The sequence below is a fragment of the Agromyces ramosus genome, from assembly GCF_004216665.1.
Lineage (GTDB): Bacteria > Actinomycetota > Actinomycetes > Actinomycetales > Microbacteriaceae > Agromyces > Agromyces ramosus.
Genome location: NZ_SGWY01000001.1, coordinates 1,068,447 through 1,299,132 on the forward strand (window position 1 = coordinate 1,068,447; position 230,686 = coordinate 1,299,132).

Annotated in this window: 207 protein-coding genes, 6 tRNA genes and 3 pseudogenes (2 of these 216 only partly in view); 87 read left to right on the plus strand and 129 right to left on the minus strand. The window is 70.4% G+C overall.

What is annotated here, in order from left to right; translation table 11 throughout:
- The 3 genes in view from EV187_RS05015 to gabT are tightly spaced (at most 47 nt apart) and all read right to left on the minus strand, a layout consistent with a single transcriptional unit that may run on beyond the window.
- Positions 1-926, minus strand: the 5' portion of a protein-coding gene (locus EV187_RS05015; protein WP_130351872.1) for an NAD-dependent succinate-semialdehyde dehydrogenase. Its footprint begins 553 nt before the window's first position; the window shows 926 of its 1,479 coding nt (coding positions 1-926); the start codon lies at positions 924-926; its stop codon lies beyond the left edge, outside the window.
- Between the two features lie 47 nt (positions 927-973).
- Positions 974-2,284 carry a Glu/Leu/Phe/Val family dehydrogenase gene (locus EV187_RS05020; protein WP_130351873.1) on the minus strand — a complete coding sequence of 437 codons (1,311 nt, stop codon included), beginning with the start codon at positions 2,282-2,284 and terminating at the stop codon, positions 974-976.
- Entirely contained in the window at positions 2,281-3,639 is a 1,359-nt protein-coding gene (gene gabT / locus EV187_RS05025) for a 4-aminobutyrate--2-oxoglutarate transaminase (RefSeq protein ID WP_130351874.1), read from the minus strand. The genes EV187_RS05020 and gabT overlap by 4 nt, the downstream gene beginning before the upstream one ends.
- Positions 3,640-3,803: 164 nt before the next feature.
- Here gabT and EV187_RS05030 point away from each other — a divergent pair, with 164 nt between their 5' ends.
- Complete coding sequence (locus EV187_RS05030) at positions 3,804-5,363, plus strand: PucR family transcriptional regulator (RefSeq protein WP_130351875.1); 1,560 nt, start codon at positions 3,804-3,806, stop codon at positions 5,361-5,363.
- Positions 5,364-5,372: 9 nt separating this feature from the next.
- Here the strand turns inward: EV187_RS05030 and EV187_RS05035 are convergent, their stop codons facing one another.
- Positions 5,373-6,749, minus strand: a complete 1,377-nt coding sequence (locus EV187_RS05035; protein ID WP_242609437.1) for a GH1 family beta-glucosidase — start codon at positions 6,747-6,749, stop codon at positions 5,373-5,375.
- Between the two features lie 143 nt (positions 6,750-6,892).
- Here EV187_RS05035 and EV187_RS05040 point away from each other — a divergent pair, with 143 nt between their 5' ends.
- The gene (locus tag EV187_RS05040) at positions 6,893-7,087 is read left to right on the plus strand and encodes a DUF1918 domain-containing protein (RefSeq protein ID WP_130351876.1); all 195 of its coding nucleotides are present in this window, start codon (positions 6,893-6,895) and stop codon (positions 7,085-7,087) included.
- 76 nt (positions 7,088-7,163) lie between these two features.
- Positions 7,164-7,934: an SGNH/GDSL hydrolase family protein gene (locus EV187_RS05045; RefSeq protein ID WP_130351877.1), complete on the plus strand. Its 771-nt coding sequence runs from the start codon at positions 7,164-7,166 to the stop codon at positions 7,932-7,934.
- A gap of 69 nt (positions 7,935-8,003) precedes the next feature.
- On the opposite strand, the gene EV187_RS05050 is transcribed toward EV187_RS05045, so the two are convergent.
- The 13 genes from EV187_RS05050 to EV187_RS05110 form a co-directional block, all read right to left on the minus strand.
- Entirely contained in the window at positions 8,004-8,501 is a 498-nt protein-coding gene (locus EV187_RS05050; protein WP_130351878.1) for an FBP domain-containing protein, read from the minus strand.
- Positions 8,502-8,553: 52 nt separating this feature from the next.
- Positions 8,554-9,378, minus strand: coding sequence for a hypothetical protein (locus tag EV187_RS05055; RefSeq protein ID WP_130351879.1), 825 nt, complete (start codon positions 9,376-9,378; stop codon positions 8,554-8,556).
- A 60-nt stretch (positions 9,379-9,438) separates the two neighbouring features.
- The gene (locus EV187_RS05060; protein ID WP_130351880.1) at positions 9,439-10,386 is read right to left on the minus strand and encodes a bile acid:sodium symporter family protein; all 948 of its coding nucleotides are present in this window, start codon (positions 10,384-10,386) and stop codon (positions 9,439-9,441) included.
- Positions 10,387-10,496: 110 nt separating this feature from the next.
- Positions 10,497-11,840, minus strand: coding sequence for an aminotransferase class V-fold PLP-dependent enzyme (locus EV187_RS05065; RefSeq protein WP_207221737.1), 1,344 nt, complete (start codon positions 11,838-11,840; stop codon positions 10,497-10,499).
- A 207-nt stretch (positions 11,841-12,047) separates the two neighbouring features.
- On the minus strand, positions 12,048-12,761 hold the full coding sequence (locus tag EV187_RS05070; protein WP_130351881.1) for an alkylhydroperoxidase domain protein: 714 nt from the start codon (positions 12,759-12,761) through the stop codon (positions 12,048-12,050).
- The gene (locus EV187_RS05075) at positions 12,758-13,357 is read right to left on the minus strand and encodes a CMD domain protein (protein ID WP_130351882.1); all 600 of its coding nucleotides are present in this window, start codon (positions 13,355-13,357) and stop codon (positions 12,758-12,760) included. The genes EV187_RS05070 and EV187_RS05075 overlap by 4 nt, the downstream gene beginning before the upstream one ends.
- A 127-nt stretch (positions 13,358-13,484) precedes the next feature.
- A complete protein-coding gene (locus EV187_RS05080; RefSeq protein ID WP_130351883.1) occupies positions 13,485-14,519 on the minus strand; it encodes a putative FMN-dependent luciferase-like monooxygenase in 1,035 nt (344 codons plus the stop codon).
- Positions 14,516-16,150: a dipeptide ABC transporter ATP-binding protein gene (locus EV187_RS05085; protein ID WP_130351884.1), complete on the minus strand. Its 1,635-nt coding sequence runs from the start codon at positions 16,148-16,150 to the stop codon at positions 14,516-14,518. Before EV187_RS05085 ends, EV187_RS05080 begins: the two co-directional genes overlap by 4 nt.
- On the minus strand, positions 16,147-17,118 hold the full coding sequence (locus EV187_RS05090) for an ABC transporter permease (protein WP_130351885.1): 972 nt from the start codon (positions 17,116-17,118) through the stop codon (positions 16,147-16,149). The genes EV187_RS05085 and EV187_RS05090 overlap by 4 nt, the downstream gene beginning before the upstream one ends.
- Positions 17,115-18,053 carry an ABC transporter permease gene (locus EV187_RS05095; protein ID WP_130351886.1) on the minus strand — a complete coding sequence of 313 codons (939 nt, stop codon included), beginning with the start codon at positions 18,051-18,053 and terminating at the stop codon, positions 17,115-17,117. Before EV187_RS05095 ends, EV187_RS05090 begins: the two co-directional genes overlap by 4 nt.
- Before the next feature lie 103 nt (positions 18,054-18,156).
- A complete protein-coding gene (locus tag EV187_RS05100; RefSeq protein WP_130351887.1) occupies positions 18,157-19,794 on the minus strand; it encodes a TIGR04028 family ABC transporter substrate-binding protein in 1,638 nt (545 codons plus the stop codon).
- Positions 19,795-19,860: 66 nt separating this feature from the next.
- Positions 19,861-21,315 (minus strand): NtaA/DmoA family FMN-dependent monooxygenase, encoded by a 1,455-nt coding sequence (locus EV187_RS05105; RefSeq protein WP_130351888.1) that lies wholly within the window; start codon positions 21,313-21,315, stop codon positions 19,861-19,863.
- Between the two features lie 178 nt (positions 21,316-21,493).
- Positions 21,494-22,600, minus strand: coding sequence for a fatty acid desaturase family protein (locus EV187_RS05110; RefSeq protein ID WP_130351889.1), 1,107 nt, complete (start codon positions 22,598-22,600; stop codon positions 21,494-21,496).
- Positions 22,601-22,945: 345 nt separating this feature from the next.
- Here EV187_RS05110 and EV187_RS05115 point away from each other — a divergent pair, with 345 nt between their 5' ends.
- Positions 22,946-24,580 carry a stealth family protein gene (locus tag EV187_RS05115; protein ID WP_130352258.1) on the plus strand — a complete coding sequence of 545 codons (1,635 nt, stop codon included), beginning with the start codon at positions 22,946-22,948 and terminating at the stop codon, positions 24,578-24,580.
- Positions 24,581-24,628: 48 nt separating this feature from the next.
- Here EV187_RS05115 and EV187_RS05120 read toward each other — a convergent pair whose 3' ends face one another.
- From EV187_RS05120 to EV187_RS05130, 3 genes are all read right to left on the minus strand, one after another.
- Positions 24,629-25,570 carry a phosphodiesterase gene (locus EV187_RS05120; RefSeq protein WP_242609438.1) on the minus strand — a complete coding sequence of 314 codons (942 nt, stop codon included), beginning with the start codon at positions 25,568-25,570 and terminating at the stop codon, positions 24,629-24,631.
- A gap of 160 nt (positions 25,571-25,730) precedes the next feature.
- Complete coding sequence (locus EV187_RS05125) at positions 25,731-26,528, minus strand: alpha/beta fold hydrolase (protein WP_130351891.1); 798 nt, start codon at positions 26,526-26,528, stop codon at positions 25,731-25,733.
- 92 nt (positions 26,529-26,620) lie between these two features.
- Complete coding sequence (locus tag EV187_RS05130; protein WP_130351892.1) at positions 26,621-27,175, minus strand: hypothetical protein; 555 nt, start codon at positions 27,173-27,175, stop codon at positions 26,621-26,623.
- A gap of 242 nt (positions 27,176-27,417) precedes the next feature.
- On the opposite strand from EV187_RS05130, the gene EV187_RS05135 reads away from it, so the two are divergent.
- Complete coding sequence (locus EV187_RS05135) at positions 27,418-27,924, plus strand: hypothetical protein (RefSeq protein ID WP_130351893.1); 507 nt, start codon at positions 27,418-27,420, stop codon at positions 27,922-27,924.
- Positions 27,925-27,930: 6 nt separating this feature from the next.
- On the opposite strand, the gene EV187_RS05140 is transcribed toward EV187_RS05135, so the two are convergent.
- On the minus strand, positions 27,931-29,763 hold the full coding sequence (locus EV187_RS05140) for a DEAD/DEAH box helicase (protein ID WP_130351894.1): 1,833 nt from the start codon (positions 29,761-29,763) through the stop codon (positions 27,931-27,933).
- 259 nt (positions 29,764-30,022) lie between these two features.
- On the opposite strand from EV187_RS05140, the gene EV187_RS05145 reads away from it, so the two are divergent.
- The 3 genes from EV187_RS05145 to EV187_RS05155 all read left to right on the plus strand — a co-directional run bounded on the left by EV187_RS05145 (position 30,023) and on the right by EV187_RS05155 (position 32,034).
- Positions 30,023-30,310, plus strand: coding sequence for an iron-sulfur cluster assembly accessory protein (locus EV187_RS05145; protein ID WP_130351895.1), 288 nt, complete (start codon positions 30,023-30,025; stop codon positions 30,308-30,310).
- Between the two features lie 131 nt (positions 30,311-30,441).
- Positions 30,442-31,209, plus strand: coding sequence for an alpha/beta fold hydrolase (locus EV187_RS05150; protein WP_130351896.1), 768 nt, complete (start codon positions 30,442-30,444; stop codon positions 31,207-31,209).
- A gap of 102 nt (positions 31,210-31,311) precedes the next feature.
- Positions 31,312-32,034, plus strand: coding sequence for an IclR family transcriptional regulator (locus tag EV187_RS05155; RefSeq protein ID WP_130351897.1), 723 nt, complete (start codon positions 31,312-31,314; stop codon positions 32,032-32,034).
- Between the two features lie 54 nt (positions 32,035-32,088).
- On the opposite strand, the gene EV187_RS05160 is transcribed toward EV187_RS05155, so the two are convergent.
- Positions 32,089-33,993: an FAD-binding monooxygenase gene (locus EV187_RS05160; protein WP_130351898.1), complete on the minus strand. Its 1,905-nt coding sequence runs from the start codon at positions 33,991-33,993 to the stop codon at positions 32,089-32,091.
- A 139-nt stretch (positions 33,994-34,132) separates the two neighbouring features.
- Positions 34,133-34,774, minus strand: a complete 642-nt coding sequence (locus EV187_RS05165; protein WP_130351899.1) for a DUF1345 domain-containing protein — start codon at positions 34,772-34,774, stop codon at positions 34,133-34,135.
- A 98-nt stretch (positions 34,775-34,872) separates the two neighbouring features.
- Between EV187_RS05165 and EV187_RS05170 the strand changes: the two genes are divergently transcribed.
- From EV187_RS05170 to EV187_RS05195, 6 genes are all read left to right on the plus strand, one after another.
- Positions 34,873-36,159 carry a hypothetical protein gene (locus tag EV187_RS05170; protein ID WP_130351900.1) on the plus strand — a complete coding sequence of 429 codons (1,287 nt, stop codon included), beginning with the start codon at positions 34,873-34,875 and terminating at the stop codon, positions 36,157-36,159.
- A 180-nt stretch (positions 36,160-36,339) separates the two neighbouring features.
- Positions 36,340-36,804 carry a hypothetical protein gene (locus tag EV187_RS05175; protein ID WP_130351901.1) on the plus strand — a complete coding sequence of 155 codons (465 nt, stop codon included), beginning with the start codon at positions 36,340-36,342 and terminating at the stop codon, positions 36,802-36,804.
- A gap of 97 nt (positions 36,805-36,901) precedes the next feature.
- Positions 36,902-37,384 carry a hypothetical protein gene (locus EV187_RS05180; protein WP_130351902.1) on the plus strand — a complete coding sequence of 161 codons (483 nt, stop codon included), beginning with the start codon at positions 36,902-36,904 and terminating at the stop codon, positions 37,382-37,384.
- Between the two features lie 269 nt (positions 37,385-37,653).
- Positions 37,654-38,364, plus strand: a complete 711-nt coding sequence (locus EV187_RS05185) for a hypothetical protein (protein ID WP_130351903.1) — start codon at positions 37,654-37,656, stop codon at positions 38,362-38,364.
- 171 nt (positions 38,365-38,535) lie between these two features.
- Positions 38,536-39,375, plus strand: coding sequence for a helix-turn-helix domain-containing protein (locus EV187_RS05190; protein WP_207221738.1), 840 nt, complete (start codon positions 38,536-38,538; stop codon positions 39,373-39,375).
- Between the two features lie 63 nt (positions 39,376-39,438).
- Positions 39,439-40,020, plus strand: coding sequence for a dihydrofolate reductase family protein (locus EV187_RS05195; RefSeq protein WP_130351904.1), 582 nt, complete (start codon positions 39,439-39,441; stop codon positions 40,018-40,020).
- 607 nt (positions 40,021-40,627) lie between these two features.
- On the opposite strand, the gene EV187_RS05200 is transcribed toward EV187_RS05195, so the two are convergent.
- Positions 40,628-41,011 carry a RidA family protein gene (locus EV187_RS05200; protein WP_130351905.1) on the minus strand — a complete coding sequence of 128 codons (384 nt, stop codon included), beginning with the start codon at positions 41,009-41,011 and terminating at the stop codon, positions 40,628-40,630.
- Positions 41,012-42,196: 1,185 nt separating this feature from the next.
- Here EV187_RS05200 and EV187_RS05205 point away from each other — a divergent pair.
- Together EV187_RS05205 and EV187_RS18670 are read left to right on the plus strand one after the other, a co-directional pair.
- A complete protein-coding gene (locus tag EV187_RS05205) occupies positions 42,197-44,323 on the plus strand; it encodes a CHAT domain-containing protein (protein WP_130351906.1) in 2,127 nt (708 codons plus the stop codon).
- Between the two features lie 29 nt (positions 44,324-44,352).
- Positions 44,353-44,640, plus strand: a pseudogene (locus EV187_RS18670) (hypothetical protein); the annotation flags it as partial.
- A gap of 46 nt (positions 44,641-44,686) precedes the next feature.
- On the opposite strand, the gene EV187_RS05215 reads toward EV187_RS18670, so the two are convergent.
- The 6 genes from EV187_RS05215 to EV187_RS05240 all read right to left on the minus strand — a co-directional run bounded on the left by EV187_RS05215 (position 44,687) and on the right by EV187_RS05240 (position 49,400).
- Positions 44,687-44,760 (minus strand) — tRNA-Met (locus EV187_RS05215).
- A 35-nt stretch (positions 44,761-44,795) separates the two neighbouring features.
- Positions 44,796-44,867, minus strand: a tRNA-Thr gene (locus tag EV187_RS05220).
- Positions 44,868-44,932: 65 nt separating this feature from the next.
- Positions 44,933-45,319 (minus strand): DUF4190 domain-containing protein, encoded by a 387-nt coding sequence (locus EV187_RS05225; RefSeq protein WP_130351907.1) that lies wholly within the window; start codon positions 45,317-45,319, stop codon positions 44,933-44,935.
- Positions 45,320-45,453: 134 nt separating this feature from the next.
- Positions 45,454-46,470 carry a sugar ABC transporter permease gene (locus EV187_RS05230; RefSeq protein ID WP_130351908.1) on the minus strand — a complete coding sequence of 339 codons (1,017 nt, stop codon included), beginning with the start codon at positions 46,468-46,470 and terminating at the stop codon, positions 45,454-45,456.
- Positions 46,470-48,089, minus strand: coding sequence for an ABC transporter permease subunit (locus EV187_RS05235; protein ID WP_130351909.1), 1,620 nt, complete (start codon positions 48,087-48,089; stop codon positions 46,470-46,472). The genes EV187_RS05230 and EV187_RS05235 overlap by 1 nt, the downstream gene beginning before the upstream one ends.
- A gap of 78 nt (positions 48,090-48,167) precedes the next feature.
- Positions 48,168-49,400 carry a sugar ABC transporter substrate-binding protein gene (locus EV187_RS05240; protein ID WP_130351910.1) on the minus strand — a complete coding sequence of 411 codons (1,233 nt, stop codon included), beginning with the start codon at positions 49,398-49,400 and terminating at the stop codon, positions 48,168-48,170.
- A gap of 271 nt (positions 49,401-49,671) precedes the next feature.
- Between EV187_RS05240 and EV187_RS18675 the strand changes: the two genes are divergently transcribed.
- Positions 49,672-51,591: a glycoside hydrolase family 13 protein gene (locus tag EV187_RS18675; RefSeq protein ID WP_242609439.1), complete on the plus strand. Its 1,920-nt coding sequence runs from the start codon at positions 49,672-49,674 to the stop codon at positions 51,589-51,591.
- Positions 51,592-51,754: 163 nt separating this feature from the next.
- Here EV187_RS18675 and EV187_RS05260 read toward each other — a convergent pair whose 3' ends face one another.
- The 6 genes from EV187_RS05260 to EV187_RS18310 form a co-directional block, all read right to left on the minus strand.
- Positions 51,755-52,699 carry an endonuclease domain-containing protein gene (locus EV187_RS05260; protein WP_165391106.1) on the minus strand — a complete coding sequence of 315 codons (945 nt, stop codon included), beginning with the start codon at positions 52,697-52,699 and terminating at the stop codon, positions 51,755-51,757.
- Between the two features lie 263 nt (positions 52,700-52,962).
- A complete protein-coding gene (locus EV187_RS05265; RefSeq protein WP_130351912.1) occupies positions 52,963-55,143 on the minus strand; it encodes a peptidoglycan DD-metalloendopeptidase family protein in 2,181 nt (726 codons plus the stop codon).
- A gap of 369 nt (positions 55,144-55,512) precedes the next feature.
- Positions 55,513-56,352 (minus strand): inositol monophosphatase family protein, encoded by an 840-nt coding sequence (locus EV187_RS05270; RefSeq protein WP_130351913.1) that lies wholly within the window; start codon positions 56,350-56,352, stop codon positions 55,513-55,515.
- A 126-nt stretch (positions 56,353-56,478) separates the two neighbouring features.
- A tRNA-Tyr gene (locus EV187_RS05275) sits at positions 56,479-56,560 on the minus strand.
- A 160-nt stretch (positions 56,561-56,720) separates the two neighbouring features.
- Positions 56,721-57,344, minus strand: a complete 624-nt coding sequence (locus EV187_RS05280; protein WP_130351914.1) for a PH domain-containing protein — start codon at positions 57,342-57,344, stop codon at positions 56,721-56,723.
- A 4-nt stretch (positions 57,345-57,348) separates the two neighbouring features.
- Entirely contained in the window at positions 57,349-57,513 is a 165-nt protein-coding gene (locus EV187_RS18310; RefSeq protein WP_165391107.1) for a hypothetical protein, read from the minus strand.
- 257 nt (positions 57,514-57,770) lie between these two features.
- On the opposite strand from EV187_RS18310, the gene EV187_RS05285 reads away from it, so the two are divergent.
- The 6 genes from EV187_RS05285 (at position 57,771) to EV187_RS05310 (ending at position 63,167) form a co-directional block, all read left to right on the plus strand.
- Positions 57,771-58,793 carry a LacI family DNA-binding transcriptional regulator gene (locus EV187_RS05285; protein WP_130351915.1) on the plus strand — a complete coding sequence of 341 codons (1,023 nt, stop codon included), beginning with the start codon at positions 57,771-57,773 and terminating at the stop codon, positions 58,791-58,793.
- A 39-nt stretch (positions 58,794-58,832) separates the two neighbouring features.
- Positions 58,833-60,521, plus strand: coding sequence for a glycoside hydrolase family 13 protein (locus EV187_RS05290; RefSeq protein WP_130351916.1), 1,689 nt, complete (start codon positions 58,833-58,835; stop codon positions 60,519-60,521).
- Between the two features lie 96 nt (positions 60,522-60,617).
- Complete coding sequence (locus EV187_RS05295) at positions 60,618-61,106, plus strand: YajQ family cyclic di-GMP-binding protein (RefSeq protein WP_130351917.1); 489 nt, start codon at positions 60,618-60,620, stop codon at positions 61,104-61,106.
- A 4-nt stretch (positions 61,107-61,110) separates the two neighbouring features.
- The gene (locus EV187_RS05300) at positions 61,111-61,839 is read left to right on the plus strand and encodes an NUDIX domain-containing protein (RefSeq protein WP_341272747.1); all 729 of its coding nucleotides are present in this window, start codon (positions 61,111-61,113) and stop codon (positions 61,837-61,839) included.
- Positions 61,840-61,965: 126 nt separating this feature from the next.
- Complete coding sequence (locus EV187_RS05305; protein WP_130351918.1) at positions 61,966-62,361, plus strand: hypothetical protein; 396 nt, start codon at positions 61,966-61,968, stop codon at positions 62,359-62,361.
- Positions 62,352-63,167 (plus strand): HTTM domain-containing protein, encoded by an 816-nt coding sequence (locus EV187_RS05310; RefSeq protein WP_130351919.1) that lies wholly within the window; start codon positions 62,352-62,354, stop codon positions 63,165-63,167. The genes EV187_RS05305 and EV187_RS05310 overlap by 10 nt, the downstream gene beginning before the upstream one ends.
- Here the strand turns inward: EV187_RS05310 and EV187_RS05315 are convergent.
- The 10 genes from EV187_RS05315 to EV187_RS05360 form a co-directional block, all read right to left on the minus strand.
- Positions 63,133-64,155, minus strand: coding sequence for an alpha/beta hydrolase (locus tag EV187_RS05315; RefSeq protein ID WP_130351920.1), 1,023 nt, complete (start codon positions 64,153-64,155; stop codon positions 63,133-63,135). The genes EV187_RS05310 and EV187_RS05315 overlap by 35 nt on opposite strands.
- Positions 64,156-64,217: 62 nt before the next feature.
- Positions 64,218-65,090 carry a type II secretion system F family protein gene (locus EV187_RS05320; protein ID WP_242609440.1) on the minus strand — a complete coding sequence of 291 codons (873 nt, stop codon included), beginning with the start codon at positions 65,088-65,090 and terminating at the stop codon, positions 64,218-64,220.
- Positions 65,091-65,103: 13 nt separating this feature from the next.
- Complete coding sequence (locus EV187_RS05325) at positions 65,104-66,060, minus strand: type II secretion system F family protein (RefSeq protein WP_130351922.1); 957 nt, start codon at positions 66,058-66,060, stop codon at positions 65,104-65,106.
- A complete protein-coding gene (locus EV187_RS05330; RefSeq protein ID WP_130352262.1) occupies positions 66,057-67,589 on the minus strand; it encodes a TadA family conjugal transfer-associated ATPase in 1,533 nt (510 codons plus the stop codon). Before EV187_RS05330 ends, EV187_RS05325 begins: the two co-directional genes overlap by 4 nt.
- Positions 67,576-68,916 (minus strand): CpaE/TadZ family protein, encoded by a 1,341-nt coding sequence (locus tag EV187_RS05335; protein WP_165391108.1) that lies wholly within the window; start codon positions 68,914-68,916, stop codon positions 67,576-67,578. The genes EV187_RS05330 and EV187_RS05335 overlap by 14 nt, the downstream gene beginning before the upstream one ends.
- Positions 68,913-69,671 carry a Flp pilus assembly protein CpaB gene (gene cpaB / locus EV187_RS05340; protein WP_130351924.1) on the minus strand — a complete coding sequence of 253 codons (759 nt, stop codon included), beginning with the start codon at positions 69,669-69,671 and terminating at the stop codon, positions 68,913-68,915. The genes EV187_RS05335 and cpaB overlap by 4 nt, the downstream gene beginning before the upstream one ends.
- Positions 69,672-69,703: 32 nt before the next feature.
- On the minus strand, positions 69,704-70,768 hold the full coding sequence (locus EV187_RS05345) for a TadE/TadG family type IV pilus assembly protein (RefSeq protein ID WP_130351925.1): 1,065 nt from the start codon (positions 70,766-70,768) through the stop codon (positions 69,704-69,706).
- Positions 70,756-71,169, minus strand: a complete 414-nt coding sequence (locus EV187_RS05350; RefSeq protein WP_130351926.1) for a TadE/TadG family type IV pilus assembly protein — start codon at positions 71,167-71,169, stop codon at positions 70,756-70,758. The genes EV187_RS05345 and EV187_RS05350 overlap by 13 nt, the downstream gene beginning before the upstream one ends.
- Positions 71,170-71,203: 34 nt before the next feature.
- Positions 71,204-71,410: a Flp family type IVb pilin gene (locus EV187_RS05355; protein WP_130351927.1), complete on the minus strand. Its 207-nt coding sequence runs from the start codon at positions 71,408-71,410 to the stop codon at positions 71,204-71,206.
- A gap of 214 nt (positions 71,411-71,624) precedes the next feature.
- Complete coding sequence (locus EV187_RS05360) at positions 71,625-72,275, minus strand: prepilin peptidase (protein ID WP_130351928.1); 651 nt, start codon at positions 72,273-72,275, stop codon at positions 71,625-71,627.
- A gap of 108 nt (positions 72,276-72,383) precedes the next feature.
- On the opposite strand from EV187_RS05360, the gene EV187_RS05365 reads away from it, so the two are divergent.
- Positions 72,384-72,707, plus strand: a complete 324-nt coding sequence (locus tag EV187_RS05365) for a hypothetical protein (protein ID WP_130351929.1) — start codon at positions 72,384-72,386, stop codon at positions 72,705-72,707.
- Positions 72,708-72,734: 27 nt separating this feature from the next.
- On the opposite strand, the gene EV187_RS05370 is transcribed toward EV187_RS05365, so the two are convergent.
- The 3 genes from EV187_RS05370 to EV187_RS05380 all read right to left on the minus strand — a co-directional run bounded on the left by EV187_RS05370 (position 72,735) and on the right by EV187_RS05380 (position 76,070).
- Positions 72,735-74,120 carry an FAD-dependent oxidoreductase gene (locus EV187_RS05370; protein WP_130351930.1) on the minus strand — a complete coding sequence of 462 codons (1,386 nt, stop codon included), beginning with the start codon at positions 74,118-74,120 and terminating at the stop codon, positions 72,735-72,737.
- Positions 74,121-74,153: 33 nt separating this feature from the next.
- Entirely contained in the window at positions 74,154-75,278 is a 1,125-nt protein-coding gene (locus tag EV187_RS05375) for a polyprenyl synthetase family protein (protein WP_130351931.1), read from the minus strand.
- Between the two features lie 84 nt (positions 75,279-75,362).
- Positions 75,363-76,070: a class I SAM-dependent methyltransferase gene (locus tag EV187_RS05380; protein ID WP_130351932.1), complete on the minus strand. Its 708-nt coding sequence runs from the start codon at positions 76,068-76,070 to the stop codon at positions 75,363-75,365.
- A 158-nt stretch (positions 76,071-76,228) separates the two neighbouring features.
- Between EV187_RS05380 and EV187_RS05385 the strand changes: the two genes are divergently transcribed.
- Both EV187_RS05385 and EV187_RS05390 read left to right on the plus strand, forming a co-directional pair.
- Complete coding sequence (locus EV187_RS05385) at positions 76,229-76,513, plus strand: DUF427 domain-containing protein (RefSeq protein ID WP_130351933.1); 285 nt, start codon at positions 76,229-76,231, stop codon at positions 76,511-76,513.
- Between the two features lie 31 nt (positions 76,514-76,544).
- Entirely contained in the window at positions 76,545-77,843 is a 1,299-nt protein-coding gene (locus EV187_RS05390) for an isochorismate synthase (RefSeq protein WP_207221739.1), read from the plus strand.
- A gap of 11 nt (positions 77,844-77,854) precedes the next feature.
- Here EV187_RS05390 and EV187_RS05395 read toward each other — a convergent pair whose 3' ends face one another.
- The 3 genes from EV187_RS05395 to EV187_RS05405 form a co-directional block, all read right to left on the minus strand.
- Positions 77,855-78,712: a PPK2 family polyphosphate kinase gene (locus tag EV187_RS05395; RefSeq protein WP_130351934.1), complete on the minus strand. Its 858-nt coding sequence runs from the start codon at positions 78,710-78,712 to the stop codon at positions 77,855-77,857.
- Positions 78,713-78,916: 204 nt separating this feature from the next.
- Positions 78,917-80,740, minus strand: a complete 1,824-nt coding sequence (menD, locus tag EV187_RS05400) for a 2-succinyl-5-enolpyruvyl-6-hydroxy-3-cyclohexene-1-carboxylic-acid synthase (protein ID WP_242609441.1) — start codon at positions 80,738-80,740, stop codon at positions 78,917-78,919.
- 52 nt (positions 80,741-80,792) lie between these two features.
- Positions 80,793-81,338 (minus strand): PLD nuclease N-terminal domain-containing protein, encoded by a 546-nt coding sequence (locus tag EV187_RS05405; protein WP_130351936.1) that lies wholly within the window; start codon positions 81,336-81,338, stop codon positions 80,793-80,795.
- Between the two features lie 73 nt (positions 81,339-81,411).
- On the opposite strand from EV187_RS05405, the gene EV187_RS05410 reads away from it, so the two are divergent.
- Positions 81,412-81,705: a DUF4229 domain-containing protein gene (locus EV187_RS05410; RefSeq protein ID WP_130351937.1), complete on the plus strand. Its 294-nt coding sequence runs from the start codon at positions 81,412-81,414 to the stop codon at positions 81,703-81,705.
- Positions 81,706-81,730: 25 nt separating this feature from the next.
- Here the strand turns inward: EV187_RS05410 and EV187_RS05415 are convergent, their stop codons facing one another.
- From EV187_RS05415 to EV187_RS05435, 5 genes are all read right to left on the minus strand, one after another.
- Positions 81,731-82,699 (minus strand): 1,4-dihydroxy-2-naphthoate polyprenyltransferase, encoded by a 969-nt coding sequence (locus EV187_RS05415; protein WP_130352264.1) that lies wholly within the window; start codon positions 82,697-82,699, stop codon positions 81,731-81,733.
- 148 nt (positions 82,700-82,847) lie between these two features.
- A complete protein-coding gene (locus EV187_RS05420; protein WP_130351938.1) occupies positions 82,848-83,345 on the minus strand; it encodes a DUF4383 domain-containing protein in 498 nt (165 codons plus the stop codon).
- 133 nt (positions 83,346-83,478) lie between these two features.
- Positions 83,479-84,651 (minus strand): AMP-binding protein, encoded by a 1,173-nt coding sequence (locus EV187_RS05425; protein WP_130351939.1) that lies wholly within the window; start codon positions 84,649-84,651, stop codon positions 83,479-83,481.
- A gap of 13 nt (positions 84,652-84,664) precedes the next feature.
- Positions 84,665-85,618 carry a 1,4-dihydroxy-2-naphthoyl-CoA synthase gene (locus tag EV187_RS05430; RefSeq protein WP_130351940.1) on the minus strand — a complete coding sequence of 318 codons (954 nt, stop codon included), beginning with the start codon at positions 85,616-85,618 and terminating at the stop codon, positions 84,665-84,667.
- 40 nt (positions 85,619-85,658) lie between these two features.
- Positions 85,659-85,877 (minus strand): hypothetical protein, encoded by a 219-nt coding sequence (locus EV187_RS05435; protein WP_130351941.1) that lies wholly within the window; start codon positions 85,875-85,877, stop codon positions 85,659-85,661.
- Between the two features lie 314 nt (positions 85,878-86,191).
- Here EV187_RS05435 and EV187_RS05440 point away from each other — a divergent pair, with 314 nt between their 5' ends.
- On the plus strand, positions 86,192-87,253 hold the full coding sequence (locus EV187_RS05440) for an o-succinylbenzoate synthase (RefSeq protein WP_130351942.1): 1,062 nt from the start codon (positions 86,192-86,194) through the stop codon (positions 87,251-87,253).
- Positions 87,254-87,314: 61 nt separating this feature from the next.
- Here EV187_RS05440 and pulA read toward each other — a convergent pair whose 3' ends face one another.
- From pulA to EV187_RS05490, 9 genes are all read right to left on the minus strand, one after another.
- Positions 87,315-93,365 (minus strand): pullulanase-type alpha-1,6-glucosidase, encoded by a 6,051-nt coding sequence (pulA, locus tag EV187_RS05445; RefSeq protein ID WP_130351943.1) that lies wholly within the window; start codon positions 93,363-93,365, stop codon positions 87,315-87,317.
- A 620-nt stretch (positions 93,366-93,985) separates the two neighbouring features.
- Positions 93,986-94,216: a hypothetical protein gene (locus tag EV187_RS05455; protein ID WP_130351944.1), complete on the minus strand. Its 231-nt coding sequence runs from the start codon at positions 94,214-94,216 to the stop codon at positions 93,986-93,988.
- Between the two features lie 129 nt (positions 94,217-94,345).
- Complete coding sequence (locus EV187_RS05460; protein ID WP_130351945.1) at positions 94,346-96,928, minus strand: ATP-binding protein; 2,583 nt, start codon at positions 96,926-96,928, stop codon at positions 94,346-94,348.
- Between the two features lie 60 nt (positions 96,929-96,988).
- Positions 96,989-98,017: a c-type cytochrome biogenesis protein CcsB gene (ccsB, locus tag EV187_RS05465; RefSeq protein ID WP_130352265.1), complete on the minus strand. Its 1,029-nt coding sequence runs from the start codon at positions 98,015-98,017 to the stop codon at positions 96,989-96,991.
- Positions 98,018-98,068: 51 nt separating this feature from the next.
- Positions 98,069-99,913 (minus strand): cytochrome c biogenesis protein ResB, encoded by a 1,845-nt coding sequence (gene resB / locus EV187_RS05470; RefSeq protein WP_130351946.1) that lies wholly within the window; start codon positions 99,911-99,913, stop codon positions 98,069-98,071.
- Positions 99,897-100,652, minus strand: coding sequence for a cytochrome c biogenesis CcdA family protein (locus tag EV187_RS05475; protein ID WP_423190868.1), 756 nt, complete (start codon positions 100,650-100,652; stop codon positions 99,897-99,899). The genes resB and EV187_RS05475 overlap by 17 nt, the downstream gene beginning before the upstream one ends.
- A gap of 18 nt (positions 100,653-100,670) precedes the next feature.
- Complete coding sequence (locus tag EV187_RS05480; protein ID WP_341272748.1) at positions 100,671-101,282, minus strand: TlpA family protein disulfide reductase; 612 nt, start codon at positions 101,280-101,282, stop codon at positions 100,671-100,673.
- A gap of 17 nt (positions 101,283-101,299) precedes the next feature.
- Positions 101,300-101,944, minus strand: coding sequence for a histidine phosphatase family protein (locus tag EV187_RS05485; RefSeq protein ID WP_130351948.1), 645 nt, complete (start codon positions 101,942-101,944; stop codon positions 101,300-101,302).
- 62 nt (positions 101,945-102,006) lie between these two features.
- Positions 102,007-103,026 (minus strand): Dyp-type peroxidase, encoded by a 1,020-nt coding sequence (locus tag EV187_RS05490; protein ID WP_130351949.1) that lies wholly within the window; start codon positions 103,024-103,026, stop codon positions 102,007-102,009.
- Between the two features lie 136 nt (positions 103,027-103,162).
- On the opposite strand from EV187_RS05490, the gene aspS reads away from it, so the two are divergent.
- Complete coding sequence (aspS, locus tag EV187_RS05495) at positions 103,163-104,509, plus strand: aspartate--tRNA(Asn) ligase (RefSeq protein ID WP_242609443.1); 1,347 nt, start codon at positions 103,163-103,165, stop codon at positions 104,507-104,509.
- Between the two features lie 126 nt (positions 104,510-104,635).
- On the opposite strand, the gene EV187_RS05500 is transcribed toward aspS, so the two are convergent.
- Positions 104,636-105,553 carry an endonuclease domain-containing protein gene (locus EV187_RS05500; protein ID WP_242609444.1) on the minus strand — a complete coding sequence of 306 codons (918 nt, stop codon included), beginning with the start codon at positions 105,551-105,553 and terminating at the stop codon, positions 104,636-104,638.
- 489 nt (positions 105,554-106,042) lie between these two features.
- Here EV187_RS05500 and EV187_RS05505 point away from each other — a divergent pair, with 489 nt between their 5' ends.
- The gene (locus EV187_RS05505) at positions 106,043-106,942 is read left to right on the plus strand and encodes a formylglycine-generating enzyme family protein (protein ID WP_130352267.1); all 900 of its coding nucleotides are present in this window, start codon (positions 106,043-106,045) and stop codon (positions 106,940-106,942) included.
- 45 nt (positions 106,943-106,987) lie between these two features.
- Here EV187_RS05505 and EV187_RS05510 read toward each other — a convergent pair whose 3' ends face one another.
- From EV187_RS05510 to EV187_RS05535, 6 genes are all read right to left on the minus strand, one after another.
- Positions 106,988-108,610: a SulP family inorganic anion transporter gene (locus EV187_RS05510; RefSeq protein WP_130351952.1), complete on the minus strand. Its 1,623-nt coding sequence runs from the start codon at positions 108,608-108,610 to the stop codon at positions 106,988-106,990.
- Positions 108,610-109,539 (minus strand): HAD family hydrolase, encoded by a 930-nt coding sequence (locus EV187_RS05515; protein WP_130351953.1) that lies wholly within the window; start codon positions 109,537-109,539, stop codon positions 108,610-108,612. The genes EV187_RS05510 and EV187_RS05515 overlap by 1 nt, the downstream gene beginning before the upstream one ends.
- A complete protein-coding gene (locus EV187_RS05520; protein ID WP_130351954.1) occupies positions 109,532-111,868 on the minus strand; it encodes an arylsulfatase in 2,337 nt (778 codons plus the stop codon). The genes EV187_RS05515 and EV187_RS05520 overlap by 8 nt, the downstream gene beginning before the upstream one ends.
- A gap of 100 nt (positions 111,869-111,968) precedes the next feature.
- A complete protein-coding gene (locus tag EV187_RS05525) occupies positions 111,969-113,516 on the minus strand; it encodes an FAD-dependent oxidoreductase (RefSeq protein WP_242609445.1) in 1,548 nt (515 codons plus the stop codon).
- A 55-nt stretch (positions 113,517-113,571) separates the two neighbouring features.
- Positions 113,572-113,841 carry a glutaredoxin family protein gene (locus EV187_RS05530; RefSeq protein WP_207221741.1) on the minus strand — a complete coding sequence of 90 codons (270 nt, stop codon included), beginning with the start codon at positions 113,839-113,841 and terminating at the stop codon, positions 113,572-113,574.
- An 82-nt stretch (positions 113,842-113,923) separates the two neighbouring features.
- Positions 113,924-114,022, minus strand: coding sequence for a 30S ribosomal protein bS22 (locus EV187_RS05535; protein ID WP_003792170.1), 99 nt, complete (start codon positions 114,020-114,022; stop codon positions 113,924-113,926).
- 118 nt (positions 114,023-114,140) lie between these two features.
- Here EV187_RS05535 and EV187_RS05540 point away from each other — a divergent pair, with 118 nt between their 5' ends.
- Complete coding sequence (locus tag EV187_RS05540) at positions 114,141-114,650, plus strand: GNAT family N-acetyltransferase (protein WP_130351956.1); 510 nt, start codon at positions 114,141-114,143, stop codon at positions 114,648-114,650.
- A gap of 45 nt (positions 114,651-114,695) precedes the next feature.
- Positions 114,696-115,184 carry an anthrone oxygenase family protein gene (locus tag EV187_RS05545; RefSeq protein ID WP_130351957.1) on the plus strand — a complete coding sequence of 163 codons (489 nt, stop codon included), beginning with the start codon at positions 114,696-114,698 and terminating at the stop codon, positions 115,182-115,184.
- Between the two features lie 37 nt (positions 115,185-115,221).
- On the opposite strand, the gene EV187_RS05550 is transcribed toward EV187_RS05545, so the two are convergent.
- Positions 115,222-115,662 carry an ArsR/SmtB family transcription factor gene (locus tag EV187_RS05550; protein WP_130351958.1) on the minus strand — a complete coding sequence of 147 codons (441 nt, stop codon included), beginning with the start codon at positions 115,660-115,662 and terminating at the stop codon, positions 115,222-115,224.
- Positions 115,663-115,750: 88 nt separating this feature from the next.
- Here EV187_RS05550 and EV187_RS05555 point away from each other — a divergent pair, with 88 nt between their 5' ends.
- The 5 genes from EV187_RS05555 to EV187_RS05575 all read left to right on the plus strand — a co-directional run bounded on the left by EV187_RS05555 (position 115,751) and on the right by EV187_RS05575 (position 121,231).
- The gene (locus EV187_RS05555; protein ID WP_130352269.1) at positions 115,751-117,181 is read left to right on the plus strand and encodes a TrkH family potassium uptake protein; all 1,431 of its coding nucleotides are present in this window, start codon (positions 115,751-115,753) and stop codon (positions 117,179-117,181) included.
- Complete coding sequence (locus tag EV187_RS05560) at positions 117,174-117,842, plus strand: potassium channel family protein (RefSeq protein WP_130351959.1); 669 nt, start codon at positions 117,174-117,176, stop codon at positions 117,840-117,842. The genes EV187_RS05555 and EV187_RS05560 overlap by 8 nt, the downstream gene beginning before the upstream one ends.
- 345 nt (positions 117,843-118,187) lie before the next feature.
- A complete protein-coding gene (locus EV187_RS05565; RefSeq protein ID WP_207221742.1) occupies positions 118,188-119,120 on the plus strand; it encodes an ABC transporter ATP-binding protein in 933 nt (310 codons plus the stop codon).
- On the plus strand, positions 119,117-120,739 hold the full coding sequence (locus EV187_RS05570) for an ABC transporter permease (RefSeq protein WP_130351960.1): 1,623 nt from the start codon (positions 119,117-119,119) through the stop codon (positions 120,737-120,739). The genes EV187_RS05565 and EV187_RS05570 overlap by 4 nt, the downstream gene beginning before the upstream one ends.
- 12 nt (positions 120,740-120,751) lie before the next feature.
- Positions 120,752-121,231, plus strand: coding sequence for a GbsR/MarR family transcriptional regulator (locus EV187_RS05575; protein ID WP_130351961.1), 480 nt, complete (start codon positions 120,752-120,754; stop codon positions 121,229-121,231).
- A 6-nt stretch (positions 121,232-121,237) separates the two neighbouring features.
- Here the strand turns inward: EV187_RS05575 and EV187_RS05580 are convergent, their stop codons facing one another.
- Positions 121,238-121,633, minus strand: a complete 396-nt coding sequence (locus EV187_RS05580) for a hypothetical protein (protein ID WP_130351962.1) — start codon at positions 121,631-121,633, stop codon at positions 121,238-121,240.
- An 88-nt stretch (positions 121,634-121,721) separates the two neighbouring features.
- Positions 121,722-122,573: a pyrroline-5-carboxylate reductase gene (gene proC / locus EV187_RS05585; protein WP_130351963.1), complete on the minus strand. Its 852-nt coding sequence runs from the start codon at positions 122,571-122,573 to the stop codon at positions 121,722-121,724.
- A gap of 23 nt (positions 122,574-122,596) precedes the next feature.
- Between proC and EV187_RS05590 the strand changes: the two genes are divergently transcribed.
- Both EV187_RS05590 and EV187_RS05595 read left to right on the plus strand, forming a co-directional pair.
- Positions 122,597-123,559 (plus strand): cation diffusion facilitator family transporter, encoded by a 963-nt coding sequence (locus tag EV187_RS05590; RefSeq protein WP_130351964.1) that lies wholly within the window; start codon positions 122,597-122,599, stop codon positions 123,557-123,559.
- A complete protein-coding gene (locus tag EV187_RS05595) occupies positions 123,556-124,344 on the plus strand; it encodes a glutamine amidotransferase-related protein (RefSeq protein WP_130351965.1) in 789 nt (262 codons plus the stop codon). The genes EV187_RS05590 and EV187_RS05595 overlap by 4 nt, the downstream gene beginning before the upstream one ends.
- On the opposite strand, the gene tadA is transcribed toward EV187_RS05595, so the two are convergent.
- Positions 124,331-124,804, minus strand: a complete 474-nt coding sequence (tadA, locus tag EV187_RS05600) for a tRNA adenosine(34) deaminase TadA (protein WP_278038842.1) — start codon at positions 124,802-124,804, stop codon at positions 124,331-124,333. The genes EV187_RS05595 and tadA overlap by 14 nt on opposite strands.
- 38 nt (positions 124,805-124,842) lie before the next feature.
- Between tadA and upp the strand changes: the two genes are divergently transcribed.
- The 6 genes from upp to EV187_RS05630 all read left to right on the plus strand — a co-directional run bounded on the left by upp (position 124,843) and on the right by EV187_RS05630 (position 130,630).
- Positions 124,843-125,475 carry a uracil phosphoribosyltransferase gene (gene upp, locus EV187_RS05605; protein ID WP_130351966.1) on the plus strand — a complete coding sequence of 211 codons (633 nt, stop codon included), beginning with the start codon at positions 124,843-124,845 and terminating at the stop codon, positions 125,473-125,475.
- 521 nt (positions 125,476-125,996) lie between these two features.
- Positions 125,997-126,782: a winged helix-turn-helix domain-containing protein gene (locus EV187_RS05610; protein ID WP_130351967.1), complete on the plus strand. Its 786-nt coding sequence runs from the start codon at positions 125,997-125,999 to the stop codon at positions 126,780-126,782.
- Between the two features lie 502 nt (positions 126,783-127,284).
- Positions 127,285-128,118 (plus strand): hypothetical protein, encoded by an 834-nt coding sequence (locus EV187_RS05615; protein WP_130351968.1) that lies wholly within the window; start codon positions 127,285-127,287, stop codon positions 128,116-128,118.
- 270 nt (positions 128,119-128,388) lie between these two features.
- The gene (locus EV187_RS05620) at positions 128,389-128,874 is read left to right on the plus strand and encodes a MarR family winged helix-turn-helix transcriptional regulator (RefSeq protein ID WP_423190869.1); all 486 of its coding nucleotides are present in this window, start codon (positions 128,389-128,391) and stop codon (positions 128,872-128,874) included.
- 136 nt (positions 128,875-129,010) lie between these two features.
- Positions 129,011-129,373: a PRC-barrel domain-containing protein gene (locus EV187_RS05625; protein WP_242609446.1), complete on the plus strand. Its 363-nt coding sequence runs from the start codon at positions 129,011-129,013 to the stop codon at positions 129,371-129,373.
- A gap of 651 nt (positions 129,374-130,024) precedes the next feature.
- Positions 130,025-130,630, plus strand: a complete 606-nt coding sequence (locus tag EV187_RS05630; RefSeq protein WP_130351970.1) for a hypothetical protein — start codon at positions 130,025-130,027, stop codon at positions 130,628-130,630.
- A 289-nt stretch (positions 130,631-130,919) separates the two neighbouring features.
- On the opposite strand, the pseudogene EV187_RS05635 reads toward EV187_RS05630, so the two are convergent.
- A pseudogene (locus tag EV187_RS05635) lies at positions 130,920-131,832 on the minus strand (IS5 family transposase).
- Positions 131,833-131,944: 112 nt separating this feature from the next.
- Between EV187_RS05635 and EV187_RS05640 the strand changes: the two are divergent.
- On the plus strand, positions 131,945-132,277 hold the full coding sequence (locus EV187_RS05640) for a hypothetical protein (protein WP_130351971.1): 333 nt from the start codon (positions 131,945-131,947) through the stop codon (positions 132,275-132,277).
- 254 nt (positions 132,278-132,531) lie between these two features.
- A pseudogene (locus EV187_RS18925) lies at positions 132,532-132,747 on the plus strand (hypothetical protein); the annotation flags it as partial.
- On the opposite strand, the gene EV187_RS18315 reads toward EV187_RS18925, so the two are convergent.
- Positions 132,689-133,006 carry a hypothetical protein gene (locus EV187_RS18315; RefSeq protein ID WP_165391111.1) on the minus strand — a complete coding sequence of 106 codons (318 nt, stop codon included), beginning with the start codon at positions 133,004-133,006 and terminating at the stop codon, positions 132,689-132,691. The pseudogene EV187_RS18925 and the gene EV187_RS18315 sit on opposite strands and share 59 nt — an antisense overlap.
- Before the next feature lie 610 nt (positions 133,007-133,616).
- A complete protein-coding gene (locus EV187_RS05655; RefSeq protein ID WP_165391112.1) occupies positions 133,617-134,117 on the minus strand; it encodes a hypothetical protein in 501 nt (166 codons plus the stop codon).
- A 396-nt stretch (positions 134,118-134,513) separates the two neighbouring features.
- Here EV187_RS05655 and EV187_RS05660 point away from each other — a divergent pair, with 396 nt between their 5' ends.
- The 5 genes from EV187_RS05660 (at position 134,514) to EV187_RS05680 (ending at position 141,510) form a co-directional block, all read left to right on the plus strand.
- Complete coding sequence (locus tag EV187_RS05660) at positions 134,514-134,930, plus strand: hypothetical protein (protein ID WP_130351974.1); 417 nt, start codon at positions 134,514-134,516, stop codon at positions 134,928-134,930.
- A gap of 227 nt (positions 134,931-135,157) precedes the next feature.
- The gene (locus EV187_RS05665) at positions 135,158-135,493 is read left to right on the plus strand and encodes a putative antibiotic biosynthesis monooxygenase (protein WP_130351975.1); all 336 of its coding nucleotides are present in this window, start codon (positions 135,158-135,160) and stop codon (positions 135,491-135,493) included.
- Between the two features lie 629 nt (positions 135,494-136,122).
- On the plus strand, positions 136,123-136,521 hold the full coding sequence (locus EV187_RS05670; RefSeq protein WP_130351976.1) for a CU044_2847 family protein: 399 nt from the start codon (positions 136,123-136,125) through the stop codon (positions 136,519-136,521).
- A complete protein-coding gene (locus EV187_RS05675) occupies positions 136,521-139,601 on the plus strand; it encodes a CHAT domain-containing protein (RefSeq protein WP_165391113.1) in 3,081 nt (1,026 codons plus the stop codon). The genes EV187_RS05670 and EV187_RS05675 overlap by 1 nt, the downstream gene beginning before the upstream one ends.
- 199 nt (positions 139,602-139,800) lie before the next feature.
- On the plus strand, positions 139,801-141,510 hold the full coding sequence (locus EV187_RS05680; RefSeq protein WP_130351978.1) for a CHAT domain-containing protein: 1,710 nt from the start codon (positions 139,801-139,803) through the stop codon (positions 141,508-141,510).
- A gap of 174 nt (positions 141,511-141,684) precedes the next feature.
- Here EV187_RS05680 and EV187_RS05685 read toward each other — a convergent pair whose 3' ends face one another.
- Positions 141,685-142,044 carry a hypothetical protein gene (locus tag EV187_RS05685; RefSeq protein ID WP_130351979.1) on the minus strand — a complete coding sequence of 120 codons (360 nt, stop codon included), beginning with the start codon at positions 142,042-142,044 and terminating at the stop codon, positions 141,685-141,687.
- 409 nt (positions 142,045-142,453) lie between these two features.
- On the opposite strand from EV187_RS05685, the gene EV187_RS05690 reads away from it, so the two are divergent.
- Both EV187_RS05690 and EV187_RS05695 read left to right on the plus strand, forming a co-directional pair.
- Positions 142,454-142,795: a hypothetical protein gene (locus EV187_RS05690; protein WP_130351980.1), complete on the plus strand. Its 342-nt coding sequence runs from the start codon at positions 142,454-142,456 to the stop codon at positions 142,793-142,795.
- A gap of 527 nt (positions 142,796-143,322) precedes the next feature.
- On the plus strand, positions 143,323-144,453 hold the full coding sequence (locus EV187_RS05695) for a tyrosine-type recombinase/integrase (RefSeq protein WP_130351981.1): 1,131 nt from the start codon (positions 143,323-143,325) through the stop codon (positions 144,451-144,453).
- A 309-nt stretch (positions 144,454-144,762) separates the two neighbouring features.
- Here the strand turns inward: EV187_RS05695 and EV187_RS05700 are convergent, their stop codons facing one another.
- From EV187_RS05700 to EV187_RS05750, 11 genes are all read right to left on the minus strand, one after another.
- Positions 144,763-145,056 (minus strand): GNAT family N-acetyltransferase, encoded by a 294-nt coding sequence (locus EV187_RS05700; protein ID WP_130351982.1) that lies wholly within the window; start codon positions 145,054-145,056, stop codon positions 144,763-144,765.
- Positions 145,057-145,171: 115 nt separating this feature from the next.
- On the minus strand, positions 145,172-146,428 hold the full coding sequence (locus tag EV187_RS05705) for a DUF998 domain-containing protein (RefSeq protein WP_130351983.1): 1,257 nt from the start codon (positions 146,426-146,428) through the stop codon (positions 145,172-145,174).
- A gap of 369 nt (positions 146,429-146,797) precedes the next feature.
- Positions 146,798-146,989 carry a hypothetical protein gene (locus tag EV187_RS05710; RefSeq protein WP_130351984.1) on the minus strand — a complete coding sequence of 64 codons (192 nt, stop codon included), beginning with the start codon at positions 146,987-146,989 and terminating at the stop codon, positions 146,798-146,800.
- Between the two features lie 300 nt (positions 146,990-147,289).
- Positions 147,290-147,362, minus strand: a tRNA-Arg gene (locus tag EV187_RS05715).
- 175 nt (positions 147,363-147,537) lie between these two features.
- Positions 147,538-147,969, minus strand: a complete 432-nt coding sequence (locus EV187_RS05720) for a hypothetical protein (protein WP_165391114.1) — start codon at positions 147,967-147,969, stop codon at positions 147,538-147,540.
- Positions 147,970-148,111: 142 nt separating this feature from the next.
- Entirely contained in the window at positions 148,112-148,510 is a 399-nt protein-coding gene (locus EV187_RS05725) for an MmcQ/YjbR family DNA-binding protein (RefSeq protein WP_165391115.1), read from the minus strand.
- Between the two features lie 52 nt (positions 148,511-148,562).
- The gene (locus tag EV187_RS05730) at positions 148,563-149,552 is read right to left on the minus strand and encodes a carbohydrate ABC transporter permease (RefSeq protein ID WP_130351987.1); all 990 of its coding nucleotides are present in this window, start codon (positions 149,550-149,552) and stop codon (positions 148,563-148,565) included.
- Complete coding sequence (locus EV187_RS05735; RefSeq protein ID WP_130352273.1) at positions 149,549-150,478, minus strand: carbohydrate ABC transporter permease; 930 nt, start codon at positions 150,476-150,478, stop codon at positions 149,549-149,551. Before EV187_RS05735 ends, EV187_RS05730 begins: the two co-directional genes overlap by 4 nt.
- Positions 150,479-150,663: 185 nt before the next feature.
- Positions 150,664-152,022: an ABC transporter substrate-binding protein gene (locus EV187_RS05740; protein WP_130351988.1), complete on the minus strand. Its 1,359-nt coding sequence runs from the start codon at positions 152,020-152,022 to the stop codon at positions 150,664-150,666.
- 82 nt (positions 152,023-152,104) lie between these two features.
- Complete coding sequence (locus tag EV187_RS05745; protein WP_130352274.1) at positions 152,105-153,784, minus strand: glycoside hydrolase family 13 protein; 1,680 nt, start codon at positions 153,782-153,784, stop codon at positions 152,105-152,107.
- A 316-nt stretch (positions 153,785-154,100) separates the two neighbouring features.
- Complete coding sequence (locus EV187_RS05750; protein ID WP_130351989.1) at positions 154,101-155,108, minus strand: LacI family DNA-binding transcriptional regulator; 1,008 nt, start codon at positions 155,106-155,108, stop codon at positions 154,101-154,103.
- Positions 155,109-155,233: 125 nt separating this feature from the next.
- Between EV187_RS05750 and EV187_RS05755 the strand changes: the two genes are divergently transcribed.
- From EV187_RS05755 to EV187_RS05780, 6 genes are all read left to right on the plus strand, one after another.
- Positions 155,234-155,944 carry a DUF6766 family protein gene (locus EV187_RS05755; RefSeq protein ID WP_130351990.1) on the plus strand — a complete coding sequence of 237 codons (711 nt, stop codon included), beginning with the start codon at positions 155,234-155,236 and terminating at the stop codon, positions 155,942-155,944.
- Positions 155,945-155,960: 16 nt separating this feature from the next.
- Complete coding sequence (locus tag EV187_RS05760) at positions 155,961-156,467, plus strand: hypothetical protein (RefSeq protein ID WP_130351991.1); 507 nt, start codon at positions 155,961-155,963, stop codon at positions 156,465-156,467.
- Positions 156,464-157,693 carry an Nramp family divalent metal transporter gene (locus EV187_RS05765; RefSeq protein ID WP_130351992.1) on the plus strand — a complete coding sequence of 410 codons (1,230 nt, stop codon included), beginning with the start codon at positions 156,464-156,466 and terminating at the stop codon, positions 157,691-157,693. The genes EV187_RS05760 and EV187_RS05765 overlap by 4 nt, the downstream gene beginning before the upstream one ends.
- Positions 157,690-158,109 (plus strand): hypothetical protein, encoded by a 420-nt coding sequence (locus EV187_RS05770; RefSeq protein ID WP_242609447.1) that lies wholly within the window; start codon positions 157,690-157,692, stop codon positions 158,107-158,109. Before EV187_RS05765 ends, EV187_RS05770 begins: the two co-directional genes overlap by 4 nt.
- Entirely contained in the window at positions 158,096-158,443 is a 348-nt protein-coding gene (locus EV187_RS05775) for a PRC-barrel domain containing protein (RefSeq protein WP_130351993.1), read from the plus strand. The genes EV187_RS05770 and EV187_RS05775 overlap by 14 nt, the downstream gene beginning before the upstream one ends.
- Positions 158,444-158,563: 120 nt before the next feature.
- The gene (locus EV187_RS05780; protein ID WP_130351994.1) at positions 158,564-158,839 is read left to right on the plus strand and encodes a hypothetical protein; all 276 of its coding nucleotides are present in this window, start codon (positions 158,564-158,566) and stop codon (positions 158,837-158,839) included.
- Between the two features lie 71 nt (positions 158,840-158,910).
- Here EV187_RS05780 and EV187_RS05785 read toward each other — a convergent pair whose 3' ends face one another.
- From EV187_RS05785 to EV187_RS05800, 4 genes are all read right to left on the minus strand, one after another.
- Complete coding sequence (locus EV187_RS05785; protein WP_165391116.1) at positions 158,911-159,876, minus strand: carbohydrate ABC transporter permease; 966 nt, start codon at positions 159,874-159,876, stop codon at positions 158,911-158,913.
- On the minus strand, positions 159,873-160,850 hold the full coding sequence (locus EV187_RS05790) for a carbohydrate ABC transporter permease (RefSeq protein ID WP_130351995.1): 978 nt from the start codon (positions 160,848-160,850) through the stop codon (positions 159,873-159,875). Before EV187_RS05790 ends, EV187_RS05785 begins: the two co-directional genes overlap by 4 nt.
- Entirely contained in the window at positions 160,847-162,241 is a 1,395-nt protein-coding gene (locus EV187_RS05795; RefSeq protein ID WP_130351996.1) for an extracellular solute-binding protein, read from the minus strand. Before EV187_RS05795 ends, EV187_RS05790 begins: the two co-directional genes overlap by 4 nt.
- Positions 162,242-162,359: 118 nt before the next feature.
- Positions 162,360-163,535: an alcohol dehydrogenase catalytic domain-containing protein gene (locus EV187_RS05800; protein ID WP_130351997.1), complete on the minus strand. Its 1,176-nt coding sequence runs from the start codon at positions 163,533-163,535 to the stop codon at positions 162,360-162,362.
- A 121-nt stretch (positions 163,536-163,656) separates the two neighbouring features.
- Between EV187_RS05800 and EV187_RS05805 the strand changes: the two genes are divergently transcribed.
- The gene (locus EV187_RS05805; RefSeq protein ID WP_130351998.1) at positions 163,657-163,980 is read left to right on the plus strand and encodes a DUF7882 family protein; all 324 of its coding nucleotides are present in this window, start codon (positions 163,657-163,659) and stop codon (positions 163,978-163,980) included.
- Positions 163,981-164,037: 57 nt separating this feature from the next.
- Here the strand turns inward: EV187_RS05805 and EV187_RS05810 are convergent, their stop codons facing one another.
- The 3 genes from EV187_RS05810 to EV187_RS18320 form a co-directional block, all read right to left on the minus strand.
- Positions 164,038-164,259 carry a hypothetical protein gene (locus tag EV187_RS05810; protein WP_130351999.1) on the minus strand — a complete coding sequence of 74 codons (222 nt, stop codon included), beginning with the start codon at positions 164,257-164,259 and terminating at the stop codon, positions 164,038-164,040.
- A 48-nt stretch (positions 164,260-164,307) separates the two neighbouring features.
- Positions 164,308-164,700, minus strand: a complete 393-nt coding sequence (locus tag EV187_RS05815; protein ID WP_242609448.1) for a DUF7882 family protein — start codon at positions 164,698-164,700, stop codon at positions 164,308-164,310.
- A gap of 110 nt (positions 164,701-164,810) precedes the next feature.
- A complete protein-coding gene (locus tag EV187_RS18320; RefSeq protein WP_165391117.1) occupies positions 164,811-164,975 on the minus strand; it encodes a hypothetical protein in 165 nt (54 codons plus the stop codon).
- A gap of 371 nt (positions 164,976-165,346) precedes the next feature.
- Here EV187_RS18320 and EV187_RS05820 point away from each other — a divergent pair, with 371 nt between their 5' ends.
- Genes EV187_RS05820 through EV187_RS05830 form a run of 3 tightly spaced genes read left to right on the plus strand, consistent with a single transcriptional unit; the run spans position 165,347 to position 167,524 of the window.
- On the plus strand, positions 165,347-166,231 hold the full coding sequence (locus tag EV187_RS05820) for an SDR family oxidoreductase (protein WP_242609449.1): 885 nt from the start codon (positions 165,347-165,349) through the stop codon (positions 166,229-166,231).
- A 36-nt stretch (positions 166,232-166,267) separates the two neighbouring features.
- Complete coding sequence (locus tag EV187_RS05825) at positions 166,268-166,534, plus strand: DUF7218 family protein (protein ID WP_130352000.1); 267 nt, start codon at positions 166,268-166,270, stop codon at positions 166,532-166,534.
- Between the two features lie 9 nt (positions 166,535-166,543).
- On the plus strand, positions 166,544-167,524 hold the full coding sequence (locus EV187_RS05830) for a DNA topoisomerase IB (protein WP_130352001.1): 981 nt from the start codon (positions 166,544-166,546) through the stop codon (positions 167,522-167,524).
- 49 nt (positions 167,525-167,573) lie between these two features.
- On the opposite strand, the gene EV187_RS05835 is transcribed toward EV187_RS05830, so the two are convergent.
- Positions 167,574-167,918 (minus strand): DUF7882 family protein, encoded by a 345-nt coding sequence (locus tag EV187_RS05835; RefSeq protein ID WP_130352002.1) that lies wholly within the window; start codon positions 167,916-167,918, stop codon positions 167,574-167,576.
- A 22-nt stretch (positions 167,919-167,940) separates the two neighbouring features.
- The gene (locus EV187_RS05840) at positions 167,941-170,532 is read right to left on the minus strand and encodes an ATP-dependent DNA ligase (protein ID WP_130352003.1); all 2,592 of its coding nucleotides are present in this window, start codon (positions 170,530-170,532) and stop codon (positions 167,941-167,943) included.
- A 148-nt stretch (positions 170,533-170,680) separates the two neighbouring features.
- On the opposite strand from EV187_RS05840, the gene ku reads away from it, so the two are divergent.
- Positions 170,681-171,652: a non-homologous end joining protein Ku gene (gene ku, locus EV187_RS05845; protein ID WP_130352004.1), complete on the plus strand. Its 972-nt coding sequence runs from the start codon at positions 170,681-170,683 to the stop codon at positions 171,650-171,652.
- Between the two features lie 63 nt (positions 171,653-171,715).
- On the opposite strand, the gene EV187_RS05850 is transcribed toward ku, so the two are convergent.
- Positions 171,716-172,135 (minus strand): hypothetical protein, encoded by a 420-nt coding sequence (locus EV187_RS05850; protein WP_130352005.1) that lies wholly within the window; start codon positions 172,133-172,135, stop codon positions 171,716-171,718.
- Between the two features lie 186 nt (positions 172,136-172,321).
- On the opposite strand from EV187_RS05850, the gene EV187_RS05855 reads away from it, so the two are divergent.
- From EV187_RS05855 to EV187_RS05865, 3 genes are all read left to right on the plus strand, one after another.
- A complete protein-coding gene (locus EV187_RS05855; protein ID WP_130352006.1) occupies positions 172,322-172,588 on the plus strand; it encodes a hypothetical protein in 267 nt (88 codons plus the stop codon).
- Positions 172,589-172,625: 37 nt separating this feature from the next.
- On the plus strand, positions 172,626-172,826 hold the full coding sequence (locus tag EV187_RS05860; RefSeq protein WP_130352007.1) for a hypothetical protein: 201 nt from the start codon (positions 172,626-172,628) through the stop codon (positions 172,824-172,826).
- Between the two features lie 136 nt (positions 172,827-172,962).
- A complete protein-coding gene (locus EV187_RS05865; protein ID WP_130352008.1) occupies positions 172,963-174,939 on the plus strand; it encodes a PxKF domain-containing protein in 1,977 nt (658 codons plus the stop codon).
- A gap of 67 nt (positions 174,940-175,006) precedes the next feature.
- On the opposite strand, the gene EV187_RS05870 is transcribed toward EV187_RS05865, so the two are convergent.
- Genes EV187_RS05870 through EV187_RS05895 form a run of 6 tightly spaced genes read right to left on the minus strand, consistent with a single transcriptional unit; the run spans position 175,007 to position 183,352 of the window.
- Positions 175,007-176,431, minus strand: a complete 1,425-nt coding sequence (locus tag EV187_RS05870; RefSeq protein WP_130352278.1) for an NAD(P)/FAD-dependent oxidoreductase — start codon at positions 176,429-176,431, stop codon at positions 175,007-175,009.
- 35 nt (positions 176,432-176,466) lie between these two features.
- Complete coding sequence (locus EV187_RS05875) at positions 176,467-178,161, minus strand: dipeptide ABC transporter ATP-binding protein (protein ID WP_130352009.1); 1,695 nt, start codon at positions 178,159-178,161, stop codon at positions 176,467-176,469.
- Entirely contained in the window at positions 178,158-179,021 is an 864-nt protein-coding gene (locus EV187_RS05880) for an ABC transporter permease (protein ID WP_130352010.1), read from the minus strand. The genes EV187_RS05875 and EV187_RS05880 overlap by 4 nt, the downstream gene beginning before the upstream one ends.
- Positions 179,018-179,974 carry an ABC transporter permease gene (locus EV187_RS05885; protein WP_130352011.1) on the minus strand — a complete coding sequence of 319 codons (957 nt, stop codon included), beginning with the start codon at positions 179,972-179,974 and terminating at the stop codon, positions 179,018-179,020. The genes EV187_RS05880 and EV187_RS05885 overlap by 4 nt, the downstream gene beginning before the upstream one ends.
- 48 nt (positions 179,975-180,022) lie before the next feature.
- Positions 180,023-181,678 carry an ABC transporter substrate-binding protein gene (locus EV187_RS05890; RefSeq protein WP_207221743.1) on the minus strand — a complete coding sequence of 552 codons (1,656 nt, stop codon included), beginning with the start codon at positions 181,676-181,678 and terminating at the stop codon, positions 180,023-180,025.
- Between the two features lie 15 nt (positions 181,679-181,693).
- Entirely contained in the window at positions 181,694-183,352 is a 1,659-nt protein-coding gene (locus EV187_RS05895) for an amidohydrolase (RefSeq protein WP_242609450.1), read from the minus strand.
- A gap of 195 nt (positions 183,353-183,547) precedes the next feature.
- Here EV187_RS05895 and EV187_RS05900 point away from each other — a divergent pair, with 195 nt between their 5' ends.
- The 3 genes from EV187_RS05900 (at position 183,548) to EV187_RS05910 (ending at position 185,678) form a co-directional block, all read left to right on the plus strand.
- Positions 183,548-184,240, plus strand: coding sequence for a TetR/AcrR family transcriptional regulator (locus EV187_RS05900; RefSeq protein ID WP_165391118.1), 693 nt, complete (start codon positions 183,548-183,550; stop codon positions 184,238-184,240).
- Between the two features lie 40 nt (positions 184,241-184,280).
- Positions 184,281-184,742 carry a methyltransferase family protein gene (locus EV187_RS05905; RefSeq protein ID WP_130352014.1) on the plus strand — a complete coding sequence of 154 codons (462 nt, stop codon included), beginning with the start codon at positions 184,281-184,283 and terminating at the stop codon, positions 184,740-184,742.
- A 111-nt stretch (positions 184,743-184,853) separates the two neighbouring features.
- Positions 184,854-185,678 carry a CPBP family intramembrane glutamic endopeptidase gene (locus tag EV187_RS05910; protein WP_130352015.1) on the plus strand — a complete coding sequence of 275 codons (825 nt, stop codon included), beginning with the start codon at positions 184,854-184,856 and terminating at the stop codon, positions 185,676-185,678.
- 115 nt (positions 185,679-185,793) lie between these two features.
- Here EV187_RS05910 and EV187_RS05915 read toward each other — a convergent pair.
- From EV187_RS05915 to serS, 6 genes are all read right to left on the minus strand, one after another.
- A tRNA-Ser gene (locus EV187_RS05915) sits at positions 185,794-185,882 on the minus strand.
- Positions 185,883-185,967: 85 nt separating this feature from the next.
- Entirely contained in the window at positions 185,968-187,161 is a 1,194-nt protein-coding gene (locus tag EV187_RS05920; protein ID WP_242609451.1) for an LCP family protein, read from the minus strand.
- A gap of 132 nt (positions 187,162-187,293) precedes the next feature.
- A tRNA-Ser gene (locus EV187_RS05925) sits at positions 187,294-187,378 on the minus strand.
- A 120-nt stretch (positions 187,379-187,498) separates the two neighbouring features.
- Positions 187,499-188,767, minus strand: coding sequence for an LCP family protein (locus tag EV187_RS05930; protein WP_130352017.1), 1,269 nt, complete (start codon positions 188,765-188,767; stop codon positions 187,499-187,501).
- Positions 188,768-188,826: 59 nt separating this feature from the next.
- A complete protein-coding gene (locus tag EV187_RS05935; protein ID WP_242609452.1) occupies positions 188,827-189,681 on the minus strand; it encodes an HAD family hydrolase in 855 nt (284 codons plus the stop codon).
- Complete coding sequence (gene serS / locus EV187_RS05940) at positions 189,678-190,946, minus strand: serine--tRNA ligase (RefSeq protein WP_130352019.1); 1,269 nt, start codon at positions 190,944-190,946, stop codon at positions 189,678-189,680. Before serS ends, EV187_RS05935 begins: the two co-directional genes overlap by 4 nt.
- 110 nt (positions 190,947-191,056) lie before the next feature.
- Here serS and EV187_RS05945 point away from each other — a divergent pair, with 110 nt between their 5' ends.
- Positions 191,057-192,067 carry a diacylglycerol/lipid kinase family protein gene (locus EV187_RS05945; RefSeq protein ID WP_130352020.1) on the plus strand — a complete coding sequence of 337 codons (1,011 nt, stop codon included), beginning with the start codon at positions 191,057-191,059 and terminating at the stop codon, positions 192,065-192,067.
- Here the strand turns inward: EV187_RS05945 and EV187_RS05950 are convergent.
- The 3 genes from EV187_RS05950 to pheA all read right to left on the minus strand — a co-directional run bounded on the left by EV187_RS05950 (position 192,045) and on the right by pheA (position 194,037).
- Complete coding sequence (locus EV187_RS05950) at positions 192,045-192,350, minus strand: PEP-CTERM sorting domain-containing protein (protein WP_130352021.1); 306 nt, start codon at positions 192,348-192,350, stop codon at positions 192,045-192,047. The genes EV187_RS05945 and EV187_RS05950 overlap by 23 nt on opposite strands.
- Complete coding sequence (locus tag EV187_RS05955) at positions 192,347-193,003, minus strand: hypothetical protein (RefSeq protein WP_130352022.1); 657 nt, start codon at positions 193,001-193,003, stop codon at positions 192,347-192,349. Before EV187_RS05955 ends, EV187_RS05950 begins: the two co-directional genes overlap by 4 nt.
- Positions 193,004-193,083: 80 nt before the next feature.
- Positions 193,084-194,037, minus strand: a complete 954-nt coding sequence (gene pheA / locus EV187_RS05960) for a prephenate dehydratase (RefSeq protein WP_130352023.1) — start codon at positions 194,035-194,037, stop codon at positions 193,084-193,086.
- 80 nt (positions 194,038-194,117) lie between these two features.
- Between pheA and EV187_RS05965 the strand changes: the two genes are divergently transcribed.
- The 6 genes from EV187_RS05965 to EV187_RS05990 all read left to right on the plus strand — a co-directional run bounded on the left by EV187_RS05965 (position 194,118) and on the right by EV187_RS05990 (position 204,358).
- Positions 194,118-195,410 carry a DUF445 domain-containing protein gene (locus EV187_RS05965; protein WP_130352024.1) on the plus strand — a complete coding sequence of 431 codons (1,293 nt, stop codon included), beginning with the start codon at positions 194,118-194,120 and terminating at the stop codon, positions 195,408-195,410.
- A 46-nt stretch (positions 195,411-195,456) separates the two neighbouring features.
- Positions 195,457-197,091, plus strand: a complete 1,635-nt coding sequence (pgm, locus tag EV187_RS05970) for a phosphoglucomutase (alpha-D-glucose-1,6-bisphosphate-dependent) (RefSeq protein ID WP_130352025.1) — start codon at positions 195,457-195,459, stop codon at positions 197,089-197,091.
- A 127-nt stretch (positions 197,092-197,218) separates the two neighbouring features.
- The gene (gene glgX, locus EV187_RS05975) at positions 197,219-199,465 is read left to right on the plus strand and encodes a glycogen debranching protein GlgX (protein ID WP_130352026.1); all 2,247 of its coding nucleotides are present in this window, start codon (positions 197,219-197,221) and stop codon (positions 199,463-199,465) included.
- Between the two features lie 25 nt (positions 199,466-199,490).
- The gene (gene treY / locus EV187_RS05980; RefSeq protein WP_130352027.1) at positions 199,491-201,821 is read left to right on the plus strand and encodes a malto-oligosyltrehalose synthase; all 2,331 of its coding nucleotides are present in this window, start codon (positions 199,491-199,493) and stop codon (positions 201,819-201,821) included.
- On the plus strand, positions 201,818-203,599 hold the full coding sequence (gene treZ, locus EV187_RS05985) for a malto-oligosyltrehalose trehalohydrolase (protein WP_130352028.1): 1,782 nt from the start codon (positions 201,818-201,820) through the stop codon (positions 203,597-203,599). The genes treY and treZ overlap by 4 nt, the downstream gene beginning before the upstream one ends.
- Before the next feature lie 48 nt (positions 203,600-203,647).
- Positions 203,648-204,358: a hypothetical protein gene (locus EV187_RS05990; RefSeq protein ID WP_130352029.1), complete on the plus strand. Its 711-nt coding sequence runs from the start codon at positions 203,648-203,650 to the stop codon at positions 204,356-204,358.
- Here EV187_RS05990 and EV187_RS05995 read toward each other — a convergent pair.
- Positions 204,307-205,602, minus strand: coding sequence for a glycosyltransferase (locus tag EV187_RS05995; RefSeq protein ID WP_130352030.1), 1,296 nt, complete (start codon positions 205,600-205,602; stop codon positions 204,307-204,309). The two genes, EV187_RS05990 and EV187_RS05995, sit on opposite strands and share 52 nt — an antisense overlap.
- Complete coding sequence (locus EV187_RS06000; protein WP_130352031.1) at positions 205,599-207,755, minus strand: glycosyltransferase; 2,157 nt, start codon at positions 207,753-207,755, stop codon at positions 205,599-205,601. Before EV187_RS06000 ends, EV187_RS05995 begins: the two co-directional genes overlap by 4 nt.
- Positions 207,756-207,874: 119 nt before the next feature.
- Here EV187_RS06000 and EV187_RS06005 point away from each other — a divergent pair, with 119 nt between their 5' ends.
- Positions 207,875-209,092, plus strand: coding sequence for a polysaccharide pyruvyl transferase family protein (locus EV187_RS06005; RefSeq protein WP_130352032.1), 1,218 nt, complete (start codon positions 207,875-207,877; stop codon positions 209,090-209,092).
- Between the two features lie 70 nt (positions 209,093-209,162).
- Here the strand turns inward: EV187_RS06005 and EV187_RS06010 are convergent, their stop codons facing one another.
- From EV187_RS06010 to EV187_RS06020, 3 genes are all read right to left on the minus strand, one after another.
- Positions 209,163-210,566: an amidase domain-containing protein gene (locus EV187_RS06010; protein ID WP_130352033.1), complete on the minus strand. Its 1,404-nt coding sequence runs from the start codon at positions 210,564-210,566 to the stop codon at positions 209,163-209,165.
- A 233-nt stretch (positions 210,567-210,799) separates the two neighbouring features.
- Positions 210,800-212,158 (minus strand): MFS transporter, encoded by a 1,359-nt coding sequence (locus EV187_RS06015; RefSeq protein ID WP_130352034.1) that lies wholly within the window; start codon positions 212,156-212,158, stop codon positions 210,800-210,802.
- Positions 212,159-212,162: 4 nt separating this feature from the next.
- Positions 212,163-212,972 (minus strand): M15 family metallopeptidase, encoded by an 810-nt coding sequence (locus EV187_RS06020; protein WP_130352035.1) that lies wholly within the window; start codon positions 212,970-212,972, stop codon positions 212,163-212,165.
- A 240-nt stretch (positions 212,973-213,212) separates the two neighbouring features.
- Here EV187_RS06020 and EV187_RS06025 point away from each other — a divergent pair, with 240 nt between their 5' ends.
- From EV187_RS06025 to EV187_RS06045, 5 genes are all read left to right on the plus strand, one after another.
- A complete protein-coding gene (locus tag EV187_RS06025) occupies positions 213,213-214,484 on the plus strand; it encodes an ABC transporter substrate-binding protein (protein WP_207221744.1) in 1,272 nt (423 codons plus the stop codon).
- Between the two features lie 84 nt (positions 214,485-214,568).
- Complete coding sequence (locus EV187_RS06030) at positions 214,569-215,714, plus strand: carbohydrate ABC transporter permease (protein WP_130352036.1); 1,146 nt, start codon at positions 214,569-214,571, stop codon at positions 215,712-215,714.
- Positions 215,711-216,625 (plus strand): carbohydrate ABC transporter permease, encoded by a 915-nt coding sequence (locus tag EV187_RS06035; protein ID WP_130352037.1) that lies wholly within the window; start codon positions 215,711-215,713, stop codon positions 216,623-216,625. Before EV187_RS06030 ends, EV187_RS06035 begins: the two co-directional genes overlap by 4 nt.
- Positions 216,626-216,654: 29 nt before the next feature.
- Positions 216,655-218,115: a GH1 family beta-glucosidase gene (locus EV187_RS06040; RefSeq protein WP_130352281.1), complete on the plus strand. Its 1,461-nt coding sequence runs from the start codon at positions 216,655-216,657 to the stop codon at positions 218,113-218,115.
- 48 nt (positions 218,116-218,163) lie between these two features.
- Entirely contained in the window at positions 218,164-219,189 is a 1,026-nt protein-coding gene (locus EV187_RS06045; protein ID WP_242609453.1) for a LacI family DNA-binding transcriptional regulator, read from the plus strand.
- 34 nt (positions 219,190-219,223) lie between these two features.
- On the opposite strand, the gene EV187_RS06050 is transcribed toward EV187_RS06045, so the two are convergent.
- Complete coding sequence (locus EV187_RS06050) at positions 219,224-220,114, minus strand: DNA-methyltransferase (RefSeq protein WP_242609454.1); 891 nt, start codon at positions 220,112-220,114, stop codon at positions 219,224-219,226.
- A 127-nt stretch (positions 220,115-220,241) separates the two neighbouring features.
- Between EV187_RS06050 and EV187_RS06055 the strand changes: the two genes are divergently transcribed.
- Complete coding sequence (locus EV187_RS06055; RefSeq protein ID WP_130352039.1) at positions 220,242-220,739, plus strand: flavodoxin family protein; 498 nt, start codon at positions 220,242-220,244, stop codon at positions 220,737-220,739.
- Positions 220,740-220,771: 32 nt separating this feature from the next.
- Here the strand turns inward: EV187_RS06055 and EV187_RS06060 are convergent, their stop codons facing one another.
- Together EV187_RS06060 and lplAB are read right to left on the minus strand one after the other, a co-directional pair.
- Positions 220,772-221,092, minus strand: a complete 321-nt coding sequence (locus tag EV187_RS06060) for a hypothetical protein (protein WP_130352040.1) — start codon at positions 221,090-221,092, stop codon at positions 220,772-220,774.
- A gap of 79 nt (positions 221,093-221,171) precedes the next feature.
- Positions 221,172-222,221: a lipoate-protein ligase LplAB gene (gene lplAB / locus EV187_RS06065; RefSeq protein WP_130352041.1), complete on the minus strand. Its 1,050-nt coding sequence runs from the start codon at positions 222,219-222,221 to the stop codon at positions 221,172-221,174.
- A 138-nt stretch (positions 222,222-222,359) separates the two neighbouring features.
- On the opposite strand from lplAB, the gene EV187_RS06070 reads away from it, so the two are divergent.
- Positions 222,360-223,001 carry a histidine phosphatase family protein gene (locus tag EV187_RS06070; protein WP_130352042.1) on the plus strand — a complete coding sequence of 214 codons (642 nt, stop codon included), beginning with the start codon at positions 222,360-222,362 and terminating at the stop codon, positions 222,999-223,001.
- A gap of 49 nt (positions 223,002-223,050) precedes the next feature.
- Here the strand turns inward: EV187_RS06070 and EV187_RS06075 are convergent, their stop codons facing one another.
- Together EV187_RS06075 and EV187_RS06080 are read right to left on the minus strand one after the other, a co-directional pair.
- Positions 223,051-224,286: a glycoside hydrolase family 6 protein gene (locus EV187_RS06075; protein ID WP_130352043.1), complete on the minus strand. Its 1,236-nt coding sequence runs from the start codon at positions 224,284-224,286 to the stop codon at positions 223,051-223,053.
- 158 nt (positions 224,287-224,444) lie between these two features.
- A complete protein-coding gene (locus EV187_RS06080) occupies positions 224,445-225,293 on the minus strand; it encodes an alpha/beta fold hydrolase (protein ID WP_130352044.1) in 849 nt (282 codons plus the stop codon).
- Positions 225,294-225,553: 260 nt separating this feature from the next.
- Here EV187_RS06080 and EV187_RS06085 point away from each other — a divergent pair, with 260 nt between their 5' ends.
- Complete coding sequence (locus tag EV187_RS06085) at positions 225,554-229,432, plus strand: NPCBM/NEW2 domain-containing protein (RefSeq protein ID WP_242609455.1); 3,879 nt, start codon at positions 225,554-225,556, stop codon at positions 229,430-229,432.
- Positions 229,433-229,498: 66 nt separating this feature from the next.
- Here the strand turns inward: EV187_RS06085 and EV187_RS06090 are convergent, their stop codons facing one another.
- Positions 229,499-230,344: a transglutaminase family protein gene (locus EV187_RS06090; RefSeq protein ID WP_130352045.1), complete on the minus strand. Its 846-nt coding sequence runs from the start codon at positions 230,342-230,344 to the stop codon at positions 229,499-229,501.
- Positions 230,341-230,686, minus strand: partial view of an alpha-E domain-containing protein gene (locus tag EV187_RS06095; protein ID WP_130352046.1) — the 3' end only. The gene runs 584 nt beyond the window's last position; only the last 346 of its 930 coding nucleotides appear in the window; the start codon falls outside the window, past its right edge — the gene reads right to left on this strand; the stop codon is at positions 230,341-230,343. Before EV187_RS06095 ends, EV187_RS06090 begins: the two co-directional genes overlap by 4 nt.

The following is a 230,686-nucleotide window of genomic DNA, read 5'->3' on the forward strand; positions in this document are numbered from 1 at the left end:
GACTCGTGCACGAGGAATCGGTTCGCGGCGGTGCACGCCTGCCCGATGTTGCGGAACTTCGCGATCATCGCGCCGTCGACCGCCTTGTCGAGGTCGGCGTCGTCGAAGATGACGAACGGGGCGTTGCCGCCGAGCTCCATGCTGGTGCGCAGGATGCCCTGTGCCGCCTGCTGCATGAGGGCGCGGCCCACCTCGGTGGAGCCGGTGAAGCTGAGCTTGCGCAGCCGCGGGTCGGCGATGATCGGGCCCGAGACCTTCGACGACGTCGAGGTCGGGATGACGTTCACGACGCCCTTCGGCAGGCCGACCTCCTCGAGCAGCTGGGCGAACGCGATGGTCGTGAGCGGCGTGAGGGCCGGGGGCTTGATGACGACCGTGCACCCGGCGGCGAGCGCGGGCGCGATCTTGCGGGTGGCCATCGCCAGGGGGAAGTTCCACGGCGTGATGAAGAACGACGGGCCCACCGGGCGCTGCGACACGATCATGCGGCCGGTGCCCTCGGGGTTGAGCCCGTAGCGGCCCGTGATGCGCACGGCCTCCTCGCTGAACCAGCGGAGGAACTCGCCGCCGTAGGCGACCTCGCCGCGCGCCTCGGCGAGCGGCTTGCCCATCTCGAGCGTCATCAGGAGGGCGAAGTCCTCCTTGCGCTCCTGGAGCAGGTCGAACGCGCGGCGGAGCAGTTCGCCCCGCTCGCGCGGCGCCGTCGCGGCCCACGCGTCCTGCGCGGCCACGGCCGCGTCGAGCGCGCGGATGCCGTCGGCGACGGAGGCATCCGCGATCTCCTTGATGGTGCGGCCCGTCGACGGGTCGGCGACCGCGAGGGTCTTCCCGCCCTCGGCGGCCACCCATTCGCCACCGATGAAGAGCCCGTCGGCGACGCCGGCGAGGAGCGTGGATTCCGTGGTGTCCTGCAGGGTGTCGGTCATGCTGCGTGTTCCGTTTCGTGTGTGCCGGCGGGTGGGGAGATTCCCGGTCAGGGGTAGAGGCCGCGGAGGCGGTGCGCCTCGGCGACGCGTTCGACGGCGAGTGCCGTGGCGGCGGTGCGGAGCGAGAGGTCGCGGGCCTCGGCGTAGCCGAGCACGTGCTGCCAGGCGCTGAGCATCCGCTCCTCCAGTCTGGACTCCACCTCGTCGGCGCGCCACCAGTACGCCTGGTTGGCCTGCACCCACTCGAAGTAGGAGACGATCACGCCGCCGGCGTTCGCGAGGATGTCGGGCACCACGAGGATGCCGCGCTCGCGCAGGATGCGGTCGGCCGCCGGCGTGGTCGGGCCGTTGGCGCCCTCGACGATCACGCGGGCGAGCACGTCACCGGCGTTGCCGTCGTGCAGCACGCCCTCGACCGCTGCGGGCACGAGGAGGTCGACGTCCTGGGTGAGCAGGTCAGCGCCGTCGAGCTCCTCGCCGCCGGCGAATCCGACGACCGTGCCGGTGTCGCGCACGTGGTCGGTGAGCGCCTCGATGTCGAGGCCTCCGGTGTCGACCACGGCGCCGTACTGGTCGCTCACGGCGGTGACGCGCACGCCCGCGTCGGAGAGGAAGCGCGCGGCATCCGCGCCCACCTTGCCGAAGCCCTGCACCGCGGCGGTGGAGCGGGCCGGGTCGAGGCCTGCGTGCCGGAGCGCGGCGAGCGCGATGTGCGTGACGCCACGGCTGGTCGCGCTCGCCCGCCCCTGCGATCCGCCGAGCGAGATGGGCTTGCCGGTCACGATGCCGGGCACCGTGTAGCCGGAGTTCACGGAGTAGGTGTCCATGATCCAGGCCATCGTCTGCTCGTCGGTGCCGATGTCGGGCGCGGGGATGTCGCGCTCCGGGCCGATGATCGGCAGGATCTCGCTCGTGTAGCGGCGGGTCACGCGCTCGAGCTCGGCCATGGAGTGCTCGCGGGGGTCGATCGCCACGCCGCCCTTCGCACCGCCGTACGGCACGTCGAGCAGGGCGCACTTCCAGGTCATCCACATGGCGAGCGCCCGAACCTCGTCGAGGTTGACGTTCGGCGCGTAGCGCAGGCCGCCCTTCGCGGGGCCGCGCGAGAAGTTGTGCTGCACGCGGTGGCCGACGTAGAGCCGGCTCTCACCCGAGTCGAGCCGCAGGGGCACGGCCACCGTGAGCTCGCGGCGCGGGGTCGCGAGCATCTGGTGCAGGCCCGTCTCATACCCGAGAAGCCCGATCGCCTCGGCGAGCTGGGCGCGCGCGTCGGTCAACGGGGTGGCGATGTGGGAGTCGGATGCCGCGGCATCCGCGTGGGCGGTCGACCTCGTCGTCGCCGCGAGCACGTCGGTCATGCGTTCTTGAGTCCTTCCGCGACGACCGAGAGGCCGTCGATGAGCAGTTCGTCGGAGATGGTGAGCGGGGGGAGGAAGCGGATGACGTTGCCGTAGGTGCCGCACGTGAGCACGATCACGCCGTTCGCGTGGGCGTGCGCCGCGACCTTCGCGGTCAACGCGGAATCGGGAGCGCCGGAGGCGGGGTCGACGAGCTCGATGGCCACCATCGCGCCGCGGCCGCGCACGTCGCCGATGCGGGCGTCGGCGGTGCGGAGCGCGTTCAGGCGGCCGAGCAGCACGGAGCCGATCTGCTTCGCGCGCTCGATGAGGCCGTCCTGGTCGTACGCGTCGATCGCGGCGAGCGCGGCGGCGCAGGCGAGCGGGTTGCCTCCGTACGTGCCGCCGAGGCCGCCGGGCATGGCGGAGTCCATGATCTCGGCACGGCCGGTGACCGCGGAGAGCGGGAGTCCGCCCGCGATGCCCTTCGCGGTGACGACGAGGTCGGGCACGATGCCCTCGTGGTCGCTCGCGAACCAGGCCCCCGTGCGGCCGAATCCGGTCTGCACCTCGTCGGCGATGAACACCACGTCGTTGGCGCGGGCCCACTCGACGAGTGCCGGCAGGAAGCCCTGAGCGGGCACGATGAAGCCGCCCTCGCCCTGGATGGGCTCGATGATGATCGCGGCGAGGTTCTCGGCGCCGACCTGCTTCTCGATCTGCGTGATGGCGCGGGCCGCGGCCTCGACGCCCGAGAGGCCGCCGTCGCGGAAGGGGTAGCTGAGGGGTGCGCGGTACACCTCTGACGCGAACGGGCCGAAGCCGCTCTTGTAGGGGATGTTCTTCGCGGTCAGGCCCATGGTGAGGTTGGTGCGGCCGTGGTACGCGTGGTCGAACGCGACGACGGCCTGCTTCTTCGTGAAGTGGCGGGCGATCTTCACCGCGTTCTCGACGGCCTCGGCGCCCGAGTTGAAGAGGGCGGAGCGCTTGACGTGGTCGCCTGGAGTGAGCTGGTTGAGCTTTTCGGCGACGTCGACGTAGCCGTCGTACGGCGCGACGGTGAAGCAGGTGTGGGTGAAGGCGTTGAGCTGCGCGGCGACCGCCTCGACGATGCGGGGGTTCGCGTTGCCGACGCCCGTGACGGCGATGCCCGAGCCCAGGTCGATGAGCGAGTTGCCGTCGGCGTCCACGACGACGCCGCCGCCGGCGGCGACCACCGAGACGGGGATCGTCGTGCCGACGCCCGCGGCGACGGCCTCGGCCTTGCGCGCCATGAGCTCCTGCGAGCGCTGGCCGGGGATGGCGGTGACGAGGCGGCGCTCCTGGGCGAGGGCCGGTCCTCCGGCGACGGTGGCCGGGGTGTCGACGAGGGTCATGGCTGCTCCGATGCAAGGTGACGACGGTGGCGGATGCCGCCCATGCTAGGTCGGGAACGACGGATGCCGCTGCGCCCGCGTGTACACTCAGGTGCATCCCGTTGGACATCGCGTACAGGCGCCGCGTCGCGGCATCCGTCGCCCGACCACCCCGCGGAGCACCAGTGCAGCCGACCGTGCAGACCCTGCTCGACCGCCAGGAGCTGGCGCTCTCGCTGCTCACGCCCGCGCCCGACCTGCCGACCGGCGCGCTCGCCGCGCCGATCGCCTGGGCGCACAGCTCCGACCTCGCCGACCCGACGCCGTTCCTCGACACCGGGCACGTGCTGCTCACGACGGGGACCCAGTTCGAGTCCGACGCCGAGGCGCGCGAGTCCGAGTCCGCGTTCGCCGAGGCCTACGTGCGGCGTCTCCGCGACGCGGGCATCGCCGCGCTCGGGTTCGGCACCGAGGTGATCCGGGCGGGCACCCCCGACGCGCTCGTCGAGGCGTGCGGGCGGCAGGGGCTCCCGCTCTTCGAGGTGCCCTATCGGGTGCCCTTCATCGCCATCGCCCGGCTCGTCGCCGACCTGCTCGCCGAGGACGCGTACTCCCGCCAGGCATGGGCGCTCGCCGCCCAGCGCGCCATCTCACTCGCGGCGCTGCGCCCCGACGGGCTCTCGGCGACGCTCGGCGAGCTCTCGAACCGCCTCGGCGCGTGGGTCGGCCTGGTCGACGCGGCGGGGTCGCTCGACCGCGAGGCGCCGGACGGCGGTCTCGAGCAGCCCGCGCTCGGCGAGGTGGTGGGCGAGGCGCGGTCGATGCTGCGACGCGGGCAGCGCGCGAGCCGAACGCTCGTCGCGGGCGAGTCGGCCGGCAGCCCGCAGCGCATCACCCTGCAGACCCTCGGCGGCGGCGGGTCGCTGCGCGGGGTGCTCGCCATCGGCGACTCTGCGGAGCTCGACCAGGCCGGCCGCGAGGTGGTCACGTCGGTGATCGCGCTGGCCGGGCTCGCGCTCGAGCAGAACCGCGACCTCGACCGGGCCCGCGGCCACCTGCGCACCGGCCTGCTCCGCGGCATCCTCGCCGGCGACACCGAACTGGCGCAGCGGGTCGCCGGCGAGATGTGGGGTCCGCTGCCCGGGGCGCCGTTCCGCGTCGCGGTGGCGGATGTCCCGGCACAGCACGTCGACCGCCTCACCGAGCTGCTCGAGCTCCGCGTCGAGCAGCGCGGCGGCCGGCTCTTCTTCGGTCGCGACGACGACACGGTGGTGCTCCTGCTCGAGGACTCCGACACCGCCCTCGCCGACGAGGTCGCGGCGGAGTTCGAGGTGCCGGTCGGCATCTCCGACGCGGTCGCCGCCGACGGCGTGGCGCTCGCGCACGAGCAGGCGCTGCGCGCGCTCGAACGTGCCCGTGAATCGACGCCCGGCGTGGTCGCGTTCGACGAGATCAGCCGGCAGGGCGTGCTCGCGTTCCTGGCCCGCACCGACGCCCGGGCGGTCGCGCTGGCGACGCTCGCACCGCTCGCCGAGCACGACGCGGCGAACGGCACGGCGCTGATCGCCACCACGCGCGCCTGGCTCGAGCACGGCGGCCAGTTCGACGCGACGGCGCAGGCGCTGGGCGTGCACCGGCACACCGTCCGCAGCCGCGTGGCGCTCGCCGAGCGGCTGCTGGGCCGGGACCTCTCGGGCTTCCACGCCCGCGCCGACCTCTGGGCGGCACTGCTCGCCGTCGACTGATCGCGGGCGTCAGCCGTGCTGGGCCGCGATCAGCTCGCGGTACCAGTCGAACGAGTCCTTGCGCGTGCGCTCCTCGGTATCGAGGTCGAGGTGCACGAGCCCGAACCGCTGCGTGTACCCGTCGGCCCACTCGAAGTTGTCGATGAGCGACCAGACGAGGTAACCGCGCACGTCGACGCCGCGCTCGATCGCGGCGTGCACCGCCCGGACGTGGCCGTCGAGGTACGCGATCCGCTCGGCGTCGTGCACGCGGCCGTCGACGACGTCGTCCGGATACGACGCCCCGTTCTCGGTGATGACGACGGGCGGCAGCGCGTCGCCGTAGTCGGAGCGCAGCGTCACGAGGAGCTCGGTGAGCGCGTCGGGTACGACCGGCCAGCCGAAGCCCGTGACCGGCACCCCCGGGTACTCGACGGGCTCGAACGGGAGGCCAGCCGCCGCGAACGCCGAGCCGGCGGATGCCGCGGCGACGCGGGTCGGGTTGTAGAAGTTGAGCCCGTAGAAGTCGATCGGGGCGGCGATCACGTCGAGGTCGCCGTCCTCGAGCCCGGGCATCCGCTCGAGGCCCAGGCCGGAGAGGTCGGGATAGCCGGACGCGAGCAGCGGGTCGGCGAAGATCCGGTTGTACACCGCGTCGAAGGCACCGGCGGCGACGAGGTCGCCATCGTCGTCGCTCGCGGGCACGACGAGCGTGTGGTTGTTGACGATGCCGACCTCGGCCTCGCCGGCCGCCCGGATCGCCCCCACGGCCAGCCCGTGCGCGAGGAGCTGGTGGTGCGCGGTCGGCAGCGCCCCCATCATCAGCGCGTGACCGGGCGCGAGCGTGCCGAGGGCGTATCCCTGCAACGTCGTCATGGCCGGCTCGTTCAGCGTGATCCAATGCCCGACCCGGTCGCCGAGCCGACCGAGCACGAGCTCGACGTAGTCGGCGAAGCGGGCGGCGGTGTCGCGCACGAGCCATCCGCCCGCATCCTCGAGCGGTTGCGGCAGGTCCCAGTGGTAGAGCGTGGGGACGGGCCGGATGCCCACCTCGAGCAGCGCGTCCACGAACCGCGCGTAGTGGTCGAGGCCCGCCTCGTTCGCCGGCCCGGAGCCGGTCGGCTGCACCCGCGGCCAGGCGATCGAGAAGCGGTAGTCGTCGACCCCGAGCTCGGCGAGGAGTGCCACGTCGTCGCGCCACCGACGGTATCCGTCGGCCGCGACGTCGGCGTTCGACCCGTCGACCACGCGTCCGGGCATGCGCGCGAACACATCCCAGATGGAGTCGCCGCGGCCGTCGGCACCGGTCGAGCCCTCGACCTGGAACGCGGCGGTGGCCGCACCCCAGCGGAACCCCCGCGGGAACTCGGGCATGCGCGCATCGACCATCGGAACCTCGCCGTTCATCGGTGGACCGTCAAGAAGTGGGACGGATGACCCACTCGGCCACCCTAGCGAGCGACCCCGCCCGACGCCATCCTCGGGCTCACCGCCATCCCTTCCGCGGCGCCGGGCCCGGGCGTACGCTGGAACGAGCGGGAGGAGCAACGATGCACGCAGCGGTCGGCGAACGCCTCGTCATCCACGGCAAGCTGGTCGGCCAGGCCGACCGTCATGGCGAGATCCTCGAGGTCCGCGGACCCGACGGCGGACCCCCGTACCTCGTGCGGTTCGACGACGGCCACGAGACCCTCCTCTACCCCGGCGCCGACTGCGAGCTCGAGCACGAGCGCCAGTCGCACTGAGTCGCGACGGCGGTCGGCGCTGCTCGACTCCGCCACCGAGCGGATGCCGCGGCATCCGTCGCGCTAGCGTTGAGCCATGTTCCACAGCTACGCGGCGATCGGCGACAGCTTCACCGAGGGGGTCGGCGACGAGCTCCCCGACGGCACCGTTCGCGGATGGGCCGACTTCGTGGCGCTCGGCTTCGCCGCGGCCGCACACGAGCCGATCGGCTACGCGAACCTCGCCATCCGCGGCCGCAAGCTCGGTCCCATCGTCGACGAGCAGCTCGAGGTGGCCATCGGCCTGCGCCCCGAGGTGATCAGCTTCAACGGCGGCGGCAACGACATGCTGCGCCCGCGAATGCCCGAGGAGCGGGTGGCCGACCGGTTCCGGCAGGCCGTGCACCGCATCCGCGGCGCCGGCATCCACGTGCTCATGCTGAGCGGTGCGAACCCCACCGACCACCTGCCGCTCGGGCGCGTCTTCGACGCCCGCGGGGTGCGCCTCACCGCCGCGCTCGGCGACCTCGCCGAACTCGACGGGGTGACGTTCGTCGACAACTTCAACGACCGCGGTCTGCGCGACATCCGCTACTGGTCGCCCGACAAGCTGCACCTCAACTCGCTCGGGCACGCGCGCGTCGCGAGCAACGTGCTCACGGCCCTCGGGGTCGCGGTGCCCGACGAGTGGGGCGTCGCCGAGGTCGCCGCCGCGCCCCCCGGGGCCCGCAGCCGGAACACCGCCGCGTACTACCGCGAGTTCGTGCTGCCGTGGATCGGTCGCCGGCTCACGGGCCGCTCCTCGGGCGACGGGCGAACGGCGAAGCGGCCGACCCTCGAGCCGCTGGCTCCGGATGCCGCGCGCTGACGCGCCCTGATCCCCCGGCGCCTCCGGCGCCCGAGGCCCCTTCGGCGGCCGTCGCGTGCGGCGCCCGCGTCAGGACGCGCCGAGCACGTCGGCGACGAACGCCCGCGTTCGCCGCGCCAGCCCCTCGATGCGCTCGAGCTCGTGCACGCTCGGCAGCACCTCCGACGGGGCCGCCGGGCGGCCGAGCCTGACGGTCTCCTGGCACATGAGGTCGCTGCACATGTAGGTTCCGACGCTGTCGCCGCGCTCCCCGGCCGGGCCCGCCCGTCGCGCCGAGAACATGACTACCTGGTCGGCGGGCTGCTGGGTGTGGCACAGGTTGCAGATCGCGGCGCGGTGGTGCGAGCCGTTCGAGCTCGCGGCCCGCAGCACCACGCCGACCGGCGCGCCCTCGAGCTCGGTCACGAGGTAGCCTCGGGCGGCGATGCGCGGGTCGCGCCACGCGAACGCGTCGAGGTGCGCCCACTCGATGAGCAGGAAGTCGTGCGGCAGCGACAGCTGGGCGAGCTCCGAGTCGGTCGCGTTGCCGAACGACTCGCGGATGTCGCTCTCGACCAGCGGCTGCATGCGTCCCCTCCCGTGCGCGTGGCTCCCAGTCTACGAACGACCGGGCGGTCCGTCAGGGCTCGACGGTCCACTCGACCTCGGTCGACTCGGGTCCCCACGTGACCACGACCACGTCGCCGGGCCCGATCCGCCGAGGACGGGCACCGTCGCGGATGTCGTCGGCCGGGATCCGCCGGGTGAGGCCGTGCGCCGCGAACACCTCGATCGACGCGCACGTCTCCACCCACCCGAAGAAGAACTCCCGCCGCGAGAGCAGGCACACGCGCCGGTCGTCGCGGAACACCCAGAAGTCGTGGCCGAACGCCCGCCCGAGCGAGCGCAGCGAGGCGATGGCCGAGGTCTGCAGGCCCGCGCCGGTCGCCACCTCGTCGGAGCGATCGAGCTCCTCCGGCGTCTGCTCGCGCTCGAACACGCCGAGTCCGTGCGGCGGCGAGAGGGCGTCGCGCACGGGGCCGAGCAGGGCGATGCCGCCACCGACGAGCACGACGACCGCGACCGCCGCGGCCAGCAGCCGGGTGCGGGTCGGCCGACGCCGCCCGCCGGAATCCGGCCCGCCCGGCCCGTCCGGGCCGTTCGGCCAAGGCGGCTCGGGCGGCTCCGACTCGGCGACGGCCGCAGCCGGAACGGCCGGCTGGAGCGGCTCGACGGTCTCCGCCCGATCGCCGGCCCGCTCCGTGGGCGCGCGGCGATCGGGGTCGGCGTGATCGCGGGGGGCGGATGCGTCGGACTCGTCGCCGCGGTCACGCGACACCAGCTCCGCCTCGACGGCTGCGAGCTCGGCCGCCACCTCGGGTGCCGGCTCCCCAGGGATCCCGTAGACGATCCGCCGCAGCTCGTCGCGGCGGTGCTCGAGCGGGTCGTCGTTGTCCGTGTCCATCTCCTGCCCCCGGACCTCCGGCCCGGTCGGCGGCGGGCGTGGGACCCGCCGCCGCGCGGCTCATCGTTCGGGCGGCGCCGCCTCCGCGGCATCCGGCGCCGATGCCCGACGAGCTTCGTCCCGCTCCGATCCGTCGGGCGCGTGCACGTCGCCGGTGGCGGCGCGGCCGCGGATCAGGAACCCGAACGCCAGCGCGACGAAGAACATCAGCACGCCGTAGACGCCGGCCGGCAGGCTCATCTCCACGCTGCCGATGACGGTCTGCGCGATCACGATCGCCAGGGTCGCGTTGTGGATGCCGATCTCGAACGAGCTCGCGATCGACTGGGGGCGATCGACGCGGAGCATCCGCGGCACCAGGTAGCCGATGGTCAGGCTCAGCACGCAGAAGACCACCGTGATGCCGGCGAGCCGGCCCGCGTTCTCGAGGAGGAGCTCGAGGTTCGAGACGATCGCCCCTGCGATCACCACGACGAGGATCACGACCGAGGCGATGCGCACCGGCCGGTCCATGCGGTCCGCGAAGGCGGGCCTCCACCAGCGCACGAGCATTCCGAGCGCGACCGGCCCCAGCACGATGGCGAAGACCTCGACGACCTTCGCGGCCTGCAGCCCGAGCGACTCGTCGCCGGGGAGGAAGTACGCGATCGCGAGGTTCGTGATGAGCGGAAGGGTGAACACGGCGAGGACGGAGTTGATCGCGGTGAGCGAGATGTTGAGGGCGACGTCGCCGCGGAACAGGTGGCTGTAGAGGTTGGCGGTGGTGCCGCCGGGCGAGGCGGCGAGCAGCAGCATGCCGACGGCGAGCACGGGGGGCAGCTGGAAGAGCAGCACCAGGCCGAAGCAGAGGGCCGGCAGCACGAGGAGCTGGCAGATGAGGGCGATGATCACCGCCTTCGGATGCTTCGCGACCCGCGCGAAGTCGCGCGGGGTGAGCGAGAGGCCCAGGCCGAACATGATGATGCCGAGGGCGACGGGCAATCCGATGGTGGTCAACGCTGATCCCATGCGCTCAGTGTGGCGCATGGACGGCGCGTGCGGAATGGCCCGGAACGGGGGGCGCGTGGTTGTGCCGCGGGTCGGTGCGGGTCGGTGCGGGTCGTGGTCGTCGGGGCCGGTCAGTCGATGACGGCTCGCGGCCGGTCGTCGACGCGCGGACACCAGCCGGCCGGGGTGCGCTCGTACGCGTGCGCGGGGCCGTCGGCCACGAGCCGTGCGAGCGACGCGAGGAACCGGTCGACGTCGTCGGCGGAGGAGCCCGCGCCCAGGCTCGCCCGGAGCCCGTTGGCGCGGGTCGCGACGCGGTCGAAGAAGGGGTGCGCGCAGAACCGCCCGGCACGCACGGAGATGCCGTGCTCGGCGGCGAGCGCCGCCGCGACCAGTCCGACCGACCCGCGCTCGAGCTCGACGGTGGCGATGCCGAGCCGGTCGTCGGCGTCGGAGAATCCGCGGATGACCCGCACGCCGGGGATGCTCGCGAGCCCGTGGTGCAGGCGCGCGGTGAGCGCTGCCTCGTGCTCGCGGCGCGGCCCGTCGCCCAGCCGCTCGAGCTCGACCAGCGCCCGCGCGAGCGCGGCGATGCCGAGCACGTTGGGCGTACCGGCCTCGTGCCGGTCGGCGCCCTGCTTCCAGTCGACGGCGTCGACCCGCACCGACTCGACGGCGCCCCCGCCCGCCAGGTGGGGCGGGGCCGCGTCGAGCCAGTCCGCCCGGCCGACGAGCGCCCCGGCGCCGAACGGCGCATACGCCTTGTGCCCCGAGAACGCGAGGTAGTCGATGCCGGATGCCGCGAGGTCGACGCGCCGGTGCGGCAGGAGCTGCGCCGCATCCACGGCGAGCCGGGCACCGTGCGCGTGTGCGAGCCGGGCGAGCTCCCCGACCGGGAGCACCTCGCCCGTGACGTTGGATGCGCCGGTCACCGAGAGCAGCGCGGCGGGCCGGGACCCGAGTTCGTCGTCGAGGGCTGCGAGCGTCGCGCTGATCGTGCCTTCGCCGACCACGACGCGGCGGTCGTGCCAGGGCAGCAGGTTCGCGTGGTGCTCGAGGTCGAGCACCACGGTCTCGCCGGGCACGGCGGACGCGAGCAGGTTGAGCGCGTCGGTGGTGTTGCGCGTGAACACCACGAGGTCGTCGTCGCGGGCGCCCACGTGGCGCGCGACGGTCGCGCGCGCGTCCTCGACGAGCGCCGTGGTCGCCTGCGACGGGTAGCCGCTGCCGCGGTGCACGCTCGCGTAGTAGGGCAGCACGCGGGCGACGTGCGCCGCGACCGCGTCGAGCGCGGGGGCGGATGCCGCGACGTCGAGGTTCACGTGCCGCACCGTCCCGCCGCCGAGCACGGGCACCTCGAGGCCCGCGTCGGCGAGGGCGGCGAGCGGGCCCCGGCGTGCCGACGCGGCATCCGTCGACGCCTCGCGCGCCACCGGGACGCGCGTGGGTGCCGTGCGCAGGTCGGTGGCGGTCACGGGGACTCCTCGGATCGGTTGGCGACGAACCTACGGCGGCGCGGTGGCGGCCTCAACACCCGATGTCGCACGGTGTCACGTCGCGACACATTCGGTCACGAACCGCGCGCCGCCGCGCCGGCGAGTGGACGGGATTCGGCGGTCGGGGCGCGCCCGAACCGCCGAATGCCGTCCATTCGGGGAGGCCGCAGGTGCACGGGGCCCGGATCAGGCGCCGGCCGGCTCCTCCGGCTCCCCGAGCGAGAGCATGAGCCGGTTCGCCCAGTTGAAGAACGCGGCCGAGTGGATCACGTCCGCCACGGACTGCTGGTCGAAGCCCGCGGCGCGCAGCGCATCCAGGTGCGACGGGGAGAGCCGCGACGGGGTGGCCGCCAGGGCGACGGCCGCGTCGATGACCGCGCGCCACGCGGCATCCTGCGCCGCATCGGTGCCGTCGTCGAGGAGCCGCTGCACGTCGTCGTGGCGCTTCGAGTGGTGCGACGCGAACCGGGCGTGCACCGACGCGCAGAAGATGCAGCCGTTGAAGCGGCTGGTCGCCGCCGCGGCCAGTTCGCGCTCGGCCCGGGGCAGCCCGTCGGCGGCGTTGTAGAAGATGTCCTTGTCGGTCAGCGTGCGCGCTCGCAGGATGTCGGGGTCGCGCACGAGCAGCCGGAAGTAGTCGCTCGACGCGCGCGACCGGTCGACGAGGCCCGCGTACTGGCGCTCGGTGAGCGTCGCCTCGTCGGCGGGCTCGAGCCACGGCAGCCAGCCGAGCTCGGCCTGCGTGAAGGCGTCGGGCACGGATGCCCCGGGGTGTGCCAGGATGCGCGCCGGCTCGGTGCGCGCGGCATCCGCGGCCGGAGCCGTCGTGGTCGTGGCGGCCGCGGCCGTCGTGGACGCCGCGGCGGCGGTGGCCGCCCGGTCGGTGGTCGAGCCGGTCATGCGGCCGCCTCCTCGTTCGTGAGCAGTCGGAGCCCGGCGGCCACGCGCAGCTGGAACGCGAGGAACGACACGAGCTGGGAGAGGGTGACGATGCCGTCGGTCGACCATCCGGCGTCGGCGAGGGCGACGAGCGCCGCGGGCGAGGACTCGCGTGGACGGAACACGAGCAGGTGCGCGTGCTCGAGCGCGGCGGCGAGCCGGTCGCCGAGCTCGGCGTGCCCGTGGTCGTCCAGGAGGAACCGCGGCCCGTCGACGCTCTCGCCCGCGAGCGGCCCGTCGGCTGGGTAGCGGCCGTAGGGCCCCGTCGCGCGTGCGGCGCCGGCGACGTCGGAGATCGCGTCGGCGAGCCGGTCGCCGCCGGCGTCGCGAGCGAGTGCGGCGTAATGGGCGGCCGCCACCTCGTCGTCGTGCAGCACGGCGACGAACTGCGCCACGGCGGCGCGCTCGGCACGGGTCGCGTGCGTCTCGTCGATCTCCGTGAAGAGGGCGTCGTAGCTCGCCTGGGCGTTGTCGCGGGTCGCCGGGCGGTGACGGCGCAGCGCGTCGACACTCCCCCCGGGCCGCACGCCGGCGAGCCGGTCGATGAGGTCGGTCATGGTGTTCGATTCCTTTCGTTCGTGACGTTCGTGACACTGGTGAGGGCCGCCGCCCTCCTGAGGGGACGGGATTCGGCGGTCGGGCGATCGCGGGGGCGCCGGATGTCGTCCATTCGACGCACGGCGTTCAGCGGGCGGATGCCGCGAGCGCCACGCCGTCGGCCGCGTGCGCGCCGCCCCAGCCCAGCGCGGGCGCCACCTCGGTCGCGATGAGCTCGATCGAGCGCAGCACGAGCTCGTGCGGCGGATCCACGGAGTGCACCTGGAACGCCACGTCGGTCGCCTCGGCCGCGACCGAGTCGCGGGCGAGCGAATCCACCACCTCGTCGACCGTGCCGACATGGGTGTCGTACGACGCGATGAGCTCGTCGAGGGTGTCGCCGAGCGGCGGCTGGCCGGCGCGGGCGAACCCGGCGGCCGCGCGGCGGAGTCCGCGCTCGGCCCAGCGGCGCGCCTCGTCGCGCGAATCCGCGACGAAGAGCGTGCGGGAGGCGAGGATGCGCGGCGGCACCCGGTCGGGCAACGCCTCGCGGTACGCGTCGACCACGGGCAGCTGCAGCTCCGAGAGCGTGCGCCGCGGAGCATCCGCCGGCCTCGGCTGGGTGCGCGAGAGCATGAGGCCGTGCCCCGCCCGGCCAGCACGCGTGCCGCCGAAGCCCGAGAACGTGGCCTGCCAGACGCGGCCGAGCAGGTCGCGGCCCGGCGGCTGCAGGTGGTTCGCCGCATCGCCGAGCTCGCCGCCCGCGAGCGCGGCGACGAGCGCGTCGAGCTTCTCGCCGAAGACGCGTCCGCGATCGTCGGAGCGTTCGCCGAAGGCGAGGAACGACGTGGGCGTCGACCCCGAGCCGAGCCCGAGCTCGGCGCGTCCGCCCGAGAGGAGGTCGAGCACCACGGCGTCCTCGGCGACGCGCACCGGATCCTCGAGCGGCAGCGTGACGACGCCGGTGCCGAGCCGGATCCGGCTCGTCGACGCGGCGGCGTGCGCGAGGAACACGAATGGCGAGGGCAGTCCGCCCTCGGCGGCGTGGAAGTGGTGCTGCGCCACCCAGGCCGAGTCGAACCCGTGGCGCTCGGCCGCGACGATCTGCTCGGTGGCGATGCGGTAGCGCTCGGCGGCGGGCGCCTCGTCGAGGAGGCGGGTGAAGAATCCGATGCGGGTCATGCGATGGCCTTCCTCCCGGGCACCGCGTCGAGCAGTTCCCGGGTGTAGTCGTGCTGCGGGGCGCGGAAGACCTGCTCGGTCGGTCCGCTCTCGACGATGCGGCCGCGACGCATGACCGACACCGAGTGGCTGATGCGCCGCACGACGGCGAGGTCGTGCGAGATGAAGAGGTAGCTGAGGCCGAGCTCGCCCTGGAGGCGCTCGAGGAGCTCGAGGATGCGCGCCTGCACCGTGACGTCGAGCGCGGACACGGCCTCGTCGAGCACCACCAGCTCGGGCTCCAGCGCGAGGGCGCGGGCGATGGCGACGCGTTGGCGCTGGCCGCCCGAGAGCTCGGTCGGTCGTCGTGCCGCCACGTCCGCGGGCAGCGCGACGCGGTCGATGAGGCGCTGCGCCGCCACGGCGCGCTCCCGTCGGTCGCCCACGGCGAAGTTGCGGAGCGGCTCGGCGATGATCTCGGCGACCGTCTGCCGGGGATCGAGCGACGCGAACGGGTTCTGGTAGACGAGCTGCACGCGGCGCCGGAACTCGCGCTTCGCCGCTCCCGAGAGCTGCGTCACGTCGGTGCCGCCGAGCTCGACGCGGCCGGAGTCGGGCGTGACGAATCGCGAGACGATGCGCGCCGTCGTGGTCTTGCCCGAGCCCGACTCCCCCACGATCGCGTGCGTGGTGCCGCGCAGCACGCGGAACGACACGTCGTCGACCGCGCGGAACGGCTCGCGCCCGCGGCCGAGCGAGTAGGACTTCGAGAGTCCGGATGCCACGAGCGCGAACGGGTTCTCGGCCGCGGCGACGCCCGCGTCGCGCAGGTAGATCGGCGGCCGCGGGTGCCGGAACGGCTGCTCGGCCAGCCCCGGGGCATCCGCGACCAGATGCCGCGTGTACGCCTCGGTCGGGGCGTCGAGCAGCGCCGCGGTCGTGCCCTGCTCGACGATGCGGCCGTGCTGCATGACGACGACGCGCTCGGCGCGCTCGGCCGCGACACCGAGGTCGTGCGTGACGAGCAGCACGGCCGTGCCGTGCTCGCGGCGCAGCTCGTCGATGAGGTCGAGGATGCGCCGCTGCACGGTGACGTCGAGTGCGCTCGTGGGTTCGTCGGCGATCACGAGCTCGGGCTCCAGGGCGACGGCGTTCGCGATGAGCACCCGTTGGCGCATGCCGCCCGAGAGCTCGTGCGGGTACTGGCGGGCGCGCAGCGCCGGGTCGTCGAGGCCGACGCGCTCGAGCAGCTCGAGCACGCAGTTCCGGATGTCGCGGGGGTCGCGCCGACCGTGGATGCGGAACGTGTCGGCGAGCTGCACGCCCACGGGCCGGACGGGGTTGAGCGACGACACCGGGTCCTGCGGGATGTACCCGATGCGCGCACCGCGCACGCCCTGCAGGCGACGGTCGCTCCAGCCGGCGATGTCGGTGCCCGAGAGCCGGACGGCGCCGGCGTCGAGGCGGCCGCCCGCCGGCAGCAGGCCGAGCACCGCGCTCGACGTGGTGGTCTTTCCCGACCCGGACTCCCCGACGAGCGCGACGACCTCACCGGTCTGCACGTCGAACGACACGGAATGCACGACCCGACGCGCGCCGGACGCCGTGGCGTAGGCGACGTCGAGGCCGTCGAGTTCGAGGAGCGCGGTCATCGGGTCCTCCCGAGCGAGTGGCTGATGCGGTTGGCCGAGAGCACCACCACGACGACGACGAGACCCGGCAGCACGGTGAGCCACCACGAGGTCGCCACGTAGTTGCGGCCCTCGGCGATGAGCAGTCCCCACTCGGGCGTGGGCGGCGGCGCCCCGTAGCCGAGGAATCCGAGGGTCGAGATCGCGAGGATCGCGGCACCGAACTGCAGCGCGGCGAGGCCGATCACCGCGGTCAGCGAGTTCGGCAACACGTGTCTGGCAAGCACGGCGTGCAGCCGCGCGCCCGACCCGAACGCGGCCTCGACGTAGTCGGCCTGGCGCACGCGCACCACCTCCGACCGCGCGACGCGGGCGAACGCCGCGATCGAGCCGACCCCCACGGCGATGGCGGCGTTCACGGTGCCGAAGCCGAGCAGGATGATGATGCTGAGCGCGAGCAGCAGCCCGGGGATGGCGAGCAGCACGTCGACGAGCCGCATGACGACCGCGTCGACGGCGCCGCCCAGCGAGCCGGCCAGGACGCCGAGCAGCGTGCCCGCGACGAGTCCCACCGTGACCGCGACGAACGCGCCCGACAGCGAGTGCACCGCGCCGTAGACGACACGCGTGAAGAGGTCGCGGCCGATGGCGTCAGTGCCGAAGAGATGCGCGAGGCTCGGGCCCTGCAGCTTCTCGGCTGGCACGCCGGCGATCGGGTCCTGTCCGGTGAAGAGCCACGGCACCACGGCCCAGGCGACGACGATCGCGATGACGAGCCACGCGACCAGGAGCGACAGGTGCTGCGCGCGCAGCGCGCGGACGCCGCGCAGGCCGCGAATGCCGCGGATGCCGCGACCGAGGGGCGACGCGAGGGCGGCCGCGGCGGCCGGCGTCGGCACGCTGCCGTCGACACCGGGCAGCGCGATGGCCGGCGAGGCGGCGGATGCCGCGGCATCCGCACGCGGGGTGATCTCGACCGGTGCGCTCATGCCGCCACCGCCTTCCGCTTCAGCCTCGGATCGAGCACCGGGTACACGAGGTCGACCGCGAGGTTCACGAGCACGAACACGAGCGCGGCGAGGATGACGATCGCCTGGAGCACCGGCACGTCCTGGTTCGCGACCGCCTGCTCCGTGAGGCGGCCGATGCCCGCGCGGCCGAACACCGTCTCGGTCACGACCGCGCCGCCGATGAGCTCGCCGATCAGCACGCCCGCGATGGTGATCGCGGGCAGCAACGCGTTGCGGGCGACATCGCGCCACAGCACCCGCGCGGGACCGGCTCCCTTGGCGCGCACGACGGCGACGAACGGCGAGAGCTGCACCTCGTCGATCGAGCGGGCGAGGATCTGGGCGAGCGGCGCCGAGATCGGGATCGCGAGGGTGAGCACCGGCAGGATGAGCGCCTGCGCGGGATCCGCGCCGATCACGGGCACCAGCCGGAGCTGGAACGAGAAGACCTGGATGAGCACGATGCCGAGCCAGAACACCGGCACCGACACGAACACGCCGGGCAGCGCCCGGAGCGCCTGGCGGAGCCAGGCGAACGGCGCGAGCGTCGAGAGGAACGCGAGGGCGACGGCGATCAGCACGGCGGTGAGGAAGCCGAGGCCGGCGAGCACGAGCGTGTCGGGCAGGGCGGACCCGACGAGCTCGTGCACGGGGGTGCCGTACTGCACCGAGTAGCCGAAGTCGCCCTGCACGAACCCGGCGACCGTGTGCAGGAACTGCTGCACGACCGGCACGTCGGCGCCGTAGCTCGCGCGGATGTCGGCGATCTGCTCGGGCGACAGGCCCAGCTCGGGGCTCTCGAACTTGATGAGGATCGCGTCGCCCGGCAGCGCCTGCAGCAGCACGAACGTCGCGGTGAACGCGATGGCGAGCACGAGGAGCGCCTGCCCGGTGCGGCGTGCGAGGTAGGCCATGCCGAGCTCCTTCCGGATGCGTGGGTGGTGCATGGATCGAGCGGGAGGTGGTGCAGCGGATGCGCGGGGTCGTGTCCCGGCATCCGCCGCACCGTGGTGCCGGCTACTGCTTGTCGAGCCAGGTGTCGTAGAACAGCGGACGTGCCACCGCCTCGGTCGTGAAGCCGTGCACGTGGGGCGCGGCGCCGTAGACCTGCGGCTCCTCGAAGAGCGGGATCACGTAGGCCTGCTCGGTGAGGTAGTCCTGCACGGCGGCGGACGCCTCGTCGCGCTTGGCGGGGTCGGGCTCGGAGGCCACGGCCTCGAGCAGGCGGTCGAGCTCGGCGTCGTCCGAGAGCAGCGTGTTGCGGTTCTTGGTGTGGTACTGGCTCTTGATCACGTCGTTGTCGGCGCGTCCGACCATCGAGTGGTAGAGCGGCGTCGCGAGCGGGTCGAGGATGTCGACGGCGTAGCTGCCGGCGTCGGCGGCCTTCACGTTCAGCTCCACGCCGATCTTCGCGAGCTGCTGGCTCACGAGCTCGAGGGTCTGCTTCGAGAGCGGCTGCGGCTTCGCCTCGTAGACGGTGAGCGAGAGGCGCTGGCCGTCCTTCTCCCGGATGCCGTCGGCACCGATCGTCCAGCCGGCCTCGTCGAGGAGCTCCTCGGACTGCTCGGGGTCGAACGCGAGCGCGTCGGACTCGTCGGTGTAGCCCTTCGCCGTGGCGGCGAGTTCCGACGTGGCGACCGGGTAGTTCTCGGTGAAGATCGTGTCCACGACCTCCTGCGCGTCCACGCCGTGCACGAGGGCCTGGCGCACCCGGATGTCGCTGAGCAGCGGGTTCGTGAACCGCAGCCCGAGCGAGTTGTTCACGCCGCGCGTCGGGGCCGCGACGACGTCGAACCCGGCGCCCGCGACCTGCGCCTCGTCGAACGCCTGCACGTAGCGGATCACGTCGGCCTGGCCCGCGAGCAGCGACCCGATGCGCACGCTGTCCTCGGGGGTCACGACGAGGTCGATCGCGTCGAGGTGGGCGCGGCCCTGGTGCTCGAACGTCGGCGGCGCCCAGTCGTAGTCCTCACGCGCCTCGAGGTGGAGGGAGGTGCCGATCTCCTCCTCGGTGATGACGAACGGGCCCGAGCCGACGATCTCGGTCGACGAGCCGGCGCCGAAGTCCTCGAGCTTGCGGTCGAGCGTGGCCGGCGAGAGCAGCCCCGAGTTGATCGTCGAGGTCGCCTGCAGGAAGCCCGGCGCCGGGGCCGAGAAGCGGAAAGTCACGGTGTCGGCGTCCACCACCTCGCTCGAGGCGTAGTTGTTGATCGCCTCGGAGATCGTGAGGCCGAGCTCCGCGTTGCCGAGGCCGTACGTGTCGAAGTTCTTCGCGACGGCGGCTGCGTCGAGCGGCGTCCCGTCGGAGAAGGTCACGTCGTCGCGCAGGTCGAACGTGTACTCCGTGGCATCCGCGTTCACCGTCCACTCGGTGGCGACCCAGGGCTCGATCTCGAGCGACTCGGGGTCCTGCCAGGTGAGGCGGGCCGTGAGGTTGTTCACGATGCCGCCGTTCGGGTAGAAGCCGGCCTGCGGCGGGTAGAGCGTCGTGTGCGCCTGGTGCTCGAGGTACGTGAGCGTGCCGCCCTCGACGGGGTCGCCGGCGGCGGCGTCATCCGTGCCGGCGGACTGCCCGGCGCACGAGGCGAGTAGCGCGATCGCGGCGAGTGCGGCGGTGCCGGCGAGGGCGAGGCGGCGGGTGCGTGGTGTGGACATCTGCGGTGGTCTTCCTTCGATGGGGAATGGTGCGGTCGGTCCCTGGTGGGGGTGTGATCGACGAAGCTACGGATGCCGCGGCGACCGCTCAACCGTGCGCAGACCCACGCCGTCACGGCCGGTCACGGTGCGAAACGACACGTCATCGCGCGTCACGTGGACGTTGTCGGGACGGCCCAGCCCCAGGTGCTCCCGCAGCGTCTCGCCCTCGTACTCGGTCGGGAGGACGCCGCGCCGCTGCAGCTCGGGGACCACGCCGAGGGCGAACGCCTCGAACTGCGCGGGCTGCACGGCGGACAGCACGTTGAAGCCGTCGACGGCGCCGGCATCGCCCCACGCCTCGAACTCCTCGGCGATCTCGACGGCCGTGCCGACGACCATCGACGCGTTCACGGATGCCGCGACGACGAGGTGCCGAAGCGTGGGGGGCCGCTCCCCCGACGGGCTCCGGCCCGTGCGCTCGGCGACGATGTCGACGAGCTCCTGCCCCGCGGCCGAGAAGCCGGCGACGAGCGACGGCGTGACCGCCCGGTCGGGAGAGAGCTCCGACACGTCGACGCCCACGAGCGCCGTGAGCTGGGCGAGCGAGCGCTTCGCGGGGAACGCGGCTGGCGGGCCGTCCGGCCAGTCCTCGGCGATCTGCACCAGTTCGCTGAGCTCGTCGGCGATGGACTGCGCGTGCCCGCGGGTCTCCCCCACGATCGGCAGCACGGGCGCGATCACCTTGAGGGTGCGGTCGTCGCGGCCCGACTCGAACGCGAGCGAGCGCAGCTCCTCGCGGATCGCCACGGCGTGCTCGAGGCCGTTCACGGCCACGAGGGCGAGGTCGGCGCTCTGCGCGGCGAACAGGCGTGACCGCGGCGAGGTGCCCGCGTGCACGATGGGGAGGTGTCCCTGCACCGGGCGGGCCACGTTCAGCGGACCCGTGACGCTGAGGTGCGCGCCGTGGAAGTCGGTGGCGTGGAGCTTGCCAGGATCGAGGAACACGCCCGTCGCGGCATCCGCCACGATCGCGTCGTCCTCGAAAGAGTCCCAGAGCCGGCGCAGCACGTGCTCGAACTCGACGACCCGGTCGTAGCGATGCTCGTTGGCGGCGTGGAAGTCCTGCCCGTGGTTGCCGGCGGCGCGCGGCTCCGCTCCCGTCACGAGGTTGAGTCCGGCGCGACCGCCCGAGAGCAGGTCGATCGACGCGGTGGCCCGCGCGAGCGAGTAGGGGTCGGCGTAGCTGGTGTTCGCCGTCGCGATCAGGCCGATGCGGCTGGTGATGCCCGCGAGGTACGTGATCGCCGAGATCGGGTCGATACGCGCCACGAGGTACGGGTCGCGGAACTCGAGGTCGTGCCCCGTGGCGAGCCAGTCGCCGAAGAACAGGTAGTCGAGGCGCGCGGCCTCGGCCACCTCGGCGGCCCGGCGCAGCACGGCGGCGTCGCCGCGCGGATCGCGGTGCGCCCCCGACACCCGCCAGCCGGAGGGGTACGCGCCGATCGCCCGGACCATCGCCCCGATGATGAGTCGTGTCATGTGTTCGACCTCCCGGCTCTCGACGCTAGGGAGGCGGGGCGGATGCCGCGAGGGCGCTCGTCACACGACGGCACCCGCCGTCACACGCGTCAACGGGGCGTCACGTGACGTCACGCCGCGGGGGCCGCGGAGGAGGACGTCGCCGGAGCGCCACCCGAAAACGCGCTCCGGCGACGAGTCAGATGCTCGCCCGCTGGGCGACCAGTGGGCACTCGAACGGGTCGCGCTCGCCGAGTCCCACCCGGTTGATGTATCGCAGGACGATCCCGTACGACTGCCACAGGGTGGTCTCCGTGTAGGTCACGCCGTGTTCCCGGCAGTACGCGGCGATGATCGGCGCCGCCCGGCGAAGGTGCGGGCGCGGCATGGACGGGAAGAGGTGATGCTCGATCTGGTAGTTGAGCCCGCCCATCATGAAGTCGAGGAACGGGGTGCCGCTGATGTTCCGGCTCATGAGCACCTGGCGACGCAGGAAGTCGAGCCGCATCTCCTTCGGCACGAGGGGCATGCCCTTGTGGTTCGGCGCGAACGAGGCGCCCATGTAGAAGCCGAACAGCCCGAGCTGGATCGCGAGGAACACGGCCGCCTTGTCGGGTGAGAGCACGAGGAAGACGAGCGCGAGGAAGCCGATGATGCGCACCGCGAGGAACGCGATCTCGGCCGGCCGGTGGGCGAGGTGCTCCTTCATGAACACGCGGTGCACGCTGGAGGCGTGCAGCGAGAGCCCTTCGAGCAGCAGGATCGGGAAGAAGAACGCGCCCTGGTGCGCCATGACCCAGCGCATGAACGGCGACCGGTGCCGGCCGGCCTGCTCGGGGGTGAAGGCGACGACGGGGAGGTCGATGTCGGGGTCGATGCCGAGCTGGTTCGGGTTCGCGTGATGGCGGGTGTGCTTGTGCTGCCACCATCCGTAGCTCATGCCCACGAATCCGCCGAGGATGAGGCTCACCCAGTCGTTCCACTTGCCCGAGCGGAAGATCTGGCGGTGCGCGGCGTCGTGTCCGAGGAAGGCGGTCTGGGTGAAGAGGAACGCGAACCAGACGGCGGTGAACATCTGCCACCAGGAGTCGCCGATCCAGATGAACACGCCGATCGAGACGATGAAGGCGACGGGGATCAGCGCGAGCTTCGTCCAGTAGTACCCGTAGCGGCGACGCATGAGCCCCGTGGACTTGATGACGCGCGCGAGGTCGGTGAAGTCGCTGTTCGCGGCCTGCGCTCGCGGCGACGACCCCGGTGCGGCGCCACTCCGCGTTCGACGGATGGGGGCGATCTCGGCGGTCATGACGACCCACTCTCCAGGTCGCCGCACGCGAGGTCTTGGCACACGGGCTTTGCTCCTTCCGAGCGTACTCCGGTTGCCGTCCCCAGCCGAGCGATCCTCGTGAAACTCCCAGCCGCGCGGGCGGTCACCCCGGAATCGAGGGGGTCGGGTGCCCGTCCTGTCAATCCGGTCGGCGCGTCGAGCGGCGCTGCGTATGATCAGAGCAGTCGCGACATCCGCGCACGCCCTCACCCGACCCCTGGAGGCCATTCTTCCGTGACGAGTTCCGACCGCGATCGACCTGCCGACCACCACGACCACACCGGGCACGCGTTCGCGAGGCGGGAGCCCGCCAAGGCACCGCCGATGCGGCTCGCGGATGCCTCGGAACTCGTGCTGGTGGCGTCGGCGCCGCGCATGGCGCGGTTCGATCGCGACGACCTCGTGCTGCGCAAGGGGCAGTACGCGCTGCGGAACGGGCACATGACGCCGCGTGAGTCGATGGTGGAGGACCTGCTGGCGATCGGCGAGGCACTCGACGCGGCCGGCATCCGGTTCCTGCTCGTGCGCGGCAACGACGAGCGGCTCGTCGTCGCCGTCGACCGCGCCGATCGCAAGGCCGTGGCCCGCGCCTTCGCCGACGCGTTCGCGAACGAGCCGTTCTACGCCGCGCCGGTCCCGCCCGACGCCGGCGCCGGATCGCTGCCGGTACTGCTCGCCGACGGCCGACTCTCCGCGCACCGCAAGCCCACCGTGCTGCGGCTCTACCGTCCGCGCGTCGAGCCCGTCGGGCGACTTCGCTACGGCCGCGAGACCGCGGTGCAACTGGAGTTCTGGCGCTTCGGCGACGACACCATCGAGGCCCCGGTCGAGAACGCGCTCATGCGGCGCACGCTCCCCCGGTCCGAGGCGATCGACGACACGGTGCACCTGCACGGGCGCGACTGGCCCACCCTCGAGCACATGTTCGACCCGCTCGCGAGCGACGTCGACTTCGAGATCGACATGGTGTTCTCATGGGTCGACGGGTCGAGCGACGAGTTCGTGCGCGAGCGCGCCAAGCGCATGCAGAGCTACGTGGTCGGCGAGGGCGACGATTCCGAGGCCCGCTACCGGCAGATCGACGAGCTCAAGTACGCGCTCCGGTCGGTGTACCTGTTCGCGCCGTGGGTGCGACGCATCTTCATCGCGACGGACTCGCCGGCGCCGTCGTGGCTCGCGCGGCATCCGAAGGTCACCATCGTGCGCAGCGAGGAGATGTTCGCCGACACGTCGGTGCTCCCGACGCACAACTCGCACGCGGTCGAGAGCCAGCTGCACCGCATCCCCGGGATCGCGGAGCACTTCCTCTACTCGAACGACGACATGTTCTTCGGACGGCCGGTGAGCCCGTCGCTGTTCTTCTCGCCGGGCGGCATCACGAAGTTCGTCGAGGCCTCGACGCGGATCGGCCTCGGCGACACGCATCCGAGCCGCTCGGGCTTCGAGAACGCCGCCCGCGTGAACCGGGCCCTGCTGCGTGAGCGGTTCGGCAAGGTCACCACGCGGCACCTCGAGCACTGCGCCGCCCCGTTGCGACGCAGCGTGATGGCCGACCTCGAGGAGGCGTTCCCCGAGGAGTTCCGGCGCACCGCGGCCAGCCGCTTCCGCGCGGCCACCGACATCTCGGTGACGAACTCGCTCTACCACTACTACGCGCTGCTCACGGGTCGCGCGGTCGTGCAGACCGACGCCCGCGTCAAGTACGTCGAGACGACGCTGCGCAAGGCGCTGCCCGCAATGAAGCAGCTGCTGAAGCGGCGCGACCAGGACATGTTCTGCCTGAACGACGGCAGCTTCCCCGAGATCTCGGTCGAGCAGCGCACCGCGGCGGTGATCGACTTCCTCGAGCGGTACTTCCCGTTCGCCGCGCCGTGGGAGAAGCCGTCGGAGGTCGCAGCTCCCGCGAGCGCGACGTCGCCGGTGACCGCGTTGGCGGTCGGGTCCGACCTGACGGCCTGACCGCCGCCCGATCGCACCCCGCGGGATCCCCGCGCGCTCCCGGTGCCGTCAGGCCAGCACGGGGATCGGCATGGTGAACGGCGGCTCCTTCGGCGCCGGCGGCGTCGTGGCATCCGCGATGCCGATGCCCGACAGCGCGATACGGCGGGCGCTCTCGTCGGCGTCGATCCAGTCCAGCGCCGGGAACGCCCCGAGCGGCACGACCGAGTGCAGCACCGTCGTCGGGTACACGTGCACGAGGTTGAACGCGCGGGCGCCGTCACGGCCGCGGGTGCCGCCGACCGGCACGTTGAGGTCCTGCGTGTAGCAGCTGGCCGATGCGACCGACACCGGCACGCCCGCGAACGTCGCGGTCGACGAGTAGTGCAGGTGGCCGGCGATGATCGAGCGGATGTCGCTGCCCTCGATCACCTCGGCGAGCCCGGCCTGGTCGCGCAGCTCGACCGAGACCGCGAGGTCGAGCACGCTCGGCACGGGCGGGTGGTGCATCGCCAGGATCGTGCCGTGCGGCGCGGGGATCGCGAGCTCCTCGGCGAGCCAGTCGAGTTGGACGGGCGCGACCTCGCCGTGGTGGTGCCCGGGCACCGTCGAATCGAGGGTGATGACCCGCAGGCCGTTGACGTCGTCGACGCGATCGACCGGGCGGAAGCCGCCCACCGGGTCGCCGAGCAGGCCACGACGGAACGCCGGGCGGTCGTCGTGGTTGCCCATTACCCAGATGACCTGTGCGCCGAGGCGGTCGGCGACGGGGTCGACGATGCGACGGATCCGGTCGTACGCGTCGGGCTCGCCACGGTCGGCGAGATCGCCGGTGAACACGATGGCCTCGGGCCTGGCACCGGATGCCTCGAACTCCTCGAACAGCGTGCGCAGGTGTTCCTCGCTCGCGACGCGATCGTAGAGCCGGCCACCGCCTGCGAGCAGGTGCGTGTCACTGATGTGGAGGAGGAAATGATCCGGCCTGGGGTACTCGGCCGTACGGGTGTCCACGTTTCGTCCCATCGATCGGCGGAGACGCACGTCGGTGGGCGTCGGGTTCACGCTAGCCGACCACGTGAATCTGAACGGCGAATGAATGCGGAATGTGATGAAGCCGAATACGGGTGGGACGGCGCACCAGGCAGCTGAAGCGAGCGGCCTGGCGCCCGTGTCATCCGGCGGCCGCTCGAGGCGTGGGCGCGACGTCCGGGAGCCGGCCGTCCACGCGCTCGGCCAGACGCACCAGTTCGCGCGCGACCACGGTCGGCGCCGTGCGCGGCACGACGTGGTGCTCGCCGGGAATGGTGACGAGCTCGGCGAGGCCGCCGCTCGCCGCCACGAGCCGTCGGCACCACCGCTCACGGGCGATCGGATCCCGCTCGCCGCGGATCACCGCCACCTCTGCCGAGCTCTCCCGGATCCGCTGGAGCATCGGGTAGTCCATCATCGCGCCGAGCTCCTTCAGGTACCAGCGTACGCCGGCGCGGACGTAGTCGCCGAGCACGAGCGCGTTCACCGACGGCGGCTCGCCGACGGTATCGCGCGCGAGGTCGGCCGCCTGCTGCGGGAGCGTGCGGCGGGCGGGATCCACCACTGGCCCGATGAGGGCGACCCCGAGAGCCTCGGCGGGACGGATTCGGGCAAGCTCGACGGCGAACTGGGTGCCCATCGAGTGGCCGGCCACGACCGCGGGCCACGCGTCGACCCGGGCGAGCACCTCTGCGAGATCGGCGGCGTACTGCTCGACGCTGAGGCCCCTCCGCGGCGCCGGTGAGCGGCCGAAGCCCGCGAGGTCGAGGTTCAGCACGCGGTGCCCGGCCGGCATCGCCTCCTGCACGCGGGCGAAGGAGCGGTGGGTCATGCCGATGCCGTGGAGGAGCACCGTCGAAGCGCCGTCCGCGTCGGCGCGCCCCGATTCGTGCACGCGATACTCGCGCCCTCGTACGACGACCTTCCTCGGCGAATCCATCGGGCGAACGTATCCCACGCGCCGATCGGACGTAACCCCTTGCGCTGGGTGGGGAATCCGCTCGTGCGGCGCCGCACGCGGTGCTCGAGTCGTCAGGGCTTGGGCTTGTCGGGCTTGTTCGTGTGGCCGGGCGGATCGGGACGACCGGCGGGCTCCTCGGTGACGGGCTCGGTCGTCGGCTCGGCCGGCGGCTCGGTCGCCGGGGCGTCGGGGTCGCCATCGGGGGACGGCGCGGGCGTCGCCGGTGCGGTCGGCTTGACGCTCGGCGTCGGTCCGGGGCTCGGGAGGATCGGCGCGTACGTGTTCGGCGAAGCCGGATCGGTCGACGTCGGCCGGGGCGTCTCGACGACGGTCGCGGCCTCGTCTTCGGGCTGCGGGGCGCCGGCGAACGAGATGAGCGCCACGGCGCCGCCGATCATCGCGATGGTGGCCACCGACGCCGCCACGATCAGCACATGCAGGCGGCGCTCGAACAGCCACTCGGCCGCGACCGCGATGCGAGGCTCGACGGATGCCACGACCGGCGCCGCGGCGGCGGCGAGGCGTGCACGCCACCCGTCGCCCGCCGGGGCGACCACGGCCGGGCGACCGCGGTGGCGTCCGCGGGGTCGACGCATCGGCTCCTCAGCCTGCTGCTCGTCCGACACGTCCCACCTCGTTCCACGCGCACCGACCCGTTCCAGCGCGCGGCCGTCACCCCGGTTCGGGGGTCACGGCACTCCTACGAGGATAGGCGGAAGACGAGGATGACGCATGTTCGGCCGTCCCGCTTGACATCGCGGGTGGTCGGTTGCGCGCCGCCGCACGATCGAGCTGCGGACGCCACGAGGAGCGTGCCGGGTCCTGCTAGGCTCCGGTCCCACGCCGTGCGGCGCGACGGGAGGAGACCGTGGACGAGGACGAACGGAAGTGGGCGGAGGCGAGTCGGCAGCCCGGGCTCGAACTGGAGTGGATCCGCCAGAACAACCTGATGTACGGCGGACTCGTCGGCATCGGCATCGTCATGGTGCAGCCGTTCCTCACCGTGACCTCGCTCGACCTCTCCGCCGTGATCTGCGTCGTCGCGTTCTCCGTCGCCATTCCGCTCCTCGCGGGGCTGGTGCTCGTCACGCACCAGGAGGCCTTCATGCGACGCGCGTCGGGATCGAAGCTCGTCACCGTCGCGCAGAGCGTCGCGGTGTTCTTCGCGTTCACCGGCATCGTCTCGGGCTTCTGGCACGTGACGTGGATGGCCGGCGCCGGAGTGCTGGTGGCGAGTGCGCTCGCGCTCGCCGTGCATTCCGCCGGGTACACGAAGCTCATGTTCCCGCGGTTGGGGCGCGATGCTGCCTCGAATGGATCGGACCGTTCAGAGGGTTCGGACGAATCGGACGCCTCCGACGACGCCGAGCGGTGACCGGCGTCAGTTCTTGTGGCGGGGCTTCCGGAAGGACGCACGGTCGCCGTCGCCTTCGGTGTCGCGACCGCGGTCACCCCGGTCGGTGCGCCGCTGCGGTCCACCGCGATCGGGGCGCAGTTCGATGAGCCGGCCCGAGATCCGCGTGCCGTCGAGCCGCGAGAGGGTCTCGCTCGAGAGGTCGGCCGGCAGTTCGACGAGCGAGAACTCGGGCCGGATCTGGATGGCCCCGAAGTCGTCGCGGCTGAGGCCGCCCTCGTTCGCGAGCGCGCCCACGATCTGCCGCGGCTCGACCTTGTGCCGCCGCCCGACGGCGATGCGATACGTCGCCATCGGCTTGGCGCCGGGCCGGGGACGCCGCTCGGGGCGCTCGCCTCGGGCGCGTTCCGCACCCCGCCCGTCGCCCCGGTCGCCTCGGCCGCCCCGGTCGCGGTCGTCGCGGTCGAATCGCTCGCGCTCCGCCCGGCGGGGACGCTCGGGCTCGGGCTCGAGGAGCAGCGGCGACTCGCCCTGCGCGACGATCGCGAGCGCCGCCGCGACGTCCACCTCGGGCACGTCGTGGTGCCGCATGTAGTGCGCGATGATGTCGCGGAACCCCTCGACCCGGTCGGCCTGCTCGAGCGCCGCCGTGATGCGGTCGTCGAATCGCGCGAGCCGGGTGACGTTCACGTCGTCGACGCTCGGCAGCCGCATCTCGACGAGCGGCTGGCGCGTGGCCTTCTCGATGCGCGCGAGGAGCCCGCGCTCGCGGGGCGTGACGAAGCTGATGGCGTCGCCCGTGCGTCCCGCGCGACCGGTGCGTCCGATGCGGTGCACGTAGGGTTCGCTGTCGGTGGGGATGTCGAAGTTCACCACGTGGCTGATGCGCTCCACGTCGAGGCCGCGGGCCGCGACATCCGTGGCCACCAGGATGTCGAGCTTGCCCGACTTCAGCTGGTTCACCGTGCGTTCGCGTTGCACCTGGTTGATGTCGCCGTTGATCGCCGCGGCCGAGTAGCCGCGTGCGCGCAACTTCTCGGCGAGCTCCTCGGTGACGTTCTTCGTGCGGACGAAGACGATCATGCCCTCGAAGTTCTCGACCTCGAGGATGCGGGTGAGGGCGTCGACCTTCTGCGCGTACGAGACCACGAGGTACCGCTGGGCGATGTTCGCCGACGTCTGCGTCTTGGTCTTGACGGTGATCTCTTCGGGGTCGTGCAGGTACTGCTTCGACATGCGGCGGATCGCGGCGGGCATGGTCGCCGAGAACAGGGCGACCTGCTTGCTGTCGGGGGTGTCGGCGAGGATGGTCTCCACGTCCTCGGCGAAGCCCATCTTCAGCATCTCGTCGGCCTCGTCGAGCACGAGGTACTTGAGCTCCGAGAGGTCGAGGGTGCCCTTGTCGAGGTGGTCCATGATGCGGCCGGGCGTGCCGACGACGATGTGCACGCCTCGGCGCAGCGCCGAGAGCTGCACGCCGTAGCCCTGCCCGCCGTAGACCGGCAGGATGTGCACGCCGCGCAGGTGAGCGGCGTAGCGTTCGAACGCCTCGCAGACCTGCAGGGCGAGCTCGCGGGTCGGCGCGAGCACGAGCGCCTGCGGGCTCTTCTGCGACACGTCGAGGCGCGCGAGGATCGGCAGTGCGAAGGCCGCGGTCTTGCCGGTGCCCGTCTGTGCGAGGCCCACGACGTCGCGGCCGGCGAGGAGCGTGGGGATGGTCGCCGCCTGGATCGCCGACGGCGTCTCGTAGCCGACGTCGTCGAGCGCCTTGAGCACCGCACCCTCGAGGCCGAGGTCGGAGAAGGTCGTGGCGGGCTCCTCGGGAGCCTCGACCTCGACCGGAGCATCGCCGGAAGTCACGCTTCAGGGTAGTCCGTCGGGCTGGGAGCCGTCAGGGCGCCGGGCGTCGGCCGACTGCGCGGGTGCTGCGGCACAAGGGGAAGTCGAAACGGTTGAACGCTCGGTTCGCGACGGCGCCCGGGCACCCGCACCCCTCGCCGACACGCCCACCGCGCGAGGGTGGCCCAGTGTGCGGCATCCGCTCGTCGATTTCAAGGGGTGGCGAACCGGCCGGGATCTCGGAAGGGTGGGGCACTTCGTGATCGCAGAGGAGGAGCACATGCTCACACTGACCGACACCGCCAGCACCGTCGTGAAGGAGATCGTCTCCCGCAGGGGCGGCCCCGACGGCACCGGCCTCCGCATCGACATCGAGAGCCCCGAGGCAACGGAGTTCTCCGTGGCGATCGTGCCGACGCCCGAGGAACGCGACGCCGTGGTCGAGCAGGCCGGCGCGCACGTCTTCCTCGGGGAGGACGCCGCCGTGGCGCTCGATGACAAGACCCTCGACGCACGGGTCTCGGAGGACGGCCGCGTCGCCTTCGACATCCTGCCGCAGCACTCCTGACCGGATGCCGCGCCACGGCGCCCCCGCCCGCTCCGGCGTGCGGGGGCGCCGCCCGTCTCGCAGCGGGCCGTGATTGCGGCGAGCAGCCGGGCGCAGCACACTGACTGCAACCGATCCGGAGGGACGACACCATGACCGACCCAGACGTCACGCCCGCGCCCGCGCCGTCACGAGCCGAGGAGTCGGCCGCGGCCAGCGCCGGCGCCGCGCCGGCCACCGCCCAGCACGTCGTGCTCGTGCACGGCGCCTACGCGGACGGCTCCTCGTGGGCCGAGGTCATCCCCATCCTGCAGGCGGCGGGACTCGACGTGACCTCGGTGCAGAATCCGCTCACCTCGCTCGATGACGACGTCGCAGCGACGCGCCGGGCGCTCGACCTGCACGACGGCCCGACGGTGCTGGTGGGGCATTCGTGGGCGGGAACCGTCATCAGCCAGGCGGGTGACGACCCGAAGGTCATCGGCCTGGTCTACGCCGCAGCGCGAGCCCCCGAGGTCGACGAGGACTACGCCGCCCTGGCCGCGAGGTTCCCGACGCCGCCGGCCAGCGCCGGCATCGTCCACGCCGGTGGCTTCGCCCAGCTCGGTGAGCGTGCCTTCCTCGACCACTTCGCCGGCGGAGTGGATCCGGTGCGCGCTCGCGTGCTGTACGCCGTGCAGGGACGGATCGCCGACACGCTCTTCGCGTCGCGGACCACCGTGGCCGCGTGGCATGAGAAGCCGTGCTGGTATGCGGTGTCGAAGCAGGACCAGACGACCTCGCCCGACCTCGAGCGATTCGTCGCACAGCGCATGGGCGCGACGACCATCGAGGTCGACGCCGGCCACCTGGCGATCCTGACCCACCCCGGGGAGATCGCGGACCTGATCCTCGCGGCCTGTGGCATCGGTTCCGCCTGACCCACTGCGGACGCGCTGTTCTATAATCGAACGCACCGCAAATCGGCATCGCTTCCGGCGGTGCGCGACCGCCATGCGCCCGCATCCGACCCCAGGGGGACCATGCCCGCCGAGACCGAGGGCACGACCCCCGCGCCGCACTCGCAGACGCTCTCCCGCGGCATCCGCGTGCTCGAGATCCTGGCGGATGCGCGCGAGCCGCTGTCGATCGACGAGCTCGCGCAGCGACTGGGCGTGCATCGGTCGGTCGCGTATCGACTGCTGCGCACGCTCGAGCACCACCGGCTCACCGTGCGCGACCCTCGCGGGCGGATCATTCTCGGGGCCCGGCTCGCGGCACTCGCGGCGGGCGTCGCCCACGACCTGCAGGCCGAGGCCCTGCCCGAACTCACGAGCGCGGCGAACGAGCTCGGCATGACCTGCTTCCTCGCCGTGCTCGACGGCGACGAGATCGTCACGCTGACGAGCATCGAGCCGCGACACGCGATGGCGTCGGTCGCGCAGCGCCCGGGCACGCGGCACGCGATCGGCGTCGGCGCCCCCGGCAAGGCGATCCTCGCCGCGCTCCCGCCGAGCGAATGGCCGAGCGATGTGGATGCCGCGCACCGGGTCGAGCTCGAGGAGGCGCGAACCCGCGGCTACGCCACGAGTCACGACGAGGTCATCCCGGGCCTGCGATCGACCGCCGTGCCGCTGCAGCTGCCGAGCGGGCAACCCGCGGCGCTCGCGGTCGTCTACGTCTCGAGCGCCCGGTCGGACGGCCAGATCGCCGAGCGGCTCGCGAGCGCCTCACGTTCGATCCGCAGCGCGCTCGGGGCGGCCTGACCCCGACGGCGCACTGCGGCGGGCGCCGAGGTCGCACGCGGGCGGGCTCCGGAGTCACACCGCGGCTGGTGCCTTCGACGACAGGATCGGCCGGAAGAACGCGGCGAGCTCGTCGGTCGCCGTCAGCGGCAGCACGTGCGCGACGTACTGGTCGGGGCGCACCACCACCACGGCGCCGCCACGGTCGATCTCGCGCTCGTCGAAGATGTCCTGCGCGGGGTCGGTGGCGTAGACCCGCTCGTAGTCGATGAGCTCGAACGGGCCGGTACGGGGCTTGAACGCGTCGGGCACCGCATTGATGTCGACGCCCGTGTAGTCCTGTTGGTAGATCACCTTCACGTCGAACCACGCGTCGCGACCGGCGTCCGCCGGCGTCGCGGCGATCGGCGAATCCGGCGCCGTCGCGATCCACTCGGCGAAGTTCGCGACGTCGGATGCCTCGCCGGCGGATGCCGCGTCGGCGAACACGTAGATGCGCCACCGGCCGTCGGCCGTCGCGTGATGCCCGAGGTGCACCGGATTGGCGTCGCACACCCGCACGACCGGCGCGGACTTGAAGCGCTTGCCGATCGGGAACCCGCTCGCGAGATCCTGGTGCGCGGCCTCGCCGACGATCAGCGACGGGGCGTACTGGGTCATGAAGCCGGCGGGGAACTCGAACGTCTGCGCGTAGAACTCCTCGAGCTCCGACGGCGAGGCGAACTCCTCGGGCTTCTTCGCCATCATCGTCGACCACTGCTTGTCGAAGTCGATGAGGTTCTGGGCGACCACCTGCCGTTCGGCGGAGTAGGTGGCGAGCAGGCTCTCGGGGGCTCGACCCTCCAGCACGTGGCCGAGCTTCCAGCCGATGTTCCACCCGTCCTGGATCGACACGTTCATGCCCTGGCCGGCCTTGGCGCTGTGGGTGTGGCAGGCGTCGCCGGCGATGAACACGCGCGGGGTGCGCGAGCCCGCGGCATCCGTCGGCACGTCGTCGAATCGGTCGGTGAGGCGGTGGCCCACCTCGTACACGCTGTGCCATGCCACGTTCTTCACGTCGAGCGTGTAGGGATGCAGGATCTCGTTCGCCGTGGCGATGACCTGGTCGATCGTGGTCTTGCGCACACCGTGGTGGTCGTCGGGCGCGACCTCGCCGAGGTCGACGTACATGCGGAACAGGTAGCCGCCCTCGCGCGGGATGAGCAGGATGGAGCCGGCCTCCGACTGGATCGAGCACTTGGTGCGGATGTCGGGGAAGTCGGTGACCGCCAGCACGTCCATCACGCCCCACGCGTGGTTGGCCTGAGCGCCCGCCATGTGGCATCCGATCGCCGCGCGCACCCGGCTGCGAGCGCCATCCGCCCCCATCACGTACTTCGCGCGCACGGTGCGCCGCTGCCCCTCGCGCTCCCCCGCGGTGTGCACGAGCGACACCGTCACCGGGTACTCGTCGTCGCCCTCGTCGGCGACCTCGAGGCCCTCGAACTCGTAGCCATAGTCGGGCTGCAGGCGCGTCGGCGCGTTCGCGGCGAACTCGGCGAAGTAGTCGAGCACGCGCGCCTGATTGACGAGGAGGTGCGGGAACTCGCTGACGCCGCTCGGATCATCGGGGGTTCGCTTCGCCCGCACGATGCGCGACGGGTCGGCGGGATCCGGCTTCCAGAACACCATCTCGGTCTGCCAGTACGCCTCGGCGACGATGCGCTCGGCGAACCCGAAGGCCTGGAACGTCTCAACGCTGCGGGCCTGGATGCCGTCGGCCTGGCCGATCTCGAGTCGCCCGGGACGGCGGTCGACGATCCGGGTCATGACGTTCGGGAACATGGCCAGCTGGGCCGCGGCGATCATGCCCGCGGGACCGGCCCCCACGATGAGCACGTCGACCTCGTCGGGAAGCTCCTCGGGGCGATCGAGGCCCACACCGGCGGCCGGGAGCACTCGGGGGTCGCCGGAGACGTAGCCGTGGTGGTGGAACTGCACGGGGCTCTCCTCACATCGTCGTGTGGTGCGCGAGGGCACATGTTCGATTATCGAACGTGTCATTCCCATATCGCGCATGGCGATACTATGCCTCCGAACCGCGATGGGCAAACCACGGCTTCGTCGTCGTTCAAGCTCCTCAGAACGCGAATCCGGCGACCAGGTTCACGAGGGTGGCGAGGATCACGGCGCCGAACAGGTACGCCAGCAGGGCATGCCGGATCGCCGCCTGCCGGATGACCGAGGCCGAGATGTTGGTGTCCGACACCTGGAACGTCATGCCGATGGTGAACGCCAGGTAGGCGAAGTCGCCGTAGGCCGGCGGTTCGACCTGGTTGAAGTCGACGCCGCCCGGGCGCCCCGAGTAGTACAGCACCGCGTAGCGCAGGGTGTAGAGCGTGTGGATCAGGAACCACGACAGCACCACGCTCAGGATGGCCACCGCCCCCAGGACGTCGCTCTCGGCGCCCGCCTCCCCCGACGTCAGCACCAGCACGAACACCGTCACCACGAGGCTCGCGAGGCTCGCGAGCACGAGCAGCACGTCGCTCATCGTGCGAGTGGGATCCTCCCGGTAGGCGTGGGCCTTCGTCGTCGGGGCATCCATCCGGCCGATGGTCGCCCAGATCCAGACGAGGTAGACGATGCAGGCGGCCGACCACCCGGCGGCAGCGGCGATGCCGTACTGGCCCACCGCGACGACGATCCCGGCGACCACCGCGCCGACGACGCCCATGACCACGTAGCGCGTGCGTGCCTGACGGCGTTCACGTTGCTTCATAGCCCGATCGTCGCATGCCGGATGGCGCGCTCGAATCGCATCGGTCGTCGGATTTGCGTTGCCACGGACCTTTCCGTCGCTTGTAACTTGGTGCTGTGATGCGCGCGGCAGCTGGTCGGCGGAACTTCGTCGCCGCGGCGACCGAGAGCGTGAGCTTCGCGGTCGCGAATCACCTGACCGCTGCGGCAGTCGTGCTCCCGTTCATCTGCGTCGCGTTCGGCGGGAGCACCTTCGCGGCGGCGCTGATCTTTCCCATCTACATCGCCGCAAACCTGCTCGGGGTGATCCTGGCGCCGCGCGTGCTGGGCCTGCGTTCCGTATCGAGGTCGCTCGCGCTGATCCTGGCCTTGATCGCGACCGTGTTCGCGGTCACCGGCATCGGAATCCTGTTCGTGAGCCCCGAGTGGCTGAACGCACTCCTCCTCGTCGCCGCGGTCGTGGGCCTGTTGTCGGGTGTCGCATCGATCGCCGTGGTGGAGGTGATGTCCTCCTCGCTCGCATCGTCGGAGAAGTCGGCGCTCGGCGTCGTGCAGAGCTCAGGTGGTGCGGTGCTGACCCTGGCGATCACGGTCGTGCTGGCGACGTTCTTCCTCGATCCGAACGGGAGGGACGCCCACCTCGCCCTCCTCTGGATCGGTATCACCGCGATGGTCGTCGCAGCGCTCTCCCTGCTCCGCATTCGCTCGACCGGGTCCGGCGTGGCGACCAGGAATGTGCCGGTCGGCATCCTCACCGCCTTGCGGGCTCGACCCGATCGGAAGAACCCCTGGGTTCGCGAATTCCTCGTCACCCAGGTGCTCTTCCTCTCCATCGCCCTGGGAACGAGCTTCTACAGCGTCCACGGCGCGACCCTGCACGGGCAGAAATCCGAGGCCCTCCACTACATCGTCGCGGTCACGGCGATCGGGACCCTGCTGTTCACCGCGTTGTGGACCTTGAGTCGACACCGGGCGACGATTCGCGGGCTCCTGCTGACGGCGGCGGCGCTCGGTGTCTGCGCTGCCATCGCGGCGCTCATCGCGGACTACAGCGGTGCTGAAGCGCTGCCGATCCTGAGCGGCGTCGTCATCGTCTTCGCCGCAGCCGGTGGGGCGGCGACGACCAGCACGCGGTCGACGTGGATGTATCACAACCTCGGAGAGGAGGCCGATACCGAGGTGATCATCTTCTGCCAGGTCGTGCTGGGCGTCACCGCGACCGCCGTCGGACTCGTCTTCGGCGTGCTCGCCCGCCTCGAGGCCGTCGCGCCGGCATGGGCCATGCTCATCCTGTCGGGCTACGCCCTCTTCCATGCTCGGAGAGGACCCCGCGTCCGCATCGCGGAGCTCGGCCCCGGCCACACGCACAGCAACCACGGACGTCACTTCGGTGGCTTCCACTGGTGACCGCGGCGACGACGCTGCGCTTGACCGGGTCGTACACGGCACAGACGGGCGCCTGCCCGGTGGGGTGAAAGTCGTGCCGCACGCGCTGCCGTGAAGGCCCCTGACCCGGCAGGTTGACCGGCAATTCGTGGCGCGGCCGACGAGCAGACATGCGGACCATCAATCGCGTAGGGTCTGGACGTGGCTCGACGACGTGAACTCTCAGATGTTGCAGATGGCATTTCCGGGCACTTCGTTTTCGATTCGCCAGCGAACCCGGACTGGCCACTCGCCCATGTTGCCCAAGCGGTCCGCGCAGGCGCGGGCACGGCGTACTCGTTCGACATGATCGCGGGTACGGCCAAACCGGCATCTGGCCATGTTCGCTCGGTATCGGAGATGCTGCAGCGCGATCTCGCGCGTCATCTCGGCGTTCGACACTTGCCGCGCGAGTGGGTGCGCGAAGCGTCGCTCACGGTCGACATCGAGGCGTCGACGCCGGGCACGGTCGCCCCGGTACGGTGCCAAGTCCGCATTCTTGACGATCGAGGAATCGCGCACACCACCACAAGACGGGGCAGAACGACAATCCCGGCACGCGTGGCCCCCGCGAGACTACGCCGATGGTTCCACCGCTTGTTCAGCGCACGAGACGACCGTCGTTGAGGGTGCCGGATCGCAGAGCGCCGCTATTCTCCCAGTTCGGGTGTGGAAGCACGTGTGTGGGAGCCGCAGCGAACACGACTTCAAGGAGGGTCATCCGTTGACCACGAATGTGGCCCCGCGGGCCGTCGGACGTGTCGCGCGCATCGTTGGTCTCAGCATCGGCATCCTCTGGGTGCTCGCTGGATCGATCGGTTTCCTCAGCGCCGCCGCAGATCCCGTTGACCTGCTCTCACGGCCGGCGCCTGCTCTTTTCCTGCTGCCGGGTGTTCTGCTCGCGGTTCGCGCGGTGATGATCCGAGTGAGGATCGACGGAGAGACGCTCACAATCGTGAGTTGGTGGCGCACGTACCGGTTCACCAAACACGAGGTGGAGGAACTGCTGGTCGAGCACTACTCCGGGTACATCAACCGCTGGGCCGACACCGACATCATGGCGCGCAACGTCAAGATCATCGGGGTGGCCATCGCGGGGCGCGATCGCTTCTTCCCAGCGACGGCCATGACGAGCGCCAGCGCAAGAAGGATCCTGCCTGACCTCGCCCGCGCACTTGAAGTGGCAATGGAAGTCATGCCGCAATGAGGGATCGCTATACGAACAAGGTGTGGGCGACTCTCACCACCTGTCGACTCACTCCGGGTGAATACGTCGGGAGCGTCCGTCGGGCTCAGACCGGATGTCGACTGCACGTCCGTCTCAGCTGGTCCCAAGGGGTCACCGGAAGGACCTGGCGCGCCCTGCGTCCGTGTAGTTATCTGCGGGAAGGACCGCGCGCCTGCTCGCGACACGAACGGCACTCCTATGAGTTCCCCAGCCGGTACGATCCCACTTGGCCGGACGAGAGGAACCCGATGACCGACGCCACCGCCAGGACGCCGCTCACGAAGCGCCGTGCGTTCTGGATCACGATCACATCGTCGGTGATCGGTGCGGCCATCGTGTCCGCGTTGGTCATATCCGTGGTTCTCGGTGCTGCAGGAGGAGGGATGCAGACTGTGGCGGGCGCGTCGGCCGGCCCGACGGCGACCGCCCCCGAGACGACGCCGACGAGCGCTCCTGTGGTCACGCAGCCGCCCGCCGCGATCGAGACACCCGAACCGACTGCGAATGCGGACCGGATCCCGCATGCCTGTGAGGAGATCTACACCCGCGACCTCACCCCCGACTTCCACGGCCTCACCCTGAACCCGGAATGGACAAACGATCCGGCATGGTGGGGCGGGAGATACTTTGACGAGGATGTCCACCACACCGTCACCTCGCAGTCCGCGATCACCTGCAAGTGGGCGGCAGGCGGGCCGACCGACCGTGGCCTGTTCACCGACATCGCATACATCAGCCCACTGCAGATGACGGAACTGCCCACCCGCCTGCAGCAGCTCGGGCAGACCTGTTATGAGGAGCTGCAAGGCACACGGTGTGTGTATGAGACCCCGAAAACTGATGACGGGAACGCCGGCGAATCCCACTTCTTTCGGGACGGGATCTGGATTGCGACCCACTGGATCAACGCCGGCCCAGACGGGTACACGCACGACATCGTCGCAGCGCTCTTCGGCTAACGCGAACGCACGGTGTCGCTGTCACAGACACGACCCCCGACGACCTCGACGCCGTCGAGCTTCCTGCCGGCACGTGGGTGGCCTTGCCGCGAGCTCTTCGGCGGTGTCGAACGGCAGGCTGACTTCCTGCAGGGCGCAACCGTAGACAAAGCGGTCGGCGATGATGTCAGGGTGGAGTACGTGTCCAAGGTGCCCGGTCCGCCGCTCGACGGCCTGATCGACGACCTCTACTACTTGGAGGGTGCCCCGCCATACTCTCGGTTGATGCTGCCGGCGGCGCCCGCGCCGTTGCTCATCGTCAACCTCGGGGCGCCGTTTCTCATCCGCGCAGGCACCGATATACAAACCGTCGAATACGCCGACGGCTGCGCGGTCACCACGCCCACCCGTGCCTGGGAGTTCGGCTACCCAACCCCGACCCGGTCGGTGGGCGTCCACTTCAGGCCGTGGGGGCTGGCCCCGTTTCTTCCGATGCCCGCTGCGGAGTTGTGCGACCGACCGGCGACGGTGGAGCAGATCTGGGGCCAGCCCGCCATCGCTGAGTTGCGACACCGACTGACGTTGGCGGATGCACCGCAGGAAATGCTGAAGTTGCTCGAGGAGGAACTGGTGCGTCGGCTGCGCGCGATCGACGGCCTGGACATCGTCCGCCATATGAGCAGCGCCATCGCGGAGACCGGCGGAGCGGCGCCGATCAGCGACCTCGGCGTGGCAACACGCGCCAGCAGCACGTACTTGGCGAAGCGGTTCAAGGAGGTCATCGGCGTCACGCCGAAGCGGCTGGCGCGCAGCTACCGATTCACCGCCACCGTGTTGGCGCTCGACGTGGCCGCACCGATCGACTGGGGCGATGTTGCCGCTGGCGCAGGCTACTTCGACCAGGCCCATTTCGTCCACGAGTTCCGGGAGTTCACCGGGCTCACGCCGACCCGGTATGTCGAAGTCCGGCAACGCTTCCTCCGCGAACATCCCGGCCACGCGCTGGATGGCTGGCCGCTGCCAGCCGATTGATTTCTTACAAGAGCGACCACCCACGACACACAAGACTTGGGACTCTGAACAGAGGAGGAACCCATGGGGAAAGTGGTCATGAATGCGTCGGTGTCGGTGGATGGCTTCATTGCGGCTGAGAACGACGATCCCGGTCCACTGTTCGAATGGTTGGTCAGCGGTGACGTGCCGTTGGACGACAGCGGCGTACTGAACGTGTCGCAAGCGTCCTACGACCACATCCGGCCGTACTGGGACCAGATCGGGGTGACGATCGCCGGTCGCCACGTCTTCGACATCACGGACGGCTGGGACGGGACGCCTCCGAGCGGGATCGACCACGTCGTCGTCGTGACACACCGGCCGGCACCCGAGGGCTGGGACTCCAACGCGGCGTTTCACTTCGTCGACGGTATCGAGGCGGCCGTGGCCAAGGCGAGGGAGCTCGCGGGTGACCGCACTGTCGAGGTCGCTGCTGGCGACGTGGGCGGCCAGGCGCTCGCCGCAGGTTTGGTCGACGAGGTACGCATGGACGTCGCGCCCGTCGTGCTCGGGTCCGGCAAGCGGTACTTCGGCTCCGTCGACTCGCAGCACCTGCTGGAGGACCCGAACGTAGTCATTCAGGGCAACCGAGTGCTTCACCTGTGCTATCGAGTGCGCCGTTGACCGATCCCTCATTGGATGGGCGAAGCCTCGTCCGGGTAGGCCTCGTCAGCCAGCGACAACACGATGGGATGTCCCGGTAACGGTTCCCGGGTAGCTGATGTCGCACGAATGCGAGACGGCGAGGGACGAGGGACTCGTGCAGAACGAGTGAGGGGATCGCCTCATCAGCTTGCAGGTCGACAGTTCGTGAATATGCCCATCGCGTGCTCGCGCTGGGGTCTGAGGACCAGGCGCCTTCGACGCTGCCGTCAGCTCGCTCGACGTGAACCATCGCGAACGGGACCCGATGGGCATCGTCGGAGCCACCTCTGGGGGCGATGGTCACGCACCAGCGTCGAGGCGGAGCATCCTCGATGATTGAGGTGGTGACGTCCCAACGGCGTGATGACAACCGCCTCGTGAATCGGAGGACAGGGAGCCCATGGATGCGCGCGCGACTCATGCAATGAGCCTAGGGGCCGGCGTTGTTCGCCCACCGACACCCGCCGACGGCGCCTGCTGACGCTGCACTCTCATCGAGGGACCGGCTTTCGGGCGCAATGAAATCCTCGATGATTTCGACCGCTGTCGACGCGGCCGAAGACGGGGTCTGTGGTGAGCGACGCGGTCAGCTGGCCGTATGCGCGGTCATCATTATCGACACCAGGATGCCTCCCAAGTCAGGTCCGAGCCGGGCGACGGCGCGGGTCGGAAGAGGCTGATCGAAGACCTCCGAGTAGGCCTCGTTCATGCCGGCGAAGTCAGCAGGTTGTGCAAGCAACACGGTGACCAGGGTCACGTCGGCAAGAGTGCTGCCGCTCGCATGAAGGATGGCCTCGCAGTTGTGCAACGCCTGCCGTGTCTGATCCTGAATCGATGACCCGGCCAGCTCGCCGGTCGCCGGATCGATCCCGACCATTCCCGACACGTAGATCGTCGAACCCGCTCGCACACCCTGGCTGTACAGCGGAGAGCTCGGCGCGTTGTCCGTACGGATGATCTGCCTGTTCATGGACCGGAGCCTATGCCTGCCCGGGGCAGAACAACCGAAATGCCGCGCACGCCCTGACATGCACGAACTCGAGACCGCAGCCCGAATGTGACCGGATTGCGGGCGCTGAGCGACCGGCTTTCGGGGCGCGTGAGACGGATGGATAACCGACCGCGAAGGGGCGAACTGTGCCGAGACCTCGAGTTCCGGAGGAGCTGGATACCGCCCTGAGCGGATCAGTTCCACCAGGCACGCACAGAGTCCGATCTGCTCGACGACGGTCTCGACTTCGTCGACGTTCGACTCGACGATGCGGCGGTGCACTGGCGTGAGCCATTCTGAACTGACACCCACTGGGGACTCGCTTACGCCCTCGTGGATCACGTTCTCGTCGCCGACTCAGAGCTGACTTGTTCGAGCTGCGGTCAGAATGTGGACACGCGAATTGACGCGAGCTGAAATCTGTCGACCTGAACGGCCTGAGATCCCCGAGATTCTGCTGTAGCGAGGGAGGGACTCCAACCCGCGACACCACGATTATGAGCCGTGTGCTCGTATCGGCGGCCCGAATTGCCGCAGTCAACCGTCGCGAAGCTCGGGACTTCGCTACTCTTCGCTCACGAGACCGCTACACGGTCATGCGACGAGAACGCCAAGTGTGGCCAGAATGTGGTCACGCGTCTCGCGCAATCGGCGGCTCTTGATGTGATGCATCAGGTCATGCCTGACGGTTCTGGATCAGGACATCTCTCACAGTTGAGGTATCAGGACATCGTGACGGATAGAGGGTTTGGCGGGTTCGTCCGCGGAGTCGGCCGTTGCTGAAGTATTTGGTGCCGCGCTTGGGCCGGATCAGAAACGCAACGGCCGGCCTCCTTGGAGTCGAGCCGGTCGGCTGACGCGCCCGTAGCTGTCATCCTGCTCGAATACGCCAATGGACGTGTGGTCGACCTGATCAGCGGCTTCCACGGGTCGCACACCGGCGTACTCATCCCACATGGTTGGCCTCAACTCCTCAGAGGTGGCCGACGTCGTGCGCGAGGGCCAGCATTGGCTGCAGGAACTGCATCGTTCGTTGGCGGCGGACTCACACCTTCTTCAGCGCAGCTTCCGCGGCAGGTCCATCTTCCCAGGCCATGTGCAATCCGAGCGGAGCTCAGGGCCTCCACGGTTGCGACAGAGTTACCGCTGCGACAGGCTCAGCTCATGGACACCGTGATGGAGCTCGAGATCGGGCCAAGCCCCGAGCCGGGGTCCTTCACGGTGCGCGTGCTCCGGTCGGCCAGTGGCGACGAGCCGACTGGAATCATCACGCTCGACGTCGACGAACTCCTCGCTCACCGGCCGCTCTTGGAAGCCACAGTTCTCTCATCCGCGGTCTCTGCACGGCGCATCCTTCCAGCGACGGAGGTGGTCTTACGTGCCATGGGAGAGCGGTTATTCGTCGCCACGTTCGACGGCGCGGTCGGCGCGGCGTATCGCACCAGCCGGGCGATCGCCTCGGAGCGAGGAACGGCGCTCCAGATCGCGCTGCGCCTGACGGCGCCGGAACTCGCGACGTTACCGTGGGAGTCTTTGTTCGATCCTCAGGCCGGGGTATACCTCTGCCGGAAGGAGCCGCTTGTACGCCACGTCCCCGCGCCACATGCGTCGCCGGCGCTTGCGATTTCACCGCCGTTGCGCATCCTCGCCATGGTGGCCTCGCCACGCGGGCTGCCCAAGCTTGACGTCGAAGCTGAACGCGAGCGCCTGGAGGAGGCGCTGCGGCCTCAGCTCCTCGACGGCCTCATCCACCTCGAGTGGCTCGAGGAGGCATCATGGCAGGGCATCCACAGCAGACTTCTCGCGAAGAAATGGCACGTACTGCACTTCATCGGGCACGGTACGTTCGACACCGAGTCCGATGAAGGAATGCTCGCGTTCGTCGGCCCGGACGGCAGGGCCGATCTCGTCCCGGCGAATGCTCTCGCAGACCTGCTCGACGAGGCCGAGCCAACACCAAGACTCGTCGTCTTGAACTCCTGCCAGTCGGGTGCAACTGGCGCCACCGATCTCTTTTCGGGCACAGCCGCGGCACTCGCGCACAGCGGGATCCGCGCGGTCGCGGCAATGCAGTTCTCGATCAGCGACTCGGCCGCTATCGCGTTCGCACGGGCCTTCTACACTGCGCTTGCCTACGGCCGAGGCGTGGATGAAGCAGTTCGGAGCGGCCGCATCGGAATCCTGGGGCTCGGCCGCGGCACACTCGAATGGGTGACGCCGATGCTCTATCTCCGCGGCGATGATGCGCACCTCTACTCGATCACTCAGGCGCCAGCGTCGACCGAAGTTCCGACGAAGCCAGAACCCAACCCTGACCCGGAAAAGGTAGTGCAGCCGACGTCGCTGCCGGAGGCAGAACCCGAACCTGACCCGGAACCCGTCGTGGAGCCGCGGTCCCTGCCGGAGGCTGAACCCGCACCAACGCCCGACCCGAAGCCGGAGCCCGCACGGGAGCCGAAGTCGCCACTGGACACCGAACCCGAGGCCGCGCCGATTGCAGAACTTGAACCCGAACTAAAACCTGTTCTGGAGCCGAAGTCGCTGCCGGAGGCCGAACCCGAACCCGAACCAACGCCCGACCCGAAGCCGGAGCCCGCACGGGAGCCGAAGGCGCCACTGGACTCCGAACCCGAGGCCGCGTCGATGGAGGAACCCGAATCGGAATCCGAGGCCGGACCATTGCCGAGGTCGGAGGCGGACCCCGAAGCCAGCCCCAACGCAGTTGCTATACAGGCACTGGCAACTGAGGCGAGAGCGGGTGCCTTGACGGAATCCGCCGAGCCGGAGTCCGCGCCGTCCGGAGCCCGACGCCGCTGGGTGCTTTGGATCGGTCTCGGAGGCGTGCTGGTGGTGGCAGTGATCGCGGCCATCAGCCTCTTGCCTCGATGGTACGGCGGGGGCAATCCATCGATCGGTTCCCTGGTTGGAGTTACGGTGCCGATGAATGGGATCACCTCATCCAACCTCTCGTGCCAAGCGGGAGACCGCATGATCATTGCAGCGTCGGGCGAGGGATGGTACGACGCCTCGGACGCGTCGCGAGTCGGTCCGGAAGGGCTCACAAACGGCGAGCTCCCCGAGCTGCGGGTCCTTGGCTCAGCGAACACCGCCTCGCTCATTGGATGGCTCGACACTGACGATGACGACAAGGATCGATTCGCCGTCGGCTCGTCCACGAGCTACGCCTGTCCCGTCGACGGCACGCTATATCTCGGGATCAACGACAAGGAAATCATGGACAATCGCGGCCAATTCGAGGTCGTCGTCCAACATGTCCCCGCTCAGGAGTGAGTGGATGGCCATACCCCAGCGAGTCTAGAGCGAGTCTGGCGGTCGCTTCCGGGGCGAACGTGAAAGCAGTCCAGCGCATGCTTGGGCATGCCTCTGCGGCGAAGACCCTCGACACCTACTCGGACCTCTTCGACGATGATCTCGATATCGTTGCTGTCGACTCTCGACGAGGCCGCGTCGAGAGTTCTGAGCGCGCTCGACTGACACCGAACCGCGGCACGGCTACACGTTGGCGGATCACGATCCCATTGTCGGAATCACACCCAGTCGGTTTGAGATGTGGTCAGAATGTGGACACGCGAATCGACGCGAGCTGAAATCCGTCGACCTGAACGGCCTGAGATCCGCGAGATTCTGCTGTTGTAGCGAGGGCGGGACTCGAACCCGCGACACCACGATTATGAGCCGTGTGCTCTAACCACCTGAGCTACCCCGCCGGGTAGGCCTCGTCGGTCGGACCGAAGAGAACCAGAGCCCCGAGTCAGGATTGAACTGACGACCCCTTCCTTACCATGGAAGTGCTCTACCACTGAGCTATCGGGGCGTGTGCCGAACTCGGCAACCGTACGAGGATATCACCTCGCAAGGTGTGCTCCGAATCGGCTGGCGTCAGCCGATTGCGGACTCCGACACCACCACGAACGCCACGAACGCCACGTAGGCGGCGATCCCGAGCACCGCGATTCCGGTGAAGACGTACCCGAGAATGAGGCCGGTGAGCGCGGCCGCGCCACCCTGATCGCCGGTGCGGCGGATCTGGCCGCGCGCCAGATGGCCGCACACGATCGCCGGGATCGAGCCGATCGGCCCGAGAACGACGAACGACAGCGCGAGCCCGAGACTCACCCACGCGAGCACGTTGTGCGGCCGGGTGGGCGACGCGGGTGCGTGCACAGCGACCTCCGCCGGCACAGACTCAGCCGCCGGCACAGGCCCAGCCGACGGCGGCAGGGTCGGTATGGGTGTCGGCGCAGGGGCGGTCGGCAGGACGTCCATTCGGGCTCCATCGTCAGGGTCGCGCGCGTCGAGAGGTCGCCGCGCGAGCCGGGGGTCGGGGGTCGGCTCAGACTATCGGCGTGCGCGGGTCCGAGACGGATGCCGCAGGCAGGTCGCCCGCGGCATCCGCTCGACTACTTGACCGCCCCGGCCGTGAGGCCGCCGACGATGTACTTCTGCAGCCAGAGGAACAGCGCCACGACCGGCAGCATCGCCATCACGGCACCGGCCGAGAACGCACTCCAGTCGGCGTACCGAGGGTTGGACACGAGCTTCGTCAGGCCCACCGCGAGCGTCTGCTTCTCGGTGTCGATGAGGATCACGGATGCCACGGCGAACTCGTTCACCGAGAAGATGAACGACAGCAGCGCCACGACCGCGAGGATCGGGGCCGCGAGGCGCAGGATGATCGTGAAGAAGATGCGAGCATGGCCCGCGCCGTCGATCTTCGCGGCCTCGTCGATCGACGCCGGGATCGTGTTGAAGAAGCCGTACATGAGGAAGGTGTTCACGCCGAGCGCCCCGCCCAGGTACACCATGATCAGGCCGATGTGGGTGTTCAGGCCGATCGCCGGGAACCAGTCCGAGATCGCGCTCATCAGCAGGAAGATCGCGACGACGGCGAGCATCTGCGGGAACATCTGCACGATGACGATGGAGACGAGTCCGACTCGGCGCCCCGTGAAGCGCATGCGCGAGAAGGAATACGCGGCGAGCGCGCCCAGGAACACCGTGCCGACGGCCGTGATGCCGGCGATGACGATCGTGTTCGCGAACCACTGCGTGAACGGAACCTGCGGGTCGGTGAGGATCCGCACGTAGCTCTCAAGTCCGATCTTCGAGAAGAGCGCGTTCGATCCGGTGAGCGTGCCCTGCGGGTTCAGCGACGACGACACGACGAACACGATCGGGAAGAGCGCGAACACCACCATCACGATGCCCACGATGTGGCGCCAGCCGGTCGCGCGGAACCATCGTCCGAAGCTGAAGGGCTTGCGCGGGGGAACGTACTCCGTGCCGCCGGGTCCGCCGGCGTCCGCATCCGCGATCGCACGACGCCTCGCCTCGGTGTCGAGCCCCGCCGCGAGGATCTCGGCCTCGACGACCGGCCCCTCGACCCACGACCGGTGCTGCTTCGTCTCCTTGGCCATCAGTTCAGCTCCTCGAGGGTCTTGGTGCGGCGGAAGGCGATGACCGCGATCACGGCGACGATGATGAAGATGATGATCGAGTACGCGCTCGCCAGGCCGTAGTCACGCGACTGGCCGGTGAACGCGACCTTGTAGACCATCGTGATGAGGATGTCGGTGAAGCCGACCGGGATGGGGGCGTTCGAGTCGCGCGGCCCGCCATCGGTGAGCATGTAGATGGTGTTGAAGTTGTTGAAGTTGAACGCGAACGATGCGATGAGCAGCGGGGCGACGGTCACGAGCAGGAGCGGCAGCTTGATCAGGCGGAACACGGCCCAGGGCTTCGCGCCGTCGACGGTCGCGGCCTCCTGCAGCTCGTCGGGGATCGACTGCAGCGCACCCATGCACACGAGGAACATGTAGGGGAAGCCGAGCCACAGGTTCACGAGCAGCACTGAGAACTTGGCCACCCATGGATCGGTGAGCCATGGGATCTCGGCGCCGCCGAGCAGCACCTGGTTGATGAACCCGAAGCTCTCGTTCATCATGCCCGCCCAGATCAACGCCGAGAGGAATGACGGGATGGCGTACGGCAGGATCATCAGCACCCGGTAGTACCTGCGGCCACGCATGCGCACGTCGTTGAAGACGATCGCGAGGAACAGCCCGAGGAAGAACGTCGAGGCGACCGAGATGAGCGCGAACGCGAACGTCCAGAGCGTGACGTAGACGAGCGGCTGCGCGAGGCGCGGGTCGGTGACGGCCCGCACGAAGTTGTCGAAGCCGACGGTGATCTGCCAGCCGGGCAGCAGCTCCTCGCCGTCGTCGGAGGTGAAGGCGCCGGTGCCGATATCGGAGTACACCGTGCCCGTCGTGACATCCGTCATCGTGCCGGATGCCTCGTCGTACTCGAGCGTCGAGACGTACTGGTAGGCGCTCGAGCCGTCGGGCGTGCGGAGGGCGCCGTCGTTCGGGTCGTCGGACACCGGCACGGCGAGCTCGGTGATCTCGTCGGTGCGGGCGATCACGTCGGCGAACTGGAGCGTCGTCCAGCCGTCGACCGCCACGGCCTTCTCGCCGTCGAACTCGGCGTCGACCTCGTCGAGGGGCGTGTCGTTCGTGCCGATGAGGGCGTCGCCGTCGGGGTCGGTCACGAGCAGCCCGAGGGTGCCGGCCCGGTCGACGACCGTCACCGGGTAGGCCGGCGAGTCCTCGACGCGCTGCAGCGACGAGGCCATGAGCGACGAGACGGCCTGCTCCTTCGAGCCGTTGTGCCCGGTGCCGTAGTTCGTGAAGGCGATGTAGCCGGTGTAGACGAGCACGAACACCTGGAACAGCACCAGGAAGATGAGGCCCGGCGTGAGGTACTTCGCCGGGAGCTTGCGACGCGAGAAGTAGATCCAGTTGACGGCCGCGGCGACGACGGCGACGACCGCGGCGACCAGCCACTGGTTGTTCATCACGAGCACGAACACGGCGTACACCGCGATCGCGTCGAGGATGGCGAGCATCACGATCTTGAGCAGGATCATCTTCAGGCCGCCGGATGCCGCATCGGCGATGTTCGCGGCCCGTCGCTGCCGGTTCGTCGGCTTCTGCGGCGTCTCCGCCGTGACGTCTTCGTCGATCGTGGTGGTCATCCTGCTCGCTCTTCTCGTCGAACGTGAGTGCTCCGGGTCGGATGCCGCAGCGGCATCCGACCCGGAGTCGTTCACTCGTTACTTGGTGATCGCGGCCTGCACGTCGGTCGTGAGCTTCTGCCACGTCGCGACGGGGTCGGCGCCGTTGATGACGTCGGCCTCGGCGATGCCCCAGTACTGCCACACCGATCCCATGGCCGGGATGGCCGGCATCGGCACGGCCTCGGCGCCGACGGCGGCGAAGCCCGCGATGATCGGGTCGCTCGACGCGGTCTCAGCCGCGGACGAGAGCGCCGGGAGGATGTTGCCGGCCTCGAAGAGCTCGAGCTGCACGTCCTCCGTGCCGATGTAGTTGACGAGGAAGTCGTTCGCGGCGACCTTGTTCTCCGACTCGGCCGAGACGAAGAAGCCCTTCACGCCGGCGAACGGCGAGGCGGGGGCGCCAGTCGGGCTGGGCACGGTGTCGATCGCGACGTTGACGCCGGCGTCGAGCGCCGCGCCCACGTTCCACGGACCGGTGAGCCAGAAGGCGGCCGTGCCGTCGATGAACGCCTGCTTGGCGATGTCGCCGTCGATGTCGGTGTTGAACACGCCCGTGCCGTTCTTGCCCTGGCTGCCGAGCCACGTGGCGAACAGCTCGCCGCCGGGGCCGCCGAGGCGGAGGTCGGCGGGGTCGTAACCCTGGTCGTTCGTGCCGAACACCGGGGCCTCGAACGCGGTCTGGAACGGGTACAGGTGGTAGGGATTGCCCTCGGCGCCCTGCTCCACAACGAAGGGCTGCGTGAGGCCGGCGGCCTGGCCCTTGGCGATCATGTCGTCGAAGCTCGTGGCGGCCTCGGGAACGAGGTCGGCGTTGCGGAGCACCGCGATGTTCTCCACCGCGTAGGGGAGCATGTAGGTCTGGCCCTCGTAGGTCGCCGCGTCGATCGCGACGGGGAGGTAGTCGCCGGATGAGTCGCCGAGCTCGATCGGCGCCACGACGCCGTTCGTCGAGAGCTCGCCCAGCCAGTCGTGCGCACCCATGGTGATGTCGGGGCCCTTGCCCGTCGGCACCTGCTGGATGAAGTCATCCTTGATGTCGGCGTTGTCCTTGCCGACGAGCTCGACCTCGACACCGGTCTTCTCGGTGTAGGCCTCGGCCGCGCCCTTCAGCGCGTCGACGCGCTCGGCGTCGACCCAGACCGTCAGCGTGCTGGCGGCAGAAGCGTCGCCGCCCGATCCGCTGTCGCCGGCCGAGCAGCTCGCGAGACCGAGGGTCGCGACGACCGCGACGGCCCCGGCAGCGAGGAGGCTCTTCGTGTTCACCCTCATTGGTGTGCCCTTCTCAGTGTGCGTGGAGTCGGCGCCTTCGCCTGGTGAGGGAGCTGTGTTCCCCGTTCCGAAGCCGGAACCGCGCACCGTGCCCGAAAGGCCGTTCTTCCGTGTGGAGTGCTCGCGATATGCAAGCGATTACAGGTATACCCTGCATGGCGTCCATTACCAAACCGGAGGCCCAGCATTGATACCGGTTCGTGATGATGACGTTACGGGCCGTTGCTGCAAGCGTTTCCATGATGTATCGAGATGACGTACAGTTTCCGTCATGACTTCCGAGTGGTGGCGCACTGCCGCGATCTACCAGATCTACCCCCGGTCGTTCGCCGATGCGAACGGCGACGGCATGGGCGACCTCGCCGGCATCACGAGCCGGCTCGGTGACCTGCAGGAACTGGGGATCGACGCGATCTGGCTCTCCCCCTTCTACACGTCTCCGCAGCGCGACGCCGGCTACGACGTCGCCGACTACTGCGACGTCGACCCGCGATTCGGCACGCTCGCCGACTTCGATGCGATGCTCGCCGAGGCGCACGCCCGCGGCATCCGCGTGATCATCGACCTGGTGCCGAACCACTCGTCGGACGAGCACGAATGGTTCCAGGCGGCGCTCGCCGCCCCGGCCGGCAGCGCCGAGCGGGCCCGCTACCTGTTCCGCGACGGCCGCGGCCCCGGCGGCGACGAGCCCCCGAACAACTGGGAGTCGGTCTTCGGCGGCCCGGCCTGGACGCGCGTCGTCGAGCCCGACGGCACCGCCGGCCAGTGGTACCTCCACCTCTTCGACAGCTCGCAGCCCGACTTCGACTGGACGAACGACGAGGTGCGCGAGGAGTTCCGCCGCATCCTGCGCTTCTGGCTCGACCGCGGAGTCGACGGATTCCGTGTCGACGTGGCCCACGGCATGATCAAGGCCGACGGCCTGCCCGACTACACGCCTCCTGCCGAGGGCGGCAGCATGGGCGGCGCGGGCGGCGTCGTCGAGCCGGTGGTGTTGTCGGCTGGCGCGGGCGCGTCGGTCGGGTCGGCCGAATCGGTGGTGTCGGTCGGGTCGGCGGGTGAGCTCGTCGGCGCCGGTGTCGGGTCGGCGGCCCGTTCCGCGGCCGGCGCTGCGGCGGGTGGCGCGGCGGCGGCGGGCGCGGCGGCGGCCGTCGCTGCGGCGAGTTCCGCGGCGGGTCCCTCGGTCTCCGCGACTCGGGAATCCGTCGGTGTCGACGCGACCGGTGTCGCACTCGAGCCCGCGATCAGCGACGAGGCCGGCGATAGGGCGCCCTATTGGGGACAGGACGGCGTCCACGAGATCTACCGCGACTGGCGCGCACTGCTCGACGAGTACCCCGGCGAGCGCATCCTCGCCGCCGAGGCCTGGGTCGACCCGCTCCCCCGCGTCGCCAAGTGGGTCCGTCCTGACGAGATGCACCAGGCGTTCAACTTCGCCTACCTCGAGACGCCGTGGAACGCCGCGGCCCTCCGCACGGTCGTCGACGCCTCGATCGCCGCGTTCGGGGGCGTCGGCGCTCCGTCGACCTGGGTGCTCTCCAACCACGACGTGGTGCGCCACGCCACGCGTCTCTCCGTCAGCGAGGCCAACCCGCAGGGCCACGGCCTCGGCCCCCGCTCGAAGGGCCTGCCCGCGTACGCGCCGGGCGTGCGGCGCGCCCGCGCCGCGACCGCCCTCATGCTCGCGCTGCCCGGCTCCTCGTACCTGTACCAGGGCGAGGAGCTCGGCCTGCCCGAGGTCATCCACCTGCCCGACGACGCCCGCCAGGACCCCACGTGGTTCCGCACCGACGGCGAGCGCTACGGCCGCGACGGATGCCGCGTGCCGATCCCGTGGGAGGCCGACGCGCCGAACTACGGCTTCGGCCCCGACGGCGATCCGTGGCTCCCGCAGCCGGCGCAGTGGGCGGAGCTCGCCCGTGACCGCCAGCGCGGCGTCGAGGGCTCGACGCTCACGCTCTACCAGGACGCGCTCCGCCTGCGCCGCGAGCACGACCTCGGCGCCGGATCGCTGGAGTGGCTGTCCGGGTTCCCCGAGGCGATCGTCGCGCTGCGCAACGGCGACGTCGTCGTGGTGGCGAACACGGGCACCGAGCCCGTCGAGCTCCCCGAGGGCGAGTTGCTGCTCGCGAGCGGCCCGCTCGACGGCCGCTCCCTCCCGCACGACACGACGGCCTGGCTCCGCGCCTGACCCCACGCACGGATGCCGCGGCGGCGCGCCGCTCGCCGGGCGCGCGCCGCGGCATCCGCTCCCCCCGCCGGGCGCCGCGCCGCAGCATCCGCTCCCCCGGCTTCCTCTCGATTGCATGACGAGACGAGTGCTGCATCCTCCATACGGGCTCGATGAGCTCTCGTCATGCGAACGCAAGCCGGTCGAGGCGACGGAACGGCACCGCAGCGGCGGAATGCTCGGCAGCGCGGTGTCCCCACCGGTGCCCGCCTCGCCGAACGAGCTCGAGGATGCCGCTGCTGACCGCGTCCCACTCGTTCAGCACCATCCGATAGCTGAGTCGCACCACGGTGTAGCCGCGCATGACGAGCTCGAAGTCGCGGCGCCGGTCGGCCTCGAACTCGGGGCCAGTGTGGAATCCCTCGCCATCGACCTCGATGACGAGCCGATCGCCGACGAGCAGGTCGACGTGGCCGACCCGTGGGATGAACACTTGCACCCGATGCCGGATGCCGTGGGTGCGGAGGAACAGCCGCACGATCGTCTCGATGCCCGACGCGGACCCCGGGTTCACGCGATCGACGAGAGATCTCCGCGATGAGGGGGCGAGTGCTCGCACCTGATCGAGGTCGCCGACGGAGATCGCTCCCACCGACACGGCCGAGTCCATGGCCACGATCGCCGCCGTCGGCTCGGCGCAGGCGAGCATCTCGGCGAGGGCGATCGGCAGGGCATCCCGCGCGCCCGTGATCACGGGGACGGTGCGATAGTGCAGGCACACCGCATGGCGCCGCCGGTCGAGCGGTTCGTCGGAGGCATCCGGGTTCCTGAGCCTCCCGGTGCTGCTCGGGACCCTCACGTGCAGGAGCGGATCGCCGAGCAGCCAGACGCCTTCGAGACGTGCTGCGGATGCCGCCGTGACCGCGCCGCCCACGCGAGCCGCCCGCACGACGTCTCGTGGGGCATCGGGGATGGCGAACCATCCGCGCCGGACCCGCTGAATTGCGTGATCCGACACTGCTGCCGACACGGCGGCTCGCGGAATGCCACCCCTGTCGAGCTCGCGGTACGAGAGGGCGCCGCCGTTCGCGCGGATGAACTGGATGACGTGACCATGCTTGCGGTCCATCAGGGGAGTCTGCGTGCCCTGATCTGCGTCGGTCAGCGGCCCTACATCATCGAGGGACGATCGACCGGATGGCCGCCTTGTCGAGGAATGCATGACGAGAGCGCGACGAGTTTCGCCTGGAGCATCCGACCGCGGCTGATCATGCAAACGCTCGTGGCCTCCGCGGAGGAGGTCGGCTGAGATGGCCGCTCGGTGCGCGCGCGGACGCGGCCAGGCGGGTGCGCAGCCCGGCCAGGAAGGGCGGCGGGCCGCCGCGGCATCCGCTAGTTCGTGTTGGCGTAGAGCCACTCGAGCGGGTCGACCTTGGTGCCGTCGACGCCGCCGATGCGGATCTCGAAGTGCAGGTGCGGGCCGGTCGACATGCCCGTGTCGCCGGTCGTGCCGATCACGTCGGCCACGTGCACGGTGTCGCCCACCTCGAAGCGGCGCGAGTCGTACTCCATGTGCGCGTAGACGCTGGTGATGAGCTCGCCGTCGATCACGTGGTCGATCATCATGACGACGCCGAGCGAGCCGCCGGAGTCGGTCGACACGGCCACGGTGCCATCGGCGATGGCCTGGATCTCGGCGCCGAGGCCCGGGTTGAAGTCCTGGCCGCCGTGGTCGCTCGAGCACCCGGCGCAGTTGCGGTAGCCGAAGTGGTCGCCGATGTGCACGCCGACGGCGAAGGGCCACTGGATCGTGCCGGCCGGGTTGTTCGTGAAGTCCCCGGCGGCGCGGATGCCGGCGGCCGCCGCGTACTCCTGGATGGTCTGGTGCTCGTAGCCCTCGCGCTGCATGCTCTGCGCCACGATGTCGCCGTTCACCACCACGCGCTGCCCGTCGATCGAGTCGGTGCCGTAGTTCGCGAGAGCCAGCGCCTGGACATCCTCGGGCGACAGCAGCGAGAGCGACGGGATCGTCGTGGCCACGGCGAGGAGCGCCGCGAAGCTCATCGCGACCATGCTGACCATGCGGCCGGCCGCGCGGCGCCGACGGGTGGGGGCGGATGCCGCGGGGCGCGTGCTCGGGCGGCTCGCGGCGGGCACGGGCATCCGGCGAGCCGCCGCGCCGTGCCGCACGTCGGAGCGCACCGCTCCGACACGGGATCCGCGGGAGCGCGAAGCACCGGCCCGGGAGGCGTCGGCGCGGAGCGTGTCGCCTCGAGGCGTAGCGGCGAGCTCGGGCGAGCGGCGCGTCGACGGGGTCGCGTCGGCCGCGGAAGCCGGACGGACTGGCTCCGGCGTCGCTCCGAACCCGAGCAGCTCGGAGACTCCGGTCACGTCGGCCGGCACCACGGGCGACGGGTCGGATTCACGCAGTCGATCGCGGCCGCGGAGCGGGGCCGCCTCGAGGTTGAGGGACGCCCGCGACGGACCCGTGGACGGATCCACGGTCGGCAGCGCACCGGCGGCGGCGGCGATCGCCGCGGCGAATCCGGCGGCCGCGTCGGCCGGCGGCACGACGCCTGAGGAAGCGCGGGCTACGGGACCGGATACGAGCCCAGCGGACGCGGAGGCCGCGGTGGCGGCGATCCCGGCCGTGCCCGTGATTCCGCCGACGAGGCTCGCGAGGTCGCCGTCGATCGCGTCGAGCGCGGCGGGCATCGACGCGCCACGGCGTGGACCGGCCGGAGCGGATCCGGAGGTCGATCGCCTGCCGGCCTTGCCTGCCTTCGGAGCCTTCTCGGCCTTGGGGGCCTTTCGGGCCTTCTCCGCCTTGGGAGCCTTCGCCGCCTTCCGATCCGCCCGCGCGCTCCGGCCGCCGTGATCGCCGCGACGGCCGCGAGGTGCGTCCACGTCGGCATCGCTCGCGAAGTCGGCATCGTCGTCGCCGAGCCCGGCGAACAGCGCGTCGAATCCGGGTGCCTCGTCGCGGCGAGCGGCCGAGCCGGCGCCGGGAGCCGTCGAGCGGCGGGGGGAAACGGAGGAGGCCGAGCTGCGACCGGAGGAGCGGTCGGCCTGCTCGGCCTCGGAGGGTGGGGAGGTGTCGACGCCACGGCGCCGAAGCGCTGTGGTCTCGACGGCCTGATGGGACGCGGCATCCGCGGCGCCGAAGATGGAGTCGAAGGCGGGACGCTGGGGGGCGGGCTGGGCGGGTGCGGGAGCCTGCGGCGCCGAGATCTGCACGGCTGGGGCGACTGGGGCGGTCTGCTGCTGCATGGCCGTGGCGGCCGGGGCGGGCGGCTGCTGCATCGCCGTGGCGGCTGGGGCGGTCTGCTGCTGCATCGCCGTGGCGGCCGGGGCGGGCGGCTGGTGCGTGGGATAGCCGGCCTGCGCCTGCTGCACCGGATACCCGGCGGGCGGCGGTGCGGCGAATGCGGCGGCGGCCGCCGCGGCCGCGAGGCGCTGGGCCTCGGCCGTCTCCCGTTCCCGGATCTCCCGTCTCGTCAGGGGTCGCTCAGGCCGCAATGGGACCTGGGTGCCTGGCGCAGAACCGTCGGGCACGAGGGGGGACTCGAGCACGTGGGGGGACCTTCAGCGTTTCGGGGGCGGGAAGGGACTGGGAGGTGAGCATCACGACTCGACGTCGAGATAACGGGTTGGTAAAGCGTAACCGTTCTCGTCGGCCCGCGCCACGCGACGCGGAGATTCCCGTCCGTCTCGAACGTCGTCGAGCACGACATCCGCACAGGGCCGCGGATGCCGCGCCCGGCAGCGGGCGCGCGCGAATCCGCGACACGCCGAGCGGGTCGTCCGCGACGGAGGCCGGCGGCGAGCGCACGAGCCGCTCGGACGAGCGCAGAGCGGTCCCTTCTGCGCACCTCCACGCTGCACCGGCAGCACCCGTCAACCGGCCGGCCGCCGGGCACCGTTGCCGCCAGGCCGGGCCCCTCAGGCGTCGACCCCCGCCTCCCGCAGCGCGCGGGCGAGCTCCTCGTAGAGCCCGGGCGCCGCGGCGACGAGCAGCTCGCTGTTCTCGTGTCCGCCGCGGGGCCCGCCCAGGCGAGCACCGGCCTCGCGGGCGATGAGCGCTCCGGCGGAGTAGTCCCACGCGTTGAGGCCGCGCTCGTAGTAGGCGTCGATCCGACCGGCCGCGACGGCGCACAGGTCGAGCGCCGCGGAGCCTGCCCGACGGATGTCGCGGATCCTCGGCAGCAGCCCGAGCAGCACGGCAGCCTGCTCACGGCGATGCTCGGCCGCGTACCCGAATCCGGTGCCGACGAGCGCTGCGGAGAGCGGCACGGCGTCGTTGACCGCCAGGTCGCGTCCGGCGAGCCGTGCGCCGCCGCCGGCTGTGGCCTCGAACAGCTCACCCGTGACGGGGTTCACGACCACGCCCGCGATGGTCGTTCCGCCGATCGCACCGCCACCCGCACCCTCGACCACGGCGATGCTCACCGACCACGCGGGGATGTCGTACAGGAAGTTCACGGTGCCGTCGATCGGATCGACGACCCAGTCGAGGCCGCTCGTACCGATGTGCGTGGCGTCCTCCTCCCCGACGATCCCGTCGTCGGGGCGCGCTTCGAGGATCAGCGAGCGGATGAGCGTCTCGGTGTCGCGGTCGACGGCGGTCACGATGTCGGTCGGCGTCGACTTGGTGGCCGCGACGCTCACCCCGGCCCGCCGCGCCTCGAGCGCGAACTCCGCGGCCCGTACGGCGATATCGCGCGCGAGGTCGAGCAGGGCGGCGGATGCCGCGGAGGCTGGGGATGCGACGTGCTGGCTCATGCCCATCACGCTACGCCCCCGGGCCGATCGGGAGCCGCCGACGTGACCCGCCGCGACGTGACCCACACGACATTTGCGACGACGCCGAGAACGACGAAAGCCCCGGGTCACCGGGGCTTTCACACGTGGCGAGTGAGGGATTCGAACCCCCGAAGTCGTAGACAGCTGATTTACAGTCAGATCCCTTTGGCCGCTTGGGTAACTCGCCGATCGCACCCGACCGCGTTCCTCACACAACCGGGGGCCTGTCAAGGATACCCGCGGACTGGCGCGGCGAGAAATCAGCGCCGATGAGCGGATGCCGCGGCCCCCGCAGCCCCCTCCGCAGCCGCTCCGCAAGCCTCCCGTCGGGCCGTGCGCGCCCCGGCTCACCCGTCCTGGCGCCACCATGGCACGTCGATCGGCGCGGTCTGCGTGAGCTCGGGATTCGGTGCGGTGTACGGGTACTGCGACGGCTGCGGCGCCGGGCGGTTCTGCGGGCGTCCGCCCCCGCCGCGGAGGCCCGACCGCTGGATGACCCGCTGGATCGTCAGCCCGCGTTGGGTCGGCGAGCCGACGAAGCGGATCTCGCGAAGACCCTGCTCCTGCGCGGCGGACTCGAAGACGAAGTGCCCGTAGTTGAAGATGCGGCCGATGATCGGCGTGTGCACCGAGATGTCGAGGATGCGCGAGATCGGCATGGTCGCCACGTGCTGCGACAGGATCCCGTGCACGCGGAACACCCGCATGTTCGTGACGACGAAGCGGTCCATCCGCACGCCGAGCATGCGCCACAGCGAGTGCAGGAGCAGCGCCAGCGCGGCGAACACCGGAACCCAGTACGCGCCCGAGGGCAACGCGCCGAGCAGGAGCACCACCGGGATGATGGCGAGCAGTTCGAGGAACGGACCGAAGACCGCGGCCCAGTGCTTGCGCACCTCGTCGACGATGACTTCGCCCTCGTCGGCGATGAGGTAGCGCTCGACACGGGGATCGAGGAACAGCACGCTCATGGCGTCATGTGGCGAGCGAGGTGAAGAACCGGCCGATTGCCTCGACTCCGGACCAGACCGCGGCGGTCGCACCCTCCACCGCGGTCGCCGCATCCTCGGGGCGGGTGACAACGTAGAAGATCGCGAAGATGACCACCGCGGCGATGAGGATGCGCTTGACCCACTTCACGCGAACTTCCCTTCGAGTTGCTGCTGGCGGGCCTGGTCTGCCCCCATGAGCAAGCCCCGACCCGGCCCTTTTTACCGCAGGTGGTGGCGCACGGGCAATGCGCCACGCAGGGGAACCCGCAATCGGCCTCCCCCATCGGGGGCACACGACGGTCACGGCCGGGATCGCGGTCAGGCGATAGGATGCCTCCTGACTCGGTCAGACCGGGGATGACGCGCCGAGACCGGGGACCCTCGGCCACCGGGAACGAGGAGCACATGGCCGGCATCGAAGAGGTCGCGAAGCTCGCGGGGGTCTCCACCGCGACCGTGTCGCGCGCGCTCAGCGGCCGCGGGCACGTCTCCCCCGCCTCGAAGGCGAAGGTGGTCGAGGCCGCGGCGCGCCTGGGGTACGTCGTCTCGTCGAACGCCTCGAGCCTGGCGTCGGGACGCACCCGCAACATCGGCGTGGTCATCCCGTTCCTCAATCGCTGGTTCTTCTTGTCGGTGCTCGAGGGTGCGCAGCAGTCGCTCCTCCGCAGCGGGTACGACCTCACCCTCTACAACCTCTCGGGCGACGGCCAGGAGCGGTCGAGCGTGTTCGAGCACTTCCTGCTGCGCCAGCGGGTCGACGCCGTGATCGCCGTGTCGCTCGAGCTCACCGAGCCCGAGGTCGCCCGCCTGCACGACCTGGGCAAGCCGCTCGTCGGCGTCGGCGGCCCGATCCCCGGAGTGCGCACGCTCACCATCGACGACGCCGCGGTGGCGCGCCTCGCCACCGAGCACCTCATCGCACTCGGGCACTCGCGGATCGCGCACATCGGAGGCGACCTCGAGTTCGACCTCGACTTCCACCTGCCCACGAATCGCCGCATCGGCTACGAGGGCGCGCTGAGCGACGCCGGCATCGAGATCGACCAGCGCCTGTTCGCCCCAGCCGACTTCACGATCCGCGGCGGCTACCACGCGGCCAAGCAGCTGCTCGGCGTGCCGCACGACCGCCCCACCGCGATCTTCGCGGCATCCGACGAGATGGCCATCGGCTCGATCCTCGCGGCGCGCGACCTCGGCCTCTCCGTGCCCCGCGACGTGTCGATCGTCGGGATCGACGACCACGACCTCTCCGACTTCTTCGGCTTGTCGACCGTTGCGCAGTTCCCGCGCCTGCAGGGCGAGAAGGCGGTCGAGATCCTCATGGAGCAGCTCGAGCCCGAAGCGGATGCCCCAGCCCACGCCGCGGCGACGCCCCTGCCGTACGAGCTGCGCGTGCGCTCGTCGACCGCGCGTCCTGACGAGCGCTGACGCCTCGAGGCATCCACCCGGAAAGGAAGACGGAACGGAATGACCGACTCCACCACCGACACCCGCACGACCGAGGCATCCGCCGTGCTCGCGAGCGACCCGAACTGGTGGCGCCAGGCCGCCGTCTACCAGATCTACCCGCGCAGCTTCGCGGACGCGAACGGCGACGGAATCGGCGACCTGCCGGGCATCACGAGCCGCATCCCGTACCTCGTGGAGCTCGGCGTCGATGCGGTGTGGCTCTCGCCGTTCTACCCGTCCGCGCTCGCCGACGGCGGGTACGACGTCGACGACTACCGCGACGTCGACCCGAAGCTCGGCACGCTCGCCGATTTCGACGTGATGATCGCGGCGCTGCACGCTGCCGGCATCCGACTCATCGTCGACATCGTGCCGAACCACTCGTCGAACCGGCACGAGTGGTTCCGGGAGGCGCTCGCGTCGCCACGCGGCTCGGCGGCCCGCGATCGGTACATCTTCCGCGACGGTGAGGGGCCCGACGGAACCGAGCCGCCCAGCGATTGGCAGTCGATGTTCGGCGGGTCGGCGTGGCAGCCGGTGGGCGACGGGCAGTTCTACCTGCATCTCTTCGCGCCCGAGCAGCCCGACTTCAACTGGGCGAACCCCGAGGTGCGCGCCGACTTCCTCACGACGCTGCGCTTCTGGGCCGACCGTGGCGTCGACGGGTTCCGGGTCGACGTCGCGCACGCGCTCGCGAAGGACCTCACGTATCCGCTGCGCTCGCACGCCGAGCTCGCAGCCATGCAGATCGGCGCCGAGGGGTCGCATCCGCTGTGGGACCGTGAGGAGCTCGACGAGATCTACGCCGAATGGCGGGCGGTGTTCGACGAGTACGACCCCCCGCGCATCGCGGTGGCGGAGGCGTGGGTCGAGCCCGCGCGCCGGCACCGGTACGCGGCGCCCACGAGCCTCGGTCAGGCGTTCAACTTCGACCTGCTGCGAGCCGACTTCGACGCCGACGGGTTCCGCGCGATCATCGACCAGAACCTCGAGTCGGTGACCGTCACGGGATCGTCGAACACGTGGGTGTTCTCGAACCACGACGTCGTGCGGCATGCGACGCGCTACGGCCTGCCCGACGACCACGGCAACGACGGGCAGGTCGGGCGCCAGTGGCTGCTCTCGGGCGGGGTCTCCCCCGAGCTCGACGCCGAACGGGGACTGCGGCGCGCCCGCGCGGCCTCGCTCCTCATGCTCGCCCTCCCCGGCAGCGCCTACCTCTACCAAGGCGAGGAGCTCGGCCTGCCCGAGGTCGCCGACCTCCCCGACGCCGAGCGGCAGGACCCAACGTTCTTCCGCAGTCCCGGCGTCGACGTCGGGCGCGACGGATGCCGCGTGCCGCTGCCCTGGGCACGCACGGGCAGCTCGTTCGGGTTCGGCGCCGACGGCGCCCACCTGCCACAGCCGTCGTGGTTCGGCGACTACTCGGTCGAGGCGGAGCAGGCGGATCCCGACTCCACGCTCAACCTCTACCGCCGGGCGCTCCGGCTTCGTCGCGACCTGCAGGACGGCGAGCTGCTCACGTGGCACGCGCACCCCAGCGGCTCCGACGACGTGCTGTGGTTCGAACGGCCGGGCGGCTGGCACTCGCTCACGAACTTCGGCGACGCGCCCGTCGAGCTGCCCGACGGCGAGGTGCTCGTGACGAGCGTCCCACTCGTCGACGGGCTCCTCCCGGGCGCGGCGACGGCCTGGCTCCGAGGCTAGGGGTTCGAGACCGACGGATGCCGCGGGCAGGCGGTTGCCCGCGGCATCCGCCCGAGGCATCCGCTCGCCCTGCACGTGCTCGCTAGACTCGGGCGTATGGCAGATTCAACGTTCGACATCGTGAGCAAGGTCGACAAGATGGAGGCCGAGAACGCCGTCAACCAGGCCCGTAAAGAGGTCGACCAGCGCTACGACTTCAAGAACGTGGGCGCGTCGGTCGAGTGGAGCGGCGAGAAGGTGCTGCTCAAGGCGCAGACCGAGGAGCGCGTCAAGGCGGTGCTCGAGGTCGTGGAGTCGAAGTTCATCAAGCGCGGCATCACGCTGCGCTCGCTCGACGAGGGCGAGCCGTACCCGTCGGGCAAGGAGTTCCGCATCGAGATCGGCCTGAAGAACGGCATCGACAGCGAGAACGCGAAGAAGATCTCGAAGATCATCCGCGACGAGGCGCCCAAGAGCGTGAAGAGCCAGATCCAGGGCGACGAGCTGCGCGTCTCGTCGAAGAGCCGCGACGACCTCCAGGCCACCATGGCGCTGCTCAAGGGCAAGGACCTCGACGTCGCCCTCCAATTCACGAACTTCCGCTGACCGCGTGACGGCCGAGAGCGAGCGGATGCCTGCGGCTGACGCCGCGACCGAACCCGACGAGCGCACGCCGCAGCCCGGCGTCGACGTGCCCGACCGCCGTGGGCGCACCGGCCTCGACCGCGTCGGCCGCGACCTCGACCGCAACCCGCGGGTGCGGGTGCGCGACGTGCGCGTGCTCACGTCCAACTGGTACGTGACCCGCACGACGACCTTCGACTTCCAGCACGCCGACGGCACCTGGACCACCGAGGAGCGCGAGACCTACGACCGCGGCGACGGTGCGACCATCCTGCTCTACGACGTGGCGGCCCGCACGGTGCTGCTCACGCGCCAGTTCCGCTTCCCCGCCTACGTCAACGAGCACCCCGACGGCATGTTCATCGAGGCAGCGGCCGGCCTGCTCGACGAGGACGACCCCGAGACCGCCATCCGCCGCGAGGCCGAGGAGGAGACGGGGCATCCGGTGGGCGACGTCGAGCACGTCTTCGACGTGTACATGAGCCCGGGCTCGGTGACCGAGCGGCTGCACTTCTTCGCGGCGCCCTACGTGCGCGGCACGATCGCCGACGGGTCGCGTGCCGGCCTCGCCGACGAGGGCGAGGACATCGAGGTGCTCGAGCTCTCGTTCGACGACGCCCTCGACCGCATCGGCCGCGACATCGTCGACGCGAAGACGATCATGCTCCTGCAGTGGGCGGCGCTGCGCGGTCCGTTCGCTGCGGCGCGCGCCTAACGAGACGGTCTCCGCCCAGCTGCGGTTGGCTTCGGGTCTCGGCACTCGCGTGCCCCCGGTCGGCGGAAACGTGTGTCCCGCTTATTGGGAGTACGTGACGACGCGCGCACCACATAACGTGTCCATGTGCAGTCCCAACCCCCCGGCTTCGATGCGAACTCGTCGCTCGACGCCCTCCGCGATCCGGCACCGATTCGCAAGAAGGGCGCATGGGTCGGCAGCGCGGCCGTGCTGGCGGTGATTGCAGTCCAGATCGCGGTGCCTTTCGTCGCATTGATGCTCCCTCCTCCTCAGAAGTTCGGCTTCCAGATGTTCTCCGGCCTCGGGGGCGCCCGTGTGTTTGTCGTCGACGATGAAGGTGCTGTTCGAGAACTCGATGATGTCGAGCAGACCGTGGGCAAGGTACGGCCTGACATCGATTGGCTACCCACGCTGCCGGAGGCGGTCTGCATCGCTGTTCCTGAAGCCGTTGAAGTGCGGGTCGAGCAGTCAGGCCGCGAGCGGAGCGTCGTATGCGACTGACCGAGATCCGAACTGATCCACGCCCCGTAGCGATTGCCCGCATCGGCGTGGGAATAGCCACAATCCTCAACTCGATCGAGGCCTATCAGATCCTCTCCGGCGTCGCATCTGGTGGGCTGACCGCACCGGTTGCAGGCATTCTCACACCATCACTCGCAGCGCTTCTCCCCGTCGTCGTCGTCGCCCTGGTCGCAGCCGTTGCGGTCACGATCGGGTGGCACACGGAGTGGGCGGCGACTGTGTCAGTGGTGGTCAGTGTGACGTTCTTCTTCTGGGACCAGCAGATCTACAGCAGCCATCGCCTGCTTGCGACCCTACTGATGGCGTACATGATCTTCGCGAAGGCAGGAACTGCTTGGTCAGTGCGACCGGCCCCCGGTCGGCCCCCGGTCGTCTGGTGGCCGCAGTTGCTGATGATGACCCAGTTGTCGGTGTGCTATCTCTTCTCGGCGCTCAGCAAGATGAACGTCGTGTTCCTCTCGGGCGCGCCGCTCTCGACATGGGTCTGGGTCGACCTCCCCTGGCAGTTCTACACCGTCGCTGCCCTCTGCACCGTCGCTGTCGAGTTGGTCATCGCGTTCGGCCTGTGGTTTCGATCGAGTCGCCGCGTCGCCGTTCTGCTCGGACTGGGATTGCACCTCTCGATCGTCGTGCTGATGAAGGCAGATACGGTCGTCCTCTTCGCGTTCGCGCTCACGTGCGTGTCGCTGTACCCGCTCTTCATCTTCCGCCCGGCTCTGCGCTTCCCATGGATGGCCGATCCGGAGCCCACTAGCGAGGGCCGTAGCCCCGCAACCACCGCGTGATCGATGCGTACGCAGCCGCCCGCGCCGGCTGCCGCGACAGGAACACGTCATGCAGTGCCCCGTCGATCCACGCGACCGACACCTCGGGGCCGAGCTTCAGCACCCGCTGGGCGATGTCGTCGACGACGAGCACGATGTCGGTCGTGAACATCGCGGGGTCCCACCTGGGCTGGATCGTGGATCGCGCCGACAGCAGGCTGAGGACCGGGGCGCCCACGTCGATGCCGGCGGCGACCGTGGCGTGTCCTGCGAGGATCGCCGTCAGCCAGGCCGGGTACACCGTGAACCCACGCTCGGGTCGCCATTCGCCCGAGTACTCCCACTCGCCGTCGAACGCCTTCGAGACCGTGCGGGTGTAGAAGCCGAGGTCGACGTTCGGCATGGGGCCCATCGGGTTGGTGCGCGCGCCCCAGGCGACCACCGGCGTCAGCACCTCGCGTCCGATCCGGCTGCCCTGGAACTCGAGCCACGGGCTGTTCAGCACGAGCGCCGCGGCACGTCCGGGGTGCCGCGCCGCCCAGAGGCTGAGGGTCAGGCCGCCGGTGGAGTGCCCCAGCAGGATCAACGGCCGAGCGGATACCCCCGCGGCATCCGTCGCCCCGTGCCCCATCGCCGTGAGCGCGGCCTCGATATCGGCGTCGTAATCGGCGAGGTTCGTGATGTACCCGGGCGTCTGGCCGGGACGCAGGCTGCGGCCGTACTTACGCAGGTCGAGTGCGAAGAACCGAGCACCGGCGTCAGACCAGAACCGTGCGAGCTCGGTGTTGAAGAAGTAGTCGGTCCAGCCGTGCACGTAGAGCACGTCGGTTCCGGATGCCTCGGGCCGCTGCTCCCACGGCCACCGGAACCGGTCGGCCGCCGACGAGCGGTACTGCACGAGCGTCGCGACGACCTCGCCCTCGTCGTCGCTCCCGAGCGGCAGCGTGAGCTGCTCGAACCCCTCGCCGAGCACGTCGGGACGCCACGTCTCGACGCTCTCCTCGGCCACGGCACCTCCCCCGCCGCCAGCCTATCGATGGTTGATCGCGTGGCTCGAACCAGGGGGCGCCGTCAGTTGGTTGCGGCGAAGCCTGCGATGATGCCGATCGCCGCCGGCGTCATGACCACGATGAAGAGCACGGGCAGTAGACAGAAGATCAGCGGGAAGATGATCTTGACCGTCACCTTCATCGCCTGCTCCTCAGCTCGCTGTCGTCGCTTGAGCCGCATCTCGCCCGCTTGGACCCGAAGGACATCACCGATCGCAACACCGTACGCGTCGGCTTGAATGACCGCGCGAATGAAGCGTCGCAGATCCTCGGTGTGCGTGCGACGCTCGAGCTCCATGAACGCGTCGCGCCGCGTACGCCCGATCGACATGTCCTGCAGCACGCGGATGAGCTCCTCCGCGAGCGGCCCCTTTCCGTTGCGAGCGGCCTTGGCCATGGCTGCGTCGAAGCCGAGTCCCGCCTCGACGGCGATCGTCATCTGGTCGAGCGTATCGGGCAGCGCGAGCTTGATCGCCTCCTGCCGGTCGTGGGCTCGGCTGTTGATGAGCACGTCCGGCAGAAAGAACACGAGCACCGTGAACGCGATCGCGAGCAGCAGCTTCCAAGCCTGAAATCCTCCATTGAACGCGAAGAGCAAGCCGAGGACGATACCCAGAATACTCAGGATGATCTTCCAGCTGATGATCCCGGGGATCGACCAGCCGCTCGGCCGCCCCGCGTAAACCAGCTGCTTCTCGAGCCATCCGATGTACCCGCGCGGGGCTGCGGCGATAAGCGAGGCACCGATCGACGACTGTTGGACTGGGGGCAGAGACGGATTCTCTTCGGTGAGCTCGGCAGAGGTAGAGGCAGCGGCACGCTTGCCCGGGAACAGTAGGAAGACGAAGGCTCCGATGGCGAGTGCAGTCGCTCCGATGATGACGTAGATCACCACAGGTCCAGTCATCTCAGAACTTCACTCTCACCGTGAAGGCCATCCAGACCGTCCCGAGAATCAGGAGGAGCACCGCGACCACCAAGGCGATCACGCCGATAACTGTCGTGAAGAAGACGGACAGGTAGTTCGGATTCGTGATGAGCAGGAAGACGAACACGAAAATCGGCAGGGAGACAAGGACGATGCCGGAAAGTCGCCCCTCGGCGCTCAGCGCCTGCACCTGTCGTCGGATCTGGTTGCGCTCGCGGATGGTGCGACCGACTTGATCGAGCACCTCCGCCAGGTTGCCGCCTGTCTCCTGGTTGATGGCGATCGCCTGCGCGACCCACTCGAAGTCGTCGCTGTGCATTCGCCTGGCAGTGATGGCGAGCGAGTCGGCAAGATTGCGACCCAATCGCACCTCGTTCACGACGCGCGCAAGCTCTTCGCTGGTCGGCTTCTCGGCCTCGGCCGCGACAGCGCCGATAGTGCGATTCAGACCGTGCCCCGCACGCAGTCCACCGGCTATGAGCTGCACGGTGTCGTCGACCTGATCAGCGAACCTCGATTGGCGTTGCGATGTGCGCATCGATACGACGAGTCTGGCTCCAACGGGCGCTAACACTGCGAGTCCGACTGCCCACAAGACCCAGGTCCCACTGGCCAGTCCAACGAGAACTCCAACGAGGGCGAGAACTGACGCGGCCGAAGCGACGAGCACCACGAAGCCAGAGGGTTCCGTCTTGATTCCAGCGAGTTCGAGTTGTTCAGCACCGAACCAGCGTCTCGTGCGCTTCGAAGAGGCCGACTCGATCGCCGCTGTCGTCTTCTGAGTGACTCTGGTCAGAGCCGAGACGTGCTCTACCCCGGGCGCCAACCGACGGTCACGGGCGACCCTCGGCGCCGGGGGCGCGATGACGAAGAACAACAGTGCGAGCAGCGCCAGTAGCGCAATTCCGACGCCAAGCCCGAGCACTATGGGGTTCATCGGATCTCGCCGAGCATTTCGCGAAGGTCGGGCTGGAAGAGCGCGACAGGAAGCGCGATGCCGTGGTCTGCGATTCGCTCAGCGAAGCGTGGTCGTACTCCCGTCGGTTCGATTCGCCCACGCAGGCGGCCCTCTTCGTCGTACCCGGGCGAGTAGTCGAAGGTGAACGCGTCCTGCAGGGTGATGATGTCACCCTCCATGCCGTGCACCTCGGTGACGTGAGTGATTCGCCGCACGCCGTCTTTGTGGCGGGTGATCTGCACGATGAGGTCGATCGCCGATGCGATCTGCTCGCGGATCGCGCGCAGCGGCAGGTCCATGCCCGCCATCAGCACTAGTGTCTCCATGCGGCTGATCGCGTCACGTGGGGAGTTCGCGTGAAGTGTCGAGATCGATCCCTCATGGCCGGTGTTCATCGCCTGCAGCATGTCAAGCGACTCGGCGCCGCGCACCTCGCCCACGACAATGCGGTCTGGCCGCATGCGGAGCGAGTTACGAACGAGTTCGCGAATCGTGATCTCACCGCGTCCTTCGATGTTCGGCGGGCGCGACTCGAGCCGCACGACGTGGTCCTGCTGCAGCTGTAGCTCCACGGCATCTTCGATCGTAATGATGCGCTCGTCATCCGGGATGAACGCCGAGAGCACGTTGAGCAGCGTGGTCTTACCGGTGCCGGTTCCGCCCGATACGAGGATGTTGAGCTTCGCGCGCACGGCGGCATCGAGCACGGTCGCAACCTCGCGTGTGAGACTGCCAAAGCCGATGAGGTCGTTGACGTTGTACGGGGTGCCCGCGAACTTGCGGATCGTGAGCGATGCACCGTCGACCGCGAGCGGCGGGATGATCGCGTTGACACGCGAGCCGTCCTCGAGTCGCGCGTCGACGAGCGGCGATGACTCGTCGATGCGACGGCCGACGCGGGCGACGATCCGTTCGATCACTCGCCGAAGCTGCGCCTCGCCAGTGAACCGATGCGGCGTTTCGATAAGACGGCCGTTGCGCTCGACATAGAGCCGATCGAATCGGTTGACCATGATCTCGCTCACGGTCGGGTCGGCGAGAAGTGGCTCGAGCGGGCCGTAGCCGAGCACGTCGGCACCGATGTCGTCGATGAGGCGATTGCGCTCAGCGGTCGAAAGGGCGAGCTGCTCTGCGGCGACGATCTCCGCGAGTTCCGCTCGCGCCAGCAGGTGCAGCTGTTCCTCAGTGAGCGAAGCGTCGTTGAGTCGCGAGCCGATACGCGAGAACAGTTCCTCAGCAGCCTTCTCCTTCACCGCTGCGAGGGGGTCGGTGGTGACTACTGGACGCGGTCGCGGCTGTGGCGCCGGCGGATGGAAGATGGCGGGCTCGTCGCCCGTCAGGCCCGCGCTGCCTAAAGCCAGGTCGGTCGCCTGCAACGCCGCGGCCTGAGCGCCGAGTTGGATTGACGCTCCGGACGGGGTGGCATATGGTGCGCTCGGTGCGGGCGCGAACACATCGGCGCCCTCCTGCTCTGCGCGAAGGGCGCTCAGCCGATCATTCAGGTTCATTCGATCGCCGCCTTCTCTGGATTCTGCTGCGTTTGGGGAATGCCTCGGGTGCGATACGCAGGACGATCGACCGGATCGCCTTCGCCGCGGGGTCGCGAACGTCATCGTGGATGAGCGGCACACCGCGATTGCTCGCAAGCAGCACGGCCGATGACCTCGGGACCTCGACGTCAACGGGGGCGCCGATGATGTTCTCGACATCCTTGGTGGTCAGACCGCTGAGCTTGTCGGTCTGGTTGACCACGATGTGCCGGTTCCCTGGCATGAGACCCAACTTCGTGAGCAGTTCGAATTCGGTGCGCATCGCACGCAGGCTCGGTACGCCCATGTTGGTCACGAAGACGGCATCGGTGACGTGCTCGAGGGCGACGAGGGTATGTTCTCCGAGGCCGGGCGTCGTATCGACGATCACGTAGCGGAATGTCGCCCGAAGCCGGTCGATGAGCTTGGCCAACGCGCGAGGTGCGACACTGTCGCCGAGTTCAGGGGAGGGGGCGCTTGCGATGACGAAGAACCCGTCATCGTGGTGCGTGAGTGTGGTCTTCAACACCAGCTCGTCGGCCGCCCCATCCGCAACCGCATCGACGATGGTGCCCGTGGGGTCGAGCGCGAGCGCGGCGGTGATGTCTCCGAACTGCAGGTCCGCATCGACGAGCACGACCGAGTTCGGTGCGACTTCAGCAAGCCCGGTCGCAAGGTTGATCGCGATCGTCGTCTTGCCCTGTCCGCCCTTCGGCGCGACGACAGCGATCGCCTCAGTTCGGGTGCCCGAGTCGATCGGTGGAAAATCCCACCCGGTCTGTTCGGGCTCCAGATCCACGGCTTCGACGGATTCAACCGGTTCGAGGGGGAGGCTCGCGCGCTCAGGTTCAGCGACAGGGGACAGGTCGACGAACGGCATGTCATCGATCTCAAGTCCGAGTGGGACGTCGAAGTCGTGTGCGCTGGCCCGCCCGTTGGCGACGAGCCATTCGGCGAGCCGGTCGAGCAGCATGAGTGTCGACTCGTCGGTCGCTGCCGGGCTGAGCACCGCATGCAAGGCGAGTTCATCGACCCAGTCTTCGAGATCGGAACGCTGTTCGCGGACCACGATGAGACCGAGCTCCGGATGCTTCGAGATGAGTGCGTCGACGAGCCCCTTCGTCTCTTCGTAGTTCAGCACGGGACCGAGCAGCGCAATGCGCGGCGTTTCCGGGACGCGGCTCACCACGGAGTCGGCGCCGAAGGTGAGAAACTCGCCTGGTATCACGGAAAGTCGCTCGCCGAGTAGCGCCCGTAGTCGAGTCTCGTACTCGGCGGAGCGGCTCACCAGGAGGAACGGGGTCACTGGAATGCGTTGCTTCCGGTGACCGGCGAGGTGCCGCTGTTGTTCGTCTGCTCGTTCTGCAGCGTCAGCCACATCTGTGCCCATCCGCCCGACTCGCCCTCGCTGAACCAGACCCAGCGCTCGATATCGTGCGCTGACAGCGCGATGGTCAACATGATGCTGTCGCCGGCGCCCTGCTCGACCTGCTCTTCCGCCTCGGGGTCAGGGGTGACGACGCCTTGCACCTTCGTCACGAGCACATCATGGAAAGCGAAACTCGTGATCGGGTTGATCACGTCTTCTTCATCGCCGACCTCGTCGGGTTCGATGGTACCGACGAGTCCGATCTTGTCGCCCGCCCGCACCTGCCCGCCCACCACCCGGTCCGCGGGCAGCGTGAACGACACGAGCTGCATCCCCTCGGGGACGCCGACGTCGCCTCGGGCGGCAAGCTCAGCGGGATCGATGAATCGTGCCTCGAGGAGCTGCTCGCCGGGCAGGATCGGGGCGTCGACGACGAGGCCCCCGAGATCATCCAGATCCGTCACGACGCCTTCGGCGACGTTGCGAGTCGGCATCGAATCCAGCTTGACGAACTCCGCCACCGACTCGCCTGGCGTACCCTCTGGAATTTCTTCCTGGACGACGTAGACGTCGGTCAGCTCCGCCCCCTCGGCCGCGCGCGCGTCAGCGCCACGAACGTAAGTCACGAGGATGAACGCGCCGATCGCAGCGAGAATCAGGGCGACGATCGCGCCGATGATGCGGGTCTTCATTGGTGGTGCCTTCGGGTAGGGTCGGATGGCTGTTAGTCGATGAGGCGTACGAACATCGGGTCGGAGGGACTACCTACCGAGGTCAGGAGAAGAGCCTCCGCGACAGACACGTACTCGATGAAGTAGCCCTGCAGACCACGTTCACTCCCCGTGAACTTGTACGGACTCGCGTCATATGGCGATCCGATGTACTCCGTCGTGGCACCGCCCGATGGCATGACGGCCGAGTAGCCGGTGATATGGAATGCGGCGAACTTCGAGATCGTGTACTCGCCGTGTGAACCAGTGCCGGAGAGCCCCGTGACCTCGTCGTAGAGCGCCACAAGCACGGTCTCGTCAAGAAGGTCGTTCAGGAAGCTCGTGCCGCACCCCGTGCCGCCGGTGTTGTTCCCGTTCTCCCCCGGCACGATGTTGTCCGGGTTCAGCGTGATCCGACAATTGTCATCGGTCAGCCAACTGAATCCGCCGGGGTAATCTGCATCGTCGCAGGGGTCTGGGGTCGACGGTGCGCCGCCGCCTCCGGCTCCGCCACCTCCGGCCCCGCCACCTCCGCCGCCTGAAGGCGTTGCATCGGTGAGCAGCTTGAACGGCGTACCGATCGAACCTGCATCGGCGATGCCGCGCTCGATTTCGCATTCCGCGATGGCGAGCGGGATGAACTCTCCTCCACCGACGTAACCCCACTCCGCTGTCGCCTGCGCAGGCACATCAGTGGCGTCGAACCCGATCGCAGCTGCAAAAGGGTGCGCGAGGTCAGGCGTCTCGGTATGCACCGTTACCTTGCCCGAAGTGGTCGGTGTCGGCATCACCGGCGAGTCAACGGCTGTCACGGCGTTACCGTCGTTCATGCTGCCGCCCGAGAATGCGCTCGCTCGCACGGCCTGACCGGACGAGCTGCATGACGCGGCATCAGCCGCACACGCCTTTGCAACCGCTAAGGCTGCCGCATCTGCGCCGTTCTGGAGCTGTGCCCGCTCGGCATACAGCGTACCGACATCAACCGCGAGCGCCGTAAATCCGATGAGCGCTGAAAGCAGGATAGCCACAAGTACGGCACTCGCGCCCCGTTCGTCCTCGAGTGTCCCTAGCCGCCGCATGTCGTCTTGCCCTTTCCAGTGAGGTCGTCACCCAGGATGGCGTCGAAAAACCCAGTCAGGGACGGCATGTCAATCTCGGCAGTTGCTTCAACATAAGGGTCCGACTCGGCGCAGTGGTCGATCACGGTGACACCGCCCGTGCTCCAATCCACCGACGGGGCAGCGGACTCGCCGTACCCTTCAGCGGCAACCTTGAGCGCTGCGCGATCTGCCGGCGAAACCACCAGGTGTTCGTGCACGGCGTAGTACCGCGCTGACTCGCGAGCGGCGTTCGAAAGCGAGACCTGCTGGTTGAAGATCCAACCGAACTCGCAGATACCAAACACGAGCAGAACGAGCGGCAGCAGTACGAGTGCGAACTCGACTGCTGCCGCTCCGCGCTCCTGAGGCTTGCGCGTCATTGAGCGTGCTGGCTGCGTGCGTTAGAGCAACGACTCACGGGGCGGCGGGCGCGCCGCCCGGGATCCCGTCGACGATCGTCTGGAAGGCGGCGCGGATCTCGCCACCGAGAAGAATCACCACTGCGATGATCACGGCGGCGATAAGGGCAACGAGCAGGCCGTACTCGACCGCGGTCGCGCCATCCTCTTCGGTACGGAGGGAGTTGATGCGCGCGACTGCACGCGTGTATGCCTTGAGCATTGCTGTGTCCTTCGGGTTCGAGGAGATAGAAGTTGCCGCCGGCGGGCCCGGCGGCTGATAGACGGTAACTGTGCACATGCATGGAAAGCCATGCCCCCGTTTGGGGGGATGCCAGCGTTTGCAGTGCATGCCTGCGACGGAAAGCCCGGAAAACTGCGAGAGCCGGGGTCATCAGTCCCCCGGTCTGGGGGTACGCGGGTGTACCCCGAATCGCCTACGCGCCAACGAAGAGCAGTGCGATCAATGCCCCGGCGAGCATCGACGGCCCGAACGGGATCGACCCCCGAAGGGTGACCCGCCGCAGAGCCAGCGCCACCAGCGCGATGACGCCGCCGACGATGAACGCCGCGAGCAGCCCGATGAGCCACGCGTTGAGGCCGAACCAGCCCAGCAGCAGGCCGATGACCAGGGCGAGCTTCACGTCGCCCATGCCCATCGACGACGGCGAGATCAGCGCGAGCACGAAGTAGACCGCGAACATCGCGACGGCCCCCACGAGCGCCCAGGCGAGCGCCATCCAGTCGCCCGTGGCCCAGGTCGCCGGTACGAGCAACACCGCGACGGCAGCCAGGGATGGAAAGATCACCGCGTTCGGCAGCCGCTTCTCGGCGAGGTCAACCAGGGTGAGCACCGTCGAGGCCGCCGCGAACGCGAGCAGCGCCGGCAGGATCCACGTGAGGCCGAACCGCAGCGCGAGCGCGGCGAACGTGACGGCGGTGATCGCGGCGCCGGCGATGCGCACGGTGCGCAGCGGCATCCGCTCGCCCTTCGTCGATCGCTGGGTCCACGCGGCGAGCGGCGACCAGCCGAGGGCCGCTCCGACGATGAACGCGACCACGGCGGTGATCGCGGAGTCGAGCGGCATGATGTGCAGCGTAGCGGCAGCCGCGGCATCCGCTCGTCATGTGTGCACGCTCCATCGACACCACCGGCCGGGGCTGACACAGTTGAGCAAAGGACGATTGGGGGCCCCATGGGCGACGAAGCGGACCGCACGTACGACGCGGTGACACGAGAGCTGCTGCTCGACGAGGACTACGACGTCGACTTCACGCCCGACGGCCTGCTCGTGCACGGCCGCCTGTTCGCGTTCCTCGACGAGGACGACCTGATCGTCGAACTGCCGGCGGCCCGATCGGCCGACCTCCGCTCACGCGGCGTCGCCGAGCCCTTCAGTGGAGTGCACGGCGGCCCGAGCCGCAACTGGGTGCGCGTCAGCGACCGCGAGCTCTGGTCGGAGCTTGCCCGCGAAGCGCACACCTACGTGGGCGAGCCGCCGGTCGGGCGCCAGTCCTGACGAGCGCCGCGCCGAGCGCGCCGGAGCCTAGCTCGCGACCTCGCCGCGCGAGATGTCGACCATCTCGTCGCGGGGCACGACCTTGATGCGCTTGCGGCCCTCGGCCGAGCCGAGCGCCTGCTCGTGCTCGTCGAGGCGGTGCCAGCCGTCGAGGTCGGTCCACTCGATGCCGCGGGACTCGAGCATCTCGATCACCGACTCCTCCGACGGCGACTCGGGTCGCCACCAGTTGCCGAGGTCGTTGATCACGTGCTTGATGGTCTCCATCGCGTCGGACTTCGTGTGGCCGATGAGGCCCACCGGGCCGCGCTTGATCCAGCCGGTGGCGTACACGCCGTACATCTGGCGGGCGTCGCCGCTCTCCTTGTCGCGCATGAGCACCTGGCCCTCGTGGTTCGGGATGACCCCGAACTTCTTGTCGAAGGGGATGCCGGGCAGGGGCGAACCGAAGTAGCCCACGGCCCGGTACACGGCCTGCACGGGCAGCTCGCGGATCTCGCCGGTTCCCACGACGCCGCCCTCGCCATCGGGCGCGGTGCGCTCCCAGCGGATGCCGCCGACGCGGCCGTTGCCGTCGGAGAGGATCTCGAGCGGCTTCGCGAAGAAATGCAGGTGCAGCCGACGTGACGCCTGGCCGACCTCGCGCTGGCGCCACTGGTTGAGCACCTTGTCGATGACGAAGACCTGCTTGTTGCCCGAGACGGCCGCGCGGGCGGCGTCGTCGTAGTCGAAGTCCTCGTCGTAGAGGATCATGTCGACGTCGCGCAGCTCGCCGAGCTCGCGCAGTTCGAGCGGGGTGAACTTCACCGACGTGGGGCCGCGGCGGCCGAAGATGTGCACGTCGGTCACGGGCGACGCGGAGAGGCCGGCCGCGACGTTCGCGGGGATCTCGGTGGGCATGAGGTCTTCGACGTGCTTCGCGAGCATGCGCGACACGTCGAGCGCGACGTTGCCGTTGCCGATGACGGCGACCTCGCGGGCGTCGAGCGGCCAGGTGCGCGGGAAGTCGGGGTGCCCATCGAACCAGGCGACGAACTCGGCGGCGCCGTAGGACCCGTCGAGGTCGTGGCCCGGCACGTTCAGCGAGGCGTCGCGCACGGCGCCCGTGGCGAAGATCACCGCGTTGTAGTGCTTCTTCAGGTCGTCGAGGGTGATGTCCTCACCGAATCGCACGTTGCCGAAGATGCGGATGTCGCCGCGGTCGAGCACCTCGCGAAGCGCCGTGATGATGCCCTTGATGCGCGGGTGGTCGGGCGCGACGCCGTACCGCACGAGCCCGTACGGCGCGGGCAGGTGGTCGAACAGGTCGATCGAGACGTCGAAGTTCCGCTCGGCCTTCAGCAGGATGTCGGCGGCGTAGATGCCCGCGGGGCCCGCCCCGACGATCGCGAGTCGCAGCTTGTTCCTCGTCACGTGCCTGGTCTCTCCATCAATTCTGGGCGCCTGTCAGCTCTGCCGCTCGACGATCGTCTCGGCGAAGCGCGTGAGCGCCTTCTTCACACTCCCCTGGGGCAGCGGCGCGAGCGCCGTCACGGCGTCGCGTGCCCACCGGTGGGCCTCAGCGAGCGTAGCGCGCGTAGCTTCGTGCGTGCGGAGTTCGGCGACGATCGCGTCGACGGTCTCCTTCGACGGCACGATCCGCGAGGCGAGGGTGTTGGTGTCGTGCGGGTCGAACCCGTCGACGGGATTCGCGATGACGATCACGTCGCGCTCGATGCGGTCGAGCAGGTCTGCGGATGCCGCGTCCGACTTCGCGAGCTCGGCGAGACGCAGCAGCGGCAGCGTGACGACCCCGGCGCGCAGGTCGGTGCCGGGCACCTTGCCGGTCTCGTCGGGCTGCGGCGACAGGTCGATGACGTCGTCGATGAGCTGGAACGCCACGCCGATCTTCTCGCCGAACTCCACGATGGGCTTCTCGAAGGCGGGGTCGGCGCCCGAGAACACGATGCCCGACTGCGCCGCGGCGGCGATCAGCGAACCGGTCTTGTCGGCGAGCACCTGGATGTAGTGCGCGATCGGATCCTCGCCGTTGGCGGGACCCACCGTCTCGTGCAGCTGGCCGAGCACGAGGCGCTCGAACGTGTCGGCCTGCATGCGGATGGCCCGCTCGCCGAGGCTCGCCATGAGCTGGCTCGCGCGGGCGAAGAGCAGGTCGCCGGTGAGGATCGCCACCGAGTTGCCCCACACCGTCTGGGCGCTCGGCACGCCGCGACGGCGCTCGGAGTCGTCCATGACGTCGTCGTGGTACAGCGAGCCGAGGTGGGTGATCTCGATCGCCTCAGCGGCCGTGACCACGTCGTCGTTGGCGCCGGCGCCGAGCTGCGCGGTGAGCAGCGTGAGCATGGGGCGCACGCGCTTGCCGCCCGCTTCGAGCAGGTAGCGCGTCGAGACATCCGCGATCGAGTCGGCGAAGCTGACCTCACGCAGGAGGCCGGCCTCGACGCGCTCGATGCCGTCGTCGATCGCCTTCGCCATCGCACGGTCGGCCGATGACGCGAAGACGCGCTCGCTCAGGCCGAGGTTGGCAGCGAGCGCGGAGCCGCGTCGCGCGACCGGATGGCTCGGATTCACGTTCCCAGCCTACCGGTGCGCTTCCCGTGAGCCGTGTCGACGACGGCGAGCGCGGAGGGCTTGACTCGCCGGCCGGGCGAGTGCTCAGGCGAGCGGCTTGCGTGCGCGATGCAGCGCCACGACGCCCATCGTGAGGTTGCGCCATTCGACGTCGACCCAGCCCACCTCGCGGATCCACCCGGCGAGCGTGGGCTGGTCGGGCCACGCGTTGATCGACTCGTTGAGGTACTCGTAGGCGGTGTCGTTCGAGCTCGAGAGCCGCACGAGCGGCGGCATCACGTAGCGCTGGTAGGCGTGGTACCCGGTTCGCACGAACGCCACCGGCGGGTGCGAGAACTCGCAGATCACGAGGCGTCCGCCGGGCTTGGCGACGCGGAAGAACTCGGCGAGCGCCAGCTTCGGCTCGTTCACGTTGCGCAGGCCGAACGAGATGGTGACGGCATCGAACTCGCCGTCGCCGAACGGCAGCTTCGTGGCATCCGCCTCGACGAAGACCAGGTTCGGCACGCTCGCCTGGCGACGGCGGCCGACCTCGATCATGCCGGGCGAGAAGTCGGCGGCGACGACGGATGCCCCGGACTTCGCGAGGCTCGCACTCGACGTGCCGGTGCCCGCAGCCACGTCGAGGATGCGGTCCCCCGGCTTCGGCGCGACCGCGCGGGTCGTCGCGACCCGCCAGAGCGGCGCGTTGCCGACCGAGAGCACGTTGTTGGTGCGGTCGTAGCGGGCGGCGACCCGGTCGAACATCGCCGACACCTGGCTCGGATCCTTGCCGAGGTCTGCGCGCATCATGCTCCGAGTCTACGGCGCGGCATCCCCGCGGATCCGGTCGCTGTGAGTCCCCTGCGAGCCTCCACGGAGGCCCTATGCGTCGGAATGCATCCGGATGCGACCGCGTTCCGTATCACTGGAGTCAACGATGCGGGCGCGTGCTCGCGAGGAGGAGATCCATGAAGGCCATCTGGAACGGTGCGGTGCTCGCGGAGTCCGACGACACGATCGTCGTCGAGGGCAACCACTACTTCCCGCGCGAGTCGATCGACGAGCGGCACTTCGCCCCGAGCGACAACCGCAGCGTGTGCCACTGGAAGGGCACCGCGAACTACTTCCACGTCGAGGTCGACGGCCGGCGCAACCCGAACGCGGCCTGGTACTACGACACCCCCTCGGCGCAGGCCTCCGAGATCGCCGGCCACGTGGCCTTCTGGCACGGCGTCGAGGTCGTCGCCGCGTAGGCGGCCTCCTCGCGCGACGTAGGCTGGTGCGGTGACCCAGACGGATGCCCCGGCGCCGCACCTCGCCGCCACTCGGCTCGTCGTGCGCACCGAGCCCGTCGACGAGCTCGCGCCGCTGATCCCACGCGCCGACCCGCGGCATCCGCTGCTCTGGATGCGCCGTGGCGAGGGCATCGTGGGCCTCGGCGAGACGCTGCGCATCGAGACGAGCGGCGCGAGCCGCGTCGCCGATGCCGCCGCCGCGTGGACGTCGGTCGCGGCCGCCGCCGACGTCGACGACCGCGTCGGGCTCCCGGGCACCGGGCTGGTGGCGTTCGGCGCCTTCGCCTTCGCCGACGACTCCGCGTCCACGAGCGTGCTCGTGGTGCCCGAGCTCGTGCTCGGCCGACGCGACGGACGCGCCTGGGTCACGCGCATCGCACTCGCCACGGTCGACGACGCCGCGGATGCAGCGGATGCCGCGGCATCCGTCGCCCTCGAGATCCCCGCGCCGGCACCGAAGCGCCGCGTGCCCCGCGTGGCATTCGGGCCCGGGGCCGTGCCGCCCGAGCAGTACATGCGGGCGGTCGCCGAGGCGGTGCGCCGGATCGACGACGGCGAGCTCGAGAAGGTCGTGCTCGCGCGGCAGCTCGTCGGCGAGCTGCATGAGGAGGACGGCCTGCGCGCCGTCATCAACCGCCTCGCCGAGGACTACCCCGACACCTGGGTGTACGCCGTCGACGGGCTCATCGGCGCGAGCCCCGAGACGCTCGTGCGCGTCGACCACGGAACCGTGTCGGCGCGCGTGCTCGCGGGCACGACTGCGCGGGGCGCCGGCGAGGCATCCGACCGCGAGCGTGCCGCCGCCCTCGTCGAGTCGCATAAGGACCGGGCCGAGCACGCCCTCGCCGTGGCCAGCGCCGTGAAGCGACTGGCGCCCCACACCGCCCGCCTCGACGCGAGCCCCGAGCCGTTCACCCTGCAGCTGCCGAACCTGTGGCACCTCGCCACCGACCTCAAGGGCACGCTCGGCGACGGTTCGAGCTCACTCGACCTCGTGCAGGCGGTGCATCCGACCGCCGCGGTCGCGGGCACGCCCCGGCGAGTCGCGCTGCGGGTGCTGGCGGAGCTCGAGGGCTTCGACCGCGGTCGCTACGCCGGCCCCGTCGGCTGGATCGACGGCGACGGCGACGGCGAATGGGCCATCGCGCTGCGGTGCGCGCAGATCGGTCCCGACGGCGCGATCGCGGCATATGCCGGATGCGGCATAGTCCACGATTCCGAGCCGACCGACGAGCTCGCCGAGACCGTCATGAAGTTCCGGCCGATCGTGGAGGCCTTCGGCGGCTGAGCAGGCGGACGTCAGCTCGCGATGAGCCGCGCCTTCTCGGCCTCGACGTCGTAGTCGGGCTTCGGCCACTCCAGCTCGAGGGCCTGCAGCGCCTGGATGAGCAGGTGCTGCACCGCGAGCCGCGCGTACCACTTGTGGTCGGCGGGCACCACGTACCACGGTGCGATGGGCGTCGAGGTGCGATCGAAGGCGATCTGGTACGCCTCCTGGTACTTCGGGCCGAGCATCCGCTCGTCGACATCGCTCGGGTTGTACTTCCACTGCTTCTCACGCCGTCGGAGGCGATCGAGCAGGCGCTTCTTCTGCTCCTCGGCGGAGATGTGCAGCATCACCTTGATGATGGCGGTTCCCTCGCCGACGAGCTCGGCCTCGAACTCGTTGATGGCGCCGTACCGCCGCTCGATCTCCTCGGGCGTCGCGAACTCGCGCACGCGGGCGATGAGCACGTCCTCGTAGTGCGACCGATCGAACACACCGATGTTGCCGGGCTCGGGCACCTCCTTGCGGATGCGCCAGAGGAAGTCGTGCTCGAGCTCCTCATCGGTGGGCTTCTTGAAGGCGGCGAGCTGCACGCCCTGCGGGTCCACGGTCCCGATCACGTGCTTCAGGATGCCGCCCTTGCCCGCCGTGTCCATGGCCTGGAGCACGAGCAGGATGCGGCGCCCGTCGTCGCCCGTCTGGTGGTGGGCGAACAGCCGCTCCTGCAGGTCGGCCAGCACGAGGGCGCCCTCCTTCAGTGCGGCCCGCCCCGCGGCCTTGTTGCCATCGAATCCGGGATGCCCGTCGGTCGGCGACGCGACCAGCTTGAACCCGGACTCCACGCGGAGCAGCCCGCTCGGGTCCTGGGTCCAGTACGACTCCTTGCTCATGCCATGCTCCTCAAGTGCGACACCGCGTCGCATTGGCCTCCATCCTGTCGAGCGAGCGGATGCCGCGGCAAGGCCTCGACTCGGGCGGACTTCCGTGCATAGGCGTCAGCGCGTGGCTGCGAAGTATGGGCGTTAGCGCGTAGCTGCGAACCGTGCCGATGCGGTTGAGCGCGGCGGCGCGACGGCGCGACGGCGCGGATCGTGTCAGCGCGGCAGCGGCACCTCGACGAGCTGCGGTCCGTCGATGCGGCCGGTGAGGGCCTCGTCGAGCTCGCCGCGCGTCGACGCCCGCGCGTACCCCCAGCCGTAGGCCGCGGCGAGCGCTGCGAGGTCGACCTGCTGCGGCGTGAACTGCACGCGATCGAACGCGTCGGGCGACGCCGACCCCGCGACCTCGAGCGCGTCGAAGATCGTGCCGCCGCCGTCGTTGCCCACGATGACCTGCAGGCGGGGGCGGAACTCGCCCGCCCCGAGCAGGAGGGATCCGACGTCGTGCAGCAGCGTGAGGTCGCCGATGAGGGCGCGGGTGACGCCGGTGCGGGCCGGTGCGGCCGGCGACGCGGCATCCGTTGCGCCCTCCGCATCCGCTGCACCGGCCGCATCCGCGGCACCCGGGGCATCCGCCCGACGCGCCGCGGCATCACCGGGTGCCGGCGACTGGCTCGCGATCGCGATGCCGAGCGACGTCGCCACGGTGCCGTCGATGCCGGCGAGGCCCCGGTTCGCGTGCACGGGGATGCGGCGCCCGGGCACGGCACGGTCGGCGTCCCGGATCAGCCGGGAGGCGCCGAACACGAGCCGGTCGTGCGGCCAGGTCGCGGCCCAGAGCGCGTCGACGAGCATTCGGCGCGTCACCGGCGCGCGCACGACGGCGAGCTGGGCGCGCGTGTACTCGCGCTGCGCCGCGAAGTCCGACACGTGCCCGGTCTCGTCGACGCCGCTGCGAACGGACGCCGCCGCGGGCAGCCCCTCGTCGACGATCATGCGGCTCGCCCGCACCCACCGGCCCGTCCACGCACGCTCGTCGGTCGACGGATCGTGCGCGGCGACGCGCACCGCGCGCTCGAACCGTCGCACCCGCCGCCCGGGGTTGTACCACTCGATGCCCGTGGGCGCCACGACGACCGTGTCGACGCCGTCGCGCTGCACGAGCGCGGGCACCTCGCGCGAGAGGGTCGGATGCCCGAACACGATCACGCGCTCGACGGCGTCGCCGAAGCCGGGCTCGCGCAGCAGCTCGCGGTAGGCCACCACGAGGTTCGGCCCGAAGTGCGCGCCGCTCGTGACCTCGGCGATGAGCGGCCACCCACCAGCGCGCGCGAACTCCTCGGCGCGCGGGCCGGCGCCGGCGCCCGCGACGACGATCGTGCGGGGGCCCGGCTCGATCACCGCGGCGCCATCGGCGCCCCGGGGTGCGGCCGCCGCATCGAGGCGTGACCCGTGGGGGTGGTCGGGGTACGGCGGCGTGTCGAGCGTCAGCACGGCGGAGAGCGGCTCGCGGAACTGCAGGTTCAGGTGCACCGGCCCCGGCCCGGGGTGCGGCACGGAGTCGCCGTCGCCGTCGCGGCCGAGCGCGGCGGCGACGGCCTCGCGGGCGAGGCGCGCCGCGGCATCCGCTTCACCGGCCTTTCCCTCTGGCGCGACGACGTCGCGTTCGAGGCGCACCGCTCCGGCGAAGATGCCCGGCTGCATGGTGGTCTGGTTCGAGCGGATGCCGCGCAGCTCCGCCGGCCGGTCGGCCGAGCAGATGATGAGCGGCACGCCCGAATGGTGGGCCTCGAGGACGGCCGGGTGCAGGTTCGCGACGGCCGTGCCCGACGTGGTGACGACCACCGCGGGACGCCCCGACTCGATCGCGGTGCCGAGCGCCAGGAACGCCGCACCCCGCTCGTCGATGCGCACGTGCAGCCGGATGGCGCCGACCCGCTCGAGCTCGGCGGCCGCGAGGGCGAGCGCCTGCGATCGCGAGCCCGGCGCCACGACCACGTCGCGCACGCCCTCACGCGCGAACGCGCTGAGGAGCGCCATCGCGGCGTCGCTCGCGGGGCTCCACCGGGCGCTCACCCGATGGGGCGCCGGATCAGCCATTCGGTCGGCCGGACGGGCCCGCCTCACCCGGCGTGTCGGGCGCATCGGGGCGCTTGCGCTCGGTGCCGAGCGCGTCGCCGGTGTCGAAGCCGTCGCCGGATGCCGCGGTGCCCGAGCCAGCGGAGCCGGTCGTGCCGGCCGAGCCCCCCGCAATCCCGGAGGCGCCGGTGCTGCGCCCGTTGCCCGCACCGGGCGTGGTCGGCTTGAGGGGATCGTCGGCGTCGAGCTCGGCGAGTTCCTGCTCCATGCGGCGGATGCGCTCGTCCTGCTCGGCGTCGCTGCGCAGGCGGCGCAGGAACTCCGCATCGTCGTCGGGGGCGACCGTTCCGCCGCGCGAGGGTCCGACCCGAGTGGCCCGTCCGCGCCCGATGATGAACCACAGCAGCCCGCCGATGATGGGCACGAAGAGGATCACGACGATCCACCAGCCGCGACGCAGGCCTCGAATGCGCGAGCGATCGAAGAACGCGCAGTCGGCGACGGCGTAGATCGTGAAGATCACGGCGGCGACGCCGAGTCCGAAGAGCAGCCGGGCCATGCTCACAGTGTAGGCGCGTCCGGCCGCACTGCGGCTGTGAGACCGCTCAGGAGCGCCGACCTACACTGTTGAGGTGAAATCCGTGCCCGTCTGGATCTGGTACACCGCGCTGCGCATCCTGCTGTTCGCCGTGCCGCTCGCCGTGCTCCTCATCGCCGGGGTCAACCCGTGGGTGTCTGCCGCAGTCGCGGCCCTGTTCGGCCTGAGCGCGTCGCTCGTCTTCCTGCGCCGCCCGCGGGAGTCCATCGCGAACGACCTCTACGCCGCACGGCACCGCGAGACGCCGGCTCCCCGTGCCGACGACGATGAGGAGGACGCGGCCGTCGACGCGAACGGGCGCGAGCGCCGCGACGACGCCGAGGCGTGAGCCGCGGCATCCGTACGTCGCGCCCCTAGAGCGCGAACGCCAGCCCGAGCCCCACGCCGTAGACGAGTGCCGTGAAGCTCGCGAGCTGCAGCGCGAGCAGCAGCTCGCGCGGGGTCTTCGCCCAGAGCACGATGACGCTCGCCGGCACGGCGAGCAGCAGCGCGAACAGCACGAGCCACGCGGTCGGGTAGAGCAGCGCGAAGAACACGACGATCGCGAACGGCACGAGCATGAACACCGCGAACAGGATGCGTCCCGCGAGCGGGCCCACGAGCACCGCGAGGGTGCGCTTGCCAGCGGCCTTGTCCTGCGCGACGTCGCGGAGGTTGTTGGCCATCAGCACCGCGCACGCGATCAGTCCCGCCCCGACGCCGCCGAGCCACGCTTCGAGGTTCACCGTGAGCGCCTGCACGTAGGCCGAGCCGGCGGTGGCGACGAGCCCGAAGAACACGAACACGAACAGCTCGCCCAGGCCGTAGTAGCCGTAGGGGTGCCTGCCGCCGGTGTAGAACCAGGCGGCGACGATCGCGACGGCACCGACGGCGAGCAGCCACCACTGCTGGGTCACGATCACGAGCGCGAGGCCGGCGAGTGCGGCGAGCGCGAAGAAGCTGAGCGACACCGCGAGCACGTGCTTCGGCTTCGCGGCACCCGAGCCCGTGAGGCGGGCGGGCCCGACGCGGTGGTCGTCGGTGCCGCGCACCCCGTCGGAGTAGTCGTTGGCGTAGTTCACCGCGATCTGCAGCGCCAGCGCGACGACGAGGGCGAGCAGCGCGCGGGCCGGATGCCACGGGCCGTCGGCGATGGCGACGACCCCCGCTCCCGTGCCGAGCGCGACCGGGGCGATCGCCAGCGGGAGGGTGCGCAGCCGAGCGCCGGCCACCCAGTCGGCGGCGGTCGCGGGACCGCGGCGAGCGGCCGGCGCGGAGGCGCCCTTGGCGGGGTTGCCGGACCGGCCGCGCGTGCCGCGGTTCCGGATGTCATCGGGGTTCATGCGCTGGGGTTTCGGGCGTGCCACATCGCCATGGTAGTTCGGGTGCCCATGACGTTCCGATGTCGCGGCGGGGCGGCGAGCGTCGCGGCATGCGCGGCCGCACGGCGCCGGCGGTCGACACCCCGGCCGGCGCCCGGCTCGACGATGCTCAGCGCGTGGTGCCCGCGGTGCCCGCGGTGGCCGACGGTCCCGCAACCCGGTCGCTGCGCCGGCCGAGCAGCAGCCCGAGCGCGACCATGGCGACGGCGAGCCCGATGTGCAGCCAGTTGTCGGCCGCGTTCACCGGGATGAAGTTCGCCGGGTGGTCGCCGGCGACGAACAGCCCGTACAGGAAGAGCAGCGCGTAGACCAGGCCACCCCAGATCAGGTAGCCCCTCGAGCCGGCGAAGGTCATGGCGAAGCCGAGGCCCGCCAGGCCGTAGAGGATGTGAACGCAGTTGTGCAGGATCGACACCTGGAACACCCCGAGCAGCAACGCTCCGGACTCGTGACCCGCGAACTGCAGGCTCTCGAGGTTCGTCGTGAGCCCCGGGATGAACCCGGCGATTCCGACGACCAGGAAGACGATGCCGAAGACCAGTGCGACGATCTGCACCGGGGTGCCGGCGTAGCGCGTACTGTCGGTCGATCGTGTTGTGCTGTGCATGACGACCTCCTCGTCTGGTCCGACGCAGGGCGTCGGATGCGGGCGCAGCGTCCGCATTCCCATTCTCCTCCCGGTTCCCGGGCGTGGCGAGGGGGGCGGGAGCGGCATCCGCCCGGCGCGAGGGGCCTGCCGGCTATGCCGGCCCGGCGGCGCGCAGCAGTGCCTCGAGGGCGCGGCGGTCGGGCTTGCCCGAGGCGAGCAGCGGCGGCCGATCCACGAGTTCGAGGCGCACGGGCCGGGCGGCGGGCGTGAGCCCCGCCGCGTCGGTCGCAGCGGCGAGCGTCGAGAGGGCATCGGATGCCGCGGCGGCATCCGTGCGCACCGCCACCACCGCCGCGCGCTCGCCCCACTCGGGGTCGCGAACCCGTACGACGATCGCGTCGCCGAACCCCGGCACCGCCCGCACCGCCCGCTCGACGTCGCCGAGCGAGACCTTCACGCCGCCCGAGATGATCACGTCGTCGGCGCGGCCCCGGATGCGCAGCGTGCCGTCGTGCGTGACCTCGCCGAGATCGCCCGTGCGATACCAGCGCGTGCCGTCGGCGTCGGTGGTGAAGGCACCCGCGGTGCGGTCGGGATCGCCGAGGTAGCCGTCGGCGAGCATCGGACCCGTCAGCTCGACGCTGCCGTCGACGATGCGGAGCCCGACGCCGTCGAGGGCACGCCCGTCGTAGACGCATCCGCCGGCCGTCTCGCTCGATCCGTACGTGCGGGTGATGCGCACGCCGAGGGTGTCGGCCGCCAGGATCAGGCTCGGCGACGCGGCCTGCCCGCCCAGCAGGATGCGGTCGAACGCGTGCAGCGCGGCGGCCACCGTGCGGTCGGTCCTCGCCGCCTCGACGAGCCGGGAGAGCTGCACCGGCACGAGCGACGTGTACCGCGGGAACCGCCGGTCGAGCCGAGCGGATGCCTCGGCGAACGCGGCCGGGTCGAAGTGCTCCCCCTCGAGCACGACGGGCTCCGTGCCCGCGACGATGGAGCGGACGAGCACCTGTGCTCCGGCGATGTAGTGCGCGGGCAGGGTGAGCAGCCACTGCCCCGGACCGCTGAGCGCCGCCTCCGTCGCCGCGGCGCTCGCTCGCAGCGCGTCGGCCGAGAGCAGCACGCGCTTCGGGGCATCCGTCGACCCGCTCGTCTCGACCACCAGGGCGACGCGATCCTCGACGACCCAGGCGGGCTCCTCCGCCGGTGGATGTCGCTCGGCGTGCGCCACGGGCCACACGGCCGGGCCGCCCTCGAGGGCCGCTCGCAACGCCTGCGTGACGCCCGCGACGTCGGCGGCCGACACCTGCATGAGCGGTTTCATCGTGCGCCTCGGCTCAGAAGTGCCAAGGGTAGGGACCCCAGTCGGGGTCGCGCTTCTCGAGGAACGCGTCGCGTCCCTCGACCGCCTCGTCGGTGCCGTAGGCGAGTCGCGTGGCCTCGCCGGCGAAGACCTGCTGGCCGACCATGCCGTCGTCGACCGCGTTGAAGGCGAACTTGAGCATGCGGATCGCCGTCGGCGACTTCGTGAGGATCGTGCGGGCCATCGCGATCGCCTCGCGCTCGAGGTCGGCGTGCGGCACCACCCGGTTCACCGCGCCCATCTCGTACGCGCGGTCGGCGTCGTACTCCTCCGCGAGGAAGAACACCTCGCGCGCGAACTTCTGCCCGATCTGGCGGGCGAAGTACGCCGACCCGTAGCCGGCGTCGAAGCTGCCGACGTCGGCATCCGTCTGCTTGAACCGGCCGTGCTCGCGGCTCGCGATGGTGAGGTCGCAGACGACGTGAAGTGAGTGACCGCCGCCCGCGGCCCAGCCGGGCACGACCGCGATCACGACCTTCGGCATGAAGCGGATGAGCCGCTGGACCTCGAGGATGTGCAGGCGGCCGACCGCCGCCCGGCCGCCGTGCTCGCCCGCCGTGCCCTCGACGAGTCCGGTCTCGGCGTCCGAGTACTTGTACCCGTCGCGGCCGCGGATGCGCTGGTCGCCGCCGGAGCAGAACGCCCAGCCGCCGTCCTTCCCGCTCGGGCCGTTGCCCGTGAGCAGCACCACCCCGATGCGCGGGTTCGTGCGGGCATCCTCGACGGCGCGGTAGAGCTCGTCGACCGTGTGCGGGCGGAACGCGTTGCGCACCTCGGGCCGGTCGAACGCGATGCGCGCGATGCGTCCGTCGTGCGAGTGGTGGTACGTGATGTCGGTGAATCCCGCACCGGCGTGCTGCCCGGCGACACCGGATGCCGCATCCGTCCACTCGCTCGCATCGAACAGTTCGGAGACCTCGCGCGCCATGCCACCAGCCTATTCCCGCGGGCCCCGGCCCGAGGCGGCGCTAGGTGGCGGACACCTCGGTCGCCGGCGGGCCGCCCGTGAAGAACGCCACCACGCCGGCGTACACGATCGAGCCGATCCAGATCGCGCCCCACGTGAGCGGGATCAGCGCCGCGACGGCCAGCACCAGGCCGATGACGGCGATGAGCACGTTGCGACCGGCGGAGTCGGGGCGCACCTCGGTGGCCTCGACCCCCAGCGTGTCGAGTTCGTCGGACATGTGCACCCCCAAGTCGGCCCACCATAACAGACGGGCGTCCGCGACCACCCAGCGTCGCGAGCGCAGCCGGCGGGCCGGGCCGCCCCCGAGAGCCAGTCGAAGCATCCGCGCGGCATCCGTCTCATGGATACGGCCGAGGCATCCCAGAGGCATCCGCGCCTCATCGACTCGCGCGAGGCATCCCCAATGCAGGAGATCGGTCGTCATGAGCCCCGCTCACGGAGCGCGACGACCATTCTCCTGCGTTGCGCGGGCCGAGGGGCTTCGGGCCGGCCGGCGGCACAGTGCCGCGGTGCGGTCTTCGCGATTTCCGGATGCCGCGCGCCGGTCGGTGCCACGATGGGAGGGTGACCGACGACGCCGCGCCCCTGCCCTCCCTCGACGAGCTGCTCCCCTCGGCGCGGGTGGTCGCACTCCCGCTCGTGACCCGCTTCCGCGGCATCGACGTGCGCGAGGCCATGCTCTTCGAGGGACCGGAGGGCTGGACGGAGTTCTCGCCGTTCGCCGAGTACGACGACGAGGAGGCATCCGCGTGGCTCGCCGGGGCGATCGACTACGGCTGGAACGCGCCGCCGCCCGCGCTGCGCGACCGGATCGCGGTGAACGCGACGGTGCCGGCGGTCGACCCCGACAGCGTGCGCGCGGTGCTCGCCCGATTCCCCGGATGCCGTACGGCGAAGGTGAAGGTCGCCGGCGGCGACGAGACCCTGGCCGCGGATGTCGCGCGGGTGCGCGCCGTGCGCGAGGCGCTCGGCCCCGAGGGCCGCATCCGGATCGACGCGAACGGCGGCTGGAACGTCGACGAGGCCGAGCACGCGATCCACGCCCTCGCGCCGTTCGACCTCGAGTACGTGGAGCAGCCGTGCGCGACGATCGACCAGCTCGCCGAGATCAGCCTGCGCACGAAGTACATGGGCATCCCGATCGCGGCCGACGAGAGCGTGCGCCGGTCGGGGGACCCGCTCGCGGTGGCCGAGTTCGCCGCCGCCGACATCCTCGTCATCAAGGCGCAGCCGCTCGGCGGGATCCGTCGGGCGCTGCGCATCATCGCGGCCGCGGGGCTGCCCGTGGTGGTCTCGAGCGCGCTGGACACGAGCGTGGGGCTCGCGATGGGGGCGCAGCTCGCGGCATCCGTGCCCGACCTCGAGTACGACTGCGGGCTCGGCACCGCCTCGCTGCTGGCCGCAGACGTGACGCGCGACCCGCTCGTGCCCGTGGGCGGGTCGATCGAGGTGCGTCGCGTGCATCCCGACCCCGAACGGCTCGACCGGTACGCCGCCGACGCCGAGCGCACGGACTGGTGGATCGAGCGCCTCGCGCGCGTGCACGCGGTGCTCGAGGACGCCGCGGCGACCACGGCGGCCCCCGTCGACTGAGCGCCCGGCACGCCGAAGGGGCGCCGCGACGGTGCCGCGACGCCCCTCCTGAATCAGTGCACTACCAGAGCACGATCACCATGGGCACCGACTGCGAATCGGCGTAGCCCTCCGCCCCGTCGAACGCGACGGTCAGCACGTGCATCCCGGCGCCGAGCTTGGGCAGCTTCACGTCGAAGCGTCCCGCATCGCCGGCGGCGACCTGGGCCGTGGCGATGGCGGTGCCGCCGTCGAGGATCGTGAGCGTGCCGACCGCGTCCGTGCCGTCGCCCGCGGCCACGTGACCGCCGACCTTCACGGCCGACCCCGCCTTGCCGAGGACCTTGTTCGGCACCGCCGTCACCGACGTGCCGATCTCGGCGGGCTCCTGGTCGTCGACGAGCACGGCGACCGAGCGGGCCGGCACGGTGACCGTGCCCGTCGCGGCATCCCAGCCGGTCGTCCTCACGACCGCGTCGGCGCCGTTCGCCTGCGCGTCGGTGAGCGCGAACTCCCGGCCGGCGAGCCCGTCGACCTGCTCGGTGATCGCCTCGGGCGAGGCGTTGAACACCACCAGGGCACCGTCGAGCTCGGCGTCGACGTCGTCGCCGACGAGGTCGTCGACCTGCATCACGATAAGGCCAGGCGTGGCATCCGGCCCGCTGTTCGGGAAGGAGACCTTCTCGTCGATCAGCTCGGCCGAGCCGAGCTGCAGCAGGTCGACCTCGTCGCGCACGCGCAGCAGGTCGAGGGCGGATGCCTCGGCCGCCGCGATGTCCGCAGCGCCCGGCTTGAGCGCGGGGTTCGCGAGCAGCGGCCCCATCACGTCCCAGTTGTCGCCGTTGTCGGCCTCGCTCGGCAGGCCCGACCCGAAGGTCGACTCCTGGCCGGTCCAGTCGATGCGGTTGAACCAGTCGCCCGAGTTGTAGCTGTTGCGGTCGAGCGACTTGGACCGCAGGAGCTCGGTGCCGGCGTGCCAGAACGAGGGCGACTGCGACAGCGTCACCGTCGCGAGCGACAGCGTGTTCATGCGCACGCGGTCGGCCATCGGCAGGTCGACCGGCAGCTTGAGCACTCCGAGGTCGAACAGCGTCTCGTTGTCGTGCGCGTCGACGTAGTTGATCACCTCGTCGGGCTGGTCGGCGTAGCCGGCCGGCGACCCGTTGTAGTCGACCTCGGTGCCGCTCTTCAGCACGCCGTCGTAGCCGGTGAACTCGAAGTCGCGCAGGTTGCCCGCGAGGCCGAGCTTCACGAGGTCGGTCTGCTGACCGAGGTTGCGGATGTCGGTCCGCTCCAGGGGCCGGCCGTTGGGGTCGCCCGCCAGGCCGGTGCCGAAGCCCTGCTCGAAGAGGGACTCACCGACCACCGGGCTGCCGCCATGCACGCCGTCGCGCAGCCGGTCGTTGAACGACCCGATGCCCGTTCCGCCGAGCTGGCCCTGCGTGGCCTGCTCGAAGCGCGCGTTGCCTGCGACCTCGCCGAAGTTCCAGCCCTCGCCGTAGAGGTACACGGCCTTGCCGTCGACGCCGTCGGCCTCGAGCGTGAGCTCGTCGAGCGCGGCACGGACGGCGAGCATGTTCTGCTTCGAGTGGTGGCCCATGAGGTCGAACCGGAAGCCGTCGACCTTGTACTCCTTGGCCCACAGCACCACGGAGTCGACCATCAGCTTCTCGGCCACCTCGTGCTCGGTCGCGACGTTCTGGCAGCAGGTCGAGGTCTCGACGTTGCCCACCGCGTTCAGTCGCTGGTAGTAGCCGGGCACGATCCGGTCGAGCACCGACTTCTCACCCTGGCCGGATGCCGCGGTGTGGTTGTACACCTCGTCGAGCACGACCTGCAGGCCCATGCCGTGCAGGGCGCCCACCATCTCCCGGAACTCGCTCACACGCGCGCCGCCGTTCGGGTCGACCGCGTAGGAGCCCTCGGGCGCCTGGAAGTGGAACGGGTCGTAGCCCCAGTTGAAGCCGTCGAGGTCGCGGATGCCGTCGATGCACGCCTGCTGCTCGGCGGAGGCGGGCCCGAACGACGCGAGGTCGCAGGCGGGCACCGCCTGCTGGTCACGGCGCTCCTCGATCGTGGCGATGTCGAACGTCGGCAGCAGGTGCACGGTGTTGATGCCGGCGTCCGCGAGCTGGCGCAGCTGGTCGGTGCCGGCCGAGTCGCGCGTGAACGCTCGGTAGGTGCCCCGCTCCGCCTCGGGCACCGACTCGTCGGTGATCGAGAAGTCGCGCACGTGCAGCTCGTAGATCGCGCGGTCGACCGGCCGGTCGACGACCGGCGCGGGCGTCTCGGCCCACTGGTCGGGACGCAGCGAGTCGTCGTCGAGGTCCACGACGACCGAGCGGGCCGAGTTGGTCGTGAGGGCCACGGAGTAGGGGTCGGTGACCGAGTTGACCTCGACCTTGCCCGTCGTCGGCGCATAGACCTCGACCGACCAGCGGTACTCGTCGCCGACCGAGGGGCCATCGACGCTCCACGTGCCGTCGGTGGCGTCGAACTCCGCGGGGATGACCGCGGGGTCGCCGATCGCGCCGGAGTCCCACACCTGCAGCGAAACCGACTGCGCGGTGGGCGCCCACAGGCGCACCGTCGAGTCCAGGCCGGTCACGGTCGCGCCGAGCGGCGTCGACGCGAGTGCGTCGGCGTAGAGGTCGTCGAGCACTCCCGGCAGCTGCACGCCGGTGAAGCCGGTGAGCTCGCCGTCGAGGCGCTGTGCGACTCGGAGCTGCTCGGTGAGCAGCGCCGCCACCCGGTCGCGATCGAGCCCGACGGGCCGGAGCACCGCGGAGTCGGCGAGGTGCGGGAACTTCTCCTCCTGCGCGTCGGTGAGGCCGGCCGGATCGTACTCGAGCTCGATCGACTCGCCGCCGCCCACGACCTCGCCGTCGGCGACGGCCAGGGTCGCCTCGGGCGAGTGCTCGAGCGTGTAGGTGAGTCCGCTCGGATCGCCCGCGCCGGCGAAGGTCTTCGGCACCACCAGGGTGTCCTCGCCCAGCCAGTGCGCGCGCGATTCACCCGTGCCCGCGAGGGGCGGGTCGGTCACGATGATCTCGAGCACGTGCGTCGCGAGCGTGTAGCGGAACTCGACGAGCTTGCCCTCGGTCGCCACGAACGTGTAGTTCGCGCCGCCGGGCGCGCCGCCCACGCCGTAGTTCTCGTCCCAGCTGCGGTTGTGCGCGACCTTCACCTCGTACGATCCGTCGTCGAGCCCGTCGGTCGCGAACGTGTACACGCCGTCCTTGTCGCCGTCCTGCATGAGGGAGGCGAGGCAGTCGGGCTGCCAGTCGCCGGGGCATCCGATCTGCGACTGGAAGTTGCCGGGCAGGGTCACCACGGGGCCTTCGGCGGTCGAGGAGACCACCTTGGTCTCGGGGTTCCAGAAGAAGGTGATCGGTCCGCCCCCGTGGGTGTAGCCGACATTCGGGCCGTTCTGCTCGCCGTTCGCGCCATAGTTCACGTCCCAGTTGCCGTTGAGCGCCACCTTGTACTCGTAGTCGTCGGCCGGAAGGTCGAACGTGCCGGCGTAGATGCCGTCGGCACGCAGCGTGAGCTTCGCGGCCTCGCAGCCCGGGGCCCAATCCCCCGCGCAGCCCATCTCCGAGTTGTGGCTGCCGGGCACCGTCACGAGGTCGATCGGCTGCTCGGGCTCCTCCTCCTCGACGAGGTTCACCGCGTTGCCGACCGAGGCGTAGGTGCTGGCCGCCGAGCGGTGGCCGGCGGCATCCGTCGACACCGCCCGGTACTCGAGGAGCGTGCCGTTCGCGAGGCCGGCCGTGTCGTGGAAGACGCGCGGGCTCGTGTCCTCGGCGGTGCCGAGCGCGTGCCACTCGTCGGAGCCGGCGACGCGCCACGCGAAGCTCGTCTCCTGCCAGGTGGCGTCGTCGACGTCGGCGGCGACCGGGGCGATGCCGGTGACGCCGGCGCCGGCCGCGGGCGTCGCGACCGCGATGGCCGATGCCGCGTCGGGCGCACTCACCGTGCGGTCGGCCTTCAGCACCACGGTGGCGAGGGCCGGCACGGTGACGGATGCCACGCCGTCGGCGTTCGCCGTGACGGGCGCGGCGTCGCCGTACAGCACCTCGAACGCGCCGTCCTCCGTGAGGGTCGGCACGTCGACCGTCTTCGCGGTGTTCGAGTTGTTGGCCGCGACGAGGTACTCGACCCGCTCGGTGCGGTCGACGCGGGAGAACGCGTAGACGCCGGCGCCGTTGTCGACGTAGCGCTCGACCTGGGCGCCGGTCGCGAGCGCCGGGTGGGTCGCGCGCAGGCCGGCGAGCGCGGCGATGTGCCCGTAGAGCGGGACATCCGTCGCGAAGTGCTCGCCGGTGCCGAACGTGTCGCCGGTGACGAGCGGCTGGTCGCGGTACTCGGCCACCTGCGTCGGGAAGAGGGTCTGGCGGGCGCTCTGGTCGCCGCCCGTGCCGGCGAAGCCCTGTTCGTCGCCGTAATAGACCACGGGCTGGCCGCGCGTGAGGAAGAGCAGCTCGTGGGCGAGCTCGTCACGCTGCAGCGGGGCATCCGACGACTGCAGGAAGTAGCCGACGCGACCCATGTCGTGGTTGCCGAGGAAGGTCGGCAGCGCCGTGGCCGAGGAGTCGGGCGTCGTGTAGTAGTCGTCGCCCGCGAAGAGGGACTGGAGGTTCTTCGCCGAGTTGCCGGCCGCGAAGCTCACGGCCTGCGACTGGAAGGTGAAGTCGAGCACGGAGTTCATGTCCGTCTTGCGCACGTAGGGCGAGAGCTTCTGCGGGTCGGCGTCGTAGACCTCGCCGAACATGAAGAAGTCGGGCTTGCCGGATGCGTGGGCGTAGTCGAGCACCTCGGTCGACCACTGCTCCCAGAACTCGAAGTTCACGTGCTTGGCCGTGTCGATGCGGAAGCCGTCGATGCCGAGGTCGATCCAGTCCTGGTAGACGTCGACGAAGCCGTTCACGACGGTGGGGTGCTCGGTCATGAGGTCGTCGAGGCCGACGAAGTCGCCGAACGTCACTGACTCGCCCGCCCACGTGGAGTCGCCGCGGTTGTGGTAGAGCGAGGGGTCGTTGAGCCAGGCCGGGACCTTGAGGTCGGCGTCCTCGGGCGTCACGACCGGCGTGTACGGGAAGCTCGTGGCCGGGTCGAGGGCGGGGAAGGGCTGGCTGCCGTCGGCGTAGTCGCCCGGGTCGAACGCGGTGCCCGAGGCATCCGTGTAGGGGCTGGTTGCCTGGTCGATGTAGGAGTGCTGTCCCTCGGCGTAGTCGATGACGTCGGCCGTGTGGTTCGTGATGATGTCGAAGTAGACCTTGATGCCCTTGGCGTGCGCCTCGGCGATGAGCGCCTCGAGCTCGGCGTTCGTGCCGAGGTGCGGGTCGATCTGGGTGAAGTCCGTGATCCAGTAGCCGTGGTAACCGGCGGACGCGTTCGCGCCCTCGCCCTGCACCGGGCGGTTCTTGAAGCTCGGGGTCAGCCAGATCGCGGTCGTGCCGAGGCCGTCGATGTAGTCGAGCTGCGATCGGAGTCCGGCGAGGTCGCCGCCGTTGTAGAAGCCCTTGTGGGCGGGGTCGTAGCCGGTGGTGAGGGCGTCGCCGCTGAGCCCGCCCTGGTCGTTCGACGCGTCGCCGTTCTCGAAGCGATCGGTCATCACGAAGTAGAACACCTCGTCGCTGCCGGGCTGGCGCACCGGGTCGGCCACGAGGGCGGCGTCGGATGCCTCCTGGTAGGCGCCACGGAGGCCCGTCGCCTCGAGGCCGACGCGCTTCAGCGTGTCGTCGAACACGACGCGCACGGGCGTGTCGCCCGCGACGGTCAGCGGGATGTTGTCACCGCCGCCGTTCAGGCCGTAGGACTCGGCCCAGCCGTCGTTCACGGCGACCTTGTATTCGTAGGTGCCGGCCGGGATCGTGAACTCGGCCGAGTACACGCCCGCCGTGTCGGTGGGCGCGAGGTCGGTGGCGGCGCACGCCGGCTCCCAGTCACCGCCCGCGTTGGCGCCGAGATCGGTGCAGCCGAGCTCCGACTGCAGCGAGCCGACCAGGGCGAACGTCCTGGGTTCCTCGGCCGCGGCCGCGAGGCCCGGTGCGAAGACGATGGCGGATGCCGCGAGGGCGCCCGTGATTGCTGTAGCGAACCAACCGCGCGCGCGCGCCCGTTGCGTCATCCTTGACTCCCGATTCCCGGCACGACCGCGTGCCACCGACTTGGAGCCGACCGTAGCAGCGCAGCGGGAGTTAATGCAAGCGCTTGCAACTTAGCCGTGCTGGAACCACGGTCGTCGGCACGTCCCGCATGATCATGGGGCTCGTGACCTGACGAATGTTGGAAACGCTCTCACCACTTGGCCCTCGTTCGGGGGACCACGAGGTGAGGCACGGGTTGGCGAGCGGTTGCGGCGGGCGCGGGCTCACGAGTGGGTGGCGGGTGCGGCAGAGGTGGCGAGGTGAGGGCCGGTGCGGCTGAGGCGGGGAGGGTCGCAGGGACGGAGAGGCGGGCAGTCGCAAGGTAGTGATCGCCGACCACCGACCCCGACCACGCGGCATCCGACCGCCCGGAACCCGACCGCCCGCCAATCGACCGCTGACCCCCTGCGTGGCGATCCGGTGGCGAAGTAGCGAGGTGCCGAAGTGGCAAAGTGCCGAAGTGCCGAAGTGCCGAAGTGCCGAAGTGGCGGAGATCTTCAGATGATGACCTCTCGCCGGCAGGCTGCCGGTCGGGTTGGCACGGCACGAGGCACTGGAATGGCACCGTGGACCATGAACTGACGAGGACCTCTCCGTAGCGTCAGATCATGCGCGCCATGGCCACGTTGCGGAAGCGCTCCTCGCGCAGCCGCTCGGCCTCCTGCCGGCGCTCGTGCAGTTCGGCGAGCTCCTCGCGGCTGTGCCGCTGCTCGGCGCCGCGGCTCCACGCCACGAGCGCCAGTCCCGCCCGGCGGGAGATGCGCTGGAGGAGCGTCGAGTGCCCGATCGGGCGGACGGTGACGTGCCCGGCGCCGACGAGTGCGGTGTTCATGATGATCCCCTGTCGATCGTGGCGGTCCGCCGTTCGCGGGCCGTGGAACCATCACATCGCGACGCGCGATCCGCATCATCGGCGACCACTACCGAGATCGGCGGCGCCGACTACCGAGATCTCCCGGGGTCACGCCGAGAGCAGGCCGAGCTCGCGCGCCGCGCGAACGGCATCCTGCCGACTCTGCACGCCGAGCTTCGTGAGGACCGCGGCCACGTGGCTGTCGACGGTGCGCACCGACACCACGAGGCGGTCGGCGATCTCGGAATTGGTGAGGCCCTCGGCGAGCAGTTCGAGCACCCCGACCTGGCGGTCGGTGAGCCCCTCGGGATTGCGACGGGTGAGGCTCGACGGGCCGCGGGGGATGCTGCGCACGCCGCGCCCCCGCAGGTCCGCTCGGATCCGGCGCGCGAGCGGCCCGGCGCCGAGGCGGTCGAGGATCGCGAGCGCGTCGAGGAGGTCGGCCTCGTCGGGGCTCTCGGCGAGCGCCGCGGCCTCGTGGTACGGCGCACCGGCCTCGTGCCAGAGATCGGCTGCGCCCCGCCAGTCGCCGCGCGCCTGGACGGCGAACGGGTGCGGGTCGTCCGCCGCCACGTCGACGTCCTCGCCCGCACGGCGCAGCAGGTAGGCCAGCTCGGCGCGGAGCGCGCTCGCGGTCCGGCTGTCGGCCTCGTCGAACTCCGGGCGGGCGATCTCGCGAGCGGCGGCGAGGTCGCCGCGCAGCAGGGCGGCCTCGGCCCGGGCGGCGGCGACCGGTCCTCGACGCTGGAGTTCGCCGAGCTCGTCGGCGAGGCGCCGTGCCTCCTCCAGCAGCGCGTCGGCGTCCTCGTCGCCACGGCGCAGCTGCGCCGTCCCCGCGACGGTCAGCGCGACGCACCGCGCATGGGGCGCCTCGGGGATCTCCTCCACCACGGCCAGCGCGTCGTCCCAGCGGGCTCGCGCGAGGTCGAGCCGGCCCTGCTCCATCCGCTGATAGGTGACGAAGCCGATGAACTCCGCCCGCTCGGTGAGGTCCATCGCACGGGCGAGGTGCTGCTCGGCGAGATCGAGCCGGTACTGGTCGAGCAACCCCCACACGAGATTCACGTACGCGCGCGCCGCGTCCTCCATGTCGTCGACGGCCAACGCGACCTCGGCCGACTCGACGAGCTCGCCGATCCCGGCGTCGTCGGCCCGGAACATGAGCGCGGTGCCGTGGTTGTTCAAGGCGTGCGAGAGCACCGTGCGATCCCCTGTTTCCCGAGCGATCGCGATCGCGCGGCCGGCGAGCTCCATGGCGCGTGCCGAGTCGTGGGCGAGCAGGGCGAGCTGGGACTCGTTGCTCAGGGCCATCGCGAGCAGGCTCGGGTCGCCGGCATCGGCCAGCACTGCGGATGCCTCACGAGCGGATGCCTCCGCGTCGGCGCGACGGCCGCCGAACCACTGGAAGCGCGAGAGCCAGCGCAGGCTCGCGCCGAGCCGGCGCGGATCGCCGAGCTGCCGACGCAGCGCGATTGCCTCGGACTCGGCGACCATCGCGTCACCGCTCGCGCCGATCGTGTACGACTCGATCGCGAACTCCTCCCACAGATCGGCTCGCTCGGCCGGCTCGAAGCGGTCGGCGTGGTCGAGCGCCGCCCGGTAGTGCGCCGTCGCCTGGCGGTGCGCGCCCGAGGCGGCGGCATCCCGTGCCGCGGCCGGTGCCCATTCCGCGACGGCGTCGGTGTCGCCCGCGGACAGCGCGTGATGCACCAGCCGCGCCGGGTCGGCGACGCCCGACGCCACCAGCGCGGCGAGCGCGCGACGCTCGAGTTCGATGCGCCGCGACGTGGGCAGCGCATCGACGACCGCGCGACGGGTGAGCTCGTGGCGGAACCGGACGCCGTCGGGGGTGACCGCGAGCAGGCCGCCCTCCTCCGCGGCTCGGAGCGCGCCCTCCGAGCCCGGCACGAGCCGGGCGAGCAGGTCGCGATCGACCAGCGAGGGCACGACGGCGAGCTGCTCGACGTGGTCCTGCGTCGCGGCATCGAGCCGGCGCAGGCGCCCGGTCACGGCGTCGACGACCGTCGGCGGCACCCGCGCCTCGTCGGCGGACGCGACGAGCTCGCTGACGAAGTACGGGTTCCCCTCGGTCATCCGGTAGACCCGGGCGGGGTCGAGCCCGCTGTCGGCGGTGAGCGCGCCGACCGCCGCCGGCGACAGGTGGGGCAGCGCGATGCGGTCGACGCGGTCGCCGTGGCCGAGGTCGCCGAGCAGGCGGCTCAGCGGATGGTCGCGGTCGAGCTCGTCGCGGTAGGTGAGGACGAGCGCCGCGGGCAGGTCGGCGATCCGACGCGCGACGAACCGGAGCACGTCGAGCGTGGCCTCGTCGGCCCAGTGCACGTCCTCCACGATGAGCACGGTGCCGTGCGCATCGGAGAGCTCGTCACGGAGCGCGGCGTAGACCTCCTCGCGGTCGCCCGCTCGCAGGGCCTCGCCCAGCCGCGGTCCGACCGCAGGAGCGAGGTCGCGCAGCGGCCCGAGCGTCCGCGGCGTGGACATGGCGTCGCACGAGCCGACGAGCACCCTGACGCCATCGGGCGGTTCGGCACGCAGCGCGTTCACGAGGCTCGTCTTGCCGATGCCCGCCTCGCCGTGCAGCAGCACGACGCGGCCGCGCCCGGCCGCTGCCTCCTGCACCGCGGCGCGGAGCTCGTCGAGCTCCGTATCACGCTCGAGGAGGGCCCGGCTCATAGAGCGAGCATGCCCGGGCCGGGCCGAGCCTGCAACCGGGCACCCCGGGGCATCCGTGGATCAGAGTCCGGAGTAGGCGTGCAGCCCCTTGAAGAACAAGTTGACCACGGTGAAGTTGAACAGCACGGTCGAGAACCCGATGATGGCGAGCCAGGCCGAACGCGAACCGCGCCAGCCGCGTGTCGCCCGCGCGTGGATGTAGCCGGCGTAGACCACCCAGATGATGAAGGTCCACACCTCCTTGGTGTCCCAGCCCCAGTAGCGGCCCCAAGCCGCCTCGGCCCAGATCGCGCCGGCCATGAGCGTGAAGGTCCAGAGGATGAACCCGATGATGATGACGCGATAGGCGAGGTTCTCGAGCGTCGCGGAGTCGGGCAGGGTCGCGAGGAAGTTCTGCTTCACGGCCTTCGCGGAGGCCACGAGCGACTCGCGCCGCGCCTGCAGCAGCTGCACGACCGAGAGCGCGAACCCGAGCGCGAGGAAGCCCGTCGCCGAGGTCGCTACGAACACGTGGATCACGAGCCACGCCGACTGGAGCGCCGGGGGCAGCGGCGCGACGACCACGTAGAAGTTCACCGTGGCGACGCCGAGCAGCACCAGCACCAGCCCCGTGACGAAGGTGCCGAGGAAGCGCAGGTCGTGCTTCGAGACGACGAGCACGAGCAGGTACACCGACGTGATCACGAGCGTGCCCGTGAGGGCGAACTCGTACATGTTGGCCCACGGCACGCGGCCCGCGGCGAGGCCGCGCGTCACGTCGGCGGCGAGGTGCAGCGCCCAGGCGATCACGGTCATCGCGACGCCCACGCGCAGCGCCGGCGACTTGCCGTAGGCGACGGATGCCGCGCCACGCACCGTGCCCGAGGCGGGCTTCGCCGACGTGGGCGTCGATCCACCCGGGCCGCCCGCCGCCACCGCACCCGCAGGGGCGCCCGCGCCCGCGCTCGCACCGACGGCGACCGGCGAGTCCGCCGTCGCCACACCCGCCGCCGCAGCCGCCTTCGCCTCGTCGGCCGCCCTGGTCGCGACGGCCGAGCGACGCGCGAGGTCGATGGCGTAGGCGACGAACGCGATGGCGTACACGGCCATCGCCGAGTACACGAGGGTGATGGAGATGTCGTCGAGCGTCACGGGTCTACCTTACGTCGAAGGATTCGGGCGGTCATCGGCGGATTCGCCGGGCGGAGCGGCTTCGGGCGCGGGCGTCGCCGCCGCGGCATCCGTCGCCGTGCCCGCGTGCCGGTCGGCGAACGACGCCACCGCGTCCTCGAGGCCCGGGTCCTCGCCGCGGGCGAGGCCGGCGTACTCGAGCACCACCGCGCCGTCGCGCTGCACGGCCTTCACCCACATGCGGCGGCGCGGCACGAAGAGCGACACCAGCAGGCCCGCGATGATGAGCACGGCGAACACCAGCACCCATCCCTGCGAGGGGTCGTCGTGGATGTCGAAGCTCGCGAAGCGGCTGACGCTCTGCGAGTAGTCGCCCTCGTCGGCGGCGGGATCGGCACCTGCTCCGGCGGACACATCCTCGAAGGTGACCGAGCCGAGGCCGTTCGGAAGGTCGACCGTCTCGCCGGGCATGAGCTCGATCGACTCGACGCCCGTCGAGCCGCCGGTGAGCTGCTCCATGCTCGACGGATCGAGCGTGTACACCGAGGTCGGCTCGCCGCCGTCGATGCCGAGGTCGCCCTGGTACACGTTCAGCGTGAGCACCGGGAAGACGAGGTCGGGGTAGCTCGACGTGTAGGCGCCCGAGCCGAGCGTCGTCTGGGTGGGGTAGAAGAACCCGACCATGCCGAGCTGCTCCTCGAGGCCGTCGGGCACCTTCACGACGCCGATCGAGGTGAGGTTCGCGTCCTGCGGCAGGAACGGCACCGCGTCGGTGAACACGACCTCGCCGTCGGGGTCGCGCACGGTGATCGTGGGCGCGTATCCGTTGCCGAGCAGGTAGACGTCGGTGCCGTGCACGCGCAGCGGCTCGTTCACCTTCACGACACCCGGCTGCGACTCCTTGCCCTGCGCCTGCACCGAGACCGTCGCGGTGAAGTCGATGGGCTGGCCGATCGCCTCCTGGTTGCGCGTCTCGTACACGGCGTCGAGCTCCTCGAGCGAGAGCCGGTAGGGGTCGAGCGTCGTGTCGTCGAAGAAGCGGCCCGGGTTGAACGAGTCGTAGGCCGCGAGCGTGTTGACGAACGACTGCCCCTCCACCACGACGCGCTGTCCCGAGAACCCGAACCCGCCGCCGATGCCCACGGCCACGAGCACGCCGACCAGCGCCGTGTGGAACACGAGGTTGCCGGTCTCGCGCAGGTAGCCGCGTTCGGCCGAGACGGATGCCTCGCCGCGCACGTCGTAGCGCTCGACCCGGTAGCCCGCCCGCTTGAGCTGCTCCGCTGCCTTGGCGATTGCCGCGTCCACTCGCGGTTCAAGGTCTGCCGGATACGCCGAGCGACGCGATGCGTCGCTCGGCTCCTGCTGCCGCCTTTCGCCTTGCGCCGCGTCGCTTCGCGCCGCGCCGGGCAAGGCGCGCTCGGTGTACCCGGCCAGCCGGGAGAGTCGCGCGGGCGTGCGGGGCGGCCGGGCCCGGAGCGCCTCGAAGTGGTGCTTCGTGCGCGGGATGACGCATCCGATGAGCGAGAGGAACAGCAGCAGGTACACCGCCGAGAACCACGCCGACGTGTACACGTCGAACAGCTGGAAGCCGTCGAGCACCGGCGCGAGGTCGGGGTTGTCGGCGAAGTACTGCGTGACGCCGTTCGGGTCGCTCGAGCGCTGCGGCACGAGCGAGCCCGGCACCGCGGCGATCGCGAGCAGCAGCAACAGCAGCAGCGCGGTGCGCATGCTCGTCAGCTGGCGCCACCCGAACCGCAGCCAGCCCACGAAGCCCAGCTTGGGCTGGGTGACGGATGCGTCGGGCTCGCGCTCGGGCGAGTCGATGTGGTCCCCGGGGCGCGAGAGCGCGTCGGGATCAGATCGCGGGGACAAAGCCGGTGATCACCGCCTGCAGTTCGTACATCCAGATGGTCCAGAGGCCCGACACCATGAGCAGGCCGATCGCGATGAGCAACGAGCCGCCGATGAGGTTGATCGTGCGGATGTGCCGCCGGAAGAACGCGAGCGAGCCCGTGACCCACCCGAAGCCGAGCGCCACGAGCAGGAACGGGATGCCGAGGCCGATGCAGTACGCGAGCCCGAGCAGCACCGCCCGTCCGGCCGACGCCGAGTCGGCGCTGAGCGTGAGCACCACGGCGAGGGTCGGTCCGATGCACGGGGTCCAGCCGAGCCCGAACACGATGCCGAGCAGCGGAGCGCCGGCGAGGCCCGTGGCCGGACGCCACGACGGCTTGAACGTGCGCTGCAGGAACGTGAACTGGCCGATGAACACGAGGCCCATCACGATGAGCACGATGCCGAGGCCGCGCGTGATGAGGTCGCCGTACGCCTTGAACCATGCGCCCGCGACGCCCGCGAGCAGGTTGAAGGTGACGAACACGAGCGTGAACCCGGCGATGAACAGCAGCACGCCGAGGACGAGTCGGCGGCGGTTGCGTCGTTCCTCGGACGCCTCGGCCGAGGCATCCGTGAACCCGCCGAGGTAGCCCAGGTACCCCGGCACGAGCGGCAGCACGCACGGGGAGAGGAACGAGACGAGGCCCGCGGCGAGCGCGATGGGGACGGCGGCGAGCAACTGGCCGTTCAGCACGATCTCGCCGATGCCGCCCACGATGCCCGTCGCCCGCCCTCAGGCCTGCTCGGCGAGGATGCCGTCGATGATCGACTCGAGGATCGAGGCGTCGGTGAGCTGGCCGAGCACGCGTGCGGCGACTCGGCCCTCCTGGTCGAGCACGATCGTGGTCGGCACGGCGGCGGCGGGCACGGGCCCCGCGAACGCGAGCTGCGCGGCGCCCGACTCGACGTCGAGGATCGACGGGTACGTCACGCCGTAGGTCTCCTCGAACGAGGCCGCCGTGCCTGCCTGGTCGCGCACGTTCACGCCGACGAAGCTCACGCCGTCGTCGCCGAACTGCTGCGACACCTCCTCGAGGATCGGCGCCTCGACGCGGCAGGGGGCGCAGCCGGCGTACCAGAAGTTGACCACGGTGACCTCGCCGAGCGTGTCGGCGGAGTCGAACGTGCCGCCCTCGACGGTGTCGCCCGAGAACTCGATCGGCTCGCCGCGCTGCGGCTCCGCGAACTCCGAGATGGTGCCGTCGCCGGCGATGTAGTTCTTGCCGCTGCCCTCGCGGAACTGGTCGGCGAGCGGGTCGCTCGCACACCCCGTGAGCAGCAGGGCGGATGCCGCGACGAGGGCCGCGATCGCCGCCGCGGGTCGTGGGCGCAGGCGTGTACGCACGCGCGATGCCGGGACCATCACACCGCCCCCACGTCGGTGGCGCGCACGTTGAGCCCCGCCGCCGGGTCGCGGTAGTCCACCTCGACGAAGACGGCGCCGCGGCGCTCGAACGTCGTGATGCTCGACAGGGCGCAGCGACGGCGGCGCGGGTCGTGCGCGAGCGACTTGCCGGCCACGCGCCGGTGCACCATCCAGATGGGCAGCTGGTGGCTCACGATCACGGCGTCGCCGGCCTCGGTCGAGTTCCAGGCGTCATCCATGGCGTGCAGCATGCGACGGGCGATCGAGCCGAACGGCTCGCCCCAGCTGGGTTCCCACGGGTTCACGAGGAACGCCCAGTTGCGCACGTCGCGCAGCGCGCTGTCGCGTCCGCTCATGCGCTTGCCCTCGAAGCGGTTCTCGGGCTCGATGACGCGGTCGTCGAGTGCCGCCTCGAGGCCGAACAGCCGAGCGATCGGCTCCGACGACTGCTGCGTGCGCTGGAGCGGCGACGAGATCAGCGCGCCGACGGGCCGCGAGCGAGCGACGAGGTCGTCGGCGGCGGCCTGCGCCATCTCGTGCCCGAGGCTCGAGAGGCCGTACCCGGGGAGTCGGCCGTAGAGCACGCCCTGGGGGTTGAACACCTCGCCATGGCGCACGAGATGGATCTGCTCGGCCGGCACGGTCTCCAGTCTAGAGAGCCATTCCCTTTGAATCCGCCGAGGGTCGCGGCTCCGGCCGGCGCTCAGCGTGGCGATCGGCGGGGGCGATCAGCGTGGCGATCGGCGGGGGCGATCCGCGCCGCGGATCCGTCACCGTCGCCGAGCGCCTCGAGCAGGTGAAGCGGCGGCACGAAGAACGTGCCGCCGGTCACGGCGGTCGAGACGTCGAGGATGCGGTCGTGCAGTCCCGGCGGGTCGCCGATGAACATGCGCTTCAGCATCCGCTCGATCACCCACAGCCGGCGGGTGTAGCCGATGAAGTACGTGCCGAACTCGCCCGACGCGGGGCTGCCGAACGGCATGTTGTCGCGCAGGATCTCGAACTCGGTGCCATCGTCGTCGGTGATCGTTGCGAGCGTCTTATGGGCCTGCTGCGGCTCGGTGTCGTCGAGCTCGACGTTGTCGGCCTTCCGGCGGCCGATCACGGCCTCCTGCTGCTCGGTCGTCATCGCATTCCAGGCCGCGAGGTCGTGCAGGTACTTCTGCACGACCACGTAGCTGCCGCCGGCGAACGCCGGATCCTCGTCGCCGATGAGCGTCGCCTCGGCCATGCCGGCGCCGCTCGGGTTCGCGGTGCCGTCGACGAAGCCGAGCAGGTCGCGCGCGTCGAAGTAGCGGAAGCCGTTCACCTCGTCGACCACGTCGACGGCGTCGCCGAGCTGTTCGAGCAGCAGGCGCTCGAACTCGAAGCAGAGGTCGGCTCGGTCGGCTCGGATGTGGAAGAGCAGGTCGCCCGGGGTCGCGACCGCCGAATGGGCGGCGGTCTTGATCGTGATGAACGGGCGCAGTTCGGCGGGCCGGTCGGGGCGACCGAATCGCTCCCACGCGGCCGAGCCGATGCCGACCACGCACGAGAGGTTCGCCGCCATGTCGCGGAAGCCGACCGTCTTCGCGAGGTCGTCCAGAGCGGCGAGCACGTCGCGCACGGCGTGGAGATCGGCCGCGGCCGGGCGGATCGTCACGACGAGGAACACCGCGAACTGGGACAGCGGGGCGTCCACCTTCTGCGCGTCGATCGGCACCCGACGGTCGGTGTCCTGCATGGGCGTGCTCCCTCCACCTGGCTGCGCGCGGCCGCGACCTGGCTGCGCGCTCTCGCGCCGACCGGCCGTGTTGCGGCATCCGCTGCGCCCTCACGTCACGATATCGGCCGGACACGCGCAGGTAGGATGGTCGATCGTGAACAACCGCACCCTCGTCAAGCATCTCGCCGCGCTCCCCGACGGCCCCGTCACCGTCGCCGGATGGGTCGAGACCGTGCGCGATCAGAAGAAGGTGCAGTTCGTCATCCTCCGCGACGAGTCCGGCGCGGTGCAGCTCGTGAACCCCGCCACCCGCGAGCTCGATCCCGAATCGGCGGACGCGGCATCCGCCGACGCCTTCGCGGTCACCGAGGAGATCTCGGCGCTGGCCCACGGGTCGTTCATCAGCGTCACCGGCCAGCTGAAGCACGACGAGCGCGTGAAGCTCGGTGGCCTCGAGGTGAAGATCGCGTCGCTCGCCGTCGTCGCCGAGGCCGACCCCGAGACGCCGATCGCCGCGGACTCGAGCCTCGACAAGCGCATGGACTGGCGCTTCCTCGACCTGCGCCACCCCAAGCAGAACCTCATCTTCCGGATCCAGACCACGTTCCTGCACGCCCTGCGCACGTACTGGGTGGAGCGCGACTTCGTCGAGATCCACACGCCCAAGCTCATGGCCTCGGCGTCGGAGTCGCGCGCCGAGCTCTTCGAGGTCGGCTACTTCGACGGCACGGCCTACCTCGCCCAGAGCCCCCAGTTCTTCAAGCAGATGGCACAGCCGGCCGGCTTCGGCAAGGTCTTCGAGGTCGGGCCCGCGTTCCGCGCCGACCCCTCGTTCACCTCGCGCCATGCCACGGAATTCACGTCGATCGACGCGGAGATGAGCTGGGTCGACTCGCACGAGGACGTCATGCAGATGCACGAGGAGCTCCTCGTCGCCGGCATCACCGCCGTGAAGGAGAAGCACGGCGCCGAGATCGCCGAGCTCTTCGGCATCGAGCTCGAGGTCCCCACGCTGCCGTTCCCGCGCATCCCGCTCGCCGAGGCGAAGCAGATCGTCGCCGACCGCGGCTACGTGATCCCCCGCACCGACGAGGACATGGACCCCGAGGGCGAGCGCCAGATCTCCGCCCATGTCAAGGAGACCTACGGGCACGACTTCGTGTTCGTCACCGACTACGCCTCGAGCATCCGGCCGTTCTACCACATGCGCCACGAGGGCGACCCCAGCCTCACGAACTCGTACGACCTCATCTACAACGGCGTCGAGATCTCCACGGGAGCACAGCGCGAGCACCGCATCGACCTCCTCGTCGAGCAGGCGAAGGAGAAGGGGCTCGACCCCGAGGAGCTCGAGTTCTACCTCGACTTCTTCCGCTACGGCGTGCCGCCCCACGGCGGCTTCGGCATGGGCCTCGCCCGCGTGCTGATGCTCATGCTCGAGGAGCACTCGATCCGCGAGACGACGTACCTCTTCCGCGGCCCGACGCGCCTGCTGCCGTAGCCCGCTCCCGCGCCGACCCGCCTCGGCCCGCCCCGCCCCCGACCCGCCCCCGCTCGAACCGCGCGGCATCCGTCGAGATGACGCGAATCGTCGTGATACCGCGCACGATGGACGGTTCGCGTCATCTCACGCCGCCCCGGGGCGCCAGCCGGCCGCGACCAGCGCCTCGTGCACGCGCATCAGGCGTTCGCGGCGCCTGACGCCGACATGCTCGGCGTTGAATCGGATGACCCGCCAGCCCTCTCGGGCGAGGTCGTCCAGCCGGTCGACGTCCCTCGCGTACTGCCTGCGATCCGTGCGATGGTGCTCGCCGTCGTACTCGACGATCACGCGGTAATCGCGGTAGACGAGATCCCCGATGGCGATCCGGCGACCATGCCGGTCGAGGATGTCGACATTGATCTCCGGCTCCGGCAGCCCGTACTCCACGAGATCCAGCCGCAGCAGCGTTTCCGCCGGCGAGTCCGTTCGCGCGCGCACGGCTCGCAGTGCATGCACGAGACGACGGAAACCTCGACGAGCGCCTCGACGCCCGACCGCGGCAGCGAGCACGTCCATCGTGGCGATCGGACTCGACCTTCGCACGAGTGCGTCTCCGAGCACCACGAGGTCGCGGTGACCGAGCTCCGCTGCGAGCTGGCACCACGCGTCGACGGCCGACACCATCTGCAGCCCGCGAACCAGTTCGGCACGGATGTCGCAATGCCGCACTCGGTGGCCCCGGACGCCCGACGCCCTCGGGACCCCGTGCGGTTCGAACGCCGCGACGTCGAGACGCCCGTCGTCGCGGGGCCGGATGGGGAGGCCATGGAGGGCCCCCGCCGTGCGATGCGAGAAGACCTCGCAGCTGCGCATCCGGACGCAGTAGGCGCGGCAGCGCAGCTCCAAGTCGGGGGTCGCCGATGCGACGACGCGCACGCCGCGGAACGGCCGGACCAAGTCGCGGCCCCGCATCCGCTCGTCGCCGAGCCCTGCTGCTCGCCCGTCGGCGAGCGAGAACGGGGTGCTGTCGAGCCAGGGCGGGACGGGGATTCGTGCGGTCACACCCGCATGTTCTCGCGTGGCCCGACACGCCGGCGCGGAAACCCACATGAGGGGCTGCCTCCCCCGTGCAGCTCGCCTGTGGAGGACGACTGCGGCCGCCGCCCGCCCGACCCTCCCCGGGCGGCGAGATGACGCAAACCGTCCTTCGGGAGAAGCCCACGAACGTTTGGCGTCATCTCTGCGGCCGGATAAGAGGGGAACGGGCGGTGAGGTGACCGGGCGGTGGCGGGCGGCGGGGCGAGGGCAGCGGGCGGGCCGGGGCGACGGCGGCGGGATGACGCAAACCGTCCTTCGGGAGAAGCCCACGGACGTTTGGCGTCATCTCGGCGGCCGGAGAAGGGCGGACGGGCGGCGAGGCGAGGGCAGCGAGGGCGCGGCGAGGTGGGGCGAGGGCAGCGGGCGGGCGGCGGGGCGCGGCGGGGCGCGGGGCGGGGCCTAGGGCCGCGCGCTGAGACGTAGGCTCGGAGGATGACGGTCGACGCGACGCGCATGGTGCGGATCGAGGGGGGCACCTTCCGCATGGGCTCGGCCGAGTTCTATCCCGACGAGACGCCGGTGCACGAGCGCGCGGTCGACGCGTTCGAGATCGACCTCCACCCCGTGACGAACGAGCAGTTCGCGGCGTTCGTCGCGGCTACGGGCTACGTCACGGTCGCCGAACGCCCGCTCGACCCGGCCGACTTCCCCGGCGTCGACCCCCGCGACCTCGTGCCGGGCGGTCTCGTGTTCACGCCGACCCCCGGCCCCGTCGACCTGCGCGACTGGCGGCAGTGGTGGCGGTGGGGCGAGGGCGCGAGCTGGCGGCATCCGCTCGGCCCCGAGTCATCCGTCGACGACAAGCCGACGCACCCGGTGGTGCAGGTGAGCCTCGAGGATGCCACGGCCTACGCCGGGTGGGCGGGCAGGCGGCTGCCCACCGAGGCCGAGTTCGAGTACGCGGCGCGTGGCGGCCTCGACGGCGCCCGCTTCGCCTGGGGCGACGAGGAGCGGCCCGACGGACGCCTCATGGTGAACCAGTGGCAGGGCCACTTCCCCTATGAGAACACCGGTGCCGCGGGCTGGGTCGGCACCTCGCCCGTCATGACCTTCCCGGCCAACGGCTACGGGCTCTTCGACGTCACCGGCAACGTGTGGGAGTGGACCACCGACTTCTACACGCCGCGACACGAGGTGCCCGGCGTCGCGCCGGTCGACGCGGCCGGCCGGGAGAACCTGCTCGCGGCGGCATCCGCCGAACCGGGCTCGCGCATCCCGCGCCGGGTGCTGAAGGGCGGCTCGCACCTCTGCTCACCCGAGTACTGCCTGCGCTACCGACCCGCTGCGCGCTCGCCCCAGGCCGACGACACGGCGACATCGCACATCGGGTTCCGCTGCGTGCGAGACGCCTGACCCGGACGACCTCCCGGTGAGGTGACGCAGCCGGCGCGAGGCGACTCAGCGCCCCGACACGGCCGCGTCGAGCGTGTCGAACCGGCGCCCGCCGGCCTCGAGCCCGCGGAACCAGCTCGTGCGACGCGCGACCTCGGTGCCGCCGCCGGCAGCGACCGCGAGGCGCAGTTCGATCCCCTGCCCGGCGAGCTCGCGATCGAGGTCGGCGAGGGTGTCGAGCACCGTGATGGACGTCGTCGAGAACCTCGTCAGTTCCACGGCGACGGCGCGGATCCCCGGGTGCGCCGCCGCCTGGTCGAGGATCGCGTTCTCGTTCGCGAGCACGTTGGCGGTATAGAGCGGTCCCTCGAGGCGGATCGGCAGCACCCCGTCGACCACGGCGCCAGGAACGACCCGCAACCGGTTCAGTTCGCGGAAGACCACGAAGAACGTGCCGACCACGCCCACCGCGACGGCGGGCAGCAGTCCGGCCGTGAGGCCGACGACGGCGGTGGTGGTCGCGATCCAGAAGTCGTCCCGGCTGATCCGTCGGAAGCGCACGAGCGCCCCGAGGTCGACGAGCCCGATCACCGCCACGAACACGAGCGACGCGAGCGTCGCCTGCGGCAGCAGGCTCAGCACCGGCGCGAGGAAGAGCGCGACGAGCAGCGCCAGCACCACGGTCACGATCGACGACAGCTGCGTGCGCGCGCCCGCGCCTTGGTTCACGGCGCTCTGCGAGAATCCGCCGGCGGACGGCAGGGTCTGGAAGAAGGCGCCGATCGTGTTCGCCGCGCCCGTGGCGAGCAGCTCCTGGTTGCTGTCGATCTGCGTTTCGCCGGGCTTGCGGATGCCGCGGGCCACCGCGGCCGACTCGAGCAGCGCCATCACCGCGATCGCGAGCGCGCCGGGCACGAGGGCGCCCACGTGGGCGAAGGACGGCAGCTCGGGCGGCGGGAAGCCCTGCGGCACGGGTGCGATGAGCTCGACACCCGCGTCGTCGAGGCCGGCGAACGCCACGAGGAGGATCCCCGCGACGACCACGATGAGCGGGCCGGGCACCCGTGGCAGCCAGCGCTTCAGCACGAGCACCACGGCGATCGATCCGGCGGAGAGGAGGATCGTCGCGAGGTTCGCCCCGGGCAGCGCCTCGACGACGGCGACGATCGAGCGGATGAACCCGTGCCCGGAGAAGTTCTCGGTCTCCCCGAGCAGCTTGGGCAGCTGGCCCACCGCAACGGTGGCTCCGACGCCGATCTGCACGCCCGTGATGGTGGCCTTCGAGATGTTCTCGACGAGCGACCCGAGCTTGAACAGGCGTGCGACGAGCAGGATGACCCCCACGAGCAGGGTGAGGGCCATGAGGTCGGGGATCGGGTCGTCGGAGTCCGCCGCGACCCCCGCGGCGACCAGGGTCGTGGCGGTGAGCGTCGCGATCGTCGACGTCGTCGACACGCTCATCGCACGCGAGCCGCCGAGCGCGGCGTACACGAGCATCGGCACCATGCACGTGTAGATGCCCACCTGCACGGGCAGGTTCGCGATGGTGGCGTACGCCATCGCCTGCGGGATCACGACCGCGCCGGCGGAGAGCCCGGCGAGCAGGTCGCGCCCGAGCCACGCGCGTCGGTACCCCGCGAGCGTCGGGAACAGCCGCGGTCGTCGGCTCGGGGCATCCGCCGCCGGCATCAGGCCTCGACGAAGACGGTCGACCAGTCCCGCTTGACGCTCACCACGGTGAAGCCCCGATCGGATGCCGCGGCGAGCGCCTTCTGGGCACCCTGGTCGTAGGGCGCATCGCCGCGACCCGTGTCGTCGTCGTGGTGCACGAGCAGCGCGAGTCCCACCGCACCCCGCCGGATGAAGTCGAGCATCGGCACGTCGCCGTTCGAGTTACCCGCGGCGAGCAGCGGGCGTCGTCCGATGCGGCTCCAGATGCGGATGGGCTTCTCGTCGCCGTCGTCGAGGAAGTCGAACTCCGCCGTGTAGCGCACCTGCGCGCCGTCCTCGTCGTACCGCAGGCCGAGTGCCGAGCCGATCACGCGCTCTGGCGGGATGCCGTAGTAGTCCTCGGTCATCGGCCGCATGAAGTCCCGGTCGCCGCCCGAGACGATGTAGCACGTGAATCCGTGCTCCTCGAGAAAGCGCATGAGCTCCACCATCGGCACGTAGATCGCGCTGCGGTACGCGCGCTGCAGCGTGAGGTGCTTGGCCGTGCGGTAGAACTCGGCCACCGAGCTCGCGTACTGCTCGACGCTCATGCCGTCGGTGAGTCGGGCGATCGCGTCGATCACCGTGGAGACGTCGGACTCGTCGCCGTCGTAGTGCTTGTCGATCGCCGCGCCGAGCCAGCCGAGGTCCCCGCTCACGGCGGCGCGGTACGGCTGGTGCTCGGCGAGCGACGGATCGGCCTCGGCCGCGGCGCGCCACTGCTGCACGATGTAGTGCAGCTGCGTCGGCATCGGCTTCTCGGTCCAGAGCGTGCCGTCGTTGTCGAACACGGCGACGCGCTGCTCGACGGGCACGGCGTCGGGGCCCTCGGTGACGGATGCCACGAACTCGAGGATCGCGTCCCGGGCGGCGCCGTCCGTCCACGACGGCAAGGGCTCGTCAGTCACGGGCGAACGCCGCCGCGAGGTGCTGCTCGAGGTCGATGTACGCGTCGTCGGCCACGTCGAAGACCACCTTCTTGATCTCGCCGCCGGCGTAGTCGAACCGTCCGGAGTAGTCCGCGGCCGACACGCTGTCACCCGAGTCGTAGCCGATGCACAGCCCCTCGCCGCACAGCGCGTAGTGACCGGTCATCGTGCGGATCTCCTCGGATGCGACCGCCCGGTCGTCGATGTAGAGCGTCGCGGTGCCGTATGACTCGCGGTGCTCGCCGGTGCGTTCCTTCCTGAAGTCGATGCCCAGCACGTGCTCGCCCGCCGGCGGCATCGTCGCCGACAGCAACTGTGGCTCGCCGATCCCGAGGAAGTTGTGCACGTAGTGCAGCCGGCCGCCCTTCACGAACAGCGCGTGCCCACCGAACCGAGAGCCTTGCGCGAAGATGACCCCCTGCGTCTGGTCGGTCGTGACCACGTGCCCGAGCACCCGGAACGACACCGCGTGGGTGTTCGCCGCGCTGCGCTCGGGGATCTCGCTGGTTCCCGGGTAGTAGACGTACTGTCCACTCGGGGGCACCGGGATCGAGAACTCCATGGTGAGGAAGGTCTCGAGGTCCTTGCCGACGACGTTCAGGTCGTTGAGCGGCAGCACGTTGTTCGCCTGCGCCTCCCTGAGCCACAGCGCCTTCAGCTCCTCGACCTTCTCGGGGTGCTGTTCGGCGAGGTCGACGGCCTCGGCGCGATCCTCCTCGGTGTGGAAGAGCTGCCAGCGGTCATTGTCGTAGTCGCCGAGCCCCGAGATCGGTCCGTGCTCGGTGACCGCCTTCCATCCCCGATGCCAGATGCCGCGATTGCCGAACATCTCGTAGTACTGGGTCTCCTTCGCGGTCGGCGCGTCCGCCGAGCCGAAGCTGTACCCCATCGAGACGCCCGAGAGCGGCGCCTGCTGCACGCCGTCGACATGATCGGGGAACTCGACGCCGCATGCCTCGAGGATCGTGGGCACGATGTCGGTCGAGTGGTGGTACTGGCTGCGAATCTCGCCGCGCGCGGCGATGCCCTTGGGCCAGGAGATCACCAGCGGGTCCGCGATGCCGCCCTGGTACACGTACCGCTTGAACATGCGATACGGCGTCGAGAACGCCGCTGCCCATCCCGTGGGGTAGTGATTGTAGGTGTCGGGCGATCCGAGCCGGTCGAGGTACTTGAGGTTCTCCTCCATGGTGTCGGGGAACCCGTTGAAGAACTTCCCCTCGTTGACCGAGCCGTTGGGGCTCCCCTCCCCGGAGGCGCCGTTGTCGGCCGCGTAGATGACGAGGGTGTCGTCCAACTGGCCGGACTCCTCGAGGTAGTCGATGATGCGCCCCACCTGCGCGTCGGTGTACTCCGAGAACCCGGCGTACACCTCCGCCATGCGGCTGAAGAGCCGCTTCTCCTCATCGGAGAGGGAGTCCCACGGTCGCACGCGGTCCGCCTCGGAGAACGTGCCGTCGGCCATGGGGTTCAACGGCGTCAGTTCGGTCCCCTCCGGCAGGATGCCCCGTTCGATCATGCGCGGCAGCACCCACTCGCGGTAGGCCTCGTACCCGTCGTCGAACCGGCCCGCGTACTTGTCGATGTACTCCTGGGGGGCGTGGTGCGGCGCGTGGTTGGCGCCGGGGCAGAACCAGAGGTACCAGGGCTTGTCGGGGTCGGTCTGCTTCGAGTCCCGAATGAACGCCATCGCCTTGTCGGCGAGGTCCTTCGAGAGGTGGTACCCCTCCTCGGGCATGTAGGGCTGGTCGATGTAGTGGTTGTCCTCGGCGAGCGACGGATACCACTGGTTCGTCTCGCCGCCGATGAACCCGTAGAACCGGTCGTAGCCCTGCGCGAGCGGCCAGTCCTTCTTCGAGCCGCCGGCCGTCCAGGCGTCGATCGGCACGTTGTGGTTCTTGCCCACCCAGTACGTGCTCCACCCGGCATCGCGGAGCACTGCGGCCATGGTGGCGTTCGACTTCGGGATGTGCGAACTGTAGCCGGGGAATCCCGTCGACGATTCCGAGATCGACGCGAAGCCGTTCAAGTGGTGGTTGCGGCCGGTCAGGAACGTCGACCGCGTGGGCGAGCACAGGGCGGTGGTGTGCCACTGCGAGTAGGTGAGCCCGTTCGCCGCGAGCCGGTCGAGGGTGGGCATGTCGATGCGCCCGCCATACGGCGACCAGGCCGCCTGTCCGGTGTCGTCGAAGAGCACCACCAGGACGTTCGGCGCGCCGTCGGGCGCCTTGGCCGGGAGGAAGGCGTCCCAATCCCCGACCGAGTCCCGCACGTCGAACTCGATCTTCCCCCTGAATGCACGTGCCACGTGTCGCACCTTCCCCCGAAGCGCCGTCGACCTCCGACGGTCCCTGCTCCACGCTGCCACGCGCTCATCGGCCTGACAAGGATCGCTTCGCGAGGAGGCCTCAGTTCGTCTCGCGGATGCGGGGCTCCTGCGGCAGGTCGTGCACGGCGGGTCCCTCGATGCGGATGCCGGATGCATCGAAGCGCGATCCGTGCAGCGGGCAGTCCCATGTCGTCTCGGCGTCGTTCCACCGCAGCACGCCGCCGAGGTGGGTGCACACGGCGCGCACGGCGCACGTGCGCCCGTCGACCGTGGAGATCCCGTACGGCACGCCCCTGCGGGAGACCACCACGCCCTCGCCCTCGCTCGGCGCATGCGCCGGGGCGGGGTGCGCCTCCGCGCCACCCCAGCCGACGGCGATCGCCCGCGCCACCCGGGCCCCCTCCGCCGCCCCGCGCCCGACGTCGGCGGGCGCCGTCGACCGGGTGCCGAGCACGCGGATCCAATCGCGACGATCGCGCCACGGCACGCCGAGGAGCTCCTCGGAGATGCGGATGGCCGCGGCGGCGCCGTTCGTGAGCCCCCACTTGGCGAACCCGGTCGCCACCCAGATCCGTCCGAGGCCCCGTGGCATCCGGCCGACGAACGGCACGAGGTTCGCCGATTCGTAATCCTGCGCGGCCCAGCGATGCGTCAGGTCGGCCGCTGGGAAGTACCGCTTCGTCCACGCCACGAGGTCGCGCACCCGGGCCTCGGTCGACGGGACCCGGCCGACCGGATGCCCGTTGCCGCCCACGATCAGCAGCGGCGGCGCGTCGGGGTCGCGGTCGGGGGTCGTGCGCACCGATCGCGTCGGGGCGTCGACGGTGATGAAGAGGCCGGGCGGCGGCGGCGCCTCGACCCGGTACGACGTGAGATGCGAACGGAGCGGGCGGGTCTTCGCGAAGTACAGTCCGCGCAGCAGCGTCGGCGCGGCCGTCGCGATGACGGCGGCATCCGCCCGGATGGTGCCGTGCGGAGTGCGGAGCTCGACCGGCCGGCCGGCGTGCACCGCCTCGACGCGCATGCCCTCCAGGAGCACGCCGCCCTCGGCGACGAACGCGCGAGCCATCGCCACCGCGAGCCGGTAGGGGTCGAGCCCCAGCTGACCGGGCAGCGCGACCGCTCCCACGAACGGGAACGACACGGGCATCCGCTCGACGCGCTCGACAGGGAGGCCGGCCTCGAAGGCCGCGTCGAGCTCCCGGTCGACGAGGTCGAGCCCGCCGTCGGTCGCGGCGTAGCTGTAGGCGGTCTCCTCGGAGGTGGGCACGCCGTGGTGCTCGGCGAACTCCGCGATCCAGCGAAGCCCGTCGAGGTTCGCGTCGGCGTAGGCGCGCACCACGCGCGCCGAATGCGATCGACGGATGCGCTGCAGCATCGCGCCCTGGAGGACGCTCGCCTTGCCGGTGTTCGCGCCCGTCGCGAGCGCCGCGACCCGCTGGGCCTCGAGCACCACGACGCGGGACCCGCCGCGCTGGAGCATGATGGCCGTCGCGAGTCCGGTGATCCCGGCGCCCACCACCGCCACGTCGAAGCGATCGCCCGGCATGACGGCGCCCTCGTAACGCGCCGTCGGGGCGGGCTCGGTCTCGTCGGCGGTGGCGAGGTCGGTCCAGAGGGACGTCATGCGCACAGTCAACGCCCGAATGGGCGTGCACGGCAATGGGTTGACGCCGGCGCCCTCAGCCTGCGAGCAGCGCCGTCTTCAGGCGCACGGGGTCGACGCGCCAGAAGTCGTGCACCTCGCCGTCGACGAGCAGCACCGGGATCTCCTCGGCGTAGCGCTCGGCGAGGGCCGCGTCGTCGAGGATCGAGCGCTCGTCGAACGCGATGCGCGTCGCGGCATCCGCGGCCCCGACCTCGGCGATCACGGCCTGCACGACCTCGCGTGCGTCGTCGCAGAGGTGGCAGCCGGGCTTGCCGATGAGGGTCAGGCGGATGTCGCGGGTCACGCGATCCACCCTACGCGGCGGGAGCACAGCGAAAAGCGCCAGGCCGTCGGGCCTGACGCTCTGCCGGTCGTGCGAAGGACGACTACTTCTTGTTGCGACGCTGGTGACGCGTCTTGCGAAGCAGCTTGCGGTGCTTCTTCTTCGCCATGCGCTTGCGGCGCTTCTTGATGACGGAACCCATCGAAACCTCACAGAAAAGATCGAGTCGGCCACGCGTGCCGCAGCCAGAGGCGGGAAAGCCTCGGGATAGTCTACCGGATTCGGCGGGCACGCCCATCACGATGCGTTACCGTCGAGGAATGCGCTCGCACCACCTCGTCATCCGCACCACGACGGAGGACGACTGGGAGGCCGTGCGCACCCTTCGGCTCGAGATGCTGCGCGACACTCCGCTCGCCTACGGCGAGACCCTCGAGCACGCGCTGCGGGTCGACGAAGCAGCGTGGCGGCTGCGCGGCGCTCGGGGCACGACGCCCGGTCAGACCTCGATCGTGGCGATCGACGGCGACCGCTGGGTGGGCCACATGGGCGGGTACATCCCGGATGCCGCGACCGGCCCGCTCCTCGTGGGCGTGTACGTGGCTCCCGAGTACCGCGGCGACGCGGCCGGTGTCTCGCGCCTGCTGCTCGACGCCGTGGAGCGCTGGGCGATGGACTACGCCGACACCCTTCGCCTCGAGGTGCACGAGGACAACCCCCGCGCCCGGCGCTTCTACGAGAAGCTCGGCTTCACGCTCACCGGGCGGAGCCGCGAGTACGAGCTCGAACCCGGCGGCCTCGAGCTGGAGATGATCAAGCCGCTGCGCTGACGCCGGGCACGACAGGATGACCCCGGTGCACGGCAGACTGTGCGCATGACCGTGTTCATCGACGTGCTGCTCATCGTGGCGATCCTCGGCACCGGCATCGTCGCCGGGGTCTTCTCCGCGTTCTCGGGGTTCGTGACGCAGGGCCTCGACCGGCTGCCGCCTGCGGATGCCGCGCGGGCCATGCGCGAGCTCAACGTCACGGCGGTGCGCCCCCCGCTGATGCTCGCCCTGTTCGGCACGGGCCTGCTCGCGGTGGCGCTCATCGTGTTCGCGCTCGTCGGTGCGCTCGGCGGCGGCACCTGGTGGGCGGTCGCGGCATCCGTCCTCTACCTCGTCGGCGCGATCGGCGTGACCGGTGGCGCCAACGTCCCCCGCAACAACCGACTCGCGGCGGCGCCGGCAGCGGATGCCTCGGCGCTCGCGTCGGCATGGACCGAGTTCCGCCCCGGGTGGCAGGCGTGGAATCACGTGCGCACGTTCACGTCCGCGGCGGCATGCGTCGGGTTCGTGCTCGCGCTGCTCGCAGCCCACTGACCGTGCTGGCTCGGCCGGCCGGGGCGGACGTCGGCGGCTAGCGGCGCTTCTTCTGCCCGACGACCGCCGTGACCTGGTGTGCCGTCTCAGCGAACGCCTTGCCGATGGCGGAGGCGAACGCCAGCTGGTCCTGGTTGAGCGTGAGGTCGTCGGCGGGCGCCGCGCCGGCGAGCGTCGCAGCATCCGCGGCGGCATCCGATGACACGAACGGAATGAGCCAGTCCTCCAGCACCTCGAGCGGACCGCGGTCGAGGTGGTAGTAGCGGTGCTGGCCCTCCTCGCGAACGCCGACGAGGCCCGCCTCGCGCAGGACCTTGAGGTGCTTCGAGACGGTCGGCTGGCTGAGGCCGAGGGTCGAGACGATCTCGGACACGCTGATCTCGCCGCCGGAACCGGGGGCGGAGGTCTCGCGATCCAGGAGCACGGCGAGGATGTCGCGCCGCGTCGTATCCGCCACCACGTCGAAGATGTCCGCCATGCGTCAAGGGTAGTCACTCCCGGCGAGGAGTACCATGACTCACGCATTCGGTGACGGCGGTTGAGGGGGCTCGATGCACTCGAGGGCGATGGGCCGCCTCGGTCGATCCGATCGGCGGTCATGGCTCGGTCGAGTGCGCGATGCCGTCGACTCGCTGGTCAGGAAGTCGCCGTCCCGCTTCGCGATCCTCATCTTCGCGGGCCTGATCCTGATCTTCACCCTGCTCTTCTCGCTGCCGATCGCGCGAGCCGGCGAGGGTTCGGGCGCGCCACTGCACGATGCGCTGTTCACCGCGGTGTCGGTGATCTGCGTGACGGGCCTCGCCACCGTCGACATGGCCACCTACTGGACGCCGTTCGGGAATGCCCTCGTGTTCATCGGCGTCAACATCGGCGGCGTGGGCGTGCTCACGCTGGCATCCATCCTCGGCCTCGTCATCTCGCGCCGGCTCGGACTGCGCGCCAAGCTGCTCGCGGCGAGCGACACCAACCCGTCGCGCATCCACGTCGGCCCGGTGGCCGAGCGCCAGGCGGTGCGACTCGGCGAGGTCGGCGGGCTGCTCGCCACCGTCGCGATCAGCGCGCTGGTCATCGAGGTGTCGATCGCGATCGCGATGCTGCCCAGCATGCTCGGCAAGGGATACGACCTGTTCCACTCGGTCTGGTACAGCTTCTACTACTCGGCGATGGCCTTCACGAACACCGGATTCAGCCCGAACCCCGGCGGCATGGAACCCTTCATCGACGACTACTGGTTCCAGACCATGCTGATGATCGGCGTCTTCCTCGGCAGCCTCGGCTTCCCCGTGATCTTCGCGCTCGCACGATCCTGGCGCACCCCGCGCCGCTGGAGCGTGCACGTGAAGCTCACGATCACCACCACGGTGATCCTCTTCGTGCTCGGCGCCGGCGCGTTCCTGCTGCTCGAGTACAACAACCCGCGGACCTATGGGCAGATCGACGCCGGGCCGACGATCTTCCAGTCGCTCTTCATGTCGGCCATGACGAGGTCGGGCGGCTTCGCGACGATCAACATGCACGACCTCAACGGCTCGAGCATGCTCGTCTCCGACATGCTCATGTTCATCGGCGGCGGCTCCGCCTCCACCGCGGGCGGCATCAAGGTGACGACGCTGGCCGTGCTGTTCCTCGCCGCGTTCGCCGAGGCGCGAGGGGCGCCCGCGATGGAGGCGTTCGGCCGACGCATCCCGCGCGACATGCTCCGCCTCTCGGTGAGCGTCGTGCTCTGGGGAGCGACCATCGTCGCCGTGTCGTCCATCGCGATCCTCCAGATCACGAAGGAACCGTTCGACTACGTGCTGTTCGACGTCATCTCCGCGTTCGCCACGTGCGGCCTCTCCACGGGGCTCACCGCGGACCTGCCACCGAGCGGGGTGTACGTCATGGCCGCCACCATGTTCATGGGGCGGGTTGGTACAGTGACACTCGCTGCGGCACTGGCGGCCAGCCAGCGTCGGCAGTTGTACCGACGTCCGGAAGAGAGGCCCATCGTTGGTTGATCGGATCAAACACGACGCGCCGGTGCTCGTGATCGGCCTCGGCCGCTTCGGCGCCGCCACCGCCGGACAGCTCGACCGGCTCGGGCGCGAGGTGCTCGCCGTCGACGACGACGAGACGCTCGTGCAGAAGTGGGCCGAGCGCGTGACGCACGCGGTGGTGGCCGATGCCCGCAACATCGACGCACTGCGCCAGATCGGCGCCCAGGACTTCTCGATCGCCGTGTGCGCCGTGGGCTCCTCCATCGAGGCATCCGTGCTCATCACCGCCAACCTCGTCGACCTCAGGATCCCGCAGATCTGGTCGAAGGCGATCTCCGCCTCGCACGGCAAGATCCTCCAGCGCATCGGGGCGAACCACGTCATCTATCCCGAACGCGAGGCCGGCGAGCGCACCGCGCACCTCGTCAGCGGTCGGATGCTCGACTTCATCGAGTTCGACGACGACTTCGCGCTCGTGAAGATGTACCCGCCGAAGCCGATCCGCGGCAAGAACCTCACGGAGTCGGGCGTGCGCTCACGGCACAACGTGACGGTGGTCGGCGTGAAGAGCCCGGGCAAGCCGTTCACGTACGCGACGGAGAAGACCGTGGTGTCGAACCACGACCTCATCATCGTGTCGGGCACCGAGGGCGACATCGAGAAGTTCGCGGCGCTCGAGTAGCGGGCGGATGCCGCGCGGCCGTCGGTCCTCGTCGGTGGCCGAGCACGGTGGCCTCCGCCAACCCGTCGACCCCGGTCGCCGCGATCAGGATCGCCGTCGCCACGCTCACGAGGGCGCTGCTCACGAACGGCATGACGTAGTGGATGGGCGGATAACGGGTGCCGCGCTCGCGGCGGACCCCGAGCCAGGCGCACCTCGAGCACGACTTCCGCGATGCGACGGGTCTCTCTCCCGGCGCCTATGCCCGATCGCTCCGCGAACTCGCAGGGTGACGTCGCGCCGATCACGGTGAAGCTCGCATTCGGAATCTTCACAAAGTTGTGAATCCGGCGTAACATCGCGCGCATGACCACCGTGATCAGCACCCGAGGGCTCCAGAAGCACTTCGGGCGCACCATCGCCCTCGACGGCCTCGACTTCTCGGTCGAAGCCGGAGAGATCCACGGCTTCCTGGGTCCGAACGGCGCCGGGAAGTCCACCACCATCCGCATCCTGCTCGGACTCGCGCGCGCGACCGGGGGTGAGGCGACGCTGTTCGGGCGCGACCCGTGGACCGACGCCGCCGACCTGCACCGGCGCGTCGCCTACGTCCCGGGCGACGTCGCCCTCTGGCCGAACTTCAGCGGAGGTGAGGCGATCGATCTCCTCACGCGGTTGCGCGGCGGGATGACCGACAAGACGGCGTATCGCGAACGCAAGGAGCGGCTCCTCGAGGTGTTCCAGCTCGACCCGAAGAAGAAGGGGCGCGCGTATTCGAAGGGCAACCGACAGAAGGTCGCCCTCGTGGCCGCCTTCGCGACCCCGGCGGAACTGTACGTGCTCGACGAGCCGACGAGCGGGCTCGACCCGCTCATGGAGCAGGTCTTCAACCGCGAGATCGACCGGGTCGCGCGCGACGGCGCGACCGTGCTGCTGTCGAGCCACATCCTCTCCGAGGTCGAGGAGCTCTGCGAGAGGGTGACCATCATCCGCGCGGGCGAGGTCGTCGAGAGCGGCACGCTCGCCGAGCTCCGCCACCTCACCCGAACCGAGATCGCGTTCGTCCACGACCCGGCCAAGGAGGCCGCCGTCGCTGCCCTCCCCGGCACGCACGACCTCGTCATCGACGAAGGGCGGGTGCGCTTCACCGTCGACAGCGACCGGGTCGCCGACTTCCTGCCCGACCTGGGCCGACTGGGCGTGCAGGGTCTCACCGTCGCGCCGCCATCGCTCGAGGACCTCTTCCTGCGCCACTACGGCGACGAGCTCGCCCCGGTCGAGGAGGAGGCACGGGCATGACCCGCCTCCTCGTGCTGCTCCGGCAGCGCATCCGTCGCGACCGCCTGCAGCTCGCGCTGTGGATCCTCGGCACCGCGCTGCTCGCGTACGCGTCCATCAGCGCCGTGTTCTCCACCTACGGCGAGGAGCAGGACCGGCGCGAGATCCTCGGCGTCGCGATCGCGACCCGGACCATCCTCGTGTTCCGCGGCACCCCGAACGGCATCGACGACGGCGCGTTCGCGTTCTTCCTGCTGTTCGCGTGGCTCGCCCTCATGGGCGGCCTGATGAGCACCTTCCTCGCGGTTCGCCACACCCGCAAGGAAGAGGAGGAGGGCCGCGCCGAGGCCATCGCCGCGACCCCGGCCGGCCGCATCCTCCCGACCACCGCGACGGTGATCCACGGCGTGCTCGCCAACGTCGCGCTCGGGCTGTTCATCGCGCTCGCGCTCATCGCCAACGGCCTCGACGCGACCGGTTCGATGGTCTGGGGCGCCGCGATCACGGTCTCCGGCATCGCGTTCGTCGCCTTCGGCCTGTTCACGGCGCAACTGTTCCGCACGTCGCGTGGGGCGAACAGCCTGTCCGTCACCTTCGTGCTCGCGGCGTACCTGCTGCGCGGCATCGGCGACGCCGCCGGAACGCCCTCGGACGACCTGCTGCACGTCACACCGGCATGGCCGAGTTGGCTCTCGCCGATCGGCTACGGGCAGTTCACCGGCGCCTACGTCCAGAACGACCTCACGCCGCTGCTCATCCCGCTCGCGTTCGCGGCCGCGCTCATCGGGCTCGTCTTCGCGCTGCAGGCGGTCCGCGACCAGGGCGCGAGCCTGCTCGCCGGTCGGGCCGGCCGAGCGACGGCCGGGCCCGTGCTGTCGAGCTCATTCGGCCTGGCCTGGCGATTGAACACGCCGATCCTGCTGTCCTGGACGGCGGGCGGCATCGCCACCGGCCTGCTCGCGACCTCCCTCTCGTCGGTGGTCGACCAGGCCGCGACCGACGCCCCGCAGATCCTCGATACGCTGCGCCGCGCGATCGGCAGCGAGGCATCCATCGAGGAGGCGTTCGTGGCCGTCTTCTACTCCATCGTCGGGATCCTCGCGGCGTGCTGCGCCGTCCAGGTGGGCATCCGCGCGCGTCAGGAGGAAGCGCACGGCACCGCCGAGCTCGTGCTCGGCACGCGCGTACCGCGGCTGCGCTGGCTGCTCGAGTACTGGATCGTCGGCGTGATCGTCATCGTCATCGTGCTCGCGGCCTCGGCACTCGCGGGCATCGCGGGCGCGGGCACCGCAGCCGATCCGGAGTCGCTCATCCCGAACGTGCTCGAGGCTGCGGCCGCCCAGCTGCCGGCATGCCTCGTGTTCCTCGGGCTCACGCTGCTGGTGTTCGCGTTCGTGCCGCGCGCGACCATCGCCGTCGGCTGGACGGTCGTCGGCGTGGCCGCCATCCTCGGCGTCTGGGGTCCGATCCTCCAGGCCCCCGAATGGCTCGTCGACCTGAGTCCGTTCGCCCACTCACCGGTGCCGGCCGGTGGGGAGACGGATTGGACCGGCGGGTTCTGGATGCTCGCCATCGGCCTCGCCGCGGGTGCCGTCGCGGTCTGGTCCATGCGCCGCCGAGAGCTCGCGAGCGGCGGATGAGAGACTGACCGGATGCCACGCGACGAGCAGGGCCTGAAGGCGGCGGTCGACCAGTCGGCCGCGGTCCTCACCGCGGCCGGCTTCCCTCGGATGCCGGCCCGTGTGCTCATGGCCCTGCTCGTCGCCGAGCGGGGCGGCCTCACGGCGAGCGAGCTCGGCGACCAGCTCGGCGTGAGCGCCGCGGCGATCTCGGGTGCCGTGCGCTACCTCGAGCAGATCGGCATCCTCCACCGCGTGCCGCAGCCGGGGAGTCGACGGGACCGGTGGGAGTTCCTCGACGACGCCTGGTACACGGCGCTCATGGCGAAGAGCCCCGTCTACGGCGTGATCGCCGACCTCGGCGACCGGGCCGCCGACGCGATCGGCGACGAGCACTCGGCGGGCTCGCTGCGCGCCCGGGAGATGGCGCGGTTCTACCGCTTCATCAATGCCAGGATGCCCGGCCTCATGCGGGAGTGGGAGGAGCTGCGGATGCAGCAGGAGACCGGTTGAGGCCGGTCAGGCGACGAGCATCAGCACGAGGTTCACGATCCCGGCGATCGCCGCGATCACGAGCAGCACGATCCCGAGCCACCGGATGATGCGGCGGCCCGCCGGCGGCTCGTGCAGCTGCAGCCGATCGGGCTCGCGCTTCCGGTAGTACGCGGGCTCCTCCTCGGGATTCTCGACGTGCGCGCGCTCCTCCTCGCTGAGTCGGCGCTGGTGGAACGCGCCCTCGGCGAACCAGCGAACGGTCGAGCCGTGCTCCTGGTCGAGCACGACCGCCTCCGTGCGGAGCCACCGTCCGTCGGCGAGCCGGATCAGCAGGGCGAGGAGGAGGCATCCGAGACCGATGCCGAGGGCGATCCAGCCGATCACCTCGGTGACGACCGAGACGACCTCCGACGCTTCCATGTGCACACGGTAGCGGACGCGCGGGCCGCATGTTCACGCGACTCCCGGCCGGTGCCCGACGCGCTTGATGTCCGCAGCAGGTTCTGCGTCAGGCCCCCGACGCGAGCTCGCGGGCGCGGGCGAGCGCGGCATCCGTCGCCCGATCGAACACCTCCGCGAGGTGCGCCTCCTCGAGCACCGCGATCGCGCGCTCGGTGGTGCCCTTCGGGCTCGTCACGCGGCGGCGCAGCTCGGCGGGCGTGTCGCCGGATGCCGCCAGCAGCTCGCTCGCGCCCCGGAACGTGCCCTGCACCATGAGCGCGGCCTGCTCGGGCGTGAACCCCTTGTGGATCGCCGTCGCGGTGAGCTGCTCGATGAGGTAGAACACGTAGGCCGGGCCGGAGCCCGAGATCGTGGAAAGGGCATCGATCTGCGACTCGGGCACCACGATGACGTCGCCCACGGTCTCGAAGAGCCGCACGGCGAGCGCGAGGTCGTCGTCGCTCGAACGCGTGCCGGCCGAGATCCCCGTCACCGCCCGGCCGACGACCGCGGGGGTGTTCGGCATCGAGCGGATGACCGCGATCGACTCCGGCAGCAGCTCCTCGAACGTCGCGACCGTGACGCCCGCCGCGACCGACACCACGATCGTCCCCGGGTCCAGCGCGTCGGCGATCTCGCGGAGCAGGTCGGGCACCATCGACGGCTTCACCGCGACGACCACCAGCTCGGCTCCGGCGACCGCCATGCGGTTCGCCGTGGCATCCGTGTCGGTCGCGTACGAGGTCACCCCCGGGAGTCCCTCGAGCTCGGCGGCGCGCTCGGGCGAGCGGTTCGTGGCGCGGATGCCGCCGGGGATCTCGATGCCGGGTTGCAGGAGGCCGGAGAGGATGGCCCGGGCCATGGACCCGGCTCCGAGGAAGGCGATCGTGGGCAGCGTCAAGGGCGCATCGGCACTCATGCGACCATCCTAGGATTGGCACTATGAGCGCATCAGGCGGCACCAAGGCCATCATCGCGGCATTCCTCGCCAACACGGGCATCGCCGTGACGAAGTTCATCGCCTGGTTCTTCTCCGGATCCTCATCCATGCTCGCCGAGGGCGTGCACTCGCTCGCCGACGCCGGCAACCAGCTGCTGCTCATCTTCGGCGGCCGCCAGGCGAAGAAGACCGCCGACAAGGAGCATCCGTTCGGCTACGGCCGCGAGCGCTACGTGTACGCCTTCGTCGTGTCGATCATCCTGTTCTCGGTCGGCGGCGTCTTCTCGATCTACGAGGGCATCGAGAAGCTGCAGCACCCGCACCCGCTCGACGTGCCGTGGCTGCCGATGCTCGTGCTCACGATCGCGATCGTCCTCGAGTCGTTCTCATTGCGCACGGCCGTGGTGGAGTCGAATCACGTGCGCGGCAAGCTGAGCTGGGTGCAGTTCGTGCGCCGCGCGAAGGCGCCCGAGCTCCCCGTCGTGCTGCTCGAGGACATCGCGGCGCTCATCGGCCTCATCTTCGCGTTCATCGGCGTCGGCCTCACGTGGCTCACGGGCAACTCGCTCTTCGACGCCATCGGCACGCTGTTCATCGGCACGCTGCTCATCATCGTCGCGATCGTGCTCGGCATCGAAACGAAGAGCCTCCTGGTCGGGGAGGGCGCGAACGACGACGATCTCGTGAAGATCGAGCAGGCCATCCTCGACGGTCCCGAGGCCGAGCGCATCATCCACATGAAGACCCTCTACCTCGGCCCCGACGAGCTGCTCGTCGCGGCGAAGGTCGGCTTCCACGCCGACCAGAAGCTCCTCGAGGTGTCGACCGCGGTGAACGTCATCGAGCAGCGCGTGCGTCATGCGGTGCCCTCCGCCCGCGTCATCTACATCGAGCCCGACGTCTACTTCGATCCGAACCTCTCGGCGCCGCCCACCGACACCATCGTGATCAAGGGCCTCGAGTGACGGATGCCGCGACGGGGGCCGTGCGGCTCGCGGCATCCGCTCGACGCACCGCCCTCGTGCTCCGGCACGACTCCGCGATCGGGCTCGGCAACCTGCGACCGACCCTCGAGGCGCACGGCTACGAGATCGTCACGGTCGACGCGCCGCATCAGGATGTCGCGGCGCTCGACGCCCTCGCACCCGACCTCGTCGTGGTGCTCGGCGGCGAGGAGGCGGCGTACGAGACCGACCGATACCCCTACCTGGCCGACGAGATCGCGCTGCTGTCGGCGCGCATCGACGCCGAGGCGCCGATCTTCGGCGTGTGCCTCGGCGCGCAGCTGCTGGCGAAGACCCTCGGCGCCGACGTGCGCAAGGGGCCGCGCAAGGAGGTCGGCTGGCTCACCGTCGAGCCGACCGAGGCCGGCGCCGCATCGCCCGTGCGCCACTTCGCCGGGGTGCCCACCGTGCAGTGGCACGGCGACACGTTCGACCTGCCCGACGGAGTCGAACGGCTCGCGACGTCCGGCCAGTACGAGAACCAGGCGTTCGGCAGGGGCGACTGGCTGCTCGCGGTGCAGTTCCATCCCGAGGTCGACGAGGCGATCCACGAGGACTGGCTGCGCGAGTGGGGCGACGAGCTGCCCGAGTACGGGCTGACCCGCGAACGGCTGCGCGAGGAGCGCGCGTCGTACGGGCCGCGCGCGCAGGCGGCATCCGCTGCGCTGCTCGGCGAGTACCTCGTGGGGCTCGAGGCGCGCGACCGCATTCCGGGCGGGAGTCGGAGCAGCGCTACGGCCGCCTGAGCGGGTCCTCGAAGAACTCGAGCAGCAGGCGAGCGGATGCCTCGGCCTCGACGCCGGGGAACACCTCGACCCGGTGGTTGAGCCGGCGATCGCGCAGCACGTCGTAGAGCGACCCGGCCGCGCCCGCCTTCTCGTCCCACGCGCCGAACACGACGGTGGGCACGCGCGCGGCGAGGATCGCGCCCGCGCACATCACGCACGGCTCGAGCGTGACCACCAGGGTGCAGTCGGTGAGGCGCCAGTCGCCGATCGACTCGGCCGCGGTGCGCAGGGCCAGCAGTTCGGCGTGGGCCGTGGGATCGCCCAGCAGCTCCCGTTCGTTGCGCCGTGACGCGATCACGACGCCGTCGCCGTTCACGACGACCGCGCCGACGGGCACGTCCCTCGTGGCGGGCGCCTGCTCCGCCTCGGCGAGCGCGAGGAGCATCCACTCGCGGTGGCTCGGCAGCTCCACGTGCACTCCCTCCCCGGTGAACCCCCACAACTAGACTCGAGCCTATGCGAGTCCACGTTGCCGACCACCCCCTCATCACCCACAAGCTGACGGTGCTCCGCGACGAGAACACGCCGTCGCCGATCTTCCGCGCGCTGGTCGAGGAGCTCATGACGCTGCTCGCGTACGAGGGCACGCGCGGGGTGCGCGTCGAGCCCGTGGAGATCGTCACCCCGGTCGCCCCGACCACAGGCGTGCGCATCGCCGACCCCAAGCCGCTCATCGTCCCGATCCTCCGCGCGGGCCTCGGCATGCTCGACGGCATGGTGAAGCTGCTGCCCAGCGCCGAGGTCGGGTTCCTCGGCATGGCGCGCAACGAGGAGACGCTCGAACCGACCACCTACGCCGAGCGCCTCCCCGAAGACCTCAGCGACCGGCAGTGCTTCGTGCTCGACCCGATGCTCGCCACCGGCGGTTCGCTCACGGCGGCGATCGAGTTCCTGCTCGCGCGGGGGGCCACGGATGTCACGGCGATCTGCATCCTCGCCGCGCCCGAGGGTCTCAAGGCCGTCGAGGAGGCACTGCACGGCCGCGAGGTGACCATCGTCCTCGGCGCCGTCGACGAGCACCTCAACGAGCACGGCTACATCGTGCCGGGGCTGGGCGACGCGGGCGACCGCCTCTACGGCACCGTCTAGACGCTGCGAACCGCGAGCGAGACGCTGCGAACCGCGAGCGGGAGTCTGAAGGATCTTCGATCGATGACGCGCTGACGCGGCATGAAGTGCTGAAGATTTTTCTGCACCGCCATTTCTCGCAGATTCTTGCAAGCACGACACCTCTTCACCCGATCCTCCCGGATGTCGCGTCGCACCGTGCACCCCCTGCGTCGTCACGCCGCGTCATCCCGCCGTCATGAATTGACACACGCTCGGGTATCGGTTTGACTCTCCCCCATGACTGACACCGCACGCACCCTGATCGCCCCCGAGGCCCTCAGGACGACCGGCATGATGATGCCGGCGCGTGCGCCCATGTGTTGTCGAATGTGCCGCTGACCGCGACCCGACCGCCGAGTTCCGACGCCGATCCGCATCCCGATCGGCTCCGACTCCACTGAACCCGCTTCCGAGGTTCCCCGGCCGAACGGCCTTTCGCATCGACCCCGCCACCGACCAGGGGTCCATCGCCGCACCTTCTTCACACAAGGATTCCCGTCATGTCTCTCGCAATCGCTCCCATCCGTACCGCCGCCGTCCGCACCGCCCCGTCGCTGCCCGACGCCCCGGCCCGCCCCGTCTCGATCGCGCCGCGTGCGGCCGAGACCATCACGACTCCCGTCCAGTCGGCGGCTCCCGCTGCCGCCCGCACGGGCGCGCCCCGCGTCCGCGCCGTGCCCGAGGGCACCGAGGCCCGCGGTTTCGTGCTCTACGTCGGCATCGACGAGGCGAAGGCCCTCGAGGACGGCACCACGCTGCACCGCATCGTCGAGGCGCTGCGCGCGCTGACCGCCGAGGTCGCACCGTCGGCCGAGACCTACGCCGCCGTGGCGCTGGCTCCCGAGGGCGCCGGCGGCCGCGACGTCGACGTGGTGCGACTCGCCCTCCAGGACCCGGCCGCGCTCGCCAAGCAGCGCGAGGGCCAGGGCACGCGCGACGACGCCGACCGGCACCCCAACGGCGTGATCATCGACATCTCGCGCAAGCGGGTGCTGCTCGACGGTGAGGCCGCCGGCCTCACGTACAAGGAGTTCGAGCTGCTGCAGTACCTCGTGCTCCGCGAGGGCCGCACCATCGATCGACACGAGCTCATCGAGAGCCTGTGGGACGCCGACGACGAGGCGCCGAGCGAGCGCACCATCGACGTGCACGTGCGTCGCCTGCGCTCGAAGCTCGCCCATTACCAGGACATCGTGCGCACGGTGCGCGGCATCGGCTACCGGTTCGACCGGCACGCCGACGTCTCGATCCGCCAGGCCTCGACGCCCTCGCCCGACCTCTACTGATCGCTCCGGGCGCCCGACCCTCGCTCGCGCGCGGGCCCGCCCCCGAGTAGCCTCCAAGCGGGGGGCGCGTGGGGACGGATCCGCGGAGCGCGGGGCGACGCATCCTCCATTGGGGGTCGCGGCGATGCGCTTCTCTTCGGCAGTGGCCGGCGGCATCCCGAGCGTGGTGGTCGACCGGTTCGTCGGGATGGCGGTCGGCTGATCGTGGTACGGCGACGGGGCCGGATCGGCTGGGCGGTGGGCGGTGCGTCGGTCCTCGTGCTGGCCGGCCTCGCGGTCGCATGGCAGGGCGAGGCGAATCGGAGCTACGACGAGGCGCACTCTGAGCTGGCGTCGTCGGCCGAGCGGGTGCAGTTCCAGCGCGACGAGCTCACCGACGCCATCGCCGAGCACGGGGAGGCGCTGGCCACCGCCGACGCGATCGCCGACGCCGCCACCGCCGACGTGGTCGATCCCGTGACGCTCGAGGCCCTTCGAAGAGGCGGCGCAGGCGGCCGACCACGTGGTCGCCGAGGCGGGCGACACACCCTCCGCCGCCGATGGCGTATCCGACGAGCCCGGCCCTCGACCGTTCTGGCCGTGGGACGTCCTCGAATCCCGGAGCGACCTGGTTCACGACCGCCGTGCCGCCCTCGACGCTGCGGCGGGTCTGCGCGACCTGCGCGAACGGCTCCAGGCCGCGATGGCGTCGCTGGACGCCACGGCGCCGGCCCTCTTCGCGTCCACACGAGCGGCGGCCGACCGGATCCAGGCGGAGAACCCTTCGGCGCGCACCCTCGACGTGGTCGCGTTCCGGTCGGCGACGGACGCGGTCGCCGCCCGGCAGGACGTATCGCCCGAGTCATCCGGGGCCCTGGTCGCCTACGTCGCCGCCGCGACGCGACTCCGTGCCTCGAACCAGGCCGAGCTCGAGGAGCGGGCGGGGCCGCTCCTCGACCGACGCCTCGCCGCGGAGGCGTTCGCCAGGTCGCTCGGGGGCGGCATCCTGCTCGACTTCGACTGGGCGCCGATCGTCAACGGCTTCGGGTCGGGAGGCTCGGTGGGCGGTGCCGCGACGTGGTCGACCGACCACGGCGGCTCAGCGACCATCACGCTCTCCGACTCGGTGGCCGAGCAGTGGCCCTCGCCCCTTTCGCAGGCACTCGTCGCCCACGAGGTCGGGCACGCGGTGAGCGTGCGGTGCTCCGACCGGTTCGACGCGCAGAGCGGTGCCGCGAACGAGGCATGGGCCACCGCGTGGGCGATCAGCCGCGGGTTCACGGGCGATGGCAACGGCGTCTCGATCTACGGCCCCCCGCCGCAGGAGCTGATCGACGCCGCGGCGACGTGCGGCTGATCTACCCCGACACGCCCGCGAATCCCGATTCGAGAAAAATCACGGAACGATAACTAGCGCCCGTTACCTATCCGTTATATATTCATAGAGCACCGACTGTTTGCTGTGGCGGTCGGTGCGGAATGTGATTGCAGGACACTCTTGGTGCAAGGGAGAGGGTCGGTCGTCAGCCTCTACGACCGGCCCTCACCCGTTCCTGCCGAAGGTTCCCTATCCTTGGATCAGTCCGGTCCTCCGACCGGATCTTCAGCACGTCGAGGGGAGCCGAGGGTGGCCGATCGCGCGATCACCGTCGCAGCATGGGAGTCGCTCTTCCGTGCTCAGGTCACGATCATGCGGGCGCTCGCGGCCGAGTTCCCGAGCGAGATCATCTCGCTCAACGAGTACGACGTGCTCTTCAACATCACGCGTGCGCCGGGGCGGCGCCTGCGCCTGAAGGAGCTCAACCGCGCGGTGCTCATCACGCAGCCCAGCGTGAGCCGGCTGGTCGACCGTCTGGCTGCCCGTGGCCTCGTCGCGAAGACCCACGACCCCGAAGACGGCCGCGGCACCATCGTCGCGATCACCGAGGAGGGTTTCGCGCTCTTCCGACGGGTGGCGTTCACCCACATGGACGCGATCGACCGCCATGTCGGCCACGCCCTCGACGAGCGCGAGCTGGGCGATCTCATCGAGCTGTGCGACCGGCTGCGACTCGGCGTCGCCGAGCCGGTGGGCGAGGCACCCGACGACGACGCACTCCCTGCCGACTCCTGACCGCGGCCGACTCCTGATCGTGGCGGGCGCTCGCTCCTCGCTGTCAACCCCCTTTGCTCGGGTCGGTCCCCGACTTACCGTCGCGGCATACACCCACACGATCAGGGCCCTGACGGGTCCTGCGAAGGGAGGAATGATGAGCTCGACATGGGACGCCTGGACGTACCGCACCTCAGCGGCGCGCACCGCGCAGAGCGCAGACATCGTCGGGTACGAAGTGCACGCCACCGATGGCCACATCGGCAAGGTGGATGACGCGACCTACGACGTCGGCACGAGCCAGATCGTCGTCGACACGGGCCCGTGGATCTTCGGCCGCAAGGTGCTGCTGCCGGCGGGAACGATCGACCGCGTCGATGACGCCGAGAAGAAGGTGTACGTGGGCCTGACCAAGGACCAGATCAAGAACTCACCCGAACTCGACGAGGGAACCACGTGGGATGACGCCGCCTACCGGGAGCGGGTCGGCGGCTACTACAGCGGGTTCTACCGCACCTGAAACTCAACCCATTCACCCGTCGTCCGGAGCAGGTCTCGGGACGACGGGTTCGTCATGTCCGGAGCAGCGGCGACGGCACGCGCCGGCGCTCGTGCGGCGGGCAGGACGGTGGGGTGGGAACCCGTTTCATATCGCCGCCGCTGCGCCACCGATCGATGACTTCTGCTAGATTTCGGGTCTGCCGGCTCACAATTCAGCCGGTTAGAACTCATGGATGCTCGTCGGTTGTGGGCAAATTGTGGGCACGGAGTATCCTCCCCGCTGGCTCGGCGACACGACCCCGCGCAGGGACGCGCCCAAGCGATCGACTGGCTCGACTCTTCCGGGGGTGCCGGGTGTTCACCCGATCGGGGGCTCCCGCCTCAGCCCGCATCGCGTTAGCGTTTCGCTAGTCCGTCCCTACACGCACCGGAGACCGAATGCGACGCGAGCAAGTTCCCGAGAACAGATGCTTTCGGGCGGATCTCCGATGATCAGCACGGTTGCTGCCGGCTGGTTTCCGGACACCAACAGAGCCCACGTACTGAGGTGGTCCGCGGAGGTTCTCGAGGCGCTCGAGGCGCACCAGGTGGAGATCGTTGGGTGCCGCGTCGAACCCGCGGTCGAAGAGTTCCGCGCCAGCAGCTCAATGCTCCCAGTCGAGGACGCACGATGATCCCCACAAACCCCGATCCCGATCCCGATCGCGATCGCGATCGCGAAAAGAATGACCAACAGCCGCTCCCCTCGCCCAAGACCATCGTCCTCGTCGCTGCGGGTGCTCTTGTCGTCGGCGGGATTATCGGAGGCTTGGCGGGAGCAGCGATCGGCAGCGCCGGCCCTTCGCAGGAACTCTCCGAATCCGTCGCTACACTTAACAAACAGGAATCGGAACTCGATAACGCTGAACGTCGGGTCGATGAGTTGGAGTCAGAAATTGACGGCCTCGAGGACGAACTGGAAGCTCTCTCGAATCAGGACGCACCAGCGGACGACAACTCGGTGACACCGCAACCGGCCGTCCCGGCGGGCCGGTTCCCCGAGGGCTACCCCTACATCGTTCCCGTCTCGGAGCTACCAGATCAGGTCAGGAACTGGTATGAAATGAGTTCACTTACCCAGGCAGTCGCGCTTGCCCCAGGAGTGTGGACCGAGTTGCCGCCCGGGGCGGACATTCAGTCAGCGATCAGCGCGGGGGTCGCAGATGGATTCTGCGCATCGATCGAGGCCTATGAGCGCGACTACGCCAAACGGGACTTGGCCGGAACCTGTTGGTAGCGCGCATGACGCCGGCACCGAAGAAGAGGGGCGAATAAGAAGGCATCTCACCGTGCGTAGCTCTTGCTCGCGTCCGCGGATAGCCGCATAACTGCCGGTGGGATTTGAACCCGAAGCGGAACGCAACGATGATGCAGCCTTCTGCTCCAATCGCCGGAATTCCGCGTGAGATGAGGCATGCCGGATCACCCCGTTGGGTGAATCGCCACAGGTTGCCATTCTGTTGCCACGGAAGCGCGCGTTGCCGGGCTGAGAGGTCGCCAAAGCTACGGCTCTGCGTCACCCTCTACTAGGACGTGTTGCTAAAGCCGCTGGTGAGCCAGTGGAGTGTCGCAGCGAGGCAGAGGCCGGCGTGGTAGTTGCGGGCGAGTTTGTCTGAGCGCATCGCGATTCCGCGCCATTGCTTGAGCTTGTTGAAGCATCGCTCGACGACATTGCGGTCGCGGTACCGCTCTCGTTGCTGGTCACCGAAGTCGATCGGTCGCCCTCGTCGCTTGCGGCGATGCACGATCTGGTCATCACGCTCGGGGATCGTCGCTGCGATCCCGTGCCGGCGCAGCCACGCCCGGTTCGCTCTGGAGGGGTAGCCCTTGTCTGCGAGCACCCGATCGGGCCTGGTCCGCGGACGTCCAGATCCGCCAGGCACGCGGATCTGTTCGAGGGTTGCGGAGAGCATGCTCGTGTCGGCCGCCTGGCCAGGCGTGAGGATGAACGCCAGCGCGCGGCCCTTCCCGTCGCAAACCAGGTGGTTCTTGGTGGTCAACCCGCCGCGAGAGTGGCCGACCGCATGGTCAGGCGGCTCCAGTCCGAACTTCTTGTAGTTCGACAGAGCCCCCTGTGGTGCGCGGGAGTGTCGCGCCGTGCTGGTGTACGCGCACGATCGTGGAGTCGATCGAGGCGACCCAGTCGAGGTCCCCGTTCTGCTGTGCGAGGGACTGGACCTTCTCCAGCACCCGCGCCCAGACCCCTGCTTCAGCCCACCGGTTGAAGTTCTTATAGATCGTGTTCCAGTTCCCGAGCCGCTCTGGCAGGTCCCGCCACGGCGCACCCGTGCGGAACCGCCACGCCGTCGCCTCGACCACCGTGCGGCGGTCCACCGGCGGCCGACCGGTCGCCTTCACCTTTGGGAACAACGGCCCGATCACGGCGGTCCACGCCTCATCCGAGATCACATCACGCGACACGCAACAAGACTCGCTCACAAAGCGCCGGAAGTGGTTGTGCAACACGCCCAAGGCGAGAGACGTCACTGAGCTATCCGAGGTGCTCGTAGCGTCACCGCCGAGAGTCGACCGTCGTCGCTATGATCATGCCATGTCTGAGCCTGCGACGCCGCGGGCGTCAAGGCTCGCTATCGCGGCCCTGGCGCTGGGTATTCTTTCTTTGCTGCTCCAGGTCGCAGGCATTATCTGGTCTTCGGAGGCGCCGTCGGGCGAAGCAGGCCTGTCTAGGATCTGGATTGCGTCATTCCCGACCGCCCTCATTGGTGTCGCCGGCACCGTGACAGGGATAGTCGCGCTCGCGCGACGCGCGCGACCCAGGTGGATGGGCGTCGTCGGGCTCGTGTTCAGCGCAATCCCGCTTCTCTATTCCCTTCTCCAACTCGCCGCACTCTTGGCGTTCTTGGTGCAGCCGACGTTGTACTGACGCGGGCCCCGGAGGCGACGCTGGGCGCACGCGCGACGCTCCATGTGGGAGTACCGGGTGCAGTCCGAGCCCGATCCGACGGTGTTCGCGAATTTGCAGTTCCTTGCCGGGTACCGGCGCCGGTTCCCAGTTCGTCGACACGGAGGTTGCCGCTGCGGTCGATGAGCTGCAGGCCAATCAGACGTTCGGGGAAGCGGTCCGTGCCGTGACTCCGATCGCGGGCGGTCCCCGGTTCGCCCGTTCCCTCGTGCTGCATCTACAAGGGCCGAAACGTCGTCGAGCGCAGCTTCAACAAGCTCAAGAACTGGCGCGGCATCGCCACCCGAAGCGACAAACTCGCCCGCAACTACCACGCCGGCGCCTGCTTCGCCGCGACCCTGTCTGGCTCAACTCAGGGTTTACCAACGCGCCCTAGTTCCCGTCACTGCGGCTGCCTTCATCGTGCCCGCAGTACCTGTCTCCGCCTATAGTGACGTGTCCTGGGTCGAGCCCGCGGTCACGGACGCCATCTAGGACCGTGATCGCGACAGACTTGCTGATGGCGTCAGCATCCGCGTCCACCTGCGTCCCACGCTGCTCCAGATCGGCTGCGGCCTGGGCGCGGTTCTCTGTAAGCAGGGATTGATCGATCGGCAGATCCTCGAAGTCGATTGCCCGGAGGACCTCGCGCGCCGTTACCACCGCATGGTCAGTGTCGGGAACACCCTTGGCATCGATCTTGAAGGCCATTGTGCACCGTTCTCCCCATAGATTCACTCGCTCGACCGTGCGATCGGCGCTTGCTCCCCACCACCAATACTGGAAGTCAGGCGTGGCCAGAGCAGCAGTCGCCGCGCCGAGCAGCACTACAGACACCGCGGTGCCCAGAATCATCCGTCGCCACGCGCGACGCCAACGTGGGGTTCGCTCGTCAACCGACTGCCCTGGCTCTTCATCCTCAGACACCATAGGTGCATCAAACACAACGGTGAGACACCTGCGCAAGACACGCGCGTCGACTGGGCCATGGCCGCCCTACGGTGATCCAGAATCGGTGGATACTCGGGAGGTACTCCTTCTCCCAGTCGCCGCGCCTCGCTGACGCTCGAGGACGCGATCGACAACGCCCGCACCCACACCAACGCGACCATCCCTCCCATCCACGACGCGATCCTCAGCGACCCGGCAAGCAACTCGTCAACGGCGTGCTGACCGCCATCTCACCCCGACCGTGTACAAGCGACCCACCGCCGGAGAGCGGTCACCATGTGAGGCCGCCGCGCAGGGCAATTCGGCGTCCGACCGATTGCCGGTAGCCGGTCCCTCAGTGAAGATGGCGCGTGACGATGCCGGGTTAGGGTCAGCCTCGCCCAACTCGCTCGGTGAACTCCTCAGCGCTCAACTCCGGAGGCAGCGCCAGCAGGAAGTGCTCGCCTTCAAGCGGTTCGGCAACGGCCACCGCAGAAAGCACCTCGCCCCCGACTTTGATCACCAACCGAGAGTCGTCGCCCGCCTGCGCGGCTTCGGCAGCGGCGGACTCGACGACTGCCGCACCCTCGCTCGTGAGCGTGACATCGACAGCGTTGCCCACCTCATCGCCGGCGACCGCAATGGACTCGACTCCAGCCAGCGAGAAACCTGCATCGGGCACCATCACGTATTCCCCATTCACGTCGACGCACTCCGGCGCGGAGTCTGCAGCGCAGGTCTCCGAGACGGCAAGCTCGATGGCTCCCGCCGTCGCACCCGGATCTACCGCTCCCGCCCCGCTCGCGCATCCGCTGAGAAAGAGCAGCGCTACTCCGACACCGCTGACCTTGCCGACAACAGAACTCACGGACGACGCCTCCTCATTGAGCACCTGTGCGAGCGCACAAGCGCGCGAACCCAGCACGCTACCGGTCGAAGGCTCGAGACGGAGGCACGACGGCGATGCATGTGAGGAACTTGGCATGCTTTCCCGCCCGATAGACGGTCCGTCGGCGGGCGTCCGCACGAGGATTGTCATACGGGCGCAGGTCAGGCACCGATCGCATACCCCCATTCTGGGGATATGAGGTTTGCTCAGTACCGATTCCCGGCACCTCATGCCCGGGTGTAACGTGCGGAGTGGCGTGAGAGACCCCTACGGCGCGATGCACGTCCTGCGACGACCTACCCACGTCGCTGGACCACGACGGTGACCCGATCCCGCCTTGTCGCCCCGCGGAGGACGTCCGGCCGCCCGACCGGACGCAACTGCGACCCGGAGGCGAAGATGCCCCAAACCAAGAAACGCTTCTTTGCACGTGCCCTGATTGTCGTGGCCGCGACTGTTGGCCTCGTGTTCGCTCAGGCCGCACCAGCATCGGCCACCGTGCACGAGATCGTGGGTCAGTGGTGCTCCGGCCAGGAAGAGCTCGCCCCGCCAGGGATCACCGGCGGAAGTCAGGCGGACAATTTCGCGAAGCCGCTCCTCGCGTCCGGCTTCGTCACAGGGAACCTCGTCCCGTTCACCGGAAGTGAGGGACCCGGGTTGCTCGTCGAGTTCAATTACGACCTTCCGAACGTGAAGGTGGTCGGAACCGGCGTGTTCATCGTCATCGACCCCAGTGTCCCGCTCTACCTCGAACTGATTGAGCCCGACCCCAACTTCCCGGCGTTCAAGGCCTGCCCGAAGTTGGCGACTGGCTAACTGCTCAGCGCCACACCACACGGTCGTCAAGCGGACACCCTCCAGTGTCGTGCGGCCGGCCCTCAATGCTGAGGCCGACGGCGTGCGAACGGGAGGCGCCTCGGGCGCGCCTGTTGGAGGATCTGGCGCCGGCGACGGCAAACGAGCTCGATCCACGAAGCATGTGACACTGAGGCAATCCTGGCGAGGCCCTTCTCGGTGGCCTCACCCCGAGCGGAGTCGAGAAGATGACGGCGATACCCCCGGAGCACGACCCGCCAGAGCCGAACGTCGATAGGCCTACGCCTCCGCCCGAGGCGCTCCCTGATCCGCCTGTGCCCCCGAGGCCCAACATCCACGTAAGCGCGCTGATCATATGGCTCACGATCTTCCCGCTCGTCGCCATCTTCAGCACATTGCTCGGACCGATGATGCCGGACTGGCATCCCGTGGTCAGGGCGTTCGTCCTCACGCTCATCGTCGTTCCGATCGCGGCGTACTGGCTGATGCCTCAGATGTTCCGGTGGTATGCGACGTTCGCGCGGTACCGGGCCGCGCGACGCGCAGGCAGGGGCGTGCGGTAGCGCGGCCTCGGGCGCGTCAAGTGGGCCGGGCATCCCCCTATGCGTGCGCGCGGATGAATGCCGCCACGCGCGGCGCGAGCGTCACCCCGATGACATGTCGGAGGATGTCGTGCCTTCCGCGGGCGCGTTGCGGGCCCCCGCGCGGTCAAGACAGATCGCTATTGATCACCGGGCGGGGGCCCATGCACGGACGCCCGCAGACGGATCCGCTTCCGGACGTCCTCTCACGGACCGGTGTTCGGGCACAGCGGCATACTCAACCAACGGCGCTGCGCATGTGCACCGAGTTGCGGACTTGAGCGACGTCATGCTCGGATTCGCTGCTCCGTCAGTGCCGCGCTTTGGGCCTTCCTGCCCGTTGGTAGCGGCCTCGTGCGGTCGAAGCCGGGACACCCTGGAGATGGCCATCGGATCGCGACTTGCTCGGTCGCGTCAGGGCCGTTGCTGGGGATGGAGTCTCGGAGCAGCGCGCGCCGCACGCGAACAAGGGCCGGCCTCATTGGCCCCCCTTAATGGCGATCCGGCACTGCCAATTCCCGGCGAGATCACCCGAGTGCCTCGCGAATGTTCTCACTCGGGTCTCGAAGGTGCCCCGCGGCTAGCTTCCGCGCGATTCCGGGCTGTCCCGGATGGCGAAAGACCGGCGGTTGGAGGAGTATTTGCGGTACAGGCTCCGAGACTCGCGCCGGGGGGACCGCATCGTGGGGGATGTACTTGAGTTCAAGACGGGCGACGGCGTCGTGCTCGTCGAGACGATTGACGTGTCGGATGGGCCCATCACGCGCGGAGGAGGCCCTCGATCGACCGTGATCGAGGCCAGCCAGAGCCTCGAGCAGGTCGTCGGGCGGGTCGGCCCGATCGTGAAGGGCATCGTGTCCGAGATCCGTCAGTCCGCGGAGTGGCCAGACGAGGTTGAGGTTGAGTTCGCGGTGAAGATCTCGGCGGACTCGAACCTCGTGATCGCGCGCGCCGGTGGTGCAGCGAACTTCCGCATCGCACTGAGATGGGGCGGGCCGAGGCCACGCTGATGGCCGTCCGCGAGTACGACGACCTCCAGTTGCGCATCGACCGCGATGCGGACGGGTCCTACAGGGTGCTGGCTATGGCGCCAGACGGACGCACCGCCCGCGGCTCGTTTACGCCTCCGGTGACCGAGGGTGAGCTTGACGAGTTCGTGCAGCGGGTTGGGCTGGCGCGCCGGCGAAGCGGCTCGCCTGACGCGCGGATGCTCGCGATCAAGGACCTCGGCTCGACGCTGTACGACGCGCTCATCAAGGACGACATCGGTACAGTGTTCTACTCCGCGCGGAGCGCCGCAGCGGAGCGCGACCGAGGGCTGCGGATCACCCTGCGGCTCTCCGGCTCGCCCGAGTTGATGCGGTTGCCGTGGGAGTTCCTGTACAAACGGCCGCGGTTCATCGCCCAGTCGACCCAGACACCGGTCGTACGCGCGCTCGACGTGGACTCCGCGATGCGGCCGCAGCAACTGCGGCTACCGCTTCGGATTCTCGCCATGGTCAGCAGCCCGTCGGGGTATCCCGAGCTCGACGCCGACGCCGAGCGACGCAATCTTGAGCGAGCGCTCGAGGGACCGCGCCGGGCCGGACTCGTGGAGCTCACCTGGCTCGAACGCGCGACCCTCGGGGAGCTCGGACGCCGCATCTCCGAACCCGACGAGGTCCATGTCTTGCATTACATCGGCCACGGTGCCTACGACGAGGCTACCGAGTCGGGCGTGCTAGTGCTGGAGACGCCACAGGGTCGCGCCCATGACGTCTCAGGAGAGGACATCGGCGCGATGCTCCAGGACGAGACAAGCCTGCGCCTCGTCGTGCTCAACGCCTGCGAGGGCGCCCGTACCTCGCATGTCGACCCGTTCTCCGGCGTCGCCACGAGCCTCGTGAACTTCGACATCCCAGCCGTCATCGGGATGCAGTTCGAGATCACCGATGACGCCGCGATCGCGTTCAGCGAGAGCCTGTACACCGGCCTCGCCCGGGGCCTTGCGATCGACGCGGCGCTGGCGCCTGCCCGTCGGGCGATCATCGGCGCGATGATGGCGAACGAATTCGGGACGCCGGTGCTCTTCCTCCGCGACGGCGATGCGCGGCTGTTCGACATCGCGGATGCGAAGGCGACTAGCTTAGTCGACGAGGTGCCGACGTCGGCGGACCTCCCACAGGCGTCCCATTCGGAGTCGGAGGTCCTCGTCGACGACGTGCCGACGGGCATCGTAGACGAAGTACTGACTCCGGCGGACCTCACTCAGGTCTCCGATTCGGAGTCGGGGGTTCTGGTCGACGACGTGCCGACGGGCAATGCCTCCGAAGCTGTTCTGGTCGAGATCGATTCAGGCGACGACGTGGCGGTCGAAGACGCCGGCGCTGAGGTGGCGATCGCGCCGCGGCATTCGGCCTCCGACAACCCGCAACCGGCGCCCGATCCGGACTCGCGCAATCCTCACGGGAGTGAAAGGCCACCTGCGGGCCATCCGACGAGGCGGCCAACCGGGGCCGATGCGGTGCCCGTCCCGCCGAGCGCCGATACGGTGTCTGACGACCCGCCAGCGACATCGCTCGGCGGAGGGGCGTGGCCGCCACTACGTACGCGTCTCGTCACAGCGCGCGGTTCGGTTGTGATGTTCGCGATCGTGGTGGCGTCGGCCTGGATCGCTGTGGCAATGCTTGCCCTTACGGCCAGCGGGGTGTCCGTCCCCGGGTTGGGCAGTCTTGAATCGGACCGCGTCTGGCTGATCACGCAGACGGTTGCTGTCGCGGTGTTGGCGGTTCACCACCTCGCTCGCCTGGGCCGGGACGCCGCCATCGCCGCCTCTGGATATTTACTCGGCGTCGGCATCAATCTCTACGCGTTGGTCGCGCTGACCACCTCCCGTTACGAGGACGTCAAATGGGCACTGATCTTGTTCGGCCTCCTGTTGGGCGCTGTCGGAGCCTGGTTGCTCATCGCGGGCAGGAAACGCGCCACACCGTTCGCAAGCAGTTCTCGCCTCCCTGGTCCGTTCGTCATCGCGAGTGGGGTGACCTACGTGCTATTCGGGGTGATCTTGGTAACCGACTCATACGACTGGATGTCGCTCGCTGTGTGGATACTGTCGTTGGCAACCGTCGGGATGGGGGTCGGCTACGCGATCTCTGCCGCGCTCATTGTGAGAGAGGGCCGGCCCCGGTTTTCAGATGACCGCCCCGCCCAGCTCATCGAACCCGGCGAGGAGGTGCGAGGGCGGCCCTTGGTCGACCCCGCGGAACCGCTCCGCCCGCAGATTATTCGCGCGCCCGACGGGCCAACCCCGCACGTCACACTGCCGATCACGACCGCGTGGATCGCTGCTGGTCTGCTCGCCGTCCTCGCGTGGTTCACACTCATGTGGGAACCCTCGAGCTGGAACCTCGGCGCGGGCCAGCTCGTGCAGGTACTTGCCCTCGCAGTCCTTGCGATCCACCACTTCACCCGCCCTCATCGCGACAGCGCGGTCGCAGCCAGCGGATACGCCCTCGCCGTCGGAGCGAGTCTCGTCTCGCTTGCGAATTCTCTCGCCAGTCGGGGAGGCGCGACATCGATCAACGGGCAACCGATACCGATGGCTGGGGCGACCTCTACCGATGGATGGGGCTACTTCGCCTTTGGACTCATCCTGATAGTGGTAGGAGGATGGCTCCTTGTGGCCGGAAAGAAAGTAGGCCTACCGTACGACGCGAGTCTCCGGGTCCCAGGCCCATTCGTGATCGCCGCCGGGGCGGTGTTCTGCTTCGTCTCCGTCGTCTGGTTGACGGAGACCTGGGAGCTCCTCGAGCTGATCGGCTGGTTGTGGCCGCTCGCCCCGCTCGCAATGGCCGGCGGCTACGCATGGTCCGCCGTTCTGCTGGCACGGGCGGCGAAGTCCACAAAGGGTAATCCCGCTGCGGGTCCAGCGAATGCGACTCCTGACCTGTTGTCGGCCGCAAGCGCCCCATCTGCGATCGCGGCAGGCTCGGTTGAACTCAGGACGGAGACCACGGGTCGGCCGTCAGAGCCGAGTCCAGCTGCGTCATCCGGGTCGAACGAGCAGCCTAGGTCCGACGGCCGCGCAGAACCAGACAGCGACGAATGAATGAGCAGACAGTTTGCCTCAATATTCAGATTCCATACTTCGCGGCGAACGGCGCCGGCCCTTCCGCTTAACCCGGAACGCTAGGGCTGGCCCGGAGACGTCGGGATTCCCTCGGCGCTAGCATGACGCAAAGGGGGAAGCGATAGTGCATGTCCTTGAAGTCGGGGTCAGCCGCGGAGGCGGGCGGGGCGAGTACGTCGTGCAGGTCGTGCGATCGCCCGCGGGTGAGGCATCTGCGACGTTCACCCTCGATAGCGACCGGCTGCTTGATGAGCGTCCGAACCTGCAGAACGCGCTCCTGTTGTCGTCGGTGAGCAGCCGGCGCGCAGCGGTCTCGGGTAATGAGGGTCTGGTGCAGACAGTTGGTCGGGAACTGTTCAATGCAGTATTTGGCCCCAAGGCAATCGCCGGTCTCTACGCCGCGAACCGTGCGCTGGCGGATGCCACCCAGGAAGAGCTCCGGATCGTGCTTAGGACGGAGTGCCCCGAGCTCGCGGCGCTGCCGTGGGAGGTCATGTACGACTCCGACGCAGATGCCTATGTGTGCCAGCGTGAACCGCTTGTCCGCCACGTGCCCGTGGCCACGGCGCCGCCACCCCTGCGCGTCCGCGGCGCCGTGCGCATTCTGGGCGTCGTCTCGTCGCCGCGCGGGCTGGCCATGCTCGACGTCGATAAGGAGAAGGAGAACCTGATCTCCGCGCTCGCGGGTCCGGCCAAGCGAGGGCTCGTTGACCTGCAGTGGGCGCCTGACGCGACCTGGAGCACCCTGCAGGAACTGCTCCTCAGTGAGGAATGGCACGTCATCCACTTCATCGGGCACGGCGACTTCGACTTCGAACGCGAAGAGGGCATCCTCGCGCTGGTCGGCAAGGACGGCCGGACCCACCGCGTCGAGGGCAGCCGGTTCGTCGTCCTACTGCGGCAGGCCCGGCCCATGCCGCGGCTCGTGGTGCTCAACTCATGCTCCTCGGCCACTTCGAGCTCTCAGGACCTGTTCTCGGGGACGGCGGCGGCGCTCGTGCGCGGCGGCGTCAGCGCGGTCGCGGCCATGCAGTTCGAGATCACCGACAGCGCGGCGATCGAGTTCTGCAGGGGCTTCTACAACGCCGTCGCGCACGGGCGCGGTGTCGACGAGGCGGTCGGCAGCGGACGCGTGGCGATCCTCGGGTCCAGCGGCGACACGCTGGAGTGGCTCACGCCGGTGCTCTACCTCCGCGGGCTGGACTCGCAGTTGTTCGCCGTCGAGCGCGCCGGTGCGGACGGCGCCCCGCCGCCGCCGAGTGCCGAGGAGCGCGTGGCGCAGGCGCAGGAGGCGCTCGACGAGCACGACGCCGCGACCGCGATCCCCGTCCTCGACACGGTGCTCGCCGACGATCCGGAGAACGCGCCGGCGCAGGAACTGCGCGGGGCCACCGTCGAGGACGTCGGGAGCGTGTCACGTAATGCGGCTGCGATCAGTGTGCTCGAGGGTCGAATCATAGAGATGCGAGACTTAGAACGAGACATTCGCGCACGCTTGCGCTCCATCTTTTCCAGTGCTTTCCAGAGACTTGGTTCTTCGGATGATTTCGTCCTTCAGGCATTTGCGCGAGAGCATGGACAGCAACTGGATCGGTTCCTTGAGGAGATGAGCCGAAAACTGATCGGGCTGTCTATTGTCAACGACGATCAGTCCAATGAGGGGGATCAGTTGTTCGTAGACCCGGAAGCCGTCAGGATACGTGAGCTCATCGAGTTCGCATCCCAATATCGGATGCGTCTTGAAACATGGCTGCTGACCATTCGGGGCGATCTGGCTCACCTCGCAACGCGAACCGACTTCTATGGTCAACCGGCGGAAAGCCTCCGAGCCGAATTGGGAAGGTACTTCCAAGCGCAATTGGAGCGCTTGGGCCCCTCTGCGGCATGACTAACCCCGTCTCGTGGCATCGGTGCCTCGAAGATTCGCTGCGCCCGATGCCACATCCCGTGTGGCATGTCGCCGCTGACGGGCGGTGGCCAACCGACCTGCCCGACAGGCGGTCCGTCCGCGGACGTCCTGAACGGGATCCGTCATTGGCCTCCTGCGTATTGTCAGGAGCGCTCACGCAGGGGGCGGCTCGCGGTGGCCGTCCTGAAGTTCCTCCGAGACCGCGCGGAACACGGATTTCGCGGCTTGGCGGTTCGCGGTGCTCTGCAAGAGCCCTCCAGACATACCCCTTGGCTCCACGGTCAGCTGAAGCACTGAGCCCACGCCCGACGGAACGACTTGGATGCGTATCCGCTCTCCAAATCCAGACAGGCTCGCCGCTGTTGTCAGAAGCTCGACGGTCAGCATGAAATCGTCCGAGGCCTTCAGCTTGAACTGCTTCTCGGCAACCGAACGCAGCGTCGCGTATGCCACTGCCGGCGACACGGGCACGTACCGGTCGTCGCACTGAGGCTTGTATCCAAATAGGGCCATGGCGCGATATTAGCCATGTTGATAACTCGATCGAGACTGCTATTCGGAGGGATCACGGCGGATTTCGCCCTTCGCGTTGGCGCGCCAAAGTCGTGCCCCGCGGTTATTCCGCGCATCCGCTTGCGGACGTCCGCAAGCGAACCCAAGGATCGTCTTGCGTGCGCTAATCGTCTGCTCTCTGCTCGGGCCCGCCTCTACTGTTGCTTCCGTGAATCGGCAGCGCGAACCCGACTTCGAAGACAACTGGCGGGTTTTCGATGAGGTCGTCGCGTAGACTCGCGACCTGGTCGGTTCCGACGGCACTGAGGACCTCGGCTACGTCCACAGCGGCCGAATCGGCGTCTACGATGTCGAACCGCTCAACCCCCGCGCGCGACGTATCAACATCATTGCCGAGCAGTTCTTCATCGTGACTGTCGGCGATGACGGCGGGCGCTGGGAATTGAGCTACACGGATGAGGACATCGCCCTCGCACGGCGCATCATCGCCGCCGCCGTGGCAGGCAGAATCGAGGAGCGCAAGGCGTTCGGACGCTCCCGCGTGGTCGTCACGTTTGAGGACGGCGAGACCATCGGCGAGACCGGCTACTCCGGATGCGCGTCGCTGGTGGTGCCGCAGCCGGGATGGACTCGATGGGGCGAAGGGATCCGCTACGAGCCATTCGGTCGTCATAGTCCGACGAGGGCAAGCACCAACGGCACGATCTTCGATGCTCGGAGATCTGTTGTTGCGGTAACTCCAGTCTGCTAGGCCGTAGTTCGCGCGGTGTCCGATCAGGGTCCTCGTGCGTCCATGGTCCGCGCCGAGCCGAACGTTCGCTTGTGCGCGAATGATGCGATGCCCGCATACCTCGCCCGGTGAAGATGCCCGCTCAGGTACGCCAACCGCAACAGGGATGTCCGTCTGGAAGGTCGACTCACGGGACAGGGTCGCCCGAGGCCTCTCGAGAGCCGTGCCCACATTTTGCCCACGACTGACCACCACTGATCGGGACACACGGTGATCACGTTGCCGCCGAATGCCCCGGATTCATTGGGCAGACAATCCCGACCCCCGAGACTAGGCGGCATCCGAGCCGACTGAAAATCGGAAGGTCACCGACTAGAGCGGTGAGAGCATTCGGGGGAAATCGACCTCGGGTCGGTATGGGTCGCGCACCAATGCGGCGATCACCCAGTGACTCATCCGTCAATAATCCGACGCCTGCTTCGTCTGAATCTAGCGACTGCAGACCCGGCCAGGGGAGGTTGGTTGGACCGAATCAGGAAGGACCGCAGTTGGCGACGATCAGCGCGTACGAAACGGCGAATGGCCGACGGTACCGAGTCCGCTACCGGAAGCCAGATCGCACTCAGACCGATAAGCGGGGCTTCAAGACCAAGCGGGAAGCGGAGCTCTTTGCGTCATCCGTCGAAGTCGCGAAGGCCCGCGGAGAGTTCATCGACGCTACCGCAGCTCGGGCAACCATTGGAGTTCTCGGCGCTGAATGGCTCGCCACGCAGACGCATTTGAAACCGTCGACCGCACGATCGATCGAGAGCGCATGGCGTGTTCACGTCGAGCCCGTCTGGGGTGGACGGGCGGTCGCAGACGTACGGCACAGCGAGGTCCAAACATGGGTGACGAGACTCGCCAGGACCAAGAGCGCTACGACGGCAAAGCGGGCGCATGGAATCCTTTCGTCGATCCTTCAACGAGCGGAGAAGGACCGTCGAGTCGCAACCAATGCTGCACGTGGGGTGAATCTTCCCCGCAAGAAGGCACGGAAGCACATCTACCTCTCCCATAATCAGGTGGACGCGTTGGCGAGCAACGCAGGCGAGCAGGCGACGCTCGTGAGATTCCTCGCATACACGGGCCTGCGCTGGGGTGAGGCCACGGCGCTCAGAGTTCGCGATCTCGATCTACTCCGGCTGAGGGCGAGCGTCGTCGAGAATGCTGTGCGGGTCGGCGGTCGGATAGTCGTAGGAACGCCCAAGTCGCATCGGAGTCGGTCAGTTCCGATCCCTCAGTTCCTCGCAGAATCAGTGAGTCGTCTTTGCGAGGGCAAATCTCGAGACGCGCTGCTTTTCGGCGACGGTGGCTACTACGTGCGGCCGCCCAGCTCCCAGTCGGGCTGGTTCGAGAGAGCCGTGCGCGCGACGATGGCTGCGGACGTCTCCTTCGAGCGTGTCACGCCCCACGACCTACGGCACACAACGGCCAGCCTGGCGATTAGCGCAGGCGCCAACGTCAAAGCGGTGCAACGAATGCTGGGTCATGCCTCTGCGGCGATGACGCTGGACATCTACGCTGACCTCTTCGACGACGACCTCGATGCGGTTGGAGCAGCCTTGAATCATGCGGCTGGAGCGGCAACTGTGGGCAGAATGTGGGCAAACGGTCGCGAGTCAACTGCCGTGAGCTAGAGACTTCCGCAGAGTTACAGGCCACACGGCACTCGTACGCCGGGCAGGACGGTGGGGTGGGAACCCTACCTCCCACCCCACCGCGGCCTCCCAGGGAGGCCTCTCCCGCCGAGCGACCCGAACTGAGCTCGGCGAGCACGACCCGAGGGATCGACCGAAATCGGGCCCAGGTCGTCGACGCACGACGAACCAGTCGGGTTCGGGCCGACTCGGGTTTGGTCGAATCGTAACTGCGGCACCGGCCGCGCGCATCGCCCCGAATGAGGGTCAAAGCGTTCGTGCAGGGTTCACGCGACGCCGTTGCCGGGGCTAGGCCGGCCAGTCGACGGATGCCTCGTAGCCGCCGTGCTCCCGCAGGTAGGCGGCGATGAACGGGCACTTCGGCACGATCCGCTCGCCGCGCGCGACGGCGTCGTCGAGCACGAACCTGGCGAGGCGCGTGCCGAGACCCTGGCCCTCGTACTCGGGGCGGACGATGGTGTGGGTGAACGTGATGCGTCCCGGCTCGGCGCGGAACTCCGCGTAACCGGCGAGTTCGCCATCGACGGTCAGCTCGTAGCGCCGCGTGTCCTCGTTGCGCTCGATGGCGATGGTGTCGTTCATGCACTCCTCCGACGTCGGACGGCCCCGGGCGGGATCCCGGGCTCCCCTCCATCACAACACGTTCGGGCCCCGTCGGCATTCCGCGCTGCGAGGTGGTGGACGGAGGCTCGCGCGGTCAGGCGGTCGCCGCGGCGTCGGGCGGATCGTCGGCTCCGTCCCTCCGCAACGCGCGGCGGACGTCGTGGGACGCGGCGGTGCGGGTCGTCGGACGCGGAACGCGTGAGGGGATCCGTCCGGGCGGAGTCCGCCGAGTCGTCGCCCGCGCCGCCGGGTGCTCGGCCGCTCCGGCGACCGGGTGCCGTGCGCCGGCTCGGGCGGGGACGAGATGCCGACCGGTCGCGGCATCCGTCGTCGCGGGGGTCGAGTGCGTGATCGCCACCAGCGCGATGAGCCACGCGAACACGAGCGTGAACGCGACGATCTCGAACACGGTGAGGTTGAACACGCCGATGCCGTCGTAGGCGATCATCGCGACCACCTCGATCGCGATCGACAGGTAGGAGCCGGCCACGAGCGAGCGCGGCATTCGCCGGGCCCACAGCTGCACGCCGAGGCAGAGCGCGGCGAACGACGCGGCGGCGGTCGCCGCGGCGGCGTTGTGCAGGTCGGTCGCACCGTCGATCGGCACGAGGCCGACCCCCACGAGGCTGACGCCGATCAGCACGATGAGTGCACGCATCGCCACGAGCCCGCCTCGGCGCGCCTCGAACCTGGGCTCGGCCACCGCCCGGGTGAGGCCGGCGGACATCGCGGCGATGCCCGCGCCCGAGACCACGATCGCGATGTTGAAGCACGCGGCGGCGATGTCGTCGGACGTGCCGAGCGTGCTGAAGTTGTGCGTCCACCATTCGCCGGTGGGCGTGATGCTCATGCTCGCGAGGCTCCCGACGGCGAGGAGCATCGCGATGAGGTTGAACGTGCGATAGGCCTCGTGCTCGATGGCGTGCCGGTGCAGGCGGAAGGTTCCGAGACCCAGTCCGGCGCCCAGCAGGATCGCCGCGAGCGAGTGGCCGCCCGGGAACACGTCGAACGCCTCGCCCGTGAAGTGCACGCCGAGCACGGCGATGGCACCCCAGGTGAGCCCGTTCGCGCGTGCGCGTGCGTCCCGGCCGAGGCCCGGCAGCCCGAGGTGCGCGAGCGTGGCGATGCCGGCACGGGATGCCGAGGCCACCACGAGCGCCGCACCGACGGCGGCGCCGGCCGTGATCGCCGGCAACGCCCAGACGAGGTCGGCGGCGTGCATCGCGACGCCCGGGGCCGCGTCCATGCCCCCGCCGCCGTGCGCACGCCCGGCAGCGAAGGCCGAGGTGAACTCGTGGAACACGACGATCGCCACGGCCATCGCGATGAGCAGGGCGGAGCCACGCCGCATCGCGGCTCCGCCGCGAACCAGGCGCTCGGCGGGCGATGCGGGTTCACCGATCGGCCGACCGTGCCCCCCACGGTCGGCGCTGCCGGAGCGGACCGCACCTCGTCGCTGCCGTTCACCCCGGTTCGACGACACCGGGAGACCCCCGGCACGCGCACCCCTCATTATCCGAACTCTCGATCACGGGACCCAGATGTGTGCCGAGCATAGCCGGGGCGCGCGGCGCGTGGCACGGGCGGTCGGCGGCGCACCCGCCGATGTTCGGCGGATTCCCAGCCTCCGACGCACGAATCCCTGATGAAACGGCTCATCTGGCCCCCGAGCGGGGGTGGCACGGCTTCCGGGTGGTGGCTCAGCCGACGCGTGCGGGCGTCAGCGCGGGAAGCGGTCGAGCTGACGTTGCCCGGTCGGTTCGCGAGTGGTCATGCTCTCCGTGATGCTCAGCGGCACGGTCGCCAACGCGAGCACGATGACCACCGCCGCCACGAAGGCCAGCAGCAGCTGCACGGCCCGTCGATCACTCAGCGGGTCGGGGGTGCGTTGCGCCGATGTCAATTCGTTCACTCGGTCGTCTCCGTTTCGCGTCGGGGTTCGCACACGGCGGATCGCCGGGGACGGTGGCTCGTGGGACGGCGACGGGCTTCGCGGCCGAGATCACACAGACTGACCGGGACCTCGAGAAGCCCGAGACCGGCCAGCCTGCCATCGGGCTGGTTCCCCACGACCCGATGTCTCATGTCTATCGGGCGGGCAGCCGAGAAGCGAGCCCTTGACTCCGCCGGAGATGCGTGCCCGCGCACCCGACGACAAAGGCCCCGGGTCACGCGATCGCGTGACCCGGGGCCTGTACTGTCTCAACCAGTGTGCGCCCGGAGGGATTCGAACCCCCAACCTTCTGATCCGTAGTCAGATGCTCTATCCGTTGAGCTACGGGCGCATGGGATGTCGCCCTCGCATCCGTGCGATCAGGCAACCACGCCACTCTATCCCACGCGGTTCGATCTCGCCAATCGAGCGGCGGGGTACCAGGGGGCCGGGGCGCTCCCCTCGAGGCGCAGGGAACGCCCCGCCCATTCGCGAGCGGGGCGTTCCGAGCGCTGCGTTCGACCGACTCAGAATTCGACGCCGCACGCGGCGTAGCTGCCGAAGATCTGCTCGCCGTAGGCGGCGAAGGCGTGATCGATGCCCTTGCCGTCGGTGGAGTGCGAGAGGTTCGGGTTGTGCGCGGCGATGACGCCGTCCTGGCCGACGGCGCCCTTCACCATCACGGTGAACGAGGCGGGCGCGCCGGTTCCAGCGTAGGCCGCCTTGATGCAGTCGGCCTGCTGCTGGGTGAGCACGCCGCCGGTCACGTCGCCCTGGATCGCGTCGGAGACGACGAGCGTGAACCAGGCCTGCGAGTTGGCGCCGGCCTTGGCGTCGCCCTTGTCGGAGCGGCTGGGGTTGTAGCACTCGTGCGCGTAGGCGGCGGCTCCGGTGCCGAGCGCCAGCGCCGCGGCGAGCGCGACCCCCGCGCCCACGTTGGTCAGTGTCCTGGAGAACATGGTGTCCTTTCGGGTGGCGAATGGCGCGACGGAATATCGCGTCATCCTCCACCGTGGCCCTGCGGCATGTGCCATGTCACCGTGCTGGCCCCGATTCCGCCGCCCCAATCCGGGGGGCACGCTCCGCTTTGCGGATGGCGGTTCACGCGTCGGCGTGGTCGGGCCGCAGCGCGTCGAGGGCCGCCAGCTGCCGGCGGTTCGCGACCTGCCGGTACGACGTCTCGATCACCTCGGCGAGCAGGTTCCAGTCGGTGTCGGGCGCATCGAGGTCGACGCCGAGCCAGCGGTTCCGGTCGTAGTACGGCGCTCCGTAGAAGCGGCCGTCTTGGACGAGCGCGAGGTGCTCCTGGGGGTCGGTCTTCACGATGATCGAGAGCGGGTTGTCGGCGATCGCGGCCACGTGCACGAAGATCGGCTTGGCGGCACGGAAGGTGGGCCGGCCCCACGCCTCGACCTCGACGACCTCGGGCAGCGCGAAGCAGATCCGGCGCACGCGTTCGACGAGCGGATGCTCCGGATCGACCACTCGCGGATGCTCCACGGGCGCCAGCCTACGCCGACGCCCGCGGCATCCGTCGTGCCCGCGGCATCCGTCAGCCCTTGACCGCGCCGCCCAGGCCGGCGGATCGCAGGAACACGCCCTGGAACACGAGGAACAGCACCACCGGGATGAGCGTCGAGATCGCGAGCGCGGCGAGGAACACGTCGAGCTCGATCGACTGCTGCACCGCCGGGAGCCGCACCGACAGCGGCTGCACCGCCGGGTCGGGGAGGACGAGCATCGGCCAGAGGAAGTCCTTCCACGCGGCGATGATCGCGAACACCGAGACGACGCCGAGGATCGGCTTCGACATCGGCAGCACGATCGACCAGAACAGGCGGAACGGGCCGGCCCCGTCGGTCTTCGCCGCCTCGAACACCTCGCGCGGCAGGGCGTCGAAGAAGCGCTTCACGAGCAGGATGTTGAACGCGTTCGCCGCGGCCGGCAGCCACACCGCGAGGTAGTTGTTGAGCAGCGACACGTCGCCGAGCAGCGGCGGGTTCACGATCGTGAGGTACAACGGCACGAGCAGCACGACGGCGGGGATGAACAGCGTCGCGAGGATCGCGCCGTTGAGGATCGGGGCGTACCTCGGCCGCAGCACCGACAGCGCGTAGCCCGCCGTCGTCGCGACCAGCAGCTGGAAGAACCAGGAACCCGCGGCGATCACGATCGTGTTCCAGAAGAACTGGTCGATGTGCACGTCGTTCCACGCCTGCGGGAGGTTCGCCCAGTCGATCCCGTTCGGCCAGAGCGCGAGCGGCTGGCGCAGCGTGTCCTGCGTCGGCGTGACGGCGGACTTCGCGAGCCAGAGCAGTGGGCCGAGTCCGGCGATCACGAGGCCGACGAAGAGCACGAAGTGCACGCCGCCCATCCCGACCTTGACGCCGCGGTTCTTGCGGTCGTGGTCCGACACGATGCCGCGGTCGCCCGTCTCGTCGGGACGACGAGCCGCTCGCCGACGGCCGATGACGCCGCGCAGGCCGCTCGCCGCATGCGGGGCGTCGACCCCTTCGAAGACGGGTGGCTGGGTCGTCGTCATGAGGTGCTCCAGCGTTCGGTGAGCTTGAAGTACAGCCAGCTGAGCAGCGCGAGCACGATGGCGAGCATGACGCTGAGCGCGGTCGCCTCGCCGTAGTCGCCGCCGAGGCTGTTCTGGAAGGCGTAACGGTAGATGAGTAGCAGGATGGTGACCGTCGCGTTGTTCGGACCGCCGCCCGTGAACAGGAACGGCTCGAGGAAGACCTGCGCCGTCGCGATGACCTGCAGGATCAGCATGATGAAGAGGATGCCGCGCAACTGCGGCAGCGTGACGTGCCAGATCTTGTTCCAGATCGAGGCGCCGTCGACCTCGGCGGCGTCGTAGAGCTCGGGCGGCACGCTGAGCAGCGCGGCGAGGTAGATGATGATCGAGCCGCCGGCCGCCGCCCACGTCGCCTCGAGCACGAGCGACGGCATCGCGGTCGCCGACGACTGCAGCCACGGCTGCGGCGGGATGCCCACCCAGCCGAGGATCGTGTTGAAGAGGCCGGTGGGGCTCGCGTCGTAGAAGACCTTCCAGAGCAGCACCGCCACGACCGGGGGGACGACGACGGGCAGGTAGGCGAGCGCCGAGTAGAACCCCTTCGCTCGCCGCACCTCGCTCATCAGCACCGCGACGACGATCGGCAGCGGGAACCCGAAGAGCAGCGCGAGCAGCGCGAAGTACAGCGTGTTGAGGATCGCCGTGCCGAGCAGCGGGTCGTTCAGCACGTGCACGAAGTTGTCGAGCCCCACCCAGGTGGGCGCGTCGAGGAGGTTCGTCTCCTGCAGGCTCATGATCACCGACTGCACGATCGGCGACCAGCTGAAGACCGTGAAGACGATGAGCATCGGCGCGAGGAAGACGAGCGTCGAGAGGCCGCCGCCGCGTACCCAGGTGCGGAGGTTGCGGGTTCTGGGTCGCCGAGCCGGCGGCGCGGGAACCATCGGCCCGGAGGCGGGGCGGGGCACGGGATCGCCCTCGGTCGGCGCCTGGTGCTTGGTGCTGAGGGTCATCCGGGAATCCTTCGGTGGGTGTTCCGGCCCGCTGGGGGCCGGCCGGAACGGAACGGGTCGACGGATGCCGCGAGCCGCTCGGGGAGGAGGTCCGGCTCGCGGCATCCGCCCGTCTCCTACTCGTCGAGCAGGGCCTGGGCGTCGACGTCCGCCGCCTCGAGAAGGGCGTCGATGTCGGCGTTCTGGTCGGTGAGCACCGCCTGCACCACCGTGTCGAGCAGGGCGTAGATCTCCTGGGTCTTGCCCTTCGGCTCGCCCACCGGCGTCTGCTCCCAGATGCCGTCGGTGAACGGCGTCATCTGGTCGCGCGGCACGTTGATGTACGGCTCGATCCACGTCAGCGACTCCTCGTAGGTCTCGCGATCGAGGACGGGGAGGAGCGGGGTGCCGATCGCCTGGCCGCTCTCGGTGAGGGTCTTGGCGTCCAGCACCGCTGCGTCCTCGTCGAGGAGCTTCTGCATGTAGAACCAGTCGATCCACGTCACGGCCGCGGCCTTCGTGGCGTCGTCGACCGTCGGGCTCACGACCGCGATGTCGCCGCCGCCGAGGGTGCCGCCGCCGTTCTCGACGGGCACGACGGTGAGGCCATAGTCGTCGGGGTTCAGCGAGAAGTCGCGAACGAGCGCCGTGTAGACGTCGGATCCCGACGAATACATGCCGATGTTGCCGGCGGCGAACTCCTGGTTGATCGTGCCCCAGTCGAGCAGGAAGTTCGAGCCGAGCGAGTTGTCCTCCCAGCGCAGGTCGTGCAGGAACTCCAGCGCCGCCTTGGTGGCGTCGTTCGCGATGGTCGACGTGTAGGTCCCGTCGCCGTTGTCCTCCTGGATGCTGCCGCCACGCGCAGCGGATGCCGCCACCAGCTGCCAGCCGCCGGTGTTGTTCTGCGTCATCTCCATGAAGCCCGCCTTGCCGGTCTTCTCCGAGATGGTCTTGGCGGCCTTGCGGATCTCGTCCCACGTGGTCGGCGGGCTGTCGGGGTCGAGGCCCGCCTGCTCGAACAGCGTGCGGTTGTAGTGCAGGCCCATCGCGTAGGCCTGGCGGGGGAACCCGTAGATGCGGTCGCCGTCCTTCACGGCGTCGAGGATGATCGGGTTGAACTTGTCGGCGTAGCCGAGCTCCTCGACCTCGTCGGTCACGTCCATGAGCTGGCCGTTCTCGAGCAGGGTCTTGGAATCGGTGAACGGCACGGTGAACACGTCGGGGAGGCTGCCGCCGGCGAGCTGCACGGCGAAGGTGGGGCCCTCCCACTCGTACTCGACCCCGATGATGTCGATGTCGGGGTTGGCCTTCTCGAACTGCGCCTCCTGCTCGGCGAACGCGTCGTAGGCGGCGGCGTCGGCGCCGGGCGGGAAGGTCGCGACGCGGAGCTCCGTCTTGCCGCTGTCGTCTCCGCCTCCCGCGCTGCAGGCGGCGAGCGCGCCCACCATCGCGAATGCGGCGAGGCCGGCGATCGCGACTGTTCTCGGTGACTTCATTGTCCAGTCCTTTCGGTGCTGTGTGGTGCGGGGTGTGGTGAGGGTGACTGCCGCGGCGTGGTGCGAGCTGCGGCCTCGACGGTCAGGCGGGTCGGTGAAGCCAGGCCGTGGAGTCGGGAGGCAGCATTCCGCCGACGAGCGGGGTGCTGGAGAGGAGGATGCGGTCGTGGTCGGGCAGGGCCATGGGCGCCGTGCCGAGGTTGGTGACGTTCACGACGTCGTCACCGCGCTGGAACACCAGCGCGGTGGGGTCGCTCGGAAGCCACGTGAGCGTGCCGTCGCCGAGCGAGCCCTCGCGCCTTCGGATGCGGAGGGCCTGGCGGTACAGCCAGAGCATCGAGGCCGGGTCGGACTCCTGCGCCTGCACGGTCAGGGCGGCCCATTCCGCGGGCTGCGGCAACCACGGGGCGGCGACGGTGCCGTCACCGCCCGGCACCTCCGGGCTGAACCCGAAGGGCGCGGCGACCCCGCGCCATGGCAACGGCACGCGGCATCCGTCGCGGCCCGGGTCGACCCCGCCCGAGCGGAAGTGCATCGGATCCTCGAGCACCTCCCGCGGCAGCTCGACCTCGGGCAGGCCGAGCTCGTCGCCCTGGTACAGGTAGAGGGAGCCGGGCAGTGCCGCGGTGAGCAGCGCGGCGGCGCGGGCGCGGCGGCGGCCGAGGTCGAGATCGGTGGGGGTTCCGAAGCGCTTCCTGGCGAAGGCGAAGCTCGAGTCCTCACGGCCGTACCGGGTGACGGGCCGGGTGACGTCGTGGTTCGAGAGCACCCACGTGCTCGGCGCCCCGACCGGCGCGTGCGCGGCGAGCATCAGGTCGATCGAGGCGCGGAGCTCCGCGGCATCCCACGGGCGCGACATGAAGTCGAAGTTGAACGCCGTGTGCATCTCGTCGGGCCGCAGGTAGGCCGCGAAGCGCTGGGCATCGGGCACCCACACCTCGCCCACGAGCACGCGCGTCCCCTCGTACGAGTCGGCGATGCGCCGCCACGAGCGGTAGACGTCGTGCACCTCGTCGCGGTCCTCGGTGGGATGCCCGCCGGGGGGCACCTCCGCGGGGACCTCGGGCAGCGCCGGGTCCTTGATGAGCAGGCCGGCGGAGTCGATGCGAACGCCGGCGACGCCGCGGTCGAACCAGAAGCGCAAGATGTCCTCGTGCTCGCGCCGCACGTCGGGGTGGTTCCAGTTGAGGTCGGGCTGCTCGGGGGTGAAGAGGTGCAGGTACCACTCCCCCGGCGTGCCGTCGGGGTTCACGGTGCGCGTCCAGGTGTCGCCCTGGAAGTTCGAGATCCAGCTCGTGGGCATCTCGTCGCCGTTCGGTCCCTTTCCGGGGTGGAACCAGAAGCGTCCCCGCTCGGGCGATCCCGGGCCGGCGGCGAGTGCCGCCCGGAACCACGGATGCTCGCTCGAGAGGTGGTTCGGGACGATGTCGATGATCGTGCGGATGCCGAGCTCGAGGGCCTCGGTGATGAGCAGCTCGGCGTCCTCGAGCGTGCCGAAGGTCGGGTGGATGTCCCGGTAGTCCGAGACGTCGTAGCCGCCGTCGGCGAGGGGCGACGGATACCACGGGTTGAACCAGAGCGCGTCGACGCCGAGTTCCTTGAGGTACCCGAGTCGACTGCGCACGCCGCGGAGGTCGCCCGTGCCGTCGCCGTCCGAGTCCGCGAAGCTGCGGACGTAGACCTGGTAGATCACCGCGCTGCGCCACCACAGCGGATCCTTCACGAGGGTCGGGGGCACCGTGCCGGGTTCCGTGAGTGGCATGGTCACGCTGTGGTTCTCCTCCGTGGACGGGCGGCGCGCCGCGTCCTTCGGAGACCGCGGCGTCGATACTCCGAAACGTAATGAGAGCAACAGATTGATGCAACTTTTCAACAATCAGGCATTCGCTTGCGTTCAGTTTCGTGAACTTGCGAGAGCGGTTTGCTGATGTTCTGCGCATCTTCGCTGGCCCGGGTGGTCGAGCGGATGCCGCGGAGGGTCCAGGACCATCCAACGCAGGATATTCGTCACGGTGCGCCCTTCACGTGGAGCGCAGCGACGATTCTCCTGCGTTGCGGGTTCGAAGGGGCCCGGGGCCTCAGCGCGGAGCAGGGGCGGTGGACGACCGCACCACGAGCTCGGGCGCGAAGAACACCTCGTCGCCGATCGGCGCCTCGCTCGACATCTGCCGCATGAGCAGCTCGATCACCATGCGACCCATCGCCTCGATGGGCTGGCGCACCGTGGTGAGCGGCGGCTCGGTGCAGTTCATGAGCGCGGAGTCGTCGTAGCCGATCACCGACACGTCCTCGGGCACGCGGAGGCCGGCCCGCCGCACGGCGCGGATCGCTCCGAGCGCCATCGGATCGCTCGCGCACACGATGCCCGTGACGCCGGCGGCGAGGAGCTTCGTCGCGGCGGTCTGGCCGGACTCCAGGGAGTACAGCGAGTGCACGATGCGGTCGTCGCCCAGCTCGAGGCCGAGGCGCGCCGCCATCCGCACCGCGGCGGCGTGCTTGCGGCGGGAGGGCATGTGGTCGCGGGGCCCGAGCAGGATCCCGATGCGCTCGTGCCCGAGCTGCACGAGGTGCCCGAACGCCTGCTCCATCGACGTGGCGTCGTCGCACGAGACGGTGGCGAATCCCAGGTCGTCGATCGGCGCGTTGACCAGCACGGTGGGCAGCTTCAGCTCGACGAGCCGCGCGTAGTGGTCGTGGTTCACGTCCGCCTGCGCGTACGCGCCGCCCGCGAAGATGACCCCCGACACCTGCTGGTGCAGGAGAAGCTCGACGTAATCGGACTCCGAGATGCCGCCCGCCGTCTGGATGCACAGCACGGGCGTGTACCCGTTCTGGGCCAGCCCACCGCCGATCGCCTCGGCGAGCGCGGGGAAGATCGGGTTCTGCAGCTCGGGCATCACGAGGCCCACGAGCCTGGCGCGTTCGCCGCGGAGCTTCGTCGGCCGCTCGTAGCCGAGCACGTCGAGTGCGGTGAGCACGGCGTCGCGCGTGGACGCAGAGACGCCGGGCTTGCCGTTGAGCACGCGGCTCACCGTCGCCTCGCTCACCCCGACCTTGCGCGCGACATCCGCGAGTCTTCTCGACATGCGGCCATGGTACGGCAGCGTGCGCAAGAACTCGACAACGGAGCGGCGGCGGCGAACCGCCTGTCAAGGGCTTGCCCGGGCCGCGGCGCGGGAGCACCATCGGAGCCAGAGCACCGGGAGGGACCATGACCGCGACGAAGGACGCACGCAGCACCCCGACGACCCGATCCTCGGCGGGTCGTTGGCTGCACGACCACGCACTGCTGATCGTCTCCCTCGCGATCTTCCTCGCATGCCTCGGCGGGATGATCGCGAGTGGGCTCCAGGTCTACAACGACGACCAGCTCGCCCACGGATCGGCGGCGGTCCCGCTCGGCGAGTATCTCCGATCGGGCGACTTCATCGAGGCGATGTTCGAGAACTGGGAGTCGGAGTTCCTGCAGATGGGCGCCTACGTCGTGCTCACGATCTTCCTGTTCCAGAAGGGCTCGTCCGAGTCCAAGCCGATCGGCCAGCGCATTCCGCAGGACGAGGACCCGCGCTCGGCGAAGGACGACCCCGACGCCCCGTGGCCGGTGCGCCGCGGCGGCCTCGCCCTGGTGCTGTACGAGAACTCCCTCGCCATCTTCTTCTTCCTGCTGTTCGGCCTCTCGCTCTGGCTGCACGCCGTCGGCGGCGCCGAGGCGTACTCGGCAGAGCAGGCGGAGCACGGACTGCCGGGCGTGACCACGCTCGAGTACCTCGGCACCGCGCAGTTCTGGTTCGAGTCGATGCAGAACTGGCAGAGCGAGTTCCTCGCGGTCGCCGCCATCGTCGGCGCCTCGGTGTACCTCCGCCAGCGGGGCTCGCCCGAGTCCAAGCCCGTCGCGACCCCGCACCATGAGACCGGCGACTGAGCGGCGGCGCCGAACCGTGGCCCGGGTCGCGACATCCGTCGCGGTCGTCGCGGTCGTCGCGCTCGCGGCCGCGCTCACCGGCTGCGCGAGTGCCGCCTCGACGCTGAACGACGCCACCGGTCAGGGCCTCGCCGCCGTGCAGACGGCCGCACTGGTCGTCGAGCAGGAGCTCGACGACCGCACGTTCCCCACGACGGCCACCGCCACGCTCGGCGACGCCCGGCGCGAGCTCGTGGCCGCCTCGACCGCGGCCTCCGAGACGGATGTCACGGCCTCATCCGATGCCGAGCTCCGCGAGGCCGTGCTCGAGGCGCTCGACGAGGGGCTGCGCGCGGTGAACGACGCCCGCGACGCGATGGCGGGCCTCGGCTCCCTCGAGGCGACGCTGCCGTCGCTCGAGCAGGCCGCCGAGCAGCTCGAGGATCTCGAGGCGCAGGCGTCGACGGCAGCGCAGACGGCAGCGGCGTCGACGGCGGGGGCGGGGGCGGAGCCGTCGGCGGGGGCGGAGGTCGGCCGGGCATGAAGAAGCTCTTCGCGGTCGCCCTCGGCATCCTCACCGCCATCGGCGGATTCGTCGACATCGGCGACCTCGTGACGAACGCCGTCGTGGGGTCCCGGTTCGGGCTGGGGCTCGCCTGGGTGGTGCTCGTCGGCGTGGTCGGCATCTGCGTGTACGCCCAGATGTCGGGCCGGGTCGCCGCCGTGAGCGGCCGCGCGACGTTCGAGATCATCCGCGAGCGGCTCGGACCGCGCGCTGGCCTCGCGAACCTCGCGGCCTCGTTCCTGATCAACCTGCTCACGGTGACCGCGGAGATCGGCGGCGTCGCGCTCGCGCTGCAGCTCGCCACCAGCGTCGACCCGATGTGGTGGATCCCCGTCGCGGCGTTCGGCGTGTGGATCGTCATCTGGCGGGCGCGCTTCGACCTGCTGGAGAACGTGACCGGGCTGCTCGGCCTCACCCTCATCGTGTTCGCCGTGGCACTCTTCATGCTCTCGCCCGACTGGGGATCGCTCGCGGACCAGGCCCTCCGGCCGGGGCCGCCCGCGGACGAGCCCGTCGCCACGTACTGGTTCTACGCGATCGCGCTGTTCGGTGCGGCGATGACCCCGTACGAGGTGTTCTTCTTCTCCTCGGGCGCCATCGAGGAGAAGTGGACGGAGAAGGACCTCGCCAAGTCCCGCCTGAACGTGCTCGTCGGCTTCCCGCTCGGCGGCCTGCTCTCGATCGCGATCGCCGGATGCGCCGCCGTCGTGCTGCTCCCAGCCTCGATCGACGTCACCAGCCTGAGCCAGGTCGTGCTGCCCGTCGCCGAGGCCGGCGGCAAGGTGGCGCTCTCGTTCGCGATCGTCGGCATCCTCGCGGCGACCTTCGGCGCCGCCCTCGAGACCACGCTGTCGAGCGGGTACACGCTGGCGCAGTACTTCGGCTGGTCGTGGGGCAAGTTCCGTCGGCCGGCGAGGGCGGCGCGCTTCCACCTCGCGATGATCGTGTGCATCCTCGTCGCCGTCGCCATCCTCGCCACCGGCGTCGACCCCATCCTCGTGACCGAGTACTCGGTGGTGTTCTCCGCGGTGGCGCTGCCGCTCACGTACCTGCCGATCCTCATCATCGCGAACGACCGCGAGTACATGGGCGACAAGGTCAACGGCCGCGGCATGAACCTCGTCGGCACGATCTACCTCGTGATCATCCTCGTCGCCGCGACCGCGGCGATCCCCCTGCTCATCGTGACGGGAGCCGGAGCATGAACGACGAATCAGCCCAGCGGATGCCCCGACCCGATCCCCGGGCGCCGAGAGGGCGCGTGCTCGACGCGCACCTGCACCTCCTCGACCGTCAGGTGCTCGACCGCGACGGCACGCCCGTCACGACGATCGACGACCTCGAGCTGGACGGCATCGAACTCGGCGCGCGCATCGAGCCCGGCTCGCCCGCGCCCAGCGTGGCGGCGATCCTCACCGGACCGCAACTGCTGATGCGGATCTTCGGCGGGCACGCCCCCGCCGCGCGACGCATCTCGATCCCCTGGAAGCTGGTCGCCTCGGTCGGCACGACCGTGCGACTCGGCGTCGGCGCCGATTCGCTCGACGCCTCGTGGGTCGAGCGATGGGTGAGCCGGCACATCATCGGCCGCATCCCCGGAGGTCGCCATGATCCTGAGTGACCTGCTCGGCTCCGACGCGCTCGAAGCCGACGGACGCCGGGTCGGCGGCGTCGTCGACGTGCGGCTCGAGATTTCGGGCGCCCCGGCGCAGCTCCTCGCCGAGACCGTGGTGACGGGCGTGCTCGTGAGCCCGCGCAGCCGGGTCTCGACGTGGGGCTACGAGCGCCGGGGCGAGAACGGCCCCGTCGTCATCGCCCGTCTGCAGCGATGGCTGCACCGCGGCTCGTTCCTGGTGTCGTGGGACGACGTCGAGCTCGTCGACGAGGGTCGGGTCGTGTTCCGCGACGGCTACGAACGCCACGACCCGATGCTCCCTCCGGCGCCGAAGACGTGATCTCCCGCCAGTAACCTGCTCGATCGGTGTCGTCAAGGCCTCGCCGTCGGCCGCGCGGCGGCGTACCGTCGGAGATACCGGATGCCCGGTGCATCCGTGTGCACTGGAAGGAGCATCACCATGGAACAGTCGATCGGTCGGGATACCGAACCGACGACGGAGGCGGGCGTACCCGACGCCCGCGAGATCGATTCACCCGAGCTCGTCGCCCCTGATTTCCACACACCCGAAGTCGACGCCGACGTGCGTCGGCGCCTGCGTGACCTCCCGCCGTCGATGGTGCGAGAGGACACCGGCATCATCGACCTGGACGAGGTGCAGCGCGCGATCGACCCGCTCGATCCCCGTCGCCCCGGCAGGCCGACGAACGACCCGCTGGATCCGACCGGCAGGTGATCCGACGTCCGCGGCATCCGACCGCGGCAGCGTCGGCCGAACCGGGACGAACCGGTTCGGCCGACGCCTGATCAGCCCTTCAGGCCCGACGACGCGACACCGTCGATGATCTGGCGCTGAGCGACGAAGAACACGATGATCATCGGGATGGTCGTGATGACGCTCGCGGTGATGATGATCTCCCAGTGCCACTCGCCGCCGAAGCCGAACGCGTCGACGAGCGACTTGAGACCGCGGGGCACCGTGAAGGTGTCGGAGTCGCGCAGGTAGATGAGCGCACGCATGAGGTCGGTCCAGACCGCCTGCACCTCGAAGACGAGCACCACTGCGAGCGCGGGCTTGCAGAGCGGGAGGGCGATGCGCCAGAAGACCCCGAACTGCGAGGCGCCGTCGATGCGCGCGGCCTCGAAGAGGTCCCGCGGCAGGCCGAGGAAGAACTGACGCAGCAGGAAGATGTAGAACGCGCTGCCGAAGAGGTTGCCGGCCCAGAGGGGGGTGAGCGTGCCCACCTGCCCCAGTCCGTTCCAGATGAGGAACGTCGGGATCATGGTGACCGCACCCGGCAGCATCATGGTGCCGAGCACCAGGGCGAAGAGCGCGCCCCGCCCGCGGAAGCGGAAGTACGAGAACCCCCACGCGACCATGGCGCTCGAGAACGTCACCGTCACCGCCGCGAGCACCGTCACGATGACCGTGTTCATCAGCCAGAGTCCGAGCGGCGCCTCCTGCCAGACCGACACGTAGTTGTCGAGCGTGAAGGTCTCGGGGATGAGTCGGTTGTCGAACACCTCGGTGCGCGGCTTGAACGACGCGCTGACGAGCCACACGAACGGGTACACGAACACGATGCCGAGGAGCGCGAGCGCGACCCAGGCGAACACCCGGCTCGCCCTGGTGCGCTTGCGGCGGCCTTCGCCGCGCAGCGCAGCCGCGTCGGTGGGCGGAACGGTGGTGGCCGCGGCCGGCACTGCCGCGTCGCGCCGCGGTGCGGGCCCGGCGGGGCCTCCGACGGGCAGTTCGACGTCGACGCCGGTCATCGATCCCCCTCGTAGTAGACGAAGCGGCGCGAGACGATGAGCTGGATGGCCGTCACGATCATGATGACCACGAACAGCCCCCACGCCATCGCCGACGCATAGCCCATGTTCAGGAACTCGAACGCCTGCTGGAACAGGTAGATCACGTAGAACAGGGCCGCGTCGTTGCTGTAGGTCGTGTTGCCGGCGCCGAAGAAGGCGGTGTACGCCTCGTCGAAGGTCTGCAGTCCCGCGATCGTGTTCACGATGATGACGAAGAACAGGGCGGGGCTGATCATCGGCAGGGTGATGCTGAACGACGTGCGCCAGAACCCGGCGCCATCGAGCTTGGCCGACTCGTACAGCTCGTTCGGCACGTTGCGCAGGGCGGCGAGCAGGATGATGACGGATGCCCCGACGGTCCAGAGCGACATCAGGATGAGTCCCGGCTTGACCCAGGCCGGGTCGGTGGTCCACGCAGGACCGTCGATGCCGAACCAGCCCAGCACCGTGTTCAGGAGTCCGTTCTGGCCGTTGAACAACAGGAGGAAGAGCACGCCCACGGCGACCGGCGGCGTCATCTTGGGGAGGAAGAACACGGTGCGGAAGAACCCCGACGCGCGACCCGCGCGATCGAGCAGCAGCGCGAGGGCGAGCGAGACGACCACGTAGAGCGGCACCTGCACGAGGGTGAAGAACGCCGTGTTGCCGAGTGCGAGGAGCACCTTCGGGTCCGTCGCCATCTGCGCGTAGTTCTCGAGCCCGACGAAGTTCGGGTCGTTGATGACGTCGTAGTCGGTGAGCGACAGGTAGGCGCTGTAGATCATCGGCCACGCCGTGAAGACCAGGAAGCCGACGATCCACGGGCTGAGGAACAGCATCGCCGACCAGACGTTGCGCCGGCTCGCGCGACGACGGTTGCGTTCGCGCTCCTCCGGGGTGGCGGTGTGCCGATCGGCGACACCGCCACCCGTGCGGATGGCCGTCGAGGTCATTCGCTCGCGCGCTCCTCGAGCGTCTGCCAGCCCTCGTCGAGCGCCTTCTGCGCCGACTCCTGCGCCTCGGCGAGGGCCTCCTCGGGCGTGGCCTCGCCGTTCAGGACGCTGTTCACGGCATCCTGCATGGCCTGCTCGAACTCGGCGTCGGCCGGGTTGGCCGGCAGCGACACCGTGTGGTCGTTCGCCTCGTACATCGCCTCGATGCCGGAGTCCCACGGCTCACCGCCGGAGGTCACCATGCCGCGGATCTCCTCGTCGGCCACCGAGTTGCCGGTGAGGATGCCGGTGAAGGGCTTGCCCTCCTCCTCCCGAACCGCGAGCCGGGCCTCGGCCGCTGCCCGCCACGCGTCCACGGAGGTCATCGCCTTCGCCCAACGGCATGCGGCGGCGGCGTTCTCGGTGCCCGAGGGGATCGCCCACGCCGATCCGCCGGCGAAGGCGATGGGCTCTCCGGAGGTCGTGCGCACCGTATCGAACGCCATGGGCGCGTCGGGCGACACTTCGTTGAGCACGTTGATGTACCACTGCTCCATCGGCATGGCGCCGAGCACGTTCGTGGCGAACTGGTTGCCCTCGCCGAAGAAATCGGCGGAGTCGCGGAACGCCTTGACCTGGCTGAACCCGCCCTGGTCGTCGTAGATGCCGACCGCCCACGTGAGCGCGTCGATCGCCTCCTGCGAATCGAGGCTCGCGGTCTTCCCGTCGTCCGAGAGCAACGACCCGCCCGCGGCGGCCACCCACAGCGGGAGGAACTCGGGGAGCTTCGAATCGACGCCGATGACCGAGAGCGATCCGCCGTCGGACTTCGTGAGCGCCTTGTTCGCCTCGGTCATCGCCGCACGGTCGGACCCGTTGACGTCCTCGATCGTCACGCCGGCCGCCGACAGCAGGTCGGCGTTCGCCATGGTCACCTGCACCTGGTTGAACTCCGGGATGCCGTAGACCTCGCCGTCGAGGGTCACCTGCTCGACCGCCGACTCGCGGAACTGGTCCATCTCGATCCCCTCGCCGTCGATGCAGCGCTCGAGCGGGATGATGGCGCCGCGAGCGGCGAGCGATCCGATCTGGTCGCGGTCGGCGTAGAGCAGCTCGGGCGGCTCACCGGATGCCACGGCCGAGAGGAACTGCTGGATGTCGAGGTCGCCCTCGATCAGCTCGACCTCGACGTCGCCGAGCTCGGCCTCCGCGTACTCCACCCGGGACGTCGCCACCTCGTCGACCCCCGAGAAGCCCATCACCGAGAGCTCGCCGCTCAGGTCGGCGTCGGGATCGTAGTCGGCGTCGTCGCCGCCGGCGGCACCGCCGGTTCCGACGGCGCATCCGCTCAGGACGAGGGCGATGGCTGCGGCGCCGGCCACGCAGCCGGCGGTGAATCGATATCGGGTCATGTCGGTGCCTCTCCTCGCGCCGCGGCTCGTGACCTCGGCGATGGCCTCACGCTAGGTCGCCGCCGTAGCCGCGTTGAAGGGGCTTGACAGAAGCGGTTCTCGGGACCGGGCGATCGGGTCAGGGCTTCAGCACGACCTTGATGCAGCCGTCCTCCTTGTTGCGGAACTTCTCGTACATCTCGGGCGCCTGCTCGAGCGGGACCCGGTGCGTGGCGAGGTCCTCGAGCCCGAGCGGATCCGCCGAGCCCTCGGCCAGCGGAAGCAGCTCCGGAAGCCACTGGTGCACGTTGCACTGGCCGAATCGCATCGTCAGCTGCTTGTCGAAGATCGTCATCATGGGCATCGGGTCGAGGCTGCCGGCGTAGACGCCGCTCACCGACACGGCTCCCCCGCGTCGCACCAGTTCGATCGCGAAGTGCAGCGCGGCGAGCCGGTCGACCCCGGCCTTCGTCATGATCGGCTTCGCGAGGCTATCGGGGAGCACGCCCACCGCCGACTGCGCGAACGCCGTGCCGGGGTTGCCGTGCGCCTCGAGGCCGACGGCGTCGACGACGGCGTCGGGTCCGCGGCCCTCGGTCGCATCGCGGATCGCCTCGGCAGCCTCGCCGCCCAGATCGTGCACGGTCGCGCCGTACCGCTCGGCCATGAGGCGCCGCTCGGGCACCGGGTCCACGGCGTGCACGTGCACGTCGTGATGGCGCGCGATGCGGGTGACGAGCTGGCCGACCGGCCCGAGGCCCAGGACGGCGAGCGTGCCTCCCGGTGGGACGCCCGCGTACCTGAAGCCCTGCCAGGCCGTCGGCAGGATGTCGCTCAGGAACAGGTACCGCTCATCGGGAAGGTCGTGACCGACCACCTGCGCGTTCGCGTCGGCCCGGCGCACCCGCAGGTACTCGGCCTGCCCGCCAGGGATCTCCCCGTAGAGCTCGGTGTAGCCGTACAGTTCGGCGCCGGTGCCGTGCGCGCGATTCTGCGTCGTCTCGCACTGCGTGGTGAGGCCTCGCGCGCACATGAAGCAGTGCCCGCACGAGATCACGAAGGGAATCACCACGCGGTCGCCGACCGAGATGCGCCGGACGTCGGCACCCACCTCCTCGACGACGCCCATCGTCTCGTGCCCCAGGATGTCTCCGCGATGCAGGAACGGCCCGAGCACGTCGTACAGGTGCAGGTCCGACCCGCAGATCGCCGCGGCGGTGACGCGGATGACCACGTCGGTCGGATCGACGATGGCCGGATCGGGAACCTCGACGACTCTGACGTCTTTCGCGGCGTGCCAGGTGAGCGCTTTCATGCCCTCGTTCCTAGGCGGTGAGGCCAGCCGCGGGCAGGGGGTTGACCGGCTCGCGGGTCCCGTTACCCGAACGTTCTCGTCGGCGGTGTCGAGGCTCCGCCGGGGCGACTAGAGTCTGGCCATGGGCAAGTTCATCTACAACTCCTCCGTGCGCGAGATCGAGATCGAGGATCGCACCCTGGCCCACCTGCGCGTCGCGATCCTCAACAAGCTGCGGCGTTCGGAGAGCTTCGCGATGACCTGGGAGCACGGCGTGGAGAACGGCAGCGGCCGCACCACGATCTGGCTGCACGAGTCGATCCCCCTGCAGTTCGTCTTCAGCGGCAACCGGCCGCCGAAGCTCAACCGCCTGTGGATCGAGCAGATGCTGCTCTCGGCCAACAGCACCGCCGGCCTGCAGTTCGTGCCGGAGCCCGCGGAGAACGACCCGATCGACGCCGAGTAGCGCGCACCGGGGCGTCGACCCTCGATCGAAGCGTAGCCGGTCGGGCCGGGGCGACCCTCAGTCGACCGCCTCGATCTGCGTGATGACGAACCGCTGCTCGGCGGGTGTCAGCCGATCGGGCGCCGCGCCGCCGGTGATCGACTCGATCTCGGCCACGGTCTCGGCGTCGAGGTCGGCATCGAGCTCGGCGAGCAGTCGATGCTTCGCCTCGATCGAGAGGTGCGGCCACCAGCGTTCGATCTCCACACGGCCCGCAGCCGTGTCCTCCGTCATGCCCATGTGCTCCTCCTCCGACGACGTCCCCCGTTGGTCGAGCGGCATGCTCGGTCAGGCGGGCTGGGACTCGGTGTCGACCTCGATCTCCTGCACGTCGGCGCCGACGTGCACCGGCTGGTCGGGCATCGTCGCGATCGGGTCGGTGTCGAGGTGCTCGGGAACGAGGCGGATGCCGCCCGTGCTGTTGGCGGAGCGCATCAGCTCCTCGATCCAGGTGCGGCTGAGTTCGGGTGTCTCGGGCTCGTCGAAGACGAACCGGAGTGGGATCGACGGGTGCAGCCAGAGGGTGCTGCGCCCCCGCGGCTGCTCGTCGGTGTGCTGCCACGACAGGGTGAAGCTCTCGCCGCGGCGCAGCTTCGTCGTGATCGCGACCTTGAGGTGCGCGAGCGCTCGGTCCTCGATGCCGATCGGGGTTCCCGAGTCTCCGTAGTACAACGTTCCCACGGGATCAGCATAGGCCGACGCGGGCCCCGTCGCGCCACCAATCTCACGACCACGTCGAAGGAGCGGGCGGCCCGAAGGCCGCCCGCTCCCTGACGTTGCGTTGCGATGGATCAGACCGTGCGGTTTCCGCTCAGGTAGCGCACGAGGAACACGATGGCCGCGATGACCAGCAGCACGATGCCGACCCACAGCAGGAAGTTCAGCGTGGGGACCACACCGCCGGTGATGAGCAGGATGATCGCTGCGATGGCGAGGATGGCGACGAGGATGTTCATGATCTCTCCTTCACGAGATCCGCACCCGTGGTGACGGGAGCGGATGACGGCTCCGCCGGTGCTTGGCGGAACCTGGGACGAGGGTACGTCCGTGTCTCCGACGGTATTGGCGCGCCGGCCGGGGCGGCTAGGGGTTGACCCCCGTTCGCGGGGCGTGCTAGCGGGTGAACGGCCCCGGATCCGCGAGTTCATGCGGATCGCGGCATCCGTCGGTCGATCAGCGGGTTCACGTGAGGGCGCCTTGGGGGTCTTCGCCGGGTCCCGCGAGGCCGCTCGACGGCCGCCGGATCACGCGCCCCGCTCGGCCTTGTCAACCCCCTGCGGCGGTCGGGAGCGCCGCGTAGCGTGGCTGGCGATCGAAGGGGGGCCTTGTGATCAACGATCAGCTCATCGATCCGACCACGAAGCACACGACCGACCCGTTCCCGCGACAGGAGCAGGCGCCACCCGGACTCACCGAGCGCATGGCGCCCCAGCCCGACCACGGCGAGCAGAGCTATCGCGGCAATCGCCGCCTCGAGGGGCGGCGCGCCCTGATCACCGGCGGCGACTCCGGGATCGGCCGGGCGGTCGCGATCGCGTTCGCCCGCGAGGGCGCCAACGTCGCGATCGCCTACCTGCCGAGCGAGCAGGTGGATGCCGAGGAGACCGCGCAGTGGATCTCCGATGCCGGCACCGACCCGTTGCTGCTGCCGGGCGACCTGCGCAGCGAGCAGCACTGCAAGGACCTGGTGGCGCATACCGAGCAGGCGTTCGGCGGGCTCGACCTGCTCGTGCTGAACGCGGCGCACCAGCGCAACCGCGGCGGGATCGACGAGATCCCGACCGACGACTTCGAGCACGTCGTGCGGGTGAACCTGTTCGCGCCGGTGTTCCTCGCCCGGGCGGCGGTGCCGCTCATGGAGGCGGGCTCGAGCATCATCACCACGACGTCGATCCAGGGGTTCGACCCGTCGAACGAACTGGTCGACTACGCGATGACGAAGGCGGCGCTGGTCGCGTTCACGAAGGCGCTGGCCGAGGAGCTCGGACCCCGCGGCATCCGCGTGAACGCCGTCGCACCCGGGCCGATCTGGACGCCGCTCATCCCGGCGACCGGCTGGCCCGACCACCTGCCCGAGTTCGGGCGCAACACCCCGCTCGGCCGCGCCGGGCAGCCCGCCGAGCTGGCCGGCGCCTACGTGTACCTCGCGTCGGACGACGCGTCGTACGTGTCGGGGGCCGTGCTGCCGGTGACCGGCGGCCGCGGGCTCTGACACCGCAGCAACGACGCAAGGAGAGGAGAACCCACCATGCCGGGACGCAAGAACGCATCGCTCAAGGACCCCGAACTCTACGGGGAGCTCCGCGAGGACGGCGCGTCGAAGGAGAAGGCGGCGCGGATCTCGAACGCGGCGGCGGCCCAGGGTCGCAGCGCGGTCGGCCGCAAGGGCGGCAAGCACGGCGACTACGAGGACTGGACCGTCGAGCAGCTGCGCAAGCGCGCGAAGGAGATCGGCATCACCGGGTACAGCGGCAAGCGCAAGGCCGAGCTCATCTCGGCGCTGCGCAACCACTGAGCCAGCCGGATGCCGCGCCTCAGGCGGGTCGAGCCCTACGTCTCGCCCGGGTTCACCAGGGTTCGCCGGGGGCGCGGCTTCGGCTACGTGCACACCGACGGCGGCACCGCCGGGCGGGCTGAGCGGGCACGCATCGCCGAGCTCGCCGTGCCGCCCGCCTGGGAGGACGTGTGGATCGCGGATGCCCCGAACGCGCACATCCTCGCGGTCGGCGTCGACGCCGCGGGGCGCCGACAGTACCTCTACCACCCGGTGTGGCGCGAGAAGCAGGACGCGGAGAAGTTCCTGCGCATGACCGCGCTGGCCGAGGTGCTGCCCGCGGCGAGGCGTACGGTGCAGCGCGACCTCGCCCTCGAGGCGCTCCCTCGCGAGCGGGTGCTCGCCGCCGCGTTCCGCACGCTCGACCTCGGGGCCATCCGGATCGGCTCCGAGGAGTCGCTGGCGGGCTTCCGCAGCCGCGGCCTCACGACCCTGCTGGTGCGCAACGCCAGGCTCGATCCCCCCGAGACGGTGCGGTTCCGCTTCCGCGCGAAGGGCGGCATCGCCCAGGACGTGCAGGTGACGGATGCCGCGCTCGCGACGTTCGTCGAGCACAACGCGGAGCGGTCGGCCGCGGCACGGCTCTACGCCTGGTCGGAGGGCCGGCGGATGCGCGCGGCGATCGCCGCCGACGTGAACGACGACATCCGCGCCCGCACCGGCGGGGACTTCACGGCGAAGGACTTCCGCACGCTGCGCGGCACGATCGCGGCGGCCGATCGGCTCGCCCAGCTCGGCGTCGAGCGCACCGCACGGGCGCGCGGCCGGGCCATCCGCGACGCCATCGAGCATGCGAGCCAGGTGCTCGGCAACACGCCGACGATCGCGAAGGCGAGCTACGTCGACCCTCGCGTGGTCGTCGCGTACGAGCGCGGGCGCACGATCAGCCTGCGCGGCGGCAGGGAGACTGCGCTGCTCGGCCTGCTCGTCGACGATGCCGGCGAGGCCTGAGGCTGCCGGCGAGGCCCGACGCTGCCGGCGAGCCCCGAGGCGGCGGCGGTCAGGCCGCGATCACCGGCTGGGTGTCGGACCGGGGCTCCTCGGTGTCGATGTGCTCGACGACGAGCAGGATGCCGCCGGTGCTGTTCGCCGACCGCAGGAGGTCCTCGATCCACTCGCGGTTCAGCTCGGGGGCCTCGGGCTCGTCGAACACGAACCTCAGCGGGATGGTCGGATGCACCCAGATGGTGCTCCGGCCGCGCGGCTGATCATCGGGGTGCATCCACGACAGGGTGAAGCTCTCCCCTCGGCGGAGCTTCGTCGTGATCGCGAACTTGACGTGCGCCAGCGCACGGTCCTCGATTCCGATGGGGGTGCCGGAATCGCCGTAGTAGAGGGTGCCCACGCACGAAGAGTACCGGGCGGGATCACGATTCGCGTACCACCTCACCGGGCGGCTTGTCGGGTCGCAGTCCACGCCACCGCGGATGCCGCGCGACGCCCGTTCGGGTCCATTCGCCGAACTCGATCTCGCCCACCAGCTCGGGTCGCAGCCACACCGCGTCCAACGCGTCGGGGGCGGGCACGTCGAGGAACGGTGAAGCCGCCTGCTCGAGGTCTCCGAGGCGCCGGAGGAGGCGATCGAGCTCGACCTCGCGGAAGCCGCTGCCGACGCGACCGGCGTACTCGAGGCCGTGTTCGCCAGGGATCCCGACGAGCAGGGATCGGATGCGACCGGTGCGCGTGCCGCTCCCCTTGCGGTAGCCGCCGATGACGACCTCCTGGGTGCGCGTGAGCTTGAGCTTCACCCAGTCCTCCGACCGCGCGCCGGGACGGTAGGGCGAGTCGGGGCGCTTCGCGACGAGCCCCTCGAGCCCGAGCCGACGGCTCTCCTCGAACGCCTCCTCGGGCGTTCCGGATGCCGCGGCGGGCAGCTCGACCGGGATGCCGCGTCGCGGGCGCACGAGTCGCTCGAGCAGCTCGCGCCGCCGCGCGTAGGGCTCGGACATCACCGAGGAGCCCGCGATCTCGAGCACGTCGAAGAGCAGCAGCCGCACGGGCACGGCGGGGAGGACGCGCTCGATCTCACGCGGGCGAGCGAGGTTCATCCGCTGCTGGATCCGCTCGAAGCTCGGCCGGCCCAGCTCGTCGAGCGCGACGATCTCGCCGTCGACGAGCGCGTCCCCGCGGAGCACGTGAGGCAGACCGGCCAGCTCGGGGTAGGTGGCGGTCACGTCGTTGCCCCTGCGACTCAGCAGGCGGATGCCGCCGCCGTCGGCGCGGGCGAGCACGCGGATGCCGTCCCACTTCCACTCGAGGGCCCACTCGCCCCGCGAGACGATGCCGAGCGTGCCCGACGTCGCGAGCATCGGTCGCACGAGGATCGGCTCGACCTCGTGGGGTCCGTCGGGGTCGTCGTCCTCCGCGTCGGATGCCCCGTCCGCATCGGGTGCGGCGGCGGTGGCGTCGGCGTCGGCGTCGGCGTCGGCACGGGGCTCGGCGTCGGCATCGGCGTCGGCATCGGCATCGGCATCGGCATCGGCATCGGCGGCATCCGTGACCCGTGCGGCGCCGCCCGCGGCATCCGCTGCCGTCTCGCTCGAGTGCCGCGCCTTCGACGACGGGCTCCAGTGACCCGGCCGCTGGTCCTTCATGCGGTGCAGGAGCCAGCTGCTCTTCTCGCCCGACCCGTCGGTGCGGATGAGCGCGAGGCGCACGCGGCCGCCGAGCGGACCGCCGGGCTGTCCGTCGAGGTCGATGATGACCTCCTCGTCGCGCCACTTCTCGGTTTCGTAGGTGCCCGCGTCCCAGATGGTCATCGAGCCCGCACCGTACTCCCCCGCCGGGATGGTGCCCTCGAAGGTCGCGTACTCCATCGGGTGGTCCTCGGTCTGCACGGCGAGGTGGTTCACGCCCGAGCTCTCGGGAACGCCCTTCGGCACCGCCCAGCTCTTCAGCACGCCATCGCGCTCGAGCCGCAGGTCGAAGTGCAGGCGGCGCGCGTGGTGCTCCTGGATCACGAAGCGGGGATCGCCGCCCGACGGCTGACCCCAGCTCGACGAGGGCATCGGTTCGGGTGTGACCCCGGTCGTGCGCATCGACAGGTACTCCGCGAGCGGGCCGTCGTGTGACGCCGCCGTGATCACCGCGAGCGGGTCGTCACCGGATGCCACGCGCTCGAGCACCTCGTGCGCCTCGAGGTGGCGCAGGTCGGGGTCCTCGAGCTCCTCCCACGTGCGCGGGGCCGCCACCGTCGGACGGAACCGGCCGCGCAGGGAGTACGGGGCGATCGTCGTCTTCTTGCCGTTGTTCTGGCTCCAGTCGATGAGCACGCGGCCCTCGCGGAGGGTCTTGCGCATGCTCGACACGATGAGCTCGGGGTGGTCGGCCTCGAGGGCCTTCGCGAGCTCGCGAGCCACGGCGGAGGCCTGGTCGGACGTCTGCCGGCCGTCGAGCGCCGCGTAGAGGTGGATGCCCTTGCTGCCGCTGGTCACGGGCATGGCGTCGAGGCCCATGCCGGCCAGGAGGTCCCGCACGAGCCGGGCGGCCTCGGCGCACTCGGGCAGGCCCATGCCGGGCCCGGGGTCGAGGTCGAACACGATCCGGTCGGGGTTCGCGGGCCGGCCCTGCGCGTCGAAGCGCCACTGCGGCACGTGCAGCTCGAGCGCGGCCTGCTGGGCGAGCCAGACGAGCGTGGCCCGATCGCCCGCGATCGGGTAGTCCTTGTCGCCGTCGGAGTGGTGGATCACGCCCCGCCGGATCCAGTCGGGCGCGTGCGACTCGAGGTTCTTCTCGAAGAACGCCGACTGCGGGGCATCCGGGGTGCCGACGCCGTGCACCCAGCGCTTGCGCGTGACCGGACGGCCCGCGACGAGCGGCACCATGACCGGGGCGACCTCCGCGTAGTAGGAGATCACCTCGCCCTTGGTCATGCCCGTCTCGGGATACATGACCTTGTCGAGGTTCGTCAGCCGGAGTCTCCGGCCGTCGACCTCCACGAGCTGGCGTGCCTCGGCCATGCCCCAATCATGCCCGGCTCACCTTGTGAAGTGACGCGAATCGTCCATCCGAGCACGAGGAAGGAACGATTCGCGTCACCTCGCAATCCGAGCGCGGATGCCGCGAGGGGCTACCGCGCGGCATCCGCCGGGGTGTGTACTGGTAGGCATGCGAGCCGTCTGGAAGGGGGCGGTCACATTCGGCCTGGTCAATGTGCCCGTCAAGTTGTACAGCGCCACCGAGGACCACGACGTGTCACTGCACCAGGTGCACGACGAGGACGGCGGACGCATCCGCTATCAACGCGTCTGCGAGATCGACGGCAAGGTCGTCGACTACAAGAACATCGACAAGGCCTACGACGACGGTGAACGCACGGTGATCATCACCGACGAGGACCTGAAGTCGCTGCCCGCCGAGCGCAGCCGCGAGATCGAGGTCGTCGAGTTCGTGCCGACCGAGCAGATCGATCCGATCATGTTCGACAAGAGCTACTACCTCGAGCCCGACTCCGCGTCGAACAAGGCCTACGTGCTGCTGCGCCGCACGCTGGAGTCGACCGACAAGACCGCGATCGTGCAGATGGCGCTGCGCCAGAAGACGCGGCTCGCGGCGCTCCGCGTGTACGGCGACGTGCTCATGGTGCAGACGCTCCTGTGGAGCGACGAGGTGCGAGCGGCGAACTTCCCCTCGCTCGACGAGCCCGTCAAGATCTCGTCGAAGGAGCTCGACCTGTCGAAGCAGCTCGTCGAGAGCCTCGTGTCGGACTTCGAGCCCGAGCAATTCGTCGACGAGTACCAGAAGGAACTGCGCACCCTCATCACGGCGAAGCTCGAGCAGGGCGACGCCGTCGATACGGCCGCCACGTTCGGCGAGCAGCCCGAGCAGGAGGAGGGCGGCGAGGTCATCGACCTCATGGAGGCGCTGCGCCAGTCGATCGCGTCGAAGCGCGGCGGGTCGGATGCCGCGAAGGGCGGCACGAAGGCCGCGTCGGGCGGGTCGAAGTCGGCGTCGGCGAGCTCGACGCGATCGGCGAGCGGGTCGAAGTCGGGCGCCTCGGGCGGGTCGAAGTCCGCGTCGGGCTCTGGCGACGGCGCGAAGAAGAAGGCGCCGGCGGCGAAGAAGAAGGCCGCATCATGACGACGGCGCGCGACATCCGCTGATCGGATGCCGCGCGCCGCTCACGCGCGGTCACGCCCATCGCTACTCCGCCGAGCAGGCCTCGCTCGCCGACGTCGCTGCGTCCTGGATCGCCGTCTGGTGCTCGGCGACCGCCTCGGAGTCGACCTCGGCCTCGGGGTCGCTCGGCAGGGTCGCCGCGAACTCGGCCGCGTCGTCGAGCGCACCCGTGAGGGCCTCGAGCTCGGTGCTCACCTCGTCGCTGGTCGTCTCGCCGAGCTCGGTGACGCGGACGCTGTAGTCCTCCAGCGTCGACTGCACCTCGGAGGGGTCGCCCCCGGCGGCGAGCGCGTTCTGCGCGCCGTTCGAGATATCGCGCACCTCGCTCTGCACCGTCTCGCACGGGTCGGCGCTCGGCGAGGAGCCGCCGCCTCCCGCCGTGCAGCCCGAGAGCAGCAGAGCACCCGCGAAGACGAGCGCGGTGGACGTCATGATTCGTTGCATGGCATATCCCCCTGGATCGTGTTGGGATCCAGCCTAGCGACGACCCACCGACACGCGCTCGGGAACGGCGGCGGAGGCGCCGGTGACGGTGCCCGCCAGCGCGAACACCGGGCTGCGGCACGCGGCATCCGCTCATCCGCTGTCAAGGCCCTGCCGGCCGCCGGATCGCCGACCTACGCTCGCGATATGAGCACGCCAGACGAGACCGCCGCGCGACGCAACCCCGACGCCGGTGCCGATGACCCGGCCCCCCTCACGGATGCCGAGCAGGCGCGCAAGGACGTGAGCTACAGCCCGGGCAGCGAGGACGAGACCGCGGCGAAGCAGCGCGACCCGCTCCCCGACGGCCTGGACGAGGACATCGACGCCTCGCGGGTCCGTGCGGTGCCGGGCACCGGCGGGCCGGACGACGCGGGCGACGTCGACCTCGACCCCGACGAGGTCAGGCAGTGAGCCGCGGTCCCGCGGCCGTGAGGAGAGGAACACGACCATGACCGATTTCGTCGACCCGCTGGAGGAGCCGCTCGACGTCGACCGCGACCCGCGCCAGCCCCTGGACCCCGACGTGGACGAGGCGCTCGTCGACTCGGCGGAGGCCGACCGGCAGGCGGCCGAGGAGGGCACGAAGGTCACCAGCGCGAGCGAGGGCGACCCGATGGACGAGACGACGCCCGTCGACAACCTCGAGTAGCGCTCGCCCCCAGTTCGGGTCAATATCCGGATTTTCGACCGCCCTGCCCTTTCTCGTGCGTTCCGCTGCACGTAGCGTCGGTCCAATGGCTGCCCGAAACGGGTCTCGCCGCACCGACCCGAAGGTGGAACAACCCATGGAACGCATGCTCAAGCGGGCGGGGATGGCCGCGTCCGTCGCCCTCCTCACCATCGCAGGGGTGCTCGGCAGTACCCTCGTCGCACAGGCCGACACCCTGCAGGACACGATCGGCGACACCGTGGCCGACGCACTGGTCCTGGAGGCCGGAAGCCAGGCGACGGCGAGCGCGGGGATCCGCGTCATTGGCAACGCTGCACAGCAGGACCCCGACCCCGGCTGCAACATCGATGCGGGTGAGAGCGCCCTGGTGCTCGACGTGATCACGCCGACGGGCATCACCGCCACGCCCGACCCGCTCTCGATCACGGCCTGCGGGACGGACTTCCCGGTCGTCTTCAAGGCCGGCGCGAACGCGGTGAGCGGCACCGTCACGGTGGTAGTGACCTCGAGCCCCGCGGGTGGGGGCACGTACGTCAACCACGTGAGCATCCCCATCACGGTCACCCAGCCGCCGCCCGCCAACACCAAGCCGACGGTCTCGGTGCAGGGCGTCATCGCGGGGACCTACGAGATCGGATCCGTTCCCGCGGCGACCTGCGCCGTCTCCGACACCGAGGACGGCCCCAGCTCCTTCCCCGCCGCCATCAGCGGCACCCTCGTGCACGGCCTCGGCACGCAGACCGCGACGTGCGACCACACCGACACGGGCGGACTCGCCGCCGACACCGCCACGGTCACGTACACGGTCGGCGACACGGGCCTGCCGACGATCAGCCACGTGCTGAGCCCCGCCAACGCCAACGCCAACGGCTGGTATCGCACCAACGTGGGCGTGGCGTTCACCTGCGCCGACAGCGGTTCGGGCATCCAGTCCTGCGGGCCCGACACCGTGCTGTCCGAGGGCGCCGATCAGTCGTACACCGGCACCGCGACCGACTGGGCGGGCAACAGTACCTTGGACACCGTCTCGAACGTCGACATCGACACGACCATCCCGGAGATCACCTCGTCGCTCACCCCCGGCGATGGACCCAACCCCCACGGCTGGTACCGGGCCGCTGTGGTCATCGACTTCGAGTGCACCGACGACCTGTCGGGCATCGAGAGCTGCACTGGCGACACGACCATCGGCCAGGGAGGCCCCGTCTCGAGCACGGGAACCGCCACCGACCGCGCAGGCAACACCGCCGAGGCCACTGTGACGGGGATACGCGTCGACACGAGCGCCCCGGAGATCACCGCGACGCTCACCCCCGGCGATGGACCCAACTCCAACGGCTGGTACAACAAGCCCGTCCATGTTGGCTTCACCTGCAACGACGCGCTCTCCGGGATCGACACCTGCGAGGGGGACGTCGACCTCGGCGAAGGCGAGAACCTCTCGGCGACCGGCACCGCGACCGACCTGGCGGGCAACGTCACGGAGCGCGAGGTGTCCGACATCGACATCGACCTCACCGCGCCGGACGTCGCGTTCTCGGGTGCGTTCGGCTCGGCGTACTCCTTCGGCGACGTGCCGCCGGCGCCGTCCTGCACCGCCGACGACGAGCTGTCGGGTCTGGTGTCGCCATGCGTCGTGAGCGGTTACGGCACCGGCGTGGGCGAGCACACCCTGACGGCCACCGCGACCGACCGCGCCGGCAACGTCGCGACGCAGACCCTGCATTACACGGTTCTCGCGTGGAACCTCGCCGGCTTCTTCAATCCGGTCGACATGGGCGGCGTGTGGAACACGGTGAAGAACGGCAGCACGGTGCCCCTGAAGTTCGAGGTGTTCTCGGGTGCCACCGAGCTGACCAGCACCGCCGCGATCGATCGCTTCACGGTGGTCTCGACCGCCTGCCCCGGCGCCTCGGCCGCCACCGACCCGATCGAGTTCACCACGACCGGCGCAACCGCGCTGCGCTATGACGCGACTGCGGGCCAGTTCGTCCAGAACTGGGCGACGCCGAAGAAGGCGGGCACATGCGTCGTGGTCACGATGACGACCGACGACGGGTCCAGCATCGCCGCGAAGTTCATCCTCAAGTAGGCGACGCCGACGGCTGATTGAAACGAGGGGCCTCCGGCGCGTGCGCCCGAGGCCCCTCGTTCGCGCCCTACGAGTCGAACCCGAGGCCGAGCGCGTCGAGCGTCTTCAGGAGCACGTTGCGGCGACCCTGGCGGTGATCGGCTCGATCGAGCGACCAGCGCGTCAGGTTGATGCCGATGGATGCGGCCGGCTCGGGCGGGAACGGCCACGGCCGGTCGCGCACCATCTCGAGCGAAGTACGCTCGGTGTCGAGGCCGCGCAGCCGGTCGAGCATGACGTCGGCGGCGAAGCGGGCGGCACCGACGCCGAGCCCGGTGAAGCCGGCCGCGTACGCGACCTTTCCGCCCCGAGCGAGGCCGTAGAACGCGCAGAACCGGGTGCTCGCGTCGATCGCCCCCGACCAGCGGTGCGTGAATCGGGTGCCCTCGAGCTGCGGGAACGTCGTGAGGAAGTGGCTCGCGAGCTTCTCGAATGAGGAGCGACGGTCCTCGTACTCGGGCCTGATCCGGCCGCCGGCGTGGTAGATCGCGTCGTACCCACCGAACAGGATGCGGCCGTCGGCACTGAGCCGGTAATAGTGGAACTGGTTGGCCAGGTCGCTCACGCCCTGGCGGTTGCGCCAGGCGAGCTCGGCCAGGCGGTCGTCGCCGAGCGGCTCGGTCATGAGCACGTAGTCGTACACCGGCACGGTCATCAGCCGATTCCGCTTCAGCAGCGACGGGAACACGTTCGTCGCGAGCACGGCGCGATCGGCGCGCACCACGCCACGGTCGGTGACCACCTCGACGCGCGAACCGGCATCGTCGATGCGGCGCACGGGCGTGCGCTCGTGCACGACCACGCCGGCCTCGACGATGACGCGGGCGAGTTCGAGTGCCAGCTTCGCGGGATGCAGGATCGCGTTCGTGCGGCGGTCCCACCGGCCCGCGAGGTAGGTGGGCGACGCGATCTCGGCGCGTACCGACGACTCGTCGAGGAAGGCGTCGCGTCCGTCGTCGGAGTCGGGTCCGGCGATCCACGGCACCTGGTGCGGCTCGACCGCCACCGCGAGCATGCCGGTGCGCTCGAAGTCCACGTCCATGCGGTAGCGGCGCACGGTCGCCTCGATCTCGTCGAGATTCTCCAGCCCGAGTCGCGTGAGGGTGTCGATCTCGTCGGGCCAGCGCGAGCGGCCGTTCTCGTCGCCGTGGGTGAGGCTCGCTTCGCAGAACCCGCCGTTGCGTCCGGATGCCGCCCAGCCCACGCTCTCGGCCTCGAGCAGCACCACGCGCAGGCCGGGCTGCCGCTCGACGGCACGCAGCGCGGTCCAGAGCCCGGTGTAGCCGGCGCCGACGATCACGAGGTCGGCCTCGACGTCGCCCACGAGCGGCCCGTGGTCGACCCGCCGGCCCCGCACATCGTCGAGCCAGAACGGCGCCGCCACGGTGCCGCCGAGCGAGTGGGCGATCGCCGCGGGGCTGGGCTGCGAGCGCTCGAACACGGTCGTGCGCAGAGCGGGGCGCCGTGACCGGTCGACGATGGTGGCGTTCATGCGGGGACTCCCTCGGTGCGATCGATGGCGGCGAGTGCATCGAGGTCCCAGTCGGGCCTCGGCACGGAGTCGAGCAGTAGCCGCGTGTACGGATGCCGCGGACGCTCGAGCAGCGTGGCAGTGGCGCCGCGCTCGACGATCTCGCCGCTGCGCATCACGACGGTCTGCTCGCACACGCGGCGCACGACCGCGAGGTCGTGGCTGATGAAGAGGACCGTGAGGCCTCGCTCCCGTCGGATGCCGGCGACGAGGTCGAGCACCTGCGCCTGCACCGACACGTCGAGGGCGCTCGTCGCCTCGTCCATCACGAGCACGTCGGGCTCGACGGCGAGCGCGCGGGCGATCGCCACCCGCTGCCGCTGACCACCCGACAGGGTGCGCGGCACGGCGGTGGCGTGCCGCTCGCCGAGGCCGACCTGCTCGAGCAGGTCGAGCACGCGGGTCCGCGCGTCCCGGCTCGTGAGGGTCGAGTGCAGCCGCAGGGTGTCCTCGATGGCGCGGCCGGCCGAGATGCGGGGGTCGAGCGACAGGTACGGGTCCTGGAAGACCATCTGCACCGAGCGGGAATGGGCGAGCCGCTCCGCCCGCCTGCGTGGCATGGCCGTTCGCACGACACCGTCGACGAGGATCTCGCCCGTGTCGGCGGACTCCAGGCCGACGATCATGCGTGCGAGCGTCGACTTGCCCGATCCCGACTCCCCCACCACGGCGAGCGCGCTGCCGAGCGGGATCTCGATCGACGCGTCCACCACGGCACGGACCGGGGGCTTGCCGTGCAGGTGGTACGTCTTCGCGATGGAGCGCACGTCGAGCATGGGGGCTTCGGCGTCGACCGCCCGTGGGAGCTCGACGACGCTGCGGGGCGCGGATGCGGCATCCGTCGCCTCGCCGATCACGACCGGACCGAGCGGCCCGATGGAAGCGATCGTCGGCGTCGCCGCCACAAGCCGACGCGTGTACGCGGCCTGCGGGTTGCGGAACACCCGACGGGCGTCGCCCTCCTCCTCGACCCGGCCCGCGTTCATCACGTAGACCCGATCGCAGATCGAGGCGGCGAGGTTGAGGTCGTGCGTGATGAAGAGCATGCCCATGCCGCGGGTCGCGCGCTGCTCGCCGAGCACCGAGATGATCTCGGCCTGGGTGGTGACGTCGAGCGCCGTGGTCGGCTCGTCGCAGATCAGCAGGCGCGGGGAGCTCGTGAGCGCGCCGGCGATCATGACACGCTGCAGCATGCCGCCCGACAGCTCGTGGGGGTACTGGCGCAGGTGGTCCTCTGGACGGGGCAGGCGAACCGCCCGCAGCAGCTCGACGGCGCGCGCCTCGGCGTCGGACTTCGACCTGCCGTCGACGAGCCGGAGCGTCTCGGTGAGGTGGTCGCCGATGGTGCGCATCGGGTTGATGCCCGCTCGCGGGTCCTGGAAGACCATGCCGGCGCTCGATCGCCGGACCGCGAGCAGGTCGCCGGCCGGTGCACCGAGCACCTCGCGCCCGTCGAGGCGAACTGAGCCGCCGGTGGTCGCTCCACGGGGCTGCATGCCGAGCACCGACCTGGCCGTGAGCGACTTGCCGGAGCCGGATTCGCCGACCAGGCCGACGGTCTCGCCCACGGCCACCGTGAGCGAAACCCCGTCGAGGAGGCGGGTCCCGTCGGGCAGGTCGAGGGTGTAGTCGGAGATGTCGAGGAGTGTCATGCGGGGATCCCTCCGCCGATGCGGTCGGAGACTTCCTCGCCGATCACGTTGACGGCGACGACGACGATCACGACGGCCACGGCGGGCACGATCGCCGGCAGGAAGTGCCCGCCGAGCAGGCCGGCCTGGGCCTCGTTGATCATCGCGCCCCAGTCGGCGGTCGGCGCCTGCACGCCGAGGCCGAGGAACGACAGGGCCGCGAGCTCGGCGAGCACGTAGCCGAAGTTCAGCGTCGACTGGGCGCCGACGATGGGTGTCACGTTGGGCAGCACGCGGCGCGTGGCGATCCAGCCCCCCGAGAAGCCCTGCACCCGGTACGCGGAGACGTACGGGCGGCTCCGCTCCGAGGTGACGAGCGAGCGGGTGAGCCTGGCGACGAAGGGCGCATAGGCGATGCTCATGGCGATCACCGGCGCCACGAGGCCCTTGCCGAAGAGCGCGACCGCCATGATCGCGATGAGCAGCGCCGGGAATGCGAAGACGACGTCGAAGACGCGGCCGAGCACGGCGTCGATCCACCCGCCCCGCCAGCCGGCGAGGAGCCCGAGGAGGATGCCGAGGATCGTCGACGAGACGACGACGATCAGGGGTCCGAGCAGCGCGGTGCGCGCGCCGAAGATCATGCGGCTCAGGAGGTCGCGGCCCAGCGCGTCGGTGCCGAGCCAGTGCGCGGCGGTGGGTCCCGAGTACACGGCGGAGAGGTCGACCTGGTCGGGATCGTACGGTGCGATCCAGGGGGCGAACACGGCGGCGAGCGTCATCAGTGCGACGACGCCGAGGCTGACGACGAAGGCGGCGTCCGCACGGTGCACGCGCGGTGCACGAAGCACCTCGAGCGCGAGCGTGGGAGTGGCGGTCATCTGGCACCAGCTCCTGCGGCGGACCGGGGGTCGATCCAGGGTTCGAGGATGTCGATGATCGCGTTCACGACGACGAACGCGAACACGACGAACAGCACGATCGCCTGGACGACCGGGAAGTCGAGGCGGTCGACCGACTGCACGAGGAGCGAACCGATGCCGGCGAGCCCGAAGGCCGCCTCGACGATGGAGCTCGCCACGAGGAGGCCGGCCACGAGGAGCCCGCTCACCGTGAGGATCGGCCCGATCGCGTTGCGGAGCACGTGCCGGCGGATCACCGTGCCGCGCTTCAGACCGCGACTCGTGGCGACCTCGACGTGCTCGCGGCCGAGCTGGTCGACCATCGACGAGCGGGTCACCTTGCCGACGAGCACGACGAACACGACCGCGAGGGCGATCGACGGCAGCACGAGGTGGTACAGCGTGTCGAGGAACCCCTCACCCGAGCCGAACGACGGAAACCAGCCGAGCTGCACCGCGAACACCGCGATGAGCACGATCGATCCGACGAACGACGGGATCGCGCCGAGCATCGTGAGGAAGACGAGCACCGATCGATCGAGCACGCGGCCGCGCTTGAGCGCGGCGATGATGCCCGCCGTGAGCCCGACGATCGCGATCATGGCGCCGGCCATGAGGACGAGCCCGAGCGTCACGGGCAGGCGCTCGCCGATCACCGTGGTCACGTCCTGCCGGTACTGCAGCGACCGGCCGAAGTCGCCCACCAGCACGCCTCCGAGCCACTGCAGGTACTGCTGCCATGGCGGGAGGTCGAGCCCGTACTGAGCGGTGACCTGCGCGATCGCCTCGGGCGTCGGCTTGCGCCCGCGGAGCAGGAAGCTCACCGGGTCGCCCGGCACCAGGAAGCGCGAGAAGAAGACCAGCAGCGAGGCCAGGAACAACGTGAGGAGCAGGGCGCCGAGCTTGCCGGCCACCCGGCGGCCGGCGGTCATGAGGCGACCGCCGATCCGCCTGGCCGGCCGAGGTGCCGACGGATGCCGCTACCGGGCGCCAATGGTGGCCGCCCACGGGTAGTACAGGAACGCGATCGACGGCGCGACGCCCGTGATGCGCTCCCCGAGGAACAGGGGCATCGGACCGGCGTACAGCGGCAGCCATGGGAGCTGCTCGTTGGCGATGCGCTGGGCCTCGGCGGTCTTCTCGGAGCGAGCCGCGGGGTCGTCGATCGCGATCGCCTCGTTCACGACCTGATCGAACTCGGGGTCGGACCATCCGCCGTAGTTGCTGAACTCGCCGGTGCGCAGCACGCTGTACATCTCGAGCGGGTCGGGGCTCGACAGGTACCAGGACGTGTAGAAGAGATCCACGCCCTCGCGTGCGCTCGGGTCGGAGAAGAGCGCGGTGTAGGCGTTCGGCGTGATCGTCTCGATGGTGGCCTTCAGGCCGATCGACTCGGCGGCCGCGGCGGTCGCCTGCGCGATCACGTTGAAGTCGCTGCTGATCGGCGCGGTGACGAGCACGATCTCCTCGCCGACGACCCCGGCCTCCTCCACGAGCTGCTTCGCCGCGGCGAGGTCGTACGGATACTCCGCGAGGCCCTCGAAGGCCGTCGCGAGGCCGGCCTCGCTCGCTCCGACCCAGACGGACTCGGTCGTGAGCGCATCGGTCACCTCCCCGTAGCCCTTGGCGGCGGCGGAGACGATCCCCTCGCGGTCGAGGGCCATGAGCAGCGCCGCGCGCACGTTCACGTCGCCGAGCGGCCCTTCGAGATCGCTCACGATGAGGCTCGACACCGCCGTGCTCATGCCGAAGAGCATGTCGCCGACGCTCGAGTTCTCGAGCTGCGGAACCGCCTCGAACGGGACCATCCAGCCGCCGTCGACCTCGCCCGAGGCCAGGGCGTTGACGCGGGCATTGGCGTCGTTCATGAAGATGAACTCGACCTCGCCCGACTTGGCCCGGAGCGACTCGTCCCAGTAGTCGTCGTAGCGGGTGAGGGTGATGCGTTCGCCCGCCTTCCACTCCGTGAGGCTGAACGGCCCCGTGCAGTTCACGCCGCCGGTCGAGTTGCCGTAGTCGGCGCCCTTCTCGGCGAGGGTGGCCGCCGACTCGATGACGCCGGCCGAACCGCCCATCGCGAGGTTGAACTGCGAGTCGGGAAGCGACTCGGTCACGGTGACCTCGCGGTCGCCGGTCTGCTCGATCGAGGCGACGTTCTGGTACACCGAGTACCACGACGAGCCGACGGCGGGGTCGAGGTGGCGGTTCATGGAGGCGACCACGTCGGCGGCCGTGAGCGGCGTGCCGTCGTGGAATGTCACGCCGTCGCGGATCGTGTACACCCACGTCGTCGGCGTCGGATGCTCGAACGCCTCCGCGAGCCCGGGCGACAGCGAGTAGTCGGGGTTGAGCCGCAGCAGCGACTCGCACACGTTCGCGAGCACCTGGTTGTCGGCGTAGTCGAACGCGTAGGCGTAGTCGAGCGAGAAGGGCTCGGCGTAGCTCACCCACGAGAACGAGTCGATGTCGCCAGATGGGGCGTCGGTCGTGGCGGTGAGCTCCCAGTCGACGTTCGTGTCGGCGTCGGGTTCGGGGCCGGTGCAGCCTGCGAGCACGAGGGCGGCGCTGACGCCGCCGGCGACCATCGCGACGGTGCGACGAGCTCGCCGCCGGGCGGGGGTGGATGGGCTGGACATGATGCTCCTCAGGGGTCAGCTCGTGCGGGAGTAGGCGAGCTCGCCGTCGATCCACGTGGCGACCACGGTGGAGCGGTGGATCTCGCCTGCGGGGAGGCCGAACGGATCGGGGTCGAGCACGACGAGGTTCGCGAGGTACCCCTCGCGGACGTAGCCGGTGTCGTGGTCGCGGTGGTTCACGTAGGCGGAGCCCGAGGTGTAGGCCGCCATCGCGGTGGCGAGGTCGAGGCGCTGATGGGCGCCGCCGAGCGGCTCGGAATCCAGGCCGGGTGCGACCCGGGTGACCGCGATGTGGATCGCGTGCATCGGGTCGGCGCTCGAGACGGGCCAGTCGCTGCCCGCCGCGAGTCGGGCGCCGTTGCGCACGAGATCGCCGAACGGGTACTGCCGCGCCTCGGCGCCATCCTGCAGGAACGGGAGCGTCAGCTCGTCGATCTGGTCCTCGTGCGTGGCCCAGAGCGCCTGGATGTTGGCGACCGCCTCGAGGTCGGCGAACCGTGCGGTCTCGCGCTCCTCGACGACCTGCAGGTGCGCCAGGTGGTGCCGCCCGTCGGTGGCGCCGTTGGCCTCGCGTGCGGCCTCGACCGCGTCGAGCGCCTCGCGCACCGCACGGTCGCCGAGGGCGTGGAAGTGCACCTGGAATTCGGCGGCGTCGAGCTGGGTGACGATCTCGCGCAGCCGCTCGGGATCGATGAAGGAGAGGCCTCGGTTGCCGGTGTCGTGTCCGTGCACGTCGCGATACGGGGTGAGCATGGCCGCAGTCTGGTTCTCGGCCACGCCGTCGACCATGATCTTCGTCGTGCCGAGCGTGAAGCGCCCGTGGTCGAGCGCGGCGAACTCGGCGCGTCGGCGCACCATCTCGTCGAGCTGCTCGAGACCGCCCGCGCGTTCCCACCACTGGGCGCCGACGACGTGCACCTTCAACGTGCCCTCGGCCAGCGCGCGGCGGTAGACGGATGCCACGTCCTGAACACCCCCGAGGCCGGTGCCGACCCATGCGTCCTGCCATCCGGTGATGCCGAGCGCGATCAGATCCTCCTGCGCACGGAGCAGGCCGGCGTAGGCGAGGTCGGCGCCGATCGGCGGGCGCACGTGGTCGAACAGGGCGCCGGCGCCCTCGTGGAACGTGCCGGCCGGGGTGCCGTCGGGCTCGCGCTCGATGCGGCCGTCGGCCGGGTCGGGGGTGGACGCGTCGAGGCCCGCCGCCCGGATCGCCGCGGTGTTCGCCCACGTCGAGTGGTGGTCGCGGCTCATGAGCAGCACCGGCCGATCGGGCACGACCGCATCGAGCAGCGCGCGCACGGGCGCACCGCCCGGGAAGTGGTCCATCGACCAGCCGCCGCCCTGGATCCAGGCCTCGTCGGGGTTCGCGTCGGCGTACGCCTGCACGTGGGCGACGGCGTCGGCGGCATCCGTCGCCTCGGTCAGGTTGCACATGAGCAGCTCGACGCCGGCGCTCACCGGATGCACGTGCGCGTCCTGGAAGCCGGGGCTCAGCAGTGCGCCGTCGAGGTCGACCACACGAGTGTGCTCGTCGATGTGCGCGGATGCCTCGGGCTCGGGCACCACCGCAAGGATGCGGTCGCCCGCCACGGCCACCGCGTGGCCGTGCAAGGGCTCGCCGGTTCCGGTGAACACGGCTCCGCCGGTGAACAGTACGTCGGCTGCAGGCAACGGGCGCCCTCGCTTCCTCATCGAACGGGTCGGACTCGGCGAGCGTACCCATCGCCCAACACCGATGTCAACACCGTTGACATCGGTGTTGTCCATTTCGTTATGCTGGGCTTCCATCGCGTCCGCGACTGGCGCCCTGCCACAGGGGGTCGCGGGCGTGGCAGCATGGGCCATGACACGACGGGGGCGACACCGATGACGACTGCGACGCGATCCACCGCCGGCCGCGCGGGCCGCGGCGGAGGCAAGGCGCGCCTCGACCGCGACGCGATCGTCGCCGCCGGACTCAAGCTCGCCGCGCAGCCGGGCGTCGGCTCCGTCTCGGTGCGCGACCTCGGCGCCGAGCTCGGCGCCGACCCGACAGCCATCTACCGCCATTTCCGCGGCAAGGACGAGCTCATGCGCTCGCTCCTCGACGAGCTCATCGGCATGAGCCTGCAGCGCGTCGACGCGGAGCCCGACGACTGGCGCGGTCGGCTCACGCAGGTGGCCGTCTCCACCCTCGAGATGTTCGCGACCTACCCGGCGATCGGCGTCGAGGCGACGGTGCTCACGACCGGCGGTCCCCATGAACTCGACGTCATCGAGTTCATGCTCGACGCCTTCTCGCGCGCCGGCCTCGAGGGCGAGGATCTCGTGAGCCACTACGCGCTCATGGCGTCGCACACCCTGTCGAGCGCGGCGGGCATCGCCCGAAGCCGCAGCGAGCGCGGAACCGGGCCGTCGGCGCCCAGTCCGTGGATCGAGAGCCCGCTGCTCGTCGACCCGGCGCGGCATCCGCTCATCGCCTCGCTCGGGCCCAGGCTGCGCGCCCTCGACGACCGTGAGCTCTTCATGCTCGGCGTGGAGTCCGTGCTCGATTCGGCGGAGCGCGCGGGGGCGCGCTGAGGGCGGCCCCGGGTCAGCCGCCTCGGGCTACACTGCGGGAATGGCCGACGCGCCGGCATATCGGATCTGGCCGCCTGTGGCGCTTGGTGTTCCGCTCCTGATCGGCCTCGGCATCACCGCCGGGGTGGGCGACCCGATCGCGTTGCCGGTCACGCTCTCACGATCGGTGGCGGTCGTCCTCATCCTGGCCTTCGCCGTCTGGAACGGGTGGGCGATCTGGCTCATGGCCCGGCATCGAACAGCCCTGCTGCCCGGTGGCTCGACGCGCACGATCCTCGACCGGGGCCCGTTCGGGGTGAGCCGCAACCCGCTCTACCTGGGCCTGATCGCGTTGGATGCGGCACTGGCCTTGCTGTGGCCGTCGTTCTGGGCACTCGTGCTCACGCCGGTCGGCGTCGTGGCGTTGTGGTGGGGGGCCATCCGCCCCGAGGAGCGGTATCTCAGCGCGAAGTTCGGCAGGGAGTACGACGCCTACCGCGCTCGCGTGCGGCGCTGGCTGTAGTCATCCCGAAGCGGGATCGACGTGCTGGCTGGGCCCGACGACGTGCGTACCCGCGGGCATAGATTGAACGCAGGGCGGTGCGCCCGCACGGCTCCGAGCGAAAGGATCGGCATGACGGAGCACGACGTCACCTCGAGGTGGAGACGGTTCTGGGAACGGGGCGGGTGGTGGCGTTCGCTCCTGCTCGTGGTCGCCTACTACCTGCTCTTCCAGGCGGGCTCGTTGCTGTTCGCACCGCTGCTCGCAGGGGTCGACGACCCGGCGATGATCGTGTTCGTCGGCACGGCGCTGCCCATCGCGCTCGGCGGGCTCATCCTCGTCGCGTTCGGGTGGTCGACGGGGTGGCTCCGCGAACTGTTCGGGCCTCAGCCGATCCGCGGACGGGCCTGGATGTGGATCGCGGTTGCCGTCGTGCTCCTGTTCAACGTGCTGCGGTTCGCGACGGTCGACTACGGCGAGGCCGGAGCGGGCATGGTGATCGCCTGGTTGGTCGCGGGACTGTTCATCGGGTTCGCGGAAGAAGTCCTGACGCGCGGGTTCGTGGTGAACCTCATGCGCAAAGCGGGGTACCGCGAGATCGTGGTCGCCGTGGTCTCGGCCGCGCTGTTCGCGGTGCTGCATTCGGGCAATCTGCTGTCGGGGCAGTCGCCCCTCGCGACGCTGCTCCAGCTCGTCTACACCTTCGCGTTCGGGCTGTGCATGTACTTGGCTCTGCGGGTGACGGGAAACCTCATCTGGCCGATCCTGCTGCACGCGACCACTGACCCCTCGATCTTCCTGCAGACCACCTATCCGGCGGACAGCCCACTCACGGGCATCGCGGCATTGGGCAACCCGGCGGTCATCGTCACCGGACTCGTGCTCCTCATCTTCATCCGCGGCCGAGTGAGCCTGCCGGCCGGCCCGAACGTCACGAGCGATCGAGTGTCGGCATAGTCGAGAAGGGCCGGCGGGGCGGCCGCCGGCCCGTCTCGGCATGTCCGGTGTCATGGCCGGAAAGGAGAAGCCCCAACTGGACCGGAATTCCGGGCCACTTGGGGCTTCTCGTGAGCGGAGACGGCGGGATTTGAACCCGCGGTCCCCTTACGGGGACTCCACCTTAGCAGGGTGGTGCACTCGACCGGACTATGCGACGTCTCCTCGCGCATGCTCCCGCACACGCGACAGCAATCATAACCTGCGGATGCCGCGGATGACGATTCGGCGCCGGCCGCCCAGGTGGGCCCTACTGGTCGTCGAGGGTGCGACCGGCGGAGCAGCGGGTCTCAGCGGCGGTCTGGCCGGTGACGTCGGCGGGGAGCGCCTCCACGGTGGGCGCCGGAGCGGTCTCGGCAGGGGCCTCCTCGGCGGGGACCTCCTCGGCGGGGACCTCGGCCGGCGGCGCAGCATTGGGATCGGCCACGGTGCCGAACTCCGACTCGGCCAGCGCGGCCGGGTCGAAGGACACCGGGAGGTCGTTCTGCAGCGCCGTGCGCACGTAGTCGGCGGAATCGGTCGGGACGACCGCTCCGCCCCCGTCGGCGTAGGCGGTCGGGTACTGGATGAAGGCGATCTTGTTCAGGTCGGTGTCCTTCAGCGCCTTCGCGATGGAGATCATGCGAGTGGGGTCCATGAGGCTGTCGGAGAGCTGCATGTTCGCGAGCGCCGCCTTGGCGATCGAGTACAGCTTCACCGGATCGCCCAGCGTGCCGTTCGACTGCAGGGTGCGGGCGAGCGACGACAGGAACACCTGCTGGTTCGAGATCCGGGCGAGGTCGCTGCCGTCGCCCACGCCGTGGCGCGTGCGGAGGAACTGCAGTGCCGCAACACCCGAGAGCGTGTGGGTGCCCGCCTCGAGGAACGTTCCGGTGTACTCGTCCTCGATCGGCTCGGCGACGCAGACGTCGACGCCGCCCACGGCCTCCGACAGGCCGGCGACACCCATGAACTGCACGATGCCGGCGAAGGGGATGGTGATGCCGAGCTCGGTCTCGACGGTCTTCACGACGCATCCGAGCCCGCCGTGCGAGAGCACGGTGTTGATCTTCACGCCGTACTGCTCGGAGAGGGTGCTGCTCGGGTCCTCGGGGTCGGTGCACTCGGGTACGTCGATGAGCATGTCGCGCGGGAAGCTCACGACCGAGGCGTTCGTGTGGTCCTCGGAGATGTGCATGAGCATCGTCACGTCGTTGAGGACGGCGGTCTCCTCGTCAGGATCGCCGAACGCCTCGCCCTGGCCCTGACGGCTGTCACTGCCCACGACGAGCAGGTTGACCCCGCCCTCCATGGCGCCGACGTCGGGCACGCCCTCGAGCACTTCCTCGTTGCCGAGGGTCACGGTGGGCTTCACGGTGCTGGCCAGGTCCCATGCGGCATAGGCGGCGACGGCGGAACCCGAGATCAGGGTCACGGCGACGACGGATGCCGTGATCTTCGCCACGGTCCTCCATGCGCTGTGGGTCTTGAGACGTCCGTGGCGTGCCACAGAAGGGGTCTTCGCAGCGCGGCGCGAGCTGTGACGCAGGTCCTGGTTCAACCGGTGCCTCTCCTGTCTGTTCCGTGGTCGTATGCGCGGAGGGCGTGGGATTCGAACCCACGAGGCATTGCTGCCCACTGGTTTTCAAGACCAGCTCCATCGGCCGCTCGGACAGCCCTCCTCACCGGCACGCCGACGCCCCGTGAGGGGCGACGTCGCACGGGCAGGCCCCGATTCTAGCCGAAGCGCATTCCGACCAGCCTCCCAGCACACCCTGAGAGGGTCCTGAAGCGACCCGCCGTCAGCCCGCGTTGGCGGCCGAGCAACGGACTTCGGCGGCCGACTGTCCGGTCACGTCCTCGGGCAGCGCCTCGACGGGGGCCTCGGGCGCGACGGTCGCCGACGGATCCCCGGTGGCGGGCGCCTCGGGGACCGCGGGCTGTGCGTTGGGATCGGTCACCGTGCCGAACTCCGACTCCCCCGTGGCCGCCGGGTTGATCGCGACCGGGCGGTCCGCCTGCAGCGCCGCGTTCAGGATCGCGGAGGACTCGGCCGGCACGACACCGCTCCGATCGTCGGTGTAGCCGGTCGGGTACTGCACGAAGACGATCTTCGAGAGGTCGACGTCCTGCAGCGTGCGCGCGATGGACATGAGCTGGGCCGGGTTCTGCAGGGCGTTCGACAGCGTCATGTTCGAGAGCACGGCCTTGGCGATGGAGTAGAGCTTGATCGGGTCGCCGAGCGTGCCCGAACTCTGCATCGTCCGCATCAGCGAGGCGAGGAACGTCTGCTGGCTCGAGATGCGGCCGAGATCGCTGCCGTCGCCCACCCCGTGCCGGGTTCTGAGGAACGCGAGCGCGTCGATGCCGGTGAGGGAATGCGTTCCAGGGTCGAGATGCAGGCCCGTGTAGTCGTCGTCGATGCGCTCGACCACGCACACCTCGACGCCGCCGACCGCCGAGGAGAGCGCGGCGACGCCGTAGAACTCGACGATGCCGCCGACCGGGATCGTGACCCCCGTGAGCTGCTCGATCGTCGAGGCGACGCAGCCGAAGCCGCCCCACGAGAGCACCTCGTTCATCTTCGCGCTCGACAGGGACGGGAGCGGCTCGCCGGCCGGATCGTTCGGATCGGGGCATTCCGGCACCGAGACGTACATGTCGCGCGGGAAGCTCACGACCTCCACGTGCGTGTGGTCCTGCGAGATGTGCAGCAGCATCGTGACGTCGTTGAGCACCGCCGACTCCTCCTCGGGGTCGCCGAACGCGCCGTCCTCCGGCCGCTTGTCGCTGCCCACCAGCAAGAAGTTGAGCCCGCCCTCCATCGCACCGATGTCGGGCACGTTCTCGAGCACCTTCTCGTTCTCGAGCTCGACCGGGGGCTTCGCGGTCACGGACGCGACGAGGTCGACCGCCGCATAGGCGACGACCGCCGTGGCGCTCACGGCGAGCACGGCGATCACGGATGCCGCGATCTTCGCGTAGGTGGCGGCGGCGCCGTGCCGGGGCATCCGACCGTGCCGTGGAACGGCAGGCTCGACGGGCGGTCGCTGGTCGGTGCCGCCGATCATGTCGCCCCTCTCGACGCGCTGATCCTATCCGGCGCGGCTCGAAGCGGGGTGGAAGCGGGCTATGGCAGCGAGTCGAGCACCGCCGCCAGGCCCGCGTGGTCGACGTCGGCGGCGGTCTCGGCCGCGGCGGCGCGCACCTCGACGGGCGCCTGGCCCATCGCGACCGAGCGGCCGGCGGCGCCGGCCCACGTGAACATGTCGATGTCGTTCCGTCCGTCGCCCACCGCGATCACGCGGTCGAGCGGCACGTCGAGCCAGCCCCGCACCCGCTCGAGCGCCGTCGCCTTGCTGACCCCGTCGGGGGCGATGTCGAGCCAGGCGGTCCAGCCGATCGCGTAGCTGACCTGGTGCAGCCCCATCTCCTCGACGATCTGCAGGAACTCCTCGAGCTCGTGGTCGGGCGACACGACGACGACGCGGGTGGCGCGCTGGTCGAGCAGCTCGTCGAACCGCACCTCGCGGGCGTTCTCGAGGTTCCAGTCGCTCATGCCCTCGGTGTACAGGCGGAACCCGTCGGGCATCTCGACCATGAACCGGCCGCTCGGCAGGAACGTGCGGATGCGCTCGAGCACCGCGGTGGGGTCGAAGGTCTCGACGTGCACGCGGGTGTACCCGCCGGATGCCCCGTCGTCGCGCTGCATCGTGATCGCGCCGTTCGCGCAGACCACGTACTCGGGGTTGAGGTCGAGTCGGTCGAGCACGGGAGCCGTCGTCGCCCACGAGCGCCCGGTCGCGAGCGTCACCTCGTGACCGCGTTCGCGCGCGGAGAGGATCGCGTCGGCGACCCGCTCGTCGATCGACTCGTCCTCGTGCAGGATCGTGCCGTCGACGTCGAGCGCGACGAGCCACGGTGCTGCGGATGCCCCGAACTCGGGTGCTGGCTCGGGCATCGACATCGGCATCCGCTCGCTCATCGCGCGACGGGCTCGAGCACCTCGAGGCCGCCGAGGTAGCCGCGGAGCGCCTCGGGCACCACCACGGAGCCATCGGCCTGCTGGTGCGTCTCGAGGATCGCGACGATCCACCTCGTCGTGGCGAGCGTGCCGTTGAGCGTGGCCACCGGCGCCGTCCTGCCGCTCTCGGTGCGGTGGCGGATGTCGAGGCGTCGCGCCTGGAACGTCGTGCAGTTCGACGTGGAGGTGAGCTCGCGGTACGCCTCCTGGGTGGGCACCCACGCCTCGACGTCGTACTTGCGGGCCGCGCTCGACCCGAGGTCGCCGGCCGCCGTGTCGATGACCCGGTAGGCGAGGCCGAGCGATTGCAGCATGTCCTCCTGCCATCCGAGGAGGCGCTCGTGCTCGGCCTCGGCGTCGGCCGGGTCGACGTAGCTGAACATCTCGAGCTTGTTGAACTGGTGCACCCGGATGATGCCGCGGGTGTCCTTGCCGTGGCTGCCGGCCTCGCGGCGGTAGCACGTCGACCACCCGGCGTAGCGCAGCGGCCCATCGGAGAGGTCGATGATCTCGTCGGCGTGGTAGCCCGCGAGGGCGACCTCGCTGGTGCCCGTGAGGTAGAGGTCGTCGTCGGGCAGGTGGTAGATCTCCTCGGAGTGGGCGCCGAGGAAGCCCGTGCCCTGCATGATCTCGGGGCGCACGAGCGTGGGGGTGATCAGCGGCGTGAATCCCGCGGCGAGCGCGCGATCGAGGCCCATCGTCATGAGCGCGAGCTCGAGGCGGGCGCCGACGCCCTTCAGGTAGTGGAAGCGCGCGCCGGAGACCTTGGCCCCGCGCGCCATGTCGATCGCATCGAGCAGCTCGCCGAGCTCGAGGTGGTCGCGCGGCTCGAACGGGAAGGCCGGGATCTCGCCGACCTCGCGCAGCACGAGGTAGTCGTCTTCGCCGCCGGCCGGAACGCCGTCGATCACGACGTTGCCGATGCGCTGCACGGCCACGGTGAAGGCGGCCTCGGCGTCGTTCGCGCGCTGGTTGGCCTCCTTCACCCGCGCGGCGAGCTCCTGGGCCTGCGCGACCAGCCGGGCCTTCTCCTCCTTGGGAGCCTTGGCGACCTGCTTGCCGAACGCGTTCTGCTCGGCGCGCAGCGACTCGAAGTCGGTGATGGCGGTGCGGCGGGCAGTGTCCGCTGCGACGGCGTCGTCGACGTCGGCGGACGACTCACCGCGCAGCTCCTGCGAATGCTTGATCAGCTCTGGGTTCTCGCGAAGCAGCACGGGGTCGATCACGCGAGCCAGTCTAGCCCGGGGCATCCGGCCCGCTGCGGGCACGGGAGGCGCGGCGCCCCTGCACGACCGCACCCGGCCCGCACTCGGCAAGATGCAATACCGTGGGCTTCGTGGCGGCGAGAGCGAGGCGGGGAGCGGCGGATGCCGCGTCGGCACGCTCGCGCGCCGCGGTGATCTTCAATCCCACGAAGAGCGGCATCGACCTGCTGCGCGACGCGGTGGCGCGTGCGGAGGAGCGGCAGGGCTTCGAGCCATCGATGTGGATCGAGACGACCGAGGACGACCCGGGCAAGGGCATGGCGAGGCAGGCGCTCGAGGCGGGCGTCGATCTCGTGATCGCCGCGGGCGGCGACGGCACGGTGCGTTCGGTCGCGGCGGCCGTGCGCGGCACCGGCGTTCCGGTGGGGCTCGTGCCGCTGGGCACCGGCAATCTCTTCGCGCGCAACCTCGGCATCCCCGTGAACGACCTCGGCGACGCCGTCGTGCTCGCCTTCGCCGGACTCGATCGCGCCGTCGACGTGCTCGTCGCCGACGTCACGAGGCCCGACGGCAGCGACGAGATGCACGCCTCGCTCGTGATGTCCGGCATCGGCATCGACGCGGCCATGATCGCGAACACGAATGCCGACCTGAAGAAGCGCGTGGGCTGGCTCGCCTACGTCGATGCGGGCCTGCGCGCGATCCCCGCGTCGAAGCCGTTCCGCGTCGTGCACCGCACCGACGGCGGCCGGCATCACCGCTCGCGCGTGTCGAGCATCCTCGTCGCCAACCTGGGCTACCTCCCCGGCAACATCGAGCTCATCCCCGACGCCGAGATCGACGACGGCAAGCTCGACGTGGTCGTGCTGCAGCCGCGCAACATCCTGGGATGGCTCCTCGTGTGGCGCAAGGTCACCTGGGAGAACCGCGTGCTGCGCAAGTCGGCGCTCGGGCGGCAGTTCCTCGACCTGACGGGCGGCAGCCGGCGACGTGAGGTCGTCTACTCGCGCGGCCGGGCGGTGGACATCGAGATCGAGGCCGACCCCGAGGAGTTCGAGATCGACGGCGACGAGTTCGGCACCGTCGTGGCGGCCCGCTTCCGCGTCGATCCGGCCGCGCTCATCGTGCGCGTGCCGCGCTGACGTCGGCACCCGGCCGACCGGCACGGTTCGTGACCGCACCGATCACGATGACGCCGAGGAGCGCGAGCACGCCGACCAGCGTCGCCGGCTCGGGAACGGCGTTGGCGAATTGCACGAGGCGGAAGGCGGCGAGGGCCTCCTCCGTGACCTGTCCGCCGTTCCAGACCTGCCCGGTGTCCGACACGACGACGCGCACCGCCCAGACGTCCATGATCACGGCGCCGACGACGATCGCCGCGAGCGCCACGGCGGCAGGATTTCGCAGGAGTCGCACCACCGTCATGAGGGCTCCCGATGACGACGAGCCCAGCGAACCCCGGTCCACACGAGCATCGCGACGATGCCCACCAAGCCGCCCTGGACGAGCGCCGGCGCGACGACCCAGCCGACGTACTGCAGCCAGCGGTCCGACGGGCGGGCCCCGCCGAACGGATCCTCGGCCATGATCCCGGCCCACCAAAGCGCCCCGCCGACCACCACGGCGACCGTCGCGACCGCCCAGGCCGCGAGGAACCACGGGTCGGTCGGCGAGGGTTCGTCGTCGGTCTCCTCGAACATCGCCGACAGCTGGTCGTCGACGGCCGGCTCGTCCGTCACGGCGCGGGGGAATGGCGTGGCGCCCCGGTCGTCGGGCGCGACACGCGACGACGTCGCCACGGGCTCACGCGCCGACGTGGCCGGCAGGTCCGCCGACGAGCGTGGCGGCGCCGGGGCGGGGGTCGGGACGAGCACGGAGGCCCGGGCCGACGCGGATGCCGCGGCGGACGCATCCGGCTCGACCCGCCCGGGCGCCATGGCCGCCGGCGCACCGGCGCTCGCCGACACCGGCGTCTCATCGTCCGGCTCCGGCGCCTCGGCGGCATCCGGAACGTATCCGCGCTGGAAGCGTGGATCGAACCGCGGGTCGATCCCCGCCCGGTCCGTGGTCTGGCTCATCGCACTCCCGAGTCCTCAGCGTCACAGTACCGCCGACGACGCCGACGCGGGAGTCGCGGTTCGAGGACGGGCGGCCCGGATCAGTCGGGCTCGCCGCTGATCAGTCCCCGAAGCCAGTCGCGCGCCTCGATGAAGATCTCGTCGTCGAACCTCGAGTGGTACTCGATCGCGCGCTGGTCGGCCCTCGGGTACGAGCCGAGGAAGATCACGTTGGGGCTCGTGCGGCGCAGGCCGAGCAGGGCGTCGGCGACCCGCTCGTCGGCGATGTGGCCGTCGAGGTCGACCACGAAGCGATAGCGGCCGAGCTCGTCGCCGATGGGACGCGACTCGAGCAGCGACAGGTTCACGCCCCGCGTCGAGAACTGCTCGAGCATGGCGAGCAGCGATCCGGGCTCGTCGTCGGGCAGCTCGACGATGAGGCTCGTCTTGTCGGCGCCGGTGGGCTCCGCGAGCGCACGCGAGCGCGAGACGAGCACGAAGCGCGTGACCGCGTTGGGGTTGTCGCCGATGTCGCGCGCGAGCACGTCGAGGTCGAGGTGGTCGGTGATGCCGGGCGGTGCGACCGCGGCATCCGCCTGGCTGCCTTCGAAGAGGGATGCCGCGGCCTGCACGTTGCTGGTCGCGGGGATGTGCCCGTGGTCGGGCAGCTCGCGCTCGAGCCAGCCACGCGACTGCGCGTACGCCACGGGATGCGCGTTCACGATGTGCACGTCGCCGAGGGCGGTGCCGGGGCGTGCCACCAGCACGAAGTTCACGGGAACGAGGTACTCGCCGATGATGCGGAGCCCAGGCACCGTCGCGAGCGCGTCCTGCGTGGCGGACACGCCGCCCTCCACCGAGTTCTCGATCGCGATCATGGCCGCCACGGAGCGCCCGGTCGTGACGTCCGAGAGCGCCTCGCCCACGTTGTTCACCGAACGCCAGTGCTTGCCCGCTGCCTCGGGCACCTGCTTGAGCGCCGCCTCGGTGAAGGTGCCCGCCGGACCGAGGTACGAATACGTGTGCTCGGGCGGCGTTGGGGCGGCATCCGTCATGGACGCAAGCCTAGTGAGCACATGCGCGGCAGGCGCTAGCGTCGAAACGGACCGCAATCCCGATGCGAGGGGGCCGGCACATGACGGCGATCGACGAGCTCCGTGCCACGAGGGTGCGCACGACACCCACCGACGCGGAGCGCCGAGCCGCGCTGCGCAGCATGAAGCGGGTGGCGACGAGCCTGCTGGTCGCCGCCGCGCTCGTCTTCACCGTGGCGTTCGCGCTGCAGGACGCCGTGCCGTGGCTCGCCTATGTGCGGGCGGCGGCCGAGGGCGCGATGGTCGGCGCGCTCGCCGACTGGTTCGCCGTGACGGCGCTGTTCCGGTACCCCCTCGGGCTCCGGATCCCGCACACGGCGATCATCCCGACGAGGAAGGACGAGATCGGGGCGACGCTCGGCGCGTTCGTCGAGGACGAGTTCCTCTCCGACGAGGTCGTCGTCGGCAAGCTGCGGTCGATCGGGATCTCGCGCTGGCTCGGCGGCTGGCTCGCGACGCCCGCGAACGCCGACCGGCTCACGGCCGAGGCCTCCGTGGCGGCACGCGGCGTGATGACCCTGCTCGGCGACGACGACGTCGAGGACGTCATCGAGAAGCTCGCGCGCCGACACCTGTTCGAACCCGAGTGGGGTCCGGCGATCGGGCGCATGGGCGAGCGCCTCGTCGCCGCCGACCAGCAGCGCGCCGCGGTCGACGCCCTGTTCGAGAAGGCCGAGGAGTGGCTCGAGGCGCACCCCGAGGGGATCGGCGGCATGGTCTCGGGGCGCCTGCCGCGGTGGATGCCCGACTTCGTCGACCGCTTCGTCGACGACCGGGCGCACCGGGAGGTGCTGGGGTTCGTGCGCGCGGTGCGCGAAGATGCCGCGCATCCGCTGCGCGAGGCCATCGACGGCTACCTCGCCGACCTCGCGAACGACCTGCAGCACGACCCGCTGATGATCGGCCGGCTCGAGCAGCTCAAGGTCGACCTCCTCGAGAGCCCGCGCGTGCGCGAGTTCGCCGGCGAGGTGTGGACGAGCGTGAAGGAGACCCTCGACGCGGCGCTCGGCGATCCCGACAGCGAGCTGCGCCAGGGCTTCCGCTCGGCGGTGATCGAGGTGGGCAGCCGGCTCGTCGTCGACGAGGAGCTCGCGGCCAAGGTCGACGAATGGGTCACGGATGCCGCGGCCTACGTCGTGCGCAACTACCGGCACGAGATCGCGGGGGTGATCACCGAGACCGTCGAGCGGTGGGACCCGCGCGAGACCACCGAGAAGCTCGAGCTGCAGGTGGGTCGCGACCTGCAGTTCATCCGCATCAACGGCACCGTCGTGGGCGCACTGGCCGGGCTCGCGATCTACACGATCGCCACCGGCGTGCAGACCCTCTTCTGACCGGGTGGGGGTGTCGTCGCACGCACGGGCGGGGCAGACTGGGCAGATGCACGAGCGAGCGGGAACCCCGGCGACCGAATCCGACCTGATCGACGTGGAGGCCCTCGTCAGGGCCTACTACGAGCGGAAACCGGATGCCTCGATCCCCGAGCAACGCGTCGCGTTCGGCACGTCCGGCCACCGCGGCTCCGCCTTCAACACCGCGTTCAACGAGGACCACATCCTCGCGATCACGCAGGCGATCGTCGAGTACCGGGCGTCGCAGGGCATCACCGGCCCGCTGTTCATCGGCGCGGACACCCACGCCCTCAGCGCCCCGGCGCAGACCACGGCACTCGACGTGCTCGTGGCCAACAACGTGCGGGTGCTCGCCGACCAGTACGACGACTACGTGCCGACGCCCGCCCTCTCGCACGCGATCCTGAAGTGGAACAACGACCCCGCGAAGCGGGCCGAGGGCGAGGCCGACGGCATCGTGATCACGCCGAGCCACAACCCGCCGCAGGACGGCGGCTTCAAGTACAACCCGCCGCACGGGGGTCCGGCCGACTCCGACGCCACGAACTGGATCGCGAACCGCGCCAACGAGCTGATCGCCGACGGGTGCCGCGAGGTGAACCAGGCCGAGCCGAGCGGCGTCGAGACCTACGACTTCCGGTCGAACTACGTCGACGACCTCGGGGACATCATCGACTTCGAGGCGATCCGGAAGTCGGGGATCAGGATCGGCGCCGACCCGCTGGGCGGGGCATCCGTGCACTACTGGGCTGCGATCCGCGACCGCTACGGCATCGACCTCACGGTCGTGAACGAGCGCGTCGACCCCGCGTGGGGGTTCATGACCCTCGACTGGGACGGCAAGATCCGCATGGACCCGTCGAGCCCGTCGGCGATGGCGTCGGTGCTCGAGCACGGCAGCACGTTCGACATCCTCACCGGCAACGACGCCGACGCCGACCGGCACGGCATCGTCACGCCCGACGGCGGGCTGATGAACCCCAACCACTACCTGGCGGTCGCGATCGAGTACCTCTTCGCGCACCGGCCGAACTGGCGCCCCGACGCCGCGATCGGCAAGACGCTCGTGTCGAGCTCGATGATCGACCGCGTGGCCGAGTCGCTCGGGCGGCGCCTCTGGGAGGTGCCGGTCGGGTTCAAGTGGTTCGTGCCCGGACTGGTCGACGGATCGGTGGGCTTCGGCGGCGAGGAGAGCGCCGGAGCCTCGTTCCTGCGGTTCGACGGCACGGTGTGGACGACCGACAAGGACGGCATCCTGCTGTGCCTGCTCGCGTCGGAGATCAGGGCGGTCACCGGCAAGTCCCCGTCCGAGCTGTACCGCGAGCTCGTCGAGCGCTTCGGCGATCCCGCGTACCAGCGCACGGACGCCGTGGCGACGCCCGCCCAGAAGGCGGCGCTCGGCAAGCTCGACGGCGACGCGATCGCCGCGACCGAGCTCGCGGGCGAGCCGATCACGGCGAAGCTGTCGCACGCCCCGGGCAACGACGCGGCCATCGGCGGCGTGAAGGTGGCGACGGCCGACGCGTGGTTCGCGGCCCGGCCGAGCGGCACGGAGGACGTGTACAAGATCTACGCCGAGTCGTTCCGCGGCCCGGAGCACCTCGCGGTCGTGCAGGAGGAGGCGAAGCGCGTCGTGAGCGACGCGCTGGCAACCGCCGGCTGAGCGTTCTCGCAACCCCCCGCCGGCGATTCGCCCGATCACCGGCGTGATGCGATGATCGGGCCTACGCGGCATCCGCCCGCACCTCGATCAGCGCCGACCCCGAGCCCGTACGACCACGAGGAGCCCGATGGAAGCCTGGCCCGGCACCGCCTATCCGCTCGGTGCGACCTTCGACGGCAGCGGCACGAACTTCGCCATCTTCAGCGAGTCCGCCGAGCGCGTCGAGCTTTGCCTGTTCGCCGAGGACGGCACGGAGACCCGTGTCGAGCTGCAGGACGTCGACGCGTTCGTCTGGCACGCCTACCTGCCGCAGGTGCAGCCCGGGCAGCGCTACGGCTACCGGGTGCACGGACCGTACGATCCCGAGAACGGCCAGCGCCACAATCCGAACAAGGTGCTGCTCGACCCGTACGCCAAGGCGATGGCCGGGTGGTTCGACTGGGACCAGTCGCTCTTCGGTTACGACTTCGGCGATCCCGACTCGCGCAACGACGACGACTCCGACGCGCACGTGATGCACTCCGTGGTCATCAACCCGTTCTTCGACTGGGCGGGCGACCGGCACCCCAACACCCCGTACTCGGAGTCGATGATCTACGAGGCGCACGTGAAGGGCCTCACGGCGCTGCATCCGGATGTCCCGGAGGAGCAGCGCGGCACCTACGCCGGCGTCGCGCATCCCGCCATCATCGAGCACCTGCTGAAGCTCGGCGTGACCGCCATCGAGCTCATGCCGGTGCACCAGTTCGTGCAGGACTCGACGCTCGAGGAGAAGGGCCTTCGAAACTACTGGGGCTACAACACCATCGGGTTCTTCGCGCCGCACAACGAGTACTCGTCGACCGGCGAGCTCGGCCAGCAGGCGCAGGAGTTCAAGGGCATGGTGCGCGCCCTGCACGAGGCGGGCATCGAGGTGATCCTCGACGTCGTCTACAACCACACGGCGGAGGGCAACCACCTCGGCCCGACGATCGGCTTCCGCGGGATCGACAACGCCGCGTACTACCGACTGGAGGAGGACGACCGGAGGTACTACACGGACTACACGGGAACCGGGAACTCGCTGAACGTCAGGAACCCGCACGCGCTGCAGCTGATCATGGACAGCCTGCGGTACTGGGTGCTCGAGATGCGCGTCGACGGATTCCGGTTCGACCTCGCGGCCACCCTCGCCCGCGAGTTCTACGACGTCGACCGCCTGTCGAGCTTCTTCGAGCTCGTGCAGCAGGACCCGGTCGTCTCGCAGGTGAAGCTCATCGCCGAGCCGTGGGACGTCGGCCCCGGCGGCTACCAGGTGGGCAACTTCCCGCCCCAGTGGTCGGAGTGGAACGGCAAGTACCGCGACGTGGTGCGCGACTTCTGGCGCGGCGAACCCGCCAGCCTCGGCGAGTTCGCGTCGCGCATCACCGGATCGGCCGACCTCTACGAGAACAGCGGCCGGCGGCCGGTGGCCTCGATCAACTTCGTGACCGCGCACGACGGGTTCACGCTCCGCGACCTCGTTTCGTACAACGAGAAGCACAACGACGCCAACGGCGAGCGCGGCAACGACGGGGAATCCCACAACCGGTCGTGGAACTCGGGCGTCGAGGGGGAGACCGACGACCCCGAGGTGCTCCAGCTGCGGGCGCGCCAGCAGCGCAACATCCTCGCGACCCTGCTGCTGTCGCAGGGCGTGCCGATGCTGGCGCACGGCGACGAGCTCGGCCGCACGCAGCTCGGCAACAACAACACCTACGCGCAGGACAACGAACTCAGCTGGATGCACTGGGACCGGGCCGACAAGCCGCTCATCGAGTTCACCGCGGCCGTCGCGCAACTGCGCAAGGACCACCCGACGTTCCGGCGCAGCCGGTTCTTCGACGGCCGGCCCGTCGAGAGCGAGGAGGGCCCGGAGGGCCCGATGCCCGACATCGTGTGGCTGCGGCCCAACGGCACCCAGATGCGGCCGAGGGACTGGGACGCACCCCTCGGGCGCGCCGTCGGGGTGTACCTGAACGGCAACGGCATCCGGCAGCGGGACGCGCGCGGGGAACCGATCACCGACGTGGACTTCCTGCTCTTCTACAACGCGGAGCCCGAGGCGGCGCGGTTCACGATTCCGCCGCGCACCCACCAGCAGTGGGACGTCGTGATCGACACGGCCGGCCGGACGGCCGACTCACCACCGAAGAGCGCCGGTGAGGCGTTCGAGCTCGAGGCGCGCTCGATGCTCGTGCTCCGCGCCCACACCGAGCCCGAGGTCGAGCCCGACCACTCCGTCGCGGCGTCGCTCGCGGTGCGCACGTCGCAGTCGGATCAGCCGCCGCGGGCAACCATGGGTCCGGTCGTCTCCGGACGGCCGCAGGCGGCCAAGGCGAAACCCGCCGACTAGCGGCGCGACAGTGGGGGGAACACCAGTGAAGGCACCCGTCTCGACGTATCGCATCCAGGTGCGCCCGTCGTTCGACCTCGACGCCGTCGCGGACGTCATGGACTACCTCCACGACCTCGGCGCCGACTGGGTCTACCTCTCGCCGCTGCTCGAGGCCGAGGCCGGCTCCGACCACGGGTACGACGTGGTCGACCACTCCAGGGTCGACCCGGCGCGCGGCGGCGCCGAAGGGCTCAAGCGCGCAGCGGCGGCGGCACGGGCACGTGGCATGGGAGTGCTCGCCGACCTCGTGCCGAACCACGTCGGCGTCGCCACGCCCGCCGCGATGCGGTGGTGGTGGGATGTGCTCGCGCACGGACGCGGCTCGAGCCACGCCGAGGCCTTCGACATCGACTGGGACTTCGGCGGGGGCAGGCTCCGCCTTCCCGTGCTCGGCAGCGCCGACGACCTCGGCGCACTGCGCCTGGTCGAGGCCGACGGCGGCCTCGAGCTGCACTACTGGGATCACCGCTTCCCCGTGGCATCCGGCACCGCGCAACCGGGCGACGACCCCGTCGCCGTGCACGGCCGCCAGCACTACGAGCTCGTCGACTGGCGGCGTGCCGACTTCGACCTGAACTACCGCCGCTTCTTCGCGGTGAACACCCTCGCCGCGATCCGCGTCGAGGTGCCGTGGGTGTTCGACGAGAGCCATGTCGAGGTGCTGCGCTGGCTGCGTGAGGGGCTCGCCGACGGCCTGCGCGTCGACCACCCCGACGGGCTCCTCGACCCGGGCGGCTACCTCGAGCGGCTCGCCGAGCAGACGCGCGGCGCCTACGTGCTCGCCGAGAAGATCCTCGAGGGCGACGAGCGGATGCCGCCGGGCTGGGCGACCGAGGGGACCACCGGGTACGACGCCCTCGCCGACGTCGACCGGGTGCTCGTCGACCCGGCCGGCGAGGCGCCGCTGACCGACCTCGACACCCGGCTGCGCGGCGGCGAGCCCGTCGACTGGGCGGCGATGATCCACGGCACGAAGCGCGCGATCGCCGACGGCATCCTCCGGTCGGAGGTGCTGCGGCTCGACCGCACGCTCGTCGACGCGGCATCCGGCGACGACGAGCCCGGGGCCATCGCCGACGCGGTCGCCGAGCTGCTCGCGTGGTTCCCCGTGTACCGCTCGTACCTGCCGTTCGGCGCCGGCCACCTGCGCGAGGCGGCCGAGCTCACGGTGCGGCACCGCCCCGAGCTGGCGGCCGTGGTCCAGCGGCTGCTGCCGATCCTGTCCGATGCGGGCCACCCGGCGGCGCAGCGGTTCCAGCAGACCAGCGGGATGGTCATGGCGAAGGGCGTGGAGGACACCGCGTTCTACCGGTACACGCGGCTCACCAGCCTGACCGAGGTGGGTGGCGACCCGGCCGAGTTCGCGATCGACGTGGCGGAGTTCCACGCCCGGGCCCTCAGCCGGGAGGAGCGGATGACGCGGTCGATGACGACGCTGTCGACGCACGACACCAAGCGCGGTGAGGACGTGCGCGCCCGCCTCCACGTGATCGCCGAGGTGCCGGCGGAGTGGGCGGCCGTTCTCGACGAGCTGCGTGCGCTGACGCCCCTCGGCGACGGCCCGCTCGAGCACCTGCTCTGGCAGGCGATCGTCGGCTCGTGGCCGGCGAGCCCGGAACGACTGCACGCCTATGCCGAGAAGGCCGCCCGCGAGGCCGGGGACTCGACGACGTGGAGCGCGCCCGACGCGGAGTTCGAGGCGCGCATGCACGCGCTGGTCGACGCGGTGTTCGAGGACGAGCGCGTGGCCGGGCTCGTCGGCCGGGCCGTGGCCCTGCTCGAGACGCCCGGATGGTCGAACTCGCTGGCGGCGAAGCTGATCCAGCTCACCGCACCCGGCGTGCCCGACGTGTACCAGGGCAGCGAGCTGTGGGAGCAGTCGCTCGTGGACCCCGACAACCGCCGGCCGGTCGACTTCGACCTGCGCCGCCGCATCCTGGCCATGCTCGACGCCGGGGCCGTTCCCCGGCTCGGTGGTGGCGGGGCGGCCAAGCTGCTCGTCACGAGCCGGGCGCTGCGGCTGCGCCGCGATCGGCCCGAGCTGTTCACGGAGTACACGCCGCTCGCGGCATCCGGACCGGCCGCCGATCACCTCGTCGCGTTCGACCGGGGCGGCGCGATCACCCTCGCCACGCGGCTGCCGGTCGGCCTCGCCGCGCGGGGCGGCTGGGAGGACACCGTGGTCGACGTCGGCAGCACGCCGGTCGTCGACGTCATCACCGGCCGGCACCACTCGGGCGGTGCCCTGCGGCTCGCCGAGGTGCTCGGCACCTATCCGGTGGCGCTGCTCGTCGACGAAGGAGGCCCGGCATGACCGAGTTCCGCGTGTGGGCGCCCCGGGCGACCCGGATGACGCTGCAGCTCGACGGCATGCTGCATCCGATGTCCGCCGAGCCCGGCGGCTGGTGGAGCGCGTCGGGAGCGGGCAGCGAATACGGCTACCTCATCGACGAGGCCGAGACGCCGCGACCCGACCCGCGGTCGCGGCAGCAGCCCGACGGCGTGCACGGGCTCTCCCGCGTGTTCGATCCGCGCGCGCACGAGTGGCGTGATCGCGGCTGGACGGGCCGCCAGCTGGCGGGCGGCGTCGTCTACGAGCTGCACATCGGCACGTTCACGCCCGAGGGCACGCTGGACGCCGCCATCGGCCGGCTCGACCACCTCGTCGACCTCGGCGTCGACTTCGTCGAGGTGCTGCCCGTCAACGCGTTCAACGGCGAGTGGAACTGGGGTTACGACGGCGTGCTCTGGTACGCGGTGCAGGAGTCCTACGGCGGCCCCGCCGCCTACCAGCGCTTCGTCGACGCCTGCCACCAGCGCGGGCTGGCGGTGATCCAGGACGTGGTCTACAACCACCTCGGTCCGAGCGGCAACTACCTGCCCGAGTTCGGCCCGTACCTGCACGAGGGTCGCGCGAACACCTGGGGCGCGTCGCTCAACCTCGACGGGCCGGACTCCGACGCGGTGCGCGAGCACGTCATCCGGAACGCGCTGATGTGGCTCGACGACTATCACGTCGACGGGCTGCGGCTCGACGCCGTGCACGCGCTCGTCGACCACCGCGCCGTGCACGTGCTCGAGGAGCTCGCCGAGCGCGTCGACGCGCTGTCGGCGCACCTGGGCCGCCCGCTCACGCTGATCGCCGAGAGCGACCTCAACGATCCGCGGATGATCCGACCCCGCGAGGCGCACGGGTACGGCATCGCGGCGCAGTGGAGCGACGACTTCCACCACGCGGTGCACGTGGCCGTCTCGGGTGAGACCGTGGGCTACTACGAGGACTTCGCCCCGCTCGCCGCCCTGAAGGACGTGCTCGAGCGCGGGTTCTTCCACGCGCGCGCCACGTCGACGTTCCGCGGCCGGCTGCACGGGCGCCCGATCGACGTGGAGCGCACGCCCGCCTGGCGGCTCGTCGTGTTCGACCAGGACCACGACCAGGTCGGCAACCGGGCCTCGGGCGACCGGCTCGCGGCATCCGTCGACGACGGCGGCCTCGCGATCGCGGCGGCGCTCACCCTGCTCTCGCCGTTCACGCCGATGCTGTTCATGGGCGAGGAATGGGCGGCCTCCACGCCGTGGCAGTTCTTCACGTCGCACCCCGAGCCCGAGCTCGGGCGCGCGACGGCCGAGGGGCGCATCGCGGAGTTCGCGCGCATGGGGTGGGACCCCGCCGTCGTGCCCGATCCGCAGGATCCCGAGACGTTCCGGCGCTCGAAGCTCGATTGGGCGGAGCCGTACCCCGAGGCCGACGTCGACACGCGTCAGACGCTGATGCTGCGCTGGTACCGGGACCTCATCGCGCTGCGCCGCGAGCGACCCGAGCTCACCGACCCGTCGATGCTCGCCACGCGGGTCGACGTGGACGAGGAGGCGCGCACCGTCGTCGTGCATCGCGGCGGCGTGGTGATCGCGGCGAACCTGGGGCCGGCCGGAACCGCCACGACGCTCGGCGGCCGGGTCCTCCTGCACTCCGGCGAGCTCGCCGGCGACGACGTGCCCGAAGCGGCGCAGGCGCTCGTGCTCCCGGCCCGTTCGGTCGTGGTCGTCGACACCGCGGTTCGCCCCACGGCGAATCCGCTGGCGCGCGGCTGACGTGTCGACCCCCTTCGCCCATCGGTCGGTTCCGCCTAGCATGTCGGGGTGAGCAACCTCGTCGTGATCCCGTGGCGCGCGACGCCGTCCCGGCTGGAGGCGTTCGAACGGGTCGTCGCGTGGTACGAGCTGACCCTGCCCGAGTTCGCGATCCGGACCCTCGACACCGACGACGAGCAGTTCGCGCTCGCCCGGATCCGCAACCTCGCCGTGTCGATCCTCGACGACCCCGACGACGTCGTGGTGATCAACGACGCCGACACGTTCCCGGAGCCCGAACCGCTCCGTGCGGCCGTCGTCGCGGCCGCCGACAGCGGACGCGTGCAGCTTCCGTACACGGCCTACCACTGGCTCGGCCCCGAGGGCTCGGCGCAGTTCGCGGCGGGCGCCGCTCCACGGGACTGCACCTTCGAGCTCGTGCACCGCGCCTGCTCCGGCGTGTACGTCACCACCCGCCGCACCTGGGAGGCGCACGGCGGGCAGGACGAGCGGTTCCGCGGCTGGGGCTTCGAGGACGTGGCGTGGTATCTCGCCCATGAGACGCTGCTCGGCGCACCGCCGCAGCGACACGAGGGCCGGGTGTACGCGCTGGACCATGCCGTGGAGACGCGGGCGGGCGAACAGTACGAGCGGAACGCGCGGCTCATGCAGCGCTACCGGGATGCCGCCGGCGACGTCGCGGCGATGGCCGAGCTCGTCGGCGAGCGTCAGGCTGCGAGCGCCGCGAGGGCCAGCTCCGGTCCGGGCGCCGCGGCCTGACCCGCCGCCGCGGCGTCGAGCCGCGCCCTCGCATCGGGATCGAGCCCGAGCACCTGTGCGATCGCGCCCGCGAGCTCGTCGACGGATGCCGCGTTCGGGTCGAGTGCCACGCCGAAGCCGCTGCGCTCGACGGCGGCGGCGCCCGCGAACTGGTCGGTCGAGAACGGCAGCACGACGAGCGGGACTCCCGACCCGATCGCCTCGGTCACGGAGTTGTTGCCGCCGTGCGTCACGCCGGCACCGGCCGCGCCGAGCAGCCGCACCTGTGGCAGGTAGTCGCGCACCAGCCAGCTGCGGGGCACTTCGCCGAGCTCGGCGGCTTCCGTCGAGCCGGTCGCGATCGCCGCCCTGACGTGAAGGGTGCGGAGCGCGTCGGCCACCCGTCGGAGCACGTCGCCGCGCACGGAGAGGAAGCTGCCGAAGCTCACGTAGACGAAGGGGTCAGCCGTGGCCAGCCAGGCCTCCACCTCGGGGTCCTCCGGCTCGACGCGACGCGTCGACCCCAGGAAGCGGTGCGGTGGCAGGAGGGCACGACGCCCGGGGTCGGCGAGCTCCTCCGGGTAGTTGTAGAGCACGAGCGGGCCGTGCTCCGCGAACGCGTCGGAGGACGGCGAGGCATCGGGTCGGAGCTCCTGCGCGGCGCGGTTCCATTCCGCGGTGAAGCGCGCCGACACCCGCCGGCAGAGCCCGAGGAGCTCCTCGAGCTCGTCGGCGCCCGGACGGAATGCGGCCGGCCACGTCGGCGGGTAGCCGTAGACCTCGGAACCGACCGGGAGCGCCGTCGGGTGCCCCAGGACGATGTCGCCGTGCGGGATCCCGGCGGTGGTGAGGCCGAGGCGTGCGCTGAAGGCGAGGTGGTCGACGATGATCGCGTCGGGCGACACGGCGTCGACGATGCGCTGCGTCTCGCGCGCGGCTTCGACCGGTCGCCACATGAGGTCGGTGAGCCGCTCCGCCGCCTGGTAGGCCAGCGTCGGAACCGCGCCGCGCCGGGTCGCCGCGAAGAATCCGCGGAGTGAGTCGCCCTCGTCCGCCGGTTGCCGGTCGGCCGTGATCACGCCCGGATTCGAGCCTCGACCGAGCCGGAGGTCGCGGCGCTCGAAGCCGAATCGCGCGACGAGGTCCGCCGTCGCGGGCCCGCAAGCGACGACCACGTGCTCGCCCCGGTCGCGCCATGCGGTCGCGAGGGTGGCGAGCGGCAGCAGGTGCGACGCGTAGTCGGGGCTGATGACGAGGAGCGTCATCGGATGGCGTCGACCCGATCGAGCATGGCGGCCTCGTCGCGCGCGACGCCGCGGTACACCTCGCCGAGGGCCACCGACATCCGCTGGATCGTGAAGCGGTCCCGCACCATCGCCCGCGACCGATCGGCTCGGGCATCGCCGGGCTCCGCCGCGACGGCCGAGACGGCCGCGTCGAGGGCCTCGTGGAGTCGAGCCGCGTCCCAGGTCGCGGTGAGCAGCCCGGTCACGCCGTGCTCGATGTAGGTGGCCGGCCCGCCGCCGTCGGGTGCGACGACGAAGAGCCCGGTGGCCATGGCCTCGAGCAGCGCGATCCCGAACTCCTCCTTGATGCTCGCGCAGGCGTAGACGCCGCCCGGAGCACTGAGGCCGGGCAGCCCGAATCGGGCGGCGGCGATCCATCGGGCTGCGACGTCGTTGGCCCGATGACCGGGAAGCAGCAACCCGGCACCCGCCCGCTCGGCCACGGGCACGATCGCCTCGATGCGATCGAGCTGCTCGCGCTCGTCGAGAGAGGGCCGGTCGACGTCGCCTCCGATGACGAGGAGATTGGCGCGCCCCGCGAGCGGATCGCGGGCCCAGGCCTCCACGAGGGTGGCCATGCCCTTCACGCGGTGCAGGCGTCCGACGCTCACGATGAGGGGCATGCCACGGCGCTCGACCGGAAGCGACCCGACCAGTTCGCGCAGCTCGCGCAGCGCGGCCCCCGGTTCGCCGCCACGCGCGTGCGCCGACGCGTCGGAGATCGCGCGATCGATCGTGGCCAGGTCGACGCCCTCCGGCACGATCGTGTGCCGCTCGGCGTGCGCGGTGAGGTCGATGCCGACGAGGCGGCGCATGTCCTCCTCCAGTCGCGGCCTCGGGAACAGCACGGTATGGGCGGCGTTCGCCGCCAGGCTCTGGACGAGACGCGACCGGAACCAGAAGTGCTCGGCGACGTCCCTCCGGCCGAAGGCCCCGCGCGTGAGCGAGCCCGACCGGTCCAGTGACTCGATCACCGCGTGCGGGTCGGGGGCGACGGTGAAGACGACCGGGATCCCGAGCTCGCGCGCGACATCCGCCGCCGCCAGGCTGCCGACGTCGGCCATCCGCAGGTGCAGCAGGTCGACGCGGCCGGCGGCACGGAGGATGCGTCGGATGCCGCGGCGCGTCACGACCCGCAACGGCCACGCGGCGGCGGACGGCACGGGATCGCGGAGCAGCGGGATGCGGCCGTACACGTGGCCGTGCTCGGCGGCGCGAATCGCGCGGAGGTCGGCGGTGGCTTCGAGCACCGACCCGCGCGAGAGGGTGATGACGCGTCGCACGCCGGTCGAGCCGTCGCGCACGAGTGCGTCGCCGAGTCGCACGAGGAGCGTCGCGATGCCGCCGTTGTCGCCCGACCCCGCCGAGCTCAGCAGCGGATCGATGTCGGCGTGCAGGAAGAGCTGGGCGATGGTCAGCTCTTGCGTTCGAGTGGACTCGCGAGGGCGCGGGGCGGCCAGGTCGACGAGCGCGAGTCGGGCGACGTCGCCGAGGAGGTCGTCACCGATCGCCGCCGCCTCGAGCAGGTCGACCACGCGCTCGTCGGGTGGGCGCTGGCCGATCGCCGCCATCGCCGCGATGCGCACGACGTCGGCCTCGCCGGCATCCGTCGCGAGCCGCAGCAGCGGGGCGGTCGCGAGCGAGTGCCGCACGAGCCCGAGCGTCTCGGCGAGCCGTGCGCGAGCCTCGGGTCCGGCGACGCCCAGGAGGGCGCCCTCCACGCCGACGACCATCTGCTCCGCGGTCGCCGCCGACCACCGCTCGAGGGTGCGCTGCGCCAGCATGCCGGTGAACCCGCCGTCGACCACCATGCCCAGGAGCGCGCCCATCGCGTCCGCACGGGGAAGGCCGGACCCGAGCGCCCAGGCGGCGTGCTCGCGGAGGAATGCGCGCTCGTCGGACAGCAGGCCGACGAGCGTCCGGCCGGCCTCGCCGTCGAACACCTGGGCGAGGGCATGGGTCGCCGCGATCGCGGCGAGCTCGTCGTCGCCGTGGAGCGCCTGTGCGAGCACCCGGATGGTTCGGACACCCGGATCACGACCGGCCTCGAAGGCCAGGTCGTCGGCGAGGCGCATGGCGTCGACGATCGACGGCGCGACCATGACGGCGTCGAGTGCGGTCTGGACTCCCACGGTGCCCTCCCTCGCTGGCGGCACGATCGCGCCGCCGGGGCGGTGCAGGTGCTGTGCACGATACTTGGTCAGTTCACGGGTTCCGTCCACCGGTTGACAGGCCTCGGAAAGGCAGGCAGATGCGCGTCGTCGTGATCGGAGACGTCGGCGTCGTCGACGGGATGCTGCACGTCGGCGACGAGGCGATGTTCGACGCCCTCGTGGACGCCCTCCTCGGGCGCGGGGTCGGCTCGATCGTCGGCATCTCGAACGCCCCGGCCGAGACCGCCGAGCGCCACGGGATCGAGGCGGTCGGTCGGATCGGGTTCTCGGGCCCACGCGCCGACATGCGGGCCCGATTCGACCGGGTGCTGCGCTGCTCCGCCGGAGAGCGCGCGCTCCCCGTCGACGACCCCGTGTGGCCGGTGATCGACGCGGTCTCGGGTGCGGATGCGGTGGCCGTCGCGGGTGGCGGCAACCTGGCCTCGAACTGGCCGACCCACGTCTTCGAGCGCGCGGCACTCGGCGCGATCGCCGAGCGGACCGGCCGGCCGCTGGTCGTGACCGGGCAGACGCTCGGGCCTCGACTCGATCCGGCGGACCGGGAACTGGTCGCCACGCTGCTGCGCTCGGCGCGGCTCGTCGGGGTCCGCGAGCACGCGTCGGCCGACGTGGCGCGGCGGCTCGGCGTGACCTCCGAACGGGTCGTCGCCAACCGCGACGATGCGAGCTTCCTCGGCGCCGGCGACGTCGAGCACCCCGGTGGATCGCGACGGCCGCACGGCATGATCCTCGTCAGCCTGTCGGTGCACCTCGGCGGCCTGCGCCGAGCGCCGACGGTCGCGGGACTCGCCGCCGCGCTCGATGGGCTCGCCGCCCGGAGCGGACTCCGCGTCGTGTTCCATCCGCACTTCGGATCGCTCGATCCCGGTCGCCTCCGCGGCGACGAGGTGCTGCACGACGAGGTCCGTGATCGCATGACGACCGACGCCGAGCTGCTCCGGGTGGGGACGCCTCGAACCGCGGCGATGCTCGCCCGCCGCGCCGCGATGCTCGTGACGAGTCGCTACCACCCGGCCGTGTTCGCCGGCCCGGCGGGCGTGCCGATCGCCGCGCTCGCCGCCGACGACTACACGGCCGTGAAGCTCAGGGGCGCCACCGGCTGGTGGGACCAGCGGGGCGTCCTCGACCTCGCCGATGCGGCGTCGCCGGGCGATGGCGGCACCCGGCTGGCCCGTGCGTGGGACGACCGGCAAGCGGCCCGGGAGGCGGCCGCGCGGCTGCGAGGCGAGGCCGAGCGCGCGGCATCCGCGTGGTTCGACCGCGTCGCGGGCGCCCTCGGCGGCGACACCGCCTGAGCTGGTTTCGGGCTTCCGGGACCGCACGCCGGGCCGCTGCGGCCGCCGTCGCGCTGGGTGGCGCGGAGGTCTAGCGGATCGAGAAGTAGCTCACGGAGCCGCCACCGGTCGCGAGCGCCGTGTCGACGTCCCAGTAGTCGGCGTCCTTGGTGTGGCCGCCGACCCACACCTTGGTGCCCGTTTCGGTGTGCTCGACCCGGGTGACGACCGCCGTGTGGTCGCGGTCGCCCGAGCCGTCCCAGTCGAACTGGGCGATGTCGCCCGCCTTCACGAGCGAGCGCTGTCCGTCGTCGAGGTAGGTGGCGCGGTCGGTGCGGGTCAGCAGGTAGTCGCGGAGCGCGGTCGAGCTGGCCCAGGTCGGCGACATCGCGCCGGTGGCGCGGTCGAGGTACCACCCGCCGTCCATGGCCCAGCCGCGCGCGATCAGCGACTGGCTCGCGAAGTTCGCGCAGTCGTAACCCTCGATGACGGGGTACTCCGCGGAGTTGTAACTGCTCCAGTAGGCGAGCACGTAGCCGACCTGGGCGTCGATCCCGGGATCGCTCGTGTACGTGAGGCTGAGCGTGCGCGGTGCCGTCGGGACCTCCGCCTCGGGTGCGCCGGTCAGCTCCCCCTCGAGCGGCTGCACCACGGACGTGCCGGCGGCGACCACGGCGGTCGGCGTCTCGACGTCGACGGGCCGGCCCGCGGCATCCGTGAACTCGACGGGCGCGGTCGTCCCCAGCGCGGCGTCGTCGACGGCGGGCACCGCGAAGGTGATCGTGCGCTCGTCTGCCGCGACGATCGTCGCCGGGGCTCCGCCGACGAGCACGGCACCGACCTGGTCGAGCTCCTCGCCCGTGACCGTCACCTGCGTGCCGCCGGTGAACGGGGCGGCTGCCACCGAGAGGTCGCTCATCACGGTGGGGCCGTCGTCGGCACCCGCCTCGCCGTCGGGCGTCGCGATCGTGTCGGTCGGGGTCGCGCGGTCGGCCGCGTTCGCCGACACGGCGGTGGCGCTCGACGCGTCGTCGTCGGCGGATGCCGCGACGGCGCCGAATGCGCTCACGCCCATGATCGCCGAGGCGCAGCCGAGCGCGATGGTGCGGCGGAACGACGCGCCCGAGGGGCGGCGATTGCGCAGCCGCTCGGCGCGGTGGCGCGGACCCGGTCGCTTCGCCGGCTCCTGCGGCTCGAGCGCGGGTTCCTCCCGCGGTTCCTCGTGCGCCGCGGCGGTCGGTTCGGGCTCGACCGCCGCGGGCTCGAGGAGGGAGGCCGCGTCATCCTGCTCGACGGCGACGGCGGTCTCGACCGCGTCATCCGGCTCGGGCGCGGCCGGCCCGTCGACGTTGGTCTCGACCGCGTCATCCGGCTCGGGCGCGGCCGGCCCGTCGACGGCGTCGATCGACGACGGGTCGTCGAGGCCCGCCGTGGCGGCACGGAAGGTCGAGCGGAAGCGCAGGGGGAGCTCAGGAGTGTGGGGGGTGTGGGGCACGGCGAAGATTCCGGTGTCGGCATTAAGGGGGACACGACAGCACACCACGCGTATTTGTGAGGATTCTTCCCGATGACTGGGAAAGCCATGAGAGCGCGATCACGAGCATCGCTCGGAATTGGCTGCGTCGCTGACGGCGACGGCGGCGAGACGGGCACGGCAGCAGACGCCACCGCACGACCATGCGACCCTACGCTCCCCGGCCTGAGCGGCGGCTGGACGGATGCTGGGCGCTACGCCGGGGCCTGGCGCCCCACGAGCCGCAGGCGCAGCGCCGCGACGGCGAGCGGCACCAGCACGAAGATCGCGACGACGTTGACGCCTGCGAAGCCGCCGACGCCGAGTACCACCCCCGAGATCGCGGCGGCACCGGCCGCGGCGAGGTTCATCGCGGCATCCGTCGCACCCTGCAGCGGCACGCGCAGTCGCTCGTCGACCGAGGTCGTGAGCAGCGTCGAACCGCCGATGATGCTGGCCGACCAGCCGAGGCCGAGCAGGCCGAGCGCCAGCGGCAGCAGGAGCACGTCGTCGGCGGGCGCGAGGATGCCGATGACGGTCGCCGTGACGAGGATCGCGGCGCCGATCCCGATCACCCGCGTCGAGCCGATGCGGTCGGAGAGCCAGCCCATGAGCGGGCTCGCCCCGTACATGCCGAGGATGTGGATGCTGATCACCACCCCGACCAGCGAGAGCGAGAGGCCGTGCTCGGTCATGTGCACGGGGGTCATCACCATCACGCAGATCATCACGGTCTGCGAGCACACGATCGCGAGGATCGCGACGAGCGCTCGGGGTTCGCGCACCGCGGTGCGCAGGGCCTGCCAGGACCCGACGCGCTTCGTCGTCGCGGTCGCCACGGGGGCCGCGGGCCCGGCAGGCGCCGAGGGCCCGGCAGGCGGGTCGGATGCCGCGGCGGGGTCGGCGAGGGCGACGGGCTCGGGTTCCGCCGCGGCCTCCTCCGCCGGCCCGCGATCGACCGCGAGGTGCCCCGCCTTCGGGATGCGCAGCAGCGTGCCGACGATGAGCGTGGAGAGGGCGAAGGCGACCGCCGAGAACACGAACGGCCCGACGAGCGGCGGCAGTCCGAGCGACTGGCCAAGCGCGTCTCCCGTCTGCGAGAGCAGCGGGCCCGCGACCGAGCCGATGGTCGTGGCCCAGAGCACGAGCGACATCGCGCGGGCCTCGAATCCGGGCGCCGCCACCTCGGTCGCCGCGAATCGCGCCTGCAGCCCCGCCGCGGCACCCGCTCCGAACGCCCCGAGGCCGAGGAACACCAGCAGCGCCGCGCCGCTCGCGGCCGCGACGATCACGAGGACGGCGCCGACGCAGGCCAGGGCGTACCCCGTCGCGAGTGCCACGTTGCGACCCGATCGCACCGCCAGGCGCGCGAGCGGCACGGCGACGATGGCCGCACCGAGCACGCTGGACGACTGCGCCAGCCCACCCATCGCGAGGACGCCCGTGAGGTCGGCCGTGAGGATCGCGGCGAGGGCCATGCCGGTGGCCACGCCGACGCCGGCGAGCAGCTGGTTGACGATCAGCACGGCGAGCGAGAAGCCACGCCGCGGCACCCGTCGCGCCCGATCGGCCATCGACTCAGCCGTAATCGGGCGCCGGCGGGAGCCCGAAGAACTCCTCGAGCGTGGTCACCCCGGTCTCGCGCATCTCGTTGGCGAGGTCGGGGCCGACGTAGCGGAAGTGCCAGGGCTCGAAGGTGTATCCGGTGATGTCGGTCTTGTCGGCGGGGTACCGCAGGATGAACCCGAACCGCCAGGCGTTGTCGCGGAGCCAGATGCCCTCGGGGGTCTCGCCGAAGCACTCGTCGAGCGAGCACTCCCCCGACAGCGGGCCGATGTCGATCGTGAGGCCGGTCTGGTGCTCGCTGAACCCGGGTCGAGCGGTGGTGAGGTCGTCGCCGTCGTAGACGTTCTCCTGGGCCGAGTACGACCGGTAGGCGCTGTTCGACGCGAGCTCGAGGCCGGCCTCTCCGAGCGCGGTGTCGAACATCGCGACCACGGCATCGGATGCCTCCTGCCGCAGCAGCGGCTCATTCGTGTACTCCACCGGCACCTCGACGAGGTCGAGCGGCTCGAAGTCCTGCGGGTTCATGGGTCGCAGCTTGTTCACGACGACCCAGATGCTCGTCGGGTCGTCGATGGACCGGGCGGCTCGGTCGAACGTGTCGACGCTGGCCGGCGCGGGGAGCGCGTTCGGGGCGGGCCTGGGGGTCGGCGTCTGCTCCTCGGCCGCCGTGGACGACGACGGACCCGATGCGGGAAGCCCCGTCACGTAGCCCACGACGAGGGCGGCCACGGCGATCAGCGCGAGGCTCAGCGAGCCGGCGACCACGAGCCGACGGCGCTGGCGCGCCCGGTCGGGCGGGTCACGGCGATCGCTTGCGGACACCGTTCGAGTCTACGCCCGAGGGGGCCGCGAACCCGTCGGAGGGCCACGCCGAGCCCTCGATGCCGCATCCGCCACGGTCACGGCTCGGTAACGAAACGAATTTGTGAGAGCGCTCTCTTGACATTCATGATCGCGCTCTCATAGCATCATGCCTTGCATCGTGAGAGCGCTCTCACCCCGTGTTGGGGCGAGTCCTCACGTGACCATTCCGCAACCCACCACGCACACAAAGGAGTGACCGTGAAGCTTTCACGACGCACCAGGGCGATCGCCGCCGTCGCAGGCGCCGCATCCATCGCCATCATCGCCGCAGGCTGTTCGCCGGCGTCCGACTCGGGCTCCGAGGACGGCACGGTCGAACTGACCGTCGCGACGTTCAACGACTTCGGCTACACCGACGAGCTCCTCCAGGAGTACATGGACGAGAACCCGAACGTCACCGTCGTGCAGAACAAGGCGGCGACGTCGAACGACGCTCGCGCGAACTACTTCCAGAAGCTCGGCAAGAAGGGCCTCGCCGACGTCGAGGCCATCGAGGTCGACTGGCTGCCCGAGGTCATGCAGTACTCCGACCTGCTCGCCGAGGTGCCCTCCGGCACCGCCGACCGCTGGCTCGACTGGAAGGTCGACGCCGCCACCGACGCCGACGGCCGCCTCATCGGCTACGGCACGGACATCGGCCCCGAGGGCGTCTGCTACCGCTCCGACCTGTTCGCCGCCGCCGGCCTGCCGACCGACCGCGAGTCGGTCGCCGCGCTGCTCGAGGGCGACTGGGCGACCTACTTCGAGGTCGGCGCGCAGTACACCGCGACGACCGGCAAGGCGTGGTTCGACTCGGCCGGCGGCACCTACCAGGGCATGATCAACCAGGTCGAGGCCGCGTACGAGGACCCCGACAGCGGCGAGATCATCGCCACCGACAACGCCGAGGTCGAGGACCTCTACAACCAGGTGCTCGACGCCAGCGCGGCGCAGTCCGCGCACCTCGGGCAGTGGAGCGACGACTGGTTCGCGGGCCTCTCGAACGGCGCCTACGCGACCATGCTCTGCCCGGGCTGGATGCTCGGCGTCATCTCGGGCAACGCCGAGGGCGTCACCGGCTGGGATGTCGCGAACGTGTTCCCGAACGGCGGCGGCAACTGGGGCGGCTCGTACCTCACGGTGCCCGCCAACGGCGCCCACGTCGAGGAGGCGCAGAAGCTCGCCGACTGGCTGACCGCCCCCGAGCAGCAGATCAAGGCCTTCGTGAACGCGGGAACCTTCCCGAGCCAGAACGACGCCTACACCGACGAGGCCCTCACCGGCTTCGTGAACGAGTACTTCAACGACGCGCCGGTCGGCCAGATCTTCACGGATCGCGCCAAGGCCGTCTCGGTGGCTCCGTTCAAGGGCGAGTTCTACTTCCAGGTCAACGACGCGATGCAGAAGGCACTGACGCGCGTCGAGGACGGCACGCAGGACAAGCAGGCGTCGTGGGACCAGTGGGTCTCCGAGGTCGAGGCCATCGGCTAGTCACGTGACTCCCCCGCGGTGGCCGGCCCACCCGGCCACCGCGGGATCACGTCTGCACCCAACCCGGAAGCCAGAGGAACGACCGTGACCACGACCGCCACCGCGCCCCCGTCATCCGCCGAACGTCCGGATGCGCCAACCGGTCCGCCACCGCGGCGGGCCCCGAAGCGGATCGCCTTCGGGCACCGCCTCAGCCGGTGGGACCTCAAGCTCTCGCCGTACCTCTACATCTCGCCGTTCTTCATCCTCTTCCTCGTCGTCGGGCTTTTCCCGATCGCCTACACGGCGGTCATCTCGTTCATGGACTGGGACCTGGTGCGCAACTCCGGCACCTTCATCGGATTCGACCAGTACGTGTACGTGCTGACCCAGCCGAAGTTCTGGATCGCCCTGCGGAACACCTTCAGCATCTTCCTGCTGTCGAGCATCCCCCAGCTCATCCTCGCGATCTTCATCGCCGCGATGCTCGACCAGAACATCCGCGCCAGGACCTTCTGGCGCATGGGCGTGCTCCTCCCCTACGTGATGGCGCCGGTGGCCGTCGCCCTCATCTTCAGCAACATGTTCGGCGACAAGTACGGGCTCGTGAACACGACGCTCGCCGACCTGGGCATCCCGCCGATCATGTGGCACTCCGACGCCTTCGCCAGCCACATCGCGATCGCGACCATGGTGAACTTCCGGTGGACCGGGTACAACACCCTGATCCTCCTCGCCGCGATGCAGGCCATCCCGCGCGACTACTACGAGGCCGCAGCCATCGACGGGGCGTCGAAGTTCCGCCAGTTCACGGCGATCACCGTGCCGAGCCTGCGCCCGACGCTCATCTTCGTGATCATCACGTCCACCATCGGCGGCCTGCAGATCTTCGACGAACCGCGCATGTACGACCAGTACGGCACGGGCGGCGCCGACTCGCAGTGGCTCACGATCACGCTGTACCTCTACGACATCGGCTGGGGGCAGTGGAACTTCGGCCGGGCGGCGGCGCTCGCGTGGATCCTGTTCCTGATCATCCTCGCCATCGGCATCGTCAACCTGCTCGTCACCCGACGCGTGGTGCGCGACGAGGGCTCGCGCGGCTCCCTCGGCCGGCGCGAGCACCGCGCCGCGGCCCGCGCCGCCCGTCGAGACCTGCGCCGTGCGGCGTCCTCGGGCACCCTGGCCGACGCACCCGAGCCCGAACCGGCACCCGAATCCGCGACCGACACCCCGGAGGCCCAGCGATGAGCGTCTTGAACCCCGCGCCGCTCGCCGTCGTCGACGAGGGCATCCCCAACGCGCCGAAGCGCGAGCAGCAGCGCCGCCGGCGCGTACAGGGCTCCCGTCCGGGCTGGTTCGTCTACACGAGCCTCGCGGTCGTGCTGGGCGCGGCGATCTTCCCGTTCTACTGGTCGTTCCTGATCGGTTCGGGCGACGCCTCCACGATCCGCGACCCGGACATGTCATGGCTTCCCGGGGGCAACTTCCTCGAGAACGCGGCATCCGTGGTCAACGACCCCGCGGTGAACTTCTGGCCGGCGCTGTGGAACTCCATCTACAGCTCGGGGCTCATCGCGCTCTCGGTGGTGTTCTTCTCGACGCTCGCCGGCTGGGCGTTCGCCAAGCTGCGCTTCCGCGGGTCGCGATGGCTGCTCGTCTTCGTGGTCGCGACCATGGCCGTGCCCACGCAGCTCGGCGTGGTGCCGCTGTACATCCTGTTCTCCGACCTGGGCTGGACCGGCAGCATCGGCGCCATCATCATCCCGGCGCTCACGAGCGCGTTCGGCGTGTTCTGGATGACGCAGTACCTCCAGCAGGCGGTGCCTGACGAGCTGATCGAGGCCGCCCGGGTCGACGGCGCCAGCTCGTTCCGCACGTTCCTGACGGTCGGCCTGCCCGCCGCGAGGCCCGCCGCCGCCATGCTGGGCCTCTTCACCTTCGTGTCGGCGTGGAACAACTTCTTCTGGCCGTTCATCGTGCTCGACCGCAGCGACCCCACGCTCCCCGTGGCCCTGTCGCTGCTGCAGTCCAACTACTTCGTCGACTACTCCATCGTCCTCGCGGGCGTGCTGCTGTCGACCATCCCGCTCCTCATCCTCTTCGTGTTCGCGGGCAAGCAGCTCGTGAGCGGCATCATGGCGGGAGCCGTGAAGGGATGACCATCGAACTCGGAGGCAACCCGACCACCATGACCGACACCCTCGCCAACGCCGACACGCTCGCCAACGCCGACGCGCCCGCCACGCGCGCGTTCCCGTCCGACTTCCTGTTCGGCGCCGCCACCGCGGCGTTCCAGATCGAGGGAGCCGCCTTCGAGGACGGCCGCACGGCCTCGATCTGGGACGCGTTCTGCCGGGTGCCGGGCGCGGTCGTCAACGCCGACAACGGCGACGTCGCGTGCGATCACTACCACCGGATGCCGCAGGACGTCGCCCTGATGCAGCGGCTCGGGCTGCAGACCTACCGGTTCTCCACGTCCTGGTCGCGCGTGCAGCCCGACGGCGGACCCGTCAACCCGAAGGGGATCGACTTCTACTCGCGACTCGTCGATGAGCTCCTCGAGGCGGGCATCAAGCCCTGGCTCACCCTCTACCACTGGGACCTGCCGCAGGCCCTCGAGGATCGCGGCGGCTGGGCGAACCGCGACACCGCGTTCCGGTTCCGCGACTACGCCGTCAACATGCACGAGGCGCTCGGCGACCGCGTCGACGTCTGGACCACGCTGAACGAGCCGTGGTGCTCGTCGTTCCTCAGCTACACGGGCGGGGCGCACGCGCCCGGCCGCCAGGACGTCGCGGCCGGGCTCGCCGCCGGCCACCACCTCCTGCTCGCCCACGGCCTGGCCGTGCAGGCGCTGCGAGAGCGCGATCCGGGGCTCGAGCTCGGCATCACGCTGAACCTCACCGTCGCCGAGCCGGTCGACCCTGCGCACCCCGGCGACGTCGACGCGGCCCGCCGCATCGACGGGCAGTTCAACCGGTTCTTCCTCGACCCGATCTTCCGCGGGCACTACGCGGGCGACCTGCTCGCGGATGTCGGGCACCTCGGCCTGCGCGATGTCGTGCTGCCCGGCGACCTCGAGGTCATCTCGGCGCCGATCGACACGCTCGGCGTGAACTACTACCACGGCGAGTACGTCAGCGACCGGCCGGCGGAGCACCCCCTGCTGGCGCAGGCCCCGACCGACCGTCCGACGCGCTCGCCGTTCCCCGCCGCCGACGGGGTGCACAACCACCCGCAGGGCCTGCCGCTCACGGCGATGGAGTGGGAGGTGCAGCCCGACGGCCTGCGCGAACTCCTCGTGCGCGTGCACGAGGACTACGCGGCATCCGCCGGGGTTCGCCTCTACGTGACCGAGAACGGCGCGGCCTACGAGGACGTCGTCGCCGCGGACGGCGCCGTGCACGACGTGGAGCGCACGGAGTTCCTCGCGTCGCACCTCGGCGCGATCCTCGACGCCATCGACGAGGGAGTACCCGTGCACGGGTACTTCTACTGGTCGCTGATGGACAACTTCGAGTGGGCCTGGGGCTACGACAAGCGATTCGGCCTCGTGCGCGTCGACTATGAGACGCAGGAGCGCACCGTGAAGGACAGCGGGCTGGCGTACGCGGCGATCATCCGCGATCGCGCGCTGCGCGGTCGCTGAACGTCACGAGACCACCGTTCCGGCCGCCACGGAAATAGACTGATCGATATGCAGGGGGGTGGTGGTATCCGGATGCGACCCACCGCGCCGACGCTCGAGGAGGTCGCGCGTGAGGCGAATGTCTCCCGCGCGACGGTCAGCCGCGTCGTGAACGGCTCTCCCAAGGTGAGTCCCGACGTGGTGACCGCGGTGAACGCCGCGATCGCCAAGCTGAACTACGTGCCGAACCGGGCCGCCCGGTCGCTGGCCAGCCGCACCTCGGGCGCGATCGCGCTGATCGTCCCCGAGGACACGGCGTTCTTCTTCGGCGACCCCTACTTCGCGGCGATCGTGCAGGGCATCACCCGCCGGCTCGACGACAGCGACTACCTGCTGAACCTGCTCGTCGCGTCGACCGACCCCGGTCACAAGACCGTGCGGTACCTGCGCTCCGGCGTGGTCGACGGGGCCCTCGTCATCTCGCACCACGAGGGGGACGACCTGCAGCACGAGGCCGGCATGCTGCTCCCGCTCGTCTACGGCGGCCGCCCGTCGCAGGCCGGCGACCACATCTTCGTCGACGTCGACAACGTCGAGGGCGGCGCGATCGGCACGCAGCACCTCATCGACGTGGGACGGCATCGCATCGGCACGGTGACCGGACCGCTCGACATGCCCGCGAGCGTCGACCGCCTCGAGGGTTACCGTCGCGCCATGGGGGCGGCCGACCTGCCCGCCGACGCGGTCGAGACCGCCGACTTCACGGCGGCCGGCGCCGTCGCCGCCGCCCGGCGCCTGCTCGATCGCGTCCCCGAGCTCGACGGCATCTTCGTCGCGAGCGACATCATGGCCACCGGCGTGCTCTCCGTGCTGCGCGAGCGCGGTCGGTCGGTGCCCGGCGACGTCGCCGTGGTCGGCTTCGACGACAGCCCCGCGGCGACCTCCTCGGCGATCCCGCTGACCACCGTGCACCAGCCCTCCGAGCAGATGGGCTTCGAGATGGCCGACCTGCTGCTCCGGCATCTCGCCGGCGATCCCGAGGTGCCCCGGCGCAACATCATGCCGACGCACTTGGTTCGCCGCGCATCGGCGTAGGTCTCGTGGCGCGGCGCCGGCGCGCGGCATCCGCTCAGCCGACGGCCCGCACGCCCTCCTGGAACTCGACGCCCGCGATGCCGGCGAACCGTGCTTGCATCACCGCGATCGCCTCGGGGTTCTCGTCGACGAGCACGAAGCGCCGCCCGAGCGTGGCGGCCACCGCGCCGGTCGTGCCCGAGCCCGCGAAGAAGTCGAGCACCCAGTCGCCCTCGCGCGTCGACGCCTGCACGATGCGGCGCAGGATCCCCTCGGGCTTCTGCGTCGGGTAGCCCGTCTTCTCGCGCCCGGTCGGCGAGACGATCGTGTGCCACCACACGTCGGTGGGAAGCTTGCCCAGCTCGGCCTTCTCGGGCGTCACGAGGCCGGGCGCCATGTACGGCTCCCGATCGACGGCGGTCGAGTCGAACCAGTAGCGGGCGGGGTCCTTCACGTACACGAGGATCGTGTCGTGCTTCGTGGGCCAACGCCGCTTCGCCTTTGCGCCGTAGTCGTACGCCCACACGATCTCGTTGAGGAAGCACTCCCGCCCGAAGAGGGCGTCGAGCAGCACCTTCGCGTAGTGCGCCTCGCGGTAGTCGAGGTGGAGGTAGAGCGTGCCGTCGTCGGCGAGCACCCGCCACGCCTCGGCGAGCCGCGGCTCGAGGAACCCCCAGTAGTCCTCGAACCGGTCGTCGTAGCGCAGCAGGTCGCCGCGCACGCGCCGGTACTGCTTGCCGGCGAACCCGGTGATGGTTCCGGATGCCCCGGCGACCGCGTCATCCGCCGGCGACACCCGCACGTGACTGGTCGCCTGCCGGGCCTGGGCCCGCCCGGTGTTGAACGGCGGGTCGAGGTAGACGAGGGTGAACAGGCCGTCGGGCAGGGTGGGCAGCACGTCGAGGTTGTCCGCGTGGATGATGCGGTCGGGCTCGTCGGGTGGCACGGGAACAGTCTGCCGCAGCCGGCGCGTCGCGTGGAGGCGGATGCATGCCCGTGGCGGATGCGCGCCACCGGCGGCGACTACCGGACCGGACGACGGAGGCGTAGGTTGCCGATCGGAGGTGGTCGACATGCGCACGCTCATCGTCGTGGAATCCATCTGGGGCAACACCGAGGCGATCGCCCGCGCGATCGCGGCGGGCGTCGGTGGCGATGTCGAGGTGGTCGACGCGGATGCCGCATCGCCCGTCGTTCCCGACGACCTCGACCTGCTCGTCGTCGGCGGCCCGACCCACGCGTTCTCGATGTCGACGGCGACGACCCGCGAGTCGGCGCGACAGCAGGGTGCCGAGCGGATCCCGGTCCGCGGTATCCGCGAGTGGATCGAAGGACTGGCCGCTCCGGGCCGGCACATGCGGGTGGCGACGTTCGACACGCGGACGGTCTCGCCCCGCCTGCCGGGGTCGGCGGCGAAGAAGGCGCTCAAGAGGCTGGTCGCCCTCGGATTCCAGCCCGTGGCGAAGGCCGAGACGTTCGGCGTGCACGGCTACTCCGGCCCGCTCGCCGACGGCGAGGAGTCGCGGGCGCAGGCGTGGGGCCGCACCATCGCGTCGGCCGTCGCGGGCTGAGCGCTCGGCTCGGGCCCCGGCCCGAACGGTGTCTAGCGGCGATCGATGTCGAGGCGGATGCGCCCGCGGAAGCGATCGGGGTCGTCGTCGTCGGCCTCCTCGGCCGCGAACGCGATGCCCTTGTCACCGTCGCCCGGTAGGGGCGCGGGAGCGGGCAGGCGGCTCTGGCGATCGAGCTCGACCTGCGCCTCGTGCTTGCGCGGGGCGAACACCTCGTCGCCGATCATCATGACGCCGCCACCGCCCCCGCCACGACGGGTCTTGTCGGAGAGGTCGATCCAGCCCCGCGCCACGGCGACCCACACGAGGGCGACGACGAGCGCGGCGATGCCGACCCAGATCCACCAATCCACCCGGCGATTCTACCGGGCGAGGATGAGTGCTCCTCACCGTCGGGCGGACGCCCCCTTCGGCGCGCTTGCTCCGGCGCGGTCAGGGCACGCGGTAGAGCCACTCCCGGGTCGCGAATTTCGCCTCGACGAGCTCCTCGGCCTCGGCGAGTTCGTCGGGCGTGACGGATCCCGGCGTCGCGCCGTAGAGGTCGGTGAACGTCCGCTTCAGGCTCTCGATGATCGCCGACCGGCTGAGCCCGGTCTGCGACCGCAGCGGGTCGACGCGCTTGGCCGCCGAGGCGATGCCCTTGTCACTGATCTTCTCGCGGCCGATGCGCAGCACCTCGAGCATCTTCTCGTTGTCGAGGTCGTACGCCATGGTCACGTGGTGCAGCACCCCGCCCGAGCCCAGCCGCTTCTGCGCGGCACCGCCGATCTTGCCGAGCGGGCTCGCGATATCGTTGAGCGGCTGGTAGGTCGCCTCGATGCCGATGCCGCGCAGGCCCTGCAGCACCCAGTCGTCGAGGAACGCGTACGAGTCGGCGAAGCTCATGCCCTGCACGAGCTCCGAGGGCACGTACAGCGAGTAGGTCACGACGTTGCCGCGCTCCATCATCATCGCCCCGCCGCCCGAGATGCGCCGGACGACGTCGAACCCGTACCGCTCGGCGCCCTCGGGGTCCACCTCGTTCTTCACCGACTGGAAGCTGCCGATCACGACGGCCGACTCGTCCCACTCCCAGAACCGCAACGTCGGCTTACGGCGCCCCTCGCCCACGCGGGTGGCGAGCACCTCGTCGAGCGCGAGGTGCAGGCGCGGTGGCACGGCGGCGTCGTGCACGACCTCCCACTCGTAGTTCGACCAGCTCGTGGCGTCCGTCAGCGCCCGGCGCACCGCGACGGCGACCGCCTCGGCCGAGAACCCGAGCATGACGGCGCCGTCGCGCAGCCCCGCCGTGATCGCCGCGGCGATCTGCTTGGCGTCGGATGCCGCGGGAAGCCCCTCGAGGGCCGCGTCGATGTCGGCGAGCGCCTCGTCGGGCTCGAGGAAGAAGTCGCCCGCCACGCGCGGGTGACGGATGACGCCGTCGACCACGTCGAAGTCGACGACCACGAGCTTGCCGCCGGGAACCTTGTACTCACCGTGCATGGGGTACAGCCTATGGTCGCGAGCAGGGCGTGGCCGGCACGCCCCGGGACACACCTCGGCTGCGCCGCCTCCGGGGCCGCTCGGGGCGCGCCGGGAGGCCGACCGCCTACGATCGGATCAGGGATCGGGGGTGCTCGGATGACGACGTTCTTCCTCGCGCGACACGGCGAGACGGTCTGGCACGCGGAGCATCGATACGCCGGCAACTCGGATGTCGGCCTCACGCGGCGGGGTCTCGGGCAGGCTGCCGCGTTGGGAGCATGGGCGGCCGATGCGCGCCTCGACGCGATCATCGCCTCGCCGCTCAGCCGCGCGCGCCGGTCGGCCGCACCCGCCGTCGAGACGACCGGCCTGGATCTCCGGATCGACGAGCGTCTCGTCGAGATCGACTTCGGCGCCGCCGAGGGGCTCACGCCCGAGGAGATCGCCGAGCGGTTCCCCGACGAATGGACGGCGTTCACCCGCGCGCCGGCCAGCAATCCCCTCCCGGCCGGGGAGCGCGGACGCGACGGCATCGCGCGCGCCCTCCCGGCGCTCGACGACCTGGTCGCCGAGTTCCCCGAGGGCCGGGTGCTCATCGTCGGGCACGCCACGCTCATCCGGCTGCTCTTCTCGGAGCTGGCGGGCATGGATCCCGACGGCTACCGCGACCTGCTGCCGGTGCTCGGCAACTGCAACCTGACGACGATCGTCTACCCGTGGGCGACGGAATCGCAGGCCATGCACCACCCTCGCATCCGCCTGCTCGGGTTCGACGTGCCGCCGTGGCGGGCGACCTGACCGCCGTGGCGGGCGGCCCGACCTCGGTTGGCGGGCCGCCCGACCTCTGCTACGGAGTGACCGCCGGCACGGCGTTGTCGATCAGCTCGTCGGCCATCTCGACGAACCACTGGCCCGCGGCCGGGTCGACCATGCCGCGCTCGGGATCCTCGGGGCCGTCCGTGCCGCGCAGGCACTCGCCGTCGGACTCGCCGGGCACCTTCACCCAGAGGTAGGCGTCGATGAGCTCGTCGCCCGTGTCGGTGGTCGGACGCAGCCCGAGCCCGCGGTCGGGCGGGTTGCACCACACCTGCGGGTCGGGGTACACCGTGGTCGGCGTCCACGGGCCCACCCCGTTGCGGCTCGTGTCGACCACGAAGTGCGCCTGCGTCGCGGGATCCCGGGTGACGCCCGTGTCGGCGTAGGCCTGGTCGTAGGCGGCATCCGTGAGTCCCCAGGTCGAGAAGTCGGCCGGGTTCGCCGGGTAGTACTGGCTCGCACACCATTCCGGCTGCCACCATGAGGCGACCGACAGGTTGATGCAGTCGGAGATCCAGGTGCCGAACTTCTGCTGGCGCTCGGTGGTCTCGTAGTTGGAGACGTTGAGGAAGAATCCGTCGGCCCGCTCGACGCCGGCCTTGATGAGCCGATCGCTGATGTCCCCGACGCCGAGCCACGCGGAGTGCGTGCCGTCGAGGTAGACGGCGGTGTTCGGCAGCGCGGCGAAGGCGTCCACGGCATGGTTCAGCATGGCGAAGCGCTCGGACGCCGCGGTCGCCGCGTCGGCCTCGGCCGGCTGGCACCACTCGAGCTGCCCGTTGATCGTCGTGTACCAGGGGATGATGCCGAGGCCGTCTGGCTCGAGGATGACGACCGCGTCCTTGTTGCCGATGCCCTTCGCGAACCCGTCGATCCAGGCCGTGTACTCTGCGGCGGACGTCGCTCCGCCTGCGGAGTACTGCGCGCAGTCGCGGAACGGCAGGTTGTAGGCGACGAGCACGGGCACCTCGTCGGCGGCGTGCGCACCGGACACGGCGCGCTTCACGTCGCGCTTCGCCTCGTTCGGGGTGCCGCCGTTGATCCAGGTGGCACTCGGGAACGAGCCGAGCAGCAGCGCATCGGCGCGGGCGTCGCCGCTGAGCGCGGTAGCCGCCTCCAGCGTGGTGCTCGAGGGGTTGGTCCACAGTTCGGCGTCGGGCGAGAGCACGTCGTTCGCGGCCTGTGCGGGCGTCGCGGCCAGCATGGACAGTGCGAGGGCGGCCGCGGCGGCGAGTGCCGTCCGTCTCGCGAGGGATGGAAGCTGCATCGGTTCCTCCGGTGGTCGGCGTCGACCGTGGTCGACGGCGGTGTCGAGGTGAGAGCGCTCTCACGAGCGATCCGAGTACCAGACTCGCCCTCCGGCGCGGCCGTGTCAAGGGGTCGGGCGGCGGCATCCGCGTGCGATCGGATGCCGCGTGCGCAGCATCAGTCGGTGGCGAACCGCTCGTCGAGCCAGCGGATCAGGTCGGCGCGCACCTCGTCGCGATTGATCTCGTTGAACACCTCGTGCCGGGCGCCCTCGTAGACGATGAGCGTCGCGTCGACGAGGCGCGCGCGTCGGATGTAGTCCTTGAGCAGCGCCCTGGCGCTCCGCTCGCCGGCCACCGGGTCGTCGGAGCCGACGAGGATGAGCAGCGGCAGCTCGGCCGGGATGCGCTTCGACGGCCGGGTCATGAGCGAGAACGACTGCGGCCAGCCGAACAGCTGCTGCAGCGTGCGGTCGGTCGTGTGCGGGTCAGCCACCCAGGCCTCGGCCACGGCGGGATCGCGGCTGAGCCATTCGACCGCGGTACCGCCGGGGCGCGCGAACCGCTTGTTGAGATCGCCGATGTTCGTGTATCCGAGCTGCAGCCACGCCGTGCCCGAGAGTACGACGGCGTCGTAGCGGTCGGGATGCCGGTTGACGATGTGCTGCGTCATGAACGACCCCCACGAGTGGCCGAGGATGACGAGCGGAACGTCGTCGCCCTCCGTCTCGCGGATGACCTCGCCGAATCGCTTGACACCGGCGATGGCCGCGCGCATGCCGCCGGGCCCGGGCCGCCCCAGCCGGTCGAGGTCGCCGCCGTGCTGCTCGACGCCCGTGCGGCCATGACCGCGGTGGTCGTCGGCCCAGACGGAGTAGCCCGCCTCGTTCAGTGCGGCGACGAGCTCGGCGTAGCGACCCAGGTGCTCGCCGATCCCGTGCGCGAGCTGCACCACCGCCGTCGGCTCGGGCACGCGCCACGCCTCGTAGTGGATGCGGATCCCGTGCGCGTCGGTGAACGTGGGCATGCCGCCATTGTGGCAGCACGGAGCGGCCGAGCGAGCACGGAACGTCCTCCGGCTCGCGGGCGGCCGGAGGCGGGTGCGCTCGCCGATCGGCGGCACGCCGGAGGGCGTGGGGACGCTCGACGGGCGACACGCCGACTCCACGCGAAAACGTCATCGAAATCCGCCGGATCTCTTGACCGGAGTGAAACAGAGCTGATCTTATATGAGCGTTCCTGCGCCCTTCAAATCACTATCAATCATTCTGGTGAAAGCGAGCAACGATGATCCTCCACCGAACACCACGCCACGGAAGGCGCCGCAGAACGGCGCTGGCCGGCGTCTGCGCGCTCGTCGCCGCGGGCCTCCTCGCGACCGCGGGCGTCTCCCCCGCCCTGGCCGCGACGCGGATGACGACGGATGCCGAGACGAGCGCGACCGCGAACGCCGCCGCTGCGGCATCCGGAACCGCCTCGACCTCCGCGGCGACGCCGGCGACCACCCCGATCGCGCCCAAGGCCGTCACTCCCGAGGTTCCCGTCGACCCGGCGGGCGCGCCCCTGGGCGCCGTCTCGGCGGTCGAGCAGGACGGCTCGAGCGTCACCCTCACGGCCGAGCAGGGCGCCATCCGGGTGAGCTTCCTCGATGCGCGCACGTTCCGCCTCGAGGCCGACCCCAGCGGCAGCTTCACCGACCCGGCGAACACCCCGCAGGGCGACCCGGCGCGCACCGCCGACATCGTGGTCGGCGACGAGAGCTTCGACGGCGCCGACGTGACGGTGGCCGACGGCGACCCGATCACCATCGCCACCGCCGACGTGACCGTGACGATCGATCGCGCGACCGGGCGGTCCTCCGCGACGCGCGCCGACGGCTCCGTCATCTGGTCGGAGTCGGCGCCCATCACCTTCGGCACCTCCTCGGCCACCCAGCACCTCGCAGCGGTCGACGGCGAGCAGTTCATCGGCGGCGGCATGCAGAACGGCCGGTCGGTGCACACGGGCGCGACGATCAACATCGCGCGCAACTTCGACTGGGACGACGACGGCTACCCCAACGCGGTGCCGTACTACATGTCGTCCAACGGCTACGGAGTGCTCCGCAACACATTCGCCCGCGGCAGCTACGACTTCGCAGGGCACACGACCACACATGAGGAGCGCCGCTTCGACGCGTACTACTTCGTGGGCGACTACAAGGCGTCGCTCGAGTCGTACACGCAGCTCACGGGCCGGCCGATGATGCCGCCCGTCTACGCCCTCGAGTACGGCGACGCCGACTGCTACAACCGCTCGAACCCGGGCTACAGCTCGTCGGGCTACGGCGACCCGCAGAACACGAAGCAGCGCACCCCGCAGGCCCTGAACATCGCGAAGCAGTTCGTCGAGCACGACATGCCGGCCGGCTGGATGCTCGTGAACGACGGCTACGGATGCGAGTACCAGCAGCTGCCCGAGACGGTGTCCTCGATCGAGGACCAGACCGACCTCAAGGTCGGCCTCTGGACGCAGCGCTCGCTCACGAACCAGGAGTTCGAGGTCGGCGAGGCCGGCGTGCGCCTGCGCAAGCTCGACGTCGCGTGGGTCGGCTCCGGCTACCGCCAGGCGCTCACCGGCTGCGAGGCCGCGCACGGCGGCATCGAGCAGTACTCCGACGCGCGCGGCACGTCGCTCATGGTGGAGGGCTGGGCGGGCTCCCAGCGGTGCGGCATGCAGTGGACCGGCGACCACACCGGCAACCTCGACGCGGTGCGCTGGCAGGTGCCGGCGCTCACGGGTGCGGGCAACTCGGGCCTCGCGTTCACGACGGGCGACGTCGACGGCATCTTCGGCGGATCGGCCGAGAGCTACGTGCGCGACCTGCAGTGGAAGGCGTTCGCACCGGCGCTCTACTCGATGAGCGGCTGGGCCCCGACCGACAAGCGGCCGTGGATGTACGGCGACGAGGCGACCGCCATCAACCGGGACTACCTGCAGCTCCGGCAGCGGCTGATGCCCTACATCTACACGCTCGCCCACGAGTCGCACCGCACCGGCGTGCCCATGATGCGCTCGATCGCGCTCGAGTACCCGACCGACCCCGGCGCCTACAGCGTCGAAGCGAACAACGAGTTCCTGCTCGGCGACGACTTCCTCGTCGCGCCGGTGTTCACCGACTCCGACGTGCGGAACGGCATCTACCTGCCCGCGGGCGACCAGTGGGTCGACTACTGGACCGGTGCGCTGCACGAGGGCGGCACGGTGCTCGACGGGCACCCGGCGCCGCTCGACCGGCTGCCGATCTTCGTGCGAGCCGGTGCGGTGATCCCCGAGGGCGTCGTGGCGCGCAACGCGTCGCTCGTGCCCGAGGACGCGCCCATCACGCTGGTGACCTACCCGCAGGGCGAGTCGACGTTCGACCTCTACGAGGACGACGAGGTGACCCGCGCCCACGCCGATGGCGAGTCGAGCACGCAGCGCTTCACGGTCGACGCACCGAAGGCCGGCAAGACCGGCACGGTGAGGATCGACCTCGGCGAGCGCGAGGGCGCGTACGACGGCAAGGTCGACGCCCGCCCGTACCGCGTCGAGGCGCACACCGGCTCGGAGCCCGACGTCGTGAAGCTCGGCAGCAGGACCCTCCCGCGGGTCGACGACGCCGCAGCGCTCGACGACGGCCCCGGCTGGACGTACGAGGCCGACCGGGCCGGGGGCGTCGTGCTGATCGCCACGGGCGCGATCGAGTCGGGGGACTCCGCGCGGCTCACGCTCACCGCCACGAGCGGCGTGGGCGGTCAGGAGGCGGATGCCGCCGCGGCATCCGTCGCCGTCGAACTCGCCGACCGGGTGTTCCAGGGGGAGCAGACCACCGTGACGGCGACGTTCCGCAACACGGGCACGAAGGCGAAGGACGACGTGGTGCTCACGCCGACGGCGCCCGAGGGCTGGACGCTGGTCTCGTCGACGGGCGACCGGGCCGGCACCGTCAAGAAGGATGGCGAGGCCACGGCCGAGTTCACCTTCGAGGTGACGGATGCCGCGGCAGCCGACCTGCAGACGGTCACCGTCACGGCGGCCTACACCTCGCAGCAGCAGCCGCGCACGGTGTCGGGCGCCAACCAGCTCTACGTCGCGTACGGGTCGCTGGCCGGTGCCTACAACGCCGTGTCCATCACCGACCTCGCGACCGCGAGGGCCGGCAACTTCGACGGCGGCGGCGCCTCGTTCTCGGCCGCGGCGCTCGCGACCGCGGGCGTGACGCCGGGCAGCACGGTCACGGTGGGCACGGGAGACGCGGCCATCGCGTACACCTGGCCCGAACCGGTGGGCACGCCGAACTCGGTGGCGCCCGCCGGCCAGACCATCGCGGTGAGCGGACAGGGCACGCACCTCGCGATCCTCGCGTCCGCGGCATCCGGCGGCGGAGTGAACCCCGAGCTCACGCTCACCTACACCGACGGCACGGTCTCGAAGCAGAACGTGTTCTTCCCGAACTGGCTGCCGCAGGCATCCGGACTCGGGGGTGCGACGGTCGCGGTGAAGTCACTCGGGCGCAACAGCGCGACCAACCCGAACGTGTACGAGTACCCGACGTACGGCTACCAGGTGTACTCCAACCTCGTACGCCTGAACCCGTCGAAGGAGCTCGCGTCGATCGTGCTGCCCAACGAGAGCCGCCTGAAGATCTTCGACTGGCAGGTCGTCGACCAGCCGCTGCCGCCGGCACCGACCGCGTCGGCGTGGGCGTCGGAGCTGAGCTGGCTCAGCGCGACGAACGGCTGGGGGGTGATCGGCAGGAACGTGGCGAACAAGGACGCCGCCAACTCGCCCGACCTGCCGCTGAAGATCAACTACACCGACCCCGCCACCGGGCAGTCGCCGGTGTACGCGAAGGGGCTCGGCGTGCACGCCCAGTCGAAGATCACGTACTACGTGGGCGGCGCGTGCTCGGCGTTCACGGCGCAGGTCGGCCTCGAGGCCGGCTTCGGCGGCAACGTGATCTTCAAGGTCGACGCCGACGGGGCCAACCGCTACCAGTCCCGCACGTTCACGCCGGGGTTCGCGCCCGAGTCGGTGGACGTCGACCTGACCGGGGTGCAGTACGTCGACCTGATCGTCGAGGCGCCCGGCAGCATCAACGGCGCCCACGGCGTCTGGGGCGATGCGAGGTTCACCTGCGACTGAGCGGATGAGGCGACACCGGAGCCCGCGTGCATGCCACGCGGGCTCCGACCCGTGTCGGGGGAGTGCTCACGCGACGCGCGTGATCTCCACGGTCACGAACAGCGCCGACGAGCTGGGGCCCGCGTAGACGCCGCGCAGCGGCGGCACGTCGCTGTAGTCGCGGCCGCGGCCCACGAGCACGTGCAGCTCGCCGACCTCGGCGAGGTTGGTGGGGTCGTAGCCCCGCCACTCCCCCGCGTACCACTCGACCCACGCGTGCGACTCGCCGATGACCGTCCGGCCGATCGCCGCGCCGGCGTCGGGGTGCAGGTAGCCCGAGACGTAGCGTGCCGGGATGCCGACCGAGCGCAGCGCGCCCAGCGCCACGTGCGCGATGTCCTGGCAGACCCCCTTGCGCTCGGCCCACGCCTCCGCGGCGGTGGAGTGCACGCCCGTGACGCCGCGCATGTACTCCATCGACGAGCCCACCGCACGGCAGATCTCGAGGGCGGTCTCGCTCACGGGCGCGCCCTCCGCCGCGATCTCGCCGGCCAGCGCGGCGACCTCGGGCGGCGGCGTGGTCGCCGCCGACAGCGTGGAGGCCTCGACGAGGGTCACCGTGCCCAGCGCGGCCTCGGCCAGTTCGGCCCAGTCGAGCTCGGTGCGCGGCACGGGCCCCGGACGCACCTCGACGAGGCTCGTCGCCGTCACCGAGAGCTCGCGGTGCGGCGTGAGCACCTCGAAGGTCGACACGCGCGTGCCCCAGTAGTCGAGGTACGAGTGCTGCGTCGCGCCCGGGCGGATGTCGAGGCCGGCCTGCAGCACGAACTGCTCGCCGCCCGAATGCGGCAGCATGCGCGCCTCGTTGTACGACGCGGTGGCCGGCTGCTCGTAGGTGAAGCCCGTGCGGTGCACGATCCGGATGCGGCTCACGAGACCTCCCCGATCCAGACCGGCGCCACGCTGGCGGGGAAGTACCGCTGGCGGATCGCCTCGCTCGCCGAGGACGTGACCCCCTGCACGTGCTCCATGTGCCCCGAGAGGTCGACGAGGATGTCGGCGATCGGGCGGTACTCGAGCTCGGAGCGGATCTGGCCGAGCAGCCGGCGGGCCTGGTCGGTCACGCCGACGCGGCCGGCTCGCGGGTCGATCTCGCGCAGCGACTCCTCGGCCCGGATGACGCTCGAGATGATCGAGCGCGGGAACAGCCGGTCCAGCAGCAGGAACTCGGCCGCCGACTGGCTGGACGGCACGCCGCGGTAGCTGCGCAGGTAG

Bases quoted from the DNA above. Each gene is read 5' to 3' on its own strand.
- proC (WP_130351963.1), bottom strand. From the start codon at position 122,573: ATGAGTGCCGATGCGCCCTTGACGCTGCCCACGATCGCCTTCCTCGGA.
- EV187_RS05740 (WP_130351988.1), bottom strand. From the start codon at position 152,022: ATGAAGTCACCGAGAACAGTCGCGATCGCCGGCCTCGCCGCATTCGCG.
- EV187_RS05850 (WP_130352005.1), bottom strand. From the start codon at position 172,135: ATGCAACGAATCATGACGTCCACCGCGCTCGTCTTCGCGGGTGCTCTG.
- EV187_RS05670 (WP_130351976.1), top strand. From the start codon at position 136,123: ATGGCGAAAGACCGGCGGTTGGAGGAGTATTTGCGGTACAGGCTCCGA.
- EV187_RS05575 (WP_130351961.1), top strand. From the start codon at position 120,752: ATGCCACGCGACGAGCAGGGCCTGAAGGCGGCGGTCGACCAGTCGGCC.
- EV187_RS05365 (WP_130351929.1), top strand. From the start codon at position 72,384: ATGGGCGACGAAGCGGACCGCACGTACGACGCGGTGACACGAGAGCTG.
- EV187_RS05195 (WP_130351904.1), top strand. From the start codon at position 39,439: ATGGGGAAAGTGGTCATGAATGCGTCGGTGTCGGTGGATGGCTTCATT.
- EV187_RS05865 (WP_130352008.1), top strand. From the start codon at position 172,963: ATGGAACGCATGCTCAAGCGGGCGGGGATGGCCGCGTCCGTCGCCCTC.
- EV187_RS05795 (WP_130351996.1), bottom strand. From the start codon at position 162,241: ATGACCCGATATCGATTCACCGCCGGCTGCGTGGCCGGCGCCGCAGCC.
- EV187_RS05930 (WP_130352017.1), bottom strand. From the start codon at position 188,767: ATGATCGGCGGCACCGACCAGCGACCGCCCGTCGAGCCTGCCGTTCCA.
- treZ (WP_130352028.1), top strand. From the start codon at position 201,818: ATGACCGAGTTCCGCGTGTGGGCGCCCCGGGCGACCCGGATGACGCTG.
- EV187_RS05890 (WP_207221743.1), bottom strand. From the start codon at position 181,678: ATGTCCAGCCCATCCACCCCCGCCCGGCGGCGAGCTCGTCGCACCGTC.
- EV187_RS05790 (WP_130351995.1), bottom strand. From the start codon at position 160,850: ATGACCTCGACGGCCATCCGCACGGGTGGCGGTGTCGCCGATCGGCAC.
- EV187_RS05225 (WP_130351907.1), bottom strand. From the start codon at position 45,319: ATGGACGTCCTGCCGACCGCCCCTGCGCCGACACCCATACCGACCCTG.
- EV187_RS05415 (WP_130352264.1), bottom strand. From the start codon at position 82,699: ATGAACCCCGATGACATCCGGAACCGCGGCACGCGCGGCCGGTCCGGC.
- EV187_RS05200 (WP_130351905.1), bottom strand. From the start codon at position 41,011: ATGAACAGGCAGATCATCCGTACGGACAACGCGCCGAGCTCTCCGCTG.
- EV187_RS05855 (WP_130352006.1), top strand. From the start codon at position 172,322: ATGAGCACGCCAGACGAGACCGCCGCGCGACGCAACCCCGACGCCGGT.
- EV187_RS05590 (WP_130351964.1), top strand. From the start codon at position 122,597: ATGAGCGCATCAGGCGGCACCAAGGCCATCATCGCGGCATTCCTCGCC.
- EV187_RS05105 (WP_130351888.1), bottom strand. From the start codon at position 21,315: ATGACACGACTCATCATCGGGGCGATGGTCCGGGCGATCGGCGCGTAC.
- EV187_RS05770 (WP_242609447.1), top strand. From the start codon at position 157,690: ATGAACGACGAATCAGCCCAGCGGATGCCCCGACCCGATCCCCGGGCG.
- EV187_RS05330 (WP_130352262.1), bottom strand. From the start codon at position 67,589: ATGAACCTGAATGATCGGCTGAGCGCCCTTCGCGCAGAGCAGGAGGGC.
- EV187_RS18315 (WP_165391111.1), bottom strand. From the start codon at position 133,006: ATGGCCTTCAAGATCGATGCCAAGGGTGTTCCCGACACTGACCATGCG.
- EV187_RS05675 (WP_165391113.1), top strand. From the start codon at position 136,521: ATGGCCGTCCGCGAGTACGACGACCTCCAGTTGCGCATCGACCGCGAT.
- EV187_RS05125 (WP_130351891.1), bottom strand. From the start codon at position 26,528: ATGGATTCGCCGAGGAAGGTCGTCGTACGAGGGCGCGAGTATCGCGTG.
- EV187_RS05735 (WP_130352273.1), bottom strand. From the start codon at position 150,478: ATGGTTCCCGCGCCGCCGGCTCGGCGACCCAGAACCCGCAACCTCCGC.
- EV187_RS05150 (WP_130351896.1), top strand. From the start codon at position 30,442: ATGACCGACCCAGACGTCACGCCCGCGCCCGCGCCGTCACGAGCCGAG.
- cpaB (WP_130351924.1), bottom strand. From the start codon at position 69,671: ATGAAGACCCGCATCATCGGCGCGATCGTCGCCCTGATTCTCGCTGCG.
- EV187_RS05880 (WP_130352010.1), bottom strand. From the start codon at position 179,021: ATGACCGCCACTCCCACGCTCGCGCTCGAGGTGCTTCGTGCACCGCGC.
- EV187_RS05720 (WP_165391114.1), bottom strand. From the start codon at position 147,969: ATGTTCTCCAGGACACTGACCAACGTGGGCGCGGGGGTCGCGCTCGCC.
- EV187_RS05045 (WP_130351877.1), top strand. From the start codon at position 7,164: ATGTTCCACAGCTACGCGGCGATCGGCGACAGCTTCACCGAGGGGGTC.
- EV187_RS05455 (WP_130351944.1), bottom strand. From the start codon at position 94,216: ATGAACACCGCACTCGTCGGCGCCGGGCACGTCACCGTCCGCCCGATC.
- EV187_RS05115 (WP_130352258.1), top strand. From the start codon at position 22,946: ATGCGGCTCGCGGATGCCTCGGAACTCGTGCTGGTGGCGTCGGCGCCG.
- EV187_RS05750 (WP_130351989.1), bottom strand. From the start codon at position 155,108: ATGTCGAGAAGACTCGCGGATGTCGCGCGCAAGGTCGGGGTGAGCGAG.
- EV187_RS06040 (WP_130352281.1), top strand. From the start codon at position 216,655: ATGACCGACACCCTCGCCAACGCCGACACGCTCGCCAACGCCGACGCG.
- EV187_RS05165 (WP_130351899.1), bottom strand. From the start codon at position 34,774: ATGAAGCAACGTGAACGCCGTCAGGCACGCACGCGCTACGTGGTCATG.
- EV187_RS06080 (WP_130352044.1), bottom strand. From the start codon at position 225,293: ATGCCCACGTTCACCGACGCGCACGGGATCCGCATCCACTACGAGGCG.
- upp (WP_130351966.1), top strand. From the start codon at position 124,843: ATGCGAGTCCACGTTGCCGACCACCCCCTCATCACCCACAAGCTGACG.
- EV187_RS06055 (WP_130352039.1), top strand. From the start codon at position 220,242: ATGCGCACGCTCATCGTCGTGGAATCCATCTGGGGCAACACCGAGGCG.
- EV187_RS05100 (WP_130351887.1), bottom strand. From the start codon at position 19,794: ATGTCCACACCACGCACCCGCCGCCTCGCCCTCGCCGGCACCGCCGCA.
- EV187_RS05705 (WP_130351983.1), bottom strand. From the start codon at position 146,428: ATGCGGCGTGGCTCCGCCCTGCTCATCGCGATGGCCGTGGCGATCGTC.
- EV187_RS05505 (WP_130352267.1), top strand. From the start codon at position 106,043: ATGGTGCGGATCGAGGGGGGCACCTTCCGCATGGGCTCGGCCGAGTTC.
- ccsB (WP_130352265.1), bottom strand. From the start codon at position 98,017: ATGGCCGTGTACGCCATCGCGTTCGTCGCCTACGCCATCGACCTCGCG.
- EV187_RS06045 (WP_242609453.1), top strand. From the start codon at position 218,164: ATGCAGGGGGGTGGTGGTATCCGGATGCGACCCACCGCGCCGACGCTC.
- EV187_RS05905 (WP_130352014.1), top strand. From the start codon at position 184,281: ATGGCCGACGCGCCGGCATATCGGATCTGGCCGCCTGTGGCGCTTGGT.
- EV187_RS05405 (WP_130351936.1), bottom strand. From the start codon at position 81,338: ATGGCCCGGCTGCTCTTCGGACTCGGCGTCGCCGCCGTGATCTTCACG.
- gabT (WP_130351874.1), bottom strand. From the start codon at position 3,639: ATGACCCTCGTCGACACCCCGGCCACCGTCGCCGGAGGACCGGCCCTC.
- EV187_RS05730 (WP_130351987.1), bottom strand. From the start codon at position 149,552: ATGACGACGACCCAGCCACCCGTCTTCGAAGGGGTCGACGCCCCGCAT.
- menD (WP_242609441.1), bottom strand. From the start codon at position 80,740: ATGGCGCTCCTCAGCGCGTTCGCGCGTGAGGGCGTGCGCGACGTGGTC.
- EV187_RS05535 (WP_003792170.1), bottom strand. From the start codon at position 114,022: ATGGGTTCCGTCATCAAGAAGCGCCGCAAGCGCATGGCGAAGAAGAAG.
- EV187_RS05665 (WP_130351975.1), top strand. From the start codon at position 135,158: ATGACGGCGATACCCCCGGAGCACGACCCGCCAGAGCCGAACGTCGAT.
- EV187_RS05780 (WP_130351994.1), top strand. From the start codon at position 158,564: ATGGAACAGTCGATCGGTCGGGATACCGAACCGACGACGGAGGCGGGC.
- EV187_RS05440 (WP_130351942.1), top strand. From the start codon at position 86,192: ATGCCGCGCGCCGGTCGGTGCCACGATGGGAGGGTGACCGACGACGCC.
- EV187_RS06070 (WP_130352042.1), top strand. From the start codon at position 222,360: ATGACGACGTTCTTCCTCGCGCGACACGGCGAGACGGTCTGGCACGCG.
- EV187_RS05085 (WP_130351884.1), bottom strand. From the start codon at position 16,150: ATGACCGCGCTCCTCGAACTCGACGGCCTCGACGTCGCCTACGCCACG.
- EV187_RS05910 (WP_130352015.1), top strand. From the start codon at position 184,854: ATGACGGAGCACGACGTCACCTCGAGGTGGAGACGGTTCTGGGAACGG.
- EV187_RS05110 (WP_130351889.1), bottom strand. From the start codon at position 22,600: ATGACCGCCGAGATCGCCCCCATCCGTCGAACGCGGAGTGGCGCCGCA.
- EV187_RS05075 (WP_130351882.1), bottom strand. From the start codon at position 13,357: ATGACCGACCTCATCGACCGGCTCGCCGGCGTGCGGCCCGGGGGGAGT.
- lplAB (WP_130352041.1), bottom strand. From the start codon at position 222,221: ATGCACGGTGAGTACAAGGTTCCCGGCGGCAAGCTCGTGGTCGTCGAC.
- EV187_RS05425 (WP_130351939.1), bottom strand. From the start codon at position 84,651: ATGAAACCGCTCATGCAGGTGTCGGCCGCCGACGTCGCGGGCGTCACG.
- EV187_RS05310 (WP_130351919.1), top strand. From the start codon at position 62,352: ATGCGACTGACCGAGATCCGAACTGATCCACGCCCCGTAGCGATTGCC.
- EV187_RS05090 (WP_130351885.1), bottom strand. From the start codon at position 17,118: ATGAGCGCACCGGTCGAGATCACCCCGCGTGCGGATGCCGCGGCATCC.
- glgX (WP_130352026.1), top strand. From the start codon at position 197,219: ATGGAAGCCTGGCCCGGCACCGCCTATCCGCTCGGTGCGACCTTCGAC.
- pulA (WP_130351943.1), bottom strand. From the start codon at position 93,365: ATGACGCAACGGGCGCGCGCGCGCGGTTGGTTCGCTACAGCAATCACG.
- EV187_RS18675 (WP_242609439.1), top strand. From the start codon at position 49,672: ATGACTTCCGAGTGGTGGCGCACTGCCGCGATCTACCAGATCTACCCC.
- EV187_RS05230 (WP_130351908.1), bottom strand. From the start codon at position 46,470: ATGGCCAAGGAGACGAAGCAGCACCGGTCGTGGGTCGAGGGGCCGGTC.
- EV187_RS05040 (WP_130351876.1), top strand. From the start codon at position 6,893: ATGCACGCAGCGGTCGGCGAACGCCTCGTCATCCACGGCAAGCTGGTC.
- EV187_RS05345 (WP_130351925.1), bottom strand. From the start codon at position 70,768: ATGCGGCGGCTAGGGACACTCGAGGACGAACGGGGCGCGAGTGCCGTA.
- EV187_RS05545 (WP_130351957.1), top strand. From the start codon at position 114,696: ATGACCGTGTTCATCGACGTGCTGCTCATCGTGGCGATCCTCGGCACC.
- EV187_RS05700 (WP_130351982.1), bottom strand. From the start codon at position 145,056: ATGAACGACACCATCGCCATCGAGCGCAACGAGGACACGCGGCGCTAC.
- EV187_RS05280 (WP_130351914.1), bottom strand. From the start codon at position 57,344: ATGAGCGTGCTGTTCCTCGATCCCCGTGTCGAGCGCTACCTCATCGCC.
- EV187_RS05350 (WP_130351926.1), bottom strand. From the start codon at position 71,169: ATGACGCGCAAGCCTCAGGAGCGCGGAGCGGCAGCAGTCGAGTTCGCA.
- EV187_RS06015 (WP_130352034.1), bottom strand. From the start codon at position 212,158: ATGGCCGATCGGGCGCGACGGGTGCCGCGGCGTGGCTTCTCGCTCGCC.
- EV187_RS05745 (WP_130352274.1), bottom strand. From the start codon at position 153,784: ATGCCACTCACGGAACCCGGCACGGTGCCCCCGACCCTCGTGAAGGAT.
- EV187_RS05430 (WP_130351940.1), bottom strand. From the start codon at position 85,618: ATGGCGCGCGAGGTCTCCGAACTGTTCGATGCGAGCGAGTGGACGGAT.
- EV187_RS05800 (WP_130351997.1), bottom strand. From the start codon at position 163,535: ATGAAAGCGCTCACCTGGCACGCCGCGAAAGACGTCAGAGTCGTCGAG.
- EV187_RS05885 (WP_130352011.1), bottom strand. From the start codon at position 179,974: ATGACCGCCGGCCGCCGGGTGGCCGGCAAGCTCGGCGCCCTGCTCCTC.
- EV187_RS05995 (WP_130352030.1), bottom strand. From the start codon at position 205,602: ATGACGCTCCTCGTCATCAGCCCCGACTACGCGTCGCACCTGCTGCCG.
- EV187_RS05935 (WP_242609452.1), bottom strand. From the start codon at position 189,681: ATGAGCGAGCGGATGCCGATGTCGATGCCCGAGCCAGCACCCGAGTTC.
- EV187_RS05830 (WP_130352001.1), top strand. From the start codon at position 166,544: ATGCCGCGCCTCAGGCGGGTCGAGCCCTACGTCTCGCCCGGGTTCACC.
- ku (WP_130352004.1), top strand. From the start codon at position 170,681: ATGCGAGCCGTCTGGAAGGGGGCGGTCACATTCGGCCTGGTCAATGTG.
- EV187_RS05510 (WP_130351952.1), bottom strand. From the start codon at position 108,610: ATGCCGGCGGCGGATGCCCCGAGCCGACGACCGCGGCTGTTCCCGACG.
- EV187_RS05380 (WP_130351932.1), bottom strand. From the start codon at position 76,070: ATGATGCGCGCAGACCTCGGCAAGGATCCGAGCCAGGTGTCGGCGATG.
- EV187_RS05155 (WP_130351897.1), top strand. From the start codon at position 31,312: ATGCCCGCCGAGACCGAGGGCACGACCCCCGCGCCGCACTCGCAGACG.
- EV187_RS05610 (WP_130351967.1), top strand. From the start codon at position 125,997: ATGTCTCTCGCAATCGCTCCCATCCGTACCGCCGCCGTCCGCACCGCC.
- EV187_RS05460 (WP_130351945.1), bottom strand. From the start codon at position 96,928: ATGAGCCGGGCCCTCCTCGAGCGTGATACGGAGCTCGACGAGCTCCGC.
- EV187_RS05765 (WP_130351992.1), top strand. From the start codon at position 156,464: ATGAAGAAGCTCTTCGCGGTCGCCCTCGGCATCCTCACCGCCATCGGC.
- EV187_RS05955 (WP_130352022.1), bottom strand. From the start codon at position 193,003: ATGAGCCAGACCACGGACCGGGCGGGGATCGACCCGCGGTTCGATCCA.
- EV187_RS05540 (WP_130351956.1), top strand. From the start codon at position 114,141: ATGCGCTCGCACCACCTCGTCATCCGCACCACGACGGAGGACGACTGG.
- EV187_RS05435 (WP_130351941.1), bottom strand. From the start codon at position 85,877: ATGTCCGACGAACTCGACACGCTGGGGGTCGAGGCCACCGAGGTGCGC.
- EV187_RS05035 (WP_242609437.1), bottom strand. From the start codon at position 6,749: ATGAACGGCGAGGTTCCGATGGTCGATGCGCGCATGCCCGAGTTCCCG.
- EV187_RS05755 (WP_130351990.1), top strand. From the start codon at position 155,234: ATGACCGCGACGAAGGACGCACGCAGCACCCCGACGACCCGATCCTCG.
- EV187_RS05290 (WP_130351916.1), top strand. From the start codon at position 58,833: ATGACCGACTCCACCACCGACACCCGCACGACCGAGGCATCCGCCGTG.
- EV187_RS05660 (WP_130351974.1), top strand. From the start codon at position 134,514: ATGCCCCAAACCAAGAAACGCTTCTTTGCACGTGCCCTGATTGTCGTG.
- EV187_RS05240 (WP_130351910.1), bottom strand. From the start codon at position 49,400: ATGAGGGTGAACACGAAGAGCCTCCTCGCTGCCGGGGCCGTCGCGGTC.
- EV187_RS05360 (WP_130351928.1), bottom strand. From the start codon at position 72,275: ATGCCGCTCGACTCCGCGATCACCGCCGTGGTCGCGTTCATCGTCGGA.
- EV187_RS05070 (WP_130351881.1), bottom strand. From the start codon at position 12,761: ATGACCGGCTCGACCACCGACCGGGCGGCCACCGCCGCCGCGGCGTCC.
- EV187_RS05270 (WP_130351913.1), bottom strand. From the start codon at position 56,352: ATGAGCCAGCACGTCGCATCCCCAGCCTCCGCGGCATCCGCCGCCCTG.
- EV187_RS05625 (WP_242609446.1), top strand. From the start codon at position 129,011: ATGAGCTCGACATGGGACGCCTGGACGTACCGCACCTCAGCGGCGCGC.
- EV187_RS05260 (WP_165391106.1), bottom strand. From the start codon at position 52,699: ATGGACCGCAAGCATGGTCACGTCATCCAGTTCATCCGCGCGAACGGC.
- EV187_RS05950 (WP_130352021.1), bottom strand. From the start codon at position 192,350: ATGACGGTGGTGCGACTCCTGCGAAATCCTGCCGCCGTGGCGCTCGCG.
- EV187_RS06005 (WP_130352032.1), top strand. From the start codon at position 207,875: ATGCGCGTCGTCGTGATCGGAGACGTCGGCGTCGTCGACGGGATGCTG.
- EV187_RS06075 (WP_130352043.1), bottom strand. From the start codon at position 224,286: ATGCAGCTTCCATCCCTCGCGAGACGGACGGCACTCGCCGCCGCGGCC.
- EV187_RS05840 (WP_130352003.1), bottom strand. From the start codon at position 170,532: ATGGCCGAGGCACGCCAGCTCGTGGAGGTCGACGGCCGGAGACTCCGG.
- EV187_RS05875 (WP_130352009.1), bottom strand. From the start codon at position 178,161: ATGACACTCCTCGACATCTCCGACTACACCCTCGACCTGCCCGACGGG.
- EV187_RS05145 (WP_130351895.1), top strand. From the start codon at position 30,023: ATGCTCACACTGACCGACACCGCCAGCACCGTCGTGAAGGAGATCGTC.
- EV187_RS05170 (WP_130351900.1), top strand. From the start codon at position 34,873: ATGCGCGCGGCAGCTGGTCGGCGGAACTTCGTCGCCGCGGCGACCGAG.
- EV187_RS05490 (WP_130351949.1), bottom strand. From the start codon at position 103,026: ATGCAGGACACCGACCGTCGGGTGCCGATCGACGCGCAGAAGGTGGAC.
- EV187_RS05050 (WP_130351878.1), bottom strand. From the start codon at position 8,501: ATGCAGCCGCTGGTCGAGAGCGACATCCGCGAGTCGTTCGGCAACGCG.
- EV187_RS05550 (WP_130351958.1), bottom strand. From the start codon at position 115,662: ATGGCGGACATCTTCGACGTGGTGGCGGATACGACGCGGCGCGACATC.
- EV187_RS06035 (WP_130352037.1), top strand. From the start codon at position 215,711: ATGAGCGTCTTGAACCCCGCGCCGCTCGCCGTCGTCGACGAGGGCATC.
- EV187_RS05805 (WP_130351998.1), top strand. From the start codon at position 163,657: ATGGGCAAGTTCATCTACAACTCCTCCGTGCGCGAGATCGAGATCGAG.
- EV187_RS05185 (WP_130351903.1), top strand. From the start codon at position 37,654: ATGACCGACGCCACCGCCAGGACGCCGCTCACGAAGCGCCGTGCGTTC.
- pheA (WP_130352023.1), bottom strand. From the start codon at position 194,037: ATGACGGATGCCGCCCCAACGCCGCCCGAGCACACGTATTCGTACCTC.
- EV187_RS05630 (WP_130351970.1), top strand. From the start codon at position 130,025: ATGATCCCCACAAACCCCGATCCCGATCCCGATCGCGATCGCGATCGC.
- EV187_RS05295 (WP_130351917.1), top strand. From the start codon at position 60,618: ATGGCAGATTCAACGTTCGACATCGTGAGCAAGGTCGACAAGATGGAG.
- EV187_RS05205 (WP_130351906.1), top strand. From the start codon at position 42,197: ATGGACACCGTGATGGAGCTCGAGATCGGGCCAAGCCCCGAGCCGGGG.
- EV187_RS05285 (WP_130351915.1), top strand. From the start codon at position 57,771: ATGGCCGGCATCGAAGAGGTCGCGAAGCTCGCGGGGGTCTCCACCGCG.
- EV187_RS05080 (WP_130351883.1), bottom strand. From the start codon at position 14,519: ATGACCCGCATCGGATTCTTCACCCGCCTCCTCGACGAGGCGCCCGCC.
- EV187_RS05020 (WP_130351873.1), bottom strand. From the start codon at position 2,284: ATGACCGACGTGCTCGCGGCGACGACGAGGTCGACCGCCCACGCGGAT.
- EV187_RS05900 (WP_165391118.1), top strand. From the start codon at position 183,548: ATGACGACTGCGACGCGATCCACCGCCGGCCGCGCGGGCCGCGGCGGA.
- EV187_RS05095 (WP_130351886.1), bottom strand. From the start codon at position 18,053: ATGGCCTACCTCGCACGCCGCACCGGGCAGGCGCTCCTCGTGCTCGCC.
- EV187_RS05385 (WP_130351933.1), top strand. From the start codon at position 76,229: ATGAAGGCCATCTGGAACGGTGCGGTGCTCGCGGAGTCCGACGACACG.
- EV187_RS05685 (WP_130351979.1), bottom strand. From the start codon at position 142,044: ATGGCCCTATTTGGATACAAGCCTCAGTGCGACGACCGGTACGTGCCC.
- EV187_RS05235 (WP_130351909.1), bottom strand. From the start codon at position 48,089: ATGACCACCACGATCGACGAAGACGTCACGGCGGAGACGCCGCAGAAG.
- EV187_RS05785 (WP_165391116.1), bottom strand. From the start codon at position 159,876: ATGACCGGCGTCGACGTCGAACTGCCCGTCGGAGGCCCCGCCGGGCCC.
- EV187_RS05355 (WP_130351927.1), bottom strand. From the start codon at position 71,410: ATGCTCAAGGCATACACGCGTGCAGTCGCGCGCATCAACTCCCTCCGT.
- EV187_RS05555 (WP_130352269.1), top strand. From the start codon at position 115,751: ATGGGCCGCCTCGGTCGATCCGATCGGCGGTCATGGCTCGGTCGAGTG.
- EV187_RS06085 (WP_242609455.1), top strand. From the start codon at position 225,554: ATGATCCTCCACCGAACACCACGCCACGGAAGGCGCCGCAGAACGGCG.
- EV187_RS05825 (WP_130352000.1), top strand. From the start codon at position 166,268: ATGCCGGGACGCAAGAACGCATCGCTCAAGGACCCCGAACTCTACGGG.
- EV187_RS05525 (WP_242609445.1), bottom strand. From the start codon at position 113,516: ATGACGTCCCTCTGGACCGACCTCGCCACCGCCGACGAGACCGAGCCC.
- EV187_RS18320 (WP_165391117.1), bottom strand. From the start codon at position 164,975: ATGAACATCCTCGTCGCCATCCTCGCCATCGCAGCGATCATCCTGCTC.
- EV187_RS05055 (WP_130351879.1), bottom strand. From the start codon at position 9,378: ATGGACACGGACAACGACGACCCGCTCGAGCACCGCCGCGACGAGCTG.
- EV187_RS05325 (WP_130351922.1), bottom strand. From the start codon at position 66,060: ATGAACCCCATAGTGCTCGGGCTTGGCGTCGGAATTGCGCTACTGGCG.
- EV187_RS05420 (WP_130351938.1), bottom strand. From the start codon at position 83,345: ATGCACAGCACAACACGATCGACCGACAGTACGCGCTACGCCGGCACC.
- EV187_RS05580 (WP_130351962.1), bottom strand. From the start codon at position 121,633: ATGGAAGCGTCGGAGGTCGTCTCGGTCGTCACCGAGGTGATCGGCTGG.
- EV187_RS05860 (WP_130352007.1), top strand. From the start codon at position 172,626: ATGACCGATTTCGTCGACCCGCTGGAGGAGCCGCTCGACGTCGACCGC.
- EV187_RS05565 (WP_207221742.1), top strand. From the start codon at position 118,188: ATGACCACCGTGATCAGCACCCGAGGGCTCCAGAAGCACTTCGGGCGC.
- EV187_RS05395 (WP_130351934.1), bottom strand. From the start codon at position 78,712: ATGAGCAAGGAGTCGTACTGGACCCAGGACCCGAGCGGGCTGCTCCGC.
- EV187_RS05060 (WP_130351880.1), bottom strand. From the start codon at position 10,386: ATGGGATCAGCGTTGACCACCATCGGATTGCCCGTCGCCCTCGGCATC.
- EV187_RS05640 (WP_130351971.1), top strand. From the start codon at position 131,945: ATGTCTGAGCCTGCGACGCCGCGGGCGTCAAGGCTCGCTATCGCGGCC.
- EV187_RS05570 (WP_130351960.1), top strand. From the start codon at position 119,117: ATGACCCGCCTCCTCGTGCTGCTCCGGCAGCGCATCCGTCGCGACCGC.
- EV187_RS05965 (WP_130352024.1), top strand. From the start codon at position 194,118: ATGACGGCGATCGACGAGCTCCGTGCCACGAGGGTGCGCACGACACCC.
- pgm (WP_130352025.1), top strand. From the start codon at position 195,457: ATGCACGAGCGAGCGGGAACCCCGGCGACCGAATCCGACCTGATCGAC.
- EV187_RS05775 (WP_130351993.1), top strand. From the start codon at position 158,096: ATGATCCTGAGTGACCTGCTCGGCTCCGACGCGCTCGAAGCCGACGGA.
- EV187_RS05810 (WP_130351999.1), bottom strand. From the start codon at position 164,259: ATGGGCATGACGGAGGACACGGCTGCGGGCCGTGTGGAGATCGAACGC.